We start from the raw sequence: 230686 nt of genomic DNA, 5'->3' as shown, positions 1-230686 counted from the left end.
TAGTTGCCAGATACGGTGGCGATGAATTTGTGCTTGTTTTTCCAGAAACAACAGTTGAGAACGCCGAATTGGTAATGAAAAGAATAGTGGAATCGTTGAAAGAAAAGAATATTTCTATATCGTATGGTATGTTAGAAATCTCAGAATTTGAGACGATAGATGATGTTTACAAAGAAGTCGATAAAAGGATGTACGAGATGAAGAAGAGTAAAACAAGCAATACATAACAAATGCTGTAAAAAGATAATAAGGAAGGAGAAGACGCTAAGATGAAAAAGTTTCAAAGGTTTAAAGCGTTCATTATTCTAAAGCAATTAAGCACGTCTTTTGCGAGCTTAATTTTTTCTTTCTTGTTCTTTTCTTCGCTTTTTCTTGTTCTACTATCACTTTCTTTAACTTCTTGCCTGCACAAAGAAACTCATGCCAAGGAAAATCTGCCTTCGGAATCTCCAATTTCTTTTGAAGAAAACGGTAACGAATATTACGCTGACCGTATTCTCATTGGTTATTCTGATGAGGAGAAAATCAATAGTATTTTGAATTTACTTAACGGAAAGCTGGTTGTTCATATTCCGGAGATTAAAGTAATCTCTGTAAAGGTTGAAAACGTGGATAAAACACTCCAACTTTTGGGAAACGAACTGATAAGAGGAAAATATGGAATAAGATATGCGGAATATGTTTATGTTAGGAAGCTGGTTCCATTTGAGATAAATACTCGACCAGATAACTATGAAACGAAAAAGTTAGTTGCCACTCTCTCTGAATACACCAACTACTCAGGAGAGTCTCTTGACCTGTATCTGTGGGGGCTCAGGGCTATTAAGATTAAAGATACATGGAGCGATGGACACAGAGGCGAAGGGGTTATTGTCGCCGTTCTCGATACCGGTGTTGATGGAACCCATCCGGATTTGCAAGGGCAAGTTGTAGAAGGCTACCGACCATCTACGGATGAAGTTCTTGCAGAGGGCACTGACTCATCCTTTGGGGGTTCACATGGAACGCACGTGGCAGGTACGATTGTTGCAAAGTCTGATGGAAAGGGAATTGTAGGCGTAGCACCAGGTGCAAAAGTGATGCCTGTGGTTTTGTTCGATAACGGAGGTTGGTATGTAGGAGACGATTACGCAGCAAAAGGGATAATTTGGGCAGTTAATCATGGAGCAAAGATATTGAACAATTCGTGGGGCGGGGCTGGGTATTCACAGACACTTAAAGATGCATTTGACTATGCACTCGAAAGAGGGGTGGTTGTAGTCGCAGCGGCCGGTAATTCAAAAGCTATACAATCTTACCAATATCCGGCGAATTATCCTGGTGTTATACAAGTGGGTGCTGTGGAGTTCAACGGTGGAGACTATACTGTTGCAGACTTTTCCAGCGGTAGCCCAATGATAAGTGTGTGTGCACCTGGAGTGTCGATTATTTCAACAATGCCTCAGGAAGGTTCACGAGGATACGACAGAAGGAGCTTTGCTTTGGCGGAAAACAACGGCTATTATGGTTACATGACCGGCACATCCATGGCAACACCACACGTTTCTGGATTGGTGGCATTATTGCTGCAGAAATATCCAAACGCAAAGCCTTGGCAAATAAGAAAGATACTTGAAGAAAGTGCTGTTGACATAGGTGAAAAGGGCTACGATGAAAAAGCTGGTTACGGTTTGGTAAATGCCAGCGCAGTCAATCAGAATTTACCAGTAGACGGAGGGTTAGATTATCGCTTAACTGTTACAGATGCGTATGGAAAGTGGAATGTGCCTTCTGTGAGTGTTTCACTTGTAGGAGTTGCAAGCAACGGGCGAAATATTCGGTATTTTGCCAAAACGAATGCAGAAGGTATTGCGAAATTTATAAGTATAGATGCAGGTGATTACGATGTAATAGTCAGTGGGCCGGATTCGAAAGAAAATTCTGAAGGACTGATGCGCATAGCTCACAGAAAGGCAGAGGAACGGACGTTGACTTTTCATCAGACTTTAAACGAAAGTAAGTCCGATATCGTAAGGTTTTCCTCTCAGGCTTCCCTGGAAATAGATATACCAGAAGTTGGCGTGAATCCACAGATCGTTTTTCTTGATGTGACAAAGCTACCAACGGAAACTGGATACGAGATAACAAAGGATTTGACAAGCAATACCGTTGATTTCTCAGAGCTGAGTGGACGTTACCTAATTAAACTGAGACTGTCACAAAAAGCCTACGAAAGCATTTCTGTTTCTGGAACTCTAACAATCAACGGAACACATATACCGATTGGTGGGAAGATTCTGGAAGATGCGACAGAAACTTACATTTACGATAGCAATGGTCCGTATGCATGGTGGACACTTTTTGGTAAGTCGGATTAAAAGACTTGAAAATAGCGACGAATTAATTGGGGAGTGTGAATTTGTGGAACGAATGACTAAAGCAGGGATGTATAAATTCTTTTTATCAGTAATTATACTGTTGTCACTGTTACTTAGCTCATGTATCATTACAAAGCCAGATACAGAAAGTGTTGAGATTGCGTTGTATGTATCTGAGTACAACAGTGGTCCAGCAGTCGATGGTGCCACTGTAGAACTTCTCAGAGATGGACATGTTGTTGATACAAAACAGACAATTGACGGGAAGGCACGTTTTAACGTCAAATTGTACTCAGGACCATACTTAGTAAAAATCTCGAAAAGTGGCCACGCGAAGACAACCATAAAGATTCTAAACATCCATTCACCACTTGTGCTTAATACAACATTAAGGAGGACAAAGTTATTATCATCAGAACAAAATCAAAACGAAATGGACTTATCGTTTGATATCTATACTTCAAAAAACAAGATTTCTAAATTACTCTCCGATGACAGCTCTATATACAACATTCTTGGACTGTCTTATATCTATATTTCGGCGAAAAGCACAACTTCAAATTTCCCAGTATCTTTCATGTATGCCAAACTTGGCACTCCGCCAGGTGCTGAATATCTTACTTCTCCAAGGTTGTTTGCTGAGTCTAATATTCTTGAGGGAGAGTTAGATTTAAGACCTTTCTCAGGGAAGCTATATCTCTTCATCGATGCTTACGATGTGAACGACAACAGATACGAAGTTGTTGTGCCCCTTACAGTGACCAAATTTACAAATTTGAAAATCAATCCTTATGTGGTAGAAGCCAATCAACCTGCAGTTTACGCATACAATCTGAACACGACTATAAAATATTACTCAACCCAGGATAGTAGCATGCCAAACCAAAGCAAAAGTCCTACAAACTTATACGTTAAACTCTCCTGGAAAAGATGGTCTGAAAGCTCGCAGAGAAACAAAACGGATGAACCCGACGGATACGTTATCTATAAGTCATACGATGGCAAAGAGTATCAAAAGCTTACAGTTGTGAGTTCAAGGCAAAATACTTACTATGATACAAGTGATATTAGACCGGGAAGTAGAGTCTGGTATTCTATATCTTCGAAATACGGTGGAATGGAAGGACCAAAAGTATTCCTTGGTAGTGTAGAACCGTTGCCTATGGTTGAGATAACAGATGTTTCCCCGTTGGATGGAGCAACAGATGTCTCTTTATCTCCTACATTTAGCTGGAAAATATCTGGTGTGGAGAAGTATGAAGGGAAAATCAAGTATCTTTACGATATGTGGATATACGACCTAACCGTTAATAGTGGTGTTTTTCATTACCCACTTATCGATATTCCCTATTTTACAAGTGATTCATCAATTGTAACAATCAACATGAGTAGCTACGTTTGGAAAGACTTGCCTGATGGAAAGCTTCAACCGGGAAAACCATACGAATGGGCACCGGAGTTGATAGCAGTGATGTGGGATGATAATGAAAATAATTCCTTATCGCTCAGTGTAAACTGTGATTACAACTTCAGAATTTCACCCGTGGTTATTGCACCTGAGAAATACTATCTTTTTGTAACAAGCGATGAATAAAATAGCTCCCCATCTGGGGAGCTTATTTTGCTGTTTCGAATTTTTTTACACCTTGAATTTGTTGAGTTCGGAAACTAATCTGTCAACAACATCCCTAAGTTGCTCAATCTGTCTTCGGATATTCCCAATTTCTTCAACGCTCGTTCTCATTCTTTCAAGTATATACGAACCACTTTCTTCGATTGCCTGTATACTGTGGACTATCTCTGTGGATGCGGAACTCATCTCTTCCGCGCTTGCTGTCTGTTCTTGTGAATGTGCTGCTACGTTGTCTATTACATTCGTTAATTCTGATATAGACCTGGCTATCTGTTCAAAACTTTCTGAAACTTTCTTGTAGCCTTGCTCGGTTTGTTCAACTTCCGTGTAAAGCTTTTCTATCTGACTTTCCAGAGCTTTGGAATACGTATCCACGGCCGATATCGTTGAGTTTATCGTATCGGTTGAAGACTTTGTTTGTTCTGCCAATTTTCTTATCTCATCGGCAACAACTGCAAAACCTCTTCCAGCTTCCCCAGCCCTTGCTGCCTCAATAGCTGCGTTCAGAGCGAGCAAATTGGTTTGTTCTGCTATTTGTCTTACAGTTTCGATAATACTGCCTATGTTCTTTGTTGCGGAACTCAGGTCTCTAATTCCGTTTCTTAATTCTTCGTATTCTCTCACAAATCCACTGGTAATGTTCCTGACATTTTCAAGCTCCTTACTTCCAAACGTCGCTCTTTCTTCAAGCGTCTTTGCTAATTCTGCCGCCTGGGCAGCAAGGTTACTCAGACCTTGTGATTGGCTTGAAAGTTCTTCGATAGTTGCATTTATCTCTTCGATAGATGCGGAGATACGGGAAATATCTTCTTGCTGTTTCTCAATAGCTTTAGAGAAAGAAATTGACATATTTTCGAAGTTATTGAAAGTTTTTTCAAACGTTTCCAGTGAGTTTTCTGTCATTTCGGAAGCGTTCTTTGACTCAGAGATAAGCCTTGAAATACTTTCCGTCGCATGATTAAGTAGCGAATTGATTTGCCAGAATTCGTCTATAGATTTAACCTCAACCCTGTATGTCAAATCACCAGATGCAATCTTTTCAAATGCTTGTTTGAGCGACGGCAGACCTTTTAGAACACCTCTTGCAAGAACGATGGTGACTACTGCGATTACAATATTCAGCACAATGCTTATTAACACAAGTTTGAATTGCACAGAATTTTCAATCTCAAAGGCGAGTGTTGCATATTTTAGCAGTGCGGGACCAATCCAAAGTGATACAGCCATGACGCCAACGCTCAACTTTGTGGTAGTTGGAATCATGAATTTATGAAACAGCTTACTTTCAACCACTTGAGCAACGTTCATCCTCGAATAAATATACAACACTAGTGCAATTATATCCATATTTATCGCAAGTGCACCAGACAATCTGAGCATAAGTACGCTTTCAGGAAGCGGAGCCAATTTACTTGCAAAAAGTCCGACGATAGTTGCTGCAACTATGTTTGCTGTGAACAATACCACAGACATGTATATTGGGACGTTAAACCCTTTGCCCTCAAACGCCTTTCTTACGTTAGCCCTAATCAAAAACAGTACAACGGGAAGTAGCACAACCAAATCGATTAGATATCCAAGAAGTATGTTCACAATTGGGTAATTTCCAATACCCGCAAAAACATAGTAACTAAACAAGAGTGCGGGTAAATCGATAACCGTGACCGCAATAACAGGTAGGATAGAGAGTTTTTTCAATATAGTGTTCTTTTCGTTTTCTGCCAGATTCATGCACATACCTCCAACTTAATAGTTTCGTCTATCTTTCTATCTGTCGTTATGCTATACAATTCTATCACAAATACTCTATAAATAGTGATTTTTATCAAAATTTTATTTCGCAATTCCAACAACCTTAACAGAAACCGTCTGAGAACGTGCTGGAGTTCCGTAGGGCTGATGTGCCCCTGTCAATATCCTCGGGTCGTATGCGTATGTTTTGTAATATCCTGTAAGTGTTTCACCAGTTCTTGGGTTGAAGGTACCGACAGGACCTCTATAGTTTTGCATGATGCTTCCAAACACAAAGAGTTGCCCAGAGGGACTGCCAGTATTGTGATTATCAACCATGAAGGAACCATCAAATGCAAACAAGCTTGCGAAAATCTTCATATTTCTTAGTTTTTCACCAACTCTTACATTGTTGATGGCAACCAAGTTTAATGAAGATGTTTCCTGTGTGTTTACAAAATTCTTTATACTAGCAAGCTTACTTACACTAACACTTTCACTAACCGGATCGCCGTTGTTACCATCTTCATTGTTGGTGAACTGACTTGCGAAAGTATTATAAGGAATAAGACGGTCTTTAATGATGATGTCATTTTCAGAGAAAAGAGTGTAATTTCCTTTATAAGTTGAAAGTTGAGTCGGACCGTCGATAGTTATATTTCCAATTGCGTAAACTACGCCGTTAAACTTTATATTAAATTCCTCTGCTGGACCGCCACCTTGTTTTCTTATCCTGGCATCCGGTGGAGCTGGGTTCCACGAGATGATGTAATCGGTGTTACCTTGGGAAATTTTTATATCGTAGTTACTCCCAGATTGCCCATGGGCAAAACTGATAGTGACATCACCGTTGAATTTTATTCCGCTAAGCACCAAAGGTTCTGAACGGATGTCAGTGTAATTTCTCACAAGTGTATTTATGGAATTTTTATACTCATTTTTTATCGCGTTAAAATCAAGTGCGGCTATATCTGTTGATGTTAATAACCTGTATGGTGGATTTCCTAACAAGTTTGCAAAATTGCTATAATCAGCAGGATTTACTATGTTTCCGTTTCTGTCTTTTATTCCAACGATCTCTATTGGTGATGTGAACGTTGGTTTTCCACCTTCGTTGTTTATGTTTATATAATCGTGCGACCTAACTGGTCCATCGATAAGTTCGCCCTTTATGAAATATATTGTAACCCCGTCAGGACGACGTTCTCTATTTGTGAAGTAAACGTATTGGTTTAAGATTTTTGAGGTGACTATCCCATAACTGTATACAAGTTTCCCTACTTTTTCAGCCCTTGCAACAATTAGAACTGAAAACGGGCTTTTTGACTTGATAGCGTATATGGAGATATTAGAGAGCTTCCTATTTGACAAATATCCAACCAACTCGTCACGTATTTGGTTGTCGGTAGCAAAGCTTCCACTTGCTGTTATTTCAGCAATTAAGAAAGATTTGTTATCTGCGTAGATTTCCAAAAAATCTCTCCATTCCCTGCTGAGTTTTGATTTGAAATCGTTATACCAAGAAGGTAAGCCTGTTTGATACGGGATGTTGAAGCCTAAAATCCCAGCAGAACGATTTCGCAAAAATCCAGCTCCAACGTTCAAGAGGTTGATAGCATCTATCTCAAGTTGTGATGAGACTTGCATTCTGATAGCATTTGTTCTGTAGTTACCAACGAGTTGATAGAGAGTCAAAAGCATGATGCTGGCCACCGTCAAGAAAATCAGCACTAAAGCTGTCATAAAACCTTTTCTTGTTTGCATGTATGAATCCCTCCTCAAATTTTCTTGCCAAAGGTCAAGAAGAACTGCTTAAAGCAGTAAGCAATGGAACAGAATATTTTATTTTTCCATTATTGTGAATGAATGTGACTTCAAGAAATTTTGGGTCTATTATTAAACCTGAGGGTTCTTTCTTAGTCTGGAGTGAAATCGAAACGTATTTTATCTTAGATGTCCTGACCAAGTCTTTGCCGTCAAACCGTATTATCACACTGTCGCCTACTGACACAAATTCAAGTTTTTTCTTAACAGTAACGACATTCATACCAACTGGTGAAAAGAATTTTAGATACACAAACTTACCATCTGGGGCAATTTCCGTAGTCCGGGGTCTACCTTGTGCATCCACCAATTCATCGTTCCATACGCTTTGTGTCAAAATGTTGTCTAATATGTCTGTTACACTTTGAACTTCCGCATAAAAGGCGGCGTATTCTTGCTGTTGATTGAGCACATTTAGTGTTAGGTTGAATATTAGACCTAACATCGCTATAACAAACACCATTATGACCATACTTGCAATTAAACCAGAAAGTGTTAATTCCATATGACCACCTGCCTTCTCGTTGATAGGTTAGTATGCCTTGTATTGGTAAACAATAAATTGTTCGGTTCTTCCGGGAATTCGTTCTATTGTAAAAACGAATTTAACAAAAAAAGGTGTTGTTGTTGATGAGAAACTTACAACTTTCGGATAAGCGACTTGAGTTCCGTTTGATTTGTGAAAACCTCTGTTAATTTCGTCCAAATTGATTGTGGTTTGCCCGACGGACCCTTGGATGTAGATATACCGCGCAAGAAAATTTTGGAGCTCTATCACCTTTTGCTGGTTTTGGATAGATGAAAGAGATTGGAGAACACTTGAGATACCAGTTGTGATTATCATAAAGACGATACTTATAAGCAAAAGTGCTACGAGTGTTTCAACTAACGAATAAGCGGGCCTAAGTTTTGTCTGAATGCTCATCTTCAAACCTCCCTTTTTACTTACTCAACTATTATACAATGCCTTCTAAAAATTTAGACCCATTTTTCCGATAAATCGTTTAGGAAGGATGAAAAGAGGTGAGCATGGTGGAAAAAGTTGACACATTTTTGGCTCAAGAAATACCTACTTTGCCAATAGATTTTGTCGTCAATCTTGTGAATTTTTTGAGTGAATTAGGCGAGTGGAATTTTGTAGATAAGCTTGCAAAATCTATTTACATGCACACAAGAGCCAGCGGTGTGAGGGTTATGACCCCTAACTTTGTTAAAATATTAGGCACCACAATAGGGGTCCTGTATAATTTCTCTTCCGAACATGTGAGAATAAGCGTTTATTTTTCAGGCCAAAACAATAAAGACATTGCAGTGTTAAACTTAGTTTCAAGCGTTGCCGAAACGCATTACAAAAATATTCTCAAATACCAAGAAATGTCCAATATGGCACTTTATGATTCACTTACGGGAGCATATTCAAAAGCAGCAGGTTTAAAATTGTTGGAAAGTGCTGTAGAAAGTGTTAAGCGGACCGGCAGAGATTCATTTATCGTTTTTATAGATATCGACAATCTGAAGAAAATCAACGATGAATATGGCCATTTAAAAGGTGACGAGGTGCTCAAATCGTTCGCACAAGCGTGCATAAAAAGTATGAGAAAAACAGACATGCTTATTAGATACGGTGGAGACGAATTTCTTCTCTTCGTTGATTCCGGAAATCCGGAGATGCTTCTTGAAAGGATTAAAAACCTATCTGCTATCAGCTTCTCGTATGGGATAGTTCCTATCGAAAATGACCGAAGTTTATATGAAATCCTAAAACTTGCTGATGAACGTATGTACAAAGAAAAGAATAAAAAATCTCATGCAAAGTCGAGTAATACTTTGATGGTTATATAGACAAATTCTTAAGAGTTTTAAAAAAATTAAGCGCGATCGTGTTTAAACTTGGGATGATTGACTTATATTGTTGAATAGTAAATGTTCCATTTCCCAACCACCTTGTGGTATAATCTAAATTAAGAAAGCTGAGGGGTGGTTTATTTGGGGAAGGGAACATTTTTATTTTCTTTAACCAATCTGTTTACCATCCAACGTTGGAACAACCGTCCTGCCTTGTTGAGATTCACAGAGGCGGATAATTCTTTTAATACACTCTTCCTTTCGTTTGTTTTTGTTGCAGTTCAAAACTCGGATAGTTTGAACAGGAGTCAAGCGCTTGAAAATAGTCTGCGCTGGCGGTTATCCCGTGAACTACCGAAAATCGTTCTTTCCGATGTCTCTTTGCAGTTGAAAGAACGTATAGAACGGTTTGCACCACATGTGTGGAGCGAAGTTAGGAAAAAGGCACTCGATGATTTAAAAAACATCGCAGATGAAGAAACTGTAAAACTTCTTGTATCAGAAACACAAGAGTGTAACCCTTTGGATAAACTTGCTGATCTTTACATTAGCTACCTCGAGGCGCAAGAAAACGGCAAACTATACGATTATAGCCAACCGTTGAAAGAACTTAAGGAGAAGATAAACAGCATATCTCAAACAATTCCACAAACAGAGCTGAAAAAATACTGGGAAATTGCTCAATATGTTTGGACACCCCTTCTCAACCTCACTTCCATGGTTCGTTGGAATCGAACGCACAGAAACGTTCGCACAAGTGTAAGCGGACATTCTTTCGTCGTGGTCACGATAGCTTACTTGATTGCCAAGCTTTTAAAATCTGAGCCTGTTGAAGAAATAATCACTAAGGGCCTACTCCATGACCTTCCTGAAGCGTTCACAGGTGACGTAATAACCCCCACGAAGAAAAAGGTGGCAGGCCTTGACGAGCTTGTGGCAAATGTGGAAAAAGAAATGACTGTCGAATGGATTAGTGGTTGCGAAGCTTTAGCACCACTTAAAGAATACGTCGACTATGCTGTTGAACCATTTTCTGGAGAGACAGGTATAATTGTGCGCACAGCGGATTATCTGGCTGCGCTTTTGGAATGCGCTGTTGAAATCAACTCGGGTAACAAGATAGATATCTTCAGAGAAAATTTCTTTAACTTCAAGCGGTTGGTTAAAGAAATCTCTCCGATAGATGTCTCTGAGTGGATTGATGAGATAGAAACGATAATATTCTAAAATAAAGCAAAGGGGTATGGCGATGGTAGATTTCAAGATGACAAAAGATGGTCTTGTGTTGTACATAAAGGATTACACGGATATTGTTGATGTACTTCAAAAAATAGAGGACAAAGTAAAAGCTATGGGCAATTTCTTTGCCAAAGGCGACAAAATCATGTTACTTGTGGAAGAGCACGAAAAACACATCTCAGATATCCCGAAAATCGTTGCAAGGGTCCAAGAACTTGGACTCACTATCTCTCATGTTTTAATGGGGTCCGAAGGGAAAAATGATGTGATTATTAGAAAGAAAGTCGATATGGTCAATCAAGGTGATACACGTTCTGGAACCAAGCTGGTAAAGAAAAATCTGAGAAGTGGGCAGAGTATTATCCATTCTGGTGATGTTATCTTGGTAGGCAACTTGCATGCAGGTGCTGAAATTGTCGCTGGTGGTAGTGTCGTTATCTTTGGACGTTGCCAAGGCACAGTGAGGGCGGGGATAAACGAAGGCAGGGAATCTGTTATCATCGCTCTGAGCTTTGAGGCACCTTTTGTCCAAATCTCAGATTTGAAAGGAACGTTTACTGAGAAATTCAACTATCCAGTTGTTCTCCATGTAAAAGCAGGACGAATAGAGGTTGGAAAATACGACAGTAAGATAGGAGGGATAGAACTTGGCTAATAAGCAGATGGAACTGAAAACAAATGAACTGCTTTTGAGATTAACTTCGATTCCGGGACCTTCTGGATACGAAGACGAGGTATTAAAGGAAATTGAGCAGATAATGAAGCCTTTTGTTGATGAATGTTTCAGAACCCCTATGGGAAGTTTGGTATGTGTGAAGAAAGGTACGGGACCAAAAATAGGCTTTTTTGCGCATGCAGACCAAATTGCATTCGTTGTTACAAAAATCTACGAGGATGGTTTTCTGAGACTTTCAGGAGTTGGTGGTTGGGACCCAAAGACAGTAATTAGCCAGAAAGTTTGGGTTCACACTAAAAACGGCAGGCTCAGAGGCGTTGTTGGGTTCATGCCTCCTCACTTGCAAACAACGGAAGAATCAAAAAAAGTGCCAGATTACGACCATCTCTTTGTTGATGTGACGATGAACCCGAACTGGAAAAACATATCTATCGGAGATTTGGTAACACTCGATGTTGAAGGTTTTGAAAAGAACGGAACAATCTTTGCACCAGCGCTCGATAACAGGGCAAGCTGTGTTGCGATAATAAAAGCAGCGGAATTACTTAGCAAAATAAAGACAGATGCGGAAGTTTACCATGTATTCTCAACACAAGAAGAAATTGGTGGACCGGGTGCAAGAAGTGGGGCGTATATATCGGAAATCGAATATGGGATAGTTATCGACGTAACGCACGGAGATGAAGATATTCCAGGATATCCAAGAATCAAAATGGGTGAAGGACCTGCTGTTGCCGTTGGACCGGTGACAAACAGAAGATTTGTAGAACATATTAATAAAATATCTGGAAAATACAATATAAAAGTACAAGTAGAACCGATTGCAGGAAGGTCAGGTACAGATACCGATGAAGTTCAACTAACAAGAATAGGTGTGAAGACAGCATTGATTTCTATCCCATTAAAATACATGCATAACCCTTACGAAAAAATTATCGTTAAAGATGTTGAAGATACGGCTAAACTGCTTGCATTTTCCGCAGTGCACTTGCCAGAAATCGAATATGAAGAATTGCAAAGCATTGGCTCAGTCAGGGAGGGAGAATGATGCTTAAGTACCTAAAAGAACTAACGGAACTCAGTGGACCATCTGGTAACGAGGATAATGTCAGAGAGTTTATAAAATCAATAATATCAGGAAAAGTTGACGAACTTTTTGTCGATAGAATGGGAAACTTAATTGCTCTTAAAAAAGGTAAAGGCAATGGGAAGAAAATTTTACTCGATGCACATATGGACGAAGTAGGATTTATGATCACCAACATCAATGAAGATGGAACACTTTCCTTTGCACCAGTTGGTGGAGTAGACACAAGGGTTATCATTGGAAAAAAGGTAAGGGTTGGAAAAGAAGTTGTTGGTGTGATAGGTTACAAGGCTATACACCTGCAGAAAGACGGATACACGAACACACCAAAGTACAGTGAACTGAAAATAGACATCGGAGCGAAATCAAAAGCAGAAGCTGAAAAACAAGTTAAAATAGGAGACTATGTTTCATTTATCACACCTTACGAAGAACAAGGTGAGTATATCATCGCAAAGGCGTTGGATGATAGGTGTGGATGCAGTGTGTTGATGGACTTAATAGACGAAAATATTGAAACAGAAAATGACATATACTTCGCATTCACAGTCCAAGAAGAGACAGGACTTAGGGGACCAGCGATAATCGCGGAACAACTCAAAGCAGATATTGCAATTGCAGTTGAGACAACAACAAGCGGAGATGATCCAGAGCTTGAAAAGCAACTGTGGTCGACACACCTTGGTGATGGACCAGCTATCACATTTATGCACAGTGGATATGTTGTCCATCAAACAATTTTTGAAAAACTCATCGAAACGGCAAAACAGTTGAACATACCATTCCAATACAAAATGCGCACAGTGGGTGGAACAAACGCGCGAAGATACGCGCTCACAGGCATTCCAGCTGGTGTTGTTTCAGTGCCAGCAAGGTATATACACTCGCCTGTTTCTGTAATTAACAAGAAAGATTATGAGTATACCATTGCTTTGCTGAAAGGATTTCTTAGAAGAACTGATTTTTAACATTCGGTTGCGCTTTGGGAAATATTGACATAACCTTACAAAAAATTGTATAATTTAATATGACGTCACGTACCACCTTTTAGGGGGGTTAAAATCCTTAAATTAGCCCGTAATACCACATCTCAAAAGAGGGGGGATTAAGGTGAAGAAAGCGGTATTTTTAACTATCGGTTTAGTGCTTTTGCTCATTCTCACACTGAGTGGGTGTGAGCAAGTAGGCAACTTGTTCAACAAACCACCTGTGTGGCAAAACATTCCAGACCAAACTATTCTTAAAGGTCAAACAGTTACGGTGGATTTGAAAGGGTACGTTAGTGATCCAGACAACAACCTCCAGGATATTGTGCTCAAAACAACGGGTAAGGGAACCATATCGAACGGTGTTTATACTTGGACACCAACCGAAGTAGGAGAGTACACAATAACTGTTGAAGCTATCGACAAAGCAGGTGCAAAGGCAGAAAAGACGTTTAAGGTTGTTGTTCAGAACTCTGGAACACTCGTTGTAAACATCGCACAATACACCTCAGGTCCGGTTGTAGAAGGTGCAAAGGTTGAAGTCAAAGATTCAAACGGGAACTTAAGAGGTGTAGGATACAGCGATAGCAAGGGTATTGCAACTGTGCTCTTCAGATCAGATGCTGAGAAAGAATTCCTTAACGTTTTAATCTCAAAAGACGGGTATGCAAGAACATCGATACTTGGAATGAAATGCTTAAGGGACCAAAAGACCGAAATTACAACGACATTAAGAAAAGCCACAGCAGCTCAGACAACAATGGAAGTTCCTATTGAAGTTGATGTTAAATTCTATGATAGTAAAAATGGTAATCCAGTAGACGTTGCAACTGATGTTACATTAAGCAGCATTTATATTGTTGTAACAGCAACACCTGTTGAATTTGATGGTGGAATCAATATTATATACGCGAAGGCAAATGGCATTCCGGGAGCAAGCTATTTCTCGGCCCCAAGGTTGTACGCAGCAGCGAGTAACGTTCTTGAAGGTTCCTTATCACTTGCAGAATTTGAAGGTGAAATACCGATAGTTGTTGATGTTTACGACCACAACGACAATAAAGTTGAGAAGATTTTCTGGATTAACGTAAAGAGAACACCACAAACTGGTATAACTCCATACATCGTTCAAAGAAACACTGCATATTACACAACTCAGTATGACATTTATGCATATACAAGAAGACAAGCCGTTAAATACTATTCAATGCCAAAAATACCAGAGAATATAAAAGGTGTTGATGCAAATGGTAATACATTTGAACCTGCAGGTGCACCAAACGATGATTCTAACCTCTGGATCGAGGTAAGATGGAGAAGATGGTACTCTGCATCAGGAACTACCCAACCGAAAGCTTACAGAGTTTACAGGTCATTTGATGGCGAAAACTGGTCAGCAATAGCAACGCTTCCAGAAAGTTACTATTACTACAGAGATAGTTCCCCACTTCTTGAAGTTGGAAAGAAGACCTGGTATGCTGTATCTTCGGTTTACGATGGTTACGAAGCAACGCTAACGGTTATTGGTTATGTGACACCACTTCCATTGCTGAATATAGAAGTTGAAACACCGAAGAATGGCTCAACGAACGTATCAAGAGATACAATATTCAAATGGAAATTTGCTGGTGTTGAGGCTTACAAACCAACGGATGAAGAATCTCCGACAACATCGCTTAAATATGTTTACAGTTTGTGGATATATGACTGGATTCAAAATGACATAACGTACTACGGTCTTGGATTCATTAATCCATCTAATAATAATGCCTACTACTATAGATTATTAACAGACACAGAAGAAGTAGAAGTCAAATTTAGTGATTATTTCAAGGGCAATGTTGAAGATCCGGTTTACGGTCCATATTGGATTGACTTTGGATTAGCAGATGCTTATCCATACGACAAGCTCCAGGCAAACAAGACATTTAGCTGGACATTAAGACATGCCTGGGCACAGAAAATATACAATGGTTTGAGTTTGAATGATCCAGACAAGAAGTTTAAATCGGTTGCTTATTCGATACATGCAGATGATACGGGCGTTCTTCTTGGTTCATCATTATCGATAAAACCTTCTGTTTACTACACATTTACAACTGGCATTAATTGAGAAAGGGGGGATAGATGATGAGAAAATTCAGTAGTGCATTATTAATCGTTTCGATTGTTGCGATATTTCTCTTTGTCTTTGCATGTACACCACAGGTTAACAATGGAGCAAAGAATGACAATAAAGCATCTAAATTTGACCAGCCGATACTTTTCGGAAAATTGATTCCAGATGAATATGTTGAAGGAAAATTACTTGTCGGTTATGAATCAAAAGATAGTGCGCTTGAAGTTGCAAGGTTGCTCAACGGAAAGATAGTAGTAGACCTGCCACAGATAAAGATGGTGTCTATAAAATTCAATGGAACGGTTGCAGATGCTTATGCAAAAATAAAGCAAGCGAAAATAAAAGGTATCAGATATGTCGAGCCGAGCTACAAGAGAAGCTTAATTGAACCACTCCCAATAAAGGGTGATGTTGAAAAGGCATCAAAATTCGAGCCAAGATTGACAAGCACAAATCCAAGAGGAAACGAAGAATTTAGCTCGTTGCTATGGGGTGTCGAAGCAGTCGGTGCAACAGAAGTTTGGCCTGAAGCTTCAGGGACAGGAGTAATCGTTGCCGTTGTTGACTCTGGTGTCGATGGGACACACCCAGACTTGCAAGGGCAAGTCATTAAAGGATACAGACCAAGATTTAATGAAGAACTTCCAGCAGGCACAGACTCATCCTACGGTGGTTCACACGGAACACACGTAGCCGGGACGATTGCAGCAAAGAAAGATGGAAAAGGTATCGTTGGTGTGGCACCCGGTGCAAAGATAATGCCAATAGTTATATTCGATGACCCAGCTCTTGTTGGTGGAAATGGTTATGTTGGTGATGACTATGTTGCAGCAGGTATAATCTGGGCAACAGACCATGGCGCAAAGGTAATGAACCACTCTTGGGGTGGTAGCGGATACAGCCATACGATGAAAGCAGCATTTGATTATGCAATGGACCATGGGGTTGTTATGGTTGTTTCTTCAGGTAACGACTACTACAAAGCAGCATTTAAATATCCATGCGGTTACCCAGGAGTCATCAGGGTGGCAGCTGTTGAATACGACGGTGGTACATTCAAGACAACTGGATTTTCTACAAAAGCTGATTCTGTAGTTATTGGAGCACCTGGTGTGAATATTCTTTCCACAGTTCCACTTCCTAAAAGCCTTGGTTACGAGGGGGAATCTGTAGTCTCTGAACAAAATGGCGGAACATATGATTACTACAATGGTACTTCAATGGCAGCTCCACACGTGACAGGTGTTGTTGCGTTATTACTCCAAAAATATAAAGATGCAAAACCATGGCAGATTAGAAAGCTTATTGAAAGTACAGCTAAGGATATTGATGAACCGGGTTGGGACCACTATTCAGGATACGGATTGGTCAATGTTAAAAATGCATTTGCGGCCGGTGCGCTTCCAACCTCTGGTGGAGCGACACTTGATATAGTTGTTACCGATGCTTACGAAAGCTGGGGGATTCCTTCAGTCTTTGTAACTCTCAAGAAGAATATTTCCGGAAGATACCAAGCCTATTACGCAAAAACAGATGCATTTGGTATTGCCCACTTCCCAGCGATTGACACAGGTGAATACGAAGTAATAATCGGAGGACCTGATAGCTACGAAAGATGTGAATCACCAGACGGATTCATGGCATATTACACAGCATTCAGAATGGCAGAGGAAAGGCAGGTTAACGATACAATCAACCTCACAGCGGACGCGACAAAGACGTACAAGTTCACATCGACGTTTACAGTTCAATTCGTCACACCGCTTTCAGGTGCTTCGCTCAAGATCGAGAACCTACTAACAAACGATACATATGAGTTACCATACAATACAAACAAGAAGGTCCTTTCGGCAGAATCCGGATTACTTGTTCTCTCTGTAGCATTGGACACACCAGCTGATACCGACATTACTCTTGAAGGAACCGCAACGGTTAATGGTCACGCACTTCCAATTAGAGTAAATATTCCAATGGGAGAAACGGAGGGATTTGTACTCGATGATATTGGAGCTTATTTTGCTAATATGTATTTTGAGATGCCTTTTGCTTGGTGGACAGTATTTGGACAGAATTAAGTTCGACAATTAACAAAACACCAAACCGATGGGGTGTGTAGCCCCGTCGGTTTTTTTATATGTCTTGCTTTTGCATTCAATGGATAAAGGCACAAACCAATGGTGGAATACTTGGTTTATTTCAGTCGTACTTTTTTCTTCTACGTATTCTTGTGATAGGCACAAGGTTGGAGGGGGTGTTTCAATTCTCAATTTACAGAGTTAAGTATGCATAGCATCAAGAAAGGTCATATAGAAAAAAGAAGAATTAGCCGACTTAAGAACCTGAGAAAATTTTTCTAATTTTTGAACTTTTGCACTTCCTCAATCGTTGGAAACGCAGTTGTCGTGCCCTTTCTTGTGCATGTCAGTGCACCACATTTATTAGCAAAAGAGAGAATGTTTTCGACCGAGAAATTGTTTAGAATCCCATATATGCACCCAGCACTAAATGCATCTCCTGCACCCGTTGTGTCGATTGAATCTACCGTATATGGTTCTCCATACGTTATCTTCTCTTTGCTGGCGTATACACTTCCCTTCGAACCAAGTTTCAAGAAGATGTTCTGTATCCCAAGGTTCAAGAGTATGCTTAGGGCTTCAAATGTATTTAGCGTATTTGTGATTTTCAACGCCTCCTCTTCGTTAAGTGAAACGAAGTCTATCCCACCAAGCATTTTCGGTTCTACATACTCGCACAATTCGAGAAAGATGGGTTTACCCAAGGTCTTCAAATATGATATTATTTCATCAGATTCTCCTGCACCGACTTGGTAAAAGATAAGGTCAGAACTTTTTACTGTTTTTTCGTGCATTGCAATGTCTTCAGCGCAAAGCATACCATTTGCTCCAGGATAGTTGAACATTGTGTTTTTTCCATCGCCTTCAACAACGATAAACGTGAAGCCCGTGCGTGTGCCGGGCTTCACATTAATTAGAGGAATTACGCCGAATGACTGTAGTTGAGAAATTGCTCTTGTGCCGAGTTCATCATCTCCTATGTTTGCAATGAGCTGAGTCTGGATGCCAAGCTTTTGCAGTGCAACTGCGATATTTGTTGCCTTACCACCAATAGAGGTTTCTACGTTCTCGGATACATGGTTTTTGCCAATCTCTATAGTGTCTACTGAGTAGTTGAAATCGATGTTTAACTTTCCAATACACGTTACAATCATTTGAGATTTTTCAATTCCTCCTGTGCACTTTTTACAGCATCCTCGTGTGTTTTGATAAGCCATGGGTGAGCTTTACCCGAGACAACTTTTTCAAACATTTCTTTCGCCTTAGCTTTTTCTCCAGTCTTAAGATAGAGATAACCAAGCTCTAAATATATGTTCGGATAATTTGGCGTAAGTTTTAAAGCGGCATTGAGAAGCTCTTCGGATTTTTTATAGTTGTAAAGTGGCCACGGGACATCTCTGTATCTCATACCGGACGCGATGAGTGCGAAGGTTTTATAAAGTCTTTGCTCTTCGTCGTTTTCGTTAAGAAGTTTTATAGCGTTGTCGATGTATTTGTCAAAATCCCCTAGCATGAATAGACTTTGAACAATACCTTTGTATTTTGCCAATCTCCCGATTGCAGAACCAGCAATATACGAAGCCCTACCGTTCTTTGGGTCGAGTTTCAATGCCATTTCAGCATATTGGCGTGCTTTTTCGTACGTTTTTTCCTTTTCCTTATCACTTGCACCCCACACACCGTATTCCATATACGCATCTGCAAGTATAGTCAGAAGCCTTGCGTCTTTGTCGTAACCGGGAATCCCTTCGATAGTCTTAATCACTTTGAGAATCTTCTCTACGTCGTAATCTCTTCTTGCTTCGTAGAACATCCTGTTTAGTTCTTCACTGGTAACGTTACCGAAAACTGATATAAAAAGAAAGACGATGAATAAACTTGTTACAAAAAACAACCGCGAACCTTTCATACCCCTACCTCCCCTTGAGTTAGTGTGGTAATTTACAAAGATATTATACAGTTCAAAGTGTAAATCCTTGCATCGGTTTAATGATTTCTATTCGCAATTTTTCTTTTATAAACTAAAAGAGCAATTTGTAGCTTCTTTTTTCGCAAGAAATCTTCTAAAAAATGAAACAAAAGCCCCGCCATAATTAGGCGAGGCGTTCTTATTGTATTCATTATAATGCTTATTTTAGTTTTTTCAGTTCTTCTTGCGCAGTTTTGACAGCTTCTTCGTGGGTTTTTACAAGCCATGGATGTGGACCCATTGAAATAACTTTTTCAAACATCTCCTTTGCTTTCGTTTTATCTCCGGTTTTTAGATACAAAAAACCAAGTTCAAGGTATATGTTTGAGTAGTTAGGAGTTAGTTTAGCTGCTGTATTCAGCTGTTCTTCGGATTTTTTATAGTTGTAAAGTGGCCACGGGACATCTCTATTCCTCATTCCGGCTGCGATGTAAGCAAATGTTTTATATAATCTTTGCTCTTCGTCGTTTTCGTTCAGTAGTTTAATTGCATTGTCGATGTATCTGTCGAAATCTCCAAGCATGAATAGGCTTTGAACAATGCCTTTGTACTGTGCGAGCCTACCAATTGCGGCACCTGCTATGTAAGACGCTCTTCCATTCTTTTGGTCGAGTTTCAATGCCGTTTCAGCATATTGGCGGGCCTTTTCGTAAGTTTTTTCCTTTTCCTTGTCGCTAACTCCCCACAGACCGTATTCCAAATATGCATCCGCGAGAATTGTTAAGAGTGTTGTATCTTTGTCAAAATTTGGTGTTGACTCTATCGTTTTTATCACGTTCTGTATCTTGTTCACATCTCGGTCTCTTCTCGCTTCGTAGAACATCTTGTTCAAATCTTGAGCTTTAACTTCAGCAAAAGTAAATGTGCTCAGTAAGAGTGCAACTAACGTTACCACAAAAATCCACCCGAACTTTCTCATCCTTATCCCTCCCTGTTTTGGTTTCAGTGTATGCCACTTTTCAAAGTTTTACATTTCTAACATTGTAAATTATATCAAAACTTTTATGGATTTTTGCAACACATTTTGAAATTTGCTTTTGTGGTATAATAAAAATTGATAGATACTGGAATGAAAGCAACCTTGAGTTAGGAAAAGGGAGTGGAGGTTATAATAGATGAGCAGTAAAAATGCGAGAAATGATTTAAGGATCCTTTTTCTTGGCACTCCAGAATTTGCCGCACGTTATCTGGAATTTTTGCTGGAAAAAGGCTACAATGTGGTAGCTGTTATATCACAGGCGGACAAACCACGTGGCAGGGGTCAGAAGTTGTTGCCCACTCCTGTAAAGGAGGTGGCTTTGAAGCATAATATCCCTGTTTTTCAACCCAAAAGCTTGGTGAAGGAAGGAACGGAGATAATCGAGAAATACAAACCTGATATCGGAATTGTTGTTGCCTACGGCAGGCTTTTGAAGAAACCTTTCTTAGATGCTATACCATTCTATAATGTTCATGCTTCTCTTTTACCTAGATACCGCGGTGCAGCTCCTATGCAAAGATGTCTGGAAGCAGGGGAAAAAATTACAGGGGTTACGATATTTAAAATTTCTGAAGGGATGGACGATGGTGATATAGCTTTGCAAAAACCGTTTGAAATTGGTGAATGTGAAACACTTGGCGAATTGTATGAAAAGATGATTAATTATGGAACAGAATTACTCGACGAATTCTTGAAAAGATATCCGGTGCCACTCGTTCCGCAAGACCACTCACAAACCAGCTACGCCCCTAAGATAGACAAGAATGATTTGCACGTTGATTTCTCAATGCCGGCTGAGATGGTAAGGAACAAAATACGGGCGTATGACCCAGTTCCAGGTGTGAGAGCAAGGTTAAACGGTACGGAGGTCAAACTCTTTGGCGCTTGCGTGATAGAACAAAATGATGAGTATAGTGCATACAAACCAGGTACGATAATTTCAGTAGACAAATCAAATGGAGGATTGATTGTTTGTGGAAAAGATGCACTGTGGATAAAGTATATCCAGTTTCCAGGGAAAAGCAAGATAGGGTTTAGTGACGCGAAAAATGGAGGACTTGTGAGAGAAGGTATGCGTTTAGAAAGAATTGATCAAGCCCCATGTTGTGAAAGGTAAAAAAAGATGGAAAAGCAATCAGGGAGTGAGGTGCATGGAAGTTATTAAGGTGAAAGAGCTTGTAGAAGTCTTCGAGGAGCTTGAGAAACGATACGGACCGAAATGGTATGAGCATGTTCATGTTGACGTTAATACAGATACAGATGGGACTATCCGTGCAGTAGTGACGCCGACAATCTTCAAAGTTTCTAAAGTAAAAGAGTCAAAGAGTGAAGAATATTCTTCAGAACTTACAGTAGAAAAGAAAGATGAACATTTGCAAAAAACGCTACCTAAAATTGAAAATCTTGAGGAGAAACTTAAAGAATATGAAAATCCGAGGATTCATGTAACGATAAGTGAAGATGAAATGAAAGCATACGTAACCATCATCCCGGGCTTTGAAAAAGAAGTGCCTACAGTTGAAGAATTAATGAAAGTCCTAACTAATTCCGGAGTGGTTTATGGAATTAAGAAGGACGTGCTGGAAAAGATTGTCGAAGAGAAGCTAACATATCAACAGATAATAGTCGCAGAAGGTGTTGAGCCAACTCCTCCAGTGGATGCGATGATAAATTACAAATTCAATACATCAAAAGATTTTACAGGCTTTGACGAATTTCCAAGATGCTGTGAAGGACAGGTACTTGCTGAGAAGGTACCTCCGAAAGATGGAGAACCAGGTAAGACCGTGACAGGAAAAGAATTGCCTAGCCGGAAAGGTAAGGATTTTGATTTAAGGAAATATGCAGGCGAGAACACAAAGGTGGTTGATAATAAAATAATAGCTACCATCGAAGGTCAGCCATGTGTTGATGACAATGGAGTGGTGCATGTAAGGGACGTTCTTGTAATTGGTGAAAGGGATTTGGAAAAAAGCCAGAAAATAAATTTTCCAGGAACAATTATCATTACATGCAATCTGGATGGAGCCTTTAAGATAACCGCTGGTAAGGATTTAAGGGTGAATGGGTTGGTTTCCGGTAGTGTCAGAATAAAAGCAGGTAGGGACGTGTATATAAAAGGTGGTTTTTTTGGCAGAGGTAAAGGTGCCATAGTTGCTGATGGGAGCGTTACTGTGCAGTTCGTTACAGAAGGTTTGGTGATTGCGCAAAAGGATGTGAATGTGCAAGATTACATAATGAACTCTGATGTGATAGCCGGAAGAAGTGTTAAAGTCACTGGGGAAGGTTTGATTGTTGGAGGTAATGTGAAAGCAGTTGAGCTTATAGAAGTTAAAAGTATTGGTAACAAATATGGCTTAGCAACGAATGTTGAAGTTGGTATAGATTTTGAATATGAAACAACCAAGGCTGAAATTACTTTTAGATGAATTGAACGATGTGAGCGGATATATTGTTAAGCTGCGGACTGCGTTCGAAAAAATATCTGGAGCGACGATTAAGAAGGACCAACTGAAAAGCCTTATTGTTCAATTAGAAGCGAGGAGGGAGGAAATTATAAGCGAAATCAGCAAGTTAAGGCAAAAGTTAAAAGTCTTGAAACACGTTTCAGTTCAGGAAGTATTGAAAATGAATCCAAGGATTATAATCAAAGAGACTTGTTTTGCTGGTGTCACAATAAATATCCTTGGCGAGGTTTATAAAACCACGTTTGAGTTAGGTCCCAGGGCATTGAACTTACAAGCGCTAAAAGAGTTAAAATATCAAAACAAAGGATACTGAGAAAAAATTCCCGTGTGTTGGAGTCCAACACACGGGACAATGTCTTTTACTGGGGGATGGGGAGGGGGAGAAATTTATTTTTTTGCATTGTTACCAATCCTAAAGTAGTCAAGATTTTCGTCGTGTTCAATTTTTTTATATCTGTGACTTGCTGCCTCATACATTCTGTTTATTATCGCTCTTAAATCGCTTCCTTCCGAAAGTTCATCTACAACTTTTTTGAGCTCATTAACGAATTCAAACTGGAATTCCTTTTCATCAAAACGGATTTGTTCTTGTAGCGAAGCGGGGATGTCTGGATTAATCTTCCTGAGAAGCTTTATAATAAACTCTGCAAACACATCCCTGACATCGCTTTTTCTCTTTGCTTCGGCAAGTTTTTCGCGATATTCTGTCTCAAGTTCATGTTCATACTTTACATAACTTAACATCTTTTCTCTGCTCTCCATACAATCCCCCCTTAACTGAGCTACCACAAGATGGAGACCCCGCCTTTAAATCTACACCTAATGTAAAGAAACTCTTTGGATATCTTTTCCATAAATTTAGACCTTTCATTCTCGAAAAACGTTCAAGAAAATTTTAAAATTGTAAAAAACTTGTGTGAAATAGTTCATTTTTGAGCTTGAGCTTTATTTTTGAACATCGTTCTTATTTTTTCCCATTAGGTATGCATACCACGAGGCACCGAAGATTATAAGAATCATACTCACTATCTGTGCCGCCCTAAGATTGCCTGCCATTAAGCTATCAAGTCTTAGACCCTCAATCCAAAATCTCCCAATGGAGTATAGAACTAAGTAAAGTGCTGTTGTTTCTCCGAACTGTTTTTTTCTTTTTTCCACGATGAAGTATAGTATTACAAAGACCGCCAAATCCCAAAGGCTTTCGTAAAGGAATGTGGGATGAAAATGTGTATTCATATCAAATCCAGGAACTCTCTTTTCTGGTGGAACGTACATTCCCCACGGTAGGTTAGTAGGTCTTCCATAGGCTTCGTAATTGAAGAAATTTCCCCATCTTCCGATTGCTTGGGCAACTGGGAGAACGGAGGTGAAAAGGTCAGCAGCGTGAACAAAGTTGAATCTTTTTTTCAACTTTGAATAAACGTATATCGTTATTAGTGCAGCAAAAAAAGCTCCATGTATCGCAAGACCACCATGCCAAATCTTCCATATCTCAGAAGGATATCTCGAGTAATACGACCAGTTAAAAGCAACATAGTATACCCTTGCTCCGAGGATTCCAAATATAACCCCCCAGAATAAACCCTCGTCGAGGTCTTCAGGGGTTATAGGGTAGTTCTTTAGTCTTCTTCTGGCAAGGAAGTAGCCAGTGAATATCCCAGTAGCAATGCATACACTATACCATCGAAGCCGAAAGTTTCCAATTTGGAAGATATAGTCTCTGACAATCAGTCTTCCTGAGAAAACCTCTCTAAGAAATAAAAACAAAGCAGAAACGACAGCCAGCAGGATAACAAAAATAACTACAAACCTAAAAAGTTTGTTCTTTGCCACAACTTCTCCCCCTTTTTTAAGCTTTCGATTTTTCTCATGATTTCACATCTTTCATAGCTTCATTTATCTTTTTGCCTCTTTCTCAAATCCCTTTCCCAGAGTTGTTGGTAAACATAGCTTACTTTTGATAGTTTTTCTTTCACGGATTCATCAAAAGGCAAGTAGCGCCAGAATATTTCACGCACTGGTTTGTCGAGTTTCTGTATACCGTTTGATTCTTTTGAAATCCACATTATGTAATCCTTAATGAAGTATTCAGCTGGTTGACCTTTCAGTTTGTTTTCTTGAAGGTATTGGTAGTATTCGCCTGTTAAACCTTCTTCCATCCATCTGCCGAACGAAAGTTCTTTTTCTAATTTCCATCTGTATTCTCCGAATGCCTGGAAAAACGGGTCTGTGCCTTTTCTGGAGAAGATTGGAACGACAATTCGACCTCGTCCGTAGATATTTACCCCTTCAATAGGTTCCCAGCAAAAACCATTTTCTCCGTAACCTGGCACCAAAATAACATAAGGTGGCATGTAAACTTCCGTTCCTTTTATCGTTCTTTTCAATGTTGTTGGGTCAAGTAATTTAAATTCCTCGAAAAGTTTTAGTGAGTATTTCTTTGAAAATATCGAATTGACTTCCCTTAGGTAATTTGTCGTGAGTGCTGGATATTGGATGCCCAATTTCCCAATAGCCTTTTTAACCATCTGCCTGATTACTTGTGGTTCGGTAAAAAGAGAAGTGGTTGTATCTTTCGATGTTTGTGGTATTTGCTGAATTGATGAAGTTTGTTCTTTTGCTTTGTCGAGGGTTTCTTTCAAAGTTTTTATATCGTTATCCAGTTTTTTGAGTTTCCCAATACTTTTAATTATCTCATCAAATATGGTATACACACCCTTTGTGTATGGACCTTTGCCTTGCACACCTTTCACAAGGTCCCTCAGTTTTTCTTCCTCTATGCTCCTTTCAAAAAGTTTTCTCTCGTATTCTTTCTCAATCCATGTGTAATCGAATGTGCGCTTTTCTTGTTGCTGGTCCTGAATGACTTCTTCGAAGGTTGATGGTGGTATTTTTCCGCTTTTCGCCGAAATTAGCCATTCATCAACGTAGTAAAAGGTGTCGTCTGAAGCTGATGATATGCATTCTTTGATTCTTTCTAAGTCTTCTCTGGTTAGATACCTTGGGTCAACTAATCCAAGGCGTATGAAAAGCTTTTGTTCGATATGAGATGTTTCTTCTAATTTCTGCGCAATGGCTTCGTAAACTTTCCAAAATACTTCAGTGAATTGCTCTTTGTATTCTGAGAAATTTTCTTCGTGCAGTCGCTTTATCGTTAAAAATTCCTCTTTTATATCATCCTGAATGCCTGAGAAAAGTTTGTCAAAGTATTCTTTTTCTTCCATCTTGCATTACCCTTTCCACACAAGTTTTAACTTGTCTTTTGAAAATTCAATGGTGTAAACGTTTCTATAACCACGTTCAAGTAGCTTTTTTGCCATTATTTCGCCATTTTTGAATGAAGCAACAAGGTAAGCATCGGCTGAAATCCTTGTTTCAAGAGGTAAAACAACTATGCCCTCAATCTTGGTTCCAATCTTTTTTTCATCCTCATCCAGGAAGGCAACGATGTTGTGGGATTGCCTTGTTGAAATTAAATGCACCAACAATTTGCCCACAACACCTGCTCCGTAGATACATAGGTCCCTTTTGCCAGCGATTTTCAGGAAGATGTCTGCGAACTTGAGTTCGATATTCTTATACATCTGTGCAATTTCTGATAGGTAACCCAGTCTCAGATAGTTTAACCGAATAAGTCCTGTGTTAGTTAATTTGTAGGTTCTATTTACCTTTTCGACTAACCCTTCTTTCTCGAAGTCCTTCAAGTATTTATTCACAAGTGAAGGCACGATCCCTGATTTCAAGGCTAATTCAGAATGTTTTGTTATACCTTCTGACAAAGCTTGGAGAATAGCCATGCGTCTGAAAACTGGAGAATATTCGAAGAACACATATTCACCGTGATGCTCCATGTTTTTTGCTTGTTCGTCCATTCAATTTCCCCCTAAAAATAATTAAATAACAAACCTTTCCAGTTCTGCTTTGAATCTTTCAATTTCATCTTTTATGTTGGAGATTGCTTCTTCCAGTTGTTCTATTCCAGAGTACAACTCCTCAACTGCTTCGTGTGCAGTCCTAGATGCGTTCACTATTTTCTCAACGTTCGTTGTAGATGCTTGTGATACTTGCAGGATAGTATTGAGTGATTCTCTTACTGAAGTTAGTCTTTTGGTGATTTTTTCTGTTATAAGCGTTGTTGATGTAACGATGTTTTCTACGTTTTCAAGTGACTGTCTACCCTCTTTTGCAAGATTGCGTGCAGAATTGGATAGTTCCATAATCATCTCAGCAATCCTTGATAAACCTTCTCTATCAATGTTCTGTTTGCTTGTTTCGATAGATACGTTTATTGCTAAAACGGTTATACTATCTGAAATGTCTGTTATCTTATCGGTTAGTTTTCCAAGAGATTCCGTAAGCATAGCGAGTTTTGAAGTGTATTCGGTAATCTGTTCGATGGTGTTGGTGAACTCGTTGAGACCGTTGATTGTTGTCTCGGTTTCTGCACGACTTTCTTCTAAATATGCGGCAAACTCTTCAAGAGAACGGTCTAACTGAGTTGCTGCTCCTTCTGTGTTTTCAGCCATAGCCTTGATTTCAGAAACAGACGAGAATGTATGAATGATATTTTCTGAGATATTTCTCACAAGGTTGTTTGAAACTTGAAGTTGATACCTCTGCCTTTTCAGAAGTAATTCCGCAACGAAAAAGCCAGCTACAAAGGTAAGTACGATAAGTATTGGAACAATGAATTTGAAAAAGCTTGAAAGGAAACTTGCAAGTTCACCATATAGTTCATCATGGCGAGCAGCATGAGCTAAATAGTATTTTCCATCGAAAGCAAAAGCGACGTATCGTTTAACACCTTGGTATGTGTACGAGTAGATTCCAACCTTATTTGACTGTATATACTCAAACAGACCAGGAACAGCTTTCCTAACATCCAAGCCTACCTTTTGCTTATCTGTGTGTTCAACAGTTATGCCGTTTTCATCGATGAGATAGTAATAACCAAAAGTTGGTTCTCTTTCAAAGACTTTTTGTGAGACGCCTGCATTTGTGATTGAAACGACTTCTTGCAAGAAGGATTTCGTGCTCACTTGTTCGACTATTTTGTTGACACGTGGAATAATTATCGTAAGCAATATACTACTCCATGCTATAACGAACAGTGAAACGGTCAGTGCGTAACTCCAAGAAAGCCGCCATACCTTCTTCATTCTCTGTTCCCTCCTTGTAAGTTTAATAACCTGTCTATTTTTTGCTACAACTTCTCAAGGATTTCACCGACACTTTCGCCATTCCAAACAAATAGGTTCGTTTCCACTTCAATTTCTTTTAAGTTCTTATATTCTTCAGATTCATTAAAGATAATTTGGAATGACTCTAACTGTTTTTGAACTGGTGTTACGTTTTTTCCAAGTATTACAGCCAAGAACTTGCCTAATTCTATCCTCGCGATAGTATCGGAAAGTTGCTCTTCAAGGAATTTGACGAAGGTTCTCAGCAGTTGGTTTGTGTAATCTGTGCCTTTCGAAGTGTAGAGTTTTCTTAAGTTTAGCAACTTAATACTGACAAATGAAAGCGGCAGTTGGTTCCGTTTTGAGAAATCGATTAAATTTACTATTTTTCCAGTTATCGCATGCCTGTCGTAAGCCCCGGTTATCTCTTCTAATTCTTTCTGACTTCCGAGTAGCTTATGATAGTTTATCAGGTCAAAAATCAGCGAGATACTGTAATTTGCAAGAGCAAGAATTCTTTCGGCAACCTCTGGAACTTTTGGATTTTCTATGATTATGAAACCTATAGGTTCTTCTTTTCTTGTTATCACTTCCCCTATAGCATTTTCTATCTTTCGTTCCGTATCTTCATAGTAAACATCAATGTATTTAAAATAACTAAAGAATCTAATTTCTTTCGCTTTCTCGAAAACCGAATTGGGATTTGAGAGCTCTTTGTTTCCAAATGCATAAACTCGTGCATGTGAGTATGTCGAGACGCAAGCGTAAAAGTTATCAAACTCAAACAGCTCCGTGAATAGGTTGTATATTTTCTTCATTACCAGTTTTTCGTCGTAAATGTACTCGGAAAGTTGAAGAATTTCTTTTGTTATAGTTGAATCACGAAGGCTTTCTTCAAGTATATCAACAAGTTCTCCGAATGGCTCAATGTGAAGTGCGTAAAGCTCTCTCGACCATTCCATGGAGAATGGTTTAGCTACGAATTCTAAAACCGTTCTTTCTATTTCACTTTGTGATGCTGTCTTTTTCAAAAAAGCGTTAGCACCACTTTTCTTTGCCCAGAATGGGTTTATAGTTTCTTCAGCGCCTGTGAGAATCATTATTCCAACATTTTTAAATGTACTAAAGCTCCTGATAAATCGTGTGAAATGGACACCATTTAATTTTGGCATCACGTAATCTACGATAACAGTATCAGGAAGGAAAGAAAAAAATCTATTAAGTCCTTCAAGTCCGTCTTTCGCAACCTCAACGGCGTATCCGTGAATTTCCAGAAGGTTTTGTAAATAGGTTCTCCAAACTGCAGAATCATCAACAACAAGAACCTTTTTCACTTATTGTCACCACCTTTACCCTTATTTTTTTAACTTTTCATGCGTTGGTGTCTTTTGTTTGTTGTTTTGCCTCAGCGTTAAACATTTTAAGCATTTCCCTTATTTTTTCAATCTCCAGTTTTTCGTACCGCTCTCCAAGTTGTTTAGCAATATTTTCAGGGAGGTATGGAAATTTCGGGGTTCTTTCTATTATGAAATAGACACCTTTCTTTTTCAGCTCACTAACATGTTCTGCACCATCGCCCCCTAACCCGCCAAGGACTATTACTACGAAATCTTTATTGGCGAATTTCTTCATTGAACTGAACAGAATAGATATGGAAGGATGAATCGTTTCTTTTGAAGTGGTTTCATCAACAACAGTAACGGCATTACTGCCTAGAAAAATCAAGTCTTTTCCGCCTTCTGGTATGTATACTCCAGGTTCTAAGAAAACAGGTCCTTTTACTATTGTGACTTTTTGATTTGTTTCAGAACGTATATGCTGTGCAAAAGTTTCTATTGCACTACTTGTAAAATGAATATTAACTATGACAGGAAAATTCAATTTCTCACCGAGTTTTAGTATCTCAACAGCTTGCGAAGGACTTCCTGCTGAACCGACGATAATTACTTTCTTTGCATTTGCCATATAACATTCTCCTGATTGAACGAATTATGATTTAAGATATCGCAAAGGTAATTCATATTAGTTATTTTAGTCCTTTGCTGAGAATCTACGATGTTCAAGAACTTGCACGCGGAAATTCTCACATTTTCCTTTTCCCAACAATTTCTCACAGTTTTAAACATTACTGGATAAACCTTTCAATCAAACGTACCAATCTTTCAGGTGGTTCATCTTTTGAAAGGTACGCGTTCGCTCCGACTTCTAATCCCTTAGAGAGTTGTTCACTTGTAAGAGTGCTAAAGATTATTATCGGCACGTTCTTGTTTAGCTCCCTTATTCTCCTTGTTGTTTCAAAGCCATCAATGCCAGGCATTTCAACATCGCATACAATAACATCCGGGTTTTCCTTTTTAAATATTTCAATGCCTTCAGTTCCATTTTCCGCCTCGAAAACGGTGTAACCAAAGTTTACTAAGAATTTTCCGAGTATAGTTCTTGTTACCACAGAATCGTCTATAACCAAGACTTTGCGGACTTTTTCCGAAGGTTTCTGGAGTTTAAGGAATTGCTCCGGTGATATTATTGGCAAAGGATAGACAAAGATATTCTTTACGAAACCTTTTATCATGTCATAGCTTTCATTAGAAACCTGCCCATCGAAGATGCCTATTAAATTGCTCACTAAAAGAGCTTTGTTATTCTTCGTAATGATTGCGAACCGTGGCAATGTACAACTGAAGGTTATATCGTACAATTTGTCTTTGTGCTTGAGCTGTCCATCTTTGATTTCCGCTTTGCTAACGATTTCCAATATATCTTGTAAATCGATGCAGAACCGCAATTCATCAGCTTCTACAACGAGAACTCTCACCAAGAAGGTCTTGATTGGGAAATGGACGATAAATTTTATTCCTTTGCCTGCTGCTGAAACAACTTCGACATCTCCGCCTCGTGCTGTTGCAAAGTTTTTCACAACATCGAGTCCTATACCTCTGCCTGCTGTTTCATCTGCATTGTCTTTTGTAGAAAAACCTGGGACAAAAATAACTTCTTCCGGTTTTAGATTACCCAACCCTTTTTCAATAGCTTTTTGCCTGATTTTTTCAAATTCCAATCCTCTTCCATCGTCTTCAATTTCTAAGAACAATTCGTTACCCTGCACATAGCTTCTGATTATTATTCTCCCTACTTCAAGTTTTCCTTTTTTAGTACGTTCCTCTGGCAATTCTATACCATGTGCAATAGCATTTCTAACCAAGTGAGTTAGCATATTCAAAAGCATTTCAGAATCTTTCTTTTCGATTCTTTCTTCTCCTATCTGGAGTTCGAGTTTTACTTTTTTCTTGTTCGAAAAGGCTTCTTGCATAACCAAGACGTCGAAGTTCGCAAGGATTTGTCTCAGCTTGACGTAGAAAGTATTTTCAAGTATAGATACTAGCTTTTGTTTTACAAGTCGAATTTCGCGGAGTGCGTTTTGTATATCCTCACGCATTAGGCTGTTTTCTGCGCTCAGTGTGTTTGAGAGTAACTCTTGAAGTAGTTCAGAAGGGATGGTTTCGCTTGAAGTTACGTAAACTTTTGCTTCTGTCTGTATTTTTCTACCCTCTAGGATATCTACATAATGCTGTAATTCATCATCTGTGAGGTCAGAATTTTTTTTGAGAACTTCTGGAACCACCATGAGTAACTTCAGCATGAAGTCTTCTGTTATCACATCTTCACCGTTCATTTGTCGCTTGAAGTAATCTTCGATTTTGTGGAATAGTTGTTTAAATTTGTCGAAACCTACGAGGCTTGCAGAGCCTTTTATCGTATGAAAAAGGCGATAAATCTCATGTATCGAATTTGGGTCCTTGTTTTCAATGAATGATTTAATCAACTCTATCGCTTCTTGCCCTTTTTCGTTCAATTCTTGAAGGAATACTTCCAAGAAGTCCATACCATCATCCCTTTGTATATTTTTTGCTTTTATTTGTTGCTAAAGGTAATTACGAATGCTCAAGGATTTTGTATATGCCTTCCGGAGTTTCAAGATACGTTTCGTTAGAAGTTTCTTTTCTCAAAATATTACCATCTGAGATGGCTACCCTTGAAGTTCTATATGCGACGTTTTGCGTTATTACAACGAACTTCCCGGTGTCGATATTTTTGACGGGGATAATTTTATTGTAATCTATAAATCCATCCCACTCTTCTATTTTAAAGGGTGTAACTACATCGGCAGAGAGGATATTCAATACGTTTGATAAAGGCATCGCAAACGTGTTACCAACTATTACATATTTGTTTTTTAGTTCTCTAATGCGTTCTTTTTCATCGTTTTTTCTGTCTTGTTTTACCACCCGTGCTGTTTTGGGAAGGGTGACACAATATGTGTTGTAAACGTAATAGTGTTGTTGCGTGCAGCCTTCAGCGGCAACAATTACTCCGCTGTATTCACTCAGCCTTCTGAACTGATCGTCTTTATTTAACGGAGTATCTGGCGAAAATGGGATAGGAACTGCTTGGACTTTTTCGATGATTCTTGTGACACCAAATGCGTATTCTTTTAATATCAAATAATATTTGAACACAGGTTCATCTAAGCCACTGTGTGTTACAACAGGGTAAAGGAACCCATCGTGCAATGCGAAACCGAAGACTTCTATCTCCTTTGGTGCTGGAAATGCAACGTTACTGACGCCAATTACTAAGCTTGCATCTATCGCTAACCGGACAACTCCGTTTTTGTGTTCCACCTCACAAAAATAAAACTCTTGTGACATCGCACCACCTCTTTTATTTCTTACTTTTTCAACTTTGTTCGAAAGTCTAAAGCATGTTTGATTTGCCATATCTCGTCATCTACACTGTTTAAAAAAAGAGCACATTGCAACGATTGTTTTGCATCCTCAATATCGTTTAGCTCAAGTTCAATCAACGTTTTGTATTTCCAAAGCAGGTAGTTTGTTTGGTATTTCTTACAGGATTCTTTTACGATATCGTATGCCTTTTGAAATGCCTTTTTTGAAAGATATTCTTCAACTAACTTGATACGCTCCTCTAATTCTATCCCCTCAAATGTTTTTTTGAGTAGTTTGGCAATTTCGATTTCTTGCTGTTTTTCACTTTCGAGTTTTTCGATTTCTGTTAAATTTTTGTGCCTTCCCAGGAATGTGGATTTAATTGTTTTGATTTCCGTATGTTCACTTTGTTTTGACATTTTTTTATAGAATGTTCCCACATCGTTAAAAGCTGGTGAGAAGTGCTCCAAAACTTCTGGGAAGTATTCACCCGCACCAAATATTAAAAATCCATCATCTTTAAGCAGTGAAGAAATTTTCTGTATTGCCTCATCGATTCGCTCAATGTAAAGCAAGACACGTCTTATAAAAATTATATCAAATCTTTCATGCTTTCCTAAAAAACTATGTCCAGCATCTAAAATATTGCCGTGGAAAAATTCAATGTTATGTCTGTATTGTTTTTTAACGCAGTATTTACCATCTACAACATCGAAATATTTTTCTATCTGTTTTTTTGAAAGAAACCGCACACTCCAGAAATTGTAGCAACCCACCTTGGCTTGTGATATTCTTTGGAAATTGACATCAATACCTTTTATGGAACACTCTACCCCAGCTTCGTTGCAAACTATCGCAGTTGAGTAAACTTCCTCCCCCCGAGAACAGCCTATGGAAAGTATATTCCACGAAGGTCTTTCTTTGAGTATCTTTCTCAGTTTTTCGAAAGTTTGGATATCTCTGAAGAAATACGAGTCTCCTATTGTTAAGTTCTCCAAAACAATGGATTCAAGAAGCACGGGTGTCAGTGCTTCAGAAATTGGTTCGATGTTTTTGATGAGTCTTTCAATGTGAATTTTTTGAGCCTTTATGCCGTGCCTTTTTAGGATTTCTTCAATCTGGTTTTTAAGCATTGCGTCTTTTGAACCTTCAAACGCACTCGAGATGTTAAGCATGTTACCATTTCCTTTCGTAAAACTTTATCAAAAATAATTATACCACTTTTCGGATAATTCCAAGCAGTTATCGGATTAAATCATCTGTAATTATTTACGTGTTTGTGATATACTTTCAAAATAGAACAGAAGTAATTCTCAGGTAACCTTTAGACGATGGAGGGAAATTAATGGATACACGGCAAGTAAAGAACGTGGGTGTGATAGGATACTCAGGTAATCCTAAAGAAACTCCGGTTAAAGAAATTGCTGAGCTTTGTCTGAAACTGGGAGAGGAACTTGGCAAAAGATACAACGTATTCACCGGAGGAAGAGATGGTGTGATGGAATTAGTTTCAAAAGGTGTGAAATCGGTTGGAGGATTTTGTGTGGGCGTGCTTCCTTGGGAAGGAGAAGATTCTAACGAATACAACGATGTGGTTATAAAAACGGGATTGGACTTTCAGATGAGGTCATTTATCCTCGTGAAGAGTGTTGATGCTGTGATATCTGTGGGTGGAGAGATAGGAACGGCTATAGAAATCTTGGCAGCTTATGCGAATAAAAAGCCTGTAATTTTACTTCGTGGAACGGGTGGTTGGACAGATAGAATCGCAGACGTTTTGATTGATGGAAAATACCTTGATAATCGGAAGTTGGTTGAAGTATACCAAGCGATGAGCGTAGAAGATGTTGTAGAAATCTTAGAAAGAATCGCAAAATGAAAACGCCAAAGGAGAGAGAAATGAGCATGCTGGGTTCAATCAAATATAAATTGAAACAGGTTTTAAAATATCTTCCAGTTGTGCTTGTAACGATTTTTTGGGGTGCGTCGTTTGTTGCTACGAAATTTGTTGTTAATGTTTTTGAACCATTCCCTGCAGCACTTTACAGATTTTTGATAGCACTGTTTATACTTTTACCATTTACGAGAAAGAAAAAGATAGCAAATATTAATGCTTTTTGGTCAGGATTCTGGGGCATCACTATGTATTTCGTTTTTGAGAACACAGCGTTAAGGTATACCTCACCAACAAATGCGGCTGTTATTGTCTCAAGTGTCCCGCTTCTGTATGTGCTTTTTACTCACGTATTTCACAAAGTTAAAACGAATAAGTACCATTACTTGGGTTCTGTTTTAGCGTTTCTTGGAGTTGCCCTCGTTATTTTGAACGGAAGGATGATGAAACTTAACCCATTAGGTGATATTCTTGCGTTTGGAGCAGCGATTTCTTGGGTATTCTATACTCACTATGTGGTTAGAATAAAAGATGTGGTGGGAATTGACCAGACATTTTCAATCACATTTTGGGGTGTTGTTACGCTGGTCCCGTTCTCCCTTTTACAAAATATGCAAGCTAAATTCGAAATAAAAAGCGTATCTAGTTTGATTTACCTTGGTATTGTGTGTTCTGCACTGGGGTATTTGTTGTGGAACAAATCAATTGAGGTGATAGGTGACAGAAAGACTACAAATTTCATATATTTCATCCCTCTGGTAACAGTTATATCAGAGTTTGTGTTGATGAAGTCAAAACCGACAATTTACAACATTCTGGGAGTGACAATGTTGATATTAGGATTATACATCTTTGAAAGGGGAGAAGAGTATGGCAAAGAACGATTTGGGAATTGACCTCGGAACAGCGAACTTCATAGTTTACCAACAGGGTAAAGGTATCGTATTAAACGAACCTTCTGTGGTGGCTATCGAAAGGAAAACTGGCAAGATTTTGGCTATAGGAACAGAAGCAAAAGAGATGTTCGGAAAGACACCTGAAGACAAAGTTTTGGCGGTTAAACCGATGAGGGATGGAGTTATCGCAGACTATACCATCATAGCAGAAGTGCTTAAATACTTTATGAAAAAGCTCAACAAAGGGTTATTTTTCAAATGCAACATGGTTATCGGCATTCCAACAAAGACAACGAGTGTTGAGCAAAGAGCAGTTTACGATGCGGCTTTAAAAGCCGGGGCAAAACGGGTGCATATAGTTCTTGAGCCAACTGCCGCTGCTATTGGAATTGGACTCGATGTGATGAAACCGATGGGGAATATGATTGTGGATATCGGCGGTGGAACTACAGATATCGCCGTGATAAGTATGGGAGGTATCGTTGTTGGAGATTCCATAAAGCTTGCCGGTAATGCACTCGATGACGCTATTGTTAAAGGGGTTAGAAGAAACTTCGGACTGCTCATTGGTGATACAACGGCAGAGGAGATAAAAATAAAAATAGGAAAAGTTCATCCGGACGTAGAAGATTTAGAACTGGAAGTAAAAGGAAGAGACGCGGTAACAGGACTTCCAAGAACAGAAGTTATCAACTCAACGGATGTTTATAAGATGATTCGACCTGTGGTTGACAACATCATTTCAAGGATAAAACTTGTGCTTGAGAAGACTCCTCCTGAACTTTCAGCGGATATTGTAGAACATGGGATTGTGTTAACTGGTGGCGGTGCACTTTTGAGAGGGATTGATAAAGCGATAGAGGAAGACATAGGTGTACCTTGTAGGATTGCCGATGAACCATTACTGTGCGTTGCAAAAGGGACTGGTAAGTTGCTTGAAGACGAAGAATTGCTGAAACATGTTGCAGTGACTTATGAAAAGTGATATTTGATTAAATTGGAGGGATTTCTTTGTACCGTGGTGTGTATACAGCAGCAATGGGTATGCTTGCCGACGTAACAAAAATGGATGTTTTGTCAAATAATTTAGCAAATGTTGAAACAAACGGCTACAAAGCCGACACTCCTGTTTTCAGAGCTTACCTGACACGTGAGATATACCGTATAAAGCCTGAGCCAGAAAATAGAAGGGTCGAATTTTCAAAGGTAGGCGATGTCGAACAAGCTATCATCGTTGACGAAATTCGTACACACTACGCTCAAGGTATTATAGAACAAACTAATATTCCAACGCATTTGGCTATAAATGGTGAAGGCTTTTTTGCGGTGAGAAAAGGTAACGAAGTGCTTTACACAAGGAATGGAGAATTCATTGCAAATAGCAATAGACAACTGGTAAATACACAGGGGTATTATTTGCTCGATTCAAATGGTCAAATTGTTACACTCCCTGAGAATGGATACATCGACGAATCAGGAAATGTTTACGATGCCAACAGGAATATTGTTTCAAGAATAGCTATCTACACACTTCAAAATCCAAGAAAAATGGGAGAAACCCTCTTCACCGGTCAAGCACAAATAGTAAATGTAGATGACCCTAATTCGAATGTTAGGATTTTGCAAGGATACGTAGAAAAATCAAATGTGAATGTCGTGCGTGAAATGGTGAAATTGATAGAGGCTCAAAGACACTACGATGCAACATCGAAGGCGATAGTTGTTCACGATGAGTTACTGAACAAAGTCATAAACAACGTTGGAGCTCTGAGGTAATTAAAAGGTGAGGAGGGGTATAGATGATTAACAGTTTATACACCGCAGCAACGGGCATGTGGGCTCAGCAGTTCAAGATGGATACAGTTTCAAACAACATTGCAAACGTTGATACTGCAGGATATAAGAAAGTCAAAGCCGAATTTCAAGATTTAATTTACAGTTATTCAAAAAACGCAGGTGCCGCAACCGCTCAGAACTCAACGACACCAACAGGTATCTACGTTGGTCATGGAGTCAGACTTGCAGCGACGACAAGACTCTTTACACAAGGAAACATAGAAAACACAGGTAATGCGTTGGATTTGGCGATTAGTGGCGATGGGTTCTTCCAGATACAACTGCAAGATGGAAGAATTGCCTACACAAGAGATGGTCAGTTCAAGATAGATAGCCAAGGTAGAATTGTAACAGCAAACGGTTTGCTTTTATCACCTGCCATTGTGGTACCACAAAATGCGGTTTCCCTTACTGTTTCACCGGACGGTATAGTCTCTGTTGAGTTACCTGATGGAACTATCCAACAACTTGGTACGATAACTTTAACGCGGTTTGTCAACCCAGCAGGGTTAAAATCGATAGGAGATAACTTGTACGTAGCGACTGCGGCAAGTGGTGAACCAATTGAAGGGACTGCTGGTCAGGACGGATTTGGAACCATTATGCAAGGATACGTGGAAAAATCAAACGTAGATGTGGTTAAAGAAATGGTTGACATGATTACCGCGATGAGGGCTTACGAATTTAACTCGAGGTCCATCATGACGGCAGACCAAATGCTCCAAACGGCAAGTAACTTGAGAAGATAATAACTTGGCTTTGTAAGGCAAAAATAATCCAGCCCCCGAGGCGTATGCCTTGGGGGTTATTTTTAACTACGGTTTGGTAGTTTATACATCGAAATATTGTGATATAATATTGTGGAATATTTTGAGAGCAAAAGGAGGAGCAAAGAGTCGTGAGTGGTGATGAAAAGATTTTCGATGATTTTGGCAAAGATAACGAAGGATACAACCAAGAAAGAAATGAGGTACAAGAAAGGGAAAGAGAAGAGCTTATACGAAGGATAGTTGAAGAAAAAGGAGAGAATGCCTACGATGAAATAATATCTTTGCTGGAGAAGGAAGATGACGACCCGGAAGTAAGAGAAATTGTTACTGAGGTCTTGTACAGGTTAGGTGATAGGATAGCCTCGAAATTAGAAAAAACAATTAAAGAAAAGATAAAGAGCGGAATAAAGAACGATGTGCCTTTGCTTTACTTAATAGATTTGGCTGGGGATTTGGGTTTGAGAAGACTGGTAACCGATATCACAAAGGCGTTGGAATTATATGATTTGGAAGAGGCACAGTTGGTTATATACGAGGCCTTAGCAAAACTTGGTGCTGGAGAACAATTTTACCCACTTCTTAGATACATGCTTTTGGAAGGTGAAGAACGATTTATGTTCGGCGCACAAGTTGCAATGGTGCTTTCATACCTTGATATTCCCGAGATTATAAGCGATTTGGTTCAGGCAATCGATAGTGGGGACTTCAAAGGTGAGGAATTAGAAACCATCAAGCAAGCATTGAGTAATATGATAAATCTACATCCGAGTTACAAGGAGATTCTTATAACACTCGTTGGTGAGGACAATTTTGAAAAGTATGTGCGGTAATTTCATAGTGTGATTAGTTTAAAATTGTAGCTTTCAGCGTGGAGGGATGTGGTGTGTCGTTAGTTTGGGCAGCCATTTTAGGATATTTCATTGGAGCGATACCTTTCAGTTATATAATTCCTAAGTTAAAAGGAGTTGACATAACAAAGGTTGGTAGCGGGAACGTCGGTGGTACCAATGTGCTGAGAAATATGGGAACAAAATACGGTGCACTGGCGATGTTTCTTGATATTATGAAAGCGGTTATCGCTGTTTTGATATTCAAACAATTTGGAGAGCATCCAATGGTAATGGCTGGTGCAATGTCTGTCATTGGACATTGCTACTCCCCGTTTGTTAAATTCAAAGGTGGAAAAGGTGTGGCAACCACACTTGGAACGTTCTTTGCAATATATCCTCAAGCCGGTATGTTTGCACTTGGTGTGTGGATTGCAATTGTTGCAATGACACAGTATGTCTCTTTGGGGTCGATAATTGGGTTACTTGCGGGTGCGTTTTTTGCACTTGTTTTCAAAAAAGATTACTGGGTGGTTTTCTTAGCTCTCGCATTGTTTTCTGTCTACAGACACAAAGAGAATATAAAAAGGCTCTTGGATGGCAACGAGAGAAAAACGAATGTTGTTGATTATTTCTTGGGTTGGATGGACAAATATGAGCGTAAGGGGAAATGAAACCTTGGACCAACACATGTGTGGAATGTATGTGAAGGTGCTTAATAGATATTTTCTACTAATCGGTTATCTTTTGCTACTGATAATACCAGTTTTAAGTTTGGCTGTTATTGACGAAGAAACAGCCAGAATGTATTTTACTCAAGCTCTGGAGAAAACCTACGCTGGTGATTTTAAAAGTGCGTATGAATTAGCACTTAAGTCGATGTCTGGTAGGGTTTATGTGGAAGAATTGCCTCATTTTTGGTACTTAAGGGGCAGGTTGGCTATTATCAACGGGTTGGTGGACAAAGCTTTGGAAGATTTTAAAAACTTTACGGTGCTGGTTAGAAATGACGACATCAATAACTTAATGGAAAAGGTTGGATATTTTAGAAGACTTAATTTAGCTCCTTCTCAGTCATTTACACTGGGTTATATAGATTCGATAAAAGGAAACGTTCGGGGTGTAGAATACTTTCAAACTCCAACGAGTTTAAGCGTTTACGGTGACAATTTGGTGCTTTTAGACCAAAAGAATAAGAGGTTGGTATTTTTTAAAAACAACAAAATGATGAAAATCAAGAAGTTTTCGAAGAATGTAAAGCAGGTGTTTTACAACAAAGATGGTAATCTATACCTGCTTGGTGAAAAGTCGTTATACGATGAAAATGAACAAGAAGTTTTAGGTGGTCTCCAAGTACCGTACATTGCGGGTTCAGACCGTTCCGGAACTATTTACATTGTTGATTTTGACAGGGTTATAAAATTCAACCCAAACAAAAAAGAGCGTGTTGAGTTTAAGCTACCACAAAGAACATTCTGTTTGGACGCAGAGCTAACTGTGAGCAGACTGTACATCTTGGATGCTTTAAGGCAGAAAATAGAAATATTTAGGATAGATACTATGGAAAAGGTTGATGAAGTGAAACTTCTGGAAAAGGTATGGTCATTTGAGGTGACACCATACGGTGATATCATATATCTTGGTAAAGACAAAGTTGTTGCAAACGGAAAGGAATATTCAATAAAAGATGTGGATTTCATAGAATATTCGTATCCTACACTTTTCGCTATTAAATGGAAAGGGAATACAATTGAACAGTACTTCTTCAAAGATGACAAACCTGTGTTTGTGAACATCGAATTAGTTTCATTTGATGAAGATAACGCATATGCTTACATCAGTGTTGAAGACCTTTTCGGTGATGAACTACATTACATCAAATATGCTTTGGCAATGTATGAACGTGATGTTTACGTCCCAACAGATATTTACGCAGAGCAAAGAGATATTAGAAGTGTGAAAGTTGAAAAATGCACAGGTGAACTTATATCCTACAGGCTTCAAGGAGTCAAAGTCATTGGAGATTGTCCAATTCTTACAAGGTTTACTGGCAGTGTGGCAAGTGCAGAAGAACTTTTGAATAAGAAAATCTTGTGGGTTGCTAAGTGGACTTACTTGAAACCTGTCCCACCTGGAGTTATCAAACTTAGTGCAAAAGTGTCGTTTAAGGAGCAATCTTACTATGATACCATGTTCTACACTCAAAAATTGATACTAAACTCTATAGCAAAATCAAACAACAAATGACATTTTTACGATTTATTGGTGGTGGGTATGGCAAAGATACAACAAGAGAGTGAAAAAAACGAAAATATAGAACTTCTACTCCAAGAGGCGATAAAACTAACCGAGGAAGGCAATTACGACAGAGCTATAGAAATCTATAATAAGCTTATACCTTACGAGATACCGGAAGTTTTTAACAACCTTGGTAATGTATACAGAAGGCAAGGGATGTTGGGTAGGGCTATTGAAATGTATAGAAAAGCAATACACATATGTCCGAACTTTTCCATTGCTTACTTCAATCTTGCGTGTGCACTTATGGAAGTTGATAGATACAACGAGGCGGTGATGTTTTTCGAAAAGGCGGAAAAGTTAGGTTTGAAAAGTTTTGATTTGGATGTCCAGCTTGCACTGTGTTATATAGCATTGGGAAATAAGAAGAAGGCAAAAGAAAAGCTTTCTGATGAGAGTGTAAAAAGAGAGGTAGAAAAGTATGTGGAAGGGGGATTGGATTTGTGAGTGGTGTTAATATGCATGATTTAATCTTTAATATACAAAATCTGAAAGTGTTGAGTGAGTTTTTTGCATCAAGTTGGTATATCTTTGTCCCGTTTTCTGTGTTTGTTTTGCTTTTTCCAAATTTGGTCGAGGTAATTACACTCATTGCCGTTGGGTTAATAGTGGGTTATGGATATATCAGTCCTTCTGTGCTTAGCTTTTTGGAAAGATATCTCCCGCAGTTCTCAAATTCTTTGGAAAGTAATTTCCTAATTTACTCGCTTATAGTTTCGGTAGTGTTTGCTGTGATTTTCTATTCGCTGTATAAGTCACTAATTTTTGTGGGAAGTTTCATAATTTCGTTCCTGGTTGGGAATTTTTTACTGAAATCATTTCTGACCTCCTACTTGACGTTTCAGTGGTATATTTACTTAGTCTTTGGCTTACTTGTGGGGCTGATTGGTGGTTTCTACGCGGTTAAAAACAGCTCTAAATTCATAGGACTAATAGCAACTGCGATGTCTTCTTTTATATTGGTTTCCATAGGCATGTTCTTTTTTGATAAGTATGTGTTTAATTTAAACAACACATTATTTGCATGGGCTACGTTTGTTCTTTCGCTCTTGCTCTTCTTCTTTAGAATAGCCAAATTGTGGGGTGTGAAGAGCAATGGGAAAAATTAACAGCAGTTATAGAAAGTCGGAGAATATATTCGCAAAACTTTTCAACGTTCTTAGAAGTTTGTGGTTACTTGTGGGTGCATTTCTTTACATATTCGTTTACGGCTCTATAGTTTTGCTAATTGGATGGATATTGGGGAAAGAAAAAGGGCGAAGGTTTGTTTTGAAACAGATAGAGATATTTGGAAGGCTTGCATTCAAGCTACTTGGTGTTAAGGTTTTCGTGTGTGGTAGAAAGCCTGATGTGAACACGAACTATATTGTTGTTAGCAACCATCAGAGCATATTGGATATCCCACTTATAATAGGATACGTTGGTCCAACACCGTTCATAGCAAAAAAAGAGCTTGAGAAGTTTCCAATGGTGAACGTTTATCTCAAGTACCTTGGTAGCGAACTGATTGATAGAGGAAATGTCAGGCAAACTGCAACAGCGATTAGGGAAGTTATGCGAAAGCTTAATGAAGGATATCATTTTGTGCTTTTTCCTGAAGGCACAAGGTCACCCAATGGAGAAGTTTTACCATTCAAGCCTCGGAGTTTAGAGATTGCCTTTAAAGCGAAAGTTCCCGTACTGCCAGTATCTATTTGGGGAAACCATCTAGTCATTCCAAAACATAAATTGATAGTCAGTGGTAATAAAACGGGTATAATGTTTGGAGAAGTTGTTTATCCAGAAAATTTCAAAAGTGAGGAAGAACTAAGAGCATACGTTGAGAACGTTATAAGACAGGGAGTGGAAAAGTTGAAAGAGGTGGTTGAAAATGAAAAGAGCGTTTGTTAAGGCGCTTGTGTTAGATAAGGTTTCGAATACACCTGTTGTCTTACTCGGGATAGAAAACACGAAGAAAATTCTCCCAATATGGATAGGTGCATGCGAAGCGAGTGTAATGGCTATAGCTATCGAAAAGGTACCATTTGATAGACCTCTGACGCATGATTTGATTGTCACTTTAGTTAATGAACTCAGTTTGAAAATTGAGCGGTTTGTAATCCACTCTATTAGAGATAATGTCTTCTACGCCAAAATCGTTCTCAGAGACCTTGTTGTTTCTGAACAAGAAGCTGCGGAAGGCATGAATCCATTTATAGAGATTGATGCTAGGCCGTCCGATTGTATAATACTTTCCTTAAAAACTGGTGCTCCGCTTTATGTGACAAACGAAATCATTGCAACGGAAGCAATTACTTTTGAAGATTTAAGCGAATCAGAAAATGAAGAAGAATTTAAAAAATTCATTGAAAATTTGGACATTAGCGAATTCAAGAAACTTTTGAATGACAATTCAGAAGATTTCACAAATTTTGAAGGTGGCGAAAGCGAACAGGATAAGGACAATCAAGATGACGATAACTTTGAAGATTACGACGACTGATTGAGTAATACAATCAGTTTAAAAACTTAGTGGGGGATTGCGATGCCAAAAATTCCGAAGTTTGATTTTTCAAAGCTCAAAGGTATTTTAAAGCTTGGGAAGGAAACTAAAAAGGAATCAACACCATCTACTGATGCACCATCAAAGGAAAAGCCCTCAGGGGAAAAGGGTATAAAAGGGTTGCTTGAAAAAATAAAATACTTTATAAGCACGTTTTGGCATAGAAAAGTGCTTTTTTTCACATTTTTAGGTGTGGTTGTTCTCATCGTTGCTTTTGGAATATTGCTTTCACGTCCAAAGGTTCCTGAAACATTTTTATCAGAAGGAACGCAGACGGTAGAGAACTTGATTATTTCTATACCACCAGGTGCGTTTCCATACGAAAAATCGTTCAAGGTTAGGGTAGTTCCGGGAAATTCAGTTCAAGGAATGGTTAGTTCCGGAAATTTTGTCAGCCCTATTTACGAGCTGATACCAAACGATGGAAGATACGATATGGCGACGTTGCCCATAAAGGTTAGATACTATTTCCCGTCTAATCTGATTGGAAGTAACGATTCAAACGCACTCGCATTTGCGGGACTGAGTAGTGATGGCAAGGTGTACAATATAATCCCTGGAAGCTTCATAGACAGAGATAGTCGAGGTTATTTCGTTGAGGCGAGCTTTTTCGTGGTTCCAAGATGGCTGGGAGTTGTATCTGTCCCTGGAAAGGTCTTGCAAACCGGTATCCAAGAAGTTTACCGCGTGGTTTCTGCTTATCCCCCACTTCTTATTATCCCAGGCAGTGATGCGAATTTTGCTGGTTATTACCAGTCATCAAAGGTGACTCCTCTTTCGACATGGCAAGGAGTATTTCCAGACAGGTCGATTTACGTATATAAATACCCGCTGAGCGACACGAAATCTTATAACTATACCCGCGCATTTAGAACGTTTCAGCAATCGGAACCTATGCAAAGTCCTATTGTGTTTGAGGCGGAACGGTTAGCACAGGAACTTAAAAGATATTCTAATGTCCAGTTCGATGTGTTGGCTCACGAAGTGGGCGGACTTATACTTTATTATTGCTTAGCAATGCATCCTGAGATAAAGAATATAAGAAAAGTGGCTTATGTCTCCACCCCGTTTTATGGTACAAATGTTGTGGACCCACGTTTGGCAACAACTATATATGCATCAAAGCCGTCGGCTGCCGCTTTGCTTTACAGTCTACCGGAATCTGTTGTAGCAACGATTCAAGGCTATTTAAAATCTTACATAGAGGCCATTAATATCTATTACTCGGACATCTTACCGAATTCGGAGTTATTAAAACGTTTGCAGTATCTTCCTTATCGAACTGATATACCAACAATAGCTTACATGGGGAATACCCCTCCTTTGTCGATTGATGTTGGTGGAAGCTTATTTGAAAAGTTCTATCCTGAGCTAACTTTGAATTTAGGAGATGGTGTGGTTACAAGAAACTCAGCACGGCTTCCGTACATGACGTTGAAGATATTTAACGGAAGTTGGAACGACTTTTATTCATCTGAACCATTCATAGAGGAGATAAAGAAGTTCTTTGCCTTTGAAATCCCAGAAATTCCTGCTTACAAAGACGATACGTTTGCAGAGCGGGTTAAAAGCGAAAAAGAGAAAATCCTGGAACGGTTCATTACCTCCGGCTCTACCGAGAGTTTCTACGTGGATGAATGGAAGATAGGTGATAATCCCTACATTAAATTCTTGAGAACCTACAACTATCCTGGCACTCAGGTTGCTGTTTACGGCGGGATAGTGTATACCGCTGATGAAAAAGGATTGTATGTTGCTGGAACGCGAGTATGGGAAGAGTTTGTGATAGGCTTGAAAGAAACAATCGAAGGAGTAAGCTATGGCACACAACGAAAGGTCTATTATCGAAAACTTGCAGATACAGTCACGTTTGAGCAAACTCCGGCAGATGATTTCATTGCTACAAAAGATTACGCCATCTTTGCCAAACCAAGGGATAACAATAAGATAGATTTTGTTGACAACACTGGCAATGTTCTGGTGACATTGCAAGGGGTTTATGGAAGGGTTATATACGACGGGAATGAACTGCTATTTGTGACAAACCGAGAGGTTTACAGGTATTTCTACGGTATCAAATACACTGCACCTTTAGGGTTGAGGAATAGTTATGATATAACTTATGCTATAGTAGCAGATGATTACATCATAGCGACAACACGTGCTTATGGACTGCTCGTTTTTGATAAGATGGGAAGGTATGCTTGTGTTGGCGAAGGATGGATAGGTAACCTGGGATTGTATAGGTCTGGTAATTTCATCGTTGCCGTTGGCGACAGTTTTATAACGCTTATCGACTTTTCTGCAAGGCGCATTCACAGAATTGTTGAAGACGTTGCTGGCATAGTTTACGATGCAACCGTTTGGGAAAATAAAATCTATTTAATGACGAGTGAAGGACTACTAATCTATAAAATAGGTTAAGATTATAGATTTTCAAAGATTTGACACTGTGTGAAGGAGGTTGCCTTAAATGATACATTTGTTCTTAGCTCACTTTGTAGCAGATCACGGTTTTACTGATAACGCTAAGATAAGATACTACAAAGGGTATAAGCTTTTTGAACATATCATCTGGTCGATTTTTGCCCTTCTTGCTTTCACTTTCGATACGCTCTTAAAAAGTTCAAAAGGTACCACTGTTTTACTTATCATGATAGTAATCCACGTTGCTGGAGATGTCATAAGGACAAAGATTCACGATAGCAAAATGAAATTACACGTCCTTGAACTCTCAGAATTACTAATCGCACTTATTCTGAATTTTCTTGTGGCTGATTTGTTTGCCTATTCGTTTATCTCAAAGGAGTTTGCTATTTATTTACTTGGTATGGCTGTTGTGACAATGGCAGTGACTTATGTGTTCAAAAACTTTTACCCAGGTGACGAGAATTACAACGACCTAGATGGTATCTCGGAAAGATTGGCTTTTTACGTGTTCTTTCTTGGAAAGAGTTATTGGTTGGCATTTCTCTCACTGGCTTTGGGATTCCTTTACAAGCTTTGGAAACGTGAACGAATTAACATTCATACTTGGTGGATTAGTCCTTTATCGGCAATTGTGATTACAATAATTTGGAAGTTTTTGATATTCTAAAGACGATATGAGAATACGGATAATCAGGAGGTGCCTTTTGTGAGGATTTCTTTGGAATGGCTTAATCAATATGTCGATGTTAGCAAAGAGGAAGTCTCAGAGTATCTACCAAAACTCGGGTTTGACATTGGAGAAGAAGGTCCTGTTTTCCCGCTCCGTGGTCCGATAATTGTCGGGCGCATTGAGAATGTTGAGAAGCACCCTCAAGCTGATAAATTGGTGGTCTGCAAAGTGAACATAGGTAACGAGTATAAAACAATATTAACCGCAGACCTTTCAGTTCAAGAAGGAAAGTACGTTTTTGTAGCACTCCAAGGAGCAAGGCTTGCAAATGGTGTAGAAATCCAGGAAAGGGTAATGCGTGGGGTTCCGTCTCAGGGAATGATGTGTTCTTTGGAAGAGCTCGGACTTGAACAAAAAAGTGAACATGTCTATATGACGGATGAAGAACTTCCACTTGGTGCAGACGTTATCAAAATGCTCGATTTAAATGACTGGTATTTTGAGATGGAGATTACCCCGAACCGTCCCGATGTGCTATCGTATTTTGGTGTTACAAGAGAATTATCTGCCGGGTTAAAACGAAAACCTCACTTTCCTATCCCAAGCGTAAAACACGCAGAGGGGAACGATAAAGTCGAGGTATACATCGAGACCGATGGATGCTGGAGATATACGGCGCGGGTAATCAGAAACGTTAAGGTAGGTCCGAGCCCTCTATGGATGCAAAAAAGGTTAATTGCATCTGGAATCAGACCTATAAACAACATTGTTGACATAACAAACTATGTGATGCTTGAAACAGGGCATCCAGTACATGCTTTTGACCTTGCAAAATTGAACGGGAAGATAGTGGTTCGTGATGCGAGACCTGGCGAAAAGATGCTATTACTCGATGGCAAGACTTATGAATTTTCTGGCGGTGAGGTACTTATCACTGACGGTGAAAAGCTTCTCGCACTTGGTGGTATCATGGGTGGAGAAGAATCCGGTATATCAAGCAACACAACAGATGTCTTGCTAGAGGTTGCGATGTTTGACCCGGTCAGGATAAGAAAAGCATCGAGAAAATTGGGGGTTTCTTCGGATTCTTCTTACCGGTTTGAAAGAGGTGTTGATTTTGACGACGCGTTGTTCGTTATTGAAAGGCTTTCACAATTGATCGAGGAACTCGCCGGCGGCAAACCTTCAAAAGAAATAGTGGATAACTATCCTCATAAAATAGAGCAAAGGAAAATATTTGTTCCAAAGAATTACACGAAAAGAGTTTTAGGTATAGATGTGAAACATATCGGTGACTACATTGAGCCACTCGGTTTTGAGGTAGAAGAAACGAAGGATGGCTATGACGTTTACGTGCCGTCTTTCAGATATTTCGATGTTTCTCTCCCAGAGGATGTTATGGAAGAGGTAGGACGCATCCATGGATACGAACATCTTCATGCGGAACCTCCGAGAATGGTTGCTACTGAGAAAGGAAGAAGCGAAAAACAGAAAAGAAGATTTGAAATCAAAAACCTCATGACTGCAATGGGGTTCAATGAAGCGAATACACTTTCTTTCGCTGCAAGTAAAGTTATAGATATTTTTGACATCAACGGCAAAGGTGTTCCTATAAGCAATCCTATTATTTCCGATTTCGATACGATGAGACCCTCTCTTCTTTACGGGTTGCTCGATTCTCTTTCCTACAACTACAAAAGACAAATGAAAGATGTGAGACTCTTTGAAGTTGGAAAGGTGTTTTCTATCGTTGATGGCAAACCTCACGAGCAAGAGGTTCTTGGTTTTGTTGCAACAGGCAGAGAATCGGTTAAGGACTACACTGACAAAAGAACTGTGTCGTTTTACACAATGAAAGGAGTCTTGGAAGAACTCTTCGAGCAATTTGGATTGGAAGTTACTTTTGGAAAGATTGAGAAGAAAGGCTTTGTTCCCACTGCGACAGCAGGAATCTACCACAAAGGACAATTAATTGGTTTTGTAGGTCTTTTAGACCCTGAGCTTGCAGACAAGCTCTACGACGTCAAAGACGAAATCTACGCTGGCGAGATTTATCTTGAGACCATCTATTCATCGGATGCAGGGAAAACTTACCAACCGTTACCGCAGTTCCCGTATGTGCGTAGAGACGTGTCTTATCTAATCCCCATCGGATATGAGATTGAGAATCTACTAAAGATTTACAAGGACAACCCACTTGTTGAAGAGGTGGGTATAGACGACATTTACAGAAAAGTTGGCGATGAGTTCTACAGTGTCACAATTTACGCAAAGTTCAGACATCCGGAAAGGACACTGAGTGATGAAGAAGTGGACCTTGCACTTGAAGATATAAAGGAAAGGATTAAGAAAGAATGTGGTATCAATCCAAGATTTTAACAGAATTGGTGAACTGAACAAGGGAAAGGGGGGAAGCTGATGAATTTCAGTCCGAAAGACCAAAATGAGTTTGATAAAATCATCTCCATAGGTAGAGAATTTCTAAAATCAAATTGGGAAGTTTTGGAAAATTACACAAGCGACCAAAGAAAAGGGGTAGAGATGCCCCCTTTTGAAAAACCATTCCCACAAGATGCGTTTTTGATAAATCTTCCAGATTTTAATATTGACGAATTTAAGACAAAATCCCTCTTTGAAGCTATTGCAAACAGAAAAAGTCATAGAAAGTACGAAAACGAACCACTTAAGTTAGTAGAGCTCTCTTTTCTTCTATGGGCTACACAAGGAATCAGGTACGTAACACCTAAAGCTACGTTCAGAACGGTGCCTTCTGCTGGCGCGAGACATCCGTTTGAAACATACGTATATGTTGAAAATGTCGAAGGCTTAGAAGAAGCAATCTACAGATATCTGCCTCTAGAACACAGTTTAATCTTGCACAGAAAAGATAGATATCTGAGAGAAGAAATTATACACGCAACATTAGAACAAGAATTCGTTGGTCAAGCCGCAGCTGTATTTATATGGACTGCGATACCCTACAGGACAGAATGGCGATACGGTCCTGCTTCTCACAAGGCAATACTTTTGGACGCTGGGCACGTTTGCCAGAACTTGTACCTTGCTTGTGAAGCAATAGAAGCTGGAACGTGTGCAATAGCAGCCTATTCTCAGAAGCTCATGGATAGATTCCTTGGTGTCAATGGCCAAGATGAGATGGTTGTTTATCTCGCTCCCGTTGGAAAGGTAGCCAAAAGTTAGTAATGTGGACAGCAGGAGGCGGGTATGAAGAACGAAACTGTAAAAGAATATAATTTGAAAGACAAATTCATAGCTATTTTTTGGCTTTTAGTGCTCACATTTTTGTGGGGCTTGACTTTTCCTATACAAAAACTTGTGTTAAATGAAGAAATCTCACCATTTTTGTATAATGCGATCCGATTTTGGATCGCAACTTTTTTATCGGCACTCGTTTTTGGAAAATCCGATTGGATACGTGGCACAGTGCTCGGCGTAGTGATGGCTATTGCTTACGCTACTCAGACATGGGGGTTAACAATAACAACGTCCACGAAAAGCGGGTTTATTACTTCATTATACATAGTTATCGTCCCGTTCTTTTCTTACATCATAGAGTTAGAAAAGGTGAGAAAACTACAAGTTTTAGGCTTTCTTGGAGCACTTATTGGTATGTATTTACTGAGTGGAGGAATTAGTGGATACAATTTTGGAGATTTTCTCACAACAATATGCGGAATTATGTATGCGCTCCACGTCGTGTTAATAACCAAATTTTCACGGCAAGTTAATGAATATTCGTTGCTAACTCCCCAGTTCTTCACAGTAGCACTACTGAACACACTCTTCAATGTGTTCTACCATGGCAACGGTAACAAATGGAGTTTTTCCGTGACTGCAATCTTTGTTGCTACTTTTACAGCGATAACAGCCACAATTGTTGCGATAATAATTCAGGCGAAGTATCAAAAGGTTGTTGGTAGTAATGTGTCCGCTCTCATCTTTGTTGGAGAACCGTTATTTGCAATGGTTTTGTCGGTTCTCATTCTAAAAGAACACCTGACCAATTCGCAAATTGTAGGTGGTTTACTGATGGTGGCTTCAATAATCCTTGGCGTTTTGAATTTAAATGAGAGGCAAGATGGTTGAATTTCTGCAAGGAAGAAACAGGAGGATGGCAAGGTGACGAAGAGTGTCGAAAATTTGAATACCAATAAAAATCGTGAATTATGGGTTGATTACGCCCGCGGTTTGGCATTAATAATGGTTATTCTTGCACATTCTCAGATTCCGTGGAAGTTATTTGGATTTGTTTCGTATGTCATAGTTGTCTTTCCATTTTTGACAGGTTATCTAATGAAAGATATGAGTTTTAAAGATTTTTTCGCTAAACGCATAACATTACTTATTTCGTATTATTACATTGGACTGATTAGCTATATTCTTTGGATTTTACTTGTTCCAGAAGCTTTTAGAAAAGCTGATAATTTGACTTATCTGAAAAATTTCTTGCTTGTTCGGACAGATTTGCTTGATAAGATACCTCTTCCGATTGTGCCGTTATGGTATTTAGTTTTCCTTTTTGTAGCTGAATTCATGCTCATAACTTTTCGAAAACTTCATATACTCCCATATGCAATAGCTGTGGGGATATTATTGCGATTTTTTTATCCAGGTGCACTTCCTTTCAAAATTGATGTGGCATTTTCTGGACTTTACATGTTTTATTTAGGAAACCTTGCAAAAAAGAGAAGAACAACACTCGAAAAGTTCAACGGGCTAATCGGTTCTGTTGGTTTGATAACGTGGATGCTAGTTGCTTTGTATGTCGATGCGACGTCGTGGAATATAGATTATTATGGTACAAACCCACTCTTAACATTCTTTGGTGAAATTGGAACAGCAATGTGCTTTTTCTCAGTTGGAATAATTATTGAGCGCTTCGTAAACATTTCAAAAAATGCTAATAGCTTACTACGAAGATTCTTTGCAAAGTATGTACTTGGCATTCCAAGGCTTTTCTCAGATAATGCGATATTTGCTTTTGGTTACCATATCTTAGTTGGAGGTTTGACCATCTTGGTTACAACGGCTTTAGGCTTTGCTGTTACTGAAGAAACGTTGCGAGCGTACTGGTATATTGCTTTTGCTTTAACGTTTGGAGTAATGGTGTTATTAATGGTTCTTTTGCCAAAGCCCATCAAACTACTTTTAACGCAACCAGACTCGTTCTTGAAATGGCTAGAAAAAGAGAGGAGTTCCCGGAAATGATAACGATAAAGAATCTAACCATAGCATTCCCTGAAAAGACGCTTTTTTCCAATTTCAACGTAACCGTTCTAGCGAGAGATAGAATAGGGTTGATGGGAAAAAATGGCAGTGGAAAGAGTACGCTGTTGAAAGCGATAGCTGGAATTTTCAACGATTATCATGGTGAAATAACGGTCCAGGGAAAAGTACTTTACATGGACCAGTACAGAACATTTGAAGCAAGAACTCCTTATGGATACTACATGAAGGTGGCAGATACTCCAGAAAAACAAAAGCAGGTGAGGAGCATATTGAAAGGATTAGGGTTTCCCGAAGAGGACTGGGAAAGGGATATTTCAACGTTTAGTGGAGGAGAGAGAACGAAACTGCAGTTAGGAAGACTATTTGTAGAAGACCCCGATTTTCTTCTTTTAGATGAGCCAACCAATTTCTTGGATATAGAAAGTATTGAGTTTTTGAAAGAACTGCTGAGAAGCTTTCGCGGAGGATATATAATTATTTCACACGATAGGGATTTTCTCAGAAACACCTGTGAGAAATTTTGGGAGATAAACAACGAACGCATCTGGGTTTTTGATATGGATTTTGACAGCTACCATTTGGAAAGACAAAGGATTATTGAAACCCAAAGAAGACAACTTGTTAATATACAACGTGAAATCGAAAGACTGAGAACGATAATAGATAGGTATAAAAAATGGGGTAGGGAAAAATTCACAAAGCAAGCAAAAAGTAAAGAAAAAATGCTCGAGAAAATGCTTGAAGAATTGGAAAATATGCCCAACATGTATTTGGAAGAAGAGGAGAAGACCATAAGTATACCTGAACCAGACAATACAGGTTACGTTGTTTTGGAAGTTAAGAATGTTTCTTGGAACGGTTTGCTGAAAAACGTCTCGTTCACAGTATATCAAGGAGATAAGATAGCGATTGTTGGACCTAATGGTTCTGGAAAAACGACACTATTAAAAATTATCAATGGGCAAACCAATTACACTGGTCAAATAACGTTCGGATACAACGTAAAAGCAGTTTACCTTGAACAATTTGTTGACCAACTGGATTTAGAAAACACTGTTTTCGATGAGCTCTTCGAAGAAATACCAGATAAACCAGACTACGTTATCAGAGCTTACGCAGGCAGATTTGGATTTCGCGGAGAAGATGTTTTTAAAACAATTGCAGATTTGAGTGGTGGAGAAAGACAGATACTAGCTCTTGCAAAGGTCTTGCTAAGAAAGCCGAATATGCTCATTCTGGACGAGCCAACAAACCATATGGATTTGGAAACGGTTGAAGCGCTTGAATCGGCACTTAAAGAATATAAAGGGGCGGTTCTGTTGGTTTCCCACGACCTCGAGTTGATTAGAAATGTGTGCAATAGGTTTTTTACCATCAAAAATGGGGAACTGTTGGAATCTAACGAGCCGATATTCTTTTCCAAAGAAAAGAAAAAGGTTGAAAAAGAAAAAAACGTGGACTTCGAAGAGAAAAAGAGATTGAGAAATCAGTTGAAGAGCTGGAAAAAACAACTGGAAGAACTAAAAGAAAGAGAAAACGAGATAACATACATGATAAGTGATTTAGAAAATCGCATGCACAAAGAACAAGATTACGTTAAATTGATGGAATTAATGGGTGAGAAAGAAAAATTGGAAGAGGAATTGCTAAGAGTAATGGAAACTTTCGAAGAAATCGAGAATAAGATAAAGGAATTCGAGAACATAGAAGATTAGAACATTAGACGGTTAGGAGGAGTTCCAATCATGAACAACCCAAAGGGTGAAGAATTAAAATTTCATATTGGTAGTACTTTTGTGGTTGAGTTAAGCGGCGAAGATGTAAAGTACTTCTCCGAAAGGAGAATAACGAGAGCAGAACCAGTTACATTGGTATTTTTCTCTGAAAAAGCTGATGGTGACAACGAGAAAATCGGATTTGTTGAGTTTGATTTGAGAGTCATAAACAGAAATGCGTATATCACATTTTATGTAGCTCCACAATACCGAGGTAAGGGTATTGGAAAGCTTATGCTAAGAAAAGCCTTAGAGTTTGCTTTCAAAGAGTTAAATCTACATAGAATCACAGCCGAGGTTTACGAGTATAACGAACGTTCACTGAGGTTACTTGAAAGTTCGGGGTTTAAAAAAGAAGGTATTCTCAAAGAAGCAAAATACCACGATGGAAGGTATTGGGATATAATTGTAATGGGCTTGATGGAAGAAGATTGGAAAAATAACGAAGAGTTTAGAAGGTGAAAGTATGAGTAGCAAAAGAGAATTGATAATTGGTGCGCACATGCCTATAGGTGGAGGTTTTGCAAGAGTTCCAAAAGAGACCGTGGAAATAGGAGGGAATGCGTTCCAGATTTTCCCACACAATCCACGTCAGTGGAACGCGAAGCTGCCATCTGATGATGATGTGGTCCACTTCTTAAGAGACGTTAAAAAGTACAATCTGAACCCAGAGAATTTCATGTGTCACGCTGGCTATCTTGTTAACATAGCAAGCCCTAAGGAAGATATTTGGGAAAAGTCTGTTACATTACTCATCACGGAAGCGAAGATATGTGCAAGACTCGGAATTAAGTATTTGAACATACATCCTGGAAGTCATCTGGGACTTGGTGAGAGGGAAGGTATAGAAAGAGTTGCAAAAGCTTTGAATATAGTTATGGAAAAAGAAAAGAACGTTTATATACTGTTGGAAAACGTTGTTAAGAAAGGTGGAAACATAGGATACAACTACGCACAAATGAGGGAAATAATAAGTCTGTGCAAATACGAAGACAGAATAGGCTTGACGTTTGATACATGCCACGGCTATGACGCAGGATACGATGTTACAACAGATGATGGCATAAAGCAACTGCTTGCAGAAATTGAACGGGAAGTGGGAATAAAAAGACTTAAGTTTGTCCATCTTAACGATACCAAGAACGAACTTGGTTCTCAAAAAGACAGACATGAGAATATAGGAAATGGAAAAATCGGAGAAAAGCTCGAAGTATTTTTGTCCAATCCAGTGTTCAACTCACTACCACTGATTTTGGAAACTCCAGGTGACAATCCGGAACACGCAGAAGATATAGCAAAGGTTAAGGCGATATGGGAAAAATTGGTAAATAGATTGCTGATAAGTTAATCAAAAGAAAGTCGAGGTGTCGTTTTAGATGTCCTTTTCGAATGATGAAATGGAGTTTCACGAAAGGTTCAAAGCACCCATCGACGTTGTGTGGAGGACATTCTATAACCCCAATGGTTGGGATCCATGGTTTACAGATGGAATGAAAATATACGAGGACAGTGGTGAGATATACTTTCGTTGGTTCAGGCTCACCGATGGTCAGGTCGTTACGGACACAGGTAGGATAGTTAGTGTGATTCACAAGCGCCTTTTTTCCTTTTGGTGGTATGAATACGAGGATGGTTATCGTTCTTTTGTGGAGATGACGTTTCAACCAACGGATGAGGATGAAACGATAGTGACAGTGAAAGATAGAACGTTTGTGAAAGATGAAGGAGAGCTACACATAAGGTATGCGTGTGCATATGGTTGGGGTCAAATGCTGTTACTTGCAAAAGTTTACATAGAAAAAGGGCTTATACTTATATGAGCATTGAGAAGTGTTGAGGTATATAAGATAGGGGGTATGTGAATGAGAGCCTCTATAATTCTTAACGGAAAGTCGAATGGTACAATGTATATAACTGGTGAACTCGTTGTCGCAGTTGATGGTGGTGCTGAGGAATTAAGAATAAGAAGGATAATTCCTCATGTGGTTATCGGAGATATGGATTCAGTTTCGGATGATACGCTCGAGTATTTCGAAACAAAAGGAGTTAAGATTTGCACATATCCTACAGAGAAAGACGAAACCGACCTTGAGCTCGCACTGAATTACGTTTTCAAACACGGAGCAACGGAAGTTGAAATACTAAACTGGCAAGGCGAAAGGATTGATATGATACTTGCAATGATAGGTTTAATGAGTAAATACGACAATGTGATAGCGATATCTGATAAGTGTGAGGTCGGCGTTATCAAAGCGGGCAAGAAAGGGACGCAAACCCTGAAAGCTGTCCCCGGTGAGATTTGGTCCCTTATACCTTTGTGTCATGCCGAATTTTCGATAGAAGGGTTCAAATATCAATTCAGCGGAAGTATGGATATAACAGCTCCAATAGGTGTCAGTAATGTTGCTTTAAGTGACTTTGTGAAGATAGAAGTGAAAAACGGTAAGGTGGTGTTCGTGCGTTGGAAGAAAAAGCCACTATAAAAAAGGTCGTAATATTGGGTGCTACGGGTTCAATAGGAACGCAAACGGTCGATGTTATAAAACAACTTGAGGGTTTCAAAGTTGTTGGCATTTCGTTTGGTTCAAACATAGAACAGGCACGAAAGATAATGGAAGATTTAAAAATAGATTACTACGTTTCAAATAAAGATGTAGGGTTTGGAAAGCGCTTTGAGAATACGCAACAATTGTTGGAAGAAGTGGTTCCTGATATAGTGGTTTGTGCAATTCCTGGATTTGAAGGTGTTAAAGCAACAATTATTGCCTTGCAATACGCAAAGAGAATAGCACTTGCAACGAAAGAAGCTTTAGTTTGTGCAGGTCCTTTCGTTAAGAAGGTAGCCAAGGAAAAAGATGTTGAGATTATCCCTGTTGATAGCGAACACTCAGCGATATTCCAGCTTTACGAACCTCACATTGAGAAAATACTTATAACCGCTTCGGGAGGCGCGGTTAGGGACGTTCCTCTCAAATACATAGCGGACCTGAAGCCATCGGACATTTTGAAACATCCGACATGGAGCATGGGTGGTAGGATAACTGTCGATTCATCAACGATGGTGAACAAACTTTTTGAAGTAATTGAAGCGCACGAGCTTTTTGATTTGGATTATGACAGAATAGAGGTAAAAATCAACCGTTCAAGCTTCATCCACGGAATAGTCTTTCTTAAGGACGGGGTTATAAAAATCCATGCAGGTAAGCCTGATATGCGAATACCCATTGCTTACGCGCTTACTTACCCCGAAAGGAAGTATCATTCGCCTGTAGCTGATGTTTTAGAATTTGACCTTCAATTGTCTGATGTAGAGCGCGAACGTTATCCACTTTTCTTCTACGGATTGGATATGTTAAAAAGAAAAGACGATTTGCCATGGAGAATTGCACTGAATGCAGCTGATGAGTTAGCAGTTAACGCGTTTCTTGATGGAAAAATATCATTCAAAGGTATTGAAACGGTAGTTAGAGAAACGATAGAGTACATAGATTCCCAAAACATAATCATTACGTCTATAGAAGATGTCTACAAAACTGACGAATTAGCAAAAAGTTACGCTAAAGAATTCATCGAAAGGGAGGTTCGGAAATGAGCTTGCTTGTTAATATCATCGCTTTCATTTTAGTTTTCATCTTTATCGTAGTTGTTCACGAGTTTGGTCATTATCTTTTTGCAGTACTGTTTGGTGTTAAAGTTCATGAGTTTGCAATCGGTTTTGGACCGGCGATTTACAGAAAGAAAGGGAAAAAGACAGATTTCAGAATAAATGTTTTCCCGCTTGGTGGATACGTCAGACTAAAGGGTGAAGACCCTCAAGAACAAGAGGACCCTGATTCACTTTACGGAGTTGCAGCATGGAAGCGATTTTTAATTGTGCTTGCGGGACCTGTCTTTTCGATTTTGGCAGGTTATTTGCTATTTGTATTGATAATTTCCATATGGGGATACACTCCGATAATAATAGATAAAGTCCTCCCTGGTTCACCAGCCGAACAGGCAGGACTTCAAGCAAACGATATAGTTTTAAAACTCAACGGAAAGTATGTTTTCGATACGATGGATATGACCAGCATTATACGAAAAGGTAAACCACTAACACTTGAAGTGCTTAGAAAAGACGCTCGAATAACTGCAAGAGTGACACCGGTACTTACTCAAAAAGAATACTTCTTGTACTTGAAGGATGTTAAGGGGAATATAGGAGGTAAAGTGGAAAGTGTCAACAACATTTCTTTTGAGAGATATATGGAAAGGTATACAAAGGAGTATGTGACAATAAAATCGGAATTAGGAGAACTAAAAGGATTGATAGATAACGTATCAGAAATTCCGCAAAGATATGCAATAGGGATTTACTATGGCCAGTTTTCTAATGTATTTGCCAAGGATAATGAGATATTTTCAAAAGGTGATACGTTATCTGAGGTTGAAGGTATGAAAGTTGAGTCAACAACGGATTTGATGGATATAGTAACAGCGTTGGGTCTAAAATCTGATGAGATTTATCTTCGAATCAAAGGGAATGAAGTTGAACAGGTTATAAGACCTTTACCAGCTAAAGTAAAAATTAGTTATATTTCAAAAAACGGTACTCAAAAGGAAATCACAATTTCGAAAGAAAAACTTCTAAGTGTTCTTTCTATTCCCGGAGTATTTGAAATGAAAGCACCTAAAATGAAACCTCGAGGTTTTGAAGCTATTTTTGTAGCAATAGCCCGAAGCAACAGACTAGCATTGTACATTTGGAAAACGTTACCTGGGGTTTTTGTAGGCAGAAACATTCAGGATGTTTCGGGACCTGTTGGCGTTGTTCAAGTCATTGGACAAGCTGTGCAATTTGGTTTGGAGACAGTGCTAATAGTCGTTGCGGTGATAACAATAAACTTAGGTATATTCAATCTTTTCCCACTTCCGGCTTTAGACGGTGGCAGGATTATATTTGCGCTCGTTGAGATGATATCAAGAAAGAAGATAAACAGAAACGTTGAAAACCTTATACATACAATTGGTTTCTTCTTGCTCCTAGGATTCCTGTTCTTTATGACCTTCGTCGACATAAGTAGATTCTTTGTGAGATGATTGAAAAGCATGAAAGTCGGAAAGGTTGTGAAAACATTGATAACTAAGAGAATATCAAGGACGGTAAGGGTTGGAAATCTTATTATCGGCGGGGATGCTTCGATAATTATACAATCAATGACAAATACTGATACAAAGGATGTTGAAGCTACGGTAAAGCAAATAAAAACTCTTGTTGATGCCGGATGTGAAATTGTTAGAATATCTCTCCCAGACCTGGAAAGTGCGCGTAAAGTTGGTGTCATTAAAGAGAGACTGAGAGAACTAAATGCCGAAGTCCCGTTGGTTGGCGATATACATTTTGACTACAGGATAGCATTGGAGGCTATAAAACATGGTATCGATAAGATAAGAATCAACCCTGGCAATATAGGGAGCGAATCGAAAGTTGCTGAAGTAGTTAAAGCCGCAAAGGAACGAGGTATACCGATAAGAGTTGGAGCAAACAGTGGGTCTTTGCCTAAGGATTTAGAGCATTTACCACCTGCACAAGCCTTAGCAGAAGCTGCACTTAGGGAAGTTAGGATATTAGAAAAACATGGATTTGAAGATATCGTTATATCTGTGAAGAGCTCTGATGTGATTGAAACTATAGAGTCTAACAGATATGTGGCTAAGATTGTAGATTATCCACTTCATGTTGGTGTAACTGAAGCAGGTACGCTTTACAACTCGCTCATAAAATCATCCATCGCTATTGGAACATTGATACTTGAAGGCATAGTGGATACATTAAGAATCTCGATTGCTGGAGACCCGTTGAACGAAGTAATTGCGGCAAAGAAATTATTGACAGCACTTCACTTAAGAAAAGGTCCAAACGTAGTTGCCTGTCCTACTTGTGCAAGGACCGTTTTTGATGTTGAAGCTGTTGCTTTGGAAGTGGAGAAACTTGTGGCTGATGTGCAGGAAGATATAACAATTTCTGTTTTAGGTTGTGTGGTAAATGGAATAGGTGAGGGGAAGGACGCCGATGTTGGAATTGCTGGTGTTAAGGATGGGGTTGTGGTTTTCTACAGAGGAAAGATAATAGGGACTTACAAATTTGACGAAGGTCTGATAAAATTAAAGGAATTGATAAATCAAATTTTGGCGGACAGAAAAGATAAAACGTGTTAATAGTTTTTTAAGGGGGAATGAGAATGAACATACTACTTGTAAACGATGACGGTGTCACTGCTCCAGGTATACTGTGTGCCGCACGGTATTTAAGTAAGGAACACCATGTAATCGTGAGTGCCCCCGAATCTGAGCAAAGCGCAGTTGGACACGGCATAACACTTAGATTTCCATTATGGGCAAGGAAATTGGATATAAACGAACCATTTGAGATGTATGCAGTTTCAGGGACACCTGCTGACTGTGTGAAAATAGGTTTGGATGTGATTTATAAAGAAAAAGGAATTACCCCGGATGTTGTCATAAGCGGAATTAACCGAGGAGAAAACTTAGGAACTGATGTGGTTTATTCCGGAACAGTGAGTGGGGCTCTTGAAGGAGCGATTGCTGGTATACCTTCTATAGCTATTTCTGTAGCTGATTTTAAAGACCCCCTTTACGATACAGCAGCAAAGTTTCTTGTGAAATTTTTGAGAGAATTTGACCTAAAACTCATCCCTAAATTTACAGCTCTAAACATAAACGTTCCTTCGATACCTTACGAAGAAGTCAAGGGATGGAAGCTTACAAGACAGAGCAAACGCAGATACGAAGATTATTTCGAAAAGCGTATAGACCCTTCCGGGCGTGAGTATTACTGGATGCTTGGTGATATAATAGAGGATGACCCGGACCCTAAGGCAGATTATAAAGCGTTGCAAGAAGGGTACATATCTGTAACACCGATAACGATATTTATGACGAACGAAAAATTGCTTGAAGAACTGGAGGGAATTTACGGTGAAGGTCAGAATTTTAGGTGATCCTGTTTTGAGAAAAAAAGCACAACCTGTGACAGATTTTGCTCAAGTTCGTGCTATCTTGGAGGAATTCAAGATGACCATGTATGCAGAAGATGGTGTGGGGCTTGCTGCACCACAGGTAGGTATATCTCTCAGATTTTTCGGTATGGATGACGGAAGTGGATTTAAGATGATTGTTAATCCTGAGATTATAGAACACTCTGACGAGAAAGAACTCGGTGAAGAAGGTTGTTTGAGCATCCCTGGGGTCTTTGCCGATGTGTGGAGATATAAATGGGTGCGGGTGCGATACCAAGATGAGCATGGAGTGTATCATGAAGAACTTTTGGAAGGTTACCCTGCTCGTATATTCCAACATGAATATGACCATCTTGATGGTGTATTGTTTATCGACCATCTCGATACGAAAACGCGGACAGCACTCGCACAACAGTTGAAAAAGATAATGGAAGAAAGAAGAAAAGAAATGATGAAATAAAAAGAAATAATAAGAAAAATTAACTTTTCGACCTCTAATTGCACATTTTGGTTTTTTATGATATAATAACCCCAGGACCTTAGTTAGCTCGGGGGTGATGCAAATGGAGAAGAAAGTAGTTAAGAATTTTACACTGACTTACGAACTTGATATTCTCAACAAAAAGATTAAGCTGAACGGAAATCCTGAAGAAGATTTGAAAGACTTTTTAGCAAAACTCAAGGCTTCCGATGACATTATTGCTCAGATGCTTTACAAAGACATCGTTGATAACGCAATTACAGAAATGAGAGTTATGGCATGGTCAGGAATGGATATCAAGGGATGGTTAAAAGAAGTAGGAGTAGAGGTTCAGGAATGAGTTGGAACTTTTTAGGACAGGAACGAAATAGCAAATCACAAAACGTGCGGGCTAAAAGCCCGCATTTTTTCACACTTTTTATGTTTTTATCAGTTATGATATAATAGTTTCAGAGCACCGGGAGGTGATTTTTATGAGAAGGAGCGAAGGGAACACCGAAAAGGTGCAGCCAATTGTAGTGGCTTCATTTGTTTTAGGTGTGACTTTTGTTGTTGGTATGGCTGTCTTCGGTTACTTTTTCTATATTTCAAAATTACCACAAAAGACACTGTCCGTAACGGGAAGTGCAAGGGAACTGGTTGTTTCAGATATTGCGAGGTGGTCGTCAAGCTATTCGGTTAAAGTATCAGAACCCAAATTAAACCAGGGGTTTAGGTTGATGAAGGAATACGAAAAGAGGGTTTTGGAGGCTTTTAAAAAGTATGGCATAGCTGATGAAGAAATTTCATTATCGGCGATAAGTGTGACAGAGCTTTATATGGAACCGGGGCAGGCAACGGAAAGACAATACGTTTTAACACAGCATATCGATGTTCAAACAAGCGATGTCAGCGGTATAGCTGAAAAAGTTAAGAATATCACTCAAGAAATCTTAGACCTCGGTGTAGCATTTCAAGCAAACCCTGTAGAATACTACTATTCAAAGCTTGCTGAGAAACGTGTTCAACTGCTTTCAAGTGCTGTTAGAGATGCCAGAAGAAGGGCTGAAGAGATTGCGAAGAGTGGAGGCTTGAGAATAGGCAAGGTAATAAGTGCAAAAAGTGGAGTGGTTCAGGTGCTTGCGCCAAATAGTGTTGAGATTAGCGACTACGGAACTTATGATACATCTACGAAGGAAAAAGAAATAATGGTCACAGTTAATATCACGTTTGAGGCGAAATGATAATTTGAAAGTTGGAAAGCTTTCAGAAAAGGGGAGGTTAAGGCTTATGAGGGATTATATGGCTGAATATAGGAAGTGGCTTGAAAGTCCTTACGTTGATGAAAAGACAAAGGAAGAACTTAGAGCGATAGAGGGTAACGAAGAGGAGATAAAGGAGAGGTTCCTACTTGACTTGGAGTTTGGAACCGCAGGATTAAGGGGAAAGATAGGTGCTGGAACAAACCGTATGAACATATACACGGTTTCTCAGGCAACTCAAGGTCTTGCCGATTATATAAACAGCTGCGGAGAGGGATACGCAAAACGTGGAGTGGTAATTGCCTACGATGTGAGAAGGATGTCGAAAGAATTCGCAAGGATAACGGCACAAGTGTTGGCAGCGAATGGAATACAAGTTTACTTATTTGACGACATTAGACCAACACCGGTTCTTTCTTTTGCAGTTCGGTATCTTGGAACTGCTTCAGGTATTGTCATCACCGCAAGTCACAATCCTCCTGAATACAACGGATACAAGGTCTATTGGGAAAAAGGTTCACAGATTACCGATGATATAGCCAAACCTATTGAGGAGAATATAAAAAAGATAACGAATTTTGGTATGATAAAGAAGATAGATTTTGACGAGGCGATATCGAAAGGATTAATAAAGATAGTGGGTTCTGAAGTTGATAATGCTTATTTTGAAAAGGTACTTTCCTTGGCTCTTTGTGATGATATAGACAAAAATATATCCATTGTTTATACTCCACTTCATGGAACAGGTGGGCGATTCGTAAGGCATGTCCTTGATAAACGCGGGTTTACGAATTACTTTATCGTTCCTGAGCAAGAGAACCCAGATGGAGAGTTTCCAACAGTCGAATATCCAAATCCAGAGGACTTGAAGGCATTTAATCTTGCTCTTGAATATGCAAAAAAGAGAGATGCAGACATAATTCTTGCAACGGACCCAGATGCAGATAGGAATGCGGTTATGGTGAAACATAACGGGGAGTATATTGCGCTGAACGGTAACCAAACCGGAGCGTTGCTGATAGAATATCTGCTCTCTCAAAGAAAGAAAAAGGGGATACTCCCGAAAAACGGAATAATCATCAAATCCATAGTAACCGGCGACCTTGGTAAGCTCATCGCCAAGACATATGGTGTTGAGACATTTGAAACATTAACCGGATTCAAAAACATATGTGGGCTTGAAAATGAACTCGAAGGTAAGTATTCTTTCCAGTTCGGATATGAAGAGAGCATAGGGTATGTTACTGGAGATTTTGTTAGGGACAAAGACGGTGTGATGATGTCGATGATAATTTCAGAAATGGCTGCGTATTACAAAAAGCAAGGCAAAACTCTTATAGATGTTCTTGAGTTGCTGTACAAGACCTACGGTTACTATCTTGAAGACAACTTTTCTTTGGTGTACGAAGGGCTTAAAGGTATGGAAAAAATCAGACGCATCATGGAAGTCTTTAGAAGGAGGTATCCAAAAGAAATTGGAACGTTGGATTTGGTTAAATACATTGACTATTTGGAGCGAAAGGTGTACGATGCGAATGGAAACTTCATCGGGGAAGTTGAAAAGCATATCCCCGCTTCAAATGTACTTAGGTTCTTCCTCAGTGATGGTTCGTGGTATGCGATAAGACCATCTGGAACTGAGCCAAAATTGAAGGTGTATATCTATACAGTTGATAAAGTAAAAGAGGAAGCAAAAAAGAAACTTTCTGTAATGAAGGATGCTGTATTGAAAATCATAGCTGAGGCATAACAATTACTCTTGACAGGATTCAAAACATGGTGGTATAATATCCAACGGAGCCGGGGTGGCGGAATTGGCAGACGCAGCGGACTTAAAATCCGCTGGGAGTTAGACTCCCGTGTCGGTTCGACTCCGATCCCCGGCACCAGCTGGGTGTAATCGAATGAAGGCTAACATAGATAGACGTCGCGGGGTAGAGCAGTCTGGCAGCTCGTTGGGCTCATAACCCAAAGGTCGTGGGTTCAAATCCCACCCCCGCTACCAGAAAAGATCGGGCACAAAAAGTGCCCGGTTTTTTTTTCGCTCAAGAACGCCTATGCACTATTGATTGCCCGGAATATATAATGAGAATTTAGCGGCAAAGTTTTCGTATGAGGTTTCCGTTAACTGAACAACCTTAGTAGGATGGAATTTTAATCCTACACCATAGAAGAGCAGATACACTTTCCCCGCCTTCCCAACAGTTATAGTTGCGTTGGGGGGAACAATTATATCGTAATTCGTTTTTATCCGAGGCTCTTTGAAATAAAAGAATCTGTAGTTAGAGAGTCCAGGTTTTAACTCTCCGCTGAAGTATGTTTTTTCTTTGTCTTTTACTGTGAACCAGCTAGTTTCATTGCCGACCACGAACACCATAAAATAACCGGTTGTCGGATCATCGTTTAAGGCGACAAGTATCTTTTCGAAATCGTATCCAAAATCTCGCAGATAATTCGCCGCTGCAATGTATTTGTCAACCAGTGAGTTGGGTGCAAGGAGGTCCTTGAGCTTTTCGTTTTCTGCCTTCATTTCTGAGACTTTATTATTCACATACTCCTTCAGTTCGTTATATTGTTTTAGCAGTTGGGAGTAACGAACAAAGTTTCCAACGGAGAGAATTACAGATACAATAACGATTGTGAAGAACAGCATCCCAAAGAAAGAAGAAAAATCTTTGGTTTTTTTCTTCTTAGCGATAGGCATCCTTTACCACTCCTCAAAACTCAGAATTAAGTATCAAGTGCTTTCTACTCATTTGCTTCACATAACCTGGCGAGCCTTTTTAGACACAGCTCGGGCTTTAATCAAAAGTCCTACAAGTGCGGAGAACACCAACGTTGAAGTGCCTCCGTAACTTATAAATGGCAAAGGAATACCGGTCACTGGGAGTACTCCAAGATTCATCCCTACATTTTCGAACACGTGGAAAGCAAAGACAGAACACACACCAATTGCAACAAATTCCCAGAAGTCATCTTTATAACGTCCCACTTGGATTAAACCCGCCAGTAATATTGTAGCATATAACCCCAGCAAGATGAAACTGCCAACTATACCAAATTGCTCTGCAAAAGCCGAAAAGATGAAATCGGTGTGTTGCATAGGGACAATATGCATGTTTGTGCCTGTTCCCAATTCGTAGCCAGTTCCGAAAACCCCACCGTTGGCAATCACGGACCTCGACATTATAACGTTGTATGCACCTTCCTTAAAGTGTTCTTCGGGATTAAAGAGTGCGAGTATTCGCACACGTTGGTAGTCTTTAAGCAAAAAGAAAAAGGCAAATGGAATAAACGCTGTCGTAGTCCCAACGATTGTGAAAATATACTTTTTTTGCACGTCACTTGCGAGCAACATAGAGAACCAGATAAAACCAATTAGCAAGGTCATACCCAAATCTGGTTCTAAGAATATAAGCCCTGCTGGAAGAACGGATATTATTGACAATATCAACGCTTTGGTCTTGTGATGCTGTGAAAATATAGAAGCCAGCATCAAAACTACGGCAAATTTAAATATTTCAGAAGGTTGCAAATCAAAAGCTCCTATGTCAATCCATCGACGTGCACCGTACACAGTTTTTCCAAAAATAAGGACAACAACAAGCAACATCACCGAAATTACGTAAATATACTTTGCATATGATTTTATTCTTGTTTCTTTTTCGAATACTACGTAAAGCATAATTGCGATACCGAGGATGTTCCAAACGATTTGTTTGGTAAAGCGCGCCTGTTGGGGAGTGTCTTTAACGACACTCCTGAGTGTAAGTATACCAACAATCATTATCGCTAATACAACAAAGATAAGTAGGTAATCAAGTAGCGAGAATTCATTTTCCCTTATCTTGAAAAACTTGGAGTTGTATTTCAAAGTTTTCACCATCCCAAAATGGTTGTTTTTACTGCTCTATATTACCTTCCTGTACAGAATTTTGCTCTGCTGATAAGAGATATGAAGCAACCCGTTCCTCGAGTTTACAGTATTGGCATTTCTCCTCAGTTGTTGGGTATCCACATTTTGAACAAGCTTTAAGTTCTACTTCATGGATTTTAGTTAGCTGGTCTTTGAACTTCTCGAAATAACCGAACAGAAACCTATGCTTTACACCAGGTTGTTCAGATTCCAGTAGATTAAGATGCTTTTTGTACATAGAACTGGTAGCGCCTTTTGCAAACGGACATTTTTGTTCCATAAATGGTATATTGTTTAAAAACACATAAGCATAAGTTTCTCTCTCCGAGACGTAAATCAAAGGCTTAGCTTTTCTTACGAACTTTTCGTGGGTTTTTTCGAGGACAGGCCACTGCCTTGCCATGTAGTCGGTTTGCCAATTCATAATATTCCCAAAAAGGAATGTTGCCTCATCATCCATGTTATGCCCAGTTACTAAGACAGTGAAGCCATTCTCTACAGCGTATCTATTCATCCAATGGCGTCTTACGATTCCGCAAATACTACAAACAGGCCTTTTAACAATTTTGGCAATCTCGCCAGTGCCGAGACCTCCAAAGTATTGGGTAACATCGTGAATGTTTACTTTCACACCTGTTGCCTCTTCTAATTGTTTTACAACCCGTTGCGCAGCATTTGTATGTCTGCCCATTTTTAAGAACAAGCCTTCGACGTCGTAACCCAATCTTTTCAAAGCATACAGAACCGCGGAACTATCTTTTCCACTCGAAACTGCTACAAGGATTCTGTCTTTTTTGGTGAACATCTTGAAGTGTGAAATACCTTTTTGAACTCGATTTTCAAAAAACTCTATGAAGTGTTCTTTACAAAGGGCTATGTTATGTGCTCTTAGATGGATGACGGCTTGACTCGAGCATTTCTTGCACTTCACTCGCAAAATACCTCCTTTAAAGTAATGCTATGTTTGCCTTCGTTCATTTAATTATACCGAAAACCCCCGCTTTTGAATAGCGGGGGTTGTGAAGATAATGTGATTTTTAAATTGCTTTTATAGAAATTTTTCAGTTATATCGGAACGAGAAAACAGAATTAACGCCGTTGTAGTAATAGAAGATACCGATATAGTCACCTTTCTTTATGTTATCTACAACTTTGTTCCAATCATTGACATTTTTGATATCGTACGAATAACCGTTCACAGAAATTCGGTAGATAACAGCTCCTGTTTTAATGAAAGAATTTTTAGATTCTTTTACGATAACTCCTTTCAAGCCTGCAGGTATTCTGTACGTTGACCTATCGTCTGCAGTCAGGTTTGAAACTTTCAATCCGTAGAATTCTTTTGAGGTAGTTGTTGTTGAGCCATTCTGACTTGGCAGTGTTCCCAGTGTAACATCTAATGTGATTTCTTTACCTGCCCTATTGACAGTTACCTTTACTTTCGTTCCAGGTGTGTAATTTCTTACGAGAGATGTTAGTTCCTCAGCACTTTCTACAACAGTGCCGTTAAGTTTTACTATGACATCACCCTCTTTGATACCAGCTTTAGCGGCCGGCGAATCCTTTTCAACTTGAGATACATAGACACCTTTCGTTACCTTAAGTCCTAAACTCTTTGCAAGTGCTTCTGTGACTGTCTGGACATAAACGCCGAGGTATGCTTTTTCCACTCGTCCTGTTGCGATAATTTGATTAATGAAGCGTTTGGCTGTGTTAATTGGAATCGCAAAACCTATATTCATTGCCTGTGTTGGATTTATAATTGCGGTGTTAATTCCAATCACCTGACCGTAAATGTTGAGCAACGGACCGCCGCTGTTACCAGGGTTAATTGCTGCATCAGTTTGGATAAGGTTTGAGTAGTATCCAGAACCGTCAGGTTTTGGTATCTTTCTACCTGTTGCAGATATAACGCCAACCGTTACTGTGTGTTGGAAACCAAGAGGGTTACCAATTGCGATAGCCCATTCTCCGATTTGGAGTTTGTCGGAATCTCCCATTTCAAGAACTGGTAAATCCTTTGTTGGTTTGATTTTTAAAACGGCTAAGTCGAGCTCTTCATCTCCACCAATGTACTGAGCATCATAGACATCGCCATTCAACATGGTGACAGTTATCTTCTTTGCGCCCTTAACAACGTGATAATTTGTTACAATATAACCTTCTTTGCTAATGATGAATCCAGAACCCACGCTGTTTGATTCTTCAAACTGCATTGGTATATCTCCAAAAAACTGCCTGTAGAATTCTCTAATAAATGGGTCAATATACACTTCTGTTTGTACAACAACGTCTATCTTTACAACAGCTGGGGCAGCAACTTTAACAACGTTCACTATCGGACTTTGATAATCAGCGTTCACAATCGCCAGTGAAAGGACAGAAAGAAGCAATAAAAATCCCAAGGTTAGTTTTTTGATGTTGAAACTGTTCTTCATACAAAGCACCTCCTCTTTCAGTTTTTATTCTTTGACAAAAAGATTATATCACACGCTAGCTTAATTTTTCCTTAAAAATGAGGATTTAGACGAAATAGGTAAGCCAAGACATCCAACATTGCGGATTTTCAAGGTAAATCATTTTGATAAGGTTTTAAATAAGCTTTTCTTGTTTGGATTCCTTATTTTGTCTATTTTGGAAAGAAACCACAGTATTTACTTTTGTGAAGAAATATGATAAAATGTAAATGCAAAGTTACAAACTAGGAGGTGTTGTTAATGGTTATCAGACTAATCTTGGGCTCAGAAAACCCATTAATTGTGGACATCAAGGATGAAACGCCTATGCTTGTTATTTTACGTGATCTTTTCTATTCTGGAGACTGGCGTAACATGAGAAAAGATTTTGAGGAACATAAAGAAATTTACGAAGATATCAACAAGTTAGAACAGTTGGAAGAGAAAATAGCCTCGCTTAACGAAATTGTTTACGAACCGATAGTTTGGAGTGAAGTCGTAGAGTTTTTGGACAAGTATGGAATAACCCCGGAAAAGATTATGCATGGAACAGCCGATGGGTTGTATGAGCTTGCAATTGAATACGCTGACAAGAATCAAACAGAAATTGCTAAGGATATTCTCAAATTTGCAATAAAGCTCGATAAAAATTATGCCCCTGCATACGAGTTCTACGGTTCATTGTTACTTGAAGAAAACGATGTTGAAGGGGCTATTAAATACCTTACAAGGTCCATCGAACTTGATCCTTGGCTTGTCCAGTCTTATTCGATGATAGGAGAGGCTTATTATAATATTGGTGATTATGAGAAGGCTATCGAGTATTGGGAAAAAGAGATAAAGCTTTCACCAACCAATACGTTTACCTACTTCATGCTCGCTGATGCATACTCAAAAATGGGCAAGATAGATAAAGCTATAGAGGTTTTGGAAAGATTCAGAGAGACTTCCGAAAACAGCATTATCGCACTCTACGAGTTGGCAGAACTGTACAAAAGAATTGGAAACGAAGAAAAAGCAAGGGAATATGAAAGTTTAATTATGGAAATTGATCCAAGAAGTGATCCAAACGGTATAGAGATATGGGCGAAAGTGCACCTAAAGAAGGGAAATTACGAAAAGGTTATACAGATGATAGAGAACGTTGTGAAGAGCTCCCCAGAAGCAAGACATTTAAACTTGGTTTTGGCAGTTGCGTATGCAAAGACCAATCAGTATGAAAAGGCTCGAAAGATTATTGAAGATTTAAAAGAGGACGACTTTTGGTATCTTTACGGAAAACGCGAATTCTTTGATGAGTTACTTACACAGCCTGAGAAGGAACTATGTGGGATAAAGTAAGTTTGTTGTTTTGGTTTGTCATAGGAACAATCTTCGGGAGTTTTGCGAATGTTTTAATTTACAGACCAATAGCGGGGCTCAAATTGACTGAGCCCCGCTTTTCGATATGCCCAAATTGTCGCAAAAGCATTGCTTGGTACGATAATATACCTATTCTTAGTTTCATTTTGCTTCGAGGAAAATGTAGACATTGCGGGGCACAAATTTCCATAAGGTACCCTCTTGTGGAGTTAGGCTTTGGCGTATCTTTCCTTGTTAATCACATACTCTTCCCGATGGATGTTGCTTTGTTGACGGATGCAATTTTTGTAGCTTCTGTTCCTGCCATTTTTACAGATTTGAAACTCATGTTGTTACCTGACTACACGTGGATGACAACCCTTGCCTCAGCTTTTTTGATAAACATATTTCATTTTAGAACCTCCATGATTTTAGATATCTTTGGTGCTCTACTCTCGTTGGGAATACTGGCTGTACTGAAAATCAAGTATAGAGACGGCATAGGTGAAGGTGATTTGTTTTTGCTCCCAGTTTATTCTTTTGCAGTTGGCTTTTTATTTATGCCGTTACTTTTATTTAGTGCTTCATTTGGGGGCATAGTTTACTCGCTTTTAAGTAAAAACCGTGTTATACCATTCGGTCCGTTCATAATAATATTTGGTTACTCACTTCTTTTTGTGAGGCTCATTCTAATGGTTTAACCATCTGAGACTGTGTTGTTTAAGTTGGGCTTTGTGCTATAATATCTTCAGAACATTTCTTGTATATTCCCAGTGCTACCTGGGAATTTTGTGTTTTAACAATTGATACAGGAGGAGACGGAGTTGTGCGTGCATTTTTGGTGCTTATTTTCATTAGTATTGTATTTTTAATTTTTGTTTTCGTACAGCTTTTCCCATTGAAATATTACGATATCGTTGTCCAATATGCCGATGGTTTGGATCCACTTTTGGTAATTAGTGTAATACGGGCAGAAAGTAGCTTTAGACCAGGTGCACAATCTAATATGGGAGCATACGGACTCATGCAATTGATGCCGGAGACAGCAGAATGGATAAATAAAAAATTCAAGATGAACTTTGATTATACAACAATAGAGGGAAATATAGCTCTTGGTTGTAAATACTTGAATTACCTACTAAAAAAAGATGGAGATCTCAAGACGGCTTTGATTCACTACAATACTGGTCCGTATGCCCCTGATGACGTGAAATCGGATGCTGGTGAAAGATACGTAAGAAAAGTTTTAAGATTTTACCGAATTTATCGCTTACTTTACAGGAGATGAGAAGATGTTCGTGATAACGAGTAAAGAGATGAAGGAACTGGAGAAAAGAACAATAACGGATTTCGACATTAGTGAAGAGATTCTCATGGAAAGAGCTGGTATTTCCGTAGTGCAAGCTATTTGGAACGAGTATGGGGAATTTTCAAACAAAAGCTTTGTTATTATTTGCGGTTCTGGAAACAATGGTGGTGATGGGTATGTTGTTGCAAGGGATCTTCTTAACTACACCGAGGCTGTGAGAGTCATATCTGTGGGTCATCCTACTACTGAGGTCGCTAAAAAGAATTACGAGAGATATTTGAAACATGGGGGAATTGTGTATACTTACAGTGAGCTTGGATTGGAAGGAGCATCAAAGATTATTTCCGAAGCTGACATCGTTGTTGATGCCCTTTTTGGAACAGGTTTGAATAGGGAAATTAATGATGAAGAACTCACGAAATTGATAGAAGTGATGAACTTATATTCAAAATGCATAGTGTCTGTCGATATACCGTCAGGAGTTTGTGCAGATGATGGAAAAATAATGGGATGTGCCGTCCAGGCGGACTTAACTGTGACGTTTGGTTTACCGAAAGTCGGACACTTTTTATTCCCAGGGCGAGAACTGTGCGGAAAACTTAAAATCGCAAAGATAGGGATTCCCAGTTTGGATATGCTGACATGCGACATCAACAAAGAACTTATAACCACTGAGAAATTGCGACTTCCCAACAGACCTCGCTGGTCAAATAAAGGTACATATTCGCAGGTAATTATAATCGGAGGTTCGAACAAATATATAGGTGCCCCCGTTTTAAGTGCACTTTCTGCACTAAGAAGTGGAGCAAGCATGGTGAAAGTGGTTTCCGTTTCTAAGGTATGTCAATGCGCTATGAGTCATGACCCAGCACTGATATGTGTGAATATTGGCGAAGATTTCAACGTTGAAAAATTGGAAGATTTCATAGCGACCGTTAGCAAAGATGTTGTTTTTGTCGTTGGACCTGGTTGGGATACGCAGAATAGTGAAGAGAAACTATCTATAATTAAAAAGCTTTTGTTAACATCGAATACCTTGATAATAGACGCGGATGGCCTTAACGTTTTGTCACAGAACATCGACTTGTTAAGGGAAAAAAATTCTTCAAAGTCCGTGATTTTAACGCCGCATCCTGGTGAGTTCTCAAGACTGACAAAAAAATCCTTAGAGAAGGTCAAACAAAATTACGAACTGGTCCACGAATTCTCAAAAGAATATGGTGTGATAACTGTCTTGAAAGACGCAACATCGATAGTTTCAGACGGCAAAAAAATATACTTTAATATAACTGGTAACACTTCTCTTTCAAAAGCAGGAAGCGGGGATATACTTTCCGGATTACTTGCGGGGCTTATCTCTCAACACCTTGAGCCTGTTGAAGCGGTAAAAACAGGAGTGTATGTATTCGGTTTAGCGGGTGAAATGGTTCCTGTGGAAGGCATGAACAGTGCATTCAGCATTTTAAACTATATCCCAGAGGCTTTCAAAAGATTGAGAGAAAGCAAATAAGAAATTTGAATTTTGGAATAGGGGTGAACGGGTGTGGAGAAAAGAAACTCGGATTTCGGCAATGCTTTTGAAAAGAATTTTGATTCTGTTGAAAGATTTATAAGGTTCTTAATATCAAATAATGAACTGTCTCTTGCTAGAAACATATTGGAAGCACTTGGTAAGAAATACAACCATTTGTTGTTTGAACTTGAAGTAAAAGCTGGTAATTATGCAAGAGCCGTTGAGATATTCAATTTCATGCCAAGAGAACAGCAAGAGCTCTATATACACGTTGTTGAAAGCATAGAAAAAGATGTTAGCAAAGTTTCAGAGGCACTTGAAAGGATTCTCAAGGAGTTTAATGAAGAAAACTATCCAATAGTTATCGCTGAAATTCAAAAAATAAAGAAAGAGTTTCCCCAAGTTATAGAAATCATCGCTATGGAACTTTTAACGGCGTTGAAGCGTGGAGACAAAAAGAAAATACAGCTGTTGTCCGAAATACTCAGCCAGCTTGATAGGACACACCCTGTTCTCACCCAAGTTAAAAAACAAAAATCATTTGGCACGTTCCTTTTTCCTGCGTTGACGCTAGTTATCTTCATCGTGGTTTTGGTAAACTTAGTCGTGTCTTTTATGAACTTCACTAAATCTGGGGCTTTGCAACTTGGAAAATTGGAAAAGAGCATCTCCAATCTCCAAGGAAAAATAGAAGGATACACAAACGATATTACAAAGAAATACGAAGAACTGTCAAGAAATTTGGAAGTTGTGAAAACCAGCCTTGATTATATAAACAAAAAGCTAGAAAATCCAACCCAGGCTTCAAACGATTCTTTACCAAAAGCATTATCGGACCAACTATCTTTAGTAAACGAAAAATTGTCCGATGTTGAGAGGCAAATATCACAGCTTGCCAAAAACCTGAACAAAAGAGTTTCAATCGGTAACCCGGGTTCACAGACCACGATTGCGGAGTATGGTGATACAGCTTTAAAAGAGCTTAGCACGCAAATAAGAGCCCTGAAAGAAAGAATAGTTTCTCTCGAAGGAAAATTGGAAAGTATGAAAGCAACATCGTCGGCAAAAACTACTTCTTTGTCTTCCTCCGATGATTTTGGGAAAATCTATTCCGAGCTTTCTATTGTTAAAACGCGTTTGGGAAGGATAGAAGAAAGCGTAATGGAGATTGCAAAAGCGAAACTCGACGAAAGTATGAAAAACATCATGGCAAAGCTGACGGAAATTTCAGCGCAGATAAATCAGCTCAGTTTCTCATCGACAACTTCGTCAAAATCCACAAATGGTGAGTTGAACTCTTCTTCAGTGCTTGATTCAATTCAAAAACGGCTGGAAACACTTTCACAGTCTATAGGTATTCTTTATTCAGAAATGTTGCAGATTAAAGAACAGTGGGGAACTACTAATGAACAGAGCAGACAGGATAGCTCTGGAGGACAAGGTGTTGTGGGTGACGATAGAGTCCAGGAGCTAGAAAGGAAAATAGACAATGTTTTAGCGTCTTTGAAGGAACTTACAAACGAAGTTACTATTCAACGAAAAGAGTTCGAGAGTAAAGTTTCAAACTTAAAAGAAGAGACAACCTCCGTTAAAACTAACTTAGATGATGTCTCGAAACAGATAGTTGATTTGAAAAAAGAGCTAGAAGCACTAAAATCAAACGTCTCAAAAATATTGGAGATATTGTCCTCTACTCAAAAAGGTTCTGATTCTTCAGCTTTAAATGACGATAAAACTTCTGTTGCTTCTACAGGACTATCCAACTCGGAGAAAACCACAAAAACTTTTGAACAAGTTTCTGTGACTTCATTCGTGCCTACATATGCTTCGACAAGTTCTACTTCACAAAATCAGGAGGTTGTTGAGCAAAAGACAGTAAACTTGGCTCAGCAGAACGAAGTGGTTGAGCAGATTCTCAAACAGACGAAAGACTTAAGAGAGTTATTCTTGATAGGTCTAAGATTCTATGTGGAAGGGCAGTATGGAAATGCTATAGCGATTTTCTCTTACATAGAACCACGTATAGAAGACCTAGATATCTACTTTAAGGAAGACATGTACTACTACGAAATTCTTAGTTATATCGGATTAGGTCAAAGAGAACAAGCAACAAAGAAGTACGAAACATATAAGAAATTATATCCGTCAGGACAGTATACAAAAGAATTAAGTGCTTATTTCAAGTAATATAAGTGGTTCAAACAAAACAAGACAGATGAGGTGTAATTGTATGAAGGACATGGAAAAAGACTTGAATATAGAAAAAAACAGAATCTTTTCTAAAGAAGTGCGCCCGGCTTTGTTTGATTACTTACCTATAGATTGGTCATCCGTCTTTGGCAATACCAACGGAATTATCGTTGAAATCGGTTTCGGGAGCGGTGAGTATCTTCAATCTTACGCAATCAAGCATCCAGAAAAGAATTTTGTCGGATTCGAGGTTTCAATAACTTCTATGAAAAAGGCTCACAAGAGGGTGGAGAGTCTTGAGAATGTAAGATTGGTAATAACCGATGCAAGGTTTGGGCTCAGGGAATTTTTCGGACCGAAGAGCGTTGAAAAGGTAATTATGAACTTTCCAATTCCCTGGGACAAGAAATCACACGAAAGAAGACGGGTTATCGTTCCAGAGTTTTTTGAAACACTTTCGAATGTGCTTATCGACGGTGGAACTTTTGAGCTTGCAACAGATGTTGAATGGTATGCAAAACAAACTATGGAAACAGCAGAGGAAATGGGATTCGAAATTGTCGAATTTTTAAAGAATCCAGACAGAGAAATAAAAACGCGTTACGAGCAAAAATGGATAAAGTATGGCAGAAATATCTACTCGCTTGTGATAAGAAAGATTAAACACATAGAAATTGAAAGACTGATAGGAGGTAGGCATGAAATGCCTCATGCTAGAAGCGTCGTGGTCGAAGAAAAGCTACCATTACTTCACAATAAAGTGTTTAAGGAAGGCAGGAAAGTTGTGGTCGTCAAAGGTGTTTACAAATCAACGGGAAATGATGCTTACATAATAAAAGTAATTTCATCAGATGACGAATTCCAGCAACACTATTATTTGGTAGCTTATCCTGAAGAACAAGGTAGCAAAGAATGGATAATCAAGCTTGATAGTGCTTCGAATCCTTATAGAACGCCCGCTGTTAAATGGTCTGTATCGGTTCTGGCAGATTTTCTTTCGTCAAAAGATGAACAAAGCAAATAGCTTTGTATATTCTTAATGCTACGTTTAATTCGAGGTGCTTTTGTATGCGTTATTTCGTTCTTGGTGCCGGAAGTTGGGGATGTACAATTGCTCAAATGCTAAAAGATAACGGACATGATGTTTTGCTTTGGGCACATAGCGAAGAACATGCAAAGTTATTGAATACACGAAAGAAAATGCCACATCTTCCAGATGTCAATTTAGATGTGCCGGTAACTAGTGATATTTCTGTTGGTAAGAACTTTGACGTTTTAATTATCGCGGTTCCTGTCCAGTTTGTAAGGAGCGTGCTTGAGAAAATCGATTATGATGTTAGTATTGTTCTTAATCTATCCAAGGGTATAGAAATATCTACTGGTAAGAGGGTATCGGAGATAGTTCATGAAACCTTAGGATGTAACTACGCCGTCTTATCGGGTCCTTCTCATGCTGAGGAGGTAGCGCTTAAATTGCCAACAGCTGTTGTTGTGGTGGGAGAAATGGCTTCGGAATTCCAAAGGGAATTTTCGAACGATTACTTTAGGGTATACGTTCACGACGATGTTGTAGGTGTCGAATTGGCGGGAGCACTCAAAAACGTCATAGCTATAGCTGCAGGTATCGTTGATGGACTCGGTGGTTGGGACAACGCAAAGGCTGCCTTAATCACACGTGGATTGTATGAGATTGCAAGGTTTTCTATGGAATTTGGAGCCAACCCTCTCACTTTTATGGGGCTTGCAGGAATAGGTGATTTGATAGTCACATGTGGAAGTAAACACAGCCGAAACAGGCGTTATGGAGAGATGGTTGCAAAAGGATATGACCCGGTTCATTTATTGGCAGCAAGCAAAGAGATTGTGGAAGGAGCGTTTACATGTAAGGCTGTCGTGGAGAATTACGGAAACAAGTATGACCTCCCTATAATCAAAGAAGTATACGAAGTGATTTACAATAGAAAATCTCCGATTGATTCGATAAAATCATTGATGAGCAGGTCTTTGAAGCTAGAAATGGAGGAAGTAAGAAGATGGTTGGAAAAGAGTTTGAAAAGCTTGTAGAAATCATGGCAACATTGCGCGGAGAAAACGGATGTGAGTGGGATAAAGCTCAGACACATGAAAGCTTGAAGCCATACTTAATAGAAGAAGCGTACGAGGTGCTCAACGCTATTGATAACAACGATGATGAGGAATTGAAAGAAGAACTTGGGGACGTACTTTTGCAAGTGGTTTTTCATTCACAAATTGCCGCAGAGCGTGAAGCATTTACAATCGAGGATGTTATAAAGACGCTTTCTGACAAGCTTGTAAGACGTCATCCGCATGTATTTGGTAATGCACAGGGGTATTCATATGCACGTTGGGAGGAAATAAAGGCAAAGGAAAAAGGTCAGAAAAAACGTTCAAGTATCGGGGATGTGAACCATGCTTTACCTGGGCTTTCTTTGGCTCGAAGGGTTCAAGAGAATGCAGCTGGCGTAGGTTTTGACTGGACGGAAATTGAGGATGTATGGCACAAAGTTGAGGAAGAAATAAAAGAATTGAAAAACGCAAAAAATGAGGAAGAAATAGAAGAAGAAATGGGAGATTTACTATTTGCAATCGTAAACTTAGCAAGGTTTTTGAACGTGGACCCAGAAAGAGCAATCAGGAAAGCCACGGAGAAATTCATCGCAAGGTTTGAAAAAATGGAGAAAGAGATTGAGAAAGATGGAAAGAAACTGGAGAACATGACTGTTGCGGAGATGGATGAATACTGGAATAAAGTGAAATCGCAAGAATATAAGAAAGTTGAGGAAGTGAATGAAGGATGATAGTCTATGGTAGAAATGTATTGAAAGAGCTTTTTCAAAGTAAGCAACCGATAAAGATGGTGTATTTTTCCGAAAGTGGTGATAGAGAATTAGAAAATCTCATAGAAGAAGTTAAAAAAAGAAAGATACCGTATTCTGTTGCTCCTAAAAACGTCTTGAAGAGGTTGTGTGGCGAAGAAAAGAACCAAGGTATAGTGATTGACATCGGTGAATTTGAATACGCAGACGAAAACGATTTACCAGAAAATCCGTTTCTTGTTTTACTTGACCAAATCCAAGACCCACAAAACCTTGGCGCTATCGTACGAACCTGTGTTGCAGCTGGTGTAGATATGGTTGTATTAACTAAGGACAACAGTGCACATGTTACACCAGGGGCGGTTAAAGCATCTGCTGGTACAGTCTTTAGGGTACCGATAGCTATAACGGTAAACCTTTCTAGGTACATCGAAAAACTCAAGGAAAGAGGCATTTGGGTATTTGGAGCAGACATGAGAGGTAAACCTATATGGCAAGCGGATTTAAAAAGACCTCTAGCCCTCGTTTTTGGTAACGAAGGAAGTGGGATACGACAACTTGTTAAACAATCTTGTGACGAGTTGGTTTCAATCCCTATGAAAACTTCTATTGACTCACTCAACGTGTCCGTTAGTGCTGGTATCATTATATATGAGGTACTGAGACGGGAGATGATGAACGCTTAATTTTGAATTCTTAAATTAGAGAGATGGTGAATGATGATTATCATCTCAGGAAGTTCGTTAGTAACGACTGAGTATGATGTAGACATACTGATTACTACGAGTATAAACGGGTATAAATTTGATGTTCCTTACACATTCTACTTTGATGGGAACAAGGTCTACATCTATCAGTATGCTTTACATAAACACACCATCGATAAAAAAGTCGATGTGAAGTTTGATAATATAGTTTTTCGTATTTTGATTGGTACGGAGATAGGAGTAATTGAAAACTACGTTAAGAATCCTCCCACTCTTTTCATATGTTTTGAGCGGACAAGTTATCCTTCAAAATTCTTCTATAGAAAGGCGCAGATGTGGATTGGAGCCCAGGTTTCAAAAACAAACGTCTTCGGACATATTATCTATAACAATGTTGTCAATCGTATGCTATTTTCTGTAAACTCTGACGAGGGTGTAATCTTCGAGGGCACTGGTGTAGTTGTCCTCAACGACAGTTTGATTTTCTCAGATAAAAAGAAAGGAACATTTGAAAATCATGATAAGCCAACTGGGTAATAATCCCTATAATTAGGAAAAGAAAAAATTCAAGAGTCGGAGGTTCCCATGAGTATCAATGCACACAACAAGAGTAGTGAACTTTTTGAAATTGTTGCTTTCTGTTCTTCGGGGTTGGAAGGTGCGGTGGCATTAGAGCTTAAAAAATTCGGATATAAGGTCTTTTATTCCTCCTCCGGGAGGATATTTTTTAAAGCAAGGTTGGAAGATGTGCCTTTTTTGAACATGTATATGAAAACAGCGGACAGGATTTCGATATTGATTAAAAAATTCAAAGCAGAAACTTTTGACGAACTTTTTGATAATGTGAAAGATACAAATTTAAAAGCTATTGTCCAGAAGAACGCAAGAATTGTTATAGATAAACTGAAGATAACAAATTCAAAGCTTAGTGCAACCGGTGCAGTTGCTTCTGTTTTAAAAAAGGCAATCGTTGAAAGCTTAGGTGGAACTGACGAGAGTGGTCCTATCTATAGTTTCATCCTCGTTCTGAAAGATGATGAGGCACATTTACTGCTCGATACCTCTGGAGAAGCACTGTCAAAACGTGGTTATCGTTTAAAGACAAGTAAAGCACCACTTAGAGAGACTATAGCCGCAGCAATTATTATGCTTTCGAGATGGGATATGTATGGTAAAGGTGAAAATTTTGCTCTTTTTGACCCGTTCTGTGGCAGTGGCACGATACCCATAGAGGCGAGTACAATAAACTTGCCCAATCTAAACAGAAAATACATTTCTGAGAACTGGATGATTTTAAAGGAGGAATGGAAAAAATCAAGGAAAGAAGCTCTAAAAAATCTTCAAAATCTCTCTGAAAAACTTTCTCAAAAGATTATCAAAGGGAGCGATATTGACTGCCAAATTATACAGGTTGCTCAAGCAAACATGAAAGTTGCTTCCAAAATCTTCCAGACGCCCCTACCTGTTGAATTCTCATGCCTGGATTTTAAAGATTTGTCCGTATTTACCGAAAAAGCTTGGGTAATTTCGAACCTTCCATACGGTCAAAGGTTAGATGATGGGAAAGTAATCAAGGATATAAAAGTTTTGAGAGAAAAGTTCCCGAATGCGAATTTCTATTTACTACACCCTGACAAGGATTTTGAGAAAATCTTTGGAAAGGCTACTAAAAAGATAAGGTTCCAAAATAGCGGTCTTTGGACGTACCTTTTTATGTATTATTAAAGACCTCAAAAAGAGGGTGTTAGTATGCTGCTTATTGAAGAATTTCTTGATAATTGCTATGAAATATCAAGAGAAATAAGTGAAGAGGTTCTAAACGCTCTCATCGAATATATTGAAGACAACTACGAGAAGATAGATGACCCCCTTCTTTCTGACGTCGAAATACGGGTTAAGCTCGAAGAATTTAGAGACTACATAATCGAGGCAAAAAAACTTTCAACACAGCGTGCACTAAAGAGACTTTCTCATGTTCGAGGGATGGTTGAACGCTTTAAATATAACTTTCTAACATACTCCATCACTTGTGAAGATTCGGATTTTGCTAAACCATTGGATCTTCCTATAAAATATGCAAAAGGTGTAGGACCGGCAAGGGAAAAACTACTTAAAAAGCTTGGAATTGAAACTATAGGAGATTTAATCAGTTTCTTTCCAAGGGATTACGAAGACAGAAGAAAAGTCATACCACTAATGTATGTTCGAGAAAACGAAAAAATTACAACTAAGGGAGTTTTGAAGAGTGTAGAAAAAAACAAAAAGGGAGACTTGGTAATTGTTAGCGCACTTTTGCAAGACGGAATAAACCAGGTTATTTTGAAGTGGTTCAACCAAGAATTCAAGGAAATGGAAGTTAAACAACTTGTAGGTAGTGAGGTCTATGTAACGGGAACCGTTAAAAGAGGTTTTTTTGGAGCGATGGAGATACAAAATCCGGAGATTTCGTTAAGTGATTCTCCAGAAAGAACGATTCTGCCTGTATATTCGCTAACTGAAAACTTAACGCAGAAGACTATAAGAAAAATTATCCTCGATAACTTGCCCAGCATATGTAATTTGAGGGATTTGATACCAAAAGAAATACTTGAAGAAAGAAAGCTTATTGATGTTTGGAAGGCCTATACTGGGATGCATTTTCCAAAGAGTTCTTTCCATTACAAGATATCTCGAAAGCGTCTGGCATACGAAGAGCTTCTTTTGTTTCAAACAGCTTTATATCTATCGAAAAGAAATGTCAAACAAGTTGGTGGAATTCCTAAGAGTTTTTCCGGTAAGCTTGCTGAGGAATTTATATCAAAGTTACCGTTTAGACTTACGAACGCACAAAAGAGGGCACATGCAGAAATTCGCGAAGATATGAGAAGTCCAGACCCGATGAATAGATTACTTCAAGGAGATGTGGGTAGCGGTAAGACGTTAGTCGCTGAACTTGCAATAATAGATAACTACGAGGCAGGTTATCAGAGTGCATTTATGGTTCCTACTTCTATTCTTGCTATCCAACATTTTCAAAAACTCTTTAACCATTTGACAGACCTTGGTATCAGGGTTGCATTGCTCATTGGTTCAACCTCTCAAAGGGAGAAAGAAAAGATTAAGTTTGCTCTAAGAAACGGGGATTTGGATGTAGTAGTTGGCACTCATGCATTAATTCAGGAAGATGTTCACTTTGCAAACCTCGGTCTTGTAATAATCGATGAGCAACATAGATTTGGTGTAAAGCAGAGGGAAGAACTGATATCGAAAGGAAAAGTTGTCGATACACTTATCATGACGGCAACACCTATTCCAAGGACACTTTCTCTTACGCTCTACGGAGACCTGGATGTGTCTGTCATTGATGAAATGCCTCCAGGCAGGAAGGAAATCAAAACGTTTACATTGAGGCACACTCGAGCAAAAGAAGTCTACAAATTCGTTAGAGAGCAAGTTCTTGAAAATGGAGACCAAGCTTACATAGTTTACCCTCTGATAGAACAATCGGAAGCAATCAACGCGAAAGCAGCGGAGGATATGTACCGTACGTTAAGCAAGGAAGCGTTCCCTGATATTCCCATGGGCTTGCTCCACGGACGGATGTCTGACGAAGAAAAGAGTGATGTAATGAATAAATTTGTAAGAGGAGAAATCAAGATATTGGTCTCAACATCTGTTATTGAAGTTGGAGTTGATGTGCCTAACGCAACGATAATGGTCATTGAAAACGCTGAAAGATTCGGGCTTGCGCAGTTACACCAACTTAGAGGAAGGGTTGGCAGGGGTGAAAAACAAAGTTACTGCTTCCTAATCGTGAGCGAAGCAGGTGAGGAAGCATGGGACAGATTGCAATTTTTTGCAAGTACAAATGATGGTTTCAAGATATCAGAATACGACTTGAGATTGCGAGGACCAGGTGAATTCTTTGGAACGCGCCAACACGGCCTTCCAGAGTTCAAAGTGGCAGATATTATATCAGATACAGAGCTAATGTTAATAGCTCGGGAAGATGCTAAGCGCATAGTTGAAAATTATCCAGATAGTGAGATAATAAGAGAGGTATATGAGATTTATGGAGAGCGAATCAGGTTTTTGGATGTTGGATAATCTTACAAGATGTGCTATAATTAATTAGCAAATAAATTCACAACAAAGCTCAAGGGAGGTATGATGGGATGAAGAAGTACACAAAAACTCACGAATGGATCGATACGGAAACAGGAAAAGTAGGAGTCTCAAACTACGCGCAGGAACAACTTGGGGATATTGTTTACGTAGAACTTCCAGCTGTTGGTAAGGAAGTTAAAAAAGGAGATAGAATAGTATCACTTGAGAGCGTCAAGGCAGCTGGCGATGTGTATGCCCCAGTCAGCGGTAAGATAGTGGCAGTCAACGAGAAGGTAAACGCAACACCAGAATTGATAAACCAAGACCCAGAAGGTGAAGGTTGGCTCGTTCAAATAGAGATATCGAATCCTGCAGAACTTGACGAGCTTTTGACAGAAGATGAATACAAAGCCTCATTGTAAGGTCATAAGGATGTGGTATAAATGACAAATGTGAACGCATATTCTGTTTTGATGTTCATAGCGAACATAGTTTTAGCAGTGCCTATACTACTAGCGGTGATACAACAAGCAAAGGCATCTATGAATATTGCAAACGTTGTTTCAGCAGTCTACATTCTTATCTCCCTTGGTTTCTTTTCAGGAGATTTCAAGCTTTTCTTCTCAAAGTTAGGACTCTCTATATCGCCAGTAGCCTACGTAATTTTGGCTGTTTTTACTTTCCTAATTGCCAAGGATTTTGGCGAGTTGAGAGTCAGACAAGGTATGAGAAAAGCAGTCTTAATGGGTGCAATAATGATTGTTCTGAATGTTATTGACATTTTCTGGGTAAAAAGCGCAGCACTTATACCGCTTTTCTCAATTACATGGGCTTACGTTATAGTGATTATCGTCGGTGTAATGAAATGGAACATTGAATAATTCTTCAGGTAGAATAAGTCGATAAGAAAGCCCGTGACAACAACAAGTCGCGGGCTTTTTTCTATCGAATTTGTGGTATAATATGAAAAAGGCAATACCTGGAAAATATAAAGCTTTCTCAAGCAAAAAGAAGATTGGAGGTGTGAATGTGAGAAAGACGAAGATTGTTGCGACTATTGGACCGGCAAGTGAATCAGAGGAGAATATTGTTAAACTCTTAGAATGCGGAGTTAATGTCTTCAGGTTAAATTCATCACATGAGACAATAGAGATTCACAGAGAAAGGATTAAAAGACTGAAAAAGGTAAGAGAAAAAGGATATCAATTTGCCATACTCTTAGACTTAGCTGGTCCAAAGATAAGGACGGGAAAATTTGAAACTGATTACGTAACGCTTGAAGATGGGAAAGAAGTAGAGATTGTATGTGGTGAGGAATTTATTGGAAATGCCCAACGTTTTTGGATAAACTACGATAAGCTCTACGAGGAAATCAAACCTGGGGAAAAGATATTAATTAATGATGGGGCAGTTTCTTTAACGGTTAAGGACGTCGATAAGTCCAGAAAAGCCATACTATGCGTAATTGAACGTGGAGGAACGATAACGCACAAAAGAGGTGTCAATCTTCCAGGTGTTGACATCTCTATACCATCTGTTACAGACAGGGACAAGGAATTTATCAAACTTGGAAATGAGGAAAGGATAGATTACTTCGCACTTTCATTTGTCAGAAAGGCAAAAGATGTCGAGGATGCGAAAAGCCTAACAGACATCCCTATAGTGGCGAAGATAGAGACCGCACAAGCTTTAAATAACCTTGAAGAGATTGTAATCAAAGCGGATGCAGTGATGGTTGCACGTGGGGACCTTGGAGTTGAAATTCCTGTAGCTCAGGTGCCAATTGCTCAAAAACGGATAATAGAAGTTGCGAACCTCTATAAAAAACCTGTAATTACCGCAACTCAAATGCTCGAAAGTATGATAAATAGCGCCACTCCGACGAGAGCAGAAGTAACTGATATATCGAACGCAATTTTAGATGGAACGGATGCCGTAATGCTTTCGGCGGAGACCTCAATTGGTAAGTACCCATGCGAAGCTGTACAAGTTATGGATGAAGTAGCTAAGAATACAGAATCCTTTATGGAGGAATATGAAGCATTTAGACTTGATTGGCTAAAGGAGTATTCATCGAGTTTGGATCTTCCAAGTGCCATTTCCTACGCAGCGACGAATCTTGCTAAAAACATCGATGCGAAGCTCATAATAACTGCAACAGGAACAGGAACAACTGCTATCCATGTCTCTAAATACAAACCATCGATACCCATAATGGCTGCAACAAATTCCTATGAAACGTTCTGTAGGTTATCGTTAGTTTGGGGTGTGGTTCCTGTAATGCTCGAAAAAAGCTTAACAACGGATGAAATGATAGAAGAGGTTACGAAAAAGGCTAAAGAATTAGGGTTTGTTCAGCCTGGTGATAAGGTTGTCATTGTTGCTGGTATTCCTTGGGGTAAACCAGGGACAACAAATACGGTCCAGGTCCAAGAAATCAAATAAAATTAACCTAGGTGCCAAAAAAAAACTACTTGAATTTGCAAAGAGAATTGGTATAATATACCACGTAGTGGTTCCTACCGTGGTGTTACTCGACTGATATAGCAATTAAAATCAAAATAAAGGAGGAAGCGGTCATGGCAAAGTGTGAAATTTGCGGAAAAGAACCAAGAGCAGGTAAGAATGTCAGCCACTCCAACAGGCACACAAACAGATGGTTCAAGCCGAATGTTCAAAAAGTGAGAGTTCTACTTGAAGACGGAACGGTGAAAAGGATGAACGTTTGTACAAGCTGTTTAAAAGCAGGTAAGGTCAAAAGGTACGTAAGCAAATCACAATCCGTAGCGGTAGAGGCATAAAAAGCGGGGAAACACCCCGCTTTTTTTGAAAGCAAATGAGTGATGATTATGGTTTTGAGAGTAAAAAACTGGTATAAAGCTTTAATACTTTTAGCGATAATTTTGAGCACACCTGTTGTGCTCTATCTTTTTTCTTTGCAGTTATCGAATTTAATGCTCTTTGCACTTCTGACAGCTTACGCTGGACTCGTCTTCTTTTTGATAGAGAGTTTTATATTAAAGTTGGAGGTTTCAAAGGACAAACTTTCAACAATATACTTTTCAATCCCCTTAAGTGATATAATTGACGTTGAAGACGGGTTTTTCGAAACAAGGATAAGAACACGGTGGAAGGTGTATAGACTACCACCTATTGAGGGTGTGAAGGTGGTTTTTCCAAACAGTTCGAGAAATATGGTTAAATAGAAGGATTGGGAGGCGCTGCTTGTGGAAAGTAGAAGAACATACGCTGTGATAAATGTTAGAAATTATATCGACAACCTCCGTTTCTTCCAAGAGCATTGTGCACCAGCAAAGGTTATGCCTGTTGTTAAAGCAAATGCGTATGGCCATGGTGCAGTTATACTGTCCAAAGCAGCAGAGCGGGCAGGAATAGACTATTTTGCGGTAGCATTCTTAGAAGAAGCAGTTGAATTGCGAAAACACGGTTTGAAGTCTAACATTCTAGTTTTTAATTACATAGAACCAGACATGCTTCAAATAGCTTACAAACAAAATATAACCATAACACTTTACTCTTGGGAACAACTTTGGCGGTATTCGAAAGAAGCATTCAAGCCAAAATGTCACGTAAAAATAGACACTGGAATGCGCAGATTAGGTATTCTTCCTGCCGAAGCGACAGAGTTTGTTGAAGCGGCACGGAAAGCCGGATTTGAAGTTGAGGGAGCCTATACTCACTTTGCTGTGGCTGATAGTTTGGAAGAGTCGGATGTAGCATTTACTAAAAAGCAGGCAGAAGAGTTTTCGAAGCTCGATTTGGATGTCAAGATAAAACATGTTTGCAACAGTGGTGCTGGTATATCAAAAGTTGCCAATTGCTTCGATTACGTCAGGGTTGGTATTGCAAGTTACGGTTTACAACCAGGTGATACCGTCAGGAGCGATAAATTGAAACCCGTACTCTCATGGAAAACAGTTGTTTCACACGTGAAAACCATAAAACCTGGAGACACGGTAAGTTACGGTAGAACGTTCACCGCATATACTGAAATGAGAATTGCGACTATTCCTGTTGGATACGCTGATGGATATTGGAGAAGTTTATCGAACAAGGGATATGTATTAATACACGGGGAAAAATGTCCAATCGTTGGAAGAGTCTGTATGGACCAGTTTATGGTAGACGTTAGCCATTTGGAAGATGTTAAGATAGGCGATGAGGTTGTTTTGATTGGCAAGCAAGGCGTTAACCAAATTACTGCTGAAGAAATAGCAAAACTAGTAGGTACGATAAACTACGAGGTAACCTGCAGAATTTCCGAACGGGTACCAAGAAAATACGAGGGGTTGGAATTGTGAACGGATTTAGAGAGGCTCTAGAAAAGCTTAGGTCTCCTTACGTGGAGGAATTGAGAAACTGGATTGACAAAGAAATCGATGGAATATACAAGATTAAGAGCAAAAAACTCCAAGAAGCAAAAGATGGTAAGAAGTTTCTTCTCTTAACGTTGGAAGACAGAACCGGAAGCGTCCGAGCTGTTGACTGGTACAACGCCGAAGCTAACGACGAAAAACTCCAGGTTGGGCACGTTGTTAATGTCAGAGGAAAAGTTGTGTATTTCGAAGAGCGTGTACAGATAAATGTTTTAAACGAGCAAGACGCTATAAAGAAACTTTCTGAAAACGAATACGATATTGAGCGTTTTGTTAGGAGCGCTGAAAATGTTGAAGAAATGTATAAATCAGTTCTAAGGCTGATTGATACAATCCGAGACGAAGATTACAAGACAATTCTTCAAAGATTCTTTGTCGAAGACAAAAATTTTGTGGAGATGTTTAAAAGTTCACCAGCTGGAATGAGGATACATCATGCGTACAAAGGTGGATTGTTGGAGCATTCGTTGTCTGTTGCGAAACTTGTGGATAGTGTCTGTAGGATTTACAATCAACTTGATAGAGATTTGCTCGTAACAGGTGCATTGTTACATGATATTGGAAAGGTTAAGGAATATGCAGTTAACTCCAATGGTATAGAAGTGACAACTGAAGGCGAATTGGTAGGACATATCGTCATAGGAATCGAAATGCTTGCTCAAAAGGCAAGGGGAATATCCTATGAGAAGTTCTTAAAATTAAAACACCTTATCGCGTCCCACCATGGTGAATTTGAGTGGGGTTCACCTGTGTTACCAAAAACTCCCGAGGCACTTGTGCTTCATTTTATTGAAAATATGGATTCCAAGATTAATCGTGTAATGCAGATAATAGACAAGGAGGATAAGGAAAAAGATTGGAGCGAATACGACTCCAATCTTAGCAGAAGATTCTTCCTTAAATAAATGAAAATAAAAAAACAAATGTGGTTATGTGAATCTTGAATTGTTGTTTGCTCGACTTTGAAATGTTATATGCATATGTAATGATAAGGAAGTAGGTGAAAGTTATGGCAAAATCTAAGACCAAAGATAAAAGAGACGAATTAGAGAAACAGAACCGCCGACGGGGTACAGAGGAACAACACGGAAACGAAGATTCAAAGACTGAAAAGAAAAAAGTTATTATCGTTGAATCACCCGCGAAAGCGAAAACAATAGAGCGAATTCTTGGAAGTGATTATCAAGTCATATCTTCAAAAGGTCACATCCGAGACCTTCCACAAAAACAGTTCGGTGTAGACCTTGATTCGCTTAAACTAGACTTTGAGATTATACCCGGCAAAGAGAGTGTTGTCGAACAGATAAAGAAGATAACTTCAGGGAAAGAAGTATTACTCGCTTCCGACCAGGACAGGGAAGGGGAAGCTATTGCTTGGCATCTCTCGACAATCCTTGGGGTTAAGGGAAGGAACAGGATTACATTCACCGAAATTACCGAGCGCGCGATAAAGGAAGCTGTTAAGAACCCAAGGGAGATAGACATGAACAAAGTCAATGCACAGCTTGCTCGAAGAGTGCTTGACAGAATAGTGGGTTACATGATTAGCCCTCTTCTTTGGCGTATCATAAAGGATGCAAAGAGTGCGGGAAGAGTCCAATCGGCAGCTCTGAAGATAATCTGTGAACGCGAAAGGGAAAGGCTTAGATTTGTCCCGCAGAAGTATTTCAAGGTTTGGATAGATATCGCGGGTTTAAAAGCTTACTTAACAAAGATAGACGGTAAAAAGGTGAAACCCACAGACATAAATGAAGAGATTGCAAAAGATGTAGTCAAGCACGTAAAAAGCGTCCGTTTAGTGGATATAGATATCAAGGAAGTAAAGAAAAATCCACCTGCACCGTTTATAACCAGTACGTTGCAACAAGATGCGGCAAGCAAGCTCGGCTTCCCAGTTTCCAAAACGATGCGAATAGCTCAAGAACTGTACGAAGGCGTTGATACAAAAGAAGGTCACATAGCGTTTATAACCTACATGAGAACAGATTCAACGAGAGTTTCTGACGAGGCGAAAGAGGCTGCAGAAGCGTTCATTTTGAGAAATTTCGGGAAAGAATACCTAAATGAAATTGCAAGCGAAACTTCTAAGAAAAGCTCGAAGACGAAGGGAAAAATACAGGATGCGCACGAGTGTATTAGACCAGTTGATATAAATATCACCCCAGAAAAGGCGAAAGAACTGTTGGATAGCGACCACCGTAAATTATACGAACTGATTTGGAAGCGATTCATTGCATCGCAAATGAGTAGCGCAGTTTACAAACAGTACAGCTACGGTTTTGAGAGTGGTAATTACGTTTTTGAGGCAAGTATAAGAGAACGGATATTTGATGGATTCGAAAAAATTTACACATTGGACAACGAACCCAGTGAAGAACATAAGGAACTTAAGGTTAACGAAGAGTACTCGGTCGAAGTTAAAACAGCGGAATCACAAACAACACCTCCTGATAGATACACGGAAGCTTCACTCGTTAAAACGTTAGAAGCAGAAGGTATAGGTCGACCAAGCACGTATGCAACGATTATTCAAACTCTTCTGGATAGAGGATACGTTGTTAAGAAAAGAAAGACACTGGTTCCCACAATTCTTGGATTTGTTGTGAACCATTATCTTGAGCAGAGGTTTCCTGACATAGTGGACAAAGGATTTACCGCAGAGATGGAAAAGGACCTCGACGAAATTGAGAACGGTAAGAGGGATTGGAAAGAGGTTGTCAGGACGTTCCTTAAGGAATTCAACAAAGATTTGGAAAAAGCCAAGAATGAGTTTTTCGCTATAGATTTTGATACGGATATCCAGTGTGAAGATTGTTCAGGTAACTACAAGCTCAAAGTTGGAAAGTTCGGCTTATACTTACACTGTCCACATTGTAAAACAAACAAGGCTTTAAAATCGGATATATTCGGAGTCATAGATGGTAATAAGCTTTATGTGGTGAAAGAGCAGAGTTCAAACGAACAGGATGAGTTAGAGCAAGAAAGTCAGCAAGCAGCCAACAAAGAAAGTGATACGCAAAGAAAGAATTCATCAAGTAAATACAGTAAAAAAAGAAATTACAAAAAAAGAAAGAAAAAATAACAAAAACAAAATATCGATGAGGAGTTCGGTTAAATGGGAGTATGGGCGATAGGTGATATACACGGTTGTTTAAGAGCTCTAGAAAGATTGATAGAAAGGATATCACCGGGTGAGTATGATAAGTTAATCTTCCTTGGCGATTACATAGACAGAGGACCAGATGCGAAGGGCGTTGTTGACTTTTTGCTCCAACTCTCTAGGAGAACGCAGTGTGTCTTTTTAAGAGGAAACCACGAACAGATGTTGCTTGATGTTATCGATAATAACGACGACATCTTCTTGTGGAACTTAAACGGAGCACAGGCGACAATTCGAAGTTACGGAAATCTTATTCAATTAGAAACAAATGAAGAGCACATGAATTTCTACAGAAACACTAAATACTACCATATTGAAGGGAAATATTTATTTGTTCACGGTGGTGTTAGACCAAATGTGCCAATTGAGAAACAGGATCGGAGGGATTTGATATGGATTAGGGAGGAGTTTATACTTAAACGACACAACCTGGATTTTATAGTTATTTTTGGACATACACCCTTTGAAGATGTTTATTTTGGCGAAGATAAAATAGGTGTAGACACAGGATGTGTGTACGGTGGAAAATTGACAGCGATTGAAGTAAACGAAAAAGTCGTTATAAAGGAGGACTGCAGGGATGTACGATGAAATTTTTAGACCAATCGTGGCGGGTCTATTCATGGGCTGGGCGAATGTGATTCCAGGTATCAGCGGTGGAACAATAGCTGTTATAATGGGCATTTTTGAAAGGTTTATCGATGTTATAAACAATATAATGGCGTTTAAAATTAGTAGGAAAGATATCAATTTTATAGCAACGCTTGTCTTAGGAATTGCCGTTGGCATTATAACCGGAAGTAAATTACTTACATGGGCATTTCAAAATCATTCGTTTTACACTTACAGTTTTTTCTTTGGGCTTATACTTTTCTCTTTATGGAATTTCAGAAATGAGGTTTCTCAATTTCGATTTTTTGAGTTTGTAGCTGGTTTTCTGATAGTTGTGGCTCCGTATCTTTTTAAAAGCGGTCAATCGAACGTAACTTCTGTAGAAGGTGGATTCGGCTACGTCTTTTTAGCTCTTGCTGGCGTTATCGCGGGAGCGGCGATGGTCTTACCTGGAGTTAGTGGTTCACTACTGCTGATGCTCATGGGATATTACGAAGCAGCTATTAAGACCGTGTCTAAGTTGACAAAAGTTTTAACCGGAGGGCTCCTTATTTCCGATTTCCTTTTTTTACTCACCCTTGGAATAGGTGTTTTGATAGGGATAGGAATTATTTCGAAAGTTCTGAAGGTTTGGTTTGAAAAAGCCAAACTCTCTGTTTTGAATTTTATCCTGGGATTACTTGCCGGTTCACTTTATCCCATAACCCCGGCTTATCATGGTTCAGGTAACGTTTTCGGAATGCTTCTTTGGATTGCTGTTGGTGGATTAGTTGTTTACGCACTCGGAAAATTTGAAAGATAAATTTCTGTAAAATAAACAAGGGGGCGTACACATGGTTTCTGAATACTCCGGATACTCTGAAGAACTCAAAAGTATGCTTGAAAACGCAAAAAGCGAGATTTCAAATGCAACAGATAGTAAACAACTCAATGACTTGAGGGTAAAGTACCTTGGAAAATCAGGTGTTGTTACTTCGTTGATGAAAAAGCTCAAGGATTTACCACCTGAAGAAAGACCGAACTTTGGAAAGGTTGTTAATGAGCTAAAGGACCAAATAGAAGTTTTACTTGAGGAAAGAAAGAGTCAGTTAATGGAAACCGAGAAACAGCAGCTTTACAAGAAACTCTGGGTTGACCCAACAATGCCTGGAGCACGCAGGTCTCGTGGACATCTGCATATAATTACAAAGGTCCAGAAAGAATTAGAGGATATATTCATTTCGATGGGTTTTTCCGTGGTTGAAGGTCCGGAAATCGAACAGCCTTGGTTTAATTTTGATGCGCTCAACACTCCAGAATGGCATCCTGCAAGGGATGCGCACGATTCTTTCTATATCAACGATGAGTACATGTTAAGAACACATACCTCGCCTGTCCAGATACGTACCATGCTCTCAAGGAAACCGCCTCTTGCAATAGTCGCACCAGGTAGAGTTTACAGAAGAGACTACGATGCCACACACCTTCCAATGTTTACACAGATGGAAGGTTTGTACGTTGACCATGATGTTACGGTAAAGCACTTGAAGTATTTCTTGGAAGAATTTGCAAGAAGGTTACTCGGTGAACATACAAAGGTAAGACTCCGACCAAGTTACTTCCCATTCACTGAACCGAGTTTTGAGGTTGATATATACTTTAACAACAGATGGTTTGAGGTGCTTGGTGCAGGAATGGTTCATCCTAACGTATTTAAGAACGTGGGCTACGACCCTGAAGAATGGCGTGGACTAGCTTTTGGACTTGGTATAGAAAGAATTGCAATGGTGAAATATGGTGTAAAAGATATCAGGGACTTGGTTAGAAACGATATCAGGTTCTTGGAAAACTGGTAATTTAATAGTATAAGCAAGACTTGGAGTGATGGTGTGTCAACAGTTTCGGGAATACTACTTGTGGATAAAGAAAAAGGACCAACGTCTCACGATATTGTTGAGAGAGTGAGAAAACTGCTTCGAATAAAACAAGTTGGACATGCTGGAACGCTCGACCCGTTCGCAACGGGTCTTCTTGTGGTTGGTGTGGGAAAGGCGACAAAGTTACTTGAGTATCTTCAACATGAAGACAAAGTCTACAAGGTAAAGTTCAAATTGGGTGTAATCACCGATACCTTTGATATAACTGGTCAAATAATGGAAGAACATTCTGATGAGGTTTCGAAACTTTCTGAAGGGGAAGTCTTGGGTGCGATAAAATCTTTTATAGGAACATACAGACAAGTTCCACCAGCATACTCGGCTAAGAAGTATCAAGGCAAAAAGCTGTACGAACTTGCACGAGAAGGGAAGATTATAAATCTTCCACCGCGTGAAGTAACAATATACGACATATGGGACGTAAAAATTAACTTACCTGAGGTTGAATTTGTTACTAAGGTCTCTTCTGGTACTTATGTAAGAAGCCTATGCATGGATATAGGTTACAAGTTGGGGTGCGGAGCAACTGCAACAGAGCTCAGAAGATTATCAGTTGGAAGATTTGTAGTCGATGATGCGATAATGATACCGGAAGTAAAGAATTTAGATATCCAAGTTTTTGAAAGTTTACGGGAGCTGATTATCAAAAGCTTAATTCCGTTGGAAAAAGTGCTTGATTTCCCAAGAATAGTTGTGAAAAGCCAAGAGAAAATTTATAACGGTGTTCAGCCAAAGGTTGAAGACATTGTAGAATACGAAAATTTCAAAAAGGACCAAATAATCCAGGTTTTTCATAACGGAAAATTAATAGCAATTGCTCGTGCTGAGAGGAATTCTGAATTCATGGAGACACTCAAAAAACATAACAGAAACGAACGCATCGCAACACTAATAAAGGTGTTTAAGGAGGAGTAGGAATGAAAGTAGGTATTGTTGGACTTTCGCAGGTTGGTAAGACGACAATATTTTCTTTGCTCACAGGACTTGAGGTAGACCTCTTTTCTCAAGAGCATCAAAAAGGAACTGCAAAGGTCCATGATAAGCGAGTGGATATTCTTGCAAAGATGTATGAACCAAAGAAGGTGACTTATGCAACTTTAGAGTTTTTCGATACGCTGGCTTTGAAGATAAAAGATATCAAGGAACGAACGGCGGTATTTAACGCAATTCAAAATGTTGAAGCAATGCTTATCGTGGTTAGAGCATTTAAAAGCGATAGTGTACCATACCCTGAGGTAGAAAAACCTATTGACCAGCTCAAAGCAACTTTGAATGAATTCCTTTTCAGGGACCTTGATGTAGTGACAAATAGGATTGGTAGATTAGAAAACGCAAAGAGAAAGCTCGAACCAAAGGAAGAGATAGAGTTAAAGTTGTTAAAACGCATACAGGAGGCGTTAGAGAACGAGCAACTTTTATCGAAAATTGGACTTACGGATGAAGAAAAAAAGATGCTTGGAGGGTTTTCACTTACTACCTTGAAACCGATAGGTGTAGTAGTAAACGTCGATGAGGAACAGTTCTCTGAAAAGAGTTATGAAACAAAGGATGAAGTTATAAAACTTTGTCAAGACAACGGGTTTGCGTATGTCGAACTATGTGGTAAGCTTGAAATGGAGCTGAACGCCTTGAGCGAAGAAGAGAAGATGGAGTTTCTCAAAGAATTGGGCACAGATGAAACAGGTATAGAAAGACTATCCAGAGCACTCTACACACAATTTGGATTGATTTCCTTCTTTACTGTTGGTAAAGACGAAGTACGCGCATGGACGCTCAGAAAAGGTGCAACAGCAGTCGATGCAGCAGGCGTTATTCATAGCGACTTGGCAAGAGGTTTTATTCGAGCCGAGGTTATAAAGTACGATGACCTGGTTCGGCTTGGTTCCGAGAAGGCGGTTAAAGATGCCGGATTAATGAAGCTTGTTGGAAGAGATTACATTGTTGAAGATGGTGATATAATAACGATAAGGTTCAACGTATGAAAGTAAAAACGTAACGAAGAGGGGGTTAGAAATATGTCCGAAGCAGTTGCAAGAATAAACGAGAACGTGTATATTGTAAGAGACAGGGTTATTGCGGTTGTTCCTGTTACGTCAACAGTCTCCAGGCGTATAAGAGCGAGTAGCCAGCTTGGTGGAAAAATGGTCAATTTAGCTTATGGTAAAGAGTGTAAATCTATAGTCTTTATGGATAGCGGTCATTCATTACTGCTTGCTGAACCTGCTCTTGAAGTTAGAAAAAAGATTTGGGGTTAACGATAATTGGAGGTAATCTTAAAAAGGTAAGTATGTTTAAAAGGCTCATATTCAGAACGACCAAGCATAATCGTTACAGTGTTGCTGCGCTTGTTTCTGCTGTGCTTAGTGAGATTGAAAATATGGAGATTTTTGAAACTAAAAATGTCGCTGATATCTTGCAGTATCCGGTATCGGATACTGCAGTTGCTTTTTCATTTATGACCTTCGATTTGGATACTGTAGTAGAAGAACTTAAGGTACTGAAAAAACACGGCTACACTGTAATTGCTGGTGGTCCACATGCAACGGCACTACCTTTCGAACTATTAGAGCTTGGTTTTGATTATGTTTTTGTTGGTGATGGGGAAGAAAATATCATCAAGTTCTTGAAAGGTGAATTACCGGAGAATAGAATCTTCGACGGAGTGAAAAATCGTGTCGATTTGAATAAGTACCCTCCCATATGTGAGAAGAAGAAGCTCTTCATGCCAATAGAGATTTCCCGTGGATGTCCTTTTGATTGTGGATACTGCCAAACACCAAGATTAGCTGGCAAGATAGTTAGGCATAGAAGCATAGAACAAATTGTTGAATACGAAAAAATTTCTGTAAAGCATGGAAAAACGATTGCACGATTTATTACACCAAATGCATTTGGGTATGGTAGCAAGAATGGAGTTACTCCCAACCCAGAAATTGTTGACGAATTGCTCTTTAAGATAAAATCTACAGGTGTGAAAGAGATATACTTTGGAACGTTTCCATCTGATGTCAGACCTGAGAGCGTTACCGATGATATGGTCAAAGTTATCAAAAAATACGTAAACCATGATTATATCGTTATAGGTGCGCAAAGTGGAAGCAATAGGATACTACAACTTATACGTCGCGGACATACAGTTGAAAAGGTAGAAGAAGCGCTTGAGATATTAGCTGACAACGGTTTTTATGCGAAAGTAGATTTCATATTCGGATTTCCGTTTGAAACAAAAGAAGATGTAGAACAAACGTTCAATTTCATTGAGAAGATTGTTAAGAAGTACAATGCAAAGATTCATGCCCACACTTTTATGCCTCTCCCAGGCACACCTCTTTCAAACGTCGGACCAGGTGTTTTGAAAGATTTCCATTACAAATTTCTTGGACAACTTGCTTCAAAAGGTATTCTTGACGGATATTGGTTGAAACAAGAACAACTCGCCAAAAAGGCTGTTCAAAATATGCGTATCAGGGTTGGAAATGAACTTTAAAGGGGGGAAGAGGGATGACGATAAGAAAGGAATACGTGCATTCTTGCGAGCCGGAAAAGCTTTACGAAGTTGCTATGAAAGAAGCAGAACCGTACATCTCTAAGTTCAACGTGAAGATATCTAGAATAAGCGAGAACATCTTTGAAGCAAAGGTTAGTATCTTTGGAAAAGGAACGATAGAGGTTCAAAAAGACAGAATCATAATCACCGTTGATTCTTCATTTCTCGGAATGCCAGGAATGAAGGAAAAGGTAGAAGAGATGATAGATAAATATATGACTGAGTTAATTGAGAAGTGCAAAGCACAGCAGTGAAGTTGAAACATAGAATATAAGTGGAAAAATTTTCTCTTGACTTTTCCCAAAAATTTGTGATAAAATACCTCAAAATCTAAAGGCAACGGGCGGTGTGTGGTTTTGGTAAGTAGAATTAGATTTTCTTTGATTGTCAACCATTATCAAATGAATTCAACAAAGTTCTGGTGGTGGACAACCGGTGGTTGTCCACCAGTTTGTTGTTGCCATACCTAAGGAGAAAATAGGCAGCAACAAGACATACAAAGTGTGGACAATCGCCGGGTACGTGTAAAATCGTACCCGGCTTTTTTATTTAATCTACATTCAACCTACGAGATTTCCGGTAATAAGTCAAGAGGAGAAAAAATAGAAAAATAAAAAACCTAGTCAACACTTTGACTTTCAATAACTTAATATTTCACTTTCATTCTTCACATACTTGATTTCGTTCTTTTTACCTATTTCATCGGTACATACGGTACGTTGTTCTTTAGTAAATAATACACTAAATTTACTAATTTCCTTGCAGTTAATATTAGCGCTCTCATGTGTTTGTGTGTTGTTGCTTCTGCGTACTTTTTGCGATAATATTCTTTGTATACAGGATCGTATGTCTTTACTCCGTTCGCTGCCATTACTAGGTATGTTCTTAGATACTTGTTCCCTTTTTTCGTTAGTTGGTTGTTTTCTGATTTGTAATTTCCACTTTGATTGATTGTCCATACAAGCCCTGCGTATGATGCTAACGCTGAGGCTTTTTCGAAACGATTGATGTCTCCTATTTCGGCTATAATTCCAGCTGCAGTTATTTCTCCTATCCCTTTGACTGTTGTTAGTGTGTTCGAAATTACTTTAAGTAATTTACTTATTTCTTTCTTTACTAGTTCGATTTGTTTTTCATAGTGCTGTATCAAATCGATAGTGGAAACAATAGATATTCTCAGAGTGTTTGAAGGATTAACAGACAACCTCAAGGCATCTTTAGCAAGAGTTTGGAGTTTTTCTGCTAAGACTTGTGAAGAGACATTGTGTCTGGAAATTTTCGCAATATATTCAAATAACTCTTCAATTGGCATGTTTGCGATTTCTTCGATTGTATAATCTTTAAGCAGGCATTCGAAAGTCTTATTTAGTTTAAAGTCAAGTTTAGGGAAATAAAGAGAAACATACGAATAGAGCCTAAGTTTCAATCGAGCGATATCTTCGTTGAACTTTAAATAAAGTCTGGTGAGATTACGAAGCTCAGAGATGATATATGAGTTATTGACAAAAGGGACTAAAGACTCAGGAAATTTAGAAGCGATAGAGAAAATAAGTTCAGCATCGATTTTGTCAGTTTTAGGACGATTGAGAATTTTGCGATAGAGCTTAATGTTATCAGTTTTAACCCAAAAGACAGGTACGTTGTTTTGAAAGAAGAAGTTAGCGACATTAAAAGAAAAAACACCAGTTGATTCAAGGACAAGAGAAAAATCGGAAGAAGAAGCAAAAGCTTTGTTAAAAAGTTCAACAATACCTTGAGGAGAGTTCTCAACAGTCCCACTACCGATGAAATCAGAAAAGAAAGAAAGATAGTTCTTTGAGACATCAATAGCTAAAATAGCCAAAGGAATCACCTCCGGATTGAGTACAGCCTTACAACCTCGCGGTACATAAGAAAACGAGGCAAAACATTTTCCGGCAAGTAAAAAGCTGTACTCTAGTTAGGCAATCTTATTTAAGAGAACAAAGTCTCAAGGAGGGGCAACCTGAAACTATTTTACCAGAGGTGTTAAAAAATATGCATTCAATTTTCAAAGACCAATTTTAATTTTTACCGAACTTATTATACGAGGAGGGGTTAGTATGCTCAGGGAAGTAGTGTACTTGAAGCCTGAGGAAATGCCAAGAAGTTATTACAACGTGCTTGCAGATTTACCATTCAAATTGGACTTACCACTTGACCCTGAAACGGGGCAACCTATGAAACCTGAGAAGTTGCTCAGCATATTCCCGGAACCATTGCTTGAACAAGAGATAAGTGACAAAAGATTCATCCCTATTCCGGAACCTGTTTTGAAAGAATACGCAGTTTACAGACCCACCCCACTTATCCGAGCAAACTTTCTGGAAGAATACCTTGGAACGCGTACACGGATTTATTACAAATACGAAGGGGTCAGCCCTACTGGTAGTCACAAGGTGAATACTGCACTTGCACAGGCTTACTACAACAAAATCTCAGGGACAAGAATTTTGGTAACTGAAACGGGTGCAGGTCAATGGGGGAGTGCACTTTCGTATGCAGGAGCGAAGTTTGGTTTGGAAGTTCGAGTCTTCATGGTAAAAATTAGCTATAATCAAAAACCTTTCAGAAAGGTACTCATGAATATATTCAACGGTAACGTTGTCCCAAGTCCGAGCAAGTTAACACAATTTGGTCAGACGTTCGATGAAGAGCATCCTGGAACGCTTGGTATAGCGATTTCAGAAGCTATTGAAACTGTCTTTAAAGAACAGGGTGCAAAGTATGCACTTGGAAGTGTTTTGAACCACGTATTGCTACACCAAACGATAATTGGACTTGAGCTGAAGGAACAATTAAAAAAGTTAGGAATCATACCAGATATGATTGTTGCATGCCACGGTGGAGGTTCCAACTTCGGTGGGACAATACTGCCTTTCATTCCTGATATTCTTGAGGGGAAACATATAAAAATTATTGCGGTGGAACCCGAGAGTTGTCCATCTCTGACTAAAGGCGAGTACCGATATGACTTTGGAGATAGCGCAGGTTTGACACCGATGATGAAAATGTACACACTTGGCAAAGATTTTGTTCCGCCATCAATTCACGCAGGTGGATTAAGATACCACGGGGCAGCTCCAATTGTTTCAAAGTTACTCTACGAGAAACTGATATCAGCTGCAGCTGTCAGTCAGGATGAGGTCTTCGAAGCCGGAAAACTCTTTGCAAAAGTGGAGGGAATTGTTCCAGCACCCGAATCAGCACACGCGATAGCATATGTGATTAAGGAAGCGAAAAAGAATGAGAAAAAGACAATTGTCTTCACACTTTCCGGACATGGATATTTTGATTTGAATGCGTACGTAAGTTCTTTAAGCGGGACTTTAGAAACTTTTGAAGTTGTCTAGAGGAGGTGCGAACTATGTTTGGTAAAACATTTAAGACAGCTCTCTTAAATAGATATTGATAATAAATACAAAATAAATACAAAACAAACATAAAAAGCGGTCCATTTTCGGACCGCTCTGTTTTTTAACTTTCAATTTTATACTTATTCTCTGGGGAAGACTATGAACTTAAGCGCTGTTCTTGTTTCATTTTCCACTGTTACATCCGTAAATGCCGGAACGCAGACAAGGTCGTATCCACTTGGTGCGAGGTACCCTCTTGCGATTGCAATTGCCTTGACTGCTTGGTTAACAGCGCCTGCACCGATAGCTTGAATTTCCGCCTTTCCTTTTTCTCTGATAACACCTGCTAACGCACCTGCAACCTTGTTTGGATTTGATTTTGAAGAGACTTTTAGTACTTCCATAGTTCTACCTCCCCTTCTTTGGCGCTTGATAGCTCAGTAGTTTGTTCTAAGCACCGGTGAATATCGTACCTTATGTTATAATCGCTGTTTAAAAAACGAACAGGGATTTTTCTTCAAAGTTTGGCGCGCCCGGCAGGACTTGAACCCGCAACCATCGGATCCGAAGTCCGACGCTCTATCCAGTTGAGCTACGAGCGCGTCCGTGATAATCACACTATATAAAAAACTGGGGTGGCTAGAGGGATTTGAACCCTCGACCACCTGATCCACAGTCAGGCGCTCTGCCAGCTGAGCTATAGCCACCACAAATAGTTGTTTTATTGATTTTTCTTTTTGGCGCGGCCGGCGGGACTCGAACCCACAACCCTCGGATTAGAAGTCCGATGCTCTATCCTGTTGAGCTACGGCCGCAACCTGCCTTTCGGCGTCAGTATTACCAATAAATCTGGAGCGGGCGACGGGACTCGAACCCGCAACCCTCGGCTTGGAAGGCCGATGCTCTACCAATTGAGCTACACCCGCACCACTGGTCGGGGCGACTGGACTTGAACCAGCGTCCTCCGGTTCCCAAGACCGGCGCGCTAGCCAACTGCGCTACGCCCCGACGTGAAGGACCGTGAGTTATTATAGCACACACGTTTTAGAGTGTCAAGTAAACGATACATATAAAACTACGTTAAATTTGTGTTGATAAAGGCAACTATACAACAACGTGTTATTCTCCGCCTTCTTTTGGAATGACACAGATGAACGACGTTTCTTTATCCGTGAAGTTGTGGAATTGGTGTTCTTCGTTTGGTTCCACAAAGACAAAAGAACCTTTAGATACCCTTGTTCTTCCGTTTTTACTTACAACTTCGAGCTCGCCATCGACGACAAATATTTCATGCTCCCATGGGTGAGTGTGGTATGGTGTTGAAGCTCCTGGTTTCAATGTAAATAGTCTCATTACAAAGTTTGGAGCACCGTCTCTTGGACCAATCAAAACACGTTTTAAAATCTTTCCGCCGTCAATTTCAAGTGGTTGCATTTCTGAAATGCTTCCTATCTTCATTGTTTCGCCCCCTCCTTCTTGCCTCAATGACAACGTACCTGTAAGGTTCCAAACCTTCAGAGTACGTGTGTATATCTTTATGTTTTTTTGCCAACTCATGAACTATTTTCCTTTCAAATGCAAACATAGGGTCTAACTTTACTTTGCCGAATTTTCGTGCTCTTTCAACAGCCGCTTCTACAATCTTCACCAACTGTTCTCTTCTCTTCTCGCGGTAATTTCCTGCGTCGATTATTACAGTAACTTTTGTGTCTGTTAACCTGTTTAGGTATATATTGGCAAGATGTTGCAAAGCCCCCAAGCCCTTTCCATGCTTTCCTATTAGTTTACCAATCTCTTCACTATGGCATGTTGCTATAAACGTTTTCCCACGGCTTGCTATTTCAATGTAATAATCAGCTCCAAAGCGTTTAAAGATCTCTTCTAAAAACTCTTTTAACTTTCTTTCATAGTACTTATTAGTGATTGTAATCTCTACCACTGCATCCCTTGCAAAAAGTCCGAAAATTCCGTGCGTCCCTTTGTCAATAACGTTGACTTCATACTCCCCTTCCAAAACATCGTGTTCACTTTTGAATTGTTCAAGGATTTCCTCGACACTTTTACCTACGTAGTTTATCGTCTTCAAGTCACCCACCCCTTTTTCTTACTGCGTGGTTTGTTGTTTGGCTTGTTGGTTTTATACCTTCTTTTTTTGGATTCCCCAAAGTTCGTGTTGAGAAATGCCTTTTATCTTGTAACGTCTGTATATGTAGTATGTGATGACAAGCTGAATTATCGAGTTCATAGTCCAGTAAAGGAATATACCGCTTGGTAAACTTATAAAGAAGAATGGGAATATGGCACCCATGAGTATCTGTTGCCAAGCAGTTCTACTGTCCTGGCTGGTGATAAGCGCAAGATAGTAACTTGTCAATATTGTGATTACTAAGAAGAGCCAGTTGTTTGACCAGCCACCTACGGAAAGGTCCCTCCAAATCAAGAAACCTTGAGATACTGAAAAGAGTTCCTGATAGCTTTGAATAACTCCGTAAAGTAACATGAAAATTGGTAACTGAATAAGTAACATCAAACAACCACTTGATGGATTTATCTTATTTTCCTTGTAGAGTTTCATCAATTCTTCTTGTTGTTTCTGCGGGTCTTTGTATTTCTTTTTTATAGCATCTACAGCTGGTTGTAGTTTTCTCATTTGAATCATCTGTTTTGTTTGTGCATGATAGAACGGGTAAAGGATAAGCCTAACTATAATTGTGAAGATAATAATCGTTAAACCGAAGTTTTTTGTAAATGAATTTATCCAACTAAAGAATTCGTTGAGACCATCGGATATAAAACTGTACCAGGTCCCTACACCAGGGATGGTTCTTATAAGTGTCGCAAGTCTTTCATAGTCTTCTCCGAAAACATGCTTGACGACAACCTTTTTGTATGGTCCCATGTAAACTGTGAATTTCAAATCCTTTCCGATGACTTGTGTTTGGTCTAACTTGCCCGAGAATTTGACGATGGACGAGTAGTCTCTATCGGGTCTGAATGAGACAAAGAAATTCACCGCTGAGCGTACGGTTGATTTGTCCCAGATTAACGGTAGGGCAACTTTTACTTCCTCGGGAGAGCGAATTTCTACATCAAAAGTGTAGGTGTAAAACCTTTGGTCAAAGGAGTAAACCTTTTCAACACCGTTTTCGTAACGGAAAATGACTTTGACACTTTCGTATGAGTCCTTCAAATCTTTCGATTTCTCCCCGTATTGTATGTTGTATGTTGGTGTTGCAACGGAAATTTCCTTACCTTGTATATCAAACAAATTGAACCCGTCGTTGTCGTTTATAAAAAATAAATACGCTCTGCCCAACATATGAGTAACCTTCTGTAAATTGCCATCTTTTCCCAATTCTACTTGGAGATATCTTGAGGTGATGACTATAGAGTCAACACGCTCTTCCACGAAGAAGCCAGCAAAAAGTGTCAACCCCGTTAGCATTGCTATTAACAACAAAAAAACGACGGTTATTTTTTTCAACTTGACCGCCTCCTTCGAATGTTATTTATTTTTTGATGTTCCACGGATTTGTCGTGTTTTGGGAGATGGAACAGTGTGAACTCTTCCGGAACAGGGTCAAATCCACCTTTTGACAAAGGATTACATCTGAGAATGCGCCAGAAACCCAGGAGGAGCCCCCTAAAAATGCCAAACTTTTCCACAGCTTGATATGCATATGTGGAACAGGTTGGTTCAAACCTGCACGTTGGGGGTTTTAAAGGAGAAATGTACTTTTGATAAAATCTAATAAGTCCCAGTATTGCTTTCCGCATCAATTAACCTCTCAAAATTCCCCAAAAGTGCTTTGCAAACGACTTTATAGTTACTTTTTTCAAACTTTTCGGATAGCGCTTTTCTTGCTATAACAATGAAGTCATATCCCTTTGGAATAGAATCTTTGTTCAATCTAAAACATTCACGAATCCATCTTCTCAATTTATTTCTCCGGTTCGCCTTTCCAAATTTTCGCTTCACGATGATGGCTAACCTACTGTAATCAAGTCCATTCTTTTTGTAAAGTACTACAAAATCTTCACTTTGAATCGCTTTACCGTATTTAAAAACTAGGGATATATCCCTCCTGAGTCTCAGGCGCTCTCTTTTTCTGAATGTATACTTTCTCAGACTGTGAGTCTCCATCTACCTGTTCTTCTTCTGTTCTTTAGAACTCTTCTTCCGCCAGGTGTGGACTTTCTGGCAAGAAATCCATGGGTTCTTTTTCTTTTGATTCGAGACGGTTGGTACGTTCTCTTCATACCACTTCCTCCTTTTCATATGTTTGTAGGTCTAATTCCGATTATACCAAAATTTTCTAGTTGTTCAACAGATGATTTTAGCGTTTCCACGTGTATATAAAAAAACTGGTGGCCAGGGACGGAATCGAACCGTCGACACGTGGATTTTCAGTCCACTGCTCTACCAACTGAGCTACCTGGCCACCATTAAGTTTTTATATAATCGTTTCAATTCATTTTTTCCACTTGGTGGGTGCGGCAGGACTTGAACCTACGACCTTCTGCTCGTAAGGCAGACGCTCTCCCTCTGAGCTACGCACCCAACCTATTTTAAAAACTGGCGCCCCCAACGGGATTCGAACCCGTGCCGCTGGCTTGAAAGGCCAGTGTCCTAGACCGCTAGACGATGGGGGCGTTTCCTTTGTTTCTTCGTGTTTTTCCACACAATTTTGGTCCTTCAATCAGTGACCGTTACCAATAATACCAAAGAAAAATTTTTTGTCAAGTGGTTTTGAATAAGTTTTAATGAAAAGAAAAGGTTAACATTTTGTATCTAGTAACTACGAAGCAAGTTAATACACTGTTTTTTGTGCGCTAGATTGTGCATATATGGTATAATGAGATAAGTAAACTTGCAGAAGGGAGGCATCGAGAAGTGTTTAGATGGGTATTCTCAAAGCTCACACCTAGGTCAAGACCGAGGCTTGCCAGTGAAGCTTTTAAAAAAGGAGATTTAGAAACTCACAAAAAGCTACACTCACCTGATGAGATAGGAAAAGAACCTTGGCACAAAACCGAACAGGGAAAGTATATAGGTCAAGCTGTTTACGGTGCAAGTGATGGTATAGTAACGACATTTGCTGCAATTTCTGGAATAGCTGGAGCAAACTTGAATCCCAAGATTGCTATTATTGTCGGTTTGGCAAATCTTTTTGCCGATGGTATTTCTATGGCGATAGGGGACTACCTATCGGAGAAATCGGAAAAAGACTACATAAGATCTGAAAAAGAACGTGAGTTGTGGGAGATAGAACATATGCCTGAAGCTGAAAAACTTGAAGTTAGAGAGATTTACAAGAGGAAAGGACTAACTGGTGAAAAATTAGAACGTCTTGTTGAGGTAATCACAAGTAATAAAGAGATATGGGTAGACACGATGCTACACGAGGAACTTGGGATTTTTGAAGATGATACGAATCCTCTCAAAAGCGCTGTTGTAACGTTCCTATCTTTTGCCATTGCTGGTTTTATGCCACTGATTGCGTACATCTTTGCGTCCCAGTCTCAACTGTTGGCTCAAAATCAGTTTTTGGCATCGTGTCTAATAACTGCGGCAACGTTATTTTTCGTTGGTGCATTGCGCCAGGTTGTTACCGGTGTAAAGTGGTATAAAGGCGGTTTCGAAATGTTGTTTGTTGGTGGGCTTTCGGCAGCAGTTGCGTATCTAATAGGCTGGTTGTTGGAAAAAGTGGTGAAAATTCCGGCACTATAGAGCGTTCATTATAGTAGAAAAGTGAGTGATTAAAATGCACATAACTTTTCGAGATTTAATTGTACTTTATCCATTAATTTTCTTAGCAGGATTTGTTGACTCAATAGCTGGGGGTGGAGGTCTCATCTCACTTCCTGCTTATTTGTTCGTAGGTTTGCCAAGTCACAACGCGCTTGCTACAAATAAACTTTCATCGACGATAGGGACAATTTTCAGCACACTTAGATATGCGAAAGGAAGGGCGATAGTTTACCTTGTTGCTTTTCCCTCGGTTGTTGGAGCGCTTATAGGCTCGCACATAGGTGCAAAGTTGGCGCTTGTATTGAGCGATAATGTCTTAAAGTTTGTCTTAGCGTTCTTAATACCTTTAGCGGCTGTAATTGTTCTTTTGGCAAATCCAAGGAAAGAAAGAACACTGGAAGTCGAAAACGTCTCAAAGACACGAGCAGTTGTAGTTTCTGGTTTGATAGGTTTGACTATAGGTACATACGATGGCTTCTTTGGACCAGGAACTGGCACTTTTTTGATAATACTTTACGTAAGTTTTTTGTCCTTAGACCACGTGAGTGCATCAGGAACAGCTAAGATAGTCAATTTGGCTTCAAACGTAGGTGCACTTCTTACTTTCATCGTTGGTAAAAAGGTTTTGTATTCCATAGGACTGCCTGCAGCCGTCTTCGGGATTGCGGGCAACTGGCTCGGTTCGGGACTTGCATTGAAAAAAGGTGCAAAGATTATCAAACCTGTGATGCTTGGAGTTCTCGCAATACTTTTTTTAAAAATACTTATGGACTTAATTTGACCTCTTAGCAGGGGGTGAACGTATGGGTGATATGTTAGTAAAGTTGTATGAGTTACCCGAGCTTAATAGCACATTAGAGGAAGCAAGGAAAAATGGAATTGTCATCAAACGCCCAATCGGTCCAGAGAAATACTTTGTTGTTGAATGGGTCAGGTCGAAGTTTGGCAATCACTGGGCAAGCGAAACTGATATGACGTTTTCCAACAAGCCGATTTCTTCGTTCATAGCTATAGATGAGAAGACGAACAAAATCGTTGGATTTGCTTGTTATGATGCTACAGTGCGCGGATTTTTCGGACCAACAGGTGTTGATGAAGAATACAGGGGAAAGGGAATAGGGAAGGCTCTTTTACTAGCTTGCCTACACGACATGTTCAACGTCGGATATGCTTATGCCATTATAGGAGACCCTGGTCCGATTGAGTATTATAAAAAAACCGTTAATGCAATAGAAATTGAGGGGTCCTATCCAGGAATCTACAAAAATATGGTTAGGGAAATTTAAGAATAACTTCGTAAAGTGGCTAAGTAAAGTGCTACCTTATATTTTTTATAATATGATAACGTTACCAGATGATAATGAAATTCAAAGTATTTTGAAAAAAACAAATATTTAGTTACCATTATAACAGTACAGACTTGATTTTCCTAATTTTTTAGACCTATTTGACTTTGGTTCAATGAATAAGAATAATGAAATACCTTTTAGACACTGGACATAAAAATGTGCTTTTTTTAAACGCTCAGAAATACAAATATGCAGCAAGAGTTAGGGAACAGGGGATGAGAAAAGCTCTAAATGAGTATGAACAAACCTTGGAAAACAAAATTGAATTCGAAGTCATATACTCGAACGAAGGTTTCGAAAATGCCTACGAAACTTTCCAAATGTTTCTCCGTAGGATGAAAAAAGAATTCAAGTATGATGCGGTAGTCTGTTATAACGACATCTTTGCTTACGCGGTTATCAAGTTGTTGAAAGAGAATGGATTTAAAATTCCTGAGGAACTTTCCATTGTTGGCTTCGATGACATCAGTTTTTCATCGATAATAGAGCCTCCTTTAACAACGGTAGCTACAGATAAAATCAGATTGGGAAGAGAAGCGTTCAAGAGTTTAATAAAGAATATCGAAACTGGTTCCATTTCTCAGATAATTTTGCCCGTTGAACTAAAAGTAAGGAACTCCACTAAAAACCGAGGCAATGGAAATCCTTAGTGTAAAGTTTTTCATGTTTATGGTAAAATATTGATGAATAAAAAATAGAAAGGGGTATGAGCTATGTCGGATGTCAGTAAAATCATCAACGAAAAGGTTGACAAATATTTTGATGAAATCTTAGAAGCTCTCAAAAAGGTTATAGCGATTAAATCTGTGATGAGTGAACCAAAAGATGGAATGCCTTTTGGTGAGGGTCCTGCAAAAGCTTTGCATGAAACCTTGAAGATAGCTGAAGAACTAGGATTTAAGAGTGTGAACATCGATAACTATGCAGGACATGTGGAATACGGCGAAGGTGGGAAAATTTACGCTGTACTTGGGCATTTAGATGTTGTCCCCGAAGGTGATATAGAAAGGTGGACAAGTAACCCGTTTGAGCTGGTGATTAGAGATGGTAAGATGTATGGTAGAGGTGTTTCTGATGATAAAGGACCTAGCATTGGCGCACTTTTTGCATTAAAGATAGCTTCAGAATTGGTCGATAAACCAAAAAATAGGGTACGTATTATATTTGGTACAAACGAAGAAAATGGTTCTCAATGTTTGAAGTATTACTTTACGAAAGAACCTTACCCAGACGCAGCGGTAACACCGGACGGGGATTTTCCAGCAGTTTTTGCAGAAAAAGGTATAGTTACATATTCAATAAGCAAGAAGATTTCAAAAGAACACACAACAAAATTGGTAGAGCTAAGAGCAGGAACGGCAGCAAATGTTGTACCGGAAGAATGTATTGCAATTGTAGAGTCTGATAAGTTGAATGAAATTGCATATTTAGTGTCTAATTACGTGGGAGTGTGTAAGTACGAATGCAAGATTGATGGTAACAGAATCACAATTAAATCACTTGGCAAATCTGCACACGGTGCTCACCCAGAAGCAGGAATTAATGCAGCGTCTGGTATGCTTGAATTACTTTCAAGAATTGATTTTGGTCCGGAAAATGAGACGATTAGAACGTTATACGAGCGCCTTGGAAGAGATTACTACGGTATAGGTCTTGGCATATCCGGTCAAGATGATGTGAGTAAAAAACTTACGTGCAACCTCGGAATTCTAAAACTTGAGAACGATACGATAACAGCGATTATAAACATTAGACACCCAATATTCTTCAATGTGGATATGATAACATTGCAAATCAAAGAAGCCATGAAAGGTTTTGAAGTAGAACGAACAAGTTATAGTAAACCTCTTTACGTGTCAAAAGACAGTGACTTTATGAGATTGCTACTGAAGATATACCGCGAAGAAACTCAAGACATCTCCGAACCTATCTCAATAGGTGGAGGTACATATGCAAGAAGTGTTCCATATGGTGTAGCATACGGTGCGGTCTTCCCAGGAGAAGATACTCACATGCACCAGCCTGATGAATGTTGGTCTTTGGAATCATTTAAGAAATACATACGTATATACACGAAACTTATATATGCTTGGTTAACAGAGTAATTCATGCAATTTCACGGATAATAATCCCCCGCTTGGATTGGCGGGGGATTATTGAAATCAAGAGAGATGATATATGTGAGAAAGTTTGTTGTTAACCTTTGTTTGTTAACATTCTTACTAATGCTGGTCCAAATGCTGCAGATACTTTGGACCAACGATAATAAATGTCATCTGCAAACATATGGGCAAAATTTCTCACCGATAACGGTGGTTATTGGGACAGTATTCATCCTGAAATCCCACAAGCACGTCCAAGTACTTTAACTATAGACGGTTACTATTTAAAAGTGAACTTTGGAGATTTTGAACGAACGATAAAATATATAATTGACTGCCATACGGTTACACAATCAAAATTCGATAAGTATATTTCCGTAGAATTTAAGCTCTTAAAAAACAGACAAGAATTGCCTTTTGGTGCAGTATTTGATTTTGGTTGGCCCGGTTTCTAAAAGAGATTGGTTTCTACTTCTTTTCTTCAAGTTCTATTTTCTTCAATAGTTCCATTTGTTTTTTAAACTCCTTGATTCCCATGTTTTGTAATATAAACCGTCCAACGAAGAAGCCAAATGGAAGCCATGTGACGTGTCCACTTGGTATGATATACCGCTTCGGTCTTCCCAGTGCCTCCCATAATAACTTCCTACTTCTTTTTGGAAGTGCCTTGTCAAAAAGTGCTTCCACAAAAATTATCTTTTCTCTATCCACGAACTGCGCGTATGCAATGGGGTCTAATTTTAGGTAGGGGTGTATATTGCTCGATTGCATTTCTTCAACTGATTTGAACCGTTTTAACATTTTTAATTGTTCCTCAAAAATCTCCTTTATTTTCTTCTGGTCATCGATAAAGTGTTTTAATTTTCCTTTGGTTTTTTCGTTTGATTTGAGTTTTTCAATACTTCTTCTAAAATACGCTAGCGTAGGTGAATGCCACATAAGGGTTGCCATTTCTCCACCAACAGTCATTAGGATGGTTTTTTTGAAATCGTTTCGAATGGCGTTTATCATAACCGATATCATACCGCCAAGACAGAAACCAAACAGATGAGCGTTGTCGACCCACAGGTTCTGAGATTTCAGATGGTCAATGACGGAGAGAACATCAACAACTGCCTGTTCCCAAAATTTTGTCGCTCTCTCAACATCTGCGTCAAAGAAATCTTTTCCACTAACAGAACCGTGTGCAACCCTTGTAAAGTTCCCCGGTAAAATTGGCATCACAACCCTGACATTAGCGTTTGCAAGGTGTGTCGCCATCCACAGTAAAAATGGGATATTGGATGTTCCAAGACCATGCAAGACAAACAATATGCCAACAGGCGCCTCCTTTGGGTCAAAAAGATAGTATTCAACAATTTCTGTACCTCTCTCTGGATTAGAGTAAAGTGTGTTAAAACGAGTGTATATACCACGAAACTTCTTCGATTTCATTATATATCCTTGTGTGAAATCAGCGATTTTACCTGTGTAATTGAAACTCACCATAACTTTCCCTCCAAAAACTGTGCTGTTTTCTCTATTATATCAACAGTCTTTAGGTCTCTCAAAACAAACTCGAAACCATGATTACCTTTTGGATGGAGAAGAAGTTTTGCTATTAATCCTTTCTCCCGAAGTCTCTTAAACATTTTCACAGAGGAGATGTATGGCACAACAGAATCTTTCAATCCATGCACAAGAAGTGTTGGAGGATAGTTCTTTGTAATGTTGTTGATGGGAGAATATCTTTCATACATGTCTTTTGCTCTTGTAGGCAGTCTTTTTAACGTTGTTGCAGCAGCAAGTCTAGCAAAAATAGACGTAGAAGTCCATATATCAAGCAAGTCGCAAGGTGAATAGTAGGCTACAACGTTTTTAACCTTTTCGGGGATACGACTAGCAGCTAATAAAGCAAGATGACCACCTGCCGATAATCCCATTAGTGAAACCTTTTCATTTATCCCATGTTTATTTGCTAAATGGTTTTCCAAAAAAACAACCGCTTGGAGTAGTTCAGCAATTAACTTTTCGATACCGGCTTTATATCCTCTTTCGTAATCTATAGTTGCTACGATGAACCCTTTACTTACAAGATACCTGTACCAAGAAATGTTATTTGGTTGTCTTCTGTATCCACTTATCCATCCGCCGCCATGTGCGAATAAAACAACCCCTTTTATACTTTGTGTCCTACTCATTGATTCCAGAGAAGACGGATAAAATATGTCAAGCAACAACCCCGGCAAATATTCAAAAGTTTCGCGGTATTTTATGACATTTCGTTTCCTGAGTTCTTTTGAATCTGTGGGTAATCTGCCAAATATCGACTTCCTAATAATTGGTGTGTTTAACATAAGAAAAACAATCAAGAAAATAAAGAAATTACCGAAAGCTATGAATAATGAAAACAGGTATAGGAAAAATTTGAATATCACAATTATTCTGATTTTGAATTTATGTCCATTGGTTATTTTCTTAGATACTTCATCACTTTGCTCTTGTCTCACAGATTTCCACACTCCTATTTTTGTAAAAACTTCCAGCAATAATTATATCACCTTTCCAAATCCCAAGATATGAATTTTGACAATTTTTGACAATTATGGATGATAAAAGATGCACTAAAAGAATAAAAAAGAAGGTTTGACGAGAAATTTAAATTTTTTTTGTGCTATTTTCAATTCATAACACTTATTCGCCAATAGTTTTTAAGAACTGATTTCTGTTAAAAAGAGTCCAAAATGATAAAATGCTGTGAACAGTGTGGTAACGTTACCGATATTCGTCATATTTCGGTTTTACAATTCCTAAGGTATATGAACTCAATGAATTTAGAGTACTTTAGAGTACTTTAGCTCACAAAATGGGAAGGGGGTCTAAAACTATGAAAACTAAGGCAGTTTTTTTGGTGATTGTACTACTTGTTGTAGTTTCTCTGTTCACGTCTTGTACCAGCACAGTGCTTAAAAACGATGCAGGTAAAGTTCCAGTAACATTGTTGGTTAAGACAACTGATAACGAAGAAGTGGAAAAGGTTTCTCCAGGGTTGACAGCTTACGGTGACTCGGTTGAAAAAGTGATAGTTACAGTTAGAAACGAACAAGGTGATGTTGTTTTCCAACAATCTACTTTAGACAAGTCAAAGTCAACCTTCGATTTGGAGCTTCCAGGGTATGGAAAATACAAATTCACCGTTGAAGCAGTGGACTCATCCGGAGCAATTGTGATGAAAGGTGAAAAGGAGCAGGTCGTTGATTCTACAACAAAAGGTATCGTGCTTTACTACACAACATTCAACCCGTACGGTACTTACTATACGTACTACAAGGCTTATGTGATACCGATATACAAAGCTCTCTACAAAATTATTCCATTCTTTGAATACTCGAGCTTTGATTCAACATCTTGGATAAGGTCCACACCCACTCTCTATGAAATAAGAAAGCCGTACAGTGGCTATCCATCAATTGTTCTTATTCATGGAATCGACAGTAGTGAGATAAATGGTGTGTGGACGGATTATAAGAACGATATGATACAAAAATGGAACAAATATATCCCAGCAGGTTATGGCTTATATTTCTTTGCATACCCTACGTTAGATGTGCCGCTTGATTATAGCGCTAGTGTGTTAGCTCAAAGTATAAGTACGCTTGGTAGCGCCATGAGAACGAAATTTTACTTCTTTGCACACAGTATGGGCGGTCTGTTGCTGAGGTACGCACTACAAGACTCTACATTCAGAAGCTATGTTGCCAAAGTTGTGTTCTCTGGAACACCACACATTGGTAGTCCTTTGGGAAATTTGGTTGTTATGAACAAGAATGACCTTTCAAACAGGAGTGACTGGACATTGATAAAGGATTCACTTATACTTGCTAACATGGCTGGAGTATTTGTTGAAGCACCGAATTATAGATACTTGGTTTACGGAGTCAGCCATCCTCTAATACCTTCGGGAGTAATTTACAAGACGTTTGCAGGAGTTGTTCCAACATCGGATCTTGGTTCGCTCGTAAGCAGTGCTTGGTCCAATGGTATTACGAACGTCTTAGGACATTCCATAGTGGCTTCACTAATGATTAAAGTGTTTGGGGCAGATTTTTCCAAGAGCGACGGTGCGGTACCACTCCAAAGTGCGAGCGCTTTTGGGAATACGGAAATTCTCTATGGCTATACTCATGCAGATTTAGCCAGCAATCCAACGGTAATCAGTAAAGCTTTTTACTTCTTCTTTGGAAAGACTTTAAGCATAGATGATGAAAAATTACTTGGTAGTAATAATACTGAAGGTGCTATTGACACAAAACTTGAGCTTGATGCTGTTAAATAAATGATTGAGCGCCTGGGAGCAAAAACGGGGGCTTCAGCCCCCGTTTTTGCTATTTTGTGGAATACTTCCAAAATCATTGTTTCACAGAACCAAGAACGCCTTGAACGAATTGTTTCTGCAAAGCAAAGAAGACAACAAGCATTGGTAAGGTTGCGATAACAACTGCCATCATAACAACTCCAAAATCAGGTGTGTAACCTGACGCAATGCTGGAAATCATGAGAACGATAGTTTTATTTTGCTCGCTTTGTATGATGACAAGTGGCCAGAGATATGCATTCCAACTTGTCATAAAAGCATATATTGCTGCTGCTGCGTATGACGACTTCATGGACGGCAAGACTATCGAGAAAAATATCCTCAACTCGTTTGCACCATCAACCCTCGCTGCCATTATGATTTCTTTCGGATACTGCTTAAAACTTTGCCTGAAGAAAAATGTTAGAAATACAGAAGGAATCATCGGTAGTATGACACCCCAATGAGAATCGATTAGATTGAAAAAATACATAAGTCTGAAGAGTGGAACCATAAGAGCAGCAAATGGAATCATCATAGTAAGTAATAGAGCAGAATATACTCTGTTCCGTGACTTCGAAGCGTATATTTCAAAACCGTAGCCGGCCATCGATGAGACAACGATTGAAAACACCACAACGAAGAGAGATATCTTGGCTGAATTCAGAAGCACGGTCCCTAGGTTATAGTTTTCCCATAGGTTTTTCAAGTTGTTCAAAAATTCCCCTCCGAAAGCAAGTTTTCCTTTCAGAACATCAACAGAACTGTTGGTGCTTCCTACAATCATCCAGTAAAAGGGGAAAACAGATATGAAAGCTGAGATTGTAAGAAAAAAGTATATAAAGATGTATCTCAATTTTCTAGTCATTCTTTCTCACCTGCCACTTTAAACTGAATAATAGCAAGAACTGCGGCAATTATAACTATGATGTATGAAATAGCAGAGGCATAACCAAAGTTGGGGGAGTATTTAAAACAGACATTGTATATATAAACCGAAGGCGTTAAAAGTGAGTTCCCAGGTCCAACGCTTGAACCTGTCACAACACCAGCTGCTAAATTCATCGGTTCATCAAAAAGTTGCAAAGTACCTATTGTAGACGTGATTGTTGTGAAAAGAATAATAGGCTTTAGCAATGGAATAGTGATTTTGAAAAACTGCACAGTTTTTGTTGCACCATCAATTTCGGCGGCTTCGTAAACCTCTATTGGAATATTTTGTAATCCTGCTAAGTAGAACATCATGTTGTAACCCGTCCATCTCCAAGTCAAAGCTATTATCAAAGTCACCTTTGCCCAAAAAGGATCTAGCAACCATCTTATTGGTTCTTTTATCAAGCCGATAGTCATAAGTACACGGTTCACAAGTCCGTCGTTACTGAACATTACTCTGAAAATTACCGTATAAGCAACCAACGAAGTAACTGCAGGAAGAAAAAGTGCTGTCCGGTAAATAGCTTTGAATTTTACCTTAGGGTCATTCAGCAAAGTTGCGAAGATTAAAGCAAGGAACAGCATGATGGGGACTTGGATTACGAGGATTGTTAGGATATTTTTCAGTGAAAGAATAAAGTAAGTGTCCCTAAAAAGCTTTGTGTAATTACCGAAACCTACAAAGGTTTTTAAAAAACCTCTCGTTGAAAATGTTGAAAGATAGAGAGAATATACAATGGGGTAAAAGATGAATAGGATTACACCAGCCATCATGAGGCTAACGAATATCCAGCCCCATTTGTCCCAGACAGATTCTAAACCTTTTCTTTTATAGCTTTTGGACATTCTTTTTCATTCCTCCTTGATATGTTTAAGAAGGCATTAAAAAAACGGGAAGGTCCGGAGACCTTCCCGGATGAGATGCAAAATCACTTAATTGAGTTTAAAAATTGTTGTTCTGCTTTCTTCAGAGCTTCGTCTATAGAGAGCTTCCCACTGTAAACATCGGGCATAACACTCATAATTGCAGCGTCCGCTTCATAAGTGTAAACACCGAAGTCCACAGGTGGTATCTTCTTCATCCATTCTGAGAAGAGTTGGAAGACTTGTTGGTTGCCAAAGAACGGGTCTTTTGCTTTGTAAGCAGAACCACCTTGAGCTGGTAACCATGTGCCAACTGCTCCGCGTTCGACTAATATCTTTTGATAGAAATCGGCATCGCGTGCGTATATTTTCTTCAAGAAATCGATAGCAACATCTCTGTATTTGCTGTTTTGCAATACATACCAGCTTGAACCACCGAGATTCGATGCGTTAACGGATTCCTTAAGGTTCATTCTTGGCACAGGTGCAACTCTCCACTTGCCTGCCTGACTTTTTTCAGCTTTAATGGAACCAATAATCCATACACCGGTTACAACAGCTGCGACTTCCCCTCTGTTAAATGCACCTACCCATTCGTTCCAACCTGAAACTTCCTTTGCAATACCAGAATCTTTAATTTCCTTGTAAAGTCTAACTGCTTCTTTCAAAACAGGGTTATTTGCAATATACGGCTTTCCGGATTTGTCAAAGTACCAACTTTCAGCCGATTGCAAAAGTATCCTCATCAAACCTCCATCGTATGGGTCCGCTGCAATCATGTATTTTCCTGTCTTTTGTTTAACAACTTTTCCAATTTCAATGAACCTGTCCCATGTGATGTTTTCGAGGTCGGATGGTTTGAAGCCGGCTTGTTCAATGTAGTCTATTCTGTAGAAAAATCCAGCAACACCTGAATCAAATGGAACACCGTAAACTTTGTTGTTTAAAGTCATGAGTTTTACTTTGTATGGAGCGAATTCCGACCATGTGAAGTGTTTTGTCAAATCAGCAAATGCCCCAGGGTATGATTGGAGATATTTTTGCGCGTTGTAATCTTCGATAAGTACTATCTCAGGAAGCCCTGTTTTCACACCAGATGCAAGTACTGTATTCAGTTTTTGTTCAACATCTGCTTTTGCCATGTTAACAATCTCAAACTCGACATCAGGGTTGATTTTCTTGTACCTAGCCGCAGCTTCTTGCATAATCGGAATGTTGAAGTTTGGGTCCCAAGCCCAGATGGTTATCTTTGCCTTTTCAGCATACAGCAGAGCCGCCAAACCAATCAAAAGAACAACTAAAATCCTAACGAACATCCTCCTCATACTTTCCAGATAATGTTAACTAAAAGTATTGAAACTTTCCAAAAACCGCATTATCCTTTAAATAGGGACCACCCCCCAACCAACTCTTAACAAAAGCAGGTTTCCCAAAATGCATAACCCAATGCTTTCTTGCCTAAGAAGAATACGAAGAATTTAGTGATATATATTCAAAGGTTTTTGTGTAGTGAAGAATCCTTGGAAAATGCATAATGGCAATATCAATCGCATTCTTTTACGATTATACTCTTTCATCACTACAAGTTAACAGTATCACTTTCCACCTCCTCAAAGGTTGTGAAGTACTTTTGAATCCGCCGGCACGCCGTCTGTGAAATGTAAAAAATTTTTTCGAGCCTGTCTTTTTATCTGTTGCACCTCAGTCTTTCCTGGTAACGTTACCGAAATTTCCTGATAGAATTTTACCAAAACGGCCTGTGAAAATCGCAAAGCGAATAGCAGCTGAAAAGTATCACTTTTGCCAGAAATACTTTAATATGGTTGGTCGTTCTTTTTCACTGTTAGATTTTCTCGCTTAATCTCTTTGAAAAAGATTAAACCTAGTAAAGAACAGAAATGTGATATAATATGCTTGAAAAAATATCATAAAAGGATGTGCAAGAATGAATGCGATAATCGTGGTACCTGTTACAGATGTTCGCGCGGAACGAAGATTCAGAAGCGAACGGATACATCAGCTTGTTTTTGGAGAGATTGTGGAGGTTTTGGAAGATATTCAAATCTTGGAAAAATTTGATTACATCTTGATACGAGATGTAAGACTCGATTATAAAGGTTACGTAAATAAAAATACCCTGTATTTTATGACTGAAAAAGAATATGAGCAAATTAAAAACTTTAGGATTATAAAAGTTTCTGTTCCGTTTTGTAGGATAAGCGGTTCTGTGAGTTTCTTACTTCCATTTGGGAGCAGACTCTACACTGAAAATGGAAAAGATTTTTTCCTGCCGAATGGATTCGTTTATAATGTAGTTGATGAACCAAATGAGAGTTTCAACTCCGTGGTTGAACTGGCACTCCAGATGATTGGAAGCCCATATCTTTGGGGCGGTACATCTTCTTATGGTTTTGACTGCTCCGGTTTTGTCAATCGGCTTTATGATGTTGCATTGAATATCGACATGCCAAGGGATGCAAGTGACCAGGAAAATAGATATCCACAGGTTGCAACAGTCGATGAATATGAAAAATTAATGCCTGGTGATTTGCTTTACATGGAGGGGCATGTAATGATGTACATCGGAGACGGGAAAATTGTACATGCAAATGGTCATAACATGTGTGTGAGCATAACTGATTTGAATGATAATGATTATGGGAGGTATTTAAAATCACAGATTAGAAAGGTTTGCAGAGTTAGCTCAACGTGATAAAATTGTCTTCAAGAAATAAATCGGAGGTGGCGTTATGGGAAAATACGAAATGGATTTTGAAAAATATAAAAAGGCTGTCGAAAAGGTCATCCAAAGATTTGCAGACAGAGGATGGGAAGAAATCAGGGTTGAGGAGATTTGGTTTGAAACCTCGCTTCCTATTGATTTGATACTTGAAGTTATTAATCAAGGGATTTTAATACCGTCCGAAGTAAACTCCATTACACACGGAGGAAAGGTCATATGGAAAAAGGAGGAACAAGAAATCTAAAGTTTTTCTTTTCATTTTTATCCTGGATTTTATATATTACTTCAGCTTTTGCCTTAGAATTTTCTTTAGCAGGTAACTATAACTTTGGTAGCAACCTTTTTTCGTTGTACAACGAAAGGGAAGTTATCAACGATTCATCCTCCTGGACTTTTGATGTTGGCATCATACATCTCTCTGATGCTTTCGAATTCAAAGCTTCTATGGTTGCAAAAAATGACGATCTTTTTAGCGATCCATTTTCTGAGTCATACTACGCCGGGTTTTATTTTGATTTTAAAGAAGGTTCGATATCTCTTAGAAATGGTAATTTTTCAGTCACGTTAGGTAGAACACATCTAGGGGATGTTGTTCAAAGCCCATATTCTCTTTTCGTTTCATCTGTCGGTATCCCGAGAAATACAGTAGATATTTCGTACGATAATGGGAAGTTCATCTACATAACAAGGTGGATACAGCTGTGTGAACTCAAATTTGGAACAGATGAACGCGAAAGATTAAAGAGCTCAAATTACAAAGTCTATGCTTTGAGGATTGGCAATCTCAGATTCGGATACGAAGACATAACAGTGTATGTTGGACAAAGATTTAATTTTGAGTATTTCGCAAATCCGATTCCTTCATTTTTCATTCAGTACGTGAATGATGCTGGAAGGCCATATCCGGAAGGTGTTGGAGAAACAAATTATATAAGTGGATTCTTTTTGGATTACACAGATATTGACAAGTATTACTATGCGCAAGTTCTTGTTGATGACATAAACATGAATAGATTCATACATCCAGAAAGTTACCAAAACCCAGACAAAATTGCTTGGTCACTTGGTTTGGTTCAAAAAACAAGTATTGGGATTTTTAGCTTTTATCATGCTGGAGCAACGAAGTATACATTCCAACCATCAGCGGAATCTGGAAACCAAATGTTCTATGGATATACGTATTATCCTTATTTTGTTTACACTAAAGATGGAAAGAACGTTGTATTACCTTTTGAACTGTTGTACGCAGGTTACAAATATGGTGAAAACAACCTGGCGTTTATGGTGAGTTACGCTCCAAGTTTTATCACAGGTTTTAACGCAAATTTTGAGTTCGTCATTCTTGGTGAAAGGTCACCTGTTAATGCATGGAATGATAGAACAACATATATACCTGGGACACATCTGCTAGATGATGAGGTAAAAGAATATCGTGCTATTGGTAATGTATCTTTCGTTCGTAACATTTCAAACGAATTAACTGTATCAGCTTGCCTCAGCACAGGTTTTATTTGGAACGCCTCAACTGTTGTTGAGGCAAACTCTGATAATGTTAGAAAACCGCTTCTGAGACCTCAAAAAGGTAATAATAAACCACTCTTTTCAGCAGATGTCGTGATTTCTTTCCGAAAATCTTTCTAAAACCAATAATGAAAAGAAAGGGGAAGAGTTATTGATATACCAAGCATTTGGAGCTGTATTGCCTTCTTTTATTATGATGTTTGTTGGTTACATATATGGTAAGCTTTTCAAAGAAGATATCACTCTTTTCAATAAAATTGCTACTTGGTTGATGGCACCTATTGTAACATTTGCATTTATGAACGACTACATCCCCACCGCTGGTGTACTCTTGCGTTATGGAATGGGCTTTTCCGTGATGTTTGCTATATCATTCTTGATTTCGAGATTGCATAAAGAAGACAGGGAAATATTCTTCACGGGTAATGTGTATGTGAACTCTGGTTACCTTGGCTATCCGGTACTAATGGCACTTTGGGGAGAAAGAGCACTTGCACTTGGCGTGGTTTATTCATTCGTAAATGTATTTGTAGGTAGCACCTTGCTTCCAGCGCTTATCAGGGGCAAGCTTGAGTTAAAAAACATTTTGAAGCTCCCTTTCCTTTATGCTATCATTTTGGGTTGGGGATTTGGAATAGCGGGAATTTCATATAAACAACTTCCTGCTGGAGTCCTTACAGCTTTTAACTGGCTTAAGGAAATGGCAATACCATTTTTACTGTTACAGGTCGGTCTTGGTATCTCGAGAATAAAATTTGAGACCTCATCAATTAAAGGTTACAGCTTTGTAGTTGTCGAAAGACTTTTGTTAATACCACTGATGTTGCTACCAATAGCGTTCTTTTTTGAACCGCTTGAAGCAAAAGTGTTCCTTCTTGAATGTGCTATGCCGATAGGTGTTAACAGTGTTGTGGTTATAGGTGCTTTTAAAAAGGAACTTGTTCCGAAAGCGGGAATGACTGTCGCTCTTACAACTCTTTTTTCGTTGGTGACACTTCCATTTTGGGCATACGTAATCGAGAGAATCTTTGGTTGAGTTTTAATCGTAAAATATTATAAATTCGAAGGGAGGAACCCGATGTGTACTTGCAGGACGTGATAAAAACCCTTGATGAATTTTGGGCAAGCCAAGGTTGTTTTATTGAACAACCTTATGACATGGAAATGGGAGCTGGAACATTCCATACGTCAACCTTCTTTGGTGTATTGAGAAAAAGGCCTTGGAATGTCGCTTTTGTGCAACCGAGTCGAAGACCCACTGATGGTAGGTACGGGGAAAATCCAAACAGAATGCAAAGATTCTATCAATACCAAGTGATACTCAAGCCTCATCCAGAAAGGTCCCAAGAACTTTATTTGGAATCATTAAAAGCACTCGGAATAGACCCTAAAGAGCACGATATACGCTTTGTTGAAGACAATTGGGAATCGCCAACGCTTGGTGCATGGGGAATTGGGTGGGAAGTTTGGCTCGATGGAATGGAGATTACTCAGTTTACATACTTTCAACAAGTTGGGGGCGTTTCGCTATCGGAAATTCCTTTGGAAATAACATACGGTGTGGAAAGAATAGCAATGTATCTGCAGGGTGTAGATAACGTATATGATGTAATGTGGAACAAAGATGTTAGATACGGCGAACTTTTCAAAGAAAACGAAAGACAGTTTTCTATCTACAACTTTGAAGAAGCCAACACGGATGCACTCTTTACACTTTACGATATATACAGAAAAGAGTTTGAGAGATTAATGGAAAGAGGTTTGCTTTTCCCTGCGTATGAACAGTTGCTTAAGTGTTCGCATACATTCAACTTGCTTGATGCACGAAATGCAATAAGTGTCGCACAGAGGCAAACGTTTATAAGAGACATAAGGGCCATGGCAAGTAAATGTGCAAAGGTATTTGTTGAAGCGGAGGGTGGTAAAAATGAGTGAATTCCTTTTTGAAATAGGAGTTGAAGAGCTTCCAACAACGGAAGTGCCCGGGATAATTCAACAGCTTTCAGAGAAGGTGCCAGAAACATTAAAGAGTGAAGGAGTTCAATTCGAAAACTTCGAAGTGTTTGTGGCTCCAAGAAGATTTGGATTTGTCTTGGATGGACTTTCTGATACCACTCCAGACAGAGTTGTTGAAAAGAAAGGTCCAGCGGTGAATGTGGCATATGATAAAGACGGACAACCTACAAAGGCGTTGCTTGGCTTTTTGAAATCGAACGAATCAACGCTTGAAGATGTCAAAATAGTAGACAACTATGTCTACATAACGAAAATACAGAAAGGTATAAAAACTGAAGAAGTTTTAAAGAAGGTCGTACCGCAGATAATTTATAGTTTGAAATTCAGAAAACCTATGAAATGGGGAGATGGAAAGTACGAATTCGTAAGAATCCCTCACCATGTCTTAGCTGTTTACGACGGAAGAACTCTTGATATGGAGATTTTTGGGCTGAAATCATCGAACAAAACCATTGGACATCGTTTTGTTAAGGATGACTACTTTGAGGTAAATTCCTATAAGGATTACTTGGAGAAGATGAACAATTATTATGTCATACCACAAATTGAAAAGCGTAGAGAATTCATCGTGAAGCAACTTGAAGATTTTGAAAAGCAGGGGTTCGAAGTTGACAAAGATGAGTCTTTAATAGAGGAAGTTGCAATACTAACAGAATTCCCAAAGATGATACAGGGTGAGTTTTTAGAAAAATATTTAGAGCTTCCAGAAGAATTGATTAGAACAACAATTAAACACCATCAAAGGTCTTTCACGGTAAAGAGAAATGGAAAGACAACCAATTTATTCCTGGCATTCATCGACATGCCGGAAGATGTAAAAGGTAACGCGAGGAAAGGTTACGAAAGGGTTATCAACGCTCGATTAGAAGATGCCAGATATTATTATGAAAAAGATATAAAGGTTTCTCTTGAAACTTTCAACGAGAAACTCAAAGAAATGGTGTTTCAAAAGGAGCTTGGAACACTCTACGATAAAGTACAAAGGATAGAAAAACTCTCACAACGAATAATTGGGGTTTTGGGTTTGGAAAAGAAAAGTGGTACAATACTAAGGACAGCAAGGCTATGTAAGGCAGACATCGGTTCACATGTTGTATACGAGTTTCCGGAACTACAAGGCATAATGGGTAGAATCTACGCTCTGAAGGATGGAGAACCAAACGATGTTGCATGGGGAATTGAAGAACATTATTCTAACAATCCAACAACTATCGAAGGCGCAGTTGTGGGAATTGCAGATAGGATAGACACAGTTGTTGGAAATTTCGTGATTGGTAATATACCAAGCGGTTCAAAAGACCCATACGGATTGAGAAGCAAGGTCGATGACATTTATTTGATTGTGGAAAAGTTCTCTTGGGATTTGGATTTGAAGCCAATCATATTTGCCGCATGTGAAGAGCTAAATAAAGAGTTGCCAGGAGGACTTTTTGAGTTTTTTGAAAACAGATTCGAACTTTATAACGCTCGTTTGAGATACGATATCGCGCGTGCTGTTAGAGAACTTTGGAACAAACCTTTGAGAGGTATTCTTTCAGCACAGGCGATTATGGAATTAGCCGGCACTGATGAGTTTGAACATCTTTTGGTTGGATTCGAGAGGGTCCATAATATAAGCAGGAAGCATGAGTCTAACTATTTTGATTCAGCAAAATTCATTCAAGACGAAGAGAAAGAACTTTTTGAAAAATACCTTGAAGTAAAACCCGTGGTTCTCGATTACATCAAACATCTCAACTACAAAGATGCTTTGAGAAAGATAACAGAACTTAGGCCGTTCATAGACAAATACTTTGATAAAGTCTTTGTGATGGTTGAAGAAGAAGATATAAGGCTTAACAGGCTTGGATTTCTAAAAACAATTGATGAACTATTCTCGGAGTTTGGAGACCTCACTTTGATTGAAAAAAAGCTCCAAGCTTGATAAAAAATCTTAATGAAAAGGGGTGGGAACTATGAAGAAAGTTATATTTATATTCTTGGTGATTGTCACAGTGTTTACCTATGCTCAGGGAGTTGATGCCTCTCAGTTACTGAACGTTTCGAAACCTTCAAGTGTAGTTGCCCAGCCTTATGTGCTCAGGGCTACACTTGTTCCTGGAAGCTCCGAAGGAATTTATACTTTAGGAGTTGAAGGATATTTGAACATTTTTGGACTCAACTTCTCAGTTGGCACAACGGTTGAGTATCCGAACTTCGAGCTGAATCAGCCAGTATACGTAGGTTTGGGGATTTCTATGGGTGGACTATTCGTTGCACTTAGTTCAAATGTCCCGAGTTTTGAGCAAATATCAGATTTGAGTGCATACGAAACACCAACTGTTGCATTTGGAATCGCGAGTTACAAAAAGACGTCCTTCTTGTTTGCTTCATGGTCACGGTTTGAGCTTTCATACGAAAACAGGGGAGTTTTGAAAAAACAGGACGGTCAGTTTGTCCTAAACGATTCCTTGGATTGGTTAGATGCCAGTGTTAATTTTAAAGTTGAATCCTGTGACGTTGATTACTTCTTATTCAGATTCACAGTTCCAAGTGTAAAGGGTGTTTTTGAAGGTTCATTTACTTACACTTGGGAACTTGCGTTGCCAGTGAGCATGATTTATGTATATGTCGGTCAGCCGGATAACAGTAACTGGGTGCTTGGATTAGGCGTTGCGAATTCTTTCTTTAATGCCCTTGGAAAATACAATATGCAAACTGGTCAAGTTACCTGGATGGTTTCTGCGCAGATGTGAATTTTAAATTAGCTCTGTTAAACTTTTCTTGATTTTATAACAGATAGTGTTAACTTGTAGTGATGAAAGAGTGTAGTGTGAAAGAAAGTGATTGATATTACCGTTGTGCGTTTTCCAAAGATTCTTCACTACACAAAGCCCTTAGACTTACCACAAGAAGTGCATTTGGGATAAGGGAAAGGGAAGTTTTTGCGTTGATACTGTTAACTTGTAGTGATGAAAGAGTATAATCGTAAAAGAATGCGATTGATATTGCCATTATGCATTTTCCAAGGATTCTTCACTACACAAAAACCTTTGAATATATATCACTAAATTCTTCGTATTCTTCTTAGGCAAGAAAGCATTGGGTTATGCATTTTGGGAAACCTGCTTTTGTTAAGAGTTGGTTGGGGGGTGGTCCCTATTTAAAGGATAATGCGGTTTTTGGAAAGTTTCAATACTTTTAGTTAACATTATCTTATAACATGGGGAGGGATGTGGTATGAAAAGGGTCGCTGTGGTAGTTTTACTTATTGGTATGGTGATAGTTGTAACACTGAGTTTTGCGCAAAGCCTCACAGAGATTAAGAAAAGAGGAAAGCTGATTGTGGGTACTGAGCCAACGTTCCCGCCTTTTGAGTTCGTCGATGAAAAAAACCAAGTTGTCGGTTTTGATATGGACATCGCTAATGAACTAGCAAAAAGACTCGGTGTTAAACTTGAGATTGTGAACCTACCGTTTGATAGTTTAATTCCAGCTCTATTGCAAGGGAAGATTGATTTAATCATTGCAGGTATGACTATTACTGAAGAAAGGGCCAAGGTTGTTGATTTTTCAAAGCCTTACTTCGAGGCAAACCAAGCGATAGTTGTAAGAAAGGACGGAAAGTTTGAACCAAAGAAGTTAGAAGAACTTGTTGGTAAAAAGGTCGCAGTTCAGCTTGGAACTACAGGGGACTTGGTTGTCAGCGAAATTAACGGAGTCCAAGTTGTTAGGTTCCAAAAATTCACTGATGCGTTTTTAGAATTGCAAAACGGTCGTGTTGATGCGGTAGTACTTGACGAAGCACCAGCAAAAGCTTACGTAAAGAAATTCCCAAAATTCTTGATAAGTACTGTTGTAGATACCGGAGAAACTTACGGAATCGCAGTTAAAAAAGGAAACAAGGAACTACTGAATTTCGTAAATCAAACCCTTGATATTTTAAAGAGTTCGGGAACTTACAACAAATTAATTCAGAAGTGGTTTGAATAATGAGCTAAAAGCCCCCTTTATGCTTCCACATAAAGGGGGCTTCTTTGTTTTTTGTTCTTTTTGTGAGATGTAGAAACAGTTTAGAGTCTTGATGTGGGAGGGAAAATTGTGGAAGCGTTGATAGAGTTACTGAAAAGTTTTCCTTTTCTTTTTGTAGGTGCGTGGGAAACGCTTAAACTCACAGCTTTTTCCGTTGGTATAGGGTTAATCTTAGGAACCTTCATCGGTATGGGCAGGTTATCTAAAATAAAACTAATAAATTACCCTTGCACCGCGTATGTAGAGTTTTTGCGTGGAACCCCTCTGCTCGTTCAGATATCAATTATCTATTTCGGCTTACCTCAGCTAGGGATACAACTAGCACCTTATCCTGCAGCAATAACAGCACTTGGATTAAACAGTGGAGCTTATATCGCCGAAATTGTTCGTGCAGGTATTCAATCTATTCCAAGAGGTCAGTACGAGGCTGCGCGTTCACTGGGATTAACTCATTGGCAAACGATGAGGTACATAATCCTTCCACAAGCATTTAGAAACATTTTACCAGCACTTGGTAACGAATTCATAACCCTGACAAAAGATAGTTCCCTTGCATCTGTTATAGGTGTTTCCGAATTGATGAGAAGCGGGCAATTCATAATATCTCGAACATTTCAAACATTCTCCATCTACTTTGGAATAGCGTTCATATACTTTATCATGACATTTGTCATCTCCCGCATAGTTAGGTATATTGAAAGGAGGATGGCTACAGCATGAATACTAACAATGGGTCAATTAATGAAATGAGCAAGTTAAATAATAGCTCGGAAAAAATCATTATTAAGATAGAGAACTTGGTGAAACGTTTTGGAAAACTTGAAGTTTTGAAAGGAATAAACCTACTAGTCAAAAAAGGAGAAACAATTGTTATCATCGGTCCCAGTGGCGGGGGAAAAAGCACACTTTTGAGATGTATAAACAAACTAGAAGAATACCAAGGTGGAAAGATATACTTAGACGGTGTGGATATTGATAAATACGACGTAAATCAGCTCAGAACAAGAATAGGTATGGTCTTCCAACAATTTAATCTGTTTCCCCACATGAACGTACTGGAAAATCTAATCCTTGCTCCAACTAAGGTGAAAAAAATGCCAAGAGAACAAGCAATTGAGAAGGCAAAAGCATTACTTAGTAGGGTTGGGTTACTTGATAAAATAGATGCCTATCCAGAACAACTTTCCGGTGGTCAAAAACAAAGAGTAGCAATCGCGAGAGCATTGATGATGGACCCTGAAATCATGCTTTTTGATGAACCTACATCTGCACTAGACCCTGAACTTGTGGGTGAGGTCCTTGATGTCATGAAAGACCTTGCACGCAGTGGCATGACCATGCTTGTTGTAACACACGAAATGGGTTTTGCCCGTGACGTGGCTGACCGGATCGTGTTTATTTCTCAAGGTGTTGTGGAGGAAGAAGGACCACCGGAAGAAATTTTGAGAAATCCTAAAAAACCGAGAACAAGGGAATTTCTAAGAAGAATACTAGAATAGCTTGATGCATCTTTTTTAAATATTCTTAAAATTTAGTATCACAGGAGCTCATTGTTTGGGCTCCTTTTTTCTCATAAATTCACAATTTTACGAGAGGAAATACATTTTTAAATTACAGTAAGTATGTTGTAATAATACACTTATTGACAAAAAATGAACAATGTTAGTAATTATACAGAAATAAATGTAAAAATCTTGCTTTTACAACGTTTTACAATAACAACGGGTTGTAGTAACATTTTACATGAAGGTCAAACTACAACAAAAGCCTGGGGGGTGAACCTGGTATGAGTATTGTAAAGCACTTGGAAGAATGGTTAAGTCAGGAACGGACGATTCAGGAACTGAAAGCGAAAGCAAAAGAGCTTGGTTTAGCGGTTAAAAAGCAGATGACAAAAAGCGATGTGCGCAAGCTTATCGAGAGGTATATCGAAAGAATAAAAGCCGTCCAACCTGAAGAAACAGAGCAGTCAAGACCCTCTTCGTCTACTTCCTCCGCAGGTCAAGTCCAGACATCATTACAACCAATTAAAGAAGATGTATCCATTCCCGACACCTACAACAAAGATAAACTTGTTGCGATGCCTGTCAATCCGTTTTGGATGCACATTTACTGGGACCTAAGCCTTGCAAACAAAGAATTTTTGAAGTCCCATGAAGTAAAAAAAGTTGTTTTGAGGGTTTACGATGTAACATTCATAGAATTTAATGGAACAAATGCGCATAGAACATTTGAGGTCACTGTAGATGTGCTTTCTTTAAAGAATTACTATATGAACGTCCCGATGCCTGGAGCACATTACTTGGCTGAACTTGGCTACTACGATTCAAACGGCAATTACAAATATTTGCTAAGATCTAACCTCTGCCGGGTTCCAGTGAATTCTCCAAGTCAGTCTACGAGGGAAAGATGGTTAGACCTCAGAAAGAGGCGGAGAATAGTTATGCCATCTGAAGGTATGCTAACACCTATTGTTGAAAGAATTAGTGGCTCGGTCCAAGGTTTGGAGCACCTTTTTCGGATTTCGAGTGCTGGAAGCATCAGTGTTATTCGACTTAGTGGGAAGGGGATATAAGTATGCCACGAGGACAGATGATGTTTGTTCTTCACGCACACTTGCCTTACGTTCATCACCCAGAGTATCCGTTTTTCTTGGAAGAGCACTGGTTATTTGAAGCTATTACGGAGACTTATATACCGTTATTGAGGATGTTCAGAAACTTAGAGCAAGACAAAGTTCCTGTAAAACTCACAATGTCGATAACTCCTCCCTTAATGGAGATGCTCGCTAATCCAGACCTTCAAAATAAATACGAAAAACGTTTAGAAAAACTTATAGAATTGGCTCGCAAAGAAGTTGCTAGAACTGCAAACGAACATCCGCGAAAGCACAAAATGGCTCAGTATTACTTGCAACATCTCGAAGATACACTTTACATATTCCGTGAGCAATACAAGAAAAATATCCTTAACGGTTTCAAAGAATACATGGCAAGAGGATACCTGGACATTATTACCTGCAACGCGACACATGGATATCTACCATTTATGGAACAATATCCGCAGGCAATTCGTGCTCAGTTAGAACAAGCAGTCAAAACCTACGAAAGACACATAGGAGTTAAACCGCGCGGTATATGGTTGGCGGAATGCGCTTACTTCCCAGGACTTGATAGATACTTGGCGGAATATGGGCTTGAGTATTTCTTTGTTGATTCACACGCATTTTGGTATGCTGATGAAAGACCACGGTACGGAGTCTATAGACCCATTGTTACTCCAAATAACGTTTTTGCATTTGCAAGAGATCCGGAAAGCTCAGAACAGGTATGGAGCGCACAAATTGGTTATCCCGGAGACTCAAGGTACAGAGAGTTCTACAGAGATATTGGATTCGATAGGGAATACGAATATATAAGGCCTTATATAGATCCAAGTGGAGTTAGGACGAACACGGGTATAAAATACCACAAAATCACCTCGAAAGATACACCTCTTGATAAAAAAGATTATTACGATATCGACGAAGCAAAAACGACCGCATACGAACATGCCAAAGATTTTTTAAGAAAGAAAGAAGCTCAGATAGACTACCTATTAAACCTCTTCGAAGGTCTTGAACCAATAATTGTTGCACCATTTGATGCTGAATTATTTGGTCATTGGTGGTACGAAGGACCGTTCTTTTTGGAATACTTTATGAGGGAGGCAGCTAAGAGTCAAAAACTCAGAGTTGTTAGAGCATGTGATGTTGTCGATTGGATTGAGAAAGTTCAGATACTTACACCTGCTGCTTCAAGTTGGGGTGCGAACGGTTACAACGAAGTATGGTTGAATGGAACAAACGACTGGATTTACCCGCACCTTCATGAAATGGTTGAGAGGATGACAGAAGTTGCAAAAGAGCATGCAGATGAAACCGACCCATTAAAGATTCGCGTGTTGAATCAGATGGTTAGGGAACTGTTACTTGCACAATCGAGTGACTGGGCGTTTATAATGACCACAGGAACAAGTGTGGAATATGCAGTTAACAGAACCAAAACGCATATTAAACGATTCTTAAACTTGTATGATATGCTAAAGAGTGGTAATATAGATATTGGGGAGTTACAGAGGCTCGAGTACGTTGACGATATATTCCCTGATGCAGATTACAAGATGTATTTAAAAATATAAACTGATGTCAATTTAAAGCTTCGGGTCTCTGGAAAGATAACCTCCCCCGAGATGGTAATCTCATCTCGGGGGTTGTGTCTTGGAAGAATGTTTTGTCAATAAATGTGAAAGTTTTATCAATCAAAATCACAGCACATTTCACAAAAGTTCCAAAATCCCGCAAATTCGAAAGGAGGTAAAAAACGTGCCGGCGAAGATATTCGAAATCAGATGGCATGGAAGAGCTGGTCAGGGTGCAAAGAGTGCGTCCCAAATGCTTGCAGAAGCCGCACTTGACATGGGAAAATACGTTCAGGCATTCCCAGAGTACGGTGCGGAAAGAACTGGAGCTCCGATGAAAGCCTTCAACAGAATTTCTGACGAACCTATTCTACTCCACTGCTCCGTTGAGAAGCCCAACCTTGTTGTAGTCATTGATGACACACTGTTAGGTAACCCAGATATATTGGCAGGGACAACATCTGAGACGGTACTCATAGTGAATACCGTTAAACCTATCGAGTGGGTAAGGCAAAAAACGGGATTTCAAGGAAAAATTTGCGTTGTAAAAGCAACGGATATCGCGCTTGAAGAACTTGGAAGAGGTACACCAAATACAGTTGTTCTTGGTGCAATTGCAAGGGTAACGGGTATTATTGAGCTGAAGTATGTAGAAGATAAGATTAGGGACATGTTCCTAAAGAAGTTTGGTGAGGAAGTTGTTCAAAAGAACATTAGGGCACTTCACAGAGGATATGAGGAGGTGACCTGCAGTGCCTGAACTCAAGGGATGGAAGGAAATACCGATCGGAGGCTTAATTGTTGAACCAGGAAATTCAAAACAATACAAAACAGGGACTTGGAGAGTAATGAGACCTGTTTACCAACCAGAAAACTGTATCCACTGTATGCAATGCTGGTTGTACTGTCCGGATCAGGCAATAGTAGTTGAAATCGTTGATGGAAAACCAAAGATGAGAGGTTACAACTATTACTACTGTAAAGGTTGCGGCCTCTGTGCAAATGTCTGTCCAAAAAGTACAGATCCAAAGACAAAACAACCTGCTCCCGAAGATAAGAGAGCTATAGTCATGAAACCAGAAACAGAATTTGCTGAAGAGTAAGGAGGTGCGAAAATGCCTTTAAAACAAGCAATTACAGGTGCGGAAGCGATAGCTTACGCAATGAAACAGATAAATCCAGATGTTGTTGCTGCATATCCAATTACTCCACAAACACCTGTTGTTGAGTACTTTGCCAAATACGTGGCTGATGGTGTTGTTGATACAGAAATGATTCCTGTTGAGAGTGAACACTCAGCCATGAGTGCTGTTGTTGGCGCAGCAGCTGCAGGAGCAAGGGCATTTACCGCAACTGCCGCTGTTGGTCTTGCACTTATGCACGAAGTCGTATTTATTGCCGCTTCTTTGAGACTTCCAATCGTTATGGCGGTTGCCAACAGAGCACTTTCTGGTCCAATCAACATCCACTGTGACCATAGCGATGCGATGGCAGAACGAGACAGTGGATGGATTCAACTTTGGGCAGAAAACGCTCAAGAAGCCTACGATTATACGGTAATGGCATACAGGATAGCTGAACATCCAGATGTAAGACTTCCAGTCATGGTCAATTTCGATGGATTCATAATCTCTCACGGCGTTGAAGTAGTCGAAACACTTGATGATGATGTAGTTAAAAACTTTGTTGGAAAACCCATCAAAATGTATCCATTACTTGATACATCCAAACCAGTAACATACGGTCCACTTGACCTTTATGATTATTACTTTGAACACAAGAGGCAACAGATAGAAGCAATGAAGCACGTTCCGAGAGTATTCAAAGAAGTTGCGGAAGAATTTGCAAAGATTTCTGGAAGAAAATACGACCTTCTTGACGAATTCATGGTAGAGGACGCTGAATATATAATGGTTGCTCTTGGTTCAACAGCCGGAACAATTAAACACACAATAAAGGAACTTAGAGCAGAAGGTAAGAAGGTCGGACTCGTAAAACCATGGGTCTTCAGACCTTTTGTAAAGTCCGAATTCCAAAGAGTGCTTAACGCAAGAAAAGGTGTAGTTGTTCTTGACAGGTCTGCATCCTTCGGTGCCGAAGCTCCACTCTACGAAGCAGTAAAATCAGCGCTCTATGAAGTTGCAGTAAGACCGCAGATGGGTAGCTATGTTTACGGTCTTGGTGGAAGAGACATAACTCCAGAACACATCAGACAGGCATTTGAAGATGCCTTCAAAGGCAACTTGATTGCTGATGAAGAAAGATACCTTGGATTAAGAGAATAAGGAGGTGTAATAGATGCCACTTAACGCTATAGAACTTGCAAAGTTGTTCCACGATAAAAATCCTGGAATGACACAGGGACACAGAATGTGTCCAGGATGTGCAGCTCCAAATGTTGTAAGATTTGCTCTTATGACCGCTATAGCTAAAGGATACGAACCTGTTGTTGGTCTTGCAACTGGCTGTTTGGAGGTCTCTACTACCATTTATCCTTACACATCTTGGAACGTTCCATACATTCACAACGCGTTTGAAAACGTTGCTGCAACAATAAGCGGAGTAGAGACAGCTTACAGAGCGCTTGTAAAAAAGGGAGAAATTGATAAAGATAAGAAATATGCATTCTTTGCATTTGGTGGAGATGGTGGAACATACGATATAGGATTGCAATCACTCTCCGGAGCAGTCGAAAGAGGCCACAAATTCATCTACATTGTTTACGATAACGAAGGATATATGAACACAGGTAACCAAAGGTCAGGCGCGACGCCTCCGGGTTCAGATACAACAACGGCTCCTGTTGGAAAGAAACTTCCTGGAAAACTACAGCTTAAAAAGAACCTTGTCGAGATAATGGCAGCACACGAGAATGTATACGTTGCAACAGTTTCCATTTCAGAACCTATGGATTTCATGAAGAAAATAGAGAAAGCTCTTGAATTCGATGGACCTTCGTTCATAGCAGCGTACTCACCGTGTGTTAGGTTCTGGAGAGTTAACGATGATAAGTCTGTTGAGGTTAGCAGGCTAGCAATAGAAACACTATACTGGCCACTTTACGAAGTTGAAAGAGGAGTATATCGTGTAACAAAGAAAATCACAAATCCGAAACCAGTTGCAGAATACATAAAGGCTCAGGGAAGGTTCAAACCTTTACTTTCAAGGCCAGATGCTCAGGAGATTATAGACGAACTTCAAGAATATGTTAAAATTAGGTACGAAAGGCTTCTTGCACTCGAAGAAGTGACGAAAGACAAACCAATTAGATAATGGTGATTAAAATGTAAAGAAAGCCCCGGTTAACCGGGGCTCTTTTAATTCAACTTTTACTTTTATACGAGTTTACAAATTAATTCATCGCAACTTGAGTATATCAAATGTGAATATGCAAAACACCCTGCCTCACAACTTGTTTTGTAAAGTGAACAGGATGAGCACTGTTTTGGAACAACGTGTTGTGGGTCATAGCTGTACCAAATCTCTTTAAATGGTTTCTCATTTATATTTCCCATGTAGAATTTTGGACTGTATCTGAAATGACCGCAAGGGACAACGGTTCCATCAACTAAGATAGACGCATGTGTTTTTCCTGCAGTACACTCTCCACCAAAGATATTCTCTTCTATAAATAGCTGGACGTTTCCATTGTATTCTTCCAGCTTTTCGGCAACATATTGAATTTGTTCCTTTGTCGGCATCAATAAGTCTTTGTGGAAGAATCCTCTCCCAACAGGAACGAAGCGGTCGACGTATAAGTGTGTTCCCAATCTTTCAGCAAGTTTGAGCATGTCATCGATGTATTTATAGTTCAAAGCATTCACAACGAAGAGAATAGTAACATCAAAACCTTCGTTGAGCAAATTTAGCATACCTTTCATCGTCTTCTCGAAAGTTCCCTTTCCACGTATCTTTTCATGGATTTCCGGCGTTGGACCGTCGAGTGAGACACCAATTAGCAAGCTTGGGCAAGCTAGCTTGAGCTTTCTTGCTACTTCTTTTGTTACCAACGAGGCATTGGTATTCATCATCATTTGCAACCCTTTTTTATAACCATACGAAAGTATCTCGTAGATATCCGGACGAACAAGTGGTTCTCCACCAACAATATCAAGTAACTCTGCGTTGGCTTCAACAAGCTGGTCTATAACGCTCTCTACTTGCTCAGTAGAAAGTTCATTCTTTGACTTTGGACCAGCGTTGCAATAGCAGTGGATACATTGATAATTACAAGCTGTTGTAATCTCAAACTCGATATTACGTGGCCTTTCTCGAGACATATAGAGCCTCCCTTTCGGAAAGATTTTATTTACTTTCTAGATCACATTTTAGCAAATCAAACAATTTTCAACAAGCTATTTACGATTACAATTCATTGACAGGGAGTTGATATAGAGATATTATAATATAACTTAAGGTAATATCAATTTCAACATTTCAACATTGGAGGAGGTGTTAGGTTATGAACAAAAGATACGTGAGAAGGTTCAATGTTTATATAAGCGAAATAGGATTCGGTGGCTGGCAGTTAGCTAATCCCCTTTGGGGGTCTATGACCTACGAAGAAGGTATAGAACTTGTCAGGGCAGCGTATGAAAAAGGTATAAATTTCTTTGATACAGCGCCTGGTTACTCCAATGGCTTAAGCGAAAGAATCATAGGTGAAGCTTTAAAAGATGTTCGGGAAAATGTTTTTATCAACACAAAATTCGGTCACAACGCCCTTGGTGAAACAGATTTTAGTGAAGAAGCGATAGAAAGATCAATAAACGAAAGCTTGCAAAGGCTCCAAACGACGTACATCGATAGTGTGATTCTTCACAATCCACCTCGAGAAATTCTTGAAGGCAAAACAAAGCATGAAGAAGAATTTCAAAGGATTAAACGCATGGGAAAAATACGTGGCTACGGAGTAAGTATAGACACTTTAGAAGAGCTTGAGCTTGTACTGAGCAATTGGGATGTTGATGTTATCGAAATTCTTTTCAACATCATGCACCAATCGCCGAAATATCTCTTCGACAAAGTCAAGGAAAGAGGAATTCTCTTAGCAATCAAAGTTCCATTGGATTCAGGTTGGTTGACAGGCAAGTACAATTCAAATAGTAAATTCGAAGGTATACGTGCACGCTGGAGTCAAGATGTCATTTTAAAAAGGGCAATGATAGTTGACAAAATCAAAGCTATTGTCAAAGATGAGGATTTAGTTAAATACGCTATTGGGTTTATACTAAGCTTTGATGCAGTAACGACTGTTATAACCGGTGTTAAAAATATTCAACAGCTTGAGACAAATATCAAAGCTTCTGAATTTAAACTAAGTGATGAACTGAAACGGGAATTAGAAAGATTATATGAAGAGGAAATCAAACCGCTTAACTTACCATGGTAAAGAAAATTCCAAATGCATTTAAAAAAGCCCTGATTTTTCTCAGGGCTTTTTTACTTATGCTTAATTCTGGTGGAGGCGGCGGGAATCGAACCCGCGTCCGAAAGTAAACCCTCTTTGGCATCTCCGAGCGCAGTCTGTGTTTTGATTCTCGTCAGTCAGTCGCCCACAGACAGGCTACTGACTGACCAGCCTCACTAGGTAAGGTAGCTTCAGACGTGAGGCGCATCTGAGCTACCTGGCCAGCTGGGTCACGCCCAACTACGAGGCGCTGGCCAAACCTCGTAGTGGACGGCTACCTGTTAATTAGGCAGCGAGAGGAACGTATTCGTTGGCACTTATCTTTTCCCTGCCGTTTTTTTACGAGGACGGCAGGCAACCTCGGCTCGCTTCCAAAGAGGGCTTACCCCCGTCGAGACCGTTCGCCCCCTTTGTTTTTAAACTAATACCGTTCTTTTATCTACCATATATTTAGACTTACTTTTTCACAATTTCGTTCAAAGCAGTTTGATTTACGTTATCGAAAAAACAACGCCCTTTAAAGGGCGCCCTTATCGTTTTTGGTGCCGAGGGCGGGATTTGAACCCGCACGGTCCCAATGACCGCATGGCCCTCAACCATGTGCGTCTGCCAATTCCGCCACCTCGGCATCTGTTTTCCTTTGTCATTTTCGCTATATATTATACCACACAACTCAACTTTCGTCAAGAACCCTTCTGCCTTTTTGCTTACAAGCCAAACAACTGGATATTGATTCTTTCGATAAAAAAAGAGCGCATGTGCGCTCGCACCTATCTGTTTCTGGAGCGGGTGACGGGTTTCGAACCCGCGACCCCTTGCTTGGCAAGCAAGTGCTCTACCGCTGAGCTACACCCGCTCGTTAACCTTCCCCTGGTGCGAGAGGAGGGATTTGAACCCTCACGGGATTATCAGTCCCACTGGATTCTAAGTCCAGCGCGTCTGCCAATTCCGCCACTCTCGCACCTCTCTCTGGTGACCCGGGCGGGATTCGAACCCGCGACCCCCTGATTAAAAGTCAGGTGCTCTACCTGCTGAGCTACCAGGTCACCTCTTTGGCAGCGTTGGCTTGACGTGCCGATAAACATAATACCACAAGGGTTTTTAAGTGTCAAGTGGTCTAAGAGAATTTTTTTGAAAATGTTCAACGAGAAGATTTATTTTCTGTATTCTAAGACATTAATTGTGTGATGATTGGTATAGGTTTTCGAAAATAGAGTTGACAAGTCTAAGATGCGTGATATATTTAGATTGGAAATGAAAATCATTTGCAAATTGTAAGACACATTGAGCATTAACGGGGGGTATGGAAGGTGCGGATGACTAAGAACCGAGAACAGGTTTACAAAGAAATAATAAACTCTTCCGTTCCTTTGACGGCGTATGAAGTGAGTGAGCGGCTTAAGGATATGAGCTTAACCACAGTATATCGCGCGCTTGAGTATTTGCACCAAAGTGGCTATCTAAAACGTTTTTCTCTTGATAATTACACGTACTATTACTCATCCTCTGTTCACAGACATTTTTTCAGATGTGTGAAATGTGGAAGACTGTTTCCAATAGATGAATGCCACATGGATGAGTATGAAAATTATCTCTCTGGACATTTCAAATTCAAAATCCAGGAGCATTTCGTTTTATTTAGTGGGTTATGCGAGGAATGCTATAAGAAGGAAGTATAACTGAAGAGGTGATAGTATGAAGAAACCATTAGCTATAGGGTTTGCTTTGCTGTTATTTACCTGGGTTTTTGCGTTAAACATTGTTACTACTATCAATCCGTATTATCTTATTGTTAAACAGATTGTAGGTGAGAAATCAGACGTGAGTTTGCTCATAAAACCGGGGAGTGACCCTCACACTTTTAATCCGACCATCAGTGATGTCAAAGCGCTTTCGAAGGCAGATTTGATTGTTGCGAATGGACTGGGGCTTGATAATGCGTATTTGAAAAATTATAGAAATGTGCTTTTTGTTGGCGAACGTATACCGGCAAAATATTTGGTCGAATCAGGCGAAGAAGATGGACACGATGGAAAGACATTCAATCCACACGTGTGGCTCTCTATTGATTTTTTGACAGATTACATCATTCCTACAATAAGAGACGAGTTAGTTCGGATGGATAAACAAAACGCAAAGATTTACGATAAAAATGCAGGAGTGATTATAAACTCACTAAAAGAAGTATCAAAAAAATTTGACCAACTTCTCAAGGACAAGAAAGGTGCAGTCGTTATCTTAGAGCATCCTTCTTACGTATACTTGTTTAAAAAATATGGTATACAAGTTCTTGCTTTGGAAGAAGGTCATGGGAAAGAACCTTCGGCAGGACATTTAAAGAATGTAATTGAACTGGCAAAGAAGAGTAATTTGATAGGAGTATTCGTAGGTCCGCAGTTCAAAGCCGAAGCAATAAGGGTTGTTTCAAGCGAATTGGAAAGGCAATACAAGATTCTTGACCCACTGGGAAGTAAAGCAAAAACGATATCTGACTTGTTTGAGAATGCCTATAACTCAATCAAGGAGGCAGTTTATGGCAAGTAGTTCAAATAATGAAGCTGTGGTAGTTGTAAAGAATCTCTCTGTTAAGTTCGGAGAGATAGAGGTTTTAAGGGACATAAATTTCAAAGTCTACAGAAAAGATTTTGTGGGAATTATTGGTCCTAATGGCGCTGGGAAATCTACACTTATCAGGTCTATTCTTGGGATGATACCCTACGAGGGTGAAGTCATATTAAATGGAAAAGTAGGGTACATGCCTCAGCTTTCTTCGTTTAACCGGGAGTTTCCTATTAGTGTTTATGATTTCGTCAGATTACCTGTTAGAAAAGAGAAAAATTGGAAAGTGATTGTTGACGAAACGCTGACCAAGGTAGGGCTTGAAGGGTTTGGAAAAAGGCTTGTTGGAACGCTTTCTGGCGGTCAGTATCAAAGGGCATCATTAGCGAGGGCAATTGTAGGCAAGCCTGATATTGTGATACTTGACGAGCCAGAATCTGGTGTGGACGAAATGGGAAAAGCACGTTTTTACGACCTTCTATATGAGCTGAATGAAGACCTGGGAATTACGATATTAATGGTGAGTCACGATATTGGTATGGTCTTCGAGAAATGCAAAACGGTGATGTGCCTCAATAAAACGTTGCACTGTCACGGACCAACAAAAGAGATTAAGCCAGAGGATGTTAAGAAGCTCTTTGGTGAGTTTGACATTTGGATCAGGGCTCATTCACACTATGAAGTAGAACACGTGCATGAAAATCCTGATTTCTCAAATCTGGAAGAAAAGAAATAGGGTGTGATACGATGACTTTCATTACTGATTTGATGAACTACGAATTCTTGAGAAATGCGTTGATTGCAAATGTGTTAATCTCATTTGTGACAGGTATGGTTTCACCCATTATTGTCTACAAAAGGTTGGAGTTTATAGGTGATGGACTTGCGCATGCAATCTTTGCCGGTGTTGCGTTTGCTGTTATATTTGATTTTAACGTTTTGCTCGGTTCAGTCCTGGCAACGTTGTTTTTCGCATACCTGGTATATGTATTAAGTAACGACCCAGGAATTGCTGAAAGCACAGCCATAGGTATGCTATTGCCTGTGTTTATGTCCATTGGAGTGATACTCTTTTCTAAGTCACCTCGTTACACAGCGGATGTGACGTCTTATCTATTCGGAAACATCTTGCTTATTTCCAAGCATGATATCTATTTTATGTTTTTTGTTCTTGTGTTTACTATAGTAATGCTAAGCTTGAAACATTATGAAATCTCTTACTGGCTTGCCGACGAAACAATGGCAAAATTTTATGGTATAAAAACACATATAATTAGACTTTTAGTGCTCATGCTTGTTTCAACGGTTGTTGTATCCGCTTTAAAACTTGCAGGCGTGATTGTTATGGGTGCGTTCTTAGTGTTACCCGGTGTCTTTGCGAAACAGAGGGCAAAATCGTTTAAAAATGCACTTGCTACTGCCACACTATTTAATATGACGTTTTCATTAATTGGTTTTGCTACTGCGTACTACTTTGACCTTCCACCAGGTCCAGCTATAGTTCTTTGTTTATTCTTTGCTTTCTTGTGCTCTTTATTATTAGAAAGGTTTGTATGATATGATTATCTATATTGAAAAATATTCGAAGACAAGGAACATGCAAACGCTATAAGTTTGTATGATATAATTATTTATATCGAACTCATAAAGAATAGGGGGATTCAGTATGGAGTTTGTCAACTGTAAAACAGTTAAGAAGTCTTTGCCTATATTTTTGCAAGGTGGCGAAGAAGGGGTATTGTTAATTCACGGTTTTACAGGTTCACCACATGATTTTGAATATATGGCTCATGAACTTCACAAAGCCGGGTTTACGGTTTCTGTTCCAAGACTTCCCGGACATGGCACATGTGGCAAAGATTTTCTAACAACAACTCATCATGACTGGCTAAGGAGAGTCTACGATGCCTATTACGACTTGAGTGCCATATGTAAAGAGATTTACATTGTAGGACTTTCAATGGGCGGTGTAATAGCACTTATCTTAGCTGCTCACTTAAAGCCCAAAAAACTCGTCACCCTTGCAGCTGCAACTCATACATTCGATAAGAGGATAAAATTTGCATCACTGATTTCTCTTTTCACCGAGAAAATGACACGGGAAAATGATGAAAAATATGACGACCCAGATTTGGAGTATTTAAAGGATCAGTACTGGTCATTTAATTGGCCTAAGCAGGCAGCAGAACTTTATAAACTAATGAAGATGGCAAGAAAAAGTGTACATAGAATAGTTAGCGATACTCTTGTTGTTGCAGCAAAGAACGATAATACAGTTCCACTATCTGCTGCTGAATTTATATATAAGAATATAAGCTCAGAAAAACGTAAATTGCTTGTGTTTGAAAAATCAGGGCATGTGCTTAGCAATGATGTTGAGAAAGAGGAAGTTACAAAAGCTGTTATTGAGTGGCTTAAGAGCTAACGTTTTTTTGAGTATTGTGTGTGGTCAAATAAAAATAGACAAAATTTGTCTAATTTTAACACTTAGTTAACCCTAATTCAGAGGTTATGGGCTATAATAATATTGCAAATCGAACTTGGAGGTGTTTTATATGGCATTATTACAGGAAAAGGATAGGAAGTATTTAAAGGACTTGTTCGCGAAAGAACTTAAAAACAACGTGAAGTTGATTTTCTTTCATGGAGAAGACTGTGAATACTGTGATTTAGAGAGCCAATTGCTCGACGAGGTGCAGGAACTTTCCGATAAAATCGTTGTCGAAAAGTATCACAAAGACAGTGACAAAGGTAAGGAATACAACGTTGAATTTGCACCTGCATTGATTCTCACGCTCGAAGATGGAAAAGATAGAGGTGTCAGATTCTACGGGATTCCATCGGGGCACGAGTTTGGAACGCTTATTCAAGACATAATCACATTTGGGAATGGTGCGAAACCACAGCTTTCACCGGAAACTATTGCAAAACTTCAATCACTTGACAAACCTGTGAAAATAAGCGTATTTGTTACACCAACATGTCCGTACTGTCCAAGGGCAGCACTTACAGCACACAACATGGCTCTTGCGAGCGATATGGTAACAGCTGAAGTTATTGAAGCAAATGAATTCTTTGATTTAAGCGAACAGTTTGGTGTTTCTTCGGTTCCTCACATAGCAATCAACAGAAATCCAGACAGGTTCTTTATAGGTGCTTATCCAGAACCACAGTTCTTGCAGCAAGTTCTCGATTTGGCAGACTAACCAAGATTAGGAAAAAGATACGGTTTTACAGTAGTTAAAACTTTCAGGGCACAAGCACTTGTGCCCTGAATTTTTAGAAAGCGATGCTACAGCAAAGAGTATTTAAGAGGAGGGATTAGGATGACTGGATTTGAGTTTGAAGTTGGTAGTTTTGGCTCGAATTTAAAAGATTACTACGATGTTGTAATAATAGGTGGAGGACCTGCAGGTCTTACGGCTGCTATATATGCTAGGAGAGCAGGTTTAACTGCACTTGTCATAGAAAAAGCACTTGAAGGTGGAGCAGTAACACAAACGCATGTTGTAGAAAACTGGCCCGGTGAAATAAGCATCGAAGGTCAAGCGTTAGGTCAAAAATTTGCAGAGCATGCAAAGCATTTTGGAGCGGAGTTCCATTACGCATTCGCGCAGAAAGTTTACGTGGATGGAGATTACAAAGTTGTAGAACTCGACGATGGTAACAAAGTCAAAGGACGAGTTGTTATTTTGGCAACAGGAACGGAACCAAGGAAACTCGGAGTTCCTGGTGAAGCAGAATTTAGAGGTAGAGGTGTTACTTATTGTGCCGCTTGTGATGGATATTTGTTCAAAGATAAGGATGTTGTTGTAGTTGGCGGTGGGGACAGTGCATGTGATGAGTCGCACTTCTTATCGAAAATAGTAAAGAGCATTACGATGGTTCAGAACTTACCATACCTGACAGCGGCAAAGGTATTGCAGGACAGGGTTCTGAACAACCCAAAGATTAAGGTAATAACAAATCACGTTGTGAAAGAAATTAGAGGGTCAAACAAAGTCGAAGAAGTTGTTATTGTGAATAACGAAACAAAAGAGGAACAGGTTATAAAAGCTGACGGAGTATTTATCTACGTTGGACTTGTTCCACAAACCCAAATATTTAAAGGTCTTGTTGATATGAATGACTATGGTTACATAATTACTGATGAGAACATGGAAACAAACGTTCCGGGTATCTACGCGGTTGGCGATATCAGGGTCAAAAACCTAAGGCAGATAGTTACTGCAGCAGCAGACGGTGCAATAGCTGTCGAACATGCTGCCAAGAAATACTTCTAATTTAAAAAAATAAATCTTGGGAGGTGAGACTATGGCACATGTCAAAGTAAAGATTTATACAACACCAACTTGTCCATGGTGCAGGAGAGCGAAAGAATACTTTAAGCAACTTGGGATTCCTTTCACTGAAGTCGATGTTTCCAGAGATAGAAAAGGTGCAGAAGAAATGATAAGAAAATCTGGGCAGATGGGGGTTCCAGTTATAGAAATAGGAAACCAGATAATTGTCGGTTTTGACAAAGCAAGAATCGATAGAATACTTGGAATAAGCTAAGAGCGAAGAATGTAGGGAAGGTTATCAATAGCCTTCCCTATACTTTTTTTCTTCAAGCAGTGTTTCTTTATAAAGGGGAGGTTGATTGAATGAAGTTCAGTTGTCCGTTACTGCGTTTTTTGTCAAAATTTTTCATGAAGAGATTCAAAGTCAAACCCACAGTAGTTAAAGGGAAGTGATATGTATGCTTAACCGTCTTAGAAGATTTCTAGTATTGGTTGCATTTTTTACTCTTTCAATCTCTGCTGTTACAACGTATGCCTACGAGTTTGAATTTAGAGACCTTGGTACTGCACACAAAGTAGCGAATATTGAGGGAAAAATGGTTTTGATAGCCTTTACATCTGAATCTTGTTATTACTGTAGGCTTTTTGACAAAGAGGTACTTACAAACAAACAAGTCCAGGATTTTCTAAGGGGTAACTATATATTTGTCAGAATAGAACCCGGAAACGATAAAACCTCGTTCTTAGGTAAAACCTACACTAACAACGAACTTTTTGGAGCCTTTGGTGTTCGAGGTACACCAACTTTTGTGTTTCTTAAAGACAAAACTCAAATAACACAAGTACCTGGTTATATGCCAGCGGAGAATTTCCTCAAAGCATTAAGGTTTATAGTAAAGGTTGTTGAAGAAAATTACAAAGAAAGTTTCGAAGCGTATTCTAAAAAGAAAGACGACTACAAAGGGAGACCAACGATTGTAAAAATTAAGCAAAATGATGCGCAGTTCGTTTTGAATTACGATAAGAACGCCAAGCGAGTTGATAGTATCCCAAGTAATGTTGACATAAATACGGTTTACGTAACAACAAGCGTCGAAATTGCCAACAAGCTGAAAGAAACGGGCGTAGTAAGGGTTTTGCTCGTTGAAAATCGGTAGTTTTTTGAAAGCTGGTGAGAGATATGGTCTCACTTAGTCAAACTGATGTCAGTATTTGGGTTGCTCTTGTTCATGGTTTGCTTTCATTCTTTAGTCCTTGTGTCTTGCCTCTTATTCCGGGATTCATAGGGATAGTCCTTGGCGGGGAAAAGAGATTTCAAAGACTTATTGGGTTTTTCATAGGCTTCTCTGTTATATTCAGCATGCTCGGAGGTTTTTCCTCGCTCCTTGGCACATTTTTGGCAAAATACGGTAACATTTTGGAAAAGATTATTGGAATTGGTATAATAACTCTGGGAATATTATACATGCTAGAAATCCAATTTTTCAGAGGTAAGAGTGCAAACGTTTGGAAGTTCAGAAATGCGGGTTTTGTTGGTGGACTTGTGCTTGGTGGTGCAATTGGATTTGTATGGATTCCGTGCAGTAGCCCTGTTCTTGCTTCCATATTACTCATCGCTGCGCAAAAGAGTGTGTCAAAAGGGATTTTCTTACTTTTTATTTATTCTCTTGGTATTTCCATACCATTTCTAACAATAGGTGCTGTGCTCTCAAAGGCTCTTACGGTTGGTTTTGGAAAACCGAAATGGGAGATGTGGATCAAATATATCGGTGGAGCGTTTATGATAATCCTTGGGGTTCTCATATTGCTTGGAAAAATGAAGGTTTAAAATCTTATGTTAGGAGGTTAGACTATGGCAACAGCACGTATGGATTTTTATTCTGGAATGCTTTTTTATTCCAAAACATTGTCTGGTCATGATTTGGTTATCGATTCAGACCCCTCGGCTGGTGGTCGGGATGCAGGACCAAGACCTAAAGAGTTAATGCTATATTCACTCATGGGATGTACGGGTATGGATGTTGTGTCTTTGCTAAGGAAAATGAAAGTGATTGACAAAATGGAAAGCTTTTGGATGGAGGTAGAGTACGAGCAATCACAAGACCATCCAAAAGTTTACACAAAAATTCATCTAAAATACCATTTCAAATTTAACGGTGAACCACCAAGAGAACAAGTGGAAAAAGCAGTCACACTTTCCCAAGACAAATATTGTGGTGTTTCGGCAATGTTGAAAAAGGCAGTGCCAGAATTCACTTGGGAGATTATATACGAGTAAAGCTAAACAAAAATTCTTGTCTGGAGCCATCCCTTGAGGGATGGCTTTTCTTTTTGTGCGCCTGGCATGAGTGAAAGCATTTACTCGGCTCCGGCTATATCTTCAGATGGCACTATCTACTTTGGCACTATTAGTGTTGATAATTGCTATATCATGCACTTGATTCTAATGGAACATAAAAGTGGCGTGTTAACATATGGTGTAAAATATGGTCATCTCCAACATTGAGTATGGATGGAACCGTATGTTTTGGTGGGGAAGATTGGAAGATTTAAGCCGTTCAAACGAAATATTTCGGAATAGCTGAAAATTCTTGGGCAAAGTTCAGAGGGAACTTAAGCAATACTGTTAACTTATGGGATATAGGTGTAAATGAGTGATGTTTTTTGCTTCTATCGTTATGACACGGATTTTTATTGGCACACTACTGTTGAGTTTACACTCTAAACTGTGTAAATACTAAATTCTCCCTTGAAATTCTGAGAGATTATGGTATTATATTGACTGGCAATTGATGAGTGTCTTTGAAAAAATGTAACATACTTAAACTCAGATGAAACGTTGACAAATTTGCCCCCCTCAGGTATAATAACTAACGCATAAGCGAGCCAACGTAGCTCAACCGGCTAGAGCGGCTGACTTGTAATCAGCAGGTTGAGGGTTCAAGTCCCTCCGTTGGCTCCAGCCACTGAATGTGTGGTGAGGTGCCCGAGTGGCCAAAGGGGGCGGACTGTAAATCCGCTGGCAGAATGCCTTCGAAGGTTCAAATCCTTCCCTCACCACCAGATATTTTTTTATAATATAGGAGGCTGGACGACGATGAGAGTTCAGATAGGACTCAAGTGTGAAGAGTGTGGCACAAGAAATTATTACACAACAAAAGAAAAAAGTAAGAAAGATAAACTCAGACTCAGAAAATACTGTCCAAAATGTAACAAACACACATTCCATACCGAAACGAAGGTCTAATAGTTAAAACTTAAGGTGGATTTATTAATATGACTATTTTCGCAGGGGCGTAGCTCAACTGGCAGAGCACCGGTCTCCAAAATCGGGTGTTGCGGGTTCAAGTCCTGCCGCCCCTGCCAAATTTTCTAATATTATAAAACACAACACTACCGTACCTAAATATAAAGGCTATCGGGGGAGATAACTATGGAAAAACTGAAGAAGTTCTTTAGAGAAGTTATCGCAGAAGCGAAGAAGACAACGTGGCCTAACAGAGAAGAACTCCTGGTGTCGACAGGAGTAGTTTTGTTTATTTTGGCAGTCTCGTCAATTTATCTTTTCTTAGTCGACTTGTTCTTTTCTGGAACACTTGGCGTGCTGCTTAAGAAATTTTGAGGTGAATAACTAATGAAAAAAGAATGGTACATAATTCATACCATCACAGGGTATGAAAACAAGGTTAAGGAGAACCTGGAAGCAAAAATAAAAGCACAGGGATACGAAAACATAATCCCTAATGTTGTTGTTTTGGAAGAGACCGTTATAGACACTTCGAGTAAGTCTCTTGAAAGACATATCGTAAGTCATGATGCTAAATTACATGTTAGTAACGGAATGGATGTAGAAAAAGGTGACCTGATTGCTGAAGAACCGGCTGTTAAGGTTAGGAGAGATGGAACAATAGTTGACGTTACAAACGCCAGAAGGATAGTTATTGAAACTACAGACAAGAAATTTTCAAAGACTTACGTAATCCCGGAATCTGCCAAACCTGTCTCTGGACTTCGGGTGGGTGCAAATGTATTCCAGGGAACGTTTTTGGCAGCATCGGATGAATATATCTGTGACGTAGATGGTAAGGTTGCTATAAATGAAAAGGTCAAAAAGGTAGTTGTTAGGACTATTCTTGGCGATGAAGATGTTTATATAATTCATGTTGATGTTTTCAATCCGAGTGTTTGTAAAAAGGGCGTTGTGGTTAAGGCTGGTCAAGTGTTAGCTGAGGGTAGGAAAATATATGCAAAGAGCAGTGGAAGAGTTGCTATTGTGGAGTATCCAACTAGAAAGGAGATAGTCATCCAAAAGACAAAGAAAAGAAAGCTCTATCCGGGGTATCTTTTTGTTGAGATGATAATGAACGACCATACGTGGGAATTTGTTAGAAGTACTCCATTTGTAATGGGTTTTGTTTCAGCAGGTGGAAGACCGCTCCCGTTGAAACCACAGGAAGTGCACTATATTAAGAGATTAGCAGGTCTTGAGGAAATACATCACGAAGCAAAAACGCAGATTACAAAGGTAGAATTGGAAATACAACCTGGCGATTCTGTAAAGATTATAACAGGTCCGTTTGAAGGTTTTGTTGGTGTAGTAAAAGAGGTTGACGAAGAAAAACAAGAACTCAAGGTTAATATTACCATATTTGGTAGAGAAACACCAGTTACTGTTCATGTAAGTGAAGTGGAGAAGATATAAAGGTTAATTAATAAAAGATAATTTTGCGCACATTGTGCGCAGTGGGAGGGCAAAGAGCCCGAAAATACCACAGAAAGGGAGGTAAGTTGTATGGCAAAGAAAGTAGTGGCACAGGTTAGGCTTGTGCTCGAAGCCGGAAAAGCAACGCCAGCTCCTCCAGTCGGTCCCGCATTGGGTCAAAGAGGAGTTAACTTGATGGAATTCTGTAAGAAGTTCAACGCAGTCACAGCTGATAAGGCTGGATTGCTAATACCAGTGATTGTCACCGTTTACGATGACAGGTCATTCACGTTTGTCACGAAGACTCCTCCTGCTAGCTTCTTACTGAAGAGAGCAGCGAAAATTAACTCAGGTTCGCAGGAACCAAAGAGGAAGATTGTTGGAAAAGTGACAAGGCAGCAAATCAGGGAAATTGCTGAACTCAAAATGCCAGACCTCAATGCAAACGACATTGAAGCTGCGATGAAAATAATCGAAGGAACAGCTCGCAGCATGGGTCTGGAAGTTGTAGACTGAAGCGGAAAGGAGGAGGCTCACACATGCCTAAACACTCCAAGAGGTACAATGAGGTAAGGAAACTTGTAGATAGAGAAAAGTCTTATCCACTCGATGAAGCAGTAGAGCTTGTAAAAAAGACTGCAACGGCGAAGTTCGATGAGACGGTGGAACTTCATGTAAAGACAAACATTGACTACAGAAAAAGTGAACAAAACATAAGAAGTACAATTACTCTTCCAAATGGAACGGGTAAAAGTGTAAGAGTTCTGGTCTTTGCAAAGGGAGATAAGGCGGAGGAAGCGAAACAAGCAGGTGCAGATTACGTTGGGGCAGAAGAACTTGCTGACAAAATTGCTAACGAAGGATTCTTTGATTTCGATGTTGCAATCGCAACCCCGGATATGATGAAGGTTATCGGTAAGCTTGGTAAGGTCCTTGGTCCAAGAGGATTAATGCCAAACCCAAAAACTGGAACAGTTACAGACGATGTTGCAGCTACGGTTTCTGAGTTCAAAAAGGGTAAAGTTGAAGTTAGAACAGATAAGACGGGAAATATACACATACCGGTTGGAAAAGCTTCATTTGAACCAGAAAAACTCAAAGAAAACATAAAATCCGCTTATGAACAGATTCTTGCTCTCAGACCAGCAGGTGTGAAGGGTAACTTTATAAAGAAAGCAGTTATCGCTTCCACAATGGGACCTGGAATAAAACTTGATCTCAACACTCTTGCAGAAGGCAAGAAATAAGAGTAAGAAATAGTGAACAAAGTGAATAAAAGCGGCTCGAAAGAGCCGCTTTTTTTGTTGTTTTTAATATATCATTTGTTCACCTAGTTCAGATTCAAAAGAGATAATGATGTGATAAAATTGTTTGTGGAGAAAAATATGGTTTGCATCTATATTGGGGGTGAAACTCGTGAAGAAGAGCTTTTTGGTTTTGACATTTTTGTTAACATTTATTTCTGCCCTTGCTTTGTCTGGAGTTCTCCACTTTGAACACGCCGATATAGTTTATCCAGAAGGATACGAAGAGACTGCAAAACTTGTAGGTAAGATATTTGAAAACGTTCGACAACAAGTGATTGATTTGATAGGGAATGACCCAGGAAGGATTACGATAATTCTACAAGACAAGGGAACAGTTAGTAATGGTTTTACAAATCCTTTACTCCACAAAACGATAACTTTGTACACATGGCCTCCAGAAAGCTGGATAAGCTTTGAGCTTCCGCTTGAAGATTGGTATACATATTTGATTATTCACGAGTTCACACATATGGTTCATCTCACATATCAGGATTGGTTTACAAAGCTTGTAAGTATTATTATGGGATTTCCGTATTTGCCACAGATGAATGGACCGTTTGGAGAGGGGACGACGGTATTTGCTGAAAGTTCGTTTTCTAAGAATTCTGGTAGGTTGAACAACCCTTACGTTTCCGATGGGTTATATTACTATGCCATACAAAGTTTTCCTTCTTTCACCTACAAGGAAATCATGCCGCCTGATGACTTTAGAGGTGGACAGCTTTACTATAACTTCACAGCAGGTTTCTATAAATACTTGGTTGACACTTACGGGCTTGAAAAGATGAAGAAATATATAGCGTTAACCTCCACAATTCTTCCAGATATTGAAATAGGGCTAAAGTACAAAGATAGTTTTGAAAAGGTCTTTGGTAAACCATTTGATGAGCTTTACACGGATTGGATAAGGTCGTTGATGAAGCTGAATTACTCGGAAGGGGACCTGATATATAAAGTGCCAAACACAAAGATATATAAGTTGGACCTTTTGGACGAGAAGTTAGCCGTGTATTTTGTAGAAGTTGGTCCAGCGACATCTTATGTTGGTAGTGTCAACCCAAGGCTTGTTTTCTTAAGTAAAGATGGCAAAGAACAAGGAAGTAAAACAGTAATTGCGTTAGATATTAAATACGATAAAGACAAAACTTATGTTCTTACAAAAGGTGAAAATTTTGGAAAATACGAAAACCAAATTTGGGATTTTACTTCAAATAAGCTGATAGCCAAGGGGAATATTTCTGCATTTGACGTGGACGATGGGAATGTGTATATTGCACGATACGATGCTAAGAAAATGAAAACAACAATTTCCGGGGAAAATTTGGAACTGTTGATAGATAAATACGTTACTTACATGGATGTAAATAATGGCAAGTTAGCAATGCTTACTTCTGATTATCAGATAATTGTGTACGACTTGGCTACTAAAAACACAGTTGTATTAGAAGACGATGCTATGAAAGGTCCCTATTTGAGATTTTGGGGAAATGGATTACTCTTTACAAGAGTAGATGGAAAATATGTCAATCCTTACTACTACGATTTAACCGAGGGAAAGCTTTACAAACTGGGTGAAAATCTGCTTGTGTACGATTTTGTGGTTGACAAAGACGAATTATATTACGTAAGCTACATTCCGTATTCGGTAAACACAGGAACTGGAGTCTATAGAATAAAGGCACAGAAACAAGAAGCAGATTTGGTCAGATACAAACCAGAGTTCAAGTTCCAAGACAAAAAATTTCAGTATGGTTCTGAAATTGCGTTTAGGATTCAGAAAATGACAGAACCACTCACCTGGATACCTATTTACGAATACGATATAGAAAACGATATTCGCAGGGGTTATATTATATTCACATTTGGTAATATTGAAAATGACACGTTTTTGGTCTTAACACCGGTATTTGATTTTATACTAACGGATACTTCGTTTGATATGACCTATTCTCAGTATGTGGGCTGGCTTACGATGAAGGATAATTACCAGCTATTTGTAAGCTACTACTATCCAACTAACGATTACAATCTTACTGGTATGCTTAGGCTTGGCGGATTCTCGTTGAGTCCAATAACAGATGTGTACAGTTATCTGACGTTTAGTTTCAAGACCAGGAACATAGGTTTACTCGATTCTGTTTTCAGTTTGTTCACTACAACTTCCCCAGCAGTTTATCTGAATAACATTGGATTTGGACTTTTACTTTCATCTTATGCATTTGGAATGCCATATAATGTTCAGGTTTTTGGATTGTTAAGTAATGACAAGCTTGAGGACCTTTTCAATTCCGAGAAGATTAAATCTAATTTCTTTATCGCAGGATTAGTGGATGTCGCACTTACAAAATCTACAACATTTGAAGGTAAAGTTACGCTCAACCTAAACCAGCCAGAGAAGGCTATTTATGATATGTCAATAGCCTCCACACTCTTCACGGATAATGCGTTTCTTTTTGGAAATGCCATTTACCTTAGAAATAGCGGGATTACGCTTGGTGTTACCAATCCATTGGCCGAGACTATACTCCAACATGGTATATACACTCACTTCTTTGTGGAAATGTACACACAAGGATTGAAACTTTGTCCTTCTGTTGGTGTATTTGCGCCATTTTCAGAATTAACTAAACCTGCAGGGGAAAGTCAGGAATTTTTGTTTTACTTAGGTCTCAATTCATCACCACATGGTTTTCCTTTATCTTTGTTCTCTCTAAGCCTACAGACTGAAGGGTATTAATCCTAAACTCTTTTATTCTTTTGAATCAATAAAGCGGCTCTTTCGAGCCGCTTTTCATTTTTAGTCTTCTTTGTAATTAATTGGCACGTAGTTAACAGATGGTCTACCGGAGCTAGGATTTTTGTAAAGACTCATCAATGCATAGATTTCTTTTGGCATGTCTGTTGATATCTTAATACCAAGCTCACGCGCTTTTTCCACGGTGATAGGATAGTCATGGGTCCATTTTCCACTAACCAGGTCTTCTGCAATTTTTTCAGCTTTGTCTGGATACTTTTCTTTTAGAAGTTCCGTTACGTATTCTTTCATCTGCTTCATTGCCTTTTGGGCGATATCTGCCAGAATCAGTGTCTGGTCGTCTATATCGTTGATGTTCTTTTTTTCTACAACCGAAAGAATTGAAGCCGCGGGATATTGTCCAAGTTGCGGGTCAACAGGTCCCAACACAGCATTATCATCCATTACTATTTCATCAGCAGCAAGAGCAATCAATGTGCCACCGGACATTGCATAGTGCGGGACAAAAACAGTTACTTTGCCTTTGTGCTTCCTAAGAGCGTTGGCTATCTGCTCTGCTGCCAAGACCAGACCACCGGGTGTGTGAATAATGAAGTCTATTGGCATATCATCTGGTGTCATTTTGATGGCTCTGAGTACTTCTTCAGAATCTTCAATATCTATGAACTTTCTTATACCAAATCCGAAAAAGCTAAACAACTCTTGCCTGTGAATCAATGTTATGACCCTACTCTTTCTTTTTTGTTCAATCTGCCTTATTATGGCATCTCGTGCTGAATGCAGTGAGAAGTTTTTGAAAAGTGGTGCAAATGACGAGAAAATCAAAACCATCCAGAAAATCTGAAAAATAATCGTGAAAATGTCGACCATCTCTGTCACCTCCTATTTAATTTAAAAACTGATATATTAAATCATATCTGCCGCGAGTTTCCCAGTGATGATAGCAGTTGGTACACCAGCAGGGGCGTATGCCCATTTTCCTGCTTTGTAGATGTTGCCTATCGGAGTTTTTATAGCGCCCTTCAAACTGAACATTCCTGATGGTACAGGAATTTGTTCTTCAAAAGACCAGCCAACAATTGAACCTTCTGATGTATTGTACATCCTTTCGAGCGTTAGTGGTGTTGATGTGAACTTGAAGATAATTTTTTCCTCTAAGAAAGGATAAATAGCTTCTTTTAGATTTTTAATCATTAAATTTTCTGCGTGAGATTTGAATTCATCGTACCATCCATCTTCGTGTATCTTTTTCACAATTTCGTAGTCGAATAAGACGCTAACAATCAATCCTGTTTTCCCATTCGGAGCCATTGATTTGTCTCTTAAAGCCGGTATTGAGATTTCGTATGTATTGTACTTTATAAAATCTTCAAGCCACTTAAGTATTTCTTCTTTGCTTGTGTTTTCATAATTTTCTGTTATTTTCCTTAGCCAAGACCTATTAATTTCTCCAAGGCCCTCTTTCGATGGCGTGTAGAAGAGATGTCCTGTGGATATCTTTTCGAATGTCTCGGGTGGTTCGTCAACACCGAAGAAGATTGTCAGAACAGACTCTGCACCTTTAGATGACAACACTTTCTTCTTTTCGTTTTCAATTTTATTCAATGTGGTGCCAAAAAGTCCTTCCGTGTCAAGAATTTTGTAGAATGTTTTCAAGTCAGTTGCCCAAATCATCGCATCGTATTCATAGGAATTCCCTTTTTCATCAATCACCGTGTTTTTGGAAGGAATGATTTTGACGATAGAAGTATTTGTATATACTTCTCCGCCAAGTTCAGTAATTTTTTCAGTAAGCTTTTGTGGTAAAACACCTACGCCACCTTTTGGATATATGTAGTCAGCATAGAGGTAGAAATAACTTAAAGCAAAGAATGAAGGTGTACCGCGGAAGAAGTGTTGTATTACTATATCCCTCAGAGAACGGTTTTTGACAATTTTCGATATATAGACTTCTATCGGTTCCTTAAGTTCGTTAATTTTCTTGACGGTTTTCAAGAATTTAAAGAACCAAAGAAAATATCTTGGTAACATCTCGGCAAGTTTACCTTCTTCCTTTATCTTGTTAAACGAGAATAGCGGATTATCAACACCATAGAGAATTTTCATGTATTCGAGTATTTCTTTCTCAACCTTTATCAAATTATCTACATCATGTTCCGATTCCGGATAAAGCTCTTTCAGAAGACGAGCATAATCGTTAAGGCTTTCTTCTCCACGAACTCTCAGTATCTTGGCTTCTACTCCAACTGACACGGGGTTTGGTAGAATATCGATGTCCAGTTTAAGGTCTTCTATCATGGGCTTTATAACACCTGCATTAACAAGTGCCCTGGCTCCACCTTCGAGTTTAAAACCTTCGTATTCAAAGGTATTAACAAGTCCACCGCATTTTTCGTATTTTTCAAATAGTTTCACTTTGTGCCCTCTTCTTGCAAGGTATACTGCTGCAGTGAGACCAGCGATACCACCACCTACTATTACTATTCTCTTTTTACCCTTCACCTATTTCACCTCCAAGTTTAGATACTTCTCGCTAATTATTCTCAAAGTTTTCTCCCACAACATTTTTGCTAATTCCATATCTTTTGCTGGAGGTGCGAGTTCTTCAATTGTAGTATAATGAAAAAATTTATCAGTTATACTTTCAACGTCTTTTGAAACACCAAGATAATAAAGCGCTTCTGCTGACTCGACCGGATCTCGGGACAGTTTATCTAAGAAGTTCTTCTTGAAGAATTTGTACACGGGTCCATTGTCTTGACCGGTATTTGTTTTCACAAAACCTGGATGCATAGCATTTATTGTCACGTTCATGTTTTCGGAAGAGAAAATCTCGGCGAATATGTGCATACTCAATATCTGAGCAAGCTTTGCCGAACCGTAAGCTTTCAAACCTGAGTATTTCTTTTTCTCCCACTGGAGGTTATCCAAACAAATACCCCAAGATGCGAATCTGTATCCTTCTGAACTTACAAATATTATTCTCGTGGAACCATCTCTTTTAAGTTTGTCGATTAAGAAATAGTTGATAATAAATGGAGCAAGATAATGGACAACAAAATTCATTTCAAGTCCATCTTCTGTGAGTGTTCGCTTGTTTAAATATAAACCGGCGTTATGAATAAGAACAGCTATTCTCGAATTTAGAGAGTTCAATTTCTCTACAACGTTCTTAACATCTTTCAGTTTGCTCAAGTCCGCAAGGATGTAATTGCACTCTGTCCCGTAACGATGCGATATTTCTCGGCACAGGGTTTCCGATTTTTCTTTGTTTCGGTTTATTGTTAATAACCTTGCACCATTTGAAGCGTACTTTTTTGCTGTCTCATATCCAATACCGGATGTTGCCCCTGTTATAACAACCAGTCTTCCGTCAAACCGCTCTGAACATGTCTTGGGTTTACCTGACATGTCCCGTATCATCTCAAAGATATTTGACCACTTGTATTGAAACCAGTACCTTCTTACAGAACAACCCTTGAAATCTTTCATCCAAACACCCTCTTCATGAATTTGCGGTATAATTTACCAAAACCTGGTATATTATCAAAAATGTCACCCCAAAGATCGTAATAGTCCCTTTGGTCGATTATTTTTCCCTTTTCATTTAAAATAAGCCGACTTGCACCATGAACAACGGAAGTCTTTGTTTTTCTGAAATTGATAATCATATCCCATTCAACGAAAATGACATTCCCTTCCATTACTGCATTTAATATATTCATGTGCAATTCTTGAGAGCGTTTTGTCAAACGCTCAACCATAGCTTTGAATTGTTCAATCCCATGGATCTCTTGTACCGAATCTCTAAAGTGTATATTCTCGTCGTAGTAAGGAATTAGATGAGACCAATCCGGTCTACCCTCATGATTATAAGTTTTTGTCCAAAGTTGGAGCAACTGTTCTAAAGATGTTATTGAGTATTCTATAGCACCTTGGATATTTGAAGGTGTGTTTTCCATAAAACCACTCCTATTTTGTAATTTCACTCTTTAACTGTTCGCGTTTTTTGCGATATTCAAGTATTGGAAGATCCCCGGTTATAAGGTTTTCGGACATTCTAAGTTCAGACTTTTTAGGTATCTGAGTTTCAACAACAGCTCTGTCTTGGTGGAGAACCTTTTTATTGAAAGGTGTTCCAAGAGTGGAGATCAATTTATCAATAAACCTTATTCCTGTGAATCCAACGTAGAACCTTATATATATCCTCGTATGTTCTTCGTCCACTGGAACAAATGCAGCAGTTACTCTAAGCTTTTCGTCGATGTGATTTTGCCAGATATTTGGAAATTTGAACTCGAGGTATACACTACTCATTTCAGAAATTTTCATTTCTTCAGGTTTTCTTGCAGGTATTCCATCTTCAACTCTATTAAATACGTAGAAATAAAACATAGTGTCATTTATCCATCTTACTACTGGACCATCAGCTACTGTTCTGTTACCTCTTCCTATTGTATTATAGTGCACAAATGGGACATGTATTGGGTCGAGCTGATTTTCAATAGCCCTACTATAGTGGACGTTCCATACTTCACTAAATTCTGTGTAAGCCAAGGAGTCATCAATATCATCAAAATAGGACGGATTATGAGTTGGTTCTTTATCGCCATACCATATCCATATGAAATCTGCTAATTCATACGTCGGATATGATTTTACAATAAAATTCTCGGGAACAGGTGCAGTTCTTCCATTAGATGGTATTGTTTTAACTCTACCTGTTGAATCATATTCAAAGCCATGGAATGGGCACATAACCCTTTCGCCGTTGTTGAGAAGCTTTCCATGGGATATAGAAGCTCCACGGTGACAACAGATATCAGAGATACAATGGACCTTACCATCTTTATCACGCCATATCGCAAGTTTTTCACCAAACCGAGTAACTCCAATGAGCTGTCCCTTTTTTAATTCTTTTGAAGACATAACAACATACCACTGGTTTTTTATCATAACTGCTCCCCTCCTGCTATTTTGATAATGTTAACTAAAAGTATTGAAACTTTCCAAAAACCGCATTATCCTTATAAAGAGGGGACACCCCCCAACCAACTCTCGACAAAGGAGGTATCCCGATATGAACAACTCAACGCTCTCTTGTCCAAAATGCGGTTCCACCAGCTTATACAAAAACGGTCATGACAAATACGGTAACCAACAATTCCTTTGCAAACTCTGCCATCATTCTTTCAAACTTTCCCATTCTCACAAACGCAAAAACTTCCCTTTCCCTTATCCCAAATGCACTTCTTGTGGTAAATCTATGCAAATTTACAAAGTCCGTCGCTCTTTCGTTGTCTTCCGTTGTAGAGCTTGTCGTACCAAAGATAGAGTACCTTTTAACCTCCCCGAACCAGTCACCCTTATTCCTGAGAAATTTAAATATTTCCGTTTTCCTCTATTTTTCATCTTAAAAGCTTTCGTTTTGTATATGAAACACAATATGTCTTATCGCTCTCTTGCTCATTCTCTTAATATCAAAGTATCTCATGTCACCATATATAAATGGGTTATTAAATTGTGTACTTTATTCTCTGTACTTTTTCCAACATTTACCATCGAAAATGTTTTCTCAGTTCATGCTGATGAAACTGTTCTTGTGTTCAAAGAACAAAAGTACTATGTTTGGCTATTAGTTGATCACGAAACTAACTTAATTCTTTGTTGGCATGTCTCAAAGTATCGTGATATGGGACAAGTCAAAGTATTGCTCGAGAAGTTCTTTGGTAATTCAAAACCTAGAAACATTGAACTTATTACTGATGGACTTGGTGCATATGAAAGTGCAGTAAAGCTGTTGTTCAGAAATATCAATCACGTAGTGGTACCGCTCGGTAAAAACAATCAATGTGAATCTAAGTTTTCATTGTTGAAAGACTTTTTCCGACTCAAGCGAGGGCTGAAGAATACGAAGAATTTAGCGAAATATATTCAAGTATTTTGTGTAGTGAAGAATCTTTGGAAAACGCACAATGGTAATATCAATCTCATTCTTTCACACTTACACTCTTTCATCACTACAAGTTAACACTATCCTTATTTCAAATCATTTAATCAATCCAAGTAGTTGTTTGGCTATTTTCACATTATCCTCATGTTGTTTTATGAAAAATGGATGCGGTTCCATCGTTAACACTTTCCTAAGCATTTCTTCCGCTTTCTTTTTATCATTCATTTTTAAATAGAGTTGTCCCCAGTTCAGATACAATCCGGAATAATTCGCCGCATATTTTTCAGCTTCTTTGAAACTATCTTCTGCCTTTTTGTAATCTTAAAATGGCCAAGGGGGATTCATGAATCTAACACCTTTGGCTATGTATGCTATTGCTTTATCTAAGTTATCTTGTGTGTATTTTATTGCCCTTTCTATATAAAAATCAAAATCATTCATTAGTTGAAGTTTTTGAAACACATTTACAAAATCTATAAGTGCTGCTGATGACATAGCTGCAATGAAGTAGGCTTTGCCGTTCTCAGGATCTGCTTTTATAATATCTTTTGCTTCTTGAAGCGCAAGGTTGTAATGTCTTTCTTTGAGCTTATTATCGTTGAGTAGCTGACCGTATTCGAAATACACTTCTGAAAGCAGAGTACGAATTTTCACATAGTTAGAAGATTTATTAGAGTTATTTTTGATTTCGTTCTCTAAGAGACTAAGCAAATTCTTCAACTCTTCAATGTTTTTCGAAGACCGAGTATTCAAGAATTTCTGAGTAAAATATTCTATATTGTTCGTTGAATTGCTGTTCTGAGAGAATAAAGGAAGACAAAAGATGTTCGATAACAGAAATATAAAAGTTAACTTTAGAGTTTTCATGCCCTTTCACTCCTTTTTGTTCTGTATTGATGCAATAAATTAGACAACTCGTTTTTGTGTTTATAAAGTATAACCAACACATTTCCAAAGTATAGAATAACTAACTCTAGAGCGCCTTGAGAAACTTTCCATACAACGTAAATTAAAAGAACAAAATACCCCAGAAGAACTCTTAGTGCATCTTCTTCTGGAGTTGTGGATTTCTTCTTTGAAATCTTTCGGTATATCGAAAAAATCGTAAAAACACCGCCAAGCGAGGTTGGTGCTTCCCATTTCGTTAGAACAGACCATGCTCCGAAGGATGTTGCTATTGCCTTTCCGCCTTTGAATTTCAGCATTGGAGAAAATGCATGACCAAGAATACCAAAAAGTGCTGCTATCGAAATAACAAATTTATTTAATGAATGTCCATAAATACCAACAAATATCGCAAGTGGTAATGTTCCTTTTAAATAATCGAGTAAAAGCGCTAAAAATCCCCACTTCCAACCAGCTACTCTCCAGAGATTAGAAGAGCCTGGATTGCCATCTCTTACTTTTCTCAAATCGAAATTGAGTAATTTAGCAATTATATAAGAATACATAATACTTCCAGAGAAAAACTGGAGTGCGACAATCAAAATATAGACAATCAAACTATCAACTAACATCTATTTTCCTCCCTTTCCAATATACTTGCTTTTTGAATATTGTTAAGTAAAGTGAATTAAAAAACACAATTAAGAAAAAGATATAATGCAAAGGGTAAAAAAGCGCATCAAACCATTTGTAATCACCTGTTGGTTTTGCCATAATGTATATAATCAGAGCAACCGTTAAATAGCGCACCACTCCATCTAAGGTAAAAACTGAAGTGAACGATGAATAAATGCCAGCCATAAAGATAAGTGACAAAAGAAACGAAAAAAGTCCACCAATTGTAGCACCAGGAGACATGTTCTTTGAAAAACCTTCAAAAAGTTGCTTAAATCCCGATGGATACATTCTAAACTTTATGGTATGGTTTCCAAGAAAGTTTGTAACTTTGATACCATGATTAATATATAACTTACCGAGCTTAATATCTTCTAAAACACTATCTTTTATTGCTTGATGCCCTCCCGTGATTTCGTAATCACGTCTTGATGTAAAAATCGTCGGACCGAATGCGCCAGAAGGTACTTTATTTGGAAATCCCAAGTTATTACTTGCGTAAACAATCATTATGTTAAAAGGCAAAGTCAAGTGCTCATAAAATTTTTCAAAACGTTGATATGGCCATACTGATATTAAGCCACCATATTCCTTTTGACGTAGAAAAAGTGACTGAATTAATTCATTGCTTGGTTCGACGTCGGCATCAAGAAAAAGAAGGTATTCTCCAGAAGAATTCAGATATCCGTTCCATATAGCCCACGATTTTCCGACCCAACCTTTTGGAGGTTCTTCTGTTAGTCTTATAACGGTTACCTCAGGAAAACTTCTTGCAACGGAAAACGTTCCATCAGTGGAGTTGTCATCAACAACGATTATTTCGAAAGGTTTCAAAGATTGGTTTATAACAAGCGGCAAAAGTTTTGAAAGGTTTTTTTCTTCATTTCTTGCAGGTATTATTACAGAAATTTTAGGATTCTCTGTTAAATGATGCACATCGGATAAACTTTTCTTGGAATGCAAAATCCTTTTCTTTGCATAGTATATATATGATAGAGAAATCAAAACAAAAGTGACGAAAATAATATATTTCAAAAAATCCCCTCCTCCTGAGTGCTGACTCTTCATATTGTTTTGTGAGCTTATTATATCATACAATTATTGACAATTTGTAAACTTAAATATACAATTAGACTTGGTACAATTCATAATATTGTTCAACAGAAAATTGGCAGCTTAGAAAGGAGATCTATCATGGAGAGAAAAGAACAGAAGGTAGTTATATTACACGGATTTGATAAACCTGAGATTCTCAAGGTGATGAAATTACTTAAGGAAAACTTTCAAGGCGAAGACTTGATATTCGCAAGTACCACTCCAACAAGCTTGACTTGGAGAGTTGAAGACCTAATCAATGAACTAAAGCAAGAACATGAAGAATTTAAAAGGATGAGACAGATAAAACAGCAAGAAGGAAAGCAAGGAGAATAAAGACAGACTCAGTCGTGTGAAAAAAAGAGAGAGAGGTAGAACCCCTCTCTCTTTTTTTGACTATTCTCTGAGTATTAATATGTCAGTGCTTTGTAAGCATCGATTAAACCGTATCCAACGTATTTATTCCACCCTGTCGAATTGTATGTGTACCCAGGAATCTTATAAGCCGTTTTAATAAGTCTGCTTCGGATAGCTTCAGGGGTTGTGTATCCTTTTGCGTAAAGCATAGCTGCAACTGCTGAAACATGTGGTGTTGCCATTGAAGTACCTTGGAGGAACATGTAAATGTCTCCGTCTGTGGGTGTCCATGTTGTGCTAAGAACCCCGTCAGCATATCCGTCGCCATTCTGGTCGACACTTGTATCTCCACCAGGGGCAACAACATCAAGGTAGTGATATACATAAGCTTTCTTGTACGGATCATAATATCTCGTGTAATTGTAGTTGGAATAAGGAGCGCGTTTGTTGTCATACCTTGTTGCACCAACTGCGATAGTTTCAACGTACGCTGCCGGATAAGAAAGTGATGACCTATTTTCATTTCCAGCTGCACAAACTAAGGTAACATTTTTGCTGTATGCATATTTTACAGCATCCATAAGAACCTGAGCACCGCTACCACCAAGGCTCATGCTAACTATCTTTGCTCCATTATCAACAGCCCATCTAATTCCAGCTGCAACGTTGTCAAGCGTTCCAGAACCGTCTGCCCCAAGAACTCTAATTGGCATTATCTTTATTCCGTAGCCACCCCAGTTCACACCGGCAACACCAAGGCCGTTGTTCGTGAGTGCTGCTATTGTTCCAATGACATGCGTTCCATGACTTGCATCTCGCGCAGGGTCTGTTGGGTCGTAATCTCTATCGACAAAGTCATAACCTTGCACAAATATGCCCTGAAGGTCTGGGTGAGTAAAGCTAACCCCTGTATCAATAACTGCTACAACGACGTTGGCAGATTTCATGATATCCCATGCCTGTGGGAGTTTGATGTTGTTGTAGTGCCATTGATATCGATAGTATGTATCATTTGGCGTTGCAAGTGCTCTGTAAATATAGTTCTTATCAACTGACTTGACACCTGGAAGAGAATTAAGAAGTTCTGGTTTTTCTGTTCTTACCGTGACGATTTGGACGTCGCTAAATGTATATGTCCTGACTACTTCAGCACCAATGCTTGATAATGCTTTAACCGCATCTTCTCTTGGTTCGAACTGGACAACGTATTCTCCAGGAACGTAATCTTCTTCCGTTCCGGACACGCCAAGTTTTTCTGAAACTTTAAACTCACCTTGTGCGCGTGGTTCAAATCTTGGCTCAAATGAGTTGGTACAGCTGAACGCTACTAGCAAAACTGCCAAAATCACTGCAAGTAAAGCGACCTTCTTCATCCTACGACCCCTCCTATCCAGAAGTGTGGAATTGTTAAGATTGCTAAATGAGTGATTAGATTATACAAAATTTACGGTTGCATTGTCAAGAAAAAAGTCGGTGTTTTGTGATAAAAAAATAATAAAAAACTTACCAGGGAAAATACCAATTTCAAAGTTCTGGTTGTGTAGAAGATGTTTTGACAGTTATTTTTCCAAGCTCATGATATAGTTTTTCCATGTGTTTCCACATTTTAGTATAAACCTTGCCAAAGTATTCCATGTAGAGCCTGTTTTTATCAGTGTCTGGGTAGAATATTTTTTCAATCCTAACCATGTTTTGAACAGCTTCCTCAAAAGTTCTGTATTTTCCGATACCAACGTATCCCGCTATAGCGGCACCAAGTGAGGCGGTTTCGTTCGTCTGTACTTTGTATGTTGGAACACCTAGGATATTTGTAGTTATTTGACACACTTCGTCACTTTTTGAGCCTCCACCAGAAAGACCTATTTTTTCCATTCGAACCCCGGTCTTTTTCTCAATTTTCATCTTTCCTTCAAGTAACGCGTAGACGATACCTTCTATGATTGCTTTATAGACATGCAACCGAGTATGCCTGTCTGAAAATCCTATAATTGCTCCTCTTGAAAAAGGGCGTTCGGGTCCTGCTGTCCAAGTGGGTTGTATAATCAATCCGTCACTTCCATCAGGAATTTCACGCAAGTATTTGTCAAGTATTTTCTCCGGAAACGTATTAAGCTCCTCGGCTTCCCTAATTTCGCTGTGTGCAAATTCCTTTTTGAACCAGGTAACCAACCAAAACCCCCTGGATATTCCGATTTCGGGGTTATAGGCATTTGGAAGTATCGAAGGGTATGGTGGAATAAACGGTATTACTTCGACATATTTTGGTGTAGTTGTTTGAATCGTTGCTGTTGTCCCAAGGCTTATACTTCCAACATTTGGTGAAAGACAACCGCTTCCAAGAGTTTCACACTGCTTATCAGCACCTGCGGCAATGACGGGTAACCCTTCTTTCAAGCCTGTGAATTGTGCTGCAGCTTTTGTGATATAACCTAAAATTTCTGTTGGGTTGACCAATCTGGGTAGTTTGTCTTTTTCAATTCCGAAAAGTCTCCATTTGTAGTGAAGAGGGTTATTAATCCACGTTTTTGATTTGTAGTCAAAAGGAATGTACCCAACTTGTGAGGCGGTTGAGTCTACGTATTCACCTACGAGTTTGTAGGTTAGGTATCCCGAAAGTAATAGATACTTATGAACGTTATTCCAAATTTCAGGTTCGAATTGTTTCATCCAGTTAGCCTTGCTTCTTCTGTATGCCATGTAAGCTGTTGGGAGTTTTTTGATAAGCCAAAAAGCTAATTTCTCATGAAAATAAAGTTTTGGTTTTCCTAGAGCTTCTCGTTCGTCAAGCCAAATGAAAGCATCTCTTAAAGGATTACCGTCTTGGTCGACAACGACTACTGTCGCTCTTTGCGTAGTTAGTGTCACAGCCTCTATTGAATTAAATACATTCGGAAAATTCTCTTTTAGTTGTTGTGTAGCTTTCGCTAAGCTTTCCCAATACATTTCGGGAGATTGCTCAGCCCAGCCGATGTTACGTGAATAGTATGGTTCAAAGTCCACTTTTTCAGCTGCTAAAACTTCGCCTTTTTCTGAAAAAATTATAGCTCTTAAACTTTGCGTTCCACAATCGATGGCAAGAACGCTCATCATAATTCCTCCCAAAAGGTTCAAAATTAGTTTATTGCACTCAAAATCAATTATATCATTATAACGGTTCTCTCTAGACAACTTTAATGACCAAGATTAATCAAGATTAATCACAAAAGCAGTAATATACATATTGACTTTTCGAAATAATTAAGTTTAATTAGGTAAAAGTAATTTTGTTAGGTAATAGAGGAACAAAAAATGCAAAAGGAGATTCATAAGAAAAAAGTTATAACCACGCTATTTTTCATTGTTCTTGCGGATATGATTGGGTTTGCACTTTATAATATCTCTTCTACCGTACTATGTGAAGCAGTTTGGTGCAGGCGACTTTATGATAGGCTTACTTTCCATGGTTTATCCAGTGGGCCAAATTTTTGCAGCTCCACTCATAGGTAGGCTATCTGACAAAGTAGGAAGAAAGAAAGCACTTTTACTTAGTGTTGGTGGAACCTTTGTTTCGTTACTGACATTAGGTTTTGCAAAATCTTTGGTGGTTATATTTATGGCTCGATTGATTGATGGATTGACAGGTGGGAACATAACGATTGCACAGTCTTATATCAGTGATTTTACAGGTGAGAAAGAGAGGTCAAAAAATCTTGGACTTATAGGTGCTGCTTTTGGGTTGGGATTCATACTTGGTCCTGCGATAGGAGGATTTTTGAGCAGGTGGGGATTTTCCGTTCCAGCACTTTTTGCTGCTGGTCTGTCATTTATTAATTTGATAAATATTGTTTTCCTTCTTCCAGAGTCAAAGCCTGTCAAAGAATCAAAGAGAGTTCCATTTACTTTTGAGGAATTGAAAATGTTGAGGAACCTCTAATACCAAGTTTTCTTTCAGGCTTTCCTACTTTAAAACCCTCGAATCCTTTTTCCACGATAAATGCGCTGATGCCTTTTGTTCCTTTTGATTTATCTGTCATTGCAAAAACAATAAAAACATCAGCTGTTCCACCGTTAGTTATGAATATCTTAGAACCGTTAAGTATATAATAATCACCAACGAGTTTCGCTGTTGTTTGCTGGTTTGCGGCATCACTACCAGCATTGGGTTCGGTTAATGCGAAGGCACCAAGGCGTTCTCCTCTAAGCAGAGGCTTAAGGTACTTTTCTTTTTGGTGCTCCGTGCCCCAAGTGTATATTGGATAGCAGCACAAGGATGTGTGTGCCGAGAGGATTATCGCTGTTGTCGCACAGTATTTTGCTATTTCTTCAACAGCGATTATGTAAGTTAGGTAATCTCCACCTGCACCACCAACCTCTTTTGGGAAAGGTATGCCCATCATACCTATTTCTGCCATCTTTTTTACCGTCTCTGTTGGGAAGTATTCTTCCTCGTCAACTTTTTGTGCAAAAGGTTTGACTTCTTTCTCAGCAAACTCGCGAAATAATTCTCTCGCCAAAAGTTGCTCTCTCGTTAACAAGTAATCCATCGCTTATACCTCCAGTTCACTTGTAGTTTTAATTCTATCGAACGCTGAATATTTCTTACAAGCACTTAGCGTGAAATTATTCACAACTCAATTTCATTATATCACTCGTTCAGAAAATGTTAAGCATAATTGTGAATAATATCACGTAAAAAATCCGATAACTTATGAATTTTGAACTACGTCATTCAAGAAACTTGAGTATGCGCTTGTTTTCTACGTTAAGCTATTTGATTTGTTTTCTCTTTTGGACAGGAAGCGTTTTTAGGTAAGAAATCTAATTTTTAATAATTTAGCTCGGATGTTATAATATGTAAGAATGCGATTGGAGATATTTTGAACGGAAGGGGGATTATTTTGAAGACCGGTACAAAGTTGTTTGTTATATTCTTGATAAGTGGCATAGTGGTAACGCTTTCTTTGTCTTGGATAATCGAGTTTTACAAGTACCAAAAACGTTTAGTACCATTAGATAAAGTTGAGAGGTTATTTGATAATGCTGTGCGAACGATTAAAGAAACTTACCCTTCAGAAGATAGAGAAGAAATTGCAAGAAAGGTCTTGGGTGAATACTATAAGTATAAGTCCAACAGAAAGAAAATACTTCCTATTGATGTTTTTAAAGTTATCCAACCCGCACTTTCTGTTGTTAATGACCAGAATTTTAGGCTTTATCCTCCAACAGAGCCCGTTTATAGTGTTTTGCCGTTTACAGTAACAGTAGTTGACGGTAGGGTTATTGTATCATCGAGTGCGGTGAAAGATATAATAGCCGGTGACGAGGTATTAGAAATAAACGGGAGGAAGATTTCAGAATTGATAGACCTGTTGTTGCCATACACGTCTGGAGAAAATTACTCTGTTCGTGAGCAGCAGTTATCATCGTTAATACAGTTGATTCCTGAGTTAGTTGATAAAAAGAAGGATAGAATAGGTATTTTTTATAGGCAAAAGGAGTATAATATAAAAGTCATGAGCGATGGCGCAGAAAAAACCGTTGTTGTGAAAACGATGACTGCTATGAGTTACACACGTGAAAGTGTCCAGTTTCCAGCTCTCCCAACGAGAAGACCTTTCGAGTTCTACAAGGAAGGCAATATTGGAGTGTTTAAGTTTGGAACGTTTAGTCTCTCCGGGACGATTTACAACACTTACAGAGAGTTCTTAACAAACACACTTGTCTATAACAAAGATATGAAGGTAGTTTTAGTAGACTTACGAGGCGTTGCTAGTAGAGATTTTACAATCTTCAAAGAACTGTTCGAACATTTTGTGGATGAGAGAACATCGGTCGAGAGATGGATTTCCATAGTTAACACTGCCTACAATATAAGCGTGCTTAATAAATACGGCGTAGACTTTGAAAAAACGACAAACGAGTTGCTCAGAATAAAATTCTTCCACACGTTTGAACCAAGGGAACCAGTTATCAAAGCAGATGTTTGGATTTTATTCGACAGGTACACATCAAATGCGGCTCTGGATTTCATATATACATTCAAGAAGCTTCGTAAAGATAGAACCATAGGTGAACCAACGTTGATGAAGATAAATCATACAACCGAAGTGGATTATAAATTCGATGATTCAGCTAAGACAAGTTTCATGTTCCCAACAGCTGTGATAAGTGAGGATACTCAACGTGATGTAGTCTTAGAACCGGATTATGAAATAGAGTTAAGTACAGAAGAAAGGATTAACTATGTGAAGGGTATAGAAGACGTAATGTTGAACAAAGCATTAGAGATAATAAAAGAACGTACAATCAAGCGCTAACTAAGCGTTTTTTATATCACCACTTTAAAAAAGGGGGCGCTGTGTATGAAGTTTGGTAGGAAAGTTTTAGTGGGGATTTTTTTACTTTTTGCGGTTGTTTTGTTGTTCGCTGAAACAAGGGAAATCGTTATTTTGCACACCAGTGATTTGCATGGCTACATCTATCCTGTTGATTATGCAACAAACAAAGCAGCGAATCACGGCTTAGCGAAGGTGGCATCGGTAATTAAAGAGCAGAGGCAAAAGTATGGTGAGGACAACGTCATAGTAATTGACACTGGAGATTTAATCCAGGGAAGCCCTATGGAATACTATCATGCGAAATTTGATAACAGTGATGTTGATCCAATGGTTCTTGTAATGAATCATCTCAAATTTGCGGCAAGCGTTATTGGAAATCATGAGTTTAACTATGGTCTGGATGTGTTAAGCAAAGCTATAAGTGAGGCAGAGTTCCCATTTGTTAGTGCAAATATAACGGACGAATATGACATTCCGTACTTCATACCATATCAAATAGTTGACTTAGATGGGGTAAAAGTGTGCATATTGGGTTTGACTACTAAATTCGTACCTAATTGGGAAGATCCAAGAAACATTAAAGGTCTGAAGTTCAAAGATCCGGTTGAGACAGCAAAACTTTACGTGGAAGAACTAAGGGATATTGCTGATATAATGATAGTTGCTTACCATGGTGGTTTAGAGCGCGACCCTGCTACAGGTAATCCAACGGAACCGCTTGTTGGAGAGAACCAAGGCTATGAGCTTGCAACTCAGGTCGCTGGTATTGACGTTCTGTTAACAGGTCACCAACACAGAGCAATTGCAACAAAGATTGGAAATGTAGCTGTAACTCAGCCATACAATTGGGGAAAGATGGTTGGTAAAATAACCATAAAGTTAGAGAAAAACGAAGAGGATGGGAAATGGATTATTAAGGAGGTTAAGCCTGAATTAATCGATGTTTCAAAATATCCACCCGATGAAGAGATTCTAGAGCTTGCAAAGCCCTACGAAGAAAAAACACAAGCTTGGTTAGATACACCAGTAGGAACAGCAAAAGGTGATTTCTGGATTTCTGATCCGTTTGTTGCAAGGCTTTGGGATAATCCACTAATCGAGTTTGTCAATAAAGTGCAAATGTATTACACGGGTGCGAAAATCTCTTCTACTGCACTCTTCACTAACGACGTTAAAGGTTGGAAAGATGGTCCCATAACTTTAAGAGACATAAACGCAGTCTATATATATCCGAACACGCTGAAAGTGCTAAAGGTTAAAGGTAAAGATATTAAAGACGCACTTGAAAGAAGTGCAGACTATTTTGTCTTTGAAGATGGGATAGCAAAGGAGAATAAAACTTGGATAGAGCCTAAAGTTCAGAGATACAACTACGATATGTGGGAAGGCATATCTTACAAGATAGTCCTGAACAGACCAAAAGGCGACAGGATTGTAGATTTAATGTTTGAAGGGAAACCTCTTGATATGGATGCAGAGTACGAGATTGTTTTGAATAACTACAGAGCTGGCGGTGGTGGAGGATACGAAATGTTTAAGGGAAAACCCGTTGTCAGAGAAGTTCTAATAGAAATGGCTGAATTAATGTCGAACTATGTGCTCGAAAAGAAAGAAATCGAAGCGACGGTCGATAACAACTGGGGAGCTTATATCGAAATGACGTATACTGTGCACTCAGGAGAAACACTAGAATCTGTTGCATCAAAACTCGGGATTCCTGTAGAAGATATAAAAAGGTGGAACAACGTAGAAGAGGTTAAAGAAGGAGACGTGCTGAAATACTATGTTCCGTATTTTGAATATCTCAAGCTTATGCAAAAAGCTTCCTAAGACTAACACAACCAAAACCAGGGGGACTGCGTACCCCTGGTTTTTTATTGATTCTTAAATGTATCGAAAATTGATGAATATTTGGAAAGGTGGTGGTAAGGATGAAGTTTTTCCTGCTAACAACAGCGACAATACTTGCATCGCTAACAATCGTTTTAAAACAATTGAAGGTTCTTGAAAACCTTTCAATTTTACTCAAGGTTCTCACGACTCTAACACTGTTTTTGGCTGTATTGTCGGATTCTGTATTTCTGAATCATAATAACAAGGTTGAATTATTAGTCGCTTTTGGTCTTTTATCCGGAGCCTTGGGCGATTTTTTCTTAGAATTTGATAGATTTTTCATCCATGGTATGGGCGCATTTTTATTAGGCCATATTTTCTATGTTCTTGGGTTTTACAAAATGTGGGAAATCCCGTCATTCGGTATTATAGTTACGCTCTTGCTGAGTGGTTTTGGCTATTTTCTTTTTCTTAAAAGATTCTTAAGCAAAGAAAAACTTGCGGTTTTTTTATACGTTTTAGCAATATGCACGATGGTTGCGTTTTCTTCGGTACGTATTGTGGCTTTTTCTGGGGCAATTCTTTTCTTTTTATCGGATTTATTCCTTTCATATGATAAGTATGTTAGAAGAATTCCGAACAGGGATTTATTAGTTCTGTCGTTGTATTTTGCTGGACAGTTATTTATCTCGTTAAGTGTAGTTCTTTAATCTAACTTTGAATTCTCAGTAAACAAGGACAACAATTCAGCCAGTTTTCTCAAATCATCGATGAATAACTCTATACTTCCGTAATTATAGATTGTTTTAGTGAAACTATCTATCGAACTATTCAGTAAGATGCGTGCAAGTTCATCTGATTTCGGAAGTTGTCTGAATTGGCTGTAAAGGACTGGTATTCGTTCAGAAATCTTTTTATTAAAGTCTCTAAACTCCTCCAGAAATTTATAGACCTGCTCATAGAAAGTGTTGGAAAGCTCTATTCGAAAGACAAATGGATGATTAAAAGAAGAACTGAAAGAGTACCTATTTGCCAAATTTTTAATAGTTAGCACGACGTTTATTTCAAGGAGAAATTCAAAGCCTACGTCTGCAAAGACCTCAAGATGCTGGGTAAGAAAGTTGTTATTAAGCGATATTACGCATTCAAGATTGTTAAGTGTATTTTCCACCTTAAGAAACAAGTTATTGTACACCTCGTTATACCTAAGATATTCAAAAGATAACGTGTTTGAGATTTTGAATTTTTCAAAATTTTCATTGTTGAATGGTAAAAGGTTTTCAAGAGGTAGAATTTCGTTGGTTTCATACTCGCTGACGTTAAAAAACCATCCATTGATTTCCTCGTTGTATCGTTTAATTGGCTGCAAGCCCAAAAAATTCACAATATTTAGTGAGTGCAAGTCAATAAATTTTTCGCCGTTTATATCCAAAATTGAAGGGGCGTAATAATCCAAAAGTTCTTGAAAAGTGAAATTAGGGTCGTAGTAAATTTTCAAAAGATTCCCCCCTTGAAAAGCAAATCTTTGCCAGAGCAATTACTCGACTGTTACTTGAGTGTTTCTCTCTTCTCCCTCAGTGTAAAGACGTAAGCAAGAACTTCTGCAACTGCTTTGTAAAGCTTTTCTGGTATAACATCTCCAAGTTCAGTAGTATAGTATATCTCCCTTGCAAGTTTTGGATTTCTGACGATTGGAACATCGTTTTCCCTTGCTATGTCTATTATTCTCAGTGCAACCCGGTCAACACCTTTTGCAACCAATACGGGGGCAAAGTCTTTTTCTGGATCATAGCGTAATGCACACGCAAAATGTGTCGGGTTGGTTATAACCACGCTTGCTTCCGGAACTTCTTGCATCATTCTATGCATTGCGTATTGCAGCATTATTTGTCTCTGACGCCTTTTAATCTCGGGGTTCCCTTCTATTTCTTTAAATTCTTCCTTTACCTCTTGTTTTGTCATCTTGATACTCTGTTCGTATTCATAGCGTGAAAAATAGTAATCACCTATTGAAACAATTAATAGGGCTATTGAACATTTGATTATAAGCTCTGTAAAGGTGCTCCAAACAAGTAAAGCACCGTCAATTAAACTGGAATCAGCTGTTATCATTATCTTTTGGAAATTCCCTTTAATCACACTGTAGCCAACGAAACCCACGATTAATAATTTTGCAATAGCTTTCGCTAATTCGAAAAGGGACCTAAGCGAAAACATCCTTTTGAACCCACTTATCGGATTGAGACGGTTAAAGTCAAATTTCAGAGGCTTGAGTGTGAAAAGGAACCTGGTTTGCAGTAGTCCAATTGTGAGGGAAAAAAGTGCGGCGCTGAGTACCAGAAAAGAGAGGAACACAAAAGCAGATGTGAAAGGCTTGACACCATATATTAGAAAGTCCTCGAAAGTTCTTATCTCGACATCTGATATCTCGAAGGTGGATATCGTTCCATTTATTAACGCATTTAGTAGCTGCTTACCGGTAAATAAAAAGAGAGTTGCTACAAATAGAAAGCCAAGGCCGGAGATGAATTCGCGCGAGACGGGAACCTGACCTTCTTCTCTTGCCTTTTGTCTTTTACGTGGTGTTGCTTTTTCTGTTTTGTCAGGGTCCGCGAATAGTTGCAGATTTATTTTGGCTATTTTGCTAGTAGCTGACTGAGATATGGTTCCAATCTGTAAACCATCCGTGATATCAATTCTACCCATACAGGTATCATCCCCACAAGCACAGCAAAAAGTATCAGCGTTGAAGCAGGCATAGCAACCATAAAAACGTTCATTTGAGGAACAAGTCTAGAGAGAATTCCAAAAAGTACGTTTATTAAAAACATAAGACCTATTATAGGTAACGCTATTTGCAAGGAGAACAGAAACGCATCGGTAAAGATTCTTACATATTGCTCACTGATGTTTTTGAAAGAAATTTCAGAAATAAGAATCGGGTATTTTTGAAAAGACTCGACAACAGCCTTGTAAAGAAGTAGGTGACCTTTTAAAGAGACGAATATGTAGACTGATACCAAGTAGATGAACTCGCTTGTTAAAGGTGATTCTTCCATAGTCGGGTCTAGCGAACCACTTACATTGAATCCCGACTGGATACCAAAAATTTCGCTTCCAACGTAGACTGAACTAACAATGGTGTATCCTATCAATCCGATAACGAAACCTATGAAAAAGTTGTACAGTGCCGAGCCAGCAATTGTGATTATTGGCATAGGCAAAGAAACAGGAATGGCAACATTAGGCAATGTGACGTATCCAAGTGCTAGAAGCAGTATAACCATTATCTCCAACGGTAATGAAAACCCAGCAAATAGCGGGGCAATTACCATCATGCCTGTTAAACGCGTAAGAATTAATCCGTAACTTAATGCATACCTTTGAAGCAAGTCGTAGAACTGATTCATATTCAACAAAAATCGCCTCACTTGTTAGGCGAAATTTTCCAAAAATCATGGTTTATAGAATCATTTCTTTTGAGTCTCTATGATTGTATGATAATTATACAACACTTTATTCCTTGGACTGTCGTTGTAGTAAGGTCTTGTACAATGGGTGCATCCGGATGTAAGGAAGGCTTTTGATATATCTATAGAGTTATCGTATTTTAATATCTTCAGATTGCCATCCTCATCAAAATCTATTTCTGGTGTATAATTTGTTTCGAACATCAAGAACCTGAGTATTTGGATTTTTCTGTATCGTTCAAGAGATGGTGGTGTTAAGTGAGCAAGTCTCGTCCCACGTATTGGAGTAAAAGCAAAGAGCGCGACTTTGACATCGTAAGCTTTCATTAGCTTGAATATTTCATAGAGTTCTTTGTCTTGTTCACCAAGTCCAACGATGATATGGGTTGTAATTCTTCCTGGATACTTTTCTGCTCCGTAACGTATCAAAGAGAGAGTGTATTCTAAGGACCAAGAACGATACAATTTGTGAAGCTTTTCGGAAACCACGTCGATAGCAATGCCTAAGTCATTAACTCCTGAATTCATTAGTATATCGATTTCCTTTGTGCTTTTCACACGTGTGGAAACAGAAATGAGTAGTTTTTGATTAGTGTCCGACCTTTTCAGACGTTCAACAACGTCAAGTACGTCTTCAAAATAACCTTTGTAATTAACAGTCTGAAGGCAAACACGCTTGAACTTTAGGCTTATCGAATTCAAATCTTTAGGTTCTATTAATTTCCAAACTACCCTTGACAAATACGAATTATCACTTTCTGAATCTCTTGCATGAGTACAGTAAGCGCAGTTATACATACATTCCCCGTCAAGCATAAGGTAAGCAGTGGGCATCTCATCGGGTATGGATTCTCCATTAAGCAACTTCCAAGTCCAATAGGAAGCTCTCAAAATCATACTCATGCAGTCTCCTCTTTCGCGAATTGTATTTCGTAAAGCTTGTAGTAGGCACCTTTCTTTCTAAGTAGCTCGAAATGTTTGCCCTCTTCTGCGATTTTACCATCAACAACAACGATTATTCTATCAGCGTTTACGACTGTAGAAAGTCTGTGTGCTATCATTATGACGGTATTTTCTTTCGACAACTCTCTGACTGCTTTCTGGATTCTGTGCTCTGTTTCCACATCGATGTTACTTGTTGCTTCGTCAAGTATGAATATTTTAGCACCGAACAATACAGACCTTGCCAATGCTATCAATTGCCTTTCGCCTGCAGAGATACCTTTTCCTCTTTCAACTATCTCAGTGTATATCCCTTTTGGTAATCTTTGTATAATTTCTAATGCCTCGACTTTCTCAAGAGCTTTGTAAACTTCTTCTTCTGGTATTTCGTCATGGAAGAGCCTTATGTTGTCCAATAATGTACCGCTGAATAGCACTACATCCTGAGGAACAGCCGATACCTCTTTTCTCAAAGCATGGATATCGTATTCTTCCAGTGGCACATTATCTATTAGAATAACACCTTTTTGTGGTCTGTACATTCCATTTATAAGGTTCATTATCGTTGTTTTACCCGCACCGGTTTCGCCAACAATTGCAACTAACTCTCCTGGAGAAAATGAAAGATTTACACCTTGCAAAACCCAGCGCTTATTGTCATAGCTAAACCATACATCTTTGAATTCTATAGTTCCTTTTTCTATGGTCTTTTTTCCGTTAGAATTGCCTTGTTCTTCCTGTGGCTCGTCCAAAAGCGCAAAGATTTTCTCGCCACTGGCAATAGTGTTTTGGATAATATCGTACTTTTCCGATAAATCTTCAATAGGTCTCATGAAGGTATCTATATAAGAAACAAACGCATACAGGTCTCCGAAGTTCAGCACTTTGCCTAAGATATACTTAGACCCGAACCAGATGATAAGTGATAATGTGAGGTAATATAAGAAGTTTATCAAAGGTCGAAAGATACCGAAAACGTAGAGTTGGTTCATTCTGGCCCTGTAAAGCTCTCTGTTTATCTTGTCAAACTCTTTTCTTTTGTAATTTTCAGCGTTAAACAATTTTATCACAGGCATCCCAGCCAAGTTTTCAGCAATGTATGCGTTAATACGCGCAATGTTTGACCTAACAGCTCGGTAAGCCCTAATATCAAAGTACCTGAAAACAACCATTGCTACGATAATTACTGGGAAGATGTAAATAATATCGAGGAAAAGTCGCGAACTGATTCTCCACATCATTATGATTACACCTGCAAGTAAAAAAACATCGTTGACGATACTGGTTATAACTGAGGTGAAGAACTCTTGGACATTTTGTGTATCACTCGTTATTCTTGTCGTTATTTGTCCACTAGGATGTCTGTCGAAAAAAGACATTGGAAGCTTTAACACGTGGTCATATAGTTGACGTCGTAAGTCGTAAACAACCCGACCACCGATGTATGTAGTAACGAGTATTGAAAGGTACTCAAATAGGAAAATCCCTCCTGAAACGATAAGGAACAGAAGGGATTGTTTTGATATCCCCGAAAGCTTTTCAGCTGTTTGCAAAGACTCTGAAAGTATATACGTATTTATAGCTTTCCTCACAATTTGTGGTGGTAAGAGTGCTAAATATGTAAGAACAATCACAACTACGATAGCCAAAGCTAAGAGATGCCAATACGGTAGAGCGTACTGTAATAGTCTGAAAAATACACTAGTTTTTCTCTTTTTTCCTTCTTTCTGTATACTGTCTTCGCTTTTCACAGAACCAACTCCCTGTAACATGAATTCTTCAATACCTTAGAATTCAATCTTTCCCGTAGATTTGGACTTGTAACATCGTTCGTCCGCAAGTTTCAAGACTTTGCCGATATCGCCTTCTTCAGGATAAAATGCTACTCCGGTTGAGAAGGACATGTCAGCTGACTTTGCGAAGCACTCGGAGATTCTTTCCACAACTTTTTGAACAATGTTTTTGTCAACTGAGTCGATGATGAGTATTACCTCATCGCCACCATACCTGAATGCTAAGTCATCTTTTCTTATGTTCAAGTTTATACACTTACCTAATTTTTTAAGTACTTCATCACCTTTTTCATGACCATACATGTCGTTTACAAGCTTAAATTTGTTCAAATCCATGAAGACGACTGAGAACTGTTTCAAGGGAGGATTGGACATGAATTCTTCCAGCGCTCTGCGAGTTCTTAAACCAGTCAATGCGTCGACCTCAGCTTTTTCTTTCATTATTTCAATGAATCTTTTATTTTCTAAAATCAGAACCATTTGGTGCCCTAGGTCTTTTAACACGGCGAGTTGGTATTCAGAAATGGGTTTATGGTCAAAATTGTTATCAGCTAACAGCAAACCAACGAGCTTGTTCTCACTCTTAAGTGTCATGATAGCAAATTCATTAACAACATCGAACTCTTCTGCGATTTTCGGTAGATCCCGTTTTGTTACTACATGAGGTTCGCCATCTAGGTATCTGGTTATTTGCTCTTCGCTTATAGCCTTTCCCTTGTATAGCAACTCCAATGCCGATTTAAAATCTTTAGAGACTGTTTCCAAGAAATCCGACATATTCAACTCTATGTCTTCAATAGCTTCCCAGATTCTGTGAGCTTCATCTTCACTTCTAGGACCGAGAGCTTTCTGTAAGATGAATTGACCGTCCGTGTAGTAGAAAAACATAGCTCTGTTAAAAGAACCTGAGTAACCTGCAGTTATGCCCGTTAAGAACGCGTACAGAATTGTATTCACATTGCTTTCCGGTTTCAGCGCATATTCTGTTATAAGTCTAGTGTTCACAAAGCTTTGCGCCAATCTTGTTGCAGTGTGGTGGATTGAGAAGAGCATTCTGGAAACTTCTTGAGCTCCTTCAACAATCATTTTTCTTACTATTTCCGGCACAGGTAATTGCAAGTCGTTGTAGTTCAATACAAAATTACCAAGCCTTGTTTTTAGTTCGACTTTTTGTTCCTCAACGTTATCTACTACCAATATTTTGTCGAGTTTTGCATTACGCATTTTTCGAGCAATTCTCCAGAGTTTGTACAGGTTTTCTGGAACTTTTTCAGCATCATAATGTACGTGAAGGCTTACATCAAAGGGAATATTGAACTTCACTATTTCATTCAAAATATAAGAGACATAGCTATCCAAGTAAGCAATCTTGATTCTTCTTTCGAAATCTTTCCAATGGACCACCCTCACAAGTAGTTGCTTCGCTATCCATTCTAAGAACTCTTGGTCTCTCTCGTCGAAAGGTGCTTTAAAGTGGCTGTCTATATCGATTTCTCCAAAAACACTACCATCATTGCGTACTATAGGTACAACGATTTCGCTTTTCACATGAGGACTGCAGGAAAGATAATTAGTTTCCAAACTAACATCTTGCACCACAAATGTTAATTTCGTCGCAGCTGCTTGTCCGCATATACCTCTCCCAACAGGTATCCGCACGTGTTCTGTAGGTTCTCCAACGTATGGTCCTAAGACAAGCACTCCTTCTTCTTTTTCGTCCATCAAATAGAATCCTGTCCAATTGTAATAGGGAACATATTTATCCAAAAGCTCACAGATATTTTGCAGGATGTTCTCATTGTCGAGTTTGGTGATTTCATCCTTTAATTTTGAGAATATCTCAGACTTGTCATAATAATTTCCTTCCGATGCCCCATGTCTGAAATGTATAACAGCTTGGTAGACTGCGTCGGCAAGAAACGGGAATTTCCCTTTTTTCCAAAGCGAAAAGACGTCAAAAACAATTACTTTTTCGTGCTTACCATCAACAACAACCCAATCCTTTTCACCTATGCCTACTATAAGGTAAATCACAAAATCCTCACGTGACAATTCCAAATCGCGGGCATTCTTCCGAAGTCTTATGGAAAGCTCTTCTTTTATCCTTTCCTTGTTTTCTTCATATACATGTGAGAATTCGGTCAATTGGTTACGAGAAAGATTAACCAGTTTTTCGTAGAAATCTTCGAAGTGGTTAGCATAATTCTCAGTAATTGGCTTGAACGGTAACTTCTCCCAAAAGTCCTTCCAAAATCTCTTTTCGTAAGTAAGAATTTCCAAAAAATCGTCGATGTGATTTTCAATTAGACTTCTCATCTTCGTCACCTCGGAATGTCTCCTCAAGAATTCGGCATTTCATATCATCGGTAACTAAAATTTTCAAAGTACGTCTTCCATATGAAACTTCCAAGATGTCTCCGGGTTTGACTTCGTAAGATGGCTTTAGAACCTTTCCATCTTTTTTCACAAGTCCGGCTTTTGCAACTTCTTGGGCTATGGTTCTTCTTTTTATTATTCGGTTTATTTTAAGAAATTTATCCAAGCGCATGTGCTCACCACCGGAGTTTTTAAGTATTGAGCATCCAAAATTTATTATACCACAAAATGTTATATAGTTCGAGATACGAACAAAAAAATTCATTTATACCACATTCTCTTGTAATTGTTTGATGCGTTCCATAACATGTATTCGTTTATTCCCAAATCTTTAGCAGCTTTTATCTGTTTTCGGATAGCTTCTTCGTCGTATACTATATGTCCCCTGACCCACGTTGTAGTAAACGACTGGAGCCAAGGTCTAATCTTTGCCGGAGTTGGTATGTGCAGATTTCGCCTAATTCCATCTTTTAGAGCGTTGTAAATTGTCTCATAAGGATATGCATCAGGTACACTCAATCCAAAAGAGCCTGGCGCATAATGGCTTGGGTATACCATCGGACATATGTAATCCACAACGTTTGAAACAGCTTCCCAGTATTGGCCAATACCAACATCATCAACAGCGGTTGAAACGAGACCAAAAACATCCGCTGCCAAAGGAACGTTATAAGGTTCAAGCTTTCGTTTCGAGTAAATCAAAAACTTTTGAATTGCTTCTGCGAAAGATTCATCTCCAACCTGTCTTAAATTTACCCTCTGGCGAGTTTCCTTAGAGAGCTCCGGAAATCTGACGTAGTCATACTGAATTTCATCGAAACCGACTTCGACTGCCTCTATAGCAACTCTCACGTTGTATTCCCACAGTTGTCTATCGTATGCCGATGCCCACGGTACTTTGTAGATTCCCATGTAAGGTTCTCCAGTGTCTTTGTATACTATTGCCCTGTCTTTGTGAGCACGTGCATAAGAAGGATCTTTGAAACAAACAATTCTTGCGATTAAGTACAAGCCTTGGTCCTTAAGCTCTTTTACGATTTCCTTCATCTCTTCTTTTTTATAGTAAGCCCTAGCATTTGCTTCAGGAACAAATTCAGCTGCTGCACTTGTTTCGAAAAGCATAAAACCGTCATCGTCTTTAACATCCACAACAAATGCATTTATATTTGTTGATTTTGCAAATTCTACCCAGTGCTTGATTTTTTGGACGTTGCTAAATGATGTTCGTGTGAGATATATGCCTCTTACATCATCGACTCGTGCCTTAATCTTTTTGAAAGGCTCGAATACTAGTTCGTTGTATTCCTTACCTGTTATAGATTTTAACGTGTTGCTTAAAAAACTTGAACGGATCCATCCTTCTCTCACTCCACTTGGTGTATTATATCTGACTTTTGAAAAATTCACGTTGTTGTACGTAACTTCATCTAACTTTTCAACATATGTAGCATATTTTAGCGTGTCTATAACTTTTCCGTTTTCAGGGGAGTCAAAAACGCTTATATTGTAGGCAATAACGTAATGATATTTTGAAGGAGAAGACGTAATCGCTGTTTTAATGTCCGTACCTTGGCTTTCCTTTGTAGATTCTTCTTCGGTCTGTATAATGTTACTCTCTTGGGTACCTTTAAGGTTGATTGGTCCTATGTTAAAAGAACTCTGCTCGTCTTCACTGGATTGTCCTTTGTTTTGCTCTAGTTTACTACTATTATCTTTATCGTTTTTGTTCGATAATTTCGATAAATTGGTCTTCGTCTCTTGTGGTACCAACAAGACCAAACTGGTTTCTGAGAGTTCGTTTGTTGTTGGTGAATATATCTTGGCGTAAAAAGATGTTTCGGTGCTGTTTGTAGTAATGCTATCTGTTATGGTTGTTGACAGGGTAGTCTCCAAATAAGTTGCTGTACTATTTGAAGAGATGCTTATGCTCTCCAATTTTTTGGTGGTTGAGACACTATTTTCAGGAAATATCAAAGTGAAGAATGTGACAAAGGTTATGAGAAAAACTAACGAGGCGACTAAACCTATTTTGAGTTTCGTTTTTCGGATTCTTTCTATCATCAGCTTTCCGCTTCGACTAAGTTGATAAATCTTGTTTAATCTTCTGTACTCTTTTTCTGTTTTTTTGTCTTTTCTCATGTTTTTCCTCCCCTACTTGGTCTGATATATCCTATAGAGGTTTTAAGACTTATGAAACACTGTACCACACTATGATAACTTTGGGGGTTCAAAATTAGTTTCAGAGGACAGGTTCTACTATGAAACTTTGTTTTACCCAGTTGCTGTGTTTTTTACCTGAGCTACAAAACTTTCGCGATATGCATTATTTAATTATAGCATTATCAATAAGGATTTGAAGAGTTTATCTTCAATCAAAAAAATATTTTTTAAAAGGTATTGACTTTTTTCACCGGGGGTGTATAATCAATCATCCGCTGAAAAATAGAAGAGCGGTTAGAAAGAAAGATTTTAGGAGGCGTTATCGCATGAAAGGTACAGTTAAGTGGTTTGATGCAAAGAAAGGCTACGGTTTCATTACAAAAGAAGACGGAGAAGATATCTTCGTTCACTTCAGCGCTATTCAGGTTGATGGGTTTAAAACACTCAAGGAAGGCGACAAAGTCGAGTTTGATGTTCAGAATGGTGCAAAGGGTCCTCAAGCAGCTAACGTGAGGCTTTCAAAGTAAGCTTTAGAGGATGAAAATGAGCCCCCAAAATCATGGGGGCTTTTTTGTTCCCGTAATAAGAGAATTTGTTTATAGGGTTTTAGATAAGATATGTTCTATCTGATTTCATTCTTATTGTTTTTCCATAACAAAAAAGTCTATTGACTTTCGAATCCTATTAGTGTATAATAGATCAACCGCTGTAATTAGGACGGCGGTGAGTAAATAAGATTTTAGGAGGCGTTGTTACATGAAAGGTACAGTTAAGTGGTTTGATGCAAAGAAAGGCTACGGTTTCATCACAAAAGAAGATGGAGAAGACATCTTCGTTCACTACAGTGCTATTCAAGTCGAAGGGTTCAAGACACTCAAGGAAGGCGACAAAGTCGAGTTTGATGTTCAGAATGGTGCAAAAGGTCCTCAAGCAGCCAACGTAAGGATTATAAAGTAAGCCTTTGTAGAGGATAAAATTTGCCCCCGAATTCGGGGGCTTTAATTTTAGTTATTCGTTTTCGCTTTTTGATGTTGTTGATTTTCTACTATCAGTAATATAAAAACCACTACCTTTGAATACAATTCCTACTCTTCCTATCGTTTTCGCCATTTTGCCACCACATGAAGAGCATACTATCGTTGGAGATTCGTTGAATCCATGCATGTGAACTTCTTCGTTTCCGCAGTTTTCGCACACGTATCTGTAAATTGGCATGTTATCACCTCCGATGTTAACTATGTTGTTTTTTAATCTAATATAATTATACCGTCCAGCTTGTGAAAATTCAACTTCTTTAACGTTAAATACAGTTTTATTCTCTGTTTAACTGATGTCTTCAGTTACTTCCCAAAAAACAGCTCTTGACAAGAAAAAGGTTTTATAATATCATTTTAACGCAAAATCGAAAAACAAACCTTCAAAAAAGTTAGGTCTTGACAAGTTTTACGAATGTGGTATAATGGAAATTGATATGTGAAATGTGTTCCGGCGTAGCTCAACCGGCAGAGCGGGTGGCTGTTAACCACTAGGCTGGGGGTTCGAGTCCCTCCGCCGGAGCCAAAAGAGAGGACGACAAGAAGTCGTCCTCTTTTTTTATTGATTATCGATAAGGATTCAGAAGCACTCTAAGGTCTCTTCGGGTCAGTAAGAAAATGTTAGAGAGTTCATAAGTTGATTGTAGAAATAATTTTTCAGAGGCGTTGTGCTCTTAATGAAATTAGTTGAAGTTGGCTGTCGTTTACCCTTCCTTTCAACCAATTTTTTCTGAGCTATTTGCGATAGCCTTTTAATATCTGTTTTGCTCAAAAATCGATCAGTGGATGCAAGATAATCTCCAACAGGTAATATCCTGTAATAGAATTTGTTTGCTACTGTGTATCTGTGAACCCAGGTCAAAATAGGATTTACGTTAAGAACACCTTTTACGGGATGATAGGTTATATTCAGTATAACTCCTTCGTCTGTGCCAGGTGCTGTCATGTTTGAAAGAAAATTACCAAGTGAGTAAGCTATGAGTTTTGTCTTTGGACCGTATTCTACGAGTTCTACATGTTGAAGAACGTGTGGATGGCTTGCGATAACCATATCTGCACCGTTGTCCAATGCAAGATATGCGAGTTCTATTTGTTCTTTTGTAGGAGCGGTTTGGTATTCGTTCCCGTAGTGAAAATAGACTATTACCACTTCTGATATCTTTTTCATTTCATCAAGAATTGACAAAAGCGTTTGTTTCGAAATATACATAAACATATATTTGTACTTTTCATCGATAGGGATTCCATTTGTTGAATAAGTGAACGAAACAAATGAAATCCTAAGACCTTTCACTTCAACAATTTTGTAGAGTTTCTCAAGTGGTGTAAAACGTGCGCCTACGTATATTAATCCTCGTCTTTTTATTTGTTCGAGTGTTTTTCTCAAACCAAAGACGCCTCTATCAAGCATGTGGTTATTAGCTACGTTAATAATATCGAACCCTGCATATTTCAAAGCATCAAGCACTTCATCAGGTGAGGAAAAACGTGGATACCCGGTATACGGATACCCTCCAAGAGTAGTCTCAAGGTTACAAAAGGCGATATCGCTTTTTTCAATATATTTTTTTACGTGTTCAAAGATGTTTTCAAAATGGTACTTCCCGTTTGAATACGCGGAATTTACAGTAGGCATGTGAAACATGACGTCCCCAACTAGAGAGAGTGTTATTTCTATGGAGAATAAAAGAGAACAGAGAAAAAGATTCAAGTAAAAAAGTACTGACCAAAAAACTACGTTGGAAAATTTTCCCATTTTATATAAGTTTGACAAATCCACAGCAACATCCCAGCTTTACATGTAAATGTATTAATAAGAACCCGGTTGCCCGGGTTCTTTTTTACGGTTATTTGTTGTTAAATCATGCTTCCTTCACTGTACGTTGATAAATCCTCGCTTTGAAGTTTTTCGGACAACTTTCTAAGGTGTTCTTTTTCCTCGTTGATGATTTCTTCAACAGGTTTTGGGTCTGGAACTATTTGCTTGATTTCGTTATAGTAAATTATCGAATCTTTTTCAACCTCTATAGCTTTTCTCAAAGCCCCAAAAATAGTTTCCGGGACTGTTTCGTTTTCAATCTCCGGGAAGATAAAAGCTTTTGCATAAGTTTCTGCATAGCCGCTCACTTCTTCATTTTGCCATGTTGCCAATGATGGGTCTTCTTGATACTTCTTCATTAGTTCCTCGAATCTTCTTGCATGTTCTCTTTCTTGCTCTGCAAGTTCTTTGAAGAATTCTTTGAGTTGTCCGGTAGCTTTTTCGGATAATTTGGAGTAGTAAGTGTAACCCGTCGATTCCACCTTGATAGCGATATTGAAAAGTTCTTTCCCTGTCATGTTCACACCTCCAAAATTTCTTAAACCATGTGAATAAACCAAGTACATTACTAAGATAATTATACCACAGATATGTGGTAATTACAAACTCAGTAAATAGCAAAGTTGATAGATATTTACAGAAAATTGTAATCCCTGCTTTGTTTTGTAACTGAAAAGTGGTATAATCTAGCAAAACAACTATATATGCTATTTATTTCACATTACACTGGAAGGAGGGGAAAAGATGGAACATTATGGTTGGCTGAGCTTGTTACCACCAGTTATTACCGTAACGTTGGCACTTTTGACTAAAGAGGTTATCTTTTCTCTCTTTGCAGGAGTGTTTGCAGGATATCTTATTGTAAACGGTTGGAACCCTGTTACTGCTTTAATTGATGCTACGGACGGTATTGCTAATTCACTTAACGATGGGTGGAACATAAGAATCATATTGTTCTGTGCGCTCCTTGGCGCTTTTGTTGGTCTGATGCAGGCAACAGGTGCCGCAAATGCCTTTGGAAAATGGATGGCTTCGAAGGTTAAGAGTAGAAAGGGGACGCTCATAATAACATGGCTTTTTGGTATCTTCATATTCATTGATGATTATTTTAATTCCTTAACAATAGGAACTGTTATGAGACCTGTTACTGATGAACAAAGGATTTCAAGGGCAAAACTCGCATATATACTGGATTCAACAGCTGCTCCGGTAAGCGTCTTGGCACCTATTTCAAGTTGGGTGGTTACTATAATGAGTATCATCAAAGGTTCAGATGGATTTTCAAAGCTTGGTGTCAGTGAATTCACATTCTTTATCCTACTCATACCTATAAATCTATACGCGATACTGGCAATACTTATGGTTCTTCAAACCATACTCAGAAAGGACTTCGGACCAATGGCAAAAAGTGAAGACCGAGCGCTCAAAGGTTTGGGACTTTACAACGAGGAATTTGGTCAACCAACAGGTGAAGTTAAAGAAGGTATAGTTGTCAAGGAACGTGCTAGAGCAATCGATATGATTTTGCCAATACTTGTTCTTGTTGGACTTGCGGTGATTTTCTTCCCGGTTACTACATACCTTGGTGCAATAGATGGAGAAAACATACATACATTTTCAGAAGCTGTGAAATCTATGACGCTCAAAGAGGCGTTTAATAACACAGATGCATCCAAAGCCCTATTTTACGCCTCGTTGTTTACATTAGTTTTTGCATCGATATACTTTATGGTAAGAGGATTACTTACAGTCCAAAAAGTCGGGGAAGCTATTGTCAGTGGTATAAAATCGATGGTTCCAGCGCTTGTCATATTGACCCTTGCTTGGACGATAGGAACGGTTATTAAAAGTTCCCCGGAAGATGGTGGACTGGGACTTTCGAAGTATCTTGCTCATCTGGTCACAAGCGGTGGTTTTCCGTTGTGGGCTTTACCGACTGTTGTGTTTATAGTCGCAGCCGCTATTTCTTTCGCTACAGGGACAAGCTGGGGAACGTTTGCGATAATGATTCCTGTTGCTATGCCAATAGCTATTGCACTTGCTGAGAAAATAGGTGCTAACCTTTTGAACAGCGCACTTGTTACAGTTGGCGCCTCGATTGGTGGTGCCATTTTCGGAGACCATTGTTCACCTATATCAGATACTACGATTTTATCTTCAACAGGAGCGGGTTGTCCGCATCTTGAGCACGTTGCTACACAGCTTCCTTACGCTATTTTTGTTATGGTAGTCTCTGCTGTGGGTTATTTAATTGCCGGTATATTTGATAATCCAATAGCTGGTTTTGTTTCGGCTCTTGTGACGTTTTTCGTAGCTTATGAAGTTACGATACGCGTTAGCAAACCTGCTCAAGAGTGATGGGGAGAATAAATGAAATAAAACCTGGGGTGCCCCCCAGGTTTTCAATTTTTCAAATGTCTTTTTATCAAATATCGTCTTGTATATCAAGTTTATACTCAATCAAATCCTCTGGCGAGAAGAATATTGACATTTCTCTTTCGGCGTTTTCTACGGAATCACTTGCGTGAATGAGGTTCTTAGTGACCGTTAATGCAAACTCTCCCCTTATTGTTCCTGCCTCGGCTTTGAGTGGGTCAGTTGCTCCAACTATGTGTCTTACCATTTCTATTACCCTTGGTGCTTCAACGACTACTGCTACAACGGGACCACTCATCATGAAATTTACAAGCTCTTCGTAAAACGGTTTACCTTTGTGGGGCTCATACAGTTTTTCACACTGTTCCTGTGTCATCCAAAGAAACTTGAGACCAACGATTTTTATTCCTCTTTGTTCAAATCGCTTCAATATTTCTCCGATAAGCCCTCTTCTAACTGCGTTTGGTTTGAGTATTATAAAAGTTCTCTCCAAGAAATCACCTCCAGATACTCATAATTTGAGGAAAGCGCACTGAGGATAGTATCCATCTCGTTATTTGGATATTTTGTTAGGACAAAAGTCGTATTCGTTTCTTTTTTGGTTTCTGGATAGTATTTTGCATGAAAGACATCGCCCAAGTACTCAGGGAAAAGTCGTTCACCACACAACTCATTTTTGGTTGACTTCAGCCCTCCTAAGAGTTTGTTGATATCAAGTTTGTATTTTTTGGAGAACAGTTCAAGTACCGCTGCTTGGATGGCGAATTTAACCTTAGGATGGTTTGGAAAATGTTCTTCGAGTATACCGGTAATGACAAAGACATCTTCGCAGTGTAGTTTTTCAACAATGCTTCTATATTCTTCAATTACACCCATGAAAATTTTGTAGTTTTCACCGTTTTTCCTAATTGGTAGTATTGCCCCTGTTCCTGACAAATTATTCTCTTCGACCCTTAAGACTATGTATTCGAAGTTATCCTTTCTCTCCAGGTTGTAGAAAAATTTCATTTCCTAACACCTCCGGTGTATTTAAAACTCTATACCTTGATCCAAAAGTTTTTGATAGACTTCTGCGGCAAGTTCTTGGGACAACGAATTTACTTCAGAAAGGATGGCTCTTCTTTCATCTGGACTGTACGATTTCAAAACTTCAACAAGCTCGTTTGCTGTAATTGATGATGTTTTCACCCGGGAAATGATTTCTTCCCGAGACATTTTTACCAGATTGTCCTGATTTGTTTCCTGAAAAACAGTTGATGTTGCTACTTCTTGTTGATTAACTGTAGCATTTTCTGAAACCTCACCTGTAACAGTTTTAGGTTCCGCAAGGGTTTCGGAATCTCCCATAACGTTGAATCTTTGAATCTTACTGTTAATAGGTAAAGAAATAGGAGTGTATCCTATTTCAGTTTTAACAGCTATCTCTCTCCACTTTGGGGTTACAACAAGACCACTGACTTCCTTTACGTTATCCCTCGCCAGTATAAACAGGTATTTCCCATCACCTCCAACAAACCATGCATAGTTTTCTGCGGAACCTGATTTTCCGTATATTTTTCTTCCAGGCATTTGTGCAGACCGAGAAGTTCCTTCGGTAACTACTTTTTCCATAGCTCTGAGTGTCAGAATAGAAGCTTCGAGTGGTGTCCTTTTATCAAAGCCCTTAGGAGGTTTAACAACGTTTACTAAAGCAGGGGTGTAAGAATAGTATACGTACCCATTCTTATCCTTGACGTACTCAACAATGCGTGGTTTGATGACTAAACCACCAGTGAATATCGCTGAATAACCTTGCGCAACATCGGCAACTGATGTTTCTAAAGTTCCGAGTGCCAAGGTAGCGTCGTTAGGATAAAAACCTGATATCATTAATGTGTTTTTTAGAAAATTCGTAACATTTCCTTGTCCAAGTTTCAAAAACAAATCGATGGATGGTATGTTCAAAGAATGTGCGAGCGCATATTCAATAGTAACCTGTCCTCTGAATTTCTTATCAAAGTTTTCAGGCTCCCATCGACCAATTTTGATTGGCTTGTCTAAAAGAATGTCATCAAGATTGTATCCTGCCATAAATGCAAGGTAATAGTAGAACGGTTTTATAGCCGAACCAAGCTGTCGACGCCCGTTAATTATGCCGAGTCCATACGCCGCCCTTATTTTTCCAGTTGTGTGCTCAACTATCAATCCTGCCCATTGGTCTTTTGTGATGTTAGAAACTAAAAGCTCTTGCAACTTTTTATCAATTGTGGTCCTAACTCTGAAGCCATTCCTTAGGTCTCCAATTTCGAATCCAAGCTCTTTGAGTTCTGTAATAACTATCCAGAAAAGGTCCTGGTCAAATGAGCGTGCAAAATCATTTGTACTTTTTATAGTTATGTTTCTAAGTTCTTCTAGTGCACGGGAATATTCAAGTTCAGTTAATACTCCAGCTTCTTTCATCTTTCTCAGAACGTTTTTTGTGAAATCCTTATTTAGCTCTTTCAACGGATTAGCCTTCTCCGGGGATCTAAGAGTTGCTGTGAGCATTGCAATTTCAAGAGGTGTTAGTTGTTCGAGAGTTTTGTTAAAGTAAAATTTCGCAGCCGCTGGGAAACCGTACACTCCATTCCCTAAATACACGGAGTTAATATACATTTCCAAAATCTCGTTTTTTGAGTAATTTTGTTCCAACCAAAGTGCAATAATTGCCTCTTTTATCTTGCGTTTCCAAGTCCTCTCCTGTGAGAGATACAAAGTTCTTGCTAACTGTTGAGTAATGGTGCTTCCACCTTGAATTTCATCGGTGGTGATTATCGTAAAAAGAGCCCTAGCTACTCCTATAAGGTCGACACCACTGTGAGTGTAAAACCTCTTATCTTCAGATACTATCACACTGTCCTTAACGAGTACTGGAATATCATCAAAATCAACCCAAACAGTCTTTGGACTGTACAATGGTGTCCCGTCAGAATATTCAACAACCAGGCTTGTTGGAATTTTGTTCTGTGGCGCTGAGAGATTTGCAGTATATCTGTTGTAGATCACAAGAGGTGTAAACAGGGACAAAAAGAAAAATGTTAAAAATAATGTGAACAAGAATTTCTTCAAAGTGATCCCTCCAGCTTCAAAAGATATTCTTTCCACTTAATCATAGATTTACCATTTCTCGCTGTAAACCCACCAATAGAATTTTTGGCAACAACTCTATGACACGGGATATACAAAGGTAGTGGGTTTGATGCCATAGCATATCCGACAACTCTTGCATTTGTACCACATATTTTAGCCAGTTCACCGTATGTTATGATTTTACCATAAGTCACATTTTCTTTCAAATATGACCAAATCTTTTCAAAGACAACTCCAGTTGAATACTTAACTGGGAAGTCAAGAACCTTCCTTTCACCACTAAGATACTCCTTAATCTGTCTTGTGAATATGTTGTCCCCATATTCCGGTAAAACCTCTTCAATCAGTTGAATTTGTTCACATATGTTGTTTCTTGTAAATATTAAAATACTACCAATTTCTGCTCTAACAACTGAAATTTCGAACTTTTCCACATTTACGCCCCCTTGCTCTAGTTCGTAAATTTTGCTATCAGTTGATATTATTTACTAATTGGTTTAAAATAAAATTAGTCACTAATCTTAAATGTTTGGTCTGATAGACAAAAGAGGTGAAGTTATGGATTTGGAGTCATACCTTAAAAATGTTACCATAAAAGAGTCAAAAGATGAAAGAGAGAGCTGGGACGACTATTTCAAAAGATTAGCCAGGTTAATTGCAGAAAGGTCCACTTGTATTCACAGAAAAGTTGGTGCTCTAATAGTAAAGGACAAACGAATCCTAGCAACCGGTTACAATCAACCACCTTCTGGGTTTCCACATTGCGATCAGATAGGTTGCATCAGGGATGATTTGGATATCCCATCAGGCAGGAATCAAGAAATCTGCTACGGTTTACACGCTGAGCAGAACGCACTTATGCAAGCCGCAAAATTTGGGATTTCGACAGCGGGTGCCGCAATTTATGTGACTCACAAGCCATGTTCGGTTTGCGCACGCCTTATAATCAATGCTGGCATTAAGAGAGTAGTGTACATTGAAGGCTACCCAGATCCTTTGACCGATTTCTTTTTCAAAACGTGTGGAATAGAAGTGTGTGGAGGTGGAGAGAGTGAAGGTAGATAAGCTGCTCAAGTACATAAGGGAAGATAGATGGCCCACGGTATGGTGTCCAGGTTGCGGGAACGGAATAATACTCAAAAGCTTTTTGGAAGCTTATGACCAGACCGGTTTGGACCCTGATCAGACAGCCGTTGTTTCTGGAATAGGTTGTTCATCAAGATCGACAGGTTATCTTGATTTTAACACGATGCACACGCTGCATGGTAGAGCTATAGCTTTTGCAACAGGAGTAGCACTCGCAAGACCGGATTTCAAGGTTGTTGTGATGGGTGGAGATGGAGACATTACAGCTATTGGTGGCAATCATTTCATTCATGCGTGTAGAAGAAACATAAATCTAACAGTCATAATATACAATAACATGATTTATGGAATGACAGGTGGTCAACACTCACCTACAACTCCTGCTGGAAAAATCGCTGGAACAATGCCATTCGGTAATGTCGAGGAACAATTCGACGTTGTAAAACTTGCTCTTTCTGCTGGTGCTACGTATGTTGCAAGGTCAACTGTATATCATTATCAGCTCAGTGTAAAATACATAAAAGAAGCGCTCCTTCACAAGGGTATCTCTGTTGTGGAGGTTCTCACGAATTGTCATACGTATTACGGAAGATACAATGGATTAAGAGAGCCTTGGCAGATGATGGATTTCTTCAAGAATAATACTGTCATGAAAGAGAAAGCTGACCAAATGTCTGAAGAAGAGCTAAAAGACAAAATTGTTATTGGAGTCTTTAGAAATGACGAATCTAAGCCTGATTTCTATACAAGATATAGACTTACTTACGCTAATCAAAACAAGGGGGAATGACAATGACCAGGCCTTTTTCTATAAGGATTGCCGGGATTGGTGGACAAGGTAACTTACTTGCTGGTTATGTTTTATCAAGAGCATTTGTCTTGGCGGAGAAGTATGTCGTTCAGACACAGAATTACAGTGAACAAGTTCGTGGTGGACCGAGTTACTGCGATGTTCTGGTATCAAACGAGCCAATACTTTATCCAAAGGCTGTAGTATTTGACTCTTTGATAATAATGCATCCGTCCATGGTTAACCAGGCTAAATTTGTTGCAACTAATGGTATAATTGTTTATGATAGCACTTATATAAAGGACATTCCGAATGAATTCAAAAGGGTCACAAAAAGAATAATTGATATTCCAGCAAGCAAATTAGCGATTGAAAAATTTGGCAACGTAATGGTTTCAAACATGATATTGCTAGGAGCTTTGGTGAAAAGCACGGCTTTAGTTGATTTTGATACATTGTTTGAAGGAGTAAAAGAGGAGGTTAACCCGAAATATTACGAACTAAACGTGGAGGCGATCAAATTTGGAGCGTCGCTTACAGACAAAATATACAAACCACGCATTGAAAGAAAAAGAAAAAGAACAATTGGGTTCGAATAATCTGAAAGAATCTTTCGAACATGCAATAGAGGGTATTGTTGAATCAATAATATCAGAGAGAAACTTAAGGATACATTTTGCAATAGGGTTATTGGTCATTGCTGCGACGTTTTTCCTCCCAGTGAAAAGGGAAGACACATTATGGATTATATTCGCTGTTTTTTTTGTCATCTGGTCAGAGCTTGTAAATACTATTATCGAACATCTGATGAATTTGTATAGTAAGGAGTACCACCCTGTAATAAAAATAGTTAAAGATGTTAGTGCGGGTGTTGTGTTGTGGGCAACACTTTTCTCCGTAACAGTGGGAATAATGGTCTTTGGAGGCATTTTATTTGATTGGAGTTTGGAAATTGCAAAGATTTTTGCTATAATATCAACAGTTACGTTCCCATTACTCAGTATCAAGGTGGTGAGAAGTTGGAAAAAGAAAAAATAAAAGTAATGATTGTTGATGATTCACCTTTTATGAGAATGATTCTAAAGGATATAATCGACAAAGAAATCGATATGCAAGTTGTTGGTGTGGCAAGGGATGGAATGGAGGCAGTTGAACTTGCGATAAAGCTCAAACCAGATGTAATTACGATGGACGTTGAAATGCCAAAGTTGAATGGTATCGAGGCACTAAAGGAGATAATGAAGAGAGCACCTACGCGGATTATAATGGTAAGTAGCTTGACAGAAGAAGGTGCAGAAATAACACTCTTAGCACTTGAACTAGGTGCTGTTGATTTCGTAACCAAGCCTTCCGGTAGCGTATCCATGGATTTCAGAAAAATGGGTCCGGAACTTGTACAAAAAATTCGGGATGCTATGAAAATAAATATTTCGCAAATCCTTATGAAGAGAAAGCCATTGGCTAATCTTCGTGTGAAATCTATAGTATCAGGAAAAGTAGTTGTTATAGGTTCTTCAACAGGGGGACCAAGGTCTTTGGATCTCGTAATCCCGCCTCTTCCGAAGGATTTTCCTGCGCCTATTTTGCTGGTTCAGCATATGCCTCCAGGATTTACGAAGTCCCTAGCGCAGAGATTAGATAGAATTTCCAACCTGTCTGTCAAAGAAGCAGAAGAAGGTGACGTTCTTAAACCTGGCTGGGTTTACGTAGCTCCAGGAGATTATCATATGGGTATCAAATATCAGGACAAAAAAGGAATTATCTATCTTGATAAAAACACAGAGAAAATTAACAACGTAAGACCTGCCGTTGATTACACTCTCGATAAAGTTGCAGAAATCTACAAAGAAAATACTATAGCTGTTATTCTTACCGGAATGGGAAAGGATGGTACAAAGGGAGCCTTTAAAGTTAAATTTTTCAAAGGTGTTGTCATAGCCGAGAGCCAAGAAACCTGCGTAGTTTTTGGTATGCCCAAGTCAGTTATAGAAGAAGGTTACGCCGATTACGTACTTCCCGCTGATAAGATTCCGGAAAAACTTGTGGAACTTGTCTAAGGCAGAAGCTGTTATATAATGGTATCAGAGAGCGTAGAAAACTAAAATAAAAAAGGAGGGTATTTAAACATGAAAAGAGCGTTTTTAGTTTGTTTTATTGCTATTGCATTATTCAGTAGCCTTTACGCAGCAACGTTTAAGGATGTACCGGCAAACCATTGGGCTTACGAAGCCGTTGAACAATTAACTAAGCTCGGTATACTAAGCGGTATGCCGGATGGAACTTTCCAAGGGAATCAACCTTTAACTAGGTATCAACTTGCTGTTGCACTCTATAGAATGTTGAATATATTAAACGATAGAATTTCCGCTGTTGAAAGGAAGATACCTACATCAACAACATCACCTCAGCAATCGCAACAAGTTACACTTCCAGCGAACATCGATGCACAACTTAAGGACATTTCAAATAAAATACTTGAACTTGCAACAGCTGATAAAAATATCAACACACGAATCGATAATTTGCTTGCTCAGGTTAATTCTTTGTCATTGAATGTACAGGATTCTTCTAAGCAGTTAAATTACCTAAAAAGGGATTTAGATGATCTCAAAGCAATGTATGATGCTTTAACAGTTAAAGTAACTGAGATGAGAGGTTTAGTTTCAACAACGCCTACGGGACAGAATCTTAACGAGTTGTCGAAAAACATTGATGATGTGAGAAGCGATGTAGAAAACCTAAAGAAGAGGTTGACCACTCTTGAACAGACAGTAACTTCTTTAAACCAAAGGGTATCATCGCTTGCAACTACGGAGAGTGTCACAACTCTTGCCTCAAGAATTTCCGGAGTTGAGAAGAACGTCAAAGATTTACAGGATTCTGTAAACTCTATTCGTTCACAGTTGACAACGCTATCAACCATTGAAACAAGAATTTCAAATTTAGAGAGGAAAAATTCAGAGATTGATTCTATCAAACAGTCTGTTTCCGAAATCTCAAAACTTCAGTCAGGCATTCTTGCAGACGTAAATAGCATGAAGTCTGATATTAGCAAATTTAAAAGCACTGTTGATGCTCTTAACAATGAGATAGTCGGACTTAAAAAAATGGACTCTTCTTTACAAGACGAAGTTGCAAATCTGAAGGTTGAAATGAACGACTTAAAAGTTGAGATTATCAATTTAAAGCAAATTGACTCTGATGTAAAAAGTGTAAAAAGCCAAATTTCAACAGTTGAAAGCAAAGTCGAAGGCCTTAAATCAGAAGTTACAGGAGTTAAGAACAACATTTCAACGCTTTCGAGTGATGTTGAAGCATTAAAACAGAGTTCACAGGATGTTGAAAGCCTTAAATCAGAAGTTAAAGGAGTTAAGAGTGATGTTGAAGCATTAAAACTGCAGAGTTCACAGAATGTTAAGAATTTGAAAGATGAACTTGCACAACTAAAGAGCGAAAATGATAACTTAAAGGCAAAGTTGGCATCGCTTGAAACAAATCAAATGGGTAACATATCTTTGATCCTGAGTATTGTTGGTGTAGTACTAGGTGGTATAGCCCTCTGGTTTGCTGTTCAGGGGCAGTGATGATATCAGCCTAATCGATATGTTTTAAAGTTTACTCAATTGCTGGTCCTTTCGGACCAGCTTTTTCTTGTGATTCCTCTGGAAGATTGAAAACAGTTGAAAAATGGAGATGAAAGGGAGGTAGTCTAATGGGTTTTTTCATGCCAACAAAAGTGCTGTACGGGAAAGATATTGTTCTTAGGAATAGAGAACTTTTCCAATCACTCGGTGAGACATTTCTCATTATTACTGGAAAAAGTTCGAGAAAAAATGGTAGTCTTGACGACGTTTTAGACGTGCTTGAGAGAAAGCATGTTTATATATACGATGAAACTCCTGAAAATCCTCCTATGGAGGTTGTAGAGGAGATATCAGAAAGATTCGAAGACGTCGATATAGTTATCGGACTTGGTGGCGGAAGCCCAATGGACACTGCAAAAGCTGTGGCAGTGCTTATTGAAAACAAACACTTGAAACCGGAAGATCTGTATAACAAAAGTAAGTACCAAAGTGCAAAACCGATAATATGTATTCCTACCACGGCAGGAACTGGTAGTGAGGTTACTCAGTACTCTGTGTTGACTGTAAATGGTAGAAAACGTGGTTTTTCACACGAATGCGTCTTTCCAAAAATTTCATTTATTGATTATAAATACACACTTACGTTAAATGAATCATTGACACTCTCTACAGCTCTTGATGCACTATCTCATGCAATTGAAGGATTTTTGTCAACAAAAGCTACACCATTCAGCGACATGCTTGCAATTGAGAGCGTAAAGATAATCAAAGAATATCTTCCAAGGTTGATGAGTGATTTAACTAATGAATTCTACAGAGAACGAATGATGTTTGCATCGACATTGGCAGGGATGGTCATTGCTCAAACAGGAACGACGATTGCACATGCGCTGGGTTATTCTCTAACAACGGACAAAGGTGTAAAACATGGACTTGCTACAGCAATTTTTTTGCCTTATGAGTTGAAAATCGCAAAAAAACATGGTTGTCAAAAAGCAAACATTATCATCGATATGTTCGACGGTTCGATGTATGAATTTTACCGTCTTTTGAACGTAAGACTCGATACTTTAATCACCGATGATGATATATACTCTTGGGCATCAACTGCAATAAATGCTTCACACCTTAGTGTTACACCAGGAAAATACGACTTAGAAACCATTGTTGAGGCGTACAAAGAGGTTAGAGAGCGCTTTTGCTGAAACACAAGTTTCATCTGTCGCAAGTAATCTGCGTTTCAGGAATGTCGACACAAATGGTGTGCTTACCACTCTTTTTCGCTTTATAAAGTAATTCATCTGCTCTTTTAAGCACACTTATACCTTCGGCGTCATCGCTTGGCAAGATTTTGGTAATACCGGCACTTATTGATATTCGAAATTCTTTCATATCAAGAGCATCAAGCTTGTCAATTATTCTTTGGATAATCGAACGGGCGTATTCTAGAGGGGTATTCGGAAGCAGGATTGCAAATTCATCGCCACCAAATCTCACACACACGTCAGTATTTCGTGTATTTTCCAACACGACCTGGGCTAACGTAGTTATCGCAAGGTCACCTTTGTCATGGCCTAGTGTGTCGTTGATTTGTTTTAGTCCATCTAAATCGATCATTACGATACACGAGTCGCCACCGTATCGTTTTATTCGCCTAATTTCAGCTTGTAACATCATCAGAAAATACCTTCGATTAAAAAGCTTGGTCAAAGGATCCCTAAAGGAGGCTTCTTCCAGCTTCTGGATATAATAAACACGGTCTATAAAGTTCAGGATAACCGTTGCAATATTTTCTAAGCATCTTTCTGTAGCATATTTGGGCAATGACTGGTAAGAGATTTCTAAGCTTATGATTTTTTCGTCCAATCTACGTTCGTAATTAAGGCTCTTGTATGAGACTGCCTCATTAGCTTCGATTTTATCCAGAAGCTCCAGAGATTTTGTTTCCTCATGCGTTTTGATTCTTCCAATCGCTCTTCTTATATTGCGCTCTTCTTCTAATGTCTTTGTCAATTTACTTATGGCATCATGATAGTTAGTTTCTGAAGTAGCGCTGAGAACGGAAAGTAGTATATCCTCTTCGAAGTTTCTGATTTTTTGTTCTGTGACATCAACTCCTACACTTATTGTTCCGAAGGGTTTACCATCTTTGATGAGTAGCTTATTTTCCCAAAGCACCGTAATTGTCTTTCCATCTTTTGCTATGATATCGTTTTCAAATGTTTTACGGAGTTCAACACGTCCATTCATGATATCGTCAAAAACTTGCTTAACTATACTCTTTATATCCTCTGGAATAAATATATCAAACCAATTCTTTCCAAGAACTTCTACCAAACTGTAGCCTGTTTTTTCAAGAGTCCAATTGTTAACGTATGCAATTTCTCCCTTCTCATTTAAAACAACGAAGAAAACAGGAGCAAACTCAAGGTACATTGTTAACGTTTCTAACTTTTGAGTTATAACCTCATCAATAAGTAGCTGTTCTGTAATTACTTCACCTAAGGTCCAATAATATTCTTCGGATTTAAACGTTAAAAGTTTTATTTTTTCAGCTTTTGGTTTGCGTAAAGTTATAATATCCTGTGAAAAACCACTTTCGTTAACACTTTTGAGTATGTTAGAAAAGTCCGGAAAGATATGAAAAACGCTTGATGCAGTTTTTAGGCAAACAGGAACATTATCGGAGGCTTTTAAAATTTCTCCATGGGCATTGAAGACAAGTAAGAATATCTTTGACTTTTGAAGTGCAACTTTGAGGGTTTCAAAATCTAAAACAGGTCCGTTACTTTGGATATACCCCACCTCTTTTAGTTGAATACTTTTAGTTGAATATATGATAGTACCCAATTTAATTTTACCACACAGTCTAATTATATCATACTATTAAGGTTTTCAACGTTACCCTGGATTGTCTTTATGGTATAATATAAATCAGTGCACTCTTTTTTAAAAAATCATTGGAGGTGAACTTTTCGTGGAAGACCCACTGAGTTATTTATGGTATACGCTTTTCATAGTTCTGTTGATTATGCTATCGGGATTTTTCTCGGCATCAGAAACAGCACTGACATCTGTTAGCCGTCACAGGCTGAAACTTCTTGCTAAAAGTAAAGAAGAGCAAGAAGAAGAAAGTGAGATGCACTTTTTTAACAAACTACTCACCGCATTGTTGGTATCGAACAACTTAGTGAACATTTTGGCTTCTTCATTGGCTGCAGTAATGTTTTCGCAAGTGATTAAATCAGAATCGCTTTCAGCGATACTTTCCACATTTGTGATGACCTTCCTTTTGCTCATATTCGGAGAGATTACTCCAAAGATTTTGGCAAGACAAAATAGCGAGAGAATATTCGAAAGAAGTATTAAAATCATAATTTTTATCTCAAAGATGTTGTCGCCAGTAATTACTATGTTTATTGCAATTGCCAATGCAATAGTTAAACTTTTGGGTGGAAATGTGGTTCAAGAAACACCATTTATAACAATTGATGATATAGCCTCTTATCTGGAGATGGGACGTGAGGAAGGGTCCATCACCCACGAAGAGGGATTAATGATAGAGCGAACAATCGAAATGGACGAGACGTTGGTCAAGGAGATAATGATTCCAAGGATAGATATAGTAGCTATTGAGGAAACTCAGACATTGAGAGAGGCAATGGAAATCATTGTGGAAGAAGAATACTCAAGGATACCCGTTTATCGCGAAACAATAGATAATATTGTTGGAATTTGTTACGCAAAAGATGTGCTCAGTTTCATTGCTGAAAGAGGGATGGATGTTGTGGACAAAGTTCTAGTCAAGGAACTGATGAGACCTCCTCTCTTTGTGCCTGAGTTTATGCCTGTATCTGAATTGCTAAAAGAATTCAAGGCCAAGAAAGTTCATATGGCTATTGTTGTGGACGAATACGGTGGAACAGCTGGTATCGTCACTATGGAAGACATACTTGAAGAAATCTTTGGGGAGATAATGGACGAATACGACGAAGGAGAAAATATCGGAATCAAGAAAATCGATGATAATTCCTACTTGGTTGACGCTACGCTTTCACTCAACGATATTGAGAGGGAACTCAGGATAGAATTTCCGGAAGGGGAATTTGACACATTGGCAGGGTATCTTCTTGAAAAGTTTAAACACATTCCCAAGGTAGGAGAAACCTACGAGGATGGTAGAATCGCATTTAAAGTTGTTGCCGCTTCAAGAAATAAGATAGAAAAGGTCTTGGTAAGTATCAAGCAAGAAAAAGATACAGCTAAGGATGAGAACAAGGAGGACGAGGACAATGAGGACTGAAGAACTTATCCAGAAAGCCAAAGAGGCTATGGAAAACGCTTATGCTCCATATTCTCAATTTCATGTTGGTGCTGCTTTGCTTACAAAGAGCGGGAAAGTCTATATAGGTGCGAACGTTGAGAATGCATCATATGGTTTAACAAACTGTGCGGAAAGAACCGCAATTTTTTCTGCCGTAGCAAACGGTGAAAGGGAATTTGACACTTTGGTTGTGATAGCGGATACGGAAAAACCGGTTGCTCCATGTGGAGCGTGTAGGCAGGTCATGGCTGAATTCGGGGATTTTAAGGTCATACTGACTAATCTGAAAGGTGAGATACTGGAAACCACTGTTGGCGAGTTGTTACCATATGCATTTGACAAAGAAGATTTGAAAGACAAAGATGAACACAAGTAAAACTCTTTGGACATTCGTCTGAATCTTGCTGAGGTGAGTCGCTCTTGATTGAATTAATACACATCAATGAATATGTTTATTTAAAGAATGTGGATATATATCTCTCAGAAGGCCTCAACGTAATAACTGGCGAAACAGGAACTGGGAAAAGCTTAATTCTCGACGTGATTGGTTCGTTTTTGGACTATCAGAACATCCGTAGTGAGACCTTCTCGGCAGATATGGTTGTGAACCTTCGTATAGACTTCAATGAGCTTGGGATTAAAAAAGGTCAACACGTGTTCAGTGTTGAGCGAAAAAACAAGAGATTATTTTACAAAATAGACGGTCGATTGGTTAACCGTGAACAAGTCCAAAACATCCTCTCAAGTCTCATAACTATCCATAAGCAAAACTCACATATGAAGTTGTTAGACAGAGATTTTATCCTTGAGATACTGGATGAAGTAGCTGGAAACTCAAAAATACTTGAGAACTACCAAAAGCTTTACGATGAATACCAACAGGTTGTTAGAATTATCGCTACCACGGACAAAGCTACAGAGTCGAAAAAACTTGAAGAACTAAAGGAAAGAGTTGACGAAATAGTGAACGCGAATCTAAGTGAAGACGAAGAGCAAGAACTCGAAGAAAAATACAAAAGGGCACTTAACATGCAAACGCTTGTCCAAAACTATAGCATTGCTTCCCAACAACTGGAAGAGATAGAATACGCCATTAGGAGAGTTTATTCACTGATAGAGGATAAATATCACGATTTACTGGACAATGCTATGGAATCGATAGCAGAGCTTAACAATAGAATTGGCAAAGAATTGGCTAAGATAGAGGATATAAATCTTGAAGAAGTTGAAAACAGGTTGTGGGTTTATAAGAAATTGCGTAGGAAATATGGTCCAACAACGGAAGATGTGCTGACAAACTTGAAAAAGTGGTCCGAGGAAATAAGGATTATTGAAAAGACAGTTGAAATCTTAGAAAACGCGGAAAAAGAACGTCAGCGATTGGAAAACGAACTGCGTGACTTAGCACTTCAGATAAGTGAAAAAAGAAAAGATGCTGCGAGAAAAATTATAAAAGCGATTTCCGAACATTTGAAAGATTTGAATATGAATGCAAGGATAGATTTTTCCTTCTATGAAAAAACAATGTTAAGAAACGGAATAGACGAGGTTGAACTTGTTGGAAGTACGCTCTCCGATGGCCCGCTATATCCATTGCGAAAGATAGCTTCTGGTGGTGAATTATCACGTTTGATGCTTGCGTTGGAACTCAGTATGGCCAGTACCGATGTGCTGGTATACGACGAAATTGATGCTGGAATAGGTGGGGTAACTGCTGTAAAATTAGCTCAGAAACTGAGTGAACTTTCGAAAAAACATCAAGTGATAGTTGTAACCCACTTGCCTCAGATTGCTTTGAAAGCAAGCAAGCATTTGTCTTTACGCAGGATGGGGGATACAGGTCAGGTGGTAGAATTAGATGAAAAGGGGCGAATGGAAGAAATTGAGAGAATGCTGGGTGGAAAAGAGGTTATAGAAATTATTGGAGATTTAAGTAATGCTAAAGAAAAATAAGGCTGGGATTTTTTCCCAGCCTTTTTCAATACTTGCTCGCAAGTTAGTTACTCTTGTTCTTCTATTTCCTTTGCCTTTTTGATTACTATCGGGTAAAGTTCGGATATCAGTTTCTCCACTTGCTCACTGTTTTTTGTTCTTGGATCCCTCTCTAAAATATCAGCTATTAGTTTAACATCTTTGCTTAAGAACGCATCTAAAGCTTGTTTTGCAAGTAATATTCTTGGTTTTAAATACCAGTTCACAATTCGTTCTGGAATGTGATTCTCTTCAAACTCAAACTTCTCACCGCATACCTTAGCGCAGATTTCTACTGCCACGTCGTTATCAAGGTTCTTAATTTTGCCGTTGTTTAAAACGTTTACAACAAATCTTCCTGGTGTTTTAGTGACAACACTTTTTATAAATGGTACGTGTTGCTCACCGCTCAACTTTTCACTTAGTATCTCTTTTAGATAATCGTCGATAGGAGTTCCAGTTTTTAGCTGATTTATTTTTACTCCACTAAGTAACATTTTTGCAAACATATCTATTACATTAACAACTTGCGATAACTGGTCCACATACCATTTCCACCCTATTTCCGAATCAGCCCCACCCCATGGAGCTCCATACCACTTTATTTTCGTTTCAAGATTTCTGTGGTATTTCCATGTTGAATTTCTAACAGTATCCCCTACTGGGAACAAACCATAAGTTTTATACATTTCCCAAGCAACCGGTGAAAGCTGGTCATCAAAAGGATTGGAAGGTTTAAATTCCTCATATTTAATGCGCTGAGATACTTTTTCGATTTCTTCGTAAAGGTTTTTACCTTCTTTTGTTGTGAACTTTGTCAACCAAATTCCATGGTTTACTCCACCGACTTGCCATTCGTATTCCGAAACCCCTAAGAACTTTGCGAGAGCCTCTACTCCATAGTGCCCATGACAAAATCCGACCATTTTTATTCCAGTTTGTGTAGAGACAAGAGTTGTACCTTCCAAGACAGGGTTAGCAGCCTGGAGATACCAAGCTTTTGGAGCATATTTTTCAATTGTTCTAGCTATCTTCAAAAACAAAGTCATTTGATTCCAATTCGTGAGGTTGAGATAATCGGAAACAAAATTGTAGTTCTGGGCATCTATTCCGCGATAATAACCATGTTTTTCACCAATAGACCTAACAAGGTCCAGATAACCATGTCCTCCGGCCATAGCTGTGTTTATAACAAAGTCGGAACCCTCAACAGCACCTTTGATGGTATCGGCAATCTCAAATGTAAGTTTTGCCCCGAAGTATTGACTCAGTTCTTTTGCAAGTACCCGAACATTTTCGACTCGTGTTTTGTCGATATCCATGAGCACGATGTGAGAGTCTGAAAGACTGGGAACCTTACAAAAATCCGATATAATTTTCATTGAAAACACCGCACTCCCTGCGCCTATAATACTCACTCTTAGCCCTGTGTTGCTCATAGGAAATGCCCCCTCTTTTGTAATTTGAAAGATTGAAGTATCAATTCTTTCAAAGGATATTGTATAATAAAAACCGGGAAAGAGTGCCAAAAAATCATTATGGAATATAGGGAGTGGCTGGGATGCCAAGTGATAGTGTAGTAATCCTAACAGACAGTCCCGATGTTGTACAAGAAACAGCGGAGTTGCTGCAGTTTGTTGGTTATGATGTGAGGATTGTCTCAGATGTTAGCACAATTTTGAAAAAAGCAGGTGCTCAACTTATTCTTGTTTATTATCGGTTACTTAGAAATGCACAAGATGTCGTTAGGTATATTAAGACAACTGGTGAAATAAAGGACTTGCCCGTTATTGTGATAATTGAAGAGAAGAATTACGTCACATTGTTGGAATTATACCAAATAGGTATCTCGGACTATATCGAGTTACCAATTATCGATGTGGAACTTATATCGAAAATAGCCTTACACATCGAACTCAAAAAGAACAGGGAGAAAATAGAAAATTTATACAAGGAACTTCGAGACAGCCTCAATCTTGCCAGTTTACTTCAAACATTGATGCTGCCAGAACCAGTTCAGGCTTGTAATGGAATTTGGATAACATCGAAATACATGCCCTCACAAATAGTGGGTGGCGACATTTATGATTACTTCACCGTTAATGAAGATGTTTACCTTTACACTGCAGACATATCGGGACATGGTATTCAATCAGCTCTCTTGTGTTCTGCAGTGAAGTCCGTTATACGTTCAGCTGCGCAGAGAAATCTGCGAATATCGGATATAGTTAACGAGCTTCAAGAAAGTATGAAAACAGTCTCAGGGTATAACTATGTTACTGGACTTTTCCTAAAAATAACTGGTAACGAAGTTGAGTATATTAATTGTGGCCATCCTTCTTTGATAACTTACGATGGGGAAACATTCACTCAAATGACGTTGAAATCGGTTTTTCCTATTGGACTTTTGGATTACACATATACTAGTGAGGACTGCGGGAAATTTGAACTACAAAATGGTCTCACATTTATTGCGTACTCAGACGGTTTGTATTCCATATTCGAGCGAACAAGGTCTTCGGAGGACTCTATGCGGCTATTACTTGACTTTCTAAACAAAGAGATTTCTGGGATAATGCCTGAAGCTTTGCCGTTTGCAGTGGCCAGTGCTCTCAAAAAGCGATATTCAGATTTGCCTGATGACTATTCATTTGTTGCTTTTGGACGTACATTGGGGCTAAATTACTATTCAGAGAACTCGAAGTACGAGACAATACTTTTAGACCAAAAGATGAAAGAATTAGTGAACGAAATTGTTCTGAGTGCAAGTGGAGATAACTATACTCTCTTGATTAATGACCACGAGAGATACTGGTCAGTAGTGACCAAAAATGTTGAAATTGGACGAATTTTGAGAAAACTTCCCATGAGTATAACGATGAGCTTTGATGATGTTGAATGTGTGAAAATATTCAAGTAAAGCCTGCAAAATCAGATGAAACGCTCCAAGTTTTCCAATAGTAATCTGATAGCCCTCGTCTGTAATTCAAGCGACATAGAAGGTAAATTTTCCTTCTTGCCCTCTTTAATTGCTACTTGCTCAGGTAAAAAAGGAAGGTGTATAAATAGCACGTATTTTGGTATACCAAAAGTTCTAGAATAGTGGAGTGAGTAGTAATAGACCTCATTGCAAATATACTGACCCGCTGTGTAAGAAACAAAAGCTGGTATTTTTTTTGCATTTAGAAAATTAGCGATTTCCCTTACATTGATACGTGTCATATATCCGTCAGGACCGTTCTCTAAGATGGGAGTTTCTCTCTTTATCTGTCCGTCATTGTCGGGATGTCTTGAGTCGAGTAAATTTATCGCAACTCTTTCAATTCTTATCGCAGAAGTTCCACCGGCTTGCCCCAAATGCAGTACAAAGTCTACATAATGATTCTTGTAATACTCTTCAAGCACTTTCGTACTTTTCTCGTAACTGACAGGCAGTATCAATGTTTCAATATGTATATTTTGAAAGTGCTTTTTTGATAGTCTTTTTACAATTTGCATACTCGGATTGACTTTTTCACCTCCAAAAGGTTCAAAGCCGGTGAGAAGAACAGTTACTTTCCTGTTTTCAGAGTCCATACTTCATCCCCTCCCAGTAAGTTGTTTTGTTTTAAAAAAGCCAGTTCAACAAAATTCTACCTTTCTTTTCTCAGTTGTCAAACATCAGAGAAAACAAGACAAGTTTGAGATGTTGTGAGACATTGCGAGACGTTGTGATTATTTTCTCAAATATTAACAAATTCTTGATTAACATAAGCGGGCAGTTGGTGTAGAATAAATTTGAGGTATTTGGTTAAAAAATCCAGTTGAAGAGGGGGATTACCATGGGAAAAGTCAGGATTTGGAAACCAACAGATGATGAAATTAAAGAAGCAAAATCATGGAATACGTGGAGCAAAGAAGAAAGCACTTTTGACTGGTATTACGATGAGCCTGAACAGTTTTACGTGGTTGAAGGTGAAGTTGAAGTTGAGCTTGATGATGGAACAAAGGTAAAATTTGGAGCAGGGGATATGGTGCGTTTTGAAAGTGGTGTATCTTGCACCTGGCACGTGAAGAAAAAGATTTTTAAACATTATAAGATGGGATAGTAAAGAAATTTACAAAGGTAGGATATGGTTCTATGAATAACGAACAGAAAAAACGTAAAGTTTTGGCTTACGTGTTTTTGTTAATCACATTGCTTGCTTTTTCAAGTATAGAAGTTGTATCCAAACCTTTGATGGACAAGGTAGACCCATTTTTCATGACCTCCTTTCGCTTTTTAATTGGCGGACTTTTTTTGATACTCTTCGTTAAGCAAGATCCGGAGGTTAAAGATGTGATTCCAATCACAATTATAGGTGCACTTAACAGTATTATTTCTATGACCTCGCTACAGTTAGCGGTGAAATACTCAAATGCCTCAACTGCTGCAACTCTTGTTGCAAGTAACCCTATTTTTGTTTCCTTATTTGCATCTTTTGTCCTGCAAGAAAAGTATCCACTGAAGAAATATATTGGTATTGGACTTGGTTTTATTGGTATATTTATTTTTAGCTTGGGAAAAATCAAAGGTGATTCATGGCTTGGTATATTCTTTGGTATTCTTGCCGCACTAACTTTTGGACTTTACACTGTTTTAATGAGAAAATATACAAAAAAATACGGTCCATTACTTGTAACTGCTTATTCATCACTTTGTTCAAGTTTTGTATACATAGCCTTACTCGTGGCTTTCAGAAAATTTGCTATTCCGACTCAAGTCGACTTCGTTGGTTGGATAATTGTTATCTATTTGGGTTTAGTGGTTACTGGAGTTGCTTATCTTACGTATTTCAAAGCCATGGAGACACTTGGTGCAACACAATCTAGCAGGATATTCTTCCTAAAACCTGTAGTTGCAACTGTTTTTGCACTAATTTTGCTTGGGGAAACGTTAAGTATTTTCAAAATCTTGGGAATGTTAATCGTGCTTATTTCACTAGCTCTTTGAGTAAGAGAAGTAAAACAAAGATGGTTTTTAATTTTAAGAGCCTTGTGAAAAAAAGAATAAGTGATAGAAAAAGACGAATAACGTGCAGAAAAAGAAAGAAATTCCCAAAAGATGCCAATTAGATACTCATTTAGAACGGTGAACTTTGCGCATTATCATGTTATAATAATCACGAAGTGTGAAGGAGGGATGTGTGTGGCCGTATGTGAGCAACATAAAGAACTTTACGAAGAACTGGACGCTTACATTGAAAAGGTTAAAGACAAACCTGGTATGCTTATAGGTGTTCTTCACAAAGCACAAGAACTTTTTGGGTGGTTACCACAGGAAGTTCAGGAGCACATAGCGGAGAAGTTGAACGTCCCAGTATCTGAAGTTTATGGTGTCGTGACGTTTTACAATTTCTTCTCCACCAAGCCAAAGGGTAGATATCAAATAAAGGTCTGCCTTGGAACCGCTTGCTATGTTAAGGGCGGCGACAGGGTTATGGAAAGGTTCTTAGAGGAACTTGGTGTGAAGGCGGAAGAAGTAACTGAGGATGGTTTGTTCTCTGTCCATCCAGTGAGATGTCTCGGAGCTTGTAGTATGGCACCGGTTGTTTTGATTGGTGAAAAAGATTTCTATGGAAAAGTAACTCCCGACATGGTTAGTAAAATCATTGCTGCGTACAGGAGGGGTGGGTCGCAATGAGTAAAGTAAAGAGCTTGGAAGAATTAATGAAAATTAAAGAACAGGCACTTCAAAATATCAAGATGAGAGAATCAGGAAAAAGAGGAAAGATTGTTGTCGCGATGGGCACATGCGGAATTGCAGCAGGTGCAAAGGATACGTTGAAAGCGATTGTTGAGTATCTAAACGAAATGAAAATAGACGACATTGCGGTTGTACAATCAGGTTGTATGGGATTGTGTGAAGTTGAGCCAACTATAGAAGTTGCCCTCGAAGGTCAAGAACCAATAGTCTACGGGAATGTGACTCCAGAAAATGCAAAGAGAATAATTCAGTCACACGTACTTGAAGGAAAAGTCGTTTCAGACTTGGTTGTTAAAAGAGGCGAAGTTTAAAAAAAGGTGGTTGCAAATGGTAGAAATTCACGTTTGTGTAGTAGGCTGCTGCAAAGAAAATGGAGGTTTGAACATACGCGATGAGTTTTTAAGACTGGCAAAACAGATGGGATTTCAAGAAGAGGTTAAGATTGTGGAAGCCGAATGCTTGGGAACATGCAAATACAGACCATCCGTGATGGTTACTGACGGTGAAAAGAAATACTATTATGGGATGATGAACACCGACGTAGTTAAAGATATCCTCAAATACCATCTGGGACTGATAAAAGATACAAAGACGTTCGAAAATAATTTAGTGAAAGTGGAAACGGATAAGTAAAAGTATTACGAACTTACTGAGATTACTTTCTTAGTTTGGGGAGGCGAAAGGCGTGGCGCTTAAGACTAATACAATACTAATCTGTGCTGGTGGTGGCTGTATATCCGCTGGCGAAGAGAGTGTAAAACAGGCTTTTGAGAGAAAGTTAAAAGAATATGGGCTTGACTCCGTAGTTTCGATTGTTGAGACCGGTTGTATGGGTGCATGTAGTTTGGGTCCACTTGCAGTTATTTACCCAGATGGAGTCTATTATCAAAAACTCACACCGAAGGCGGCAGAGAAAATAGTAGAGGAGCACATATTAAAAGGTCGTGTTGTTCCCGAATATCTGTTTGAAGGAGAAAAAGAAAAACTTACAATACAGGAAAAAACATCAACAGAAATCCCGTTCTTCGCCAAGCAAGTCAAAATAGCTCTGAGAAACGTTGGGGTCATTGACCCACTGAGTATTGAAGAATACATTGCACGAGATGGTTATTTTGCACTGCACAAGGCACTCACACAGATGACACCAGAGGAAGTTATAAAAGAAATTAAGGACAGCGGTTTGAGAGGTAGAGGTGGAGCGGGATTCCCAACAGGTTTAAAATGGGAATTAGCAAGACAGCAGAAATCAGATGTTAAATACATGATTTGTAACGCTGACGAGGGTGACCCAGGAGCTTTCATGGATAGGTCTATCCTCGAAGGTGACCCACATTCAATAGTTGAGGCAATGACTATTGCTGGATATGCGATAGGTGCGCAAAAAGGGTTTGTCTATGTGCGAGCGGAATACCCACTTGCAATTGAACGACTTCAAAGAGCAATAGAAATGGCACACGAGTATGGCTTCCTTGGAGAAAACATCTTCGGAACTGGTTTTTCGTTCGATATCGAAATAAGAATTGGTGCAGGAGCATTTGTGTGTGGTGAAGAAACGGCTTTGATGCACTCGATTGAAGGAAAACGCGGTCAGCCAAGAGTCAAGCCTCCGTTCCCTGTTCAAAAAGGTCTTTGGGGCAAGCCTACGGTCATAAACAATGTTGAAACACTTGCGCTTGTTCCACCAATAATTCTCAAAGGAGCTTCATGGTTCAGACAATACGGAACTGAAAAGTCACCTGGAACGAAGGTATTTGCACTTGCGGGTAAGATTAAAAACACAGGTCTTGTCGAAGTACCAATGGGAATCACACTAAGGGAGCTACTTTACGATATTGGAGGAGGTCATCCACAAGGAAAGCAGATAAAGGCTGTCCAAACGGGTGGACCAAGTGGTGGAGTTATCCCGGCCGAGTTCTTTGATACTCCTGTGGACTATGAATCGCTTGGTAAACTCGGAGCCATAATGGGTTCTGGTGGTATGATTGTGCTTGACGAAGACGATTGTATGGTAGATGTTGCAAAATTCTTCTTGGAATTCACAGTTGATGAGTCTTGTGGTAAATGTACACCGTGTCGTGAAGGAACAAAGGTCATGTACGATATACTCGACAGAATCACAAAAGGCGAAGGAACGATGGAGGATATAGAAAAGCTCGAGCAATTAGCTCAGGTGATAAAAGACTCATCCTTGTGTGGTCTTGGTCAAACTGCACCAAATCCAGTTTTGTCGACACTCAAATACTACAGGCACGAATACGAAGCACATGTGAAAGAAGGGAAATGCCTGGCTAAGAAATGTAAAGCTTTCATAAGCTACGTGATAGATTCAGAGAAGTGTGTAGGTTGTACCGCGTGTGCAAGAGTATGTCCAGTAAATGCAATACACGGTGAAGTAAGAAAGGTTCACGAAATCGACCAAGAAGCATGCGTGAGGTGCGGTAGCTGTATCGAAGTTTGTAGATTCGGAGCTATAAGCAAAGTAACGCCAGCAATAGTGGGAAGCGTTACGAAGTAACAATGAAAGGTGAGCCCCCGTTATGAGGGAGGCTCACCTTTGTTTACTGGTCCTTTTGATTTTTGCAAGCTTTCTAATTTTCTTTCGGGGAGGGAAGGTGTGTGGATCGCGCGACTTTAAGAAATATCATCGATGAGTTGAAAAGTGAGCAACTTGAAGAGCAAGATATACTAATTTACTTGCTTCATAAGGTCCAAGATTACTACCAAAGTCATTACATACCACCTGAAGTAGGCGAAATGATAGCTGAAGAACTCAACGTCCCACCTTCAAAGGTCTACGAAGTGCTGACCTTCTACACGATGTTCTCCACAAAACCCAGAGGAAAGTATATCATCCGTGTTTGCACCAGTTTGCCCTGCCATGTACCTGGAGGACGGGAAATTGTTGAGTATTTGAAAAAGAAACTCGGTGTGAACTTCGGTGAAACTACAAAAGATGGGCTCTTCACACTGGAAGAAACCGGTTGTCTTGGATTGTGTGGGGTGTCTCCAGTGATAATGATTAATGACCAATACTATGGCGATTTAACAGTAGAAAAAGTTGAAGAGATTATCGAGAGCCTCAAGGGCGGTGATGAGAAATGACACCAATTACCGTTCTGGTTTCTGTAGATAGTAACAGTATTCTTTTAGGAGCGAGAGAATTTGCAAACTATTTGAGAACATTGATAAAAGATTATAATCTCGATTCCCTTGTGAGTGTTTTAGAAACAGTGGCAATAGGGGCATACGATGGTGTTGTTATGCATGTTCTACCGGATGATGTTTATTACGTCGTCAAGTCAAAAGAGCATGTAAAAAAGATAGTGGAAGAACATTTACTCAAAGGTAGGCAGGTTTGGGATTTGACAGTTGATAAATCTAAGCTAAAGCCCGGTGAAAAATTCCAAGTCAAAGAATATAGAATTGTCACAAGGAATATAGGTGTCATCGATCCCAAGAACATAGAAGAGTACATTGCAAGAGACGGTTACTTTGCGCTTTCCAAAGCGCTCCAAATGAAACCCGAAGAAATCATAAACGAAATAAAAGCAAGTGGGTTACGTGGCCGTGGTGGTGCAGGCTTCCCGACCGGATTGAAATGGGAGTTCACAGCAAAAGCTCAATCAGACCAGAAATACATAGTCTGCAACGCTGACGAAGGTGAACCAGGAACATTCAAAGACAGGTTGATAATGGAAGGTGATCCACACACAGTAATCGAGGCAATGATTATAGCAGGATATGCTGTTGGAGCAACGAAAGGATACATATACATACGCGGTGAGTATTATAATTCCGTGGAGAACTTGAGAAAAGCGATTAAAGACGCATACGAATACGGTTTCCTTGGTGAAAACATCCTTGGCAGTGGTTTTAATTTCGACTTGACTGTCAGACTTGGTGCTGGTGCGTACGTATGTGGAGAAGAGACTGCGTTACTCGAGTCGATAGAAGGTAAAGCAGGTAGGCCGAGGTTGAAACCTCCTTATCCACCTCAGGTAGGTCTATTCGGCAAACCTACGGTGATAAATAATGTGGAGACATTGGCGAATGTTCCACAGATAATACTGAACGGTGCGGAATGGTTCAGAAGCATAGGAACTCCTAACTCGCCAGGTACAAAGGTTTTCTGCCTTGCTGGGGATGTTAACAGGCGTGGAATGGTGGAATTACCCATGGGTGTTACCGTTAGAGAAGTGCTCTATGGATTTGGTGGAGGAATAAAAGGCGGAAGAGAATTGAAGATGGTCCAAACGGGAGGGCTAGCTGGAACATTCATCCGACCAGATAAACTTGATACACCACTCGATTATGATTCAATGAAAAACTATGGTGTCAGCCTTGGCTCAGGTGTTATACTTGCAATTGATGATACACATTGTGCTGTGGATATCGCTTTGAACGTCATGGAATTCTTCAGACACGAATCTTGTGGTAAATGTACTCCGTGTAGGGAAGGAACAAAAGTTGCATGCGATATTCTTGAAAGAATGACGAGATTCCAGGCAACTGAAGAGGATTTGAAATACCTTGAGCAGATAGCTTATGTTACGGCGGATGCCTCGTTCTGTGGATTAGGGCAGAGCATTAATGTGCCGTTGCTTTCGTTGATAAACAACTTCAGAGATGAATTCATTGCACATGTAAAAGATAAAACGTGTGCAGTCGGACTTTGTAAAGAAGTGAAGCCCAAGAAAGCAACTGTTAAATAATTTTCTGTTAGGTTTCGTTACTTTTTATCGCAATGGAAAAATCAAAGCCCCTGCAAAGGGGCTTTGATTTTTTTCTATGTTATGTTTAAGGTTTTGATTCTTATAAGTATTTTATACAACTTTTTAAACGATTCTTCGCATTCTTTATCCATTTGCGTTTTCAGATATAAAGGAGCTGAGACAATTTTTTCATACCTCTGCGGGAACTCCAACATATCTTTAGCAAAGAACTCTCTTCTGTCTGTATATTTTTTGAAAAACCTCTCTGCTTTTGAATTCTCCAATGAGATGAATGGAATGCCAAAGTAAGCAGCAATAAGTGTGGGATGGAACCTTTCAGATATGATAAACTTGGACGATAAAATTATTGAAAGAACGTTTTGTATGTCGTTCGGGTTATCAATAACCTCTGCGTCAAGTCTTTGCGCTATTTTCTTGGCTGTTTCAACATCGCTGTACTGAACCGGACAGACGATAACCTTTTCAAAGTGCCTTTTCAGGCAATCATACTTTCCAATGTTTTCTACTTTTCTTGGCACAAGTACCGCTTCAAATGTTTTTTCAGGAAGTGTTTGAATAGTTGCCAGGTATCTAACCGATGGGTCGCACGAGAGTTCGGTATGTTTGTTTAGTCTTTTGGCGTATCTGTAAGAAACCAAATCCCTCGGAAAAGGATATACTTTACCATTTTTTATGGTCTTTCTGAGCAGGAAGCGGTTGAGGGGCTTTTTTACGGGTCCAAAACTGTTACCAAACAGTATAACCGGCTTTCCCATTAACAGGCTAATGTAGATTGTTGTAACGTAGTATAAAAAACTTCTTGTGCTTGTTACATCTTGAAGTAGCCCACCGCCGCCGTATATGAGTGCATCAGCGTCAAATATAGCCCCTATGATTTCAAGCAAGTTAAAACGTGAAACAGAGTCTTTGCTAACTCTTTTTGGAAGTGCAATAGTATAATCTATTTTGTATCTTTTTAGAAAATCTTCCATTCCCATTCTCATTAGTTCGTCGCCTAAATTACCATATCCATAGTAACCTGATAGCAGTACTTTCAAGGAAATACCAGCTCCTTTGCAGAAATATGATTCGAAAGATAATATCTGAAAACACAAATTTAACTTGGTTCGAGGTGTTGGATGTGGTAAAAAAAGTTACTGAAAATGTGTATTTAATCGAGCACGAAGAAGCTGCGAATAACGTAATAATCATAGGGAAAAAAGGTGTTGTCTTGATTGATACGTCACTTTTCCCAGAAAAGGCAAAGAGCATAGCAAAGTTTGTTCGTGACTTTACGATGAAAAATATAAGCCTTGTTTTTAATACACATTACCATCCAGACCATACGTTTGGAAATGTCGCTTTCGACGTTCCTATTTTAGCACACGAACTTACAAGAAGAAAAATGGAGCAATTTGATGCTTCGTATTTTGAGAGTCTGGGTATTGAGTACACTGAACCCAAACTGCCCGATGTACTCTTTCAGGACCTGTTTGAATATGAAGATGGCTTAAAGATACTCTTTATCCACGGACCAGGACATACCCCAGACTCATCATATGTATATATTCCTAGCGAATCAGTCTTAATCACCGGTGATAGTGTGATTAATGATATACACCCAGAGATAGTTAGTGACAGCAACTTGAACGTATGGTTGAAGACCTTAGATAGCATGCCACAAGCGAAATACGTAATTCCAGGTCATGGTGATTACGGTTCCCATGATAGTGTGAAAAAAATGAGAGATTACATCGATAAAATAAGAAGGCTTATAAACGGTGAACTCAGCCCATATGAGCTCGAATCTGACCCGAATTTCGTCGAACGAAAACACGCAGAGATGCTCGAATGGGGTATCAAAAACCTTATGGCTGAATAGTTAACGGTTATTCAGCAAATAAGTTCTTAAGGTACATTTCTTGCTTTTGGAACATTTCCTCAGCATTTGTTGTATCGTATTCATGGTCGTAACCAGCCATGTGCAAAATCGAGTGCACGATCACTGTTAAGAGTTCTTGTTCGAAAGTGTTACCGTATTCCTCAGCATTTTTCTTAACAATATCTAAGCATATATATCCTTCAGCATACGGTTCGGTTGTGGTTTCAAATTCTTTCTCTCCTGGATTTTCAACTTTTTCGTGAGAGTTCCCATAAACAAATGTTAGTACGTCGGTTGGTCCTTCTTTGCCTCGGTAATCCATATTCATCTCTGAGATTGTTTCAGTATCAACGAAAATAAAGTGTATAAGAACTCTTCCAATTTCTTTTTCAATGATTTCGGAAAGTTTCTTTTTGTAGGGACTTAGTATTTTCTCCACTTCTTCAGGTACTTCGAAAAACCTAAGTAACTCTTCCAAGAATATCACCATCCTGTTTTTTCGTTGTTCTATTTTTATCCTATAGTTTCTATCTCCTTATTTATCGTTGGGTATTCTATCCTATGCGCTGAAAGACTTTGAAAGACACCCAAGAAACTATCCATTATGGTTCTTAATTCACCCAGTGTTAAACCGGTTTCGTCGAGCTGATTCTCTTCAAAGAGCTCTATTATAGTCTTCTCTATGACCTTTTTTATTTCTTCGACTGAAGTGTTTTTAAGACTCTTTGATGTTGCCTCAACAATATCAGCCAGCATCAGAATACCCATTTCTTTACTTTTTGGTTTTGGTCCTGGATATCGATATTCTTCTATAGGGGTATTTTGGTTTTCTGTCAAAGCCTTTATATAGAAATACTTCTGTACTCTTGTTCCATGGTGTTGAGGAATTGCTAGTTCTATTTGGATAGGTAATCTGTTTTTCCGAGCAATTTCGATACCATCGGTAACGTGCTTCATAATGATACTCTTGCTAACGTCAGGAGGTAATGTATTGTGCGGGTTTTCCTCAGGTGACTTTAAGTTCTCTACAAAAAACTCAGGGTTTCTTACCTTACCAATGTCATGGTAAAGCGCGCAGGCTCTGACAAGTACTGAATTAGCACCTATGCTTTCTGCAGCATGTTCGGCTAGTTCAGCAACTCGTAAGCTGTGTTGATAGGTGCCAGGCGCATGGAGTGAAAGAGTTTTAAGCAAAGGATGGTTAATCGTCGCAATTTCAGCAAGCCCAATGTTGGAGTAAATGCGTGTCGTTATTTCGATATACGGCAGAATGCCAACAACGGCAATAGATGAGAATATGGGGTTCAAGAATATCACTATGTAGTCTTTCAGAGAGAAGTAAAAATGTCGAACTGGTTCTTGTAAAAGAATCATTAACAAGCTAACGATACCCGATACTAAACCAGCTTTTGCGACCTGTATTCTATTCTTTGTGTTCTTTAGCAAGTATGTAGAGATAACCACTTGAGGGAAAAGGTGTAGGAACATGAAGAAATCGTGGTGATGAAAAGCGGTTGAAAGTGAGAGAATCAACCCAGCGCTAGCACCGAACTCGTAGTCAACAAGGAGTGTAATAATCATTGGAGCAATTATAATTGGTATGTAGCTAATACCGTATGTTTTATAAACTATAGTATTTAAGGCTGCTCCACCAAGCAGGGTTGTGTAGAAAAGTAATCTATACCTGATATCAAAGTTGATGACATTAGAGTTCCGGATGAAATGTTCAATAATGCCATACCATATTATGAGTATCAAAATAAACTCATTTGCAAGGTCAAGGACTCCGAGGTCGTAGAGGTTATTTGCAACGCTTATGATAAGTGCTATAATAACTCCATCGTACATGAAAGATTCACTTAACATTACTTCTGACTTATGAGCTCGTTGTTCCATTCTTCTCGTTCTCTCCTCGCGTGAACACTATTTTTGATGCTCTGATATTTACCTGCTTGTTTTCTGCTTTTCCTTTTTTTCTTGTTTTTCCATTCTTTCAAAGTTATCGTATGCTCTTATGATTTTCTTAACAAGAGGATGTCTTACTACGTCGGCATCGGTTAAGTAAACAAACGCGATTCCTTCTATATCTTTGAGTATCTCTTGCGCTACTACAAGTCCCGACCTTTCTTCGATATCTATTTGCGTAATATCGCCGGTAACTATAACTTTTGAACCAAACCCCATACGTGTCAGGAACATTTTCATTTGCTCGTATGTTGTATTTTGTGCTTCATCCAGTATGATAAAAGCGTTATTCAGGGTTCGCCCACGCATATACGCCAGAGGCGCTATTTCTATTACGTTTTTCTCCCTGAGAGAGATAAATTTTTCGATTCCAAGCATATCTATAAGTGCATCGTACAAAGGTCTGAGATAAGGATCTACCTTCTCTGTCAAGTCACCTGGCAGAAATCCAAGTTTTTCTCCAGCTTCAACCGCGGGCCTTGTGAGGACAATTCTTTGCACTTTTCCTGATTTTAGATAATCTACAGCCACAGCCGATGCAAGATACGTCTTACCTGTTCCCGCGGGACCTATCGCAAAGACTATATCGTTTTTCTCTATGGCTTCTAAATATCTTTTCTGACCTTCTGTCTTGGCTTTTACCTTTCCGACAGATTTTTTGTATACTTCCCTTGGGTTTTCTATCTTCTCGTTTTCTTCAACTATGTATTCAAATTCTGTCCAGTCAAGCAAGTGTCCATCGCGTGTTATATTGATAACTTCCCTTAAAACTTTTTCGACAATATCGAGGGACCTTTCATCCTCTCCTTTTACCCTGATTTCGTTGTCTACAACAGAGATTTCCACATTGTATCTCCTTCTCAGATACCGCGCCTTGTTATCGTATTGTCCAAGCACTTCTATCATAGCCACATCATCAGGCACAACAATTCTCCTTACCGACACACCTTCACCTCGCAAATTGTTTGTATTTTTAGTTTCCACGTGTATAATTATATCAGAAAAGATGAAAGATTTCTGTTAAAATATGACGTTTTATTTTTCCGATGTGTATCGTGAAGGTTCAATTTAGATTTAATAACCATAATGAGGGTAATAATTGTTTGAAAAGGAGGATAAACTATGGCTATTGTAAGCGCATCTATACTTGCAGCCAACTTGGCATACCTAAGTGAAGAGGTTAAAAGAGTGGAGGAGATGATAGACGAAATACATCTTGACGTTATGGATGGGCACTTTGTTCCGAATTTAACTTTTGGATTTCCGATGATAGAGGCTCTTAGAACATTCACCAATTTGCCAATTGATGCACACCTTATGGTTACTAATCCAACAGAACTTATCAAAGGTTTCGTTGAAAGAGGAGCTACAAGAATCACTGTCCATCAAGAGGTATGTTATCATCTCCACAGAACGGTCGAGTATATGAAGTCTTTGGGTGTGGAAGCGTTCGTTGCTATCAATCCGGCAACGCCGTTGTTCACATTAGATGAAATTTTACCATACGTGGATGGTATATTGGTGATGACAGTCAATCCAGGCTTTTCTGGGCAAAAGTTCATTCCAACAATGCTGGACAAAATAAAAAGGCTTAATGACATTAGAAAGGGAAGAGAACTAAACTTCAAAATTGCGGTTGATGGAGGAGTTGGAAATGAAAACGCCGTAGAACTTGTTAAAGCAGGCGTTGATATTTTGGTGATGGGATACGGCGTGTTCAGAAATCCGAGGCTTCCAGAGTTGAGACAAGAAATTTTGAATGCATCTGACCAGTGAAAATATATCAGTGATACCGGTTGTTTGAGGTGGTTGATTTATAACTATTTGCGTTGCTTCACCTTATTCTTTTGAAGGTTCCGTGATAAAATTTGAAGAATTGTTCAAATGGTGCCTGGAAAACGGGTTTGACCAGGTAGTGCTTTCTGATACTACATTCTGTGGTGTCGTTAAATTTTTGGAAACGGCTAAGACTTACAAATTGAAAGGTATCGTAGGACTTAGAGTTGGTACGGAGACTTACATTGCCAAAGACACAAACGATTTGAAAAAGATGTTTAGCATATACAATAACTATGGAAAGACTCCAAAGCTTGTGGAACTTCTCAAGCACAACTTCGAGTCCATCTCTCAGCCACCGATTTACTATCTGCCTGGTCAAGAAGATTACTTTAAGGCATTGGTAGAATATTTTGGAAAAGCTCCTGAAAAAGTCTCTTCGGTAGCGGATTTCAAAGGTTTTGAACTGAACGTCAAAGGCGAATTTTTATACGATTTGAAAAGTACTCAAACGCTGTATTATAATGACTCAAAAGATGTGTTCCTCGAACTTTTGGAAAATGAGAAAGAATATTACAACAGACTCAGACACGAAATTGAATTAGTCAAGAAATTTGGATTTGAGGGGTATTTTTACACAATTAAACGCATAGTGGATTTAGCAAAGGAAAATGACATAGAGGTGGGACCCGGAAGGGGAAGTGCTGTTGGTAGTTTACTCGCTTACAGACTTGGAATTACGAAGATAAACCCTATGAAATTCGGGTTGTTATTTGAAAGGTTTTTGAACGAGGGCAGGAGAGATTATCCAGATATTGATTTAGACGTTGAAGATATGCAACGCCAAAGACTGATAAGTATCCTAAGAGAGAAATTTGCAAATGTCTTCAACATAAGTGCGTTCGCAGCAATGCCAGAAAAGATATTAAATGAGTATGGAGCTTTATCAGATTACCTGTGCGATATCCCCGTTCAAAAAACAACACATGCAGCGGGCGTTATAATCTCAACGACCCCAATGGACCTTCCACTCACTCCCGGCACGGAAACGGTAGAGTGGGATATGAAGGATTTAGAAAAGCTTGGATATGTTAAGTTCGATATCCTTGGTTTAAAGACGCTGACCATCCTAAAGCACATAAAAGAAGAAGCAAAACAATTATGGAATTTTTCAGTTATTTCTAAGAATAGTGATTTGAATGATTTATACGAAATGCTCCCCGAATTTGAGAGAACCAACGAAGGTAAAAAGACGTACAAGTATATATCTGTCGGTTTTACGGATAACGTTTTCCAGCTTGACAGTTTTATAGCCAAGCAAGTTGTTCGAGACTTAAAACCCAGAAAGTTTGAAGAACTCGTTTTAGCAATTTCACTCAACAGACCAGGACCTATTAAAGCTGGTGTAACCAGGGAAATAAAGGAACTTAAATTCAAAAAAGAGCTAAAATTCAAAGTCCCGCAATTAAATGACACTTACGGCTTCCCAATTTACCAAGAGCAGGTAATGAAAATTGCTATGGACTTAGCAGGGTTGACAAGTGTTCAGGCAGACGAACTAAGAAAGGCGATAGCAAAAAAGGATGTAACCAAGGTCAAAGAAATATATGAAATACTCACGAAGAAACTTGTAGAAATTTACGGCAACGATGGTAAAGAACTTGCAAGAATTATACTTAGTTTAGGAGAGTACGCATTTAACAAGTCCCACGCAGTAGCATATGCGCACATTACATACCTTATGGCATATTTCAAAGTCAATTATCCAAAGCTCTTTTACGACGTCTATCTAAAGTACGACACAACGATTCTACCTACAGCTGTTTACAATTTACAGGCGCTCGGTTTCACGATACATCCACCTAAGGTGTATATTGGGTCTTCACCTGTTCAAAGTGGCAGAGAGGCAGAAGAAAAGACGTATATAATGCCACTCTATGTTGTCCCTGGAATTTCTCCAGAAAAGGCAGAAATCCTGCAAAATCAAACATTCGATTCATTTGAAGAGTTTGTAGAGAAATCTGGATTTTCACTTTCCACAATAGAAGCACTAATAAAGATAGGAACATTCGATGATATATTTGGAAGCAGAAGAAAAGCTATCCAAAAGTTACGCTCTTTAAAAAGTGGTATTAACCCAGAGGTTGTTAAAATCGGTAGCAAACTTTTCGGAAAGGTGATACAAAAGGAAGAGGTAAAGGTTGAAGATGATTGGGAACGGACCCAGATGGAGTACGATATTTTGAAGATAGCGTTGACTCCTCCAACAAAGGTTGAAAATCTGTTAGCCCCGTACTCCCTTGCATATTCCTTGGAACTACCATTCGGTATACATGTAGCAGTAAAGGCAGGTTTTGGAACAGATGGCAAGAGTGTTTTTAAGGCTCATATTCCAGACGGTGATTATACACTAATATATCCAAACACATACGAATTAGGAAAGCTAAAAATAGATTATGTACTTGATGAGGAACCTTTGAAAAGTGAGATATCCAAGACAACAGTCGGAAATGGATATGAAAGAATCGTTTTACCAAATGGTGAAGTGATACAGAATGTAAGACCTCTCAAAAATTCTTTTAAGACGTTATTTGTTAAAAATTAATAGAGGTGGTAAGTCTGAATGAGCACCAACGAATATGGTAGTGTGCATGAGTTCATAAAACTCAAAGAGGCGATGTTTTACGAACAACTTGGAAATAACATGGTTAAATGCGGCTTGTGTCCACATAATTGTGTGATAAAAGAAAACAGTGTCGGAGTTTGCAAAGTTAGAAAAAACGTAAACGGTAAGCTTTATTCCCTAAACTACGGTGAAGTCAGTTCGATAGCACTTGACCCCATAGAGAAAAAACCTCTTTTCCATTTCTACCCGGGGGGTTCAATAATATCCGTAGGCACTTGGGGTTGCAACTTTCGATGTCTGTTTTGTCAAAATTGGGAGATTTCCCAACAAAGACCGTCGTACGTTAAAAAGATAACTCCTGAGGATTTAGTCGATATAGCAAAAGAATACATACACGAAGGGAACATAGGTATCGCTTACACATACAGTGAACCAATAGTATGGTATGAGTTTGTGTATGAAACAGCCAAATTGGCAAAAGCTAAAAATCTCAAGAACGTGTTGGTTACAAATGGTTACATCAACGACCAGCCACTTGAGGAATTGATACCTTTCATCGATGCAATGAACATAGACCTTAAAGCCTTTAACAACGAATTTTATCAAAAAGTTTGTGGTGGAAGGTATGAGGATGTACTGAGGGCTATAGAAAAGGTTCATAACGCGGGTGTTCATGTGGAGGTTACTACGCTGATAGTTACGGGAGGGAACGACAATTTCGATGAACTTGAAGAAGAATTCCGGACATTGGCAAGGATATCCAGCGATATTCCTCTCCATCTGTCTCGTTACCATCCTGCATATAGATACGATGAACCTCCAACGAGAGTGGAATTCCTGATAGAAGCTTACAAACTTGCCAAAAAATATCTTAATTACGTATACCTGGGGAATGTCTGGGATGAGCGATACGAAAGTACATATTGTCCAAAGTGTGGAAGTCTTGTTATAATAAGAAGAGGCTATGATGTGAGAATCATAAATCTGGATGAAGAAGGGCGGTGTAAGGTGTGCAACAACCAGATCCTAAAGAAATCATGATACTCAACAGAATTGTTGTGTTTTCAGTTATTGTTTTTTTCATAATTATCGCAGCTATCTATTTGCTTTTTATTTCTGGAAAAACAGGTCAGTATTCAGACTTTGAAGATTACATATTTGGAACTTATGTTCGCATCAGAATTTCTTCGAAGATCAATCCTTCGACCATTTCCAAAGCGATATTTGCCGAAATGAAACGATTAGAAAAGAAATTTGATCCATACGTCGAGTCATCTATTATATACAAGCTGAACCACTCAGAAGATTGGGTTGAAGTTGATGACGAAACATTATCGGTGATAGATTTAGCACTTAAGATTGCGCGTGATACGGAAGGTGCGTTTGACCCTGCATTAGGACGTCTTATCCAGCTATGGGGATTCAGCAAGTTTACAGAAAGGGAGGCAACGGGAACATTCACAGTTCCAAGCGCCAGTGAGATAGCAGAGGCAGCTTCAAAGTCTGGTTATCAAAAGATAGCAATTGATTATGTTAACAAGAAAATTAAAACAAACGGTGCATGGATCGACCTTGGCGGTATATTAAAAGGATACGCACTGAAACGTGCTTACCAAATAGCTAAGGAATTCGATAAATCTTGCCATGGGTTTGTGGAAACGGGTGGGCAGATAATGATTCTTGGTCCAAAATACAACAAAACAAATTGGGTTATAGGTGTCAGAGACCCACGTGGACAGCCAGGAGAAAATATAACGATAGTCTACCTGAGTGAAGGTTCCGTAGCCACAAGTGGCGATTACGAGAGATTCTTTATCGTTGATAACGTGAGGTACCACCATATACTGGACCCAAGAACGGGTTATCCTGCAAATAAAGCAATCAGTGCAACCGTGATATCTAATGACCCTGTTATTGCTGATGCGTTTTCAACAGCTGCATTTGTCCTTGGAGAAGATAGGTGGTTATTTACGCGAACCGTTTTCCCAAAGTACGGTGCAGAGGTTCTTTTAGTTACACCGAAAAAGCGGTTGCTTAGAACTGATAACTTCAAGATATACGAGATGTCGGACAGATAATATTGCTTAAAAATCACAGATAGTGTTAACTTGTAGTGATGAAAGAGTGTAAGTGTGAAAGAATGAGATTGATATTACCATTGTGCGTTTTCCAAAGATTCTTCACTACACAAAAGCCTTAGACCTACCACAAGAAGTGCATTTGGGATAATGGAAAGAGAAGTTTTTGCGTTTGTGAGAATGGGAAAGTTTGAAGGAATGATGGCAGAGTTTGCAAAGGAATTGTTGGTTACCGTATTTGTCATGACCGTTTTTGTACAAGCTGGTAGAACCGCATTTTGGACAAGAGAGCGTTGAGTTGTTCATATCGGGATACCTCCTTTGTCAAGAGATGGTTGGGGGGTGTCCCCTCTTTAAAGGATAATGCGGTTTTTGGAAAGTTTCAATACTTTTAGTTAACATTATCAAATCACAAAAAGGAGGATAACAGCATGAAAAAGTTGAAAAGTTTTGGTGGAAGAAACCTTGGTGGTGGCGGAGGTACACCAGGAATTCCAAAAAACTTTGCGGAACTTCAGAGGCTACAGATGAAGATGGAGGAAGAACTTAAAAACTTGGAAGAGTCATTCGCACAAGAACAGGTAGAGGTCGAAGTCGGTGGTGGTGCACTCAAAATTGTGGCAACGTGTGATAGGCAAATACGGGACATCGTATACGATAAGGATTTGTTAGATGATTTGGAAATGTTCAACGATATGCTCAAAACAGCTATGAGCGAAGTATGGCAAAAAGTCGAAAGTATAAGAGAAGAAAAAACAAACGAGATAATTGCGAAATACAATCCACTGGCTTAATCTCATCTATCGGAGGAGTAGTATGTTCAGATTTCTCGATAAAATAGCTTCACGAAGGCAGCTATACATGTATATCATACTGGTAGATTCCATAATCTTGCTTGCATTTTACATTGCTCAAACGTTTTTTGGAATTGGTGAGAGTGCTTATCTCTTGTTCGGTGCACAATATGGTCCATTAGTTGACCAAGGTGAGTGGTGGAGAATCGTAACAGCAATGTTCATGCATGGCGGTTTTTTGCACTTAGCGTTCAATATGTATGCTCTTTACATACTCGGTAGCTATGCGGAGGGGATTTACGGTACATACCGTTTCCTCTCCTATTTTATTTTAACCGGTATAGCGGGTAATATAGCTACACACTTTTTCTACCATGATTCAATGTCTGTAGGTGCAAGCGGTGCTATCTTTGGATTGGTCGGGGCTCTCTTTGCATCTGGTTTTAGAAAAGATACACCTTTCTTTTTGAAACCGATAACGGGGAGCGCTCTGCTACCGATGATAATATTGAATGTCGCACTTGGATTTATCCCAGGTTCCGGTATAAACAACGCGGCACATATAGGTGGGTTACTCTCAGGTATGCTCCTTGGATACACGCTTCCTATTTATTCATCGTATCGTTCTGAGAGATTTTGGAAAGTAATAGCAATTTTGCTTTTGATGCTCGTTGGAGTAAGTTTTGTAATGTTGATATACTCTAATGTGTTATTAATTCTATAACGTCTCATTAATTCATTTGACGGGGCTCCACTTCACATTTCCAAAAGGTGGAATTAGAGCTGAAATTTGAAGGAGAAGAAAATATCTACATTGAGTTCAATTATCATGATTAATAAGGTTTCGGGCACATAGTTTGTATATGGCGTGAAGAACGCTAAAAGGAAAGGGTGGTCTGGTATGATCCAAAGATTTTTGATCTCTCGAAAAGTATCGAGATTCTTGTTAACCTTGTTAATTATGTTAGTTATGCTGGTCGTATTCTCAGCCAATCTATTTGCTGATGTGCTTGTCTTATTCAATTCATATGGTTGGTTGGTCAAAGATGTCGCAGATGGTTTCGTTATCCCAGAGAACTGGCAGGTTTTACACACATCGGCATCGAAATGGTACGTTGAATCGAAGGTAACCAAAACAAAATACGAACTGCCTACAACATTACCGCTTGGAACTTACAAGATACTGGAAAATTATCTTATTTCTGAGACAGGAGATATGTTCACAAATACCGCTTTTGGACTTGCAAGGGTGCTTGAAAAAGGAAAAACTGAAAATGTTCTAAGGCTTAGTGAAAAGTCGGATGTGCTTTTCAGAATTCCGGGTTCATACAGGATATACTACAGTTTAAAAGAAGACACACTTGAACAGTTTTTTGAGCTCAGAGCACCTATCGAAAAGGCGTTTGTAATTCTGTCAACAGCTCCAGAGGAAACCAGAGCAACGACTTTTAGCAAAATGTCCCTAGCTCAGTCAGCAGGAGCGGTCGAAACAACTTCAGCTGGTAGAAAGATTTTCATCTTGGGAAACATGGTAGGCTTGGATAAGGGTATTAATATCAAAAATAAGACCACCAAAGTAGTTAGAAAGGATGTCAATAGGATATATTTAGCTTACAATTATAGTTACGACTGGCAACCCGCCGATTACGTTGTTGAGCTGAAAACAGGCGAAGAACTCCCCGCTGGAGAGTTGTATGTTTACGGTAATATCCTTGGCTATATTGTTCCCATTGGAGTTGCACAAATGCCCGATTTGAACAAAGAAGGAAGTGTCTTTATTTCAAAGAGCTGGCAGGTTTTTCATTCTTGGACACTCAGTAGATCGGCAAAAGTCGGTGGAAGGGTTTATATAACCGGAGACTTAAATTTAAAAGGGTATGGACTCGCAAAGATCGTTATACAAGCAAAAGGTATTTCAAACCTCTCTATCACGTCAGGGACTATTATCAAACAGTCGGCAGATTACGCCGAGGTCGAGCTAAATGTGTCCGGTGTGGCGAAGATTTCTATATCCTTTAGTTATCAAATAGATTGAGCTTACAGGAGGTATATCGTGGTACGTTTGAATAATAAAATTCTTAGATTTCTTTCTGAACATTTAAACACCGTCTCTAAGCCTGCACGATACATTGGTGGAGAATACAACGCTGTGGTTAAAGAAATTAAAAAGGATACTCTCCGTGTCGCTTTAGCTTTTCCGGATGTCTACGAAGTTGGAATGTCACACTATGGACTTGAAATACTATATTGGCTTGCGAACGAACTGGACTTTGTTTACGCAGAACGGACATTCCTACCTTGGACCGATATGATTGAAAAAATGGAAGCCTACGACATCCCACTCTTTACACTTGAAACCAAAACTCCTATTTATGAAATGGACGTGCTTGGAATTTCTCTTGAATACGAATTATCTTACACAAATGTGCTCAAATTATTAGAGCTTTCTCGTATTCCTATTCGTTGCTACGATAGAAGGGATAATGACCCAATAGTTGTTGGTGGCGGACCCGTAGCGTTTAACTGTGAACCAATTGCTGAAGCATTTGATGCTATCTACTTAGGTGATGGAGAAGTGCATTTTAAAGATTTTTTGAGAGTAGTAAAAGAAACAAAAGGGCTCGACAGAGAATCGCGCCTAAAAGAACTTGCAAAGATTGAAGGAATTTACGTCCCTATCTTTTATTCATACACTGGTCGAAAGGTTATACCAAAATACGATTTTGTGCCAGCGAAAGTCAAGAGGAACATACTGAAGGACTTGGATACTGCAAAACATTTTGAGAGAAAAATAGTTCCGCATGTTGAGAGTGTTCATGATAGGGTTGTTGTAGAAATCAGCAGGGGTTGCACTCGTGGATGTAGGTTTTGTCATGCTGGATATGTGTATAGACCTGTGAGGGAAAGAAGCGCCAATACAGTTGTTGAGATTGCAAAAAAGCTAATAGAAAGTACAGGGTATGACGAAATTTCACTATTATCACTTTCTGCGTTGGACCACTCTCAGATTAACGAATTAGTCGACGAATTTCTTCCGTACGTAAAAGATAAGAAAATATCGCTCTCGATACCATCGACTCGTGTTGATGCTTTCAATATACAATTGGCTGAGAAAATTTCCACAATTCGGAAAACGGGTCTAACTTTTGCACCGGAAGCTGGAAGTCAGAGGATGAGAGATGCGATAAACAAGCAAATCTCATACGAAGAAATATTAAAAACCGCTCAAGCAGCTAAAAAAGCAGGTTGGAGGAGGATAAAACTGTACTTCATGGTTGGTTTTCCAGATGAAACTGAAGAAGATATAAGAGAAATAGGTGAACTTGTAAAGGCTATCAAGAAAGTCGGGTTCATGGACATAACAGCATCGATAAACCTGCTTATTCCAAAACCACACACGGCATTCCAGTTTGCAAAACTCCAACCGCCAGAATACATGGACATCGTGAAAGACATATTGAATCCGTACAAAAAATTCGGAAAATTGGACATTAACGACGGGAAAAAAAGTTTCGTTGAGGGTATACTCTCTCGTGGTGATAGATTACTCTTCCCAGTCATTGAAAAGGCATATAAAATTGGGTACTATGATGAATGGGGTGAATATTTCTCGTACGAAAAATGGTCAAAACTTTTTCAAGAAATAGATATATCGCGCTATACGGGACCTTATGGATTAGAAGATTTTCCTTGGGACCATCTTGATAGCGGAGTTGATAAAAACTTCCTTTGGAGTGAGTACCAGAAATACTTCTCAGGCGAGACTACCATAGATTGTCGTGCGCGTTGCACGTTATGCAGAGTCTGCATTGATTACAAAGTAAGTAATACACTGAAAAGGAGGTAAGACGATGAGTGAGAATAAAAATTTTAAAAGATTACATCCCAAGGTTTTTAAGGTGCCTATAGATAGAATAAGGATGGGATATTATTCGGATAAATACTTCACTAGATACGTTGAGGTTTTGAAAAAAGACAACAGACATCCGAGAGTGTATTACCAATTCTTTCCACGTGACAACGCGATAGTTTGTGGAGTTGACGAAGCGTTGGCTATCCTTAGGTATTGTACAGGTTATTACAAGGATGAAGAAAAAGCAAAAGAACTTTACAACGAAATACTCAGCCTGGACAAAGCGATGCAAAGCTTGTCTGTTGAAGGGAATGTGGAAGAGATTGTTGAACTTACAAGAAAAAAATGGGACATCAGACTGAAATTGAACGACCTTTGGGTTGATAAGTGGAATGAGATAGAAGTCCGAGCAGTTTACGATGGGGAATTTGTTCCTGAAGGTGAGCCACTGATGACTATTGAGGGTGACCCTGTCTACTTTGGTTACTTAGAAACTGTCTTACTCGGAGTTATAGCCCGCGCAACGAGTACAGCAACTGCTGTCAAAAAAGTTGTTGAAGCAGCAAACGGTAAGCCCATACTTTTCTTTAGTGCTCGTTTTGACCATTATTGGGTACAAGCAACGGATGGATACGCGGCGCTGAAGGCAGGTGCGTTTGGTGTATCAACCGATGCGAATGCGGATTACTGGGGTGTTGAATCCATGGGAACTATACCGCACGCATTAATTGCAGCATACGATGGTAGCACTGAAGATGCGGCTATTGCGTTTGACAAATACATGCCCGAAAATGTGAACAGGATAGTTCTTGTAGACTGGGACAACGATGTTATCGGGACAACGTTCAGGGTTGTTAAAAAACATTACGAACACGTGATGAGGAAACCATTTATCCTTGGAGAAACGGATCCATCACCGATAATAGGACCGGGCAAGAACAAAATCTGGGGAGTTAGATTTGACACATCGGGTAATCTAAGAGACAAATCCGTTACTCCAATTGGTCCTCAATCGTTTGGTGTGTGCCCTGAGCTTGTTTGGAAAGCAAGAAATGAATTCGATAGGGTTGGGTTAAAGGATTTGAAGATAGTTGTTTCGGGCGGGTTCGACGAGGAAAAAATAAAACTCTTCGAGTCATTAGGAGTTCCTGTGGATGTCTATGGGGTTGGTTCGAAACTTTTGAAGAAGAAAATAGATATAACCGCAGACATTGTGGAAGTTAACGGAAGACCGTGTGCGAAGGTGGGACGATACAAAAAAGACGCTTCACACTTAAAAATCGTTCCTAAACGTTACTGGGAAGAATAAAGGTGTTTTGAAAAACTTGCAATTGCAAAATAAAATAGATTTTGAAGAGAAGATTAAATCTGTTTTGGAGATGGTATAAGTCATGTGGAAAATAATCAAAAGTACAATAGGAGAAGTAGAAGCGAAACTTGTCGAGAAGTTTTTAGAGGCATATGGTATTCCGGTAATTGTCCAAAAAACGGATGTTTTCGTGCATCCAATTTTTGGAAGTAGTGCTCAATGCGAGGTATTAGTGCCTGAGGAGTACTACGAAGAAGCTTGTAATCTAATTCAAAAGGAGGGAACCAAGGTGAAATACACACCACTCTATGAAGACCACGTAAAGTTAGGAGCAAAGATGGTAGAATTTGCAGGCTATTACATGCCGTTGCAATACGAGGGAATCGTTGCTGAGGTAAACATGGTAAGAAAAGAAGTTGGAATGTTTGATGTGTCTCACATGGGAGAATTTTTGTGTGAAGGACCAGATGCTATAAACTTTGCAAATTATGTAGTAACTAATGATTTTGGTTCGATTGGATTTGGAGATGTCATCTATACAGCAATGTGTAATGAAAATGGTGGATTCGTAGATGATTTACTTGTGTACAAAATTGCACCTGAGAAGGTAATGTTTGTAGTAAACGCAGCAAATATAACGAAAGATTTCAATCACTTGTCAAACCTGGCACAGAAATTCAACATCACCCTTAAGGACATATCGGACGAGACAGGTTTGATTGCCGTCCAGGGTCCAAAGGCTCAAGAAAAGCTCCAGCCACATACAAATCTGAATCTCGAAGATATAGGATATTACTCCTTCGCAGAAGGTGAAATATTTGGAGTGAAAGGTATTATCTCACGAACTGGCTACACAGGCGAAGATGGTTTTGAGCTCTACCTGCCTGCTAACGAAACACCTTTTGTTTGGCGTAAGTTACTTGAGATTGGCATAAAACCGGCGGGTTTGGGTGCTAGGGACGTTCTTAGGCTTGAAGCAGGACTTTTATTGTACGGGAACGATATGGATGACACGGTAACTCCGCTTGAGGCGGGCATTTCATGGGCAGTGAAGTTTGAAAAAGGTGATTTCTACGGTAAGGAAGCACTGCTAAAACAAAAAGAAGAGGGCCTAAAAAGAAGACTCAGAGGGTTGACATTTGAATCAAAGCTTGTCCCAAGACATGGAATGGAAGTCTATAAAGATGGACAGAAGATAGGTTACATAACAAGCGGAACGTTCTCACCAACGTTGAATAAGCCTATAGCCTTTGCTCTAGCAGATGCGAATATCAAACTTGGGGATATTGTTCAAGTGTTGATAAGAGACAAATACGTAGACGGAACGGTTGTTAAGACTCCATTCTACCGTGGTAGTGTGAGGTCACGAAAGTGAATAATTTGAAATCAGGCAAGAACTCAGATAGTGTTAACTTGTAGTGATGAAAGAATGCAGTTGTGAAAGAATGAGATTACCATTGTGCATTTTCCAAAGATTCTTCACTACACAAAATCCTTGAATATATTTCGCTAAATTCTTCGTATTCTTCAGCCCTCGCTTGAGTCGGAAAAAGTCTTTCAGTAATGAAAACTTAGATTCACACATGTTTTTACCGAGCGGTACTACTACGTGATTGATATTTCTAAACAACAGCTTTACTGCACTTTCATATGCACCAAGTCCATCAGTAATAAGTTCAATGTTTTTAGGTTTTGAATTACCAAAGAACTTCTCGAGCAACACTTTGACTTGTCCCATATCACGATACTTTGAGACATGCCAACAAAGAATTAAGTTAGTTTCGTGATCAACTAATAGCCAAACATAGTACTTTTGTTCTTTGAACACAAGAACAGTTTCATCAGCATGAACTGAGAAAACATTTTCGATGGTAAATGTTGGAAAAAGTACAGAGAATAAAGTACACAATTTAATAACCCATTTGTATATGGTGACATGAGATACTTTGATATTAAGAGAATGAGCAAGAGAGCGATAAGACATATTGTGTTTCATATACAAAACGAAAGCTTTTAAGATGAAGTAGATAGGAAAACGGAAATATTTAAATTTCTCAGGAATAAAAGTGACTGGTTCGGGGAGGTTAAAAGGTACTCTATCTTTGGTATGACGGGTTCTACAACGGAAGACAACGAAAGAGCGACGGACTTTGTAAATTTGCATAGATTTACCACAAGAAGTGCATTTGGGATAAGGGAAAGAGAAGTTTTTGCGTTTGTGAGAATGGGAAAGTTTGAAAGAATGATGGCAGAGTTTGCAAAGGAATTGTTGGTTACCGTATTTGTCATGACCGTTTTTGTACAAGCTGGTAGAACCGCATTTAGGACAAGAGAGCGTTGAGTTGTTCATACCGGGATACCTCCTTTTTCAAGAGATGGTTGGGGGGTGTCCCCTCTTTAAAGGATAATGCGGTTTTTGGAAAGTTTCAATACTTTTAGTTAACATTATCAGAACTCAGAAGGGAGTGAGTTACGTGCACAGGTATATACCGCACACTGAGGAAGAAATCAAACAAATGCTCCAAGAGATAGGTGTTAACAGTATCGAGGATTTATTCGTTGATGTGCCCAAGACAATAGATGGTTACAACATACCCGAAGGTAAGGACGAATTTACAGTACGGAAGATAGTGGAAGGGCTTGCCAAAGAAAATGTATCGTTTGACCCTGAGAACGTGTTCCTAGGTGCAGGTGTGTACTACCACTACATTCCTACGGTTGTTAAACACTTGGCTTCAAATCCTAACTTTGTTACCGCTTACACTCCTTATCAGGCAGAAGTCTCGCAAGGCACCCTCCAAATGTTATTTGAATACCAGACGATGATGTGTGAATTAACTGGTATGGAAGTAGCAAATTCTTCCATGTACGATGGTGCAAGTGCCTTTGCAGAAAGCTTGTTAATGGCAACGAGGATAACTGGAAAAACCAAAATGCTTGTTGCACAGTCGATAAATCCAGAATACAGAACGGTTGCTAAAACTTACACAAAACCTCAGGGGATTGAAATTCTGGAAGTTAAATACGATGAGACTGGAAAAGTAGATATGACCAACTTGAAGAGTTTGCTTTCCGAGGATGTTGCAGCAGTAGCAGTTGCTTATCCAAACTTCTTTGGAATTATCGAAGATTTAAAGGCTATCAGAGAACTTGTGCCTCAGAACGTTGTATTTATAGTCGTGGCAGAACCGGTATCTTTAGCGTTACTGGAAGCACCAGGAAAGTTCGGAGCTGATATCGTAGTTGGTGAAGGGCAAGCACTTGGTGTTACTCCAAACCTTGGAGGACCTGGTATAGGCTTTTTCGCAACACTTGAAAAGCACGTACGGAAGATGCCTGGAAGGCTCATTGGAGAAACAAAAGATATAGAGGGGAAGAAAGGGTATGTAATGATACTTCAAACAAGAGAACAACATATCAGAAGAGAAAAAGCCACATCAAACATCTGTTCTAACCAAGCTTATATAGCCTTGATTAATGCAATTTATCTTTCCACGATGGGCCCACAGGGGTTAAAAGAAGTCGCTTGGAGGTCTTATAACAACGCACACGTTCTTGCCAAGATGCTCGAAGAAAAAGGGTTCCAGAGGGTTTTCAAAGGTGAATTCTTCAACGAATTTGTGGTAAAGGTTCCGGAGAATTATAGGGAAAAGTGGCATGCTATGGTTAGGGAAGGTATCCTTGGTCCGATACCAATAGATAGGGTATACAAATCACTTGGACCGAGTGCACTTGTGTGTGCGACGGAAGTTAACACCAAGACATCTATGATGAAACTTGTTGAGGTGATGTCAAAATGACAATCTTTGAAAAATCCGTTCCAGGGAGAAAAGGTTACGAATTACCTGTTTACGATATCGAAGAAGTTAAATGTGAAATCCCAGAACACTTACTAAGGAAAGAACCTCCAATGCTTCCTGAAGTATCCGAAGTGGATGTTGTAAGGCATTACACAGACCTTGCACTTAAGAATTATTCCGTTGATAGAGGTTTCTATCCTCTCGGTTCTTGCACAATGAAGTACAATCCAAAGATTAACGAAGACATGGCAGCACTTTTTGCAAACTTCCATCCATTCCAACCAAGGGAAACAATTACCGGTGCAATAAAACTCATGGGACATTTAAAAGAACTGCTTTGTGAAATAACAGGGACTGATGATATGACACTCCAACCGGCAGCGGGCGCACATGGAGAACTAACTGGACTCTTGCTTGCGAGGGCTTATTTCGAAGATAAGGGTGAACTTGAAAAGAGAAGAAAAGTACTCGTTCCAGATAGTGCACACGGAACGAACCCTGCATCCGCTGCGATGGCAGGATTCGAGGTTATCGAATTAAAATCTGGCGAAGATGGATGTGTAAATCTTGATGAATTAAAAGCACACTTGGATGATAGCGTTGCTGTAATAATGCTTACGAACCCAAACACATTGGGCCTCTTTGAAAAAGACATACTTGAAATAGCCAAGATGGCACACGAAGTTGGTGCACTACTTTATTACGATGGAGCGAACCTGAATGCAATAATGGGTAGAACCCGTCCCGGAGATATGGGATTTGATATTGTTCATTTAAATCTCCACAAAACGTTCAGCACACCACATGGTATGGGTGGACCCGGAAGTGGTCCGATAGGTGTTAAAAAACATTTGGCCCCCTATTTACCTGTGCCTGTTGTAAGAAAGACGGAAAATGGATATGATTTGGACTACAATTTACCGAAATCCATAGGAATGGTGCGTAGCTTCTACGGTAATTTCTTAGTGATGGTTAAGGCGTACACGTATATCCTAACCATGGGGAATAAAGGGCTTAAACACGTAAGTGATATGGCTGTTCTTAACGCAAATTATTTGAGAAAGAAGCTTTCAAGGCTTTACAAAGTTGCATACGACAGAACCTGTATGCATGAATTTGTAATCGACAACGAAGAATTCTCAAGGAAAACAGGTGTGAAGACCTTAGATATTGCAAAGAGAATACTTGATTACGGAATGCACGCTCCTACTATT

The 230686-nt window shown here is 39.0% G+C and carries 225 protein-coding genes, 18 tRNA genes, 1 other RNA gene and 1 pseudogene (2 of these 245 cut by a window edge); 161 read left to right on the top strand and 84 right to left on the bottom strand.

Annotated features, from left to right (window positions below; translation table 11 throughout):
* The 3 genes in view from JM64_RS09535 to JM64_RS09525 are tightly spaced (at most 42 nt apart) and all read left to right on the top strand, a layout consistent with a single transcriptional unit that may run on beyond the window.
* On the top strand, positions 1-227 hold the 3' end of the coding sequence (locus JM64_RS09535) for a sensor domain-containing diguanylate cyclase (RefSeq protein WP_064012407.1). The gene continues 1255 nt to the left of window position 1, outside the view; only the last 227 of its 1482 coding nucleotides appear in the window; its start codon lies off the left edge, out of view; it ends in the stop codon at positions 225-227.
* A gap of 42 nt (positions 228-269) precedes the next feature.
* Positions 270-2357: a S8 family serine peptidase gene (locus JM64_RS09530; protein WP_064012406.1), complete on the top strand. Its 2088-nt coding sequence runs from the start codon at positions 270-272 to the stop codon at positions 2355-2357.
* On the top strand, positions 2284-3951 hold the full coding sequence (locus tag JM64_RS09525) for a hypothetical protein (protein WP_156487938.1): 1668 nt from the start codon (positions 2284-2286) through the stop codon (positions 3949-3951). Before JM64_RS09530 ends, JM64_RS09525 begins: the two co-directional genes overlap by 74 nt.
* Positions 3952-3996: 45 nt before the next feature.
* Here the strand turns inward: JM64_RS09525 and JM64_RS09520 are convergent, their stop codons facing one another.
* The 4 genes from JM64_RS09520 to JM64_RS09505 form a co-directional block, all read right to left on the bottom strand.
* On the bottom strand, positions 3997-5721 hold the full coding sequence (locus JM64_RS09520) for a methyl-accepting chemotaxis protein (RefSeq protein WP_064012404.1): 1725 nt from the start codon (positions 5719-5721) through the stop codon (positions 3997-3999).
* Between the two features lie 102 nt (positions 5722-5823).
* A complete protein-coding gene (locus tag JM64_RS09515) occupies positions 5824-7485 on the bottom strand; it encodes a hypothetical protein (protein WP_064012403.1) in 1662 nt (553 codons plus the stop codon).
* Positions 7486-7519: 34 nt separating this feature from the next.
* Positions 7520-8050, bottom strand: coding sequence for a hypothetical protein (locus tag JM64_RS09510; protein WP_064012402.1), 531 nt, complete (start codon positions 8048-8050; stop codon positions 7520-7522).
* A gap of 27 nt (positions 8051-8077) precedes the next feature.
* Positions 8078-8470 carry a type II secretion system protein gene (locus tag JM64_RS09505; RefSeq protein WP_064012401.1) on the bottom strand — a complete coding sequence of 131 codons (393 nt, stop codon included), beginning with the start codon at positions 8468-8470 and terminating at the stop codon, positions 8078-8080.
* 107 nt (positions 8471-8577) lie between these two features.
* Here JM64_RS09505 and JM64_RS09500 point away from each other — a divergent pair, with 107 nt between their 5' ends.
* The 7 genes from JM64_RS09500 to JM64_RS09470 all read left to right on the top strand — a co-directional run bounded on the left by JM64_RS09500 (position 8578) and on the right by JM64_RS09470 (position 17572).
* Positions 8578-9387, top strand: coding sequence for a GGDEF domain-containing protein (locus tag JM64_RS09500; RefSeq protein ID WP_064012400.1), 810 nt, complete (start codon positions 8578-8580; stop codon positions 9385-9387).
* A 135-nt stretch (positions 9388-9522) separates the two neighbouring features.
* On the top strand, positions 9523-10617 hold the full coding sequence (locus JM64_RS09495) for an HD domain-containing protein (RefSeq protein WP_231882387.1): 1095 nt from the start codon (positions 9523-9525) through the stop codon (positions 10615-10617).
* A 22-nt stretch (positions 10618-10639) separates the two neighbouring features.
* Positions 10640-11284 (top strand): septum site-determining protein MinC, encoded by a 645-nt coding sequence (gene minC, locus JM64_RS09490; protein ID WP_064012398.1) that lies wholly within the window; start codon positions 10640-10642, stop codon positions 11282-11284.
* The gene (locus JM64_RS09485) at positions 11277-12353 is read left to right on the top strand and encodes a M42 family metallopeptidase (RefSeq protein ID WP_082868386.1); all 1077 of its coding nucleotides are present in this window, start codon (positions 11277-11279) and stop codon (positions 12351-12353) included. Before minC ends, JM64_RS09485 begins: the two co-directional genes overlap by 8 nt.
* Positions 12353-13360 (top strand): M42 family metallopeptidase, encoded by a 1008-nt coding sequence (locus JM64_RS09480; protein WP_064012397.1) that lies wholly within the window; start codon positions 12353-12355, stop codon positions 13358-13360. Before JM64_RS09485 ends, JM64_RS09480 begins: the two co-directional genes overlap by 1 nt.
* A 142-nt stretch (positions 13361-13502) precedes the next feature.
* Positions 13503-15491, top strand: coding sequence for an Ig domain-containing protein (locus JM64_RS09475; RefSeq protein ID WP_064012396.1), 1989 nt, complete (start codon positions 13503-13505; stop codon positions 15489-15491).
* A gap of 17 nt (positions 15492-15508) precedes the next feature.
* Positions 15509-17572: a S8 family serine peptidase gene (locus tag JM64_RS09470; protein ID WP_231882386.1), complete on the top strand. Its 2064-nt coding sequence runs from the start codon at positions 15509-15511 to the stop codon at positions 17570-17572.
* 278 nt (positions 17573-17850) lie between these two features.
* Here JM64_RS09470 and JM64_RS09465 read toward each other — a convergent pair whose 3' ends face one another.
* The 3 genes from JM64_RS09465 to JM64_RS09455 all read right to left on the bottom strand — a co-directional run bounded on the left by JM64_RS09465 (position 17851) and on the right by JM64_RS09455 (position 20460).
* Positions 17851-18726, bottom strand: coding sequence for a carbohydrate kinase family protein (locus JM64_RS09465; RefSeq protein WP_064012394.1), 876 nt, complete (start codon positions 18724-18726; stop codon positions 17851-17853).
* Entirely contained in the window at positions 18723-19481 is a 759-nt protein-coding gene (locus tag JM64_RS09460) for a tetratricopeptide repeat protein (protein ID WP_064012393.1), read from the bottom strand. The genes JM64_RS09465 and JM64_RS09460 overlap by 4 nt, the downstream gene beginning before the upstream one ends.
* A 220-nt stretch (positions 19482-19701) precedes the next feature.
* A complete protein-coding gene (locus tag JM64_RS09455; protein ID WP_064012392.1) occupies positions 19702-20460 on the bottom strand; it encodes a tetratricopeptide repeat protein in 759 nt (252 codons plus the stop codon).
* Positions 20461-20656: 196 nt separating this feature from the next.
* Here JM64_RS09455 and fmt point away from each other — a divergent pair, with 196 nt between their 5' ends.
* The 3 genes from fmt to JM64_RS09440 are packed head-to-tail and all read left to right on the top strand — an operon-like array spanning position 20657 to position 23301.
* A complete protein-coding gene (fmt, locus tag JM64_RS09450) occupies positions 20657-21637 on the top strand; it encodes a methionyl-tRNA formyltransferase (protein ID WP_064012391.1) in 981 nt (326 codons plus the stop codon).
* 34 nt (positions 21638-21671) lie between these two features.
* Positions 21672-22949, top strand: coding sequence for a DUF342 domain-containing protein (locus JM64_RS09445; protein ID WP_064012390.1), 1278 nt, complete (start codon positions 21672-21674; stop codon positions 22947-22949).
* Positions 22909-23301, top strand: coding sequence for a hypothetical protein (locus tag JM64_RS09440; protein WP_064012389.1), 393 nt, complete (start codon positions 22909-22911; stop codon positions 23299-23301). Before JM64_RS09445 ends, JM64_RS09440 begins: the two co-directional genes overlap by 41 nt.
* A 74-nt stretch (positions 23302-23375) precedes the next feature.
* Here the strand turns inward: JM64_RS09440 and JM64_RS09435 are convergent, their stop codons facing one another.
* The 10 genes from JM64_RS09435 to JM64_RS09390 form a co-directional block, all read right to left on the bottom strand.
* Positions 23376-23750 (bottom strand): hypothetical protein, encoded by a 375-nt coding sequence (locus JM64_RS09435; RefSeq protein WP_064012388.1) that lies wholly within the window; start codon positions 23748-23750, stop codon positions 23376-23378.
* A gap of 183 nt (positions 23751-23933) precedes the next feature.
* Positions 23934-24821, bottom strand: a complete 888-nt coding sequence (gene lgt / locus JM64_RS09430) for a prolipoprotein diacylglyceryl transferase (RefSeq protein ID WP_156487937.1) — start codon at positions 24819-24821, stop codon at positions 23934-23936.
* A gap of 59 nt (positions 24822-24880) precedes the next feature.
* Positions 24881-26212 (bottom strand): hypothetical protein, encoded by a 1332-nt coding sequence (locus tag JM64_RS09425; protein ID WP_064012387.1) that lies wholly within the window; start codon positions 26210-26212, stop codon positions 24881-24883.
* Positions 26213-26218: 6 nt separating this feature from the next.
* On the bottom strand, positions 26219-26860 hold the full coding sequence (locus JM64_RS09420) for a winged helix-turn-helix domain-containing protein (RefSeq protein WP_014451848.1): 642 nt from the start codon (positions 26858-26860) through the stop codon (positions 26219-26221).
* 21 nt (positions 26861-26881) lie between these two features.
* Entirely contained in the window at positions 26882-28147 is a 1266-nt protein-coding gene (locus tag JM64_RS09415) for a hypothetical protein (RefSeq protein ID WP_064012386.1), read from the bottom strand.
* 44 nt (positions 28148-28191) lie between these two features.
* Complete coding sequence (locus JM64_RS09410) at positions 28192-29502, bottom strand: GGDEF domain-containing response regulator (RefSeq protein WP_064012385.1); 1311 nt, start codon at positions 29500-29502, stop codon at positions 28192-28194.
* 37 nt (positions 29503-29539) lie between these two features.
* Complete coding sequence (locus JM64_RS09405) at positions 29540-30133, bottom strand: chemotaxis protein CheB (protein WP_014451845.1); 594 nt, start codon at positions 30131-30133, stop codon at positions 29540-29542.
* 160 nt (positions 30134-30293) lie between these two features.
* Positions 30294-32051 carry an ATP-binding response regulator gene (locus tag JM64_RS09400; protein WP_064012384.1) on the bottom strand — a complete coding sequence of 586 codons (1758 nt, stop codon included), beginning with the start codon at positions 32049-32051 and terminating at the stop codon, positions 30294-30296.
* A gap of 49 nt (positions 32052-32100) precedes the next feature.
* Positions 32101-32877, bottom strand: coding sequence for a hypothetical protein (locus JM64_RS09395; RefSeq protein WP_064012383.1), 777 nt, complete (start codon positions 32875-32877; stop codon positions 32101-32103).
* A 20-nt stretch (positions 32878-32897) separates the two neighbouring features.
* Positions 32898-34070 carry a CheR family methyltransferase gene (locus JM64_RS09390; RefSeq protein ID WP_082868385.1) on the bottom strand — a complete coding sequence of 391 codons (1173 nt, stop codon included), beginning with the start codon at positions 34068-34070 and terminating at the stop codon, positions 32898-32900.
* 170 nt (positions 34071-34240) lie between these two features.
* Here JM64_RS09390 and JM64_RS09385 point away from each other — a divergent pair, with 170 nt between their 5' ends.
* The 33 genes from JM64_RS09385 to JM64_RS09225 all read left to right on the top strand — a co-directional run bounded on the left by JM64_RS09385 (position 34241) and on the right by JM64_RS09225 (position 64829).
* Positions 34241-34774, top strand: coding sequence for a TIGR00725 family protein (locus JM64_RS09385; RefSeq protein ID WP_064012382.1), 534 nt, complete (start codon positions 34241-34243; stop codon positions 34772-34774).
* A 26-nt stretch (positions 34775-34800) separates the two neighbouring features.
* The gene (locus JM64_RS09380; protein WP_064012632.1) at positions 34801-35685 is read left to right on the top strand and encodes a DMT family transporter; all 885 of its coding nucleotides are present in this window, start codon (positions 34801-34803) and stop codon (positions 35683-35685) included.
* Positions 35660-36670, top strand: a complete 1011-nt coding sequence (gene mreB / locus JM64_RS09375; protein ID WP_064012381.1) for a rod shape-determining protein — start codon at positions 35660-35662, stop codon at positions 36668-36670. The genes JM64_RS09380 and mreB overlap by 26 nt, the downstream gene beginning before the upstream one ends.
* Before the next feature lie 26 nt (positions 36671-36696).
* Complete coding sequence (locus tag JM64_RS09370) at positions 36697-37461, top strand: flagellar hook-basal body protein (RefSeq protein WP_064012380.1); 765 nt, start codon at positions 36697-36699, stop codon at positions 37459-37461.
* A 23-nt stretch (positions 37462-37484) separates the two neighbouring features.
* Positions 37485-38270, top strand: a complete 786-nt coding sequence (gene flgG, locus JM64_RS09365; protein ID WP_064012379.1) for a flagellar basal-body rod protein FlgG — start codon at positions 37485-37487, stop codon at positions 38268-38270.
* Between the two features lie 149 nt (positions 38271-38419).
* The gene (locus JM64_RS09360; protein WP_064012378.1) at positions 38420-39121 is read left to right on the top strand and encodes a hypothetical protein; all 702 of its coding nucleotides are present in this window, start codon (positions 38420-38422) and stop codon (positions 39119-39121) included.
* 53 nt (positions 39122-39174) lie between these two features.
* Positions 39175-39792 carry a glycerol-3-phosphate 1-O-acyltransferase PlsY gene (plsY, locus tag JM64_RS09355; protein ID WP_064012377.1) on the top strand — a complete coding sequence of 206 codons (618 nt, stop codon included), beginning with the start codon at positions 39175-39177 and terminating at the stop codon, positions 39790-39792.
* The gene (locus tag JM64_RS09350) at positions 39773-41365 is read left to right on the top strand and encodes a hypothetical protein (RefSeq protein ID WP_231882383.1); all 1593 of its coding nucleotides are present in this window, start codon (positions 39773-39775) and stop codon (positions 41363-41365) included. Before plsY ends, JM64_RS09350 begins: the two co-directional genes overlap by 20 nt.
* A gap of 27 nt (positions 41366-41392) precedes the next feature.
* A complete protein-coding gene (locus tag JM64_RS09345; RefSeq protein ID WP_082868384.1) occupies positions 41393-41863 on the top strand; it encodes a tetratricopeptide repeat protein in 471 nt (156 codons plus the stop codon).
* Positions 41860-42525 (top strand): hypothetical protein, encoded by a 666-nt coding sequence (locus tag JM64_RS09340; protein ID WP_064012376.1) that lies wholly within the window; start codon positions 41860-41862, stop codon positions 42523-42525. Before JM64_RS09345 ends, JM64_RS09340 begins: the two co-directional genes overlap by 4 nt.
* On the top strand, positions 42512-43306 hold the full coding sequence (locus tag JM64_RS09335; protein WP_064012375.1) for a lysophospholipid acyltransferase family protein: 795 nt from the start codon (positions 42512-42514) through the stop codon (positions 43304-43306). The genes JM64_RS09340 and JM64_RS09335 overlap by 14 nt, the downstream gene beginning before the upstream one ends.
* Positions 43287-43898, top strand: a complete 612-nt coding sequence (locus JM64_RS09330) for a bifunctional nuclease family protein (RefSeq protein ID WP_064012374.1) — start codon at positions 43287-43289, stop codon at positions 43896-43898. Before JM64_RS09335 ends, JM64_RS09330 begins: the two co-directional genes overlap by 20 nt.
* A 42-nt stretch (positions 43899-43940) precedes the next feature.
* Positions 43941-46382 carry a hypothetical protein gene (locus JM64_RS09325; protein WP_064012373.1) on the top strand — a complete coding sequence of 814 codons (2442 nt, stop codon included), beginning with the start codon at positions 43941-43943 and terminating at the stop codon, positions 46380-46382.
* A 49-nt stretch (positions 46383-46431) separates the two neighbouring features.
* Positions 46432-47055: a hypothetical protein gene (locus JM64_RS09320; protein ID WP_064012372.1), complete on the top strand. Its 624-nt coding sequence runs from the start codon at positions 46432-46434 to the stop codon at positions 47053-47055.
* A 39-nt stretch (positions 47056-47094) separates the two neighbouring features.
* Entirely contained in the window at positions 47095-49437 is a 2343-nt protein-coding gene (pheT, locus tag JM64_RS09315; protein ID WP_064012371.1) for a phenylalanine--tRNA ligase subunit beta, read from the top strand.
* A gap of 39 nt (positions 49438-49476) precedes the next feature.
* Positions 49477-50259 carry a SagB/ThcOx family dehydrogenase gene (locus JM64_RS09310; protein WP_064012370.1) on the top strand — a complete coding sequence of 261 codons (783 nt, stop codon included), beginning with the start codon at positions 49477-49479 and terminating at the stop codon, positions 50257-50259.
* A gap of 24 nt (positions 50260-50283) precedes the next feature.
* Positions 50284-51165: a DMT family transporter gene (locus JM64_RS09305; RefSeq protein WP_064012369.1), complete on the top strand. Its 882-nt coding sequence runs from the start codon at positions 50284-50286 to the stop codon at positions 51163-51165.
* A gap of 33 nt (positions 51166-51198) precedes the next feature.
* Positions 51199-52287 carry an acyltransferase family protein gene (locus JM64_RS09300; protein WP_064012368.1) on the top strand — a complete coding sequence of 363 codons (1089 nt, stop codon included), beginning with the start codon at positions 51199-51201 and terminating at the stop codon, positions 52285-52287.
* Positions 52284-54023: an ABC-F family ATP-binding cassette domain-containing protein gene (locus JM64_RS09295; RefSeq protein ID WP_064012367.1), complete on the top strand. Its 1740-nt coding sequence runs from the start codon at positions 52284-52286 to the stop codon at positions 54021-54023. Before JM64_RS09300 ends, JM64_RS09295 begins: the two co-directional genes overlap by 4 nt.
* A gap of 30 nt (positions 54024-54053) precedes the next feature.
* Positions 54054-54545, top strand: coding sequence for a GNAT family N-acetyltransferase (locus tag JM64_RS09290; RefSeq protein ID WP_064012366.1), 492 nt, complete (start codon positions 54054-54056; stop codon positions 54543-54545).
* A gap of 4 nt (positions 54546-54549) precedes the next feature.
* Complete coding sequence (locus tag JM64_RS09285) at positions 54550-55431, top strand: deoxyribonuclease IV (protein ID WP_064012365.1); 882 nt, start codon at positions 54550-54552, stop codon at positions 55429-55431.
* A gap of 28 nt (positions 55432-55459) precedes the next feature.
* The gene (locus tag JM64_RS09280; protein WP_082868383.1) at positions 55460-55903 is read left to right on the top strand and encodes an SRPBCC family protein; all 444 of its coding nucleotides are present in this window, start codon (positions 55460-55462) and stop codon (positions 55901-55903) included.
* 42 nt (positions 55904-55945) lie between these two features.
* Positions 55946-56566, top strand: coding sequence for a thiamine diphosphokinase (locus tag JM64_RS09275; RefSeq protein ID WP_064012364.1), 621 nt, complete (start codon positions 55946-55948; stop codon positions 56564-56566).
* Entirely contained in the window at positions 56545-57675 is a 1131-nt protein-coding gene (locus JM64_RS09270; RefSeq protein ID WP_064012363.1) for a 1-deoxy-D-xylulose-5-phosphate reductoisomerase, read from the top strand. The genes JM64_RS09275 and JM64_RS09270 overlap by 22 nt, the downstream gene beginning before the upstream one ends.
* Positions 57672-59162 carry a M50 family metallopeptidase gene (locus JM64_RS09265; RefSeq protein ID WP_064012362.1) on the top strand — a complete coding sequence of 497 codons (1491 nt, stop codon included), beginning with the start codon at positions 57672-57674 and terminating at the stop codon, positions 59160-59162. Before JM64_RS09270 ends, JM64_RS09265 begins: the two co-directional genes overlap by 4 nt.
* Before the next feature lie 9 nt (positions 59163-59171).
* Positions 59172-60281, top strand: coding sequence for a flavodoxin-dependent (E)-4-hydroxy-3-methylbut-2-enyl-diphosphate synthase (gene ispG, locus JM64_RS09260; RefSeq protein WP_082868382.1), 1110 nt, complete (start codon positions 59172-59174; stop codon positions 60279-60281).
* 23 nt (positions 60282-60304) lie between these two features.
* Complete coding sequence (gene surE / locus JM64_RS09255; protein ID WP_064012361.1) at positions 60305-61084, top strand: 5'/3'-nucleotidase SurE; 780 nt, start codon at positions 60305-60307, stop codon at positions 61082-61084.
* Positions 61062-61562, top strand: coding sequence for a peptide deformylase (gene def / locus JM64_RS09250; protein WP_064012360.1), 501 nt, complete (start codon positions 61062-61064; stop codon positions 61560-61562). The genes surE and def overlap by 23 nt, the downstream gene beginning before the upstream one ends.
* Positions 61563-61665: 103 nt before the next feature.
* A complete protein-coding gene (locus tag JM64_RS09245) occupies positions 61666-61923 on the top strand; it encodes a hypothetical protein (RefSeq protein WP_064012359.1) in 258 nt (85 codons plus the stop codon).
* 133 nt (positions 61924-62056) lie between these two features.
* On the top strand, positions 62057-62806 hold the full coding sequence (locus JM64_RS09240) for an SIMPL domain-containing protein (RefSeq protein ID WP_064012358.1): 750 nt from the start codon (positions 62057-62059) through the stop codon (positions 62804-62806).
* Positions 62807-62852: 46 nt separating this feature from the next.
* Complete coding sequence (locus JM64_RS09235) at positions 62853-64574, top strand: phospho-sugar mutase (RefSeq protein ID WP_064012357.1); 1722 nt, start codon at positions 62853-62855, stop codon at positions 64572-64574.
* 49 nt (positions 64575-64623) lie between these two features.
* A tRNA-Leu gene (locus JM64_RS09230) sits at positions 64624-64713 on the top strand.
* Positions 64714-64752: 39 nt separating this feature from the next.
* Positions 64753-64829 (top strand) — tRNA-Met (locus tag JM64_RS09225).
* A gap of 57 nt (positions 64830-64886) precedes the next feature.
* Here the strand turns inward: JM64_RS09225 and JM64_RS09220 are convergent.
* From JM64_RS09220 to JM64_RS09205, 4 genes are all read right to left on the bottom strand, one after another.
* Entirely contained in the window at positions 64887-65528 is a 642-nt protein-coding gene (locus JM64_RS09220) for a hypothetical protein (RefSeq protein ID WP_064012356.1), read from the bottom strand.
* Positions 65529-65585: 57 nt separating this feature from the next.
* Positions 65586-66698, bottom strand: coding sequence for a rod shape-determining protein RodA (gene rodA, locus JM64_RS09215; RefSeq protein WP_231882380.1), 1113 nt, complete (start codon positions 66696-66698; stop codon positions 65586-65588).
* A 28-nt stretch (positions 66699-66726) separates the two neighbouring features.
* Complete coding sequence (locus tag JM64_RS09210) at positions 66727-67671, bottom strand: TIGR00269 family protein (protein ID WP_064012355.1); 945 nt, start codon at positions 67669-67671, stop codon at positions 66727-66729.
* 130 nt (positions 67672-67801) lie between these two features.
* Positions 67802-69178 carry a Do family serine endopeptidase gene (locus JM64_RS09205; RefSeq protein WP_064012354.1) on the bottom strand — a complete coding sequence of 459 codons (1377 nt, stop codon included), beginning with the start codon at positions 69176-69178 and terminating at the stop codon, positions 67802-67804.
* A gap of 279 nt (positions 69179-69457) precedes the next feature.
* Here JM64_RS09205 and JM64_RS09200 point away from each other — a divergent pair, with 279 nt between their 5' ends.
* From JM64_RS09200 to JM64_RS09065, 28 genes are all read left to right on the top strand, one after another.
* The gene (locus JM64_RS09200; RefSeq protein WP_064012353.1) at positions 69458-70537 is read left to right on the top strand and encodes a tetratricopeptide repeat protein; all 1080 of its coding nucleotides are present in this window, start codon (positions 69458-69460) and stop codon (positions 70535-70537) included.
* Complete coding sequence (locus JM64_RS09195) at positions 70522-71238, top strand: prepilin peptidase (protein WP_064012352.1); 717 nt, start codon at positions 70522-70524, stop codon at positions 71236-71238. Before JM64_RS09200 ends, JM64_RS09195 begins: the two co-directional genes overlap by 16 nt.
* 125 nt (positions 71239-71363) lie before the next feature.
* Positions 71364-71825 (top strand): lytic transglycosylase domain-containing protein, encoded by a 462-nt coding sequence (locus JM64_RS09190; RefSeq protein WP_064012351.1) that lies wholly within the window; start codon positions 71364-71366, stop codon positions 71823-71825.
* Between the two features lie 4 nt (positions 71826-71829).
* Complete coding sequence (locus JM64_RS09185) at positions 71830-73356, top strand: bifunctional ADP-dependent NAD(P)H-hydrate dehydratase/NAD(P)H-hydrate epimerase (RefSeq protein WP_064012350.1); 1527 nt, start codon at positions 71830-71832, stop codon at positions 73354-73356.
* A 33-nt stretch (positions 73357-73389) separates the two neighbouring features.
* Positions 73390-75546, top strand: a complete 2157-nt coding sequence (locus JM64_RS09180) for a coiled-coil domain-containing protein (RefSeq protein WP_064012349.1) — start codon at positions 73390-73392, stop codon at positions 75544-75546.
* Between the two features lie 43 nt (positions 75547-75589).
* Positions 75590-76573 carry a tRNA (guanosine(46)-N7)-methyltransferase TrmB gene (gene trmB / locus JM64_RS09175; protein ID WP_082868379.1) on the top strand — a complete coding sequence of 328 codons (984 nt, stop codon included), beginning with the start codon at positions 75590-75592 and terminating at the stop codon, positions 76571-76573.
* 44 nt (positions 76574-76617) lie between these two features.
* Positions 76618-77613 (top strand): NAD(P)H-dependent glycerol-3-phosphate dehydrogenase, encoded by a 996-nt coding sequence (locus tag JM64_RS09170; RefSeq protein ID WP_064012348.1) that lies wholly within the window; start codon positions 76618-76620, stop codon positions 77611-77613.
* Positions 77583-78368 (top strand): nucleoside triphosphate pyrophosphohydrolase, encoded by a 786-nt coding sequence (gene mazG / locus JM64_RS09165; RefSeq protein ID WP_064012347.1) that lies wholly within the window; start codon positions 77583-77585, stop codon positions 78366-78368. The genes JM64_RS09170 and mazG overlap by 31 nt, the downstream gene beginning before the upstream one ends.
* Positions 78365-79072 (top strand): 23S rRNA (guanosine(2251)-2'-O)-methyltransferase RlmB, encoded by a 708-nt coding sequence (rlmB, locus tag JM64_RS09160; RefSeq protein WP_064012346.1) that lies wholly within the window; start codon positions 78365-78367, stop codon positions 79070-79072. The genes mazG and rlmB overlap by 4 nt, the downstream gene beginning before the upstream one ends.
* Before the next feature lie 30 nt (positions 79073-79102).
* Positions 79103-79630 (top strand): hypothetical protein, encoded by a 528-nt coding sequence (locus JM64_RS09155; RefSeq protein WP_231882377.1) that lies wholly within the window; start codon positions 79103-79105, stop codon positions 79628-79630.
* Between the two features lie 48 nt (positions 79631-79678).
* Positions 79679-80818: a THUMP domain-containing class I SAM-dependent RNA methyltransferase gene (locus tag JM64_RS09150; RefSeq protein WP_064012345.1), complete on the top strand. Its 1140-nt coding sequence runs from the start codon at positions 79679-79681 to the stop codon at positions 80816-80818.
* A 24-nt stretch (positions 80819-80842) separates the two neighbouring features.
* A complete protein-coding gene (gene recG / locus JM64_RS09145; RefSeq protein WP_064012344.1) occupies positions 80843-83179 on the top strand; it encodes an ATP-dependent DNA helicase RecG in 2337 nt (778 codons plus the stop codon).
* A 68-nt stretch (positions 83180-83247) separates the two neighbouring features.
* The gene (gene gcvH, locus JM64_RS09140) at positions 83248-83601 is read left to right on the top strand and encodes a glycine cleavage system protein GcvH (protein ID WP_064012343.1); all 354 of its coding nucleotides are present in this window, start codon (positions 83248-83250) and stop codon (positions 83599-83601) included.
* Positions 83602-83622: 21 nt separating this feature from the next.
* Positions 83623-84060 carry a hypothetical protein gene (locus JM64_RS09135; RefSeq protein WP_064012342.1) on the top strand — a complete coding sequence of 146 codons (438 nt, stop codon included), beginning with the start codon at positions 83623-83625 and terminating at the stop codon, positions 84058-84060.
* 148 nt (positions 84061-84208) lie between these two features.
* Complete coding sequence (gene pyk, locus JM64_RS09130) at positions 84209-85624, top strand: pyruvate kinase (RefSeq protein WP_064012624.1); 1416 nt, start codon at positions 84209-84211, stop codon at positions 85622-85624.
* Between the two features lie 134 nt (positions 85625-85758).
* Positions 85759-85980, top strand: a complete 222-nt coding sequence (gene rpmB / locus JM64_RS09125; RefSeq protein WP_029683915.1) for a 50S ribosomal protein L28 — start codon at positions 85759-85761, stop codon at positions 85978-85980.
* A gap of 48 nt (positions 85981-86028) precedes the next feature.
* Entirely contained in the window at positions 86029-86385 is a 357-nt protein-coding gene (locus tag JM64_RS09120; protein WP_064012341.1) for a hypothetical protein, read from the top strand.
* 21 nt (positions 86386-86406) lie between these two features.
* Positions 86407-87501, top strand: coding sequence for an alanine racemase (alr, locus tag JM64_RS09115; protein WP_064012340.1), 1095 nt, complete (start codon positions 86407-86409; stop codon positions 87499-87501).
* On the top strand, positions 87498-88481 hold the full coding sequence (locus JM64_RS09110) for a 3'-5' exoribonuclease YhaM family protein (RefSeq protein ID WP_064012339.1): 984 nt from the start codon (positions 87498-87500) through the stop codon (positions 88479-88481). Before alr ends, JM64_RS09110 begins: the two co-directional genes overlap by 4 nt.
* A gap of 104 nt (positions 88482-88585) precedes the next feature.
* On the top strand, positions 88586-90658 hold the full coding sequence (topA, locus tag JM64_RS09105) for a type I DNA topoisomerase (RefSeq protein ID WP_064012338.1): 2073 nt from the start codon (positions 88586-88588) through the stop codon (positions 90656-90658).
* A gap of 33 nt (positions 90659-90691) precedes the next feature.
* The gene (locus tag JM64_RS09100) at positions 90692-91327 is read left to right on the top strand and encodes a metallophosphoesterase family protein (protein WP_064012337.1); all 636 of its coding nucleotides are present in this window, start codon (positions 90692-90694) and stop codon (positions 91325-91327) included.
* Positions 91317-92150 carry a DUF368 domain-containing protein gene (locus tag JM64_RS09095; protein ID WP_064012336.1) on the top strand — a complete coding sequence of 278 codons (834 nt, stop codon included), beginning with the start codon at positions 91317-91319 and terminating at the stop codon, positions 92148-92150. The genes JM64_RS09100 and JM64_RS09095 overlap by 11 nt, the downstream gene beginning before the upstream one ends.
* Before the next feature lie 31 nt (positions 92151-92181).
* On the top strand, positions 92182-93183 hold the full coding sequence (gene pheS / locus JM64_RS09090) for a phenylalanine--tRNA ligase subunit alpha (protein WP_064012335.1): 1002 nt from the start codon (positions 92182-92184) through the stop codon (positions 93181-93183).
* A gap of 33 nt (positions 93184-93216) precedes the next feature.
* Positions 93217-94179, top strand: a complete 963-nt coding sequence (gene truB / locus JM64_RS09085) for a tRNA pseudouridine(55) synthase TruB (protein WP_064012334.1) — start codon at positions 93217-93219, stop codon at positions 94177-94179.
* 2 nt (positions 94180-94181) lie between these two features.
* Entirely contained in the window at positions 94182-95246 is a 1065-nt protein-coding gene (locus JM64_RS09080; RefSeq protein ID WP_064012333.1) for a DUF933 domain-containing protein, read from the top strand.
* A 33-nt stretch (positions 95247-95279) separates the two neighbouring features.
* A complete protein-coding gene (locus tag JM64_RS09075) occupies positions 95280-95519 on the top strand; it encodes a DUF370 domain-containing protein (protein ID WP_064012332.1) in 240 nt (79 codons plus the stop codon).
* A 32-nt stretch (positions 95520-95551) separates the two neighbouring features.
* Positions 95552-96751, top strand: a complete 1200-nt coding sequence (locus tag JM64_RS09070) for a TIGR04013 family B12-binding domain/radical SAM domain-containing protein (RefSeq protein WP_064012331.1) — start codon at positions 95552-95554, stop codon at positions 96749-96751.
* A 14-nt stretch (positions 96752-96765) separates the two neighbouring features.
* The gene (locus JM64_RS09065) at positions 96766-97065 is read left to right on the top strand and encodes a polyhydroxyalkanoic acid system family protein (RefSeq protein ID WP_064012330.1); all 300 of its coding nucleotides are present in this window, start codon (positions 96766-96768) and stop codon (positions 97063-97065) included.
* Between the two features lie 440 nt (positions 97066-97505).
* On the opposite strand, the gene JM64_RS09060 is transcribed toward JM64_RS09065, so the two are convergent.
* Positions 97506-98654, bottom strand: coding sequence for an IS110 family RNA-guided transposase (locus JM64_RS09060; RefSeq protein WP_011994508.1), 1149 nt, complete (start codon positions 98652-98654; stop codon positions 97506-97508).
* Between the two features lie 238 nt (positions 98655-98892).
* On the opposite strand from JM64_RS09060, the gene JM64_RS09055 reads away from it, so the two are divergent.
* Positions 98893-100182, top strand: coding sequence for a TrpB-like pyridoxal phosphate-dependent enzyme (locus tag JM64_RS09055; protein ID WP_064012329.1), 1290 nt, complete (start codon positions 98893-98895; stop codon positions 100180-100182).
* 143 nt (positions 100183-100325) lie between these two features.
* Here the strand turns inward: JM64_RS09055 and JM64_RS09050 are convergent, their stop codons facing one another.
* The 15 genes from JM64_RS09050 to JM64_RS08980 form a co-directional block, all read right to left on the bottom strand.
* A complete protein-coding gene (locus JM64_RS09050) occupies positions 100326-100589 on the bottom strand; it encodes a stage V sporulation protein S (RefSeq protein ID WP_014451777.1) in 264 nt (87 codons plus the stop codon).
* Positions 100590-100710: 121 nt separating this feature from the next.
* Positions 100711-100787 (bottom strand) — tRNA-Arg (locus JM64_RS09045).
* 29 nt (positions 100788-100816) lie between these two features.
* Positions 100817-100892, bottom strand: a tRNA-His gene (locus tag JM64_RS09040).
* A gap of 31 nt (positions 100893-100923) precedes the next feature.
* Positions 100924-101000: transfer RNA gene (locus tag JM64_RS09035), tRNA-Arg, on the bottom strand.
* A 35-nt stretch (positions 101001-101035) separates the two neighbouring features.
* Positions 101036-101111 (bottom strand) — tRNA-Gly (locus tag JM64_RS09030).
* Between the two features lie 5 nt (positions 101112-101116).
* Positions 101117-101193 (bottom strand) — tRNA-Pro (locus JM64_RS09025).
* Between the two features lie 111 nt (positions 101194-101304).
* Positions 101305-101643 carry a cupin domain-containing protein gene (locus JM64_RS09020; RefSeq protein WP_064012328.1) on the bottom strand — a complete coding sequence of 113 codons (339 nt, stop codon included), beginning with the start codon at positions 101641-101643 and terminating at the stop codon, positions 101305-101307.
* Positions 101606-102271, bottom strand: coding sequence for an RNA-binding cell elongation regulator Jag/EloR (gene jag / locus JM64_RS09015; RefSeq protein WP_064012327.1), 666 nt, complete (start codon positions 102269-102271; stop codon positions 101606-101608). The genes JM64_RS09020 and jag overlap by 38 nt, the downstream gene beginning before the upstream one ends.
* Before the next feature lie 51 nt (positions 102272-102322).
* The gene (yidC, locus tag JM64_RS09010) at positions 102323-103669 is read right to left on the bottom strand and encodes a membrane protein insertase YidC (RefSeq protein ID WP_064012326.1); all 1347 of its coding nucleotides are present in this window, start codon (positions 103667-103669) and stop codon (positions 102323-102325) included.
* Positions 103666-103962, bottom strand: coding sequence for a membrane protein insertion efficiency factor YidD (yidD, locus tag JM64_RS09005; RefSeq protein WP_064012325.1), 297 nt, complete (start codon positions 103960-103962; stop codon positions 103666-103668). Before yidD ends, yidC begins: the two co-directional genes overlap by 4 nt.
* Positions 103934-104329, bottom strand: coding sequence for a ribonuclease P protein component (gene rnpA / locus JM64_RS09000; RefSeq protein ID WP_064012324.1), 396 nt, complete (start codon positions 104327-104329; stop codon positions 103934-103936). The genes yidD and rnpA overlap by 29 nt, the downstream gene beginning before the upstream one ends.
* The gene (rpmH, locus tag JM64_RS08995; RefSeq protein ID WP_033191903.1) at positions 104311-104445 is read right to left on the bottom strand and encodes a 50S ribosomal protein L34; all 135 of its coding nucleotides are present in this window, start codon (positions 104443-104445) and stop codon (positions 104311-104313) included. Before rpmH ends, rnpA begins: the two co-directional genes overlap by 19 nt.
* A gap of 106 nt (positions 104446-104551) precedes the next feature.
* A tRNA-Phe gene (locus tag JM64_RS08990) sits at positions 104552-104627 on the bottom strand.
* 44 nt (positions 104628-104671) lie between these two features.
* Positions 104672-104746 (bottom strand) — tRNA-Val (locus tag JM64_RS08985).
* 16 nt (positions 104747-104762) lie between these two features.
* Positions 104763-104838 (bottom strand) — tRNA-Glu (locus JM64_RS08980).
* Between the two features lie 241 nt (positions 104839-105079).
* Between JM64_RS08980 and JM64_RS08975 the strand changes: the two genes are divergently transcribed.
* From JM64_RS08975 to JM64_RS08950, 6 genes are all read left to right on the top strand, one after another.
* Positions 105080-105916, top strand: a complete 837-nt coding sequence (locus tag JM64_RS08975) for a VIT1/CCC1 transporter family protein (RefSeq protein ID WP_064012323.1) — start codon at positions 105080-105082, stop codon at positions 105914-105916.
* Between the two features lie 34 nt (positions 105917-105950).
* The gene (locus JM64_RS08970) at positions 105951-106718 is read left to right on the top strand and encodes a TSUP family transporter (protein ID WP_064012322.1); all 768 of its coding nucleotides are present in this window, start codon (positions 105951-105953) and stop codon (positions 106716-106718) included.
* Between the two features lie 22 nt (positions 106719-106740).
* Complete coding sequence (locus tag JM64_RS08965; RefSeq protein WP_064012321.1) at positions 106741-107223, top strand: GNAT family N-acetyltransferase; 483 nt, start codon at positions 106741-106743, stop codon at positions 107221-107223.
* A 188-nt stretch (positions 107224-107411) separates the two neighbouring features.
* Positions 107412-107936: a substrate-binding domain-containing protein gene (locus tag JM64_RS08960; protein ID WP_064012320.1), complete on the top strand. Its 525-nt coding sequence runs from the start codon at positions 107412-107414 to the stop codon at positions 107934-107936.
* A gap of 63 nt (positions 107937-107999) precedes the next feature.
* Positions 108000-109391, top strand: a complete 1392-nt coding sequence (pepV, locus tag JM64_RS08955; RefSeq protein ID WP_064012319.1) for a dipeptidase PepV — start codon at positions 108000-108002, stop codon at positions 109389-109391.
* A 164-nt stretch (positions 109392-109555) separates the two neighbouring features.
* Positions 109556-109843, top strand: coding sequence for a hypothetical protein (locus JM64_RS08950; RefSeq protein ID WP_064012318.1), 288 nt, complete (start codon positions 109556-109558; stop codon positions 109841-109843).
* 13 nt (positions 109844-109856) lie between these two features.
* Here the strand turns inward: JM64_RS08950 and JM64_RS08945 are convergent, their stop codons facing one another.
* Both JM64_RS08945 and JM64_RS08940 read right to left on the bottom strand, forming a co-directional pair.
* The gene (locus tag JM64_RS08945) at positions 109857-110876 is read right to left on the bottom strand and encodes an alpha/beta hydrolase (protein ID WP_064012317.1); all 1020 of its coding nucleotides are present in this window, start codon (positions 110874-110876) and stop codon (positions 109857-109859) included.
* Positions 110870-111877 carry an alpha/beta hydrolase family protein gene (locus JM64_RS08940; RefSeq protein ID WP_231882373.1) on the bottom strand — a complete coding sequence of 336 codons (1008 nt, stop codon included), beginning with the start codon at positions 111875-111877 and terminating at the stop codon, positions 110870-110872. Before JM64_RS08940 ends, JM64_RS08945 begins: the two co-directional genes overlap by 7 nt.
* Before the next feature lie 377 nt (positions 111878-112254).
* On the opposite strand from JM64_RS08940, the gene JM64_RS08935 reads away from it, so the two are divergent.
* Positions 112255-113703, top strand: coding sequence for a lipase family alpha/beta hydrolase (locus tag JM64_RS08935; RefSeq protein WP_064012316.1), 1449 nt, complete (start codon positions 112255-112257; stop codon positions 113701-113703).
* Between the two features lie 73 nt (positions 113704-113776).
* On the opposite strand, the gene JM64_RS08930 is transcribed toward JM64_RS08935, so the two are convergent.
* The 3 genes from JM64_RS08930 to JM64_RS08920 form a co-directional block, all read right to left on the bottom strand.
* Positions 113777-114439, bottom strand: a complete 663-nt coding sequence (locus JM64_RS08930; protein ID WP_231882371.1) for a carbohydrate ABC transporter permease — start codon at positions 114437-114439, stop codon at positions 113777-113779.
* Positions 114440-114585: 146 nt separating this feature from the next.
* Positions 114586-115500 (bottom strand): carbohydrate ABC transporter permease, encoded by a 915-nt coding sequence (locus tag JM64_RS08925; protein WP_064012314.1) that lies wholly within the window; start codon positions 115498-115500, stop codon positions 114586-114588.
* Between the two features lie 83 nt (positions 115501-115583).
* Positions 115584-116843: an ABC transporter substrate-binding protein gene (locus JM64_RS08920; RefSeq protein WP_064012313.1), complete on the bottom strand. Its 1260-nt coding sequence runs from the start codon at positions 116841-116843 to the stop codon at positions 115584-115586.
* Between the two features lie 620 nt (positions 116844-117463).
* On the opposite strand from JM64_RS08920, the gene JM64_RS08915 reads away from it, so the two are divergent.
* The 16 genes from JM64_RS08915 to JM64_RS08840 all read left to right on the top strand — a co-directional run bounded on the left by JM64_RS08915 (position 117464) and on the right by JM64_RS08840 (position 133261).
* Complete coding sequence (locus tag JM64_RS08915) at positions 117464-118231, top strand: C40 family peptidase (protein WP_064012312.1); 768 nt, start codon at positions 117464-117466, stop codon at positions 118229-118231.
* Between the two features lie 37 nt (positions 118232-118268).
* On the top strand, positions 118269-118505 hold the full coding sequence (locus JM64_RS08910) for a hypothetical protein (RefSeq protein WP_082868378.1): 237 nt from the start codon (positions 118269-118271) through the stop codon (positions 118503-118505).
* Positions 118478-119902 (top strand): hypothetical protein, encoded by a 1425-nt coding sequence (locus JM64_RS08905; RefSeq protein WP_064012311.1) that lies wholly within the window; start codon positions 118478-118480, stop codon positions 119900-119902. Before JM64_RS08910 ends, JM64_RS08905 begins: the two co-directional genes overlap by 28 nt.
* 31 nt (positions 119903-119933) lie before the next feature.
* A complete protein-coding gene (locus JM64_RS08900; protein WP_064012310.1) occupies positions 119934-120818 on the top strand; it encodes an AEC family transporter in 885 nt (294 codons plus the stop codon).
* 44 nt (positions 120819-120862) lie between these two features.
* Positions 120863-121717, top strand: coding sequence for a glycine--tRNA ligase subunit alpha (locus JM64_RS08895; RefSeq protein ID WP_064012309.1), 855 nt, complete (start codon positions 120863-120865; stop codon positions 121715-121717).
* A complete protein-coding gene (gene glyS, locus JM64_RS08890) occupies positions 121710-123722 on the top strand; it encodes a glycine--tRNA ligase subunit beta (protein WP_064012308.1) in 2013 nt (670 codons plus the stop codon). Before JM64_RS08895 ends, glyS begins: the two co-directional genes overlap by 8 nt.
* Positions 123723-123753: 31 nt before the next feature.
* On the top strand, positions 123754-124533 hold the full coding sequence (locus tag JM64_RS08885) for a hypothetical protein (RefSeq protein ID WP_064012307.1): 780 nt from the start codon (positions 123754-123756) through the stop codon (positions 124531-124533).
* 484 nt (positions 124534-125017) lie between these two features.
* Complete coding sequence (locus tag JM64_RS08880; protein WP_064012306.1) at positions 125018-125770, top strand: basic amino acid ABC transporter substrate-binding protein; 753 nt, start codon at positions 125018-125020, stop codon at positions 125768-125770.
* 105 nt (positions 125771-125875) lie between these two features.
* Complete coding sequence (locus JM64_RS08875) at positions 125876-126529, top strand: amino acid ABC transporter permease (RefSeq protein WP_064012620.1); 654 nt, start codon at positions 125876-125878, stop codon at positions 126527-126529.
* Between the two features lie 26 nt (positions 126530-126555).
* Positions 126556-127308 (top strand): amino acid ABC transporter ATP-binding protein, encoded by a 753-nt coding sequence (locus tag JM64_RS08870; RefSeq protein WP_064012621.1) that lies wholly within the window; start codon positions 126556-126558, stop codon positions 127306-127308.
* A gap of 287 nt (positions 127309-127595) precedes the next feature.
* Positions 127596-128384: a DUF4912 domain-containing protein gene (locus tag JM64_RS08865; protein WP_064012305.1), complete on the top strand. Its 789-nt coding sequence runs from the start codon at positions 127596-127598 to the stop codon at positions 128382-128384.
* A gap of 2 nt (positions 128385-128386) precedes the next feature.
* Entirely contained in the window at positions 128387-129988 is a 1602-nt protein-coding gene (locus tag JM64_RS08860) for a glycoside hydrolase family 57 protein (RefSeq protein ID WP_064012304.1), read from the top strand.
* Positions 129989-130172: 184 nt separating this feature from the next.
* On the top strand, positions 130173-130748 hold the full coding sequence (locus JM64_RS08855) for a 2-oxoacid:acceptor oxidoreductase family protein (protein WP_064012303.1): 576 nt from the start codon (positions 130173-130175) through the stop codon (positions 130746-130748).
* On the top strand, positions 130741-131091 hold the full coding sequence (locus JM64_RS08850; protein ID WP_064012302.1) for a 4Fe-4S binding protein: 351 nt from the start codon (positions 130741-130743) through the stop codon (positions 131089-131091). The genes JM64_RS08855 and JM64_RS08850 overlap by 8 nt, the downstream gene beginning before the upstream one ends.
* A 12-nt stretch (positions 131092-131103) precedes the next feature.
* Entirely contained in the window at positions 131104-132273 is a 1170-nt protein-coding gene (porA, locus tag JM64_RS08845; RefSeq protein ID WP_064012301.1) for a pyruvate synthase subunit PorA, read from the top strand.
* A 13-nt stretch (positions 132274-132286) separates the two neighbouring features.
* On the top strand, positions 132287-133261 hold the full coding sequence (locus JM64_RS08840) for a thiamine pyrophosphate-dependent enzyme (protein ID WP_064012300.1): 975 nt from the start codon (positions 132287-132289) through the stop codon (positions 133259-133261).
* 62 nt (positions 133262-133323) lie between these two features.
* Here the strand turns inward: JM64_RS08840 and JM64_RS08835 are convergent, their stop codons facing one another.
* Positions 133324-134268 carry a radical SAM protein gene (locus JM64_RS08835; protein WP_064012299.1) on the bottom strand — a complete coding sequence of 315 codons (945 nt, stop codon included), beginning with the start codon at positions 134266-134268 and terminating at the stop codon, positions 133324-133326.
* Positions 134269-134450: 182 nt separating this feature from the next.
* Between JM64_RS08835 and JM64_RS08830 the strand changes: the two genes are divergently transcribed.
* Positions 134451-135380 (top strand): aldo/keto reductase, encoded by a 930-nt coding sequence (locus JM64_RS08830; RefSeq protein ID WP_064012298.1) that lies wholly within the window; start codon positions 134451-134453, stop codon positions 135378-135380.
* Positions 135381-135447: 67 nt separating this feature from the next.
* On the opposite strand, the gene ssrA is transcribed toward JM64_RS08830, so the two are convergent.
* The 5 genes from ssrA to JM64_RS08805 form a co-directional block, all read right to left on the bottom strand.
* Positions 135448-135807, bottom strand: a transfer-messenger RNA (tmRNA) gene (ssrA, locus tag JM64_RS08825).
* 131 nt (positions 135808-135938) lie between these two features.
* Positions 135939-136026, bottom strand: a tRNA-Leu gene (locus JM64_RS08820).
* A 153-nt stretch (positions 136027-136179) separates the two neighbouring features.
* Positions 136180-136254 (bottom strand) — tRNA-Gly (locus JM64_RS08815).
* A 15-nt stretch (positions 136255-136269) separates the two neighbouring features.
* A tRNA-Leu gene (locus JM64_RS08810) sits at positions 136270-136359 on the bottom strand.
* 9 nt (positions 136360-136368) lie between these two features.
* Positions 136369-136444: transfer RNA gene (locus JM64_RS08805), tRNA-Lys, on the bottom strand.
* Positions 136445-136714: 270 nt separating this feature from the next.
* Here JM64_RS08805 and JM64_RS08800 point away from each other — a divergent pair.
* The 20 genes from JM64_RS08800 (at position 136715) to JM64_RS08705 (ending at position 150986) form a co-directional block, all read left to right on the top strand.
* Positions 136715-137077 (top strand): Fur family transcriptional regulator, encoded by a 363-nt coding sequence (locus JM64_RS08800; protein ID WP_231882501.1) that lies wholly within the window; start codon positions 136715-136717, stop codon positions 137075-137077.
* A 16-nt stretch (positions 137078-137093) separates the two neighbouring features.
* Positions 137094-137942, top strand: a complete 849-nt coding sequence (locus JM64_RS08795) for a metal ABC transporter substrate-binding protein (RefSeq protein ID WP_064012296.1) — start codon at positions 137094-137096, stop codon at positions 137940-137942.
* Complete coding sequence (locus tag JM64_RS08790; protein WP_064012295.1) at positions 137932-138693, top strand: metal ABC transporter ATP-binding protein; 762 nt, start codon at positions 137932-137934, stop codon at positions 138691-138693. The genes JM64_RS08795 and JM64_RS08790 overlap by 11 nt, the downstream gene beginning before the upstream one ends.
* Before the next feature lie 11 nt (positions 138694-138704).
* A complete protein-coding gene (locus JM64_RS08785) occupies positions 138705-139514 on the top strand; it encodes a metal ABC transporter permease (protein ID WP_064012294.1) in 810 nt (269 codons plus the stop codon).
* 109 nt (positions 139515-139623) lie between these two features.
* The gene (locus tag JM64_RS08780) at positions 139624-140382 is read left to right on the top strand and encodes an alpha/beta hydrolase (RefSeq protein ID WP_064012293.1); all 759 of its coding nucleotides are present in this window, start codon (positions 139624-139626) and stop codon (positions 140380-140382) included.
* 130 nt (positions 140383-140512) lie between these two features.
* Positions 140513-141163, top strand: a complete 651-nt coding sequence (gene pdo, locus JM64_RS08775) for a protein disulfide oxidoreductase (protein ID WP_064012292.1) — start codon at positions 140513-140515, stop codon at positions 141161-141163.
* Positions 141164-141283: 120 nt separating this feature from the next.
* Entirely contained in the window at positions 141284-142240 is a 957-nt protein-coding gene (gene trxB / locus JM64_RS08770) for a thioredoxin-disulfide reductase (RefSeq protein ID WP_064012291.1), read from the top strand.
* A 31-nt stretch (positions 142241-142271) separates the two neighbouring features.
* Positions 142272-142514 carry a glutaredoxin family protein gene (locus tag JM64_RS08765; protein WP_064012290.1) on the top strand — a complete coding sequence of 81 codons (243 nt, stop codon included), beginning with the start codon at positions 142272-142274 and terminating at the stop codon, positions 142512-142514.
* A 184-nt stretch (positions 142515-142698) separates the two neighbouring features.
* Entirely contained in the window at positions 142699-143397 is a 699-nt protein-coding gene (locus JM64_RS08760) for a thioredoxin family protein (protein WP_064012289.1), read from the top strand.
* Positions 143398-143420: 23 nt separating this feature from the next.
* Positions 143421-144068: a cytochrome c biogenesis CcdA family protein gene (locus JM64_RS08755; RefSeq protein ID WP_064012288.1), complete on the top strand. Its 648-nt coding sequence runs from the start codon at positions 143421-143423 to the stop codon at positions 144066-144068.
* A 24-nt stretch (positions 144069-144092) separates the two neighbouring features.
* Positions 144093-144518 carry an OsmC family protein gene (locus tag JM64_RS08750; protein ID WP_064012287.1) on the top strand — a complete coding sequence of 142 codons (426 nt, stop codon included), beginning with the start codon at positions 144093-144095 and terminating at the stop codon, positions 144516-144518.
* Positions 144519-145125: 607 nt separating this feature from the next.
* Positions 145126-145202 (top strand) — tRNA-Thr (locus tag JM64_RS08745).
* Positions 145203-145216: 14 nt separating this feature from the next.
* Positions 145217-145303: transfer RNA gene (locus tag JM64_RS08740), tRNA-Tyr, on the top strand.
* 34 nt (positions 145304-145337) lie between these two features.
* A complete protein-coding gene (rpmG, locus tag JM64_RS08735) occupies positions 145338-145487 on the top strand; it encodes a 50S ribosomal protein L33 (RefSeq protein WP_014451713.1) in 150 nt (49 codons plus the stop codon).
* A gap of 43 nt (positions 145488-145530) precedes the next feature.
* Positions 145531-145606 (top strand) — tRNA-Trp (locus JM64_RS08730).
* 67 nt (positions 145607-145673) lie between these two features.
* The gene (gene secE / locus JM64_RS08725) at positions 145674-145862 is read left to right on the top strand and encodes a preprotein translocase subunit SecE (RefSeq protein ID WP_064012286.1); all 189 of its coding nucleotides are present in this window, start codon (positions 145674-145676) and stop codon (positions 145860-145862) included.
* A 12-nt stretch (positions 145863-145874) separates the two neighbouring features.
* Positions 145875-146942 (top strand): transcription termination/antitermination protein NusG, encoded by a 1068-nt coding sequence (nusG, locus tag JM64_RS08720; protein WP_064012285.1) that lies wholly within the window; start codon positions 145875-145877, stop codon positions 146940-146942.
* A gap of 90 nt (positions 146943-147032) precedes the next feature.
* The gene (gene rplK / locus JM64_RS08715) at positions 147033-147458 is read left to right on the top strand and encodes a 50S ribosomal protein L11 (protein ID WP_064012284.1); all 426 of its coding nucleotides are present in this window, start codon (positions 147033-147035) and stop codon (positions 147456-147458) included.
* A 23-nt stretch (positions 147459-147481) separates the two neighbouring features.
* Positions 147482-148189, top strand: a complete 708-nt coding sequence (gene rplA, locus JM64_RS08710; protein ID WP_064012283.1) for a 50S ribosomal protein L1 — start codon at positions 147482-147484, stop codon at positions 148187-148189.
* A 169-nt stretch (positions 148190-148358) separates the two neighbouring features.
* A complete protein-coding gene (locus tag JM64_RS08705) occupies positions 148359-150986 on the top strand; it encodes a hypothetical protein (RefSeq protein ID WP_231882370.1) in 2628 nt (875 codons plus the stop codon).
* A gap of 60 nt (positions 150987-151046) precedes the next feature.
* Here JM64_RS08705 and JM64_RS08700 read toward each other — a convergent pair whose 3' ends face one another.
* The 5 genes from JM64_RS08700 to JM64_RS08680 are packed head-to-tail and all read right to left on the bottom strand — an operon-like array spanning position 151047 to position 155960.
* Positions 151047-151874: an SDH family Clp fold serine proteinase gene (locus tag JM64_RS08700; protein ID WP_064012282.1), complete on the bottom strand. Its 828-nt coding sequence runs from the start codon at positions 151872-151874 to the stop codon at positions 151047-151049.
* Positions 151875-151910: 36 nt separating this feature from the next.
* Positions 151911-153506: a phytoene desaturase family protein gene (locus JM64_RS08695; protein ID WP_064012281.1), complete on the bottom strand. Its 1596-nt coding sequence runs from the start codon at positions 153504-153506 to the stop codon at positions 151911-151913.
* Positions 153507-154496 carry an SDR family NAD(P)-dependent oxidoreductase gene (locus JM64_RS08690; protein WP_064012280.1) on the bottom strand — a complete coding sequence of 330 codons (990 nt, stop codon included), beginning with the start codon at positions 154494-154496 and terminating at the stop codon, positions 153507-153509.
* Positions 154493-154966 (bottom strand): nuclear transport factor 2 family protein, encoded by a 474-nt coding sequence (locus tag JM64_RS08685; protein WP_064012279.1) that lies wholly within the window; start codon positions 154964-154966, stop codon positions 154493-154495. The genes JM64_RS08690 and JM64_RS08685 overlap by 4 nt, the downstream gene beginning before the upstream one ends.
* Before the next feature lie 10 nt (positions 154967-154976).
* Positions 154977-155960 carry an aromatic ring-hydroxylating oxygenase subunit alpha gene (locus tag JM64_RS08680; RefSeq protein ID WP_064012278.1) on the bottom strand — a complete coding sequence of 328 codons (984 nt, stop codon included), beginning with the start codon at positions 155958-155960 and terminating at the stop codon, positions 154977-154979.
* Between the two features lie 124 nt (positions 155961-156084).
* Between JM64_RS08680 and JM64_RS10120 the strand changes: the two genes are divergently transcribed.
* Positions 156085-157035 carry a DDE-type integrase/transposase/recombinase gene (locus JM64_RS10120; protein WP_064012277.1) on the top strand — a complete coding sequence of 317 codons (951 nt, stop codon included), beginning with the start codon at positions 156085-156087 and terminating at the stop codon, positions 157033-157035.
* Positions 157036-157053: 18 nt separating this feature from the next.
* Here JM64_RS10120 and JM64_RS09820 read toward each other — a convergent pair.
* From JM64_RS09820 to JM64_RS08660, 4 genes and pseudogenes are all read right to left on the bottom strand, one after another.
* Positions 157054-157266, bottom strand: a pseudogene (locus JM64_RS09820) (hypothetical protein); the annotation flags it as partial.
* Between the two features lie 12 nt (positions 157267-157278).
* The gene (locus tag JM64_RS08670; RefSeq protein WP_064012276.1) at positions 157279-157824 is read right to left on the bottom strand and encodes a hypothetical protein; all 546 of its coding nucleotides are present in this window, start codon (positions 157822-157824) and stop codon (positions 157279-157281) included.
* Positions 157821-158474 carry a glycerol-3-phosphate acyltransferase gene (locus JM64_RS08665; protein WP_064012275.1) on the bottom strand — a complete coding sequence of 218 codons (654 nt, stop codon included), beginning with the start codon at positions 158472-158474 and terminating at the stop codon, positions 157821-157823. The genes JM64_RS08670 and JM64_RS08665 overlap by 4 nt, the downstream gene beginning before the upstream one ends.
* Complete coding sequence (locus JM64_RS08660; RefSeq protein ID WP_231882367.1) at positions 158464-159552, bottom strand: glycosyltransferase family 2 protein; 1089 nt, start codon at positions 159550-159552, stop codon at positions 158464-158466. Before JM64_RS08660 ends, JM64_RS08665 begins: the two co-directional genes overlap by 11 nt.
* 159 nt (positions 159553-159711) lie before the next feature.
* Here JM64_RS08660 and JM64_RS08655 point away from each other — a divergent pair, with 159 nt between their 5' ends.
* Positions 159712-159948, top strand: coding sequence for a DUF3783 domain-containing protein (locus tag JM64_RS08655; RefSeq protein ID WP_064012273.1), 237 nt, complete (start codon positions 159712-159714; stop codon positions 159946-159948).
* A gap of 74 nt (positions 159949-160022) precedes the next feature.
* Here the strand turns inward: JM64_RS08655 and JM64_RS08650 are convergent, their stop codons facing one another.
* Together JM64_RS08650 and JM64_RS08645 are read right to left on the bottom strand one after the other, a co-directional pair.
* Positions 160023-161342 carry a S8 family peptidase gene (locus tag JM64_RS08650; protein WP_064012272.1) on the bottom strand — a complete coding sequence of 440 codons (1320 nt, stop codon included), beginning with the start codon at positions 161340-161342 and terminating at the stop codon, positions 160023-160025.
* A gap of 151 nt (positions 161343-161493) precedes the next feature.
* Positions 161494-163056, bottom strand: coding sequence for an FGGY-family carbohydrate kinase (locus tag JM64_RS08645; protein ID WP_082868376.1), 1563 nt, complete (start codon positions 163054-163056; stop codon positions 161494-161496).
* 274 nt (positions 163057-163330) lie between these two features.
* Here JM64_RS08645 and JM64_RS08640 point away from each other — a divergent pair, with 274 nt between their 5' ends.
* Positions 163331-163882 carry an MFS transporter gene (locus JM64_RS08640; protein WP_064012270.1) on the top strand — a complete coding sequence of 184 codons (552 nt, stop codon included), beginning with the start codon at positions 163331-163333 and terminating at the stop codon, positions 163880-163882.
* On the opposite strand, the gene JM64_RS08635 is transcribed toward JM64_RS08640, so the two are convergent.
* Entirely contained in the window at positions 163845-164492 is a 648-nt protein-coding gene (locus tag JM64_RS08635; protein WP_458294032.1) for an acyl-CoA dehydrogenase family protein, read from the bottom strand. The two genes, JM64_RS08640 and JM64_RS08635, sit on opposite strands and share 38 nt — an antisense overlap.
* Positions 164493-164846: 354 nt before the next feature.
* Between JM64_RS08635 and JM64_RS08630 the strand changes: the two genes are divergently transcribed.
* The 3 genes from JM64_RS08630 to JM64_RS08620 all read left to right on the top strand — a co-directional run bounded on the left by JM64_RS08630 (position 164847) and on the right by JM64_RS08620 (position 168829).
* Positions 164847-166265 (top strand): hypothetical protein, encoded by a 1419-nt coding sequence (locus JM64_RS08630; protein ID WP_064012269.1) that lies wholly within the window; start codon positions 164847-164849, stop codon positions 166263-166265.
* Between the two features lie 45 nt (positions 166266-166310).
* Entirely contained in the window at positions 166311-168116 is a 1806-nt protein-coding gene (locus JM64_RS08625) for a 5'-nucleotidase C-terminal domain-containing protein (protein WP_064012268.1), read from the top strand.
* A gap of 101 nt (positions 168117-168217) precedes the next feature.
* Positions 168218-168829 carry a lysoplasmalogenase gene (locus JM64_RS08620; RefSeq protein ID WP_064012267.1) on the top strand — a complete coding sequence of 204 codons (612 nt, stop codon included), beginning with the start codon at positions 168218-168220 and terminating at the stop codon, positions 168827-168829.
* On the opposite strand, the gene JM64_RS08615 is transcribed toward JM64_RS08620, so the two are convergent.
* The 8 genes from JM64_RS08615 to JM64_RS09815 form a co-directional block, all read right to left on the bottom strand.
* A complete protein-coding gene (locus tag JM64_RS08615; RefSeq protein WP_064012266.1) occupies positions 168826-169617 on the bottom strand; it encodes a hypothetical protein in 792 nt (263 codons plus the stop codon). The genes JM64_RS08620 and JM64_RS08615 overlap by 4 nt on opposite strands.
* A 50-nt stretch (positions 169618-169667) precedes the next feature.
* On the bottom strand, positions 169668-170825 hold the full coding sequence (gene flhB / locus JM64_RS08610) for a flagellar biosynthesis protein FlhB (protein ID WP_064012265.1): 1158 nt from the start codon (positions 170823-170825) through the stop codon (positions 169668-169670).
* The gene (locus JM64_RS08605) at positions 170756-171529 is read right to left on the bottom strand and encodes a flagellar biosynthetic protein FliR (RefSeq protein ID WP_064012618.1); all 774 of its coding nucleotides are present in this window, start codon (positions 171527-171529) and stop codon (positions 170756-170758) included. The genes flhB and JM64_RS08605 overlap by 70 nt, the downstream gene beginning before the upstream one ends.
* A 60-nt stretch (positions 171530-171589) precedes the next feature.
* On the bottom strand, positions 171590-172492 hold the full coding sequence (locus JM64_RS08600; protein WP_231882366.1) for a radical SAM protein: 903 nt from the start codon (positions 172490-172492) through the stop codon (positions 171590-171592).
* Complete coding sequence (locus JM64_RS08595; protein ID WP_156487934.1) at positions 172489-174282, bottom strand: ABC transporter ATP-binding protein; 1794 nt, start codon at positions 174280-174282, stop codon at positions 172489-172491. The genes JM64_RS08600 and JM64_RS08595 overlap by 4 nt, the downstream gene beginning before the upstream one ends.
* A gap of 36 nt (positions 174283-174318) precedes the next feature.
* Entirely contained in the window at positions 174319-176640 is a 2322-nt protein-coding gene (locus JM64_RS08590; RefSeq protein ID WP_064012264.1) for a diguanylate cyclase domain-containing protein, read from the bottom strand.
* A complete protein-coding gene (locus JM64_RS08585; protein ID WP_064012615.1) occupies positions 176624-176872 on the bottom strand; it encodes a S4 domain-containing protein in 249 nt (82 codons plus the stop codon). Before JM64_RS08585 ends, JM64_RS08590 begins: the two co-directional genes overlap by 17 nt.
* Before the next feature lie 89 nt (positions 176873-176961).
* A complete protein-coding gene (locus JM64_RS09815) occupies positions 176962-178839 on the bottom strand; it encodes a putative glycoside hydrolase (RefSeq protein ID WP_082868373.1) in 1878 nt (625 codons plus the stop codon).
* 347 nt (positions 178840-179186) lie between these two features.
* Here JM64_RS09815 and JM64_RS08575 point away from each other — a divergent pair, with 347 nt between their 5' ends.
* Both JM64_RS08575 and JM64_RS08570 read left to right on the top strand, forming a co-directional pair.
* Complete coding sequence (locus JM64_RS08575; RefSeq protein ID WP_014451689.1) at positions 179187-179387, top strand: cold shock domain-containing protein; 201 nt, start codon at positions 179187-179189, stop codon at positions 179385-179387.
* 229 nt (positions 179388-179616) lie between these two features.
* Entirely contained in the window at positions 179617-179817 is a 201-nt protein-coding gene (locus JM64_RS08570; protein WP_033191834.1) for a cold shock domain-containing protein, read from the top strand.
* A gap of 51 nt (positions 179818-179868) precedes the next feature.
* Here the strand turns inward: JM64_RS08570 and JM64_RS08565 are convergent, their stop codons facing one another.
* Positions 179869-180075, bottom strand: a complete 207-nt coding sequence (locus JM64_RS08565; protein ID WP_064012263.1) for an FmdB family zinc ribbon protein — start codon at positions 180073-180075, stop codon at positions 179869-179871.
* A 269-nt stretch (positions 180076-180344) separates the two neighbouring features.
* Here JM64_RS08565 and JM64_RS08560 point away from each other — a divergent pair.
* A tRNA-Asn gene (locus JM64_RS08560) sits at positions 180345-180420 on the top strand.
* A gap of 81 nt (positions 180421-180501) precedes the next feature.
* On the opposite strand, the gene JM64_RS08555 is transcribed toward JM64_RS08560, so the two are convergent.
* Together JM64_RS08555 and JM64_RS08550 are read right to left on the bottom strand one after the other, a co-directional pair.
* On the bottom strand, positions 180502-181650 hold the full coding sequence (locus tag JM64_RS08555; RefSeq protein WP_064012262.1) for a CapA family protein: 1149 nt from the start codon (positions 181648-181650) through the stop codon (positions 180502-180504).
* 101 nt (positions 181651-181751) lie between these two features.
* A complete protein-coding gene (locus JM64_RS08550; protein WP_064012261.1) occupies positions 181752-182231 on the bottom strand; it encodes a ferritin-like domain-containing protein in 480 nt (159 codons plus the stop codon).
* 226 nt (positions 182232-182457) lie between these two features.
* Between JM64_RS08550 and JM64_RS08545 the strand changes: the two genes are divergently transcribed.
* Complete coding sequence (locus tag JM64_RS08545) at positions 182458-184071, top strand: Na+/H+ antiporter NhaC family protein (protein WP_064012260.1); 1614 nt, start codon at positions 182458-182460, stop codon at positions 184069-184071.
* Positions 184072-184138: 67 nt separating this feature from the next.
* Here the strand turns inward: JM64_RS08545 and ndk are convergent, their stop codons facing one another.
* From ndk to JM64_RS08525, 4 genes are read right to left on the bottom strand one after another with little or no spacing between them, the layout of a single operon-like run.
* Complete coding sequence (gene ndk, locus JM64_RS08540; RefSeq protein ID WP_064012259.1) at positions 184139-184582, bottom strand: nucleoside-diphosphate kinase; 444 nt, start codon at positions 184580-184582, stop codon at positions 184139-184141.
* Entirely contained in the window at positions 184564-185097 is a 534-nt protein-coding gene (locus JM64_RS08535; RefSeq protein ID WP_064012258.1) for a hypothetical protein, read from the bottom strand. Before JM64_RS08535 ends, ndk begins: the two co-directional genes overlap by 19 nt.
* Before the next feature lie 21 nt (positions 185098-185118).
* Positions 185119-187176: a transglycosylase domain-containing protein gene (locus tag JM64_RS08530; RefSeq protein WP_064012257.1), complete on the bottom strand. Its 2058-nt coding sequence runs from the start codon at positions 187174-187176 to the stop codon at positions 185119-185121.
* Positions 187173-187631: a methylated-DNA--[protein]-cysteine S-methyltransferase gene (locus JM64_RS08525; protein ID WP_064012256.1), complete on the bottom strand. Its 459-nt coding sequence runs from the start codon at positions 187629-187631 to the stop codon at positions 187173-187175. The genes JM64_RS08530 and JM64_RS08525 overlap by 4 nt, the downstream gene beginning before the upstream one ends.
* Positions 187632-187755: 124 nt before the next feature.
* Between JM64_RS08525 and JM64_RS08520 the strand changes: the two genes are divergently transcribed.
* The 7 genes from JM64_RS08520 to JM64_RS08490 all read left to right on the top strand — a co-directional run bounded on the left by JM64_RS08520 (position 187756) and on the right by JM64_RS08490 (position 193862).
* Complete coding sequence (locus JM64_RS08520) at positions 187756-188262, top strand: deoxycytidylate deaminase (protein WP_064012255.1); 507 nt, start codon at positions 187756-187758, stop codon at positions 188260-188262.
* Entirely contained in the window at positions 188249-189073 is an 825-nt protein-coding gene (locus JM64_RS08515; protein ID WP_064012254.1) for a 2-oxoacid:ferredoxin oxidoreductase subunit beta, read from the top strand. The genes JM64_RS08520 and JM64_RS08515 overlap by 14 nt, the downstream gene beginning before the upstream one ends.
* 2 nt (positions 189074-189075) lie before the next feature.
* Complete coding sequence (locus JM64_RS08510; protein ID WP_064012253.1) at positions 189076-189672, top strand: 2-oxoacid:acceptor oxidoreductase family protein; 597 nt, start codon at positions 189076-189078, stop codon at positions 189670-189672.
* A complete protein-coding gene (locus JM64_RS08505; protein WP_231882363.1) occupies positions 189596-190111 on the top strand; it encodes a diacylglycerol kinase family protein in 516 nt (171 codons plus the stop codon). Before JM64_RS08510 ends, JM64_RS08505 begins: the two co-directional genes overlap by 77 nt.
* Before the next feature lie 5 nt (positions 190112-190116).
* A complete protein-coding gene (locus JM64_RS08500) occupies positions 190117-191130 on the top strand; it encodes a protein-glutamate methylesterase/protein-glutamine glutaminase (protein WP_064012613.1) in 1014 nt (337 codons plus the stop codon).
* A 69-nt stretch (positions 191131-191199) separates the two neighbouring features.
* Entirely contained in the window at positions 191200-192657 is a 1458-nt protein-coding gene (locus JM64_RS08495) for an S-layer homology domain-containing protein (RefSeq protein WP_064012251.1), read from the top strand.
* A gap of 128 nt (positions 192658-192785) precedes the next feature.
* On the top strand, positions 192786-193862 hold the full coding sequence (locus JM64_RS08490; protein WP_064012250.1) for an iron-containing alcohol dehydrogenase family protein: 1077 nt from the start codon (positions 192786-192788) through the stop codon (positions 193860-193862).
* A gap of 10 nt (positions 193863-193872) precedes the next feature.
* Here JM64_RS08490 and JM64_RS08485 read toward each other — a convergent pair whose 3' ends face one another.
* On the bottom strand, positions 193873-195507 hold the full coding sequence (locus tag JM64_RS08485; protein ID WP_231882361.1) for a sensor domain-containing diguanylate cyclase: 1635 nt from the start codon (positions 195505-195507) through the stop codon (positions 193873-193875).
* Positions 195508-195634: 127 nt separating this feature from the next.
* Between JM64_RS08485 and JM64_RS08480 the strand changes: the two genes are divergently transcribed.
* From JM64_RS08480 to JM64_RS08470, 3 genes are read left to right on the top strand one after another with little or no spacing between them, the layout of a single operon-like run.
* Positions 195635-196960: a hemolysin family protein gene (locus JM64_RS08480; RefSeq protein ID WP_064012249.1), complete on the top strand. Its 1326-nt coding sequence runs from the start codon at positions 195635-195637 to the stop codon at positions 196958-196960.
* Entirely contained in the window at positions 196950-197357 is a 408-nt protein-coding gene (locus JM64_RS08475; protein WP_064012248.1) for a cytidine deaminase, read from the top strand. Before JM64_RS08480 ends, JM64_RS08475 begins: the two co-directional genes overlap by 11 nt.
* Positions 197358-197401: 44 nt before the next feature.
* A complete protein-coding gene (locus tag JM64_RS08470; RefSeq protein ID WP_064012247.1) occupies positions 197402-198934 on the top strand; it encodes an AAA family ATPase in 1533 nt (510 codons plus the stop codon).
* A 47-nt stretch (positions 198935-198981) separates the two neighbouring features.
* On the opposite strand, the gene aglA is transcribed toward JM64_RS08470, so the two are convergent.
* Positions 198982-200391 (bottom strand): alpha-glucosidase AglA, encoded by a 1410-nt coding sequence (gene aglA, locus JM64_RS08465; protein ID WP_064012246.1) that lies wholly within the window; start codon positions 200389-200391, stop codon positions 198982-198984.
* 122 nt (positions 200392-200513) lie between these two features.
* On the opposite strand from aglA, the gene JM64_RS08460 reads away from it, so the two are divergent.
* Positions 200514-201872 (top strand): PP2C family protein-serine/threonine phosphatase, encoded by a 1359-nt coding sequence (locus JM64_RS08460; protein ID WP_064012245.1) that lies wholly within the window; start codon positions 200514-200516, stop codon positions 201870-201872.
* Positions 201873-201883: 11 nt separating this feature from the next.
* Here JM64_RS08460 and JM64_RS08455 read toward each other — a convergent pair whose 3' ends face one another.
* Positions 201884-202528: a pyroglutamyl-peptidase I gene (locus JM64_RS08455; protein WP_064012244.1), complete on the bottom strand. Its 645-nt coding sequence runs from the start codon at positions 202526-202528 to the stop codon at positions 201884-201886.
* 245 nt (positions 202529-202773) lie between these two features.
* On the opposite strand from JM64_RS08455, the gene JM64_RS08450 reads away from it, so the two are divergent.
* The 8 genes from JM64_RS08450 to nuoF (JM64_RS08415) all read left to right on the top strand — a co-directional run bounded on the left by JM64_RS08450 (position 202774) and on the right by nuoF (JM64_RS08415) (position 209389).
* Positions 202774-203040 carry a cupin domain-containing protein gene (locus tag JM64_RS08450; RefSeq protein WP_064012243.1) on the top strand — a complete coding sequence of 89 codons (267 nt, stop codon included), beginning with the start codon at positions 202774-202776 and terminating at the stop codon, positions 203038-203040.
* 32 nt (positions 203041-203072) lie between these two features.
* A complete protein-coding gene (locus JM64_RS08445) occupies positions 203073-203924 on the top strand; it encodes a DMT family transporter (protein ID WP_064012242.1) in 852 nt (283 codons plus the stop codon).
* 195 nt (positions 203925-204119) lie between these two features.
* On the top strand, positions 204120-204614 hold the full coding sequence (locus JM64_RS08440; protein ID WP_014451662.1) for an NADH-quinone oxidoreductase subunit NuoE family protein: 495 nt from the start codon (positions 204120-204122) through the stop codon (positions 204612-204614).
* Entirely contained in the window at positions 204611-204988 is a 378-nt protein-coding gene (locus tag JM64_RS08435; protein WP_064012241.1) for a (2Fe-2S) ferredoxin domain-containing protein, read from the top strand. The genes JM64_RS08440 and JM64_RS08435 overlap by 4 nt, the downstream gene beginning before the upstream one ends.
* A 16-nt stretch (positions 204989-205004) precedes the next feature.
* Complete coding sequence (locus JM64_RS08430) at positions 205005-205310, top strand: (2Fe-2S) ferredoxin domain-containing protein (protein WP_014451660.1); 306 nt, start codon at positions 205005-205007, stop codon at positions 205308-205310.
* A 52-nt stretch (positions 205311-205362) separates the two neighbouring features.
* A complete protein-coding gene (nuoF, locus tag JM64_RS08425) occupies positions 205363-207192 on the top strand; it encodes an NADH-quinone oxidoreductase subunit NuoF (protein WP_064012240.1) in 1830 nt (609 codons plus the stop codon).
* A 101-nt stretch (positions 207193-207293) separates the two neighbouring features.
* Positions 207294-207779, top strand: a complete 486-nt coding sequence (locus JM64_RS08420) for a complex I 24 kDa subunit family protein (RefSeq protein ID WP_064012239.1) — start codon at positions 207294-207296, stop codon at positions 207777-207779.
* Positions 207776-209389 (top strand): NADH-quinone oxidoreductase subunit NuoF, encoded by a 1614-nt coding sequence (gene nuoF, locus JM64_RS08415; RefSeq protein ID WP_064012238.1) that lies wholly within the window; start codon positions 207776-207778, stop codon positions 209387-209389. The genes JM64_RS08420 and nuoF (JM64_RS08415) overlap by 4 nt, the downstream gene beginning before the upstream one ends.
* A 74-nt stretch (positions 209390-209463) precedes the next feature.
* Here nuoF (JM64_RS08415) and JM64_RS08410 read toward each other — a convergent pair whose 3' ends face one another.
* A complete protein-coding gene (locus tag JM64_RS08410; protein WP_064012237.1) occupies positions 209464-210447 on the bottom strand; it encodes a polysaccharide pyruvyl transferase family protein in 984 nt (327 codons plus the stop codon).
* Positions 210448-210530: 83 nt separating this feature from the next.
* Here JM64_RS08410 and JM64_RS08405 point away from each other — a divergent pair, with 83 nt between their 5' ends.
* On the top strand, positions 210531-211271 hold the full coding sequence (locus tag JM64_RS08405) for an MBL fold metallo-hydrolase (RefSeq protein ID WP_064012236.1): 741 nt from the start codon (positions 210531-210533) through the stop codon (positions 211269-211271).
* Positions 211272-211278: 7 nt separating this feature from the next.
* On the opposite strand, the gene ybeY is transcribed toward JM64_RS08405, so the two are convergent.
* The 3 genes from ybeY to JM64_RS08390 are packed head-to-tail and all read right to left on the bottom strand — an operon-like array spanning position 211279 to position 214181.
* Positions 211279-211761: an rRNA maturation RNase YbeY gene (gene ybeY / locus JM64_RS08400; protein WP_064012235.1), complete on the bottom strand. Its 483-nt coding sequence runs from the start codon at positions 211759-211761 to the stop codon at positions 211279-211281.
* Positions 211762-211784: 23 nt separating this feature from the next.
* Entirely contained in the window at positions 211785-213167 is a 1383-nt protein-coding gene (locus JM64_RS08395) for an HDIG domain-containing metalloprotein (RefSeq protein WP_082868369.1), read from the bottom strand.
* A gap of 48 nt (positions 213168-213215) precedes the next feature.
* Complete coding sequence (locus JM64_RS08390; RefSeq protein ID WP_156487931.1) at positions 213216-214181, bottom strand: PhoH family protein; 966 nt, start codon at positions 214179-214181, stop codon at positions 213216-213218.
* Between the two features lie 177 nt (positions 214182-214358).
* On the opposite strand from JM64_RS08390, the gene rpe reads away from it, so the two are divergent.
* Genes rpe through JM64_RS08370 form a run of 4 tightly spaced genes read left to right on the top strand, consistent with a single transcriptional unit; the run spans position 214359 to position 219716 of the window.
* Complete coding sequence (gene rpe, locus JM64_RS08385; protein WP_064012234.1) at positions 214359-215012, top strand: ribulose-phosphate 3-epimerase; 654 nt, start codon at positions 214359-214361, stop codon at positions 215010-215012.
* Between the two features lie 40 nt (positions 215013-215052).
* Positions 215053-217617: a PHP domain-containing protein gene (locus JM64_RS08380; RefSeq protein ID WP_331710075.1), complete on the top strand. Its 2565-nt coding sequence runs from the start codon at positions 215053-215055 to the stop codon at positions 217615-217617.
* 18 nt (positions 217618-217635) lie between these two features.
* Positions 217636-218679, top strand: coding sequence for an AmmeMemoRadiSam system radical SAM enzyme (gene amrS, locus JM64_RS08375; RefSeq protein ID WP_064012232.1), 1044 nt, complete (start codon positions 217636-217638; stop codon positions 218677-218679).
* A complete protein-coding gene (locus tag JM64_RS08370) occupies positions 218649-219716 on the top strand; it encodes an FAD:protein FMN transferase (protein ID WP_064012231.1) in 1068 nt (355 codons plus the stop codon). Before amrS ends, JM64_RS08370 begins: the two co-directional genes overlap by 31 nt.
* A 105-nt stretch (positions 219717-219821) precedes the next feature.
* On the opposite strand, the gene JM64_RS10115 is transcribed toward JM64_RS08370, so the two are convergent.
* A complete protein-coding gene (locus JM64_RS10115; RefSeq protein WP_231882358.1) occupies positions 219822-220022 on the bottom strand; it encodes an IS1/IS1595 family N-terminal zinc-binding domain-containing protein in 201 nt (66 codons plus the stop codon).
* Positions 220023-220147: 125 nt separating this feature from the next.
* On the opposite strand from JM64_RS10115, the gene JM64_RS08365 reads away from it, so the two are divergent.
* The 6 genes from JM64_RS08365 to gcvT all read left to right on the top strand — a co-directional run bounded on the left by JM64_RS08365 (position 220148) and on the right by gcvT (position 227047).
* Positions 220148-220510, top strand: a complete 363-nt coding sequence (locus JM64_RS08365) for a YbaB/EbfC family nucleoid-associated protein (RefSeq protein WP_064012230.1) — start codon at positions 220148-220150, stop codon at positions 220508-220510.
* A 22-nt stretch (positions 220511-220532) separates the two neighbouring features.
* A complete protein-coding gene (locus JM64_RS08360; RefSeq protein WP_064012229.1) occupies positions 220533-221234 on the top strand; it encodes a rhomboid family intramembrane serine protease in 702 nt (233 codons plus the stop codon).
* Positions 221235-221411: 177 nt separating this feature from the next.
* The gene (locus JM64_RS08355; protein ID WP_064012228.1) at positions 221412-222545 is read left to right on the top strand and encodes an RNA-binding protein; all 1134 of its coding nucleotides are present in this window, start codon (positions 221412-221414) and stop codon (positions 222543-222545) included.
* An 18-nt stretch (positions 222546-222563) separates the two neighbouring features.
* Entirely contained in the window at positions 222564-224357 is a 1794-nt protein-coding gene (locus JM64_RS08350) for a TIGR03960 family B12-binding radical SAM protein (RefSeq protein ID WP_082868368.1), read from the top strand.
* Positions 224358-224361: 4 nt separating this feature from the next.
* Positions 224362-225672 carry a nicotinate phosphoribosyltransferase gene (locus JM64_RS08345; RefSeq protein ID WP_064012227.1) on the top strand — a complete coding sequence of 437 codons (1311 nt, stop codon included), beginning with the start codon at positions 224362-224364 and terminating at the stop codon, positions 225670-225672.
* An 82-nt stretch (positions 225673-225754) separates the two neighbouring features.
* Entirely contained in the window at positions 225755-227047 is a 1293-nt protein-coding gene (gcvT, locus tag JM64_RS08340) for a glycine cleavage system aminomethyltransferase GcvT (protein WP_156487930.1), read from the top strand.
* Between the two features lie 33 nt (positions 227048-227080).
* Here the strand turns inward: gcvT and JM64_RS10110 are convergent, their stop codons facing one another.
* Positions 227081-228022, bottom strand: coding sequence for a DDE-type integrase/transposase/recombinase (locus JM64_RS10110; protein ID WP_064011740.1), 942 nt, complete (start codon positions 228020-228022; stop codon positions 227081-227083).
* A 124-nt stretch (positions 228023-228146) separates the two neighbouring features.
* Here JM64_RS10110 and gcvPA point away from each other — a divergent pair, with 124 nt between their 5' ends.
* Positions 228147-229472, top strand: coding sequence for an aminomethyl-transferring glycine dehydrogenase subunit GcvPA (gcvPA, locus tag JM64_RS08330; protein ID WP_082868412.1), 1326 nt, complete (start codon positions 228147-228149; stop codon positions 229470-229472).
* On the top strand, positions 229469-230686 hold the 5' portion of the coding sequence (gene gcvPB, locus JM64_RS08325) for an aminomethyl-transferring glycine dehydrogenase subunit GcvPB (RefSeq protein WP_064012226.1). It continues 219 nt past the right edge of the window; the window shows 1218 of its 1437 coding nt (coding positions 1-1218); it begins with the start codon at positions 229469-229471; its stop codon lies beyond the right edge, outside the window. Before gcvPA ends, gcvPB begins: the two co-directional genes overlap by 4 nt.

The sequence above is a fragment of the Fervidobacterium pennivorans genome (assembly GCF_001644665.1).
GTDB classification, from domain to species: domain Bacteria; phylum Thermotogota; class Thermotogae; order Thermotogales; family Fervidobacteriaceae; genus Fervidobacterium; species Fervidobacterium ngatamarikiense.
The sequence above is the reverse complement of the archived record's forward strand: the minus strand, read 5'-3'. Positions and strand labels throughout refer to the sequence as shown.

What these genes read in the sequence shown, in the direction of transcription:
- JM64_RS09350 (WP_231882383.1), top strand. Translation starts at nt 39,773, where the DNA reads ATGAGCGTAAGGGGAAATGAAACCTTGGACCAACACATGTGTGGAATG.
- JM64_RS08345 (WP_064012227.1), top strand. Translation starts at nt 224,362, where the DNA reads ATGAGTGAGAATAAAAATTTTAAAAGATTACATCCCAAGGTTTTTAAG.
- rpmG (WP_014451713.1), top strand. Translation starts at nt 145,338, where the DNA reads ATGAGAGTTCAGATAGGACTCAAGTGTGAAGAGTGTGGCACAAGAAAT.
- JM64_RS08885 (WP_064012307.1), top strand. Translation starts at nt 123,754, where the DNA reads ATGAAGAAAGTTATATTTATATTCTTGGTGATTGTCACAGTGTTTACC.
- JM64_RS08565 (WP_064012263.1), bottom strand. Translation starts at nt 180,075, where the DNA reads ATGCCAATTTACAGATACGTGTGCGAAAACTGCGGAAACGAAGAAGTT.
- JM64_RS08655 (WP_064012273.1), top strand. Translation starts at nt 159,712, where the DNA reads ATGGAGAGAAAAGAACAGAAGGTAGTTATATTACACGGATTTGATAAA.
- JM64_RS08670 (WP_064012276.1), bottom strand. Translation starts at nt 157,824, where the DNA reads ATGAAAACTCTAAAGTTAACTTTTATATTTCTGTTATCGAACATCTTT.
- JM64_RS09335 (WP_064012375.1), top strand. Translation starts at nt 42,512, where the DNA reads ATGGGAAAAATTAACAGCAGTTATAGAAAGTCGGAGAATATATTCGCA.
- JM64_RS08915 (WP_064012312.1), top strand. Translation starts at nt 117,464, where the DNA reads ATGAATGCGATAATCGTGGTACCTGTTACAGATGTTCGCGCGGAACGA.
- flhB (WP_064012265.1), bottom strand. Translation starts at nt 170,825, where the DNA reads ATGGGTAGAATTGATATCACGGATGGTTTACAGATTGGAACCATATCT.
- JM64_RS08495 (WP_064012251.1), top strand. Translation starts at nt 191,200, where the DNA reads ATGAAAAGAGCGTTTTTAGTTTGTTTTATTGCTATTGCATTATTCAGT.
- JM64_RS08395 (WP_082868369.1), bottom strand. Translation starts at nt 213,167, where the DNA reads ATGGAACAACGAGCTCATAAGTCAGAAGTAATGTTAAGTGAATCTTTC.
- JM64_RS08665 (WP_064012275.1), bottom strand. Translation starts at nt 158,474, where the DNA reads ATGTTAGTTGATAGTTTGATTGTCTATATTTTGATTGTCGCACTCCAG.
- JM64_RS08430 (WP_014451660.1), top strand. Translation starts at nt 205,005, where the DNA reads ATGGTAGAAATTCACGTTTGTGTAGTAGGCTGCTGCAAAGAAAATGGA.
- JM64_RS08575 (WP_014451689.1), top strand. Translation starts at nt 179,187, where the DNA reads ATGAAAGGTACAGTTAAGTGGTTTGATGCAAAGAAAGGCTACGGTTTC.
- JM64_RS09525 (WP_156487938.1), top strand. Translation starts at nt 2,284, where the DNA reads ATGCGACAGAAACTTACATTTACGATAGCAATGGTCCGTATGCATGGT.
- JM64_RS08755 (WP_064012288.1), top strand. Translation starts at nt 143,421, where the DNA reads ATGGTCTCACTTAGTCAAACTGATGTCAGTATTTGGGTTGCTCTTGTT.
- JM64_RS09345 (WP_082868384.1), top strand. Translation starts at nt 41,393, where the DNA reads ATGGCAAAGATACAACAAGAGAGTGAAAAAAACGAAAATATAGAACTT.
- ybeY (WP_064012235.1), bottom strand. Translation starts at nt 211,761, where the DNA reads ATGGTGATATTCTTGGAAGAGTTACTTAGGTTTTTCGAAGTACCTGAA.
- pheS (WP_064012335.1), top strand. Translation starts at nt 92,182, where the DNA reads ATGGTTTCTGAATACTCCGGATACTCTGAAGAACTCAAAAGTATGCTT.
- pepV (WP_064012319.1), top strand. Translation starts at nt 108,000, where the DNA reads ATGTCGGATGTCAGTAAAATCATCAACGAAAAGGTTGACAAATATTTT.
- trmB (WP_082868379.1), top strand. Translation starts at nt 75,590, where the DNA reads ATGAAGGACATGGAAAAAGACTTGAATATAGAAAAAAACAGAATCTTT.
- JM64_RS08475 (WP_064012248.1), top strand. Translation starts at nt 196,950, where the DNA reads ATGAGGACTGAAGAACTTATCCAGAAAGCCAAAGAGGCTATGGAAAAC.
- JM64_RS09155 (WP_231882377.1), top strand. Translation starts at nt 79,103, where the DNA reads ATGATGATTATCATCTCAGGAAGTTCGTTAGTAACGACTGAGTATGAT.
- rnpA (WP_064012324.1), bottom strand. Translation starts at nt 104,329, where the DNA reads ATGGAGACTCACAGTCTGAGAAAGTATACATTCAGAAAAAGAGAGCGC.
- JM64_RS08830 (WP_064012298.1), top strand. Translation starts at nt 134,451, where the DNA reads ATGAACAAAAGATACGTGAGAAGGTTCAATGTTTATATAAGCGAAATA.
- JM64_RS08750 (WP_064012287.1), top strand. Translation starts at nt 144,093, where the DNA reads ATGGCAACAGCACGTATGGATTTTTATTCTGGAATGCTTTTTTATTCC.
- JM64_RS09290 (WP_064012366.1), top strand. Translation starts at nt 54,054, where the DNA reads ATGAACAACCCAAAGGGTGAAGAATTAAAATTTCATATTGGTAGTACT.
- JM64_RS09185 (WP_064012350.1), top strand. Translation starts at nt 71,830, where the DNA reads ATGTTCGTGATAACGAGTAAAGAGATGAAGGAACTGGAGAAAAGAACA.
- JM64_RS08590 (WP_064012264.1), bottom strand. Translation starts at nt 176,640, where the DNA reads ATGAGAAGTCTAATTGAAAATCACATCGACGATTTTTTGGAAATTCTT.
- JM64_RS08620 (WP_064012267.1), top strand. Translation starts at nt 168,218, where the DNA reads ATGAAGTTTTTCCTGCTAACAACAGCGACAATACTTGCATCGCTAACA.
- JM64_RS08360 (WP_064012229.1), top strand. Translation starts at nt 220,533, where the DNA reads ATGTTCAGATTTCTCGATAAAATAGCTTCACGAAGGCAGCTATACATG.
- JM64_RS09310 (WP_064012370.1), top strand. Translation starts at nt 49,477, where the DNA reads ATGAATTTCAGTCCGAAAGACCAAAATGAGTTTGATAAAATCATCTCC.
- JM64_RS08965 (WP_064012321.1), top strand. Translation starts at nt 106,741, where the DNA reads ATGGGTGATATGTTAGTAAAGTTGTATGAGTTACCCGAGCTTAATAGC.
- JM64_RS09265 (WP_064012362.1), top strand. Translation starts at nt 57,672, where the DNA reads ATGAGCTTGCTTGTTAATATCATCGCTTTCATTTTAGTTTTCATCTTT.
- rpmB (WP_029683915.1), top strand. Translation starts at nt 85,759, where the DNA reads ATGGCAAAGTGTGAAATTTGCGGAAAAGAACCAAGAGCAGGTAAGAAT.
- surE (WP_064012361.1), top strand. Translation starts at nt 60,305, where the DNA reads ATGAACATACTACTTGTAAACGATGACGGTGTCACTGCTCCAGGTATA.
- porA (WP_064012301.1), top strand. Translation starts at nt 131,104, where the DNA reads ATGCCTTTAAAACAAGCAATTACAGGTGCGGAAGCGATAGCTTACGCA.
- JM64_RS08700 (WP_064012282.1), bottom strand. Translation starts at nt 151,874, where the DNA reads ATGGTCGACATTTTCACGATTATTTTTCAGATTTTCTGGATGGTTTTG.
- JM64_RS08550 (WP_064012261.1), bottom strand. Translation starts at nt 182,231, where the DNA reads ATGACAGGGAAAGAACTTTTCAATATCGCTATCAAGGTGGAATCGACG.
- JM64_RS08635 (WP_458294032.1), bottom strand. Translation starts at nt 164,492, where the DNA reads ATGGATTACTTGTTAACGAGAGAGCAACTTTTGGCGAGAGAATTATTT.
- JM64_RS08650 (WP_064012272.1), bottom strand. Translation starts at nt 161,342, where the DNA reads ATGAAGAAGGTCGCTTTACTTGCAGTGATTTTGGCAGTTTTGCTAGTA.
- fmt (WP_064012391.1), top strand. Translation starts at nt 20,657, where the DNA reads ATGAGCAGTAAAAATGCGAGAAATGATTTAAGGATCCTTTTTCTTGGC.
- rplA (WP_064012283.1), top strand. Translation starts at nt 147,482, where the DNA reads ATGCCTAAACACTCCAAGAGGTACAATGAGGTAAGGAAACTTGTAGAT.
- JM64_RS08970 (WP_064012322.1), top strand. Translation starts at nt 105,951, where the DNA reads ATGCACATAACTTTTCGAGATTTAATTGTACTTTATCCATTAATTTTC.
- JM64_RS09815 (WP_082868373.1), bottom strand. Translation starts at nt 178,839, where the DNA reads ATGAGAAAAGACAAAAAAACAGAAAAAGAGTACAGAAGATTAAACAAG.
- JM64_RS08785 (WP_064012294.1), top strand. Translation starts at nt 138,705, where the DNA reads ATGACTTTCATTACTGATTTGATGAACTACGAATTCTTGAGAAATGCG.
- JM64_RS09460 (WP_064012393.1), bottom strand. Translation starts at nt 19,481, where the DNA reads ATGAAAGGTTCGCGGTTGTTTTTTGTAACAAGTTTATTCATCGTCTTT.
- nuoF (WP_064012238.1), top strand. Translation starts at nt 207,776, where the DNA reads ATGACACCAATTACCGTTCTGGTTTCTGTAGATAGTAACAGTATTCTT.
- ispG (WP_082868382.1), top strand. Translation starts at nt 59,172, where the DNA reads ATGAAAGTCGGAAAGGTTGTGAAAACATTGATAACTAAGAGAATATCA.
- JM64_RS08455 (WP_064012244.1), bottom strand. Translation starts at nt 202,528, where the DNA reads ATGGACTCTGAAAACAGGAAAGTAACTGTTCTTCTCACCGGCTTTGAA.
- JM64_RS09135 (WP_064012342.1), top strand. Translation starts at nt 83,623, where the DNA reads ATGACAAATGTGAACGCATATTCTGTTTTGATGTTCATAGCGAACATA.
- JM64_RS08835 (WP_064012299.1), bottom strand. Translation starts at nt 134,268, where the DNA reads ATGTCTCGAGAAAGGCCACGTAATATCGAGTTTGAGATTACAACAGCT.
- JM64_RS09385 (WP_064012382.1), top strand. Translation starts at nt 34,241, where the DNA reads ATGGATACACGGCAAGTAAAGAACGTGGGTGTGATAGGATACTCAGGT.
- JM64_RS08960 (WP_064012320.1), top strand. Translation starts at nt 107,412, where the DNA reads ATGAAATACCTTTTAGACACTGGACATAAAAATGTGCTTTTTTTAAAC.
- mazG (WP_064012347.1), top strand. Translation starts at nt 77,583, where the DNA reads ATGGTTGGAAAAGAGTTTGAAAAGCTTGTAGAAATCATGGCAACATTG.
- JM64_RS08880 (WP_064012306.1), top strand. Translation starts at nt 125,018, where the DNA reads ATGAAAAGGGTCGCTGTGGTAGTTTTACTTATTGGTATGGTGATAGTT.
- JM64_RS09280 (WP_082868383.1), top strand. Translation starts at nt 55,460, where the DNA reads ATGTCCTTTTCGAATGATGAAATGGAGTTTCACGAAAGGTTCAAAGCA.
- JM64_RS08510 (WP_064012253.1), top strand. Translation starts at nt 189,076, where the DNA reads ATGACCAGGCCTTTTTCTATAAGGATTGCCGGGATTGGTGGACAAGGT.
- secE (WP_064012286.1), top strand. Translation starts at nt 145,674, where the DNA reads ATGGAAAAACTGAAGAAGTTCTTTAGAGAAGTTATCGCAGAAGCGAAG.
- JM64_RS09275 (WP_064012364.1), top strand. Translation starts at nt 55,946, where the DNA reads ATGAGAGCCTCTATAATTCTTAACGGAAAGTCGAATGGTACAATGTAT.
- JM64_RS08905 (WP_064012311.1), top strand. Translation starts at nt 118,478, where the DNA reads ATGGAAAAAGGAGGAACAAGAAATCTAAAGTTTTTCTTTTCATTTTTA.
- JM64_RS09325 (WP_064012373.1), top strand. Translation starts at nt 43,941, where the DNA reads ATGCCAAAAATTCCGAAGTTTGATTTTTCAAAGCTCAAAGGTATTTTA.
- JM64_RS08605 (WP_064012618.1), bottom strand. Translation starts at nt 171,529, where the DNA reads ATGAATCAGTTCTACGACTTGCTTCAAAGGTATGCATTAAGTTACGGA.
- aglA (WP_064012246.1), bottom strand. Translation starts at nt 200,391, where the DNA reads ATGAGCAACACAGGGCTAAGAGTGAGTATTATAGGCGCAGGGAGTGCG.
- JM64_RS09405 (WP_014451845.1), bottom strand. Translation starts at nt 30,133, where the DNA reads ATGGCAAATGCAAAGAAAGTAATTATCGTCGGTTCAGCAGGAAGTCCT.
- JM64_RS08500 (WP_064012613.1), top strand. Translation starts at nt 190,117, where the DNA reads ATGATTGTTGATGATTCACCTTTTATGAGAATGATTCTAAAGGATATA.
- minC (WP_064012398.1), top strand. Translation starts at nt 10,640, where the DNA reads ATGGTAGATTTCAAGATGACAAAAGATGGTCTTGTGTTGTACATAAAG.
- JM64_RS08645 (WP_082868376.1), bottom strand. Translation starts at nt 163,056, where the DNA reads ATGAGCGTTCTTGCCATCGATTGTGGAACGCAAAGTTTAAGAGCTATA.
- JM64_RS09425 (WP_064012387.1), bottom strand. Translation starts at nt 26,212, where the DNA reads ATGGAAGAAAAAGAATACTTTGACAAACTTTTCTCAGGCATTCAGGAT.
- gcvT (WP_156487930.1), top strand. Translation starts at nt 225,755, where the DNA reads ATGTGGAAAATAATCAAAAGTACAATAGGAGAAGTAGAAGCGAAACTT.
- JM64_RS08490 (WP_064012250.1), top strand. Translation starts at nt 192,786, where the DNA reads ATGGGTTTTTTCATGCCAACAAAAGTGCTGTACGGGAAAGATATTGTT.
- JM64_RS09080 (WP_064012333.1), top strand. Translation starts at nt 94,182, where the DNA reads ATGAAAGTAGGTATTGTTGGACTTTCGCAGGTTGGTAAGACGACAATA.
- JM64_RS09100 (WP_064012337.1), top strand. Translation starts at nt 90,692, where the DNA reads ATGGGAGTATGGGCGATAGGTGATATACACGGTTGTTTAAGAGCTCTA.
- JM64_RS08765 (WP_064012290.1), top strand. Translation starts at nt 142,272, where the DNA reads ATGGCACATGTCAAAGTAAAGATTTATACAACACCAACTTGTCCATGG.
- nusG (WP_064012285.1), top strand. Translation starts at nt 145,875, where the DNA reads ATGAAAAAAGAATGGTACATAATTCATACCATCACAGGGTATGAAAAC.
- JM64_RS08570 (WP_033191834.1), top strand. Translation starts at nt 179,617, where the DNA reads ATGAAAGGTACAGTTAAGTGGTTTGATGCAAAGAAAGGCTACGGTTTC.
- JM64_RS08950 (WP_064012318.1), top strand. Translation starts at nt 109,556, where the DNA reads ATGTCATCTGCAAACATATGGGCAAAATTTCTCACCGATAACGGTGGT.
- JM64_RS09200 (WP_064012353.1), top strand. Translation starts at nt 69,458, where the DNA reads ATGGTTATCAGACTAATCTTGGGCTCAGAAAACCCATTAATTGTGGAC.
- JM64_RS08445 (WP_064012242.1), top strand. Translation starts at nt 203,073, where the DNA reads ATGAATAACGAACAGAAAAAACGTAAAGTTTTGGCTTACGTGTTTTTG.
- JM64_RS09120 (WP_064012341.1), top strand. Translation starts at nt 86,029, where the DNA reads ATGGTTTTGAGAGTAAAAAACTGGTATAAAGCTTTAATACTTTTAGCG.
- JM64_RS09330 (WP_064012374.1), top strand. Translation starts at nt 43,287, where the DNA reads ATGAAAAGAGCGTTTGTTAAGGCGCTTGTGTTAGATAAGGTTTCGAAT.
- JM64_RS08685 (WP_064012279.1), bottom strand. Translation starts at nt 154,966, where the DNA reads ATGGAAAACACACCTTCAAATATCCAAGGTGCTATAGAATACTCAATA.
- JM64_RS09240 (WP_064012358.1), top strand. Translation starts at nt 62,057, where the DNA reads ATGAGAAGGAGCGAAGGGAACACCGAAAAGGTGCAGCCAATTGTAGTG.
- JM64_RS09195 (WP_064012352.1), top strand. Translation starts at nt 70,522, where the DNA reads ATGTGGGATAAAGTAAGTTTGTTGTTTTGGTTTGTCATAGGAACAATC.
- JM64_RS08860 (WP_064012304.1), top strand. Translation starts at nt 128,387, where the DNA reads ATGCCACGAGGACAGATGATGTTTGTTCTTCACGCACACTTGCCTTAC.
- JM64_RS09245 (WP_064012359.1), top strand. Translation starts at nt 61,666, where the DNA reads ATGGAGAAGAAAGTAGTTAAGAATTTTACACTGACTTACGAACTTGAT.
- JM64_RS09530 (WP_064012406.1), top strand. Translation starts at nt 270, where the DNA reads ATGAAAAAGTTTCAAAGGTTTAAAGCGTTCATTATTCTAAAGCAATTA.
- recG (WP_064012344.1), top strand. Translation starts at nt 80,843, where the DNA reads ATGCTGCTTATTGAAGAATTTCTTGATAATTGCTATGAAATATCAAGA.
- JM64_RS09480 (WP_064012397.1), top strand. Translation starts at nt 12,353, where the DNA reads ATGCTTAAGTACCTAAAAGAACTAACGGAACTCAGTGGACCATCTGGT.
- JM64_RS08920 (WP_064012313.1), bottom strand. Translation starts at nt 116,843, where the DNA reads ATGAGGAGGATGTTCGTTAGGATTTTAGTTGTTCTTTTGATTGGTTTG.
- JM64_RS08355 (WP_064012228.1), top strand. Translation starts at nt 221,412, where the DNA reads ATGATCCAAAGATTTTTGATCTCTCGAAAAGTATCGAGATTCTTGTTA.
- JM64_RS08760 (WP_064012289.1), top strand. Translation starts at nt 142,699, where the DNA reads ATGCTTAACCGTCTTAGAAGATTTCTAGTATTGGTTGCATTTTTTACT.
- amrS (WP_064012232.1), top strand. Translation starts at nt 217,636, where the DNA reads ATGAGCACCAACGAATATGGTAGTGTGCATGAGTTCATAAAACTCAAA.
- JM64_RS09505 (WP_064012401.1), bottom strand. Translation starts at nt 8,470, where the DNA reads ATGAGCATTCAGACAAAACTTAGGCCCGCTTATTCGTTAGTTGAAACA.
- JM64_RS09095 (WP_064012336.1), top strand. Translation starts at nt 91,317, where the DNA reads ATGTACGATGAAATTTTTAGACCAATCGTGGCGGGTCTATTCATGGGC.
- JM64_RS08865 (WP_064012305.1), top strand. Translation starts at nt 127,596, where the DNA reads ATGAGTATTGTAAAGCACTTGGAAGAATGGTTAAGTCAGGAACGGACG.
- JM64_RS10120 (WP_064012277.1), top strand. Translation starts at nt 156,085, where the DNA reads ATGAACAACTCAACGCTCTCTTGTCCAAAATGCGGTTCCACCAGCTTA.
- JM64_RS09515 (WP_064012403.1), bottom strand. Translation starts at nt 7,485, where the DNA reads ATGCAAACAAGAAAAGGTTTTATGACAGCTTTAGTGCTGATTTTCTTG.
- JM64_RS09205 (WP_064012354.1), bottom strand. Translation starts at nt 69,178, where the DNA reads ATGAAGAACAGTTTCAACATCAAAAAACTAACCTTGGGATTTTTATTG.
- JM64_RS08795 (WP_064012296.1), top strand. Translation starts at nt 137,094, where the DNA reads ATGAAGAAACCATTAGCTATAGGGTTTGCTTTGCTGTTATTTACCTGG.
- JM64_RS08910 (WP_082868378.1), top strand. Translation starts at nt 118,269, where the DNA reads ATGGGAAAATACGAAATGGATTTTGAAAAATATAAAAAGGCTGTCGAA.
- glyS (WP_064012308.1), top strand. Translation starts at nt 121,710, where the DNA reads ATGAGTGAATTCCTTTTTGAAATAGGAGTTGAAGAGCTTCCAACAACG.
- JM64_RS08780 (WP_064012293.1), top strand. Translation starts at nt 139,624, where the DNA reads ATGGAGTTTGTCAACTGTAAAACAGTTAAGAAGTCTTTGCCTATATTT.
- JM64_RS09415 (WP_064012386.1), bottom strand. Translation starts at nt 28,147, where the DNA reads ATGAAGAAGGTATGGCGGCTTTCTTGGAGTTACGCACTGACCGTTTCA.
- JM64_RS09390 (WP_082868385.1), bottom strand. Translation starts at nt 34,070, where the DNA reads ATGCTTAACATCTCGAGTGCGTTTGAAGGTTCAAAAGACGCAATGCTT.
- JM64_RS09295 (WP_064012367.1), top strand. Translation starts at nt 52,284, where the DNA reads ATGATAACGATAAAGAATCTAACCATAGCATTCCCTGAAAAGACGCTT.
- JM64_RS09020 (WP_064012328.1), bottom strand. Translation starts at nt 101,643, where the DNA reads ATGAAGATAGGAAGCATTTCAGAAATGCAACCACTTGAAATTGACGGC.
- JM64_RS09170 (WP_064012348.1), top strand. Translation starts at nt 76,618, where the DNA reads ATGCGTTATTTCGTTCTTGGTGCCGGAAGTTGGGGATGTACAATTGCT.
- JM64_RS09520 (WP_064012404.1), bottom strand. Translation starts at nt 5,721, where the DNA reads ATGAATCTGGCAGAAAACGAAAAGAACACTATATTGAAAAAACTCTCT.
- rpe (WP_064012234.1), top strand. Translation starts at nt 214,359, where the DNA reads ATGGCTATTGTAAGCGCATCTATACTTGCAGCCAACTTGGCATACCTA.
- JM64_RS08840 (WP_064012300.1), top strand. Translation starts at nt 132,287, where the DNA reads ATGCCACTTAACGCTATAGAACTTGCAAAGTTGTTCCACGATAAAAAT.
- JM64_RS09070 (WP_064012331.1), top strand. Translation starts at nt 95,552, where the DNA reads ATGTTTAAAAGGCTCATATTCAGAACGACCAAGCATAATCGTTACAGT.
- gcvH (WP_064012343.1), top strand. Translation starts at nt 83,248, where the DNA reads ATGAAGAAGTACACAAAAACTCACGAATGGATCGATACGGAAACAGGA.
- JM64_RS09395 (WP_064012383.1), bottom strand. Translation starts at nt 32,877, where the DNA reads ATGTCACAAGAGTTTTATTTTTGTGAGGTGGAACACAAAAACGGAGTT.
- JM64_RS09065 (WP_064012330.1), top strand. Translation starts at nt 96,766, where the DNA reads ATGACGATAAGAAAGGAATACGTGCATTCTTGCGAGCCGGAAAAGCTT.
- JM64_RS09050 (WP_014451777.1), bottom strand. Translation starts at nt 100,589, where the DNA reads ATGGAAGTACTAAAAGTCTCTTCAAAATCAAATCCAAACAAGGTTGCA.
- JM64_RS09380 (WP_064012632.1), top strand. Translation starts at nt 34,801, where the DNA reads ATGCTGGGTTCAATCAAATATAAATTGAAACAGGTTTTAAAATATCTT.
- JM64_RS08460 (WP_064012245.1), top strand. Translation starts at nt 200,514, where the DNA reads ATGCCAAGTGATAGTGTAGTAATCCTAACAGACAGTCCCGATGTTGTA.
- JM64_RS08690 (WP_064012280.1), bottom strand. Translation starts at nt 154,496, where the DNA reads ATGAAAGATTTCAAGGGTTGTTCTGTAAGAAGGTACTGGTTTCAATAC.
- rpmH (WP_033191903.1), bottom strand. Translation starts at nt 104,445, where the DNA reads ATGAAGAGAACGTACCAACCGTCTCGAATCAAAAGAAAAAGAACCCAT.
- JM64_RS09510 (WP_064012402.1), bottom strand. Translation starts at nt 8,050, where the DNA reads ATGGAATTAACACTTTCTGGTTTAATTGCAAGTATGGTCATAATGGTG.
- JM64_RS08365 (WP_064012230.1), top strand. Translation starts at nt 220,148, where the DNA reads ATGAAAAAGTTGAAAAGTTTTGGTGGAAGAAACCTTGGTGGTGGCGGA.
- JM64_RS09320 (WP_064012372.1), top strand. Translation starts at nt 46,432, where the DNA reads ATGATACATTTGTTCTTAGCTCACTTTGTAGCAGATCACGGTTTTACT.
- JM64_RS08600 (WP_231882366.1), bottom strand. Translation starts at nt 172,492, where the DNA reads ATGAGTATGATTTTGAGAGCTTCCTATTGGACTTGGAAGTTGCTTAAT.
- JM64_RS09075 (WP_064012332.1), top strand. Translation starts at nt 95,280, where the DNA reads ATGTCCGAAGCAGTTGCAAGAATAAACGAGAACGTGTATATTGTAAGA.
- JM64_RS08555 (WP_064012262.1), bottom strand. Translation starts at nt 181,650, where the DNA reads ATGGGAAAATTTTCCAACGTAGTTTTTTGGTCAGTACTTTTTTACTTG.
- JM64_RS08790 (WP_064012295.1), top strand. Translation starts at nt 137,932, where the DNA reads ATGGCAAGTAGTTCAAATAATGAAGCTGTGGTAGTTGTAAAGAATCTC.
- JM64_RS10110 (WP_064011740.1), bottom strand. Translation starts at nt 228,022, where the DNA reads ATGAACAACTCAACGCTCTCTTGTCCTAAATGCGGTTCTACCAGCTTG.
- JM64_RS08625 (WP_064012268.1), top strand. Translation starts at nt 166,311, where the DNA reads ATGAAGTTTGGTAGGAAAGTTTTAGTGGGGATTTTTTTACTTTTTGCG.
- JM64_RS08680 (WP_064012278.1), bottom strand. Translation starts at nt 155,960, where the DNA reads ATGATAAAAAACCAGTGGTATGTTGTTATGTCTTCAAAAGAATTAAAA.
- JM64_RS10115 (WP_231882358.1), bottom strand. Translation starts at nt 220,022, where the DNA reads ATGAACAACTCAACGCTCTCTTGTCCAAAATGCGGTTCTACCAGCTTG.
- JM64_RS09220 (WP_064012356.1), bottom strand. Translation starts at nt 65,528, where the DNA reads ATGCCTATCGCTAAGAAGAAAAAAACCAAAGATTTTTCTTCTTTCTTT.
- JM64_RS08585 (WP_064012615.1), bottom strand. Translation starts at nt 176,872, where the DNA reads ATGCGCTTGGATAAATTTCTTAAAATAAACCGAATAATAAAAAGAAGA.
- JM64_RS09445 (WP_064012390.1), top strand. Translation starts at nt 21,672, where the DNA reads ATGGAAGTTATTAAGGTGAAAGAGCTTGTAGAAGTCTTCGAGGAGCTT.
- JM64_RS09285 (WP_064012365.1), top strand. Translation starts at nt 54,550, where the DNA reads ATGAGTAGCAAAAGAGAATTGATAATTGGTGCGCACATGCCTATAGGT.
- yidD (WP_064012325.1), bottom strand. Translation starts at nt 103,962, where the DNA reads ATGCGGAAAGCAATACTGGGACTTATTAGATTTTATCAAAAGTACATT.
- mreB (WP_064012381.1), top strand. Translation starts at nt 35,660, where the DNA reads ATGGCAAAGAACGATTTGGGAATTGACCTCGGAACAGCGAACTTCATA.
- JM64_RS08535 (WP_064012258.1), bottom strand. Translation starts at nt 185,097, where the DNA reads ATGAAATTTTTCTACAACCTGGAGAGAAAGGATAACTTCGAATACATA.
- JM64_RS08800 (WP_231882501.1), top strand. Translation starts at nt 136,715, where the DNA reads ATGACTAAGAACCGAGAACAGGTTTACAAAGAAATAATAAACTCTTCC.
- JM64_RS08435 (WP_064012241.1), top strand. Translation starts at nt 204,611, where the DNA reads ATGAGTAAAGTAAAGAGCTTGGAAGAATTAATGAAAATTAAAGAACAG.
- rplK (WP_064012284.1), top strand. Translation starts at nt 147,033, where the DNA reads ATGGCAAAGAAAGTAGTGGCACAGGTTAGGCTTGTGCTCGAAGCCGGA.
- JM64_RS09400 (WP_064012384.1), bottom strand. Translation starts at nt 32,051, where the DNA reads ATGGACTTCTTGGAAGTATTCCTTCAAGAATTGAACGAAAAAGGGCAA.
- JM64_RS09465 (WP_064012394.1), bottom strand. Translation starts at nt 18,726, where the DNA reads ATGATTGTAACGTGTATTGGAAAGTTAAACATCGATTTCAACTACTCA.
- JM64_RS09055 (WP_064012329.1), top strand. Translation starts at nt 98,893, where the DNA reads ATGCTCAGGGAAGTAGTGTACTTGAAGCCTGAGGAAATGCCAAGAAGT.
- JM64_RS09235 (WP_064012357.1), top strand. Translation starts at nt 62,853, where the DNA reads ATGAGGGATTATATGGCTGAATATAGGAAGTGGCTTGAAAGTCCTTAC.
- JM64_RS09435 (WP_064012388.1), bottom strand. Translation starts at nt 23,750, where the DNA reads ATGGAGAGCAGAGAAAAGATGTTAAGTTATGTAAAGTATGAACATGAA.
- JM64_RS08450 (WP_064012243.1), top strand. Translation starts at nt 202,774, where the DNA reads ATGGGAAAAGTCAGGATTTGGAAACCAACAGATGATGAAATTAAAGAA.
- JM64_RS09470 (WP_231882386.1), top strand. Translation starts at nt 15,509, where the DNA reads ATGAGAAAATTCAGTAGTGCATTATTAATCGTTTCGATTGTTGCGATA.
- JM64_RS08520 (WP_064012255.1), top strand. Translation starts at nt 187,756, where the DNA reads ATGGATTTGGAGTCATACCTTAAAAATGTTACCATAAAAGAGTCAAAA.
- JM64_RS09420 (WP_014451848.1), bottom strand. Translation starts at nt 26,860, where the DNA reads ATGGACGAACAAGCAAAAAACATGGAGCATCACGGTGAATATGTGTTC.
- JM64_RS09150 (WP_064012345.1), top strand. Translation starts at nt 79,679, where the DNA reads ATGAGTATCAATGCACACAACAAGAGTAGTGAACTTTTTGAAATTGTT.
- JM64_RS08545 (WP_064012260.1), top strand. Translation starts at nt 182,458, where the DNA reads ATGGAACATTATGGTTGGCTGAGCTTGTTACCACCAGTTATTACCGTA.
- JM64_RS08870 (WP_064012621.1), top strand. Translation starts at nt 126,556, where the DNA reads ATGAGCAAGTTAAATAATAGCTCGGAAAAAATCATTATTAAGATAGAG.
- trxB (WP_064012291.1), top strand. Translation starts at nt 141,284, where the DNA reads ATGACTGGATTTGAGTTTGAAGTTGGTAGTTTTGGCTCGAATTTAAAA.
- topA (WP_064012338.1), top strand. Translation starts at nt 88,586, where the DNA reads ATGGCAAAATCTAAGACCAAAGATAAAAGAGACGAATTAGAGAAACAG.
- JM64_RS08935 (WP_064012316.1), top strand. Translation starts at nt 112,255, where the DNA reads ATGAAAACTAAGGCAGTTTTTTTGGTGATTGTACTACTTGTTGTAGTT.
- flgG (WP_064012379.1), top strand. Translation starts at nt 37,485, where the DNA reads ATGATTAACAGTTTATACACCGCAGCAACGGGCATGTGGGCTCAGCAG.
- JM64_RS09455 (WP_064012392.1), bottom strand. Translation starts at nt 20,460, where the DNA reads ATGAGAAAGTTCGGGTGGATTTTTGTGGTAACGTTAGTTGCACTCTTA.
- JM64_RS08925 (WP_064012314.1), bottom strand. Translation starts at nt 115,500, where the DNA reads ATGTCCAAAAGCTATAAAAGAAAAGGTTTAGAATCTGTCTGGGACAAA.
- JM64_RS09305 (WP_064012369.1), top strand. Translation starts at nt 50,284, where the DNA reads ATGAAGAACGAAACTGTAAAAGAATATAATTTGAAAGACAAATTCATA.
- pdo (WP_064012292.1), top strand. Translation starts at nt 140,513, where the DNA reads ATGGCATTATTACAGGAAAAGGATAGGAAGTATTTAAAGGACTTGTTC.
- JM64_RS08945 (WP_064012317.1), bottom strand. Translation starts at nt 110,876, where the DNA reads ATGGTGAGTTTCAATTACACAGGTAAAATCGCTGATTTCACACAAGGA.
- rlmB (WP_064012346.1), top strand. Translation starts at nt 78,365, where the DNA reads ATGATAGTCTATGGTAGAAATGTATTGAAAGAGCTTTTTCAAAGTAAG.